Annotated in this window: 125 protein-coding genes and 2 tRNA genes; 77 read left to right on the top strand and 50 right to left on the bottom strand. The window is 55.9% G+C overall.

Annotated elements, in window-relative coordinates; genetic code table 11:
* The 10 genes from rpsR to ppdK all read left to right on the top strand — a co-directional run.
* Positions 1-251 (top strand): 30S ribosomal protein S18 (gene rpsR, locus PKY88_05800; GenBank protein ID HOQ04708.1); only part of this gene is annotated, 251 nt, incomplete at its 5' end.
* 69 nt (positions 252-320) lie between these two features.
* Positions 321-803: a 50S ribosomal protein L9 gene (gene rplI / locus PKY88_05795; GenBank protein HOQ04707.1), complete on the top strand. Its 483-nt coding sequence runs from the start codon at positions 321-323 to the stop codon at positions 801-803.
* Positions 772-2,199: a replicative DNA helicase gene (gene dnaB, locus PKY88_05790; protein HOQ04706.1), complete on the top strand. Its 1,428-nt coding sequence runs from the start codon at positions 772-774 to the stop codon at positions 2,197-2,199. Before rplI ends, dnaB begins: the two co-directional genes overlap by 32 nt.
* A 37-nt stretch (positions 2,200-2,236) precedes the next feature.
* Entirely contained in the window at positions 2,237-4,540 is a 2,304-nt protein-coding gene (bamA, locus tag PKY88_05785; protein ID HOQ04705.1) for an outer membrane protein assembly factor BamA, read from the top strand.
* A gap of 78 nt (positions 4,541-4,618) precedes the next feature.
* The gene (locus tag PKY88_05780) at positions 4,619-5,221 is read left to right on the top strand and encodes an OmpH family outer membrane protein (protein HOQ04704.1); all 603 of its coding nucleotides are present in this window, start codon (positions 4,619-4,621) and stop codon (positions 5,219-5,221) included.
* 24 nt (positions 5,222-5,245) lie between these two features.
* Positions 5,246-6,304: a UDP-3-O-(3-hydroxymyristoyl)glucosamine N-acyltransferase gene (gene lpxD, locus PKY88_05775; GenBank protein ID HOQ04703.1), complete on the top strand. Its 1,059-nt coding sequence runs from the start codon at positions 5,246-5,248 to the stop codon at positions 6,302-6,304.
* Entirely contained in the window at positions 6,282-7,583 is a 1,302-nt protein-coding gene (lpxC, locus tag PKY88_05770; protein ID HOQ04702.1) for a UDP-3-O-acyl-N-acetylglucosamine deacetylase, read from the top strand. The genes lpxD and lpxC overlap by 23 nt, the downstream gene beginning before the upstream one ends.
* A gap of 36 nt (positions 7,584-7,619) precedes the next feature.
* A complete protein-coding gene (gene lpxA, locus PKY88_05765; protein HOQ04701.1) occupies positions 7,620-8,429 on the top strand; it encodes an acyl-ACP--UDP-N-acetylglucosamine O-acyltransferase in 810 nt (269 codons plus the stop codon).
* Positions 8,430-8,451: 22 nt separating this feature from the next.
* Entirely contained in the window at positions 8,452-9,459 is a 1,008-nt protein-coding gene (locus PKY88_05760) for a Gfo/Idh/MocA family oxidoreductase (GenBank protein ID HOQ04700.1), read from the top strand.
* A 173-nt stretch (positions 9,460-9,632) separates the two neighbouring features.
* Entirely contained in the window at positions 9,633-12,428 is a 2,796-nt protein-coding gene (gene ppdK / locus PKY88_05755) for a pyruvate, phosphate dikinase (protein HOQ04699.1), read from the top strand.
* Between the two features lie 343 nt (positions 12,429-12,771).
* On the opposite strand, the gene PKY88_05750 is transcribed toward ppdK, so the two are convergent.
* Positions 12,772-13,467 carry a methyltransferase domain-containing protein gene (locus tag PKY88_05750; GenBank protein HOQ04698.1) on the bottom strand — a complete coding sequence of 232 codons (696 nt, stop codon included), beginning with the start codon at positions 13,465-13,467 and terminating at the stop codon, positions 12,772-12,774.
* A gap of 168 nt (positions 13,468-13,635) precedes the next feature.
* Here PKY88_05750 and PKY88_05745 point away from each other — a divergent pair, with 168 nt between their 5' ends.
* From PKY88_05745 to PKY88_05720, 6 genes are all read left to right on the top strand, one after another.
* Positions 13,636-14,319, top strand: a complete 684-nt coding sequence (locus PKY88_05745) for a response regulator transcription factor (GenBank protein HOQ04697.1) — start codon at positions 13,636-13,638, stop codon at positions 14,317-14,319.
* Positions 14,316-15,737 carry an ATP-binding protein gene (locus PKY88_05740; GenBank protein ID HOQ04696.1) on the top strand — a complete coding sequence of 474 codons (1,422 nt, stop codon included), beginning with the start codon at positions 14,316-14,318 and terminating at the stop codon, positions 15,735-15,737. The genes PKY88_05745 and PKY88_05740 overlap by 4 nt, the downstream gene beginning before the upstream one ends.
* Positions 15,738-16,025: 288 nt before the next feature.
* The gene (locus tag PKY88_05735; protein ID HOQ04695.1) at positions 16,026-16,418 is read left to right on the top strand and encodes a pyridoxamine 5'-phosphate oxidase family protein; all 393 of its coding nucleotides are present in this window, start codon (positions 16,026-16,028) and stop codon (positions 16,416-16,418) included.
* Between the two features lie 80 nt (positions 16,419-16,498).
* Positions 16,499-17,149 carry an MBL fold metallo-hydrolase gene (locus tag PKY88_05730; protein HOQ04694.1) on the top strand — a complete coding sequence of 217 codons (651 nt, stop codon included), beginning with the start codon at positions 16,499-16,501 and terminating at the stop codon, positions 17,147-17,149.
* A gap of 466 nt (positions 17,150-17,615) precedes the next feature.
* Positions 17,616-19,955 (top strand): autotransporter-associated beta strand repeat-containing protein, encoded by a 2,340-nt coding sequence (locus PKY88_05725; GenBank protein HOQ04693.1) that lies wholly within the window; start codon positions 17,616-17,618, stop codon positions 19,953-19,955.
* Between the two features lie 124 nt (positions 19,956-20,079).
* A tRNA-Val gene (locus PKY88_05720) sits at positions 20,080-20,153 on the top strand.
* 67 nt (positions 20,154-20,220) lie between these two features.
* Here the strand turns inward: PKY88_05720 and PKY88_05715 are convergent.
* The 5 genes from PKY88_05715 to PKY88_05695 form a co-directional block, all read right to left on the bottom strand.
* Positions 20,221-21,675: a hypothetical protein gene (locus PKY88_05715; GenBank protein ID HOQ04692.1), complete on the bottom strand. Its 1,455-nt coding sequence runs from the start codon at positions 21,673-21,675 to the stop codon at positions 20,221-20,223.
* Between the two features lie 49 nt (positions 21,676-21,724).
* Positions 21,725-22,483, bottom strand: a complete 759-nt coding sequence (locus tag PKY88_05710; GenBank protein ID HOQ04691.1) for a hypothetical protein — start codon at positions 22,481-22,483, stop codon at positions 21,725-21,727.
* 113 nt (positions 22,484-22,596) lie between these two features.
* Entirely contained in the window at positions 22,597-24,309 is a 1,713-nt protein-coding gene (locus PKY88_05705) for an NPCBM/NEW2 domain-containing protein (protein HOQ04690.1), read from the bottom strand.
* Positions 24,302-24,829: a sigma-70 family RNA polymerase sigma factor gene (locus PKY88_05700; protein HOQ04689.1), complete on the bottom strand. Its 528-nt coding sequence runs from the start codon at positions 24,827-24,829 to the stop codon at positions 24,302-24,304. Before PKY88_05700 ends, PKY88_05705 begins: the two co-directional genes overlap by 8 nt.
* A 171-nt stretch (positions 24,830-25,000) precedes the next feature.
* The gene (locus PKY88_05695; protein HOQ04688.1) at positions 25,001-26,410 is read right to left on the bottom strand and encodes a hypothetical protein; all 1,410 of its coding nucleotides are present in this window, start codon (positions 26,408-26,410) and stop codon (positions 25,001-25,003) included.
* Between the two features lie 238 nt (positions 26,411-26,648).
* On the opposite strand from PKY88_05695, the gene PKY88_05690 reads away from it, so the two are divergent.
* Together PKY88_05690 and PKY88_05685 are read left to right on the top strand one after the other, a co-directional pair.
* Positions 26,649-26,906 carry a hypothetical protein gene (locus tag PKY88_05690; GenBank protein ID HOQ04687.1) on the top strand — a complete coding sequence of 86 codons (258 nt, stop codon included), beginning with the start codon at positions 26,649-26,651 and terminating at the stop codon, positions 26,904-26,906.
* 234 nt (positions 26,907-27,140) lie between these two features.
* Positions 27,141-27,962 (top strand): glycerophosphodiester phosphodiesterase, encoded by an 822-nt coding sequence (locus PKY88_05685; protein ID HOQ04686.1) that lies wholly within the window; start codon positions 27,141-27,143, stop codon positions 27,960-27,962.
* On the opposite strand, the gene PKY88_05680 is transcribed toward PKY88_05685, so the two are convergent.
* Positions 27,949-28,863 (bottom strand): CBS domain-containing protein, encoded by a 915-nt coding sequence (locus tag PKY88_05680; GenBank protein ID HOQ04685.1) that lies wholly within the window; start codon positions 28,861-28,863, stop codon positions 27,949-27,951. The two genes, PKY88_05685 and PKY88_05680, sit on opposite strands and share 14 nt — an antisense overlap.
* Before the next feature lie 164 nt (positions 28,864-29,027).
* Between PKY88_05680 and PKY88_05675 the strand changes: the two genes are divergently transcribed.
* Positions 29,028-30,113, top strand: a complete 1,086-nt coding sequence (locus tag PKY88_05675; GenBank protein HOQ04684.1) for a demethoxyubiquinone hydroxylase family protein — start codon at positions 29,028-29,030, stop codon at positions 30,111-30,113.
* Positions 30,114-30,132: 19 nt separating this feature from the next.
* Here PKY88_05675 and PKY88_05670 read toward each other — a convergent pair whose 3' ends face one another.
* From PKY88_05670 to PKY88_05615, 12 genes are all read right to left on the bottom strand, one after another.
* Positions 30,133-31,614 carry a secretin N-terminal domain-containing protein gene (locus tag PKY88_05670; protein HOQ04683.1) on the bottom strand — a complete coding sequence of 494 codons (1,482 nt, stop codon included), beginning with the start codon at positions 31,612-31,614 and terminating at the stop codon, positions 30,133-30,135.
* 30 nt (positions 31,615-31,644) lie between these two features.
* On the bottom strand, positions 31,645-32,328 hold the full coding sequence (locus PKY88_05665; protein ID HOQ04682.1) for a hypothetical protein: 684 nt from the start codon (positions 32,326-32,328) through the stop codon (positions 31,645-31,647).
* A complete protein-coding gene (locus PKY88_05660; GenBank protein HOQ04681.1) occupies positions 32,282-33,079 on the bottom strand; it encodes a ParA family protein in 798 nt (265 codons plus the stop codon). The genes PKY88_05665 and PKY88_05660 overlap by 47 nt, the downstream gene beginning before the upstream one ends.
* Positions 33,076-33,687, bottom strand: a complete 612-nt coding sequence (locus PKY88_05655) for a GspMb/PilO family protein (GenBank protein ID HOQ04680.1) — start codon at positions 33,685-33,687, stop codon at positions 33,076-33,078. The genes PKY88_05660 and PKY88_05655 overlap by 4 nt, the downstream gene beginning before the upstream one ends.
* A gap of 15 nt (positions 33,688-33,702) precedes the next feature.
* Positions 33,703-34,344 (bottom strand): hypothetical protein, encoded by a 642-nt coding sequence (locus tag PKY88_05650; GenBank protein ID HOQ04679.1) that lies wholly within the window; start codon positions 34,342-34,344, stop codon positions 33,703-33,705.
* On the bottom strand, positions 34,344-35,414 hold the full coding sequence (gene pilM / locus PKY88_05645) for a pilus assembly protein PilM (GenBank protein HOQ04678.1): 1,071 nt from the start codon (positions 35,412-35,414) through the stop codon (positions 34,344-34,346). The genes PKY88_05650 and pilM overlap by 1 nt, the downstream gene beginning before the upstream one ends.
* Before the next feature lie 12 nt (positions 35,415-35,426).
* On the bottom strand, positions 35,427-37,169 hold the full coding sequence (locus PKY88_05640) for a hypothetical protein (GenBank protein ID HOQ04677.1): 1,743 nt from the start codon (positions 37,167-37,169) through the stop codon (positions 35,427-35,429).
* A gap of 13 nt (positions 37,170-37,182) precedes the next feature.
* Complete coding sequence (locus PKY88_05635) at positions 37,183-38,943, bottom strand: hypothetical protein (protein ID HOQ04676.1); 1,761 nt, start codon at positions 38,941-38,943, stop codon at positions 37,183-37,185.
* Between the two features lie 11 nt (positions 38,944-38,954).
* On the bottom strand, positions 38,955-39,638 hold the full coding sequence (locus PKY88_05630) for a hypothetical protein (GenBank protein ID HOQ04675.1): 684 nt from the start codon (positions 39,636-39,638) through the stop codon (positions 38,955-38,957).
* A 13-nt stretch (positions 39,639-39,651) separates the two neighbouring features.
* Entirely contained in the window at positions 39,652-40,149 is a 498-nt protein-coding gene (locus tag PKY88_05625; protein HOQ04674.1) for a prepilin-type N-terminal cleavage/methylation domain-containing protein, read from the bottom strand.
* A 90-nt stretch (positions 40,150-40,239) separates the two neighbouring features.
* Positions 40,240-40,632, bottom strand: a complete 393-nt coding sequence (locus PKY88_05620) for a type II secretion system protein (protein HOQ04673.1) — start codon at positions 40,630-40,632, stop codon at positions 40,240-40,242.
* A gap of 83 nt (positions 40,633-40,715) precedes the next feature.
* The gene (locus tag PKY88_05615; GenBank protein HOQ04672.1) at positions 40,716-41,924 is read right to left on the bottom strand and encodes a type II secretion system F family protein; all 1,209 of its coding nucleotides are present in this window, start codon (positions 41,922-41,924) and stop codon (positions 40,716-40,718) included.
* A gap of 341 nt (positions 41,925-42,265) precedes the next feature.
* Between PKY88_05615 and PKY88_05610 the strand changes: the two genes are divergently transcribed.
* A complete protein-coding gene (locus tag PKY88_05610) occupies positions 42,266-42,679 on the top strand; it encodes a hypothetical protein (GenBank protein HOQ04671.1) in 414 nt (137 codons plus the stop codon).
* Between the two features lie 9 nt (positions 42,680-42,688).
* On the opposite strand, the gene PKY88_05605 is transcribed toward PKY88_05610, so the two are convergent.
* Entirely contained in the window at positions 42,689-44,473 is a 1,785-nt protein-coding gene (locus PKY88_05605; GenBank protein HOQ04670.1) for an ATPase, T2SS/T4P/T4SS family, read from the bottom strand.
* The gene (locus PKY88_05600) at positions 44,470-45,759 is read right to left on the bottom strand and encodes a response regulator (protein HOQ04669.1); all 1,290 of its coding nucleotides are present in this window, start codon (positions 45,757-45,759) and stop codon (positions 44,470-44,472) included. Before PKY88_05600 ends, PKY88_05605 begins: the two co-directional genes overlap by 4 nt.
* A gap of 329 nt (positions 45,760-46,088) precedes the next feature.
* On the opposite strand from PKY88_05600, the gene PKY88_05595 reads away from it, so the two are divergent.
* The 4 genes from PKY88_05595 to PKY88_05580 all read left to right on the top strand — a co-directional run bounded on the left by PKY88_05595 (position 46,089) and on the right by PKY88_05580 (position 49,754).
* Positions 46,089-48,068 (top strand): CotH kinase family protein, encoded by a 1,980-nt coding sequence (locus PKY88_05595; GenBank protein ID HOQ04668.1) that lies wholly within the window; start codon positions 46,089-46,091, stop codon positions 48,066-48,068.
* Positions 48,065-48,856, top strand: a complete 792-nt coding sequence (locus PKY88_05590; protein ID HOQ04667.1) for a VTC domain-containing protein — start codon at positions 48,065-48,067, stop codon at positions 48,854-48,856. The genes PKY88_05595 and PKY88_05590 overlap by 4 nt, the downstream gene beginning before the upstream one ends.
* 30 nt (positions 48,857-48,886) lie before the next feature.
* On the top strand, positions 48,887-49,561 hold the full coding sequence (locus tag PKY88_05585) for a DUF4956 domain-containing protein (protein HOQ04666.1): 675 nt from the start codon (positions 48,887-48,889) through the stop codon (positions 49,559-49,561).
* Positions 49,562-49,680: 119 nt separating this feature from the next.
* A tRNA-Val gene (locus PKY88_05580) sits at positions 49,681-49,754 on the top strand.
* A gap of 96 nt (positions 49,755-49,850) precedes the next feature.
* Here PKY88_05580 and PKY88_05575 read toward each other — a convergent pair.
* The 3 genes from PKY88_05575 to PKY88_05565 form a co-directional block, all read right to left on the bottom strand.
* Complete coding sequence (locus PKY88_05575) at positions 49,851-50,471, bottom strand: PEP-CTERM sorting domain-containing protein (GenBank protein ID HOQ04665.1); 621 nt, start codon at positions 50,469-50,471, stop codon at positions 49,851-49,853.
* Between the two features lie 66 nt (positions 50,472-50,537).
* Positions 50,538-51,137, bottom strand: a complete 600-nt coding sequence (locus tag PKY88_05570) for a PEP-CTERM sorting domain-containing protein (GenBank protein HOQ04664.1) — start codon at positions 51,135-51,137, stop codon at positions 50,538-50,540.
* A gap of 52 nt (positions 51,138-51,189) precedes the next feature.
* Positions 51,190-54,660, bottom strand: a complete 3,471-nt coding sequence (locus PKY88_05565) for a right-handed parallel beta-helix repeat-containing protein (GenBank protein ID HOQ04663.1) — start codon at positions 54,658-54,660, stop codon at positions 51,190-51,192.
* Between the two features lie 1,007 nt (positions 54,661-55,667).
* Here PKY88_05565 and PKY88_05560 point away from each other — a divergent pair.
* The gene (locus PKY88_05560; GenBank protein ID HOQ04662.1) at positions 55,668-56,609 is read left to right on the top strand and encodes a ThuA domain-containing protein; all 942 of its coding nucleotides are present in this window, start codon (positions 55,668-55,670) and stop codon (positions 56,607-56,609) included.
* 196 nt (positions 56,610-56,805) lie between these two features.
* A complete protein-coding gene (locus PKY88_05555) occupies positions 56,806-59,925 on the top strand; it encodes a hypothetical protein (protein HOQ04661.1) in 3,120 nt (1,039 codons plus the stop codon).
* Here PKY88_05555 and PKY88_05550 read toward each other — a convergent pair.
* Positions 59,878-61,371 (bottom strand): nitrilase-related carbon-nitrogen hydrolase, encoded by a 1,494-nt coding sequence (locus tag PKY88_05550; protein HOQ04660.1) that lies wholly within the window; start codon positions 61,369-61,371, stop codon positions 59,878-59,880. The two genes, PKY88_05555 and PKY88_05550, sit on opposite strands and share 48 nt — an antisense overlap.
* A 158-nt stretch (positions 61,372-61,529) precedes the next feature.
* Here PKY88_05550 and mscL point away from each other — a divergent pair, with 158 nt between their 5' ends.
* A complete protein-coding gene (mscL, locus tag PKY88_05545) occupies positions 61,530-61,946 on the top strand; it encodes a large-conductance mechanosensitive channel protein MscL (protein HOQ04659.1) in 417 nt (138 codons plus the stop codon).
* 26 nt (positions 61,947-61,972) lie between these two features.
* On the opposite strand, the gene PKY88_05540 is transcribed toward mscL, so the two are convergent.
* Positions 61,973-62,746, bottom strand: coding sequence for an MBL fold metallo-hydrolase (locus PKY88_05540; protein ID HOQ04658.1), 774 nt, complete (start codon positions 62,744-62,746; stop codon positions 61,973-61,975).
* Between the two features lie 243 nt (positions 62,747-62,989).
* Here PKY88_05540 and dnaK point away from each other — a divergent pair, with 243 nt between their 5' ends.
* The 3 genes from dnaK to PKY88_05525 all read left to right on the top strand — a co-directional run bounded on the left by dnaK (position 62,990) and on the right by PKY88_05525 (position 66,111).
* On the top strand, positions 62,990-64,915 hold the full coding sequence (gene dnaK / locus PKY88_05535; protein ID HOQ04657.1) for a molecular chaperone DnaK: 1,926 nt from the start codon (positions 62,990-62,992) through the stop codon (positions 64,913-64,915).
* Between the two features lie 346 nt (positions 64,916-65,261).
* The gene (locus PKY88_05530; protein ID HOQ04656.1) at positions 65,262-65,639 is read left to right on the top strand and encodes a DUF4174 domain-containing protein; all 378 of its coding nucleotides are present in this window, start codon (positions 65,262-65,264) and stop codon (positions 65,637-65,639) included.
* A 214-nt stretch (positions 65,640-65,853) separates the two neighbouring features.
* Entirely contained in the window at positions 65,854-66,111 is a 258-nt protein-coding gene (locus tag PKY88_05525; protein ID HOQ04655.1) for a NifU family protein, read from the top strand.
* Positions 66,112-66,117: 6 nt separating this feature from the next.
* Here PKY88_05525 and PKY88_05520 read toward each other — a convergent pair whose 3' ends face one another.
* On the bottom strand, positions 66,118-67,947 hold the full coding sequence (locus PKY88_05520) for a hypothetical protein (protein HOQ04654.1): 1,830 nt from the start codon (positions 67,945-67,947) through the stop codon (positions 66,118-66,120).
* A 206-nt stretch (positions 67,948-68,153) separates the two neighbouring features.
* Here PKY88_05520 and PKY88_05515 point away from each other — a divergent pair, with 206 nt between their 5' ends.
* The 8 genes from PKY88_05515 to PKY88_05480 all read left to right on the top strand — a co-directional run bounded on the left by PKY88_05515 (position 68,154) and on the right by PKY88_05480 (position 76,589).
* On the top strand, positions 68,154-68,381 hold the full coding sequence (locus tag PKY88_05515) for a hypothetical protein (protein ID HOQ04653.1): 228 nt from the start codon (positions 68,154-68,156) through the stop codon (positions 68,379-68,381).
* 94 nt (positions 68,382-68,475) lie between these two features.
* Positions 68,476-68,598, top strand: coding sequence for a hypothetical protein (locus tag PKY88_05510; protein HOQ04652.1), 123 nt, complete (start codon positions 68,476-68,478; stop codon positions 68,596-68,598).
* 72 nt (positions 68,599-68,670) lie between these two features.
* Positions 68,671-71,037: a glycosyl hydrolase family 65 protein gene (locus PKY88_05505; GenBank protein ID HOQ04651.1), complete on the top strand. Its 2,367-nt coding sequence runs from the start codon at positions 68,671-68,673 to the stop codon at positions 71,035-71,037.
* Between the two features lie 3 nt (positions 71,038-71,040).
* A complete protein-coding gene (locus PKY88_05500) occupies positions 71,041-71,844 on the top strand; it encodes an L-rhamnose mutarotase (GenBank protein ID HOQ04650.1) in 804 nt (267 codons plus the stop codon).
* Positions 71,837-73,477 (top strand): sodium/solute symporter, encoded by a 1,641-nt coding sequence (locus tag PKY88_05495; GenBank protein ID HOQ04649.1) that lies wholly within the window; start codon positions 71,837-71,839, stop codon positions 73,475-73,477. Before PKY88_05500 ends, PKY88_05495 begins: the two co-directional genes overlap by 8 nt.
* Positions 73,474-73,830: a hypothetical protein gene (locus tag PKY88_05490; protein HOQ04648.1), complete on the top strand. Its 357-nt coding sequence runs from the start codon at positions 73,474-73,476 to the stop codon at positions 73,828-73,830. Before PKY88_05495 ends, PKY88_05490 begins: the two co-directional genes overlap by 4 nt.
* 24 nt (positions 73,831-73,854) lie before the next feature.
* Complete coding sequence (locus tag PKY88_05485) at positions 73,855-75,474, top strand: right-handed parallel beta-helix repeat-containing protein (protein ID HOQ04647.1); 1,620 nt, start codon at positions 73,855-73,857, stop codon at positions 75,472-75,474.
* Positions 75,475-75,488: 14 nt separating this feature from the next.
* Entirely contained in the window at positions 75,489-76,589 is a 1,101-nt protein-coding gene (locus PKY88_05480) for a hypothetical protein (GenBank protein ID HOQ04646.1), read from the top strand.
* Between the two features lie 10 nt (positions 76,590-76,599).
* Here PKY88_05480 and PKY88_05475 read toward each other — a convergent pair whose 3' ends face one another.
* Positions 76,600-79,275, bottom strand: coding sequence for a hypothetical protein (locus tag PKY88_05475; GenBank protein ID HOQ04645.1), 2,676 nt, complete (start codon positions 79,273-79,275; stop codon positions 76,600-76,602).
* A gap of 53 nt (positions 79,276-79,328) precedes the next feature.
* Positions 79,329-80,045 carry a helix-turn-helix domain-containing protein gene (locus tag PKY88_05470; GenBank protein HOQ04644.1) on the bottom strand — a complete coding sequence of 239 codons (717 nt, stop codon included), beginning with the start codon at positions 80,043-80,045 and terminating at the stop codon, positions 79,329-79,331.
* A 552-nt stretch (positions 80,046-80,597) separates the two neighbouring features.
* Between PKY88_05470 and PKY88_05465 the strand changes: the two genes are divergently transcribed.
* From PKY88_05465 to PKY88_05410, 12 genes are read left to right on the top strand one after another with little or no spacing between them, the layout of a single operon-like run.
* Positions 80,598-82,022 (top strand): hypothetical protein, encoded by a 1,425-nt coding sequence (locus PKY88_05465; GenBank protein HOQ04643.1) that lies wholly within the window; start codon positions 80,598-80,600, stop codon positions 82,020-82,022.
* A gap of 35 nt (positions 82,023-82,057) precedes the next feature.
* Positions 82,058-83,629, top strand: a complete 1,572-nt coding sequence (locus tag PKY88_05460; protein HOQ04642.1) for a DUF5060 domain-containing protein — start codon at positions 82,058-82,060, stop codon at positions 83,627-83,629.
* Positions 83,626-84,507: a transketolase gene (locus PKY88_05455; protein ID HOQ04641.1), complete on the top strand. Its 882-nt coding sequence runs from the start codon at positions 83,626-83,628 to the stop codon at positions 84,505-84,507. The genes PKY88_05460 and PKY88_05455 overlap by 4 nt, the downstream gene beginning before the upstream one ends.
* Positions 84,504-85,469 carry a transketolase C-terminal domain-containing protein gene (locus PKY88_05450; protein ID HOQ04640.1) on the top strand — a complete coding sequence of 322 codons (966 nt, stop codon included), beginning with the start codon at positions 84,504-84,506 and terminating at the stop codon, positions 85,467-85,469. The genes PKY88_05455 and PKY88_05450 overlap by 4 nt, the downstream gene beginning before the upstream one ends.
* Entirely contained in the window at positions 85,466-87,070 is a 1,605-nt protein-coding gene (gene glpK / locus PKY88_05445) for a glycerol kinase GlpK (GenBank protein HOQ04639.1), read from the top strand. Before PKY88_05450 ends, glpK begins: the two co-directional genes overlap by 4 nt.
* The gene (locus PKY88_05440) at positions 87,067-87,222 is read left to right on the top strand and encodes a hypothetical protein (GenBank protein HOQ04638.1); all 156 of its coding nucleotides are present in this window, start codon (positions 87,067-87,069) and stop codon (positions 87,220-87,222) included. Before glpK ends, PKY88_05440 begins: the two co-directional genes overlap by 4 nt.
* A gap of 30 nt (positions 87,223-87,252) precedes the next feature.
* Positions 87,253-88,779, top strand: a complete 1,527-nt coding sequence (locus tag PKY88_05435; GenBank protein HOQ04637.1) for a hypothetical protein — start codon at positions 87,253-87,255, stop codon at positions 88,777-88,779.
* Positions 88,776-88,964 (top strand): hypothetical protein, encoded by a 189-nt coding sequence (locus PKY88_05430; protein ID HOQ04636.1) that lies wholly within the window; start codon positions 88,776-88,778, stop codon positions 88,962-88,964. The genes PKY88_05435 and PKY88_05430 overlap by 4 nt, the downstream gene beginning before the upstream one ends.
* 21 nt (positions 88,965-88,985) lie before the next feature.
* Complete coding sequence (locus PKY88_05425; GenBank protein HOQ04635.1) at positions 88,986-91,736, top strand: glycoside hydrolase family 78 protein; 2,751 nt, start codon at positions 88,986-88,988, stop codon at positions 91,734-91,736.
* A complete protein-coding gene (locus PKY88_05420; GenBank protein HOQ04634.1) occupies positions 91,733-95,089 on the top strand; it encodes a glycoside hydrolase family 2 TIM barrel-domain containing protein in 3,357 nt (1,118 codons plus the stop codon). The genes PKY88_05425 and PKY88_05420 overlap by 4 nt, the downstream gene beginning before the upstream one ends.
* Positions 95,086-97,092 carry a glycoside hydrolase family 127 protein gene (locus PKY88_05415; protein ID HOQ04633.1) on the top strand — a complete coding sequence of 669 codons (2,007 nt, stop codon included), beginning with the start codon at positions 95,086-95,088 and terminating at the stop codon, positions 97,090-97,092. The genes PKY88_05420 and PKY88_05415 overlap by 4 nt, the downstream gene beginning before the upstream one ends.
* Before the next feature lie 42 nt (positions 97,093-97,134).
* The gene (locus tag PKY88_05410; protein HOQ04632.1) at positions 97,135-98,703 is read left to right on the top strand and encodes a DUF5060 domain-containing protein; all 1,569 of its coding nucleotides are present in this window, start codon (positions 97,135-97,137) and stop codon (positions 98,701-98,703) included.
* Here PKY88_05410 and PKY88_05405 read toward each other — a convergent pair.
* From PKY88_05405 to PKY88_05390, 4 genes are read right to left on the bottom strand one after another with little or no spacing between them, the layout of a single operon-like run.
* A complete protein-coding gene (locus tag PKY88_05405) occupies positions 98,700-99,815 on the bottom strand; it encodes a bile acid:sodium symporter family protein (protein HOQ04631.1) in 1,116 nt (371 codons plus the stop codon). The genes PKY88_05410 and PKY88_05405 overlap by 4 nt on opposite strands.
* A gap of 46 nt (positions 99,816-99,861) precedes the next feature.
* A complete protein-coding gene (locus tag PKY88_05400; GenBank protein HOQ04630.1) occupies positions 99,862-100,515 on the bottom strand; it encodes an aspartate/glutamate racemase family protein in 654 nt (217 codons plus the stop codon).
* On the bottom strand, positions 100,512-101,462 hold the full coding sequence (locus PKY88_05395; protein HOQ04629.1) for a transketolase C-terminal domain-containing protein: 951 nt from the start codon (positions 101,460-101,462) through the stop codon (positions 100,512-100,514). The genes PKY88_05400 and PKY88_05395 overlap by 4 nt, the downstream gene beginning before the upstream one ends.
* Positions 101,459-102,286, bottom strand: coding sequence for a transketolase (locus PKY88_05390; GenBank protein HOQ04628.1), 828 nt, complete (start codon positions 102,284-102,286; stop codon positions 101,459-101,461). Before PKY88_05390 ends, PKY88_05395 begins: the two co-directional genes overlap by 4 nt.
* Positions 102,287-102,494: 208 nt before the next feature.
* Between PKY88_05390 and PKY88_05385 the strand changes: the two genes are divergently transcribed.
* The 8 genes from PKY88_05385 (at position 102,495) to PKY88_05350 (ending at position 117,891) form a co-directional block, all read left to right on the top strand.
* Positions 102,495-103,172 (top strand): DUF3826 domain-containing protein, encoded by a 678-nt coding sequence (locus tag PKY88_05385; protein ID HOQ04627.1) that lies wholly within the window; start codon positions 102,495-102,497, stop codon positions 103,170-103,172.
* 265 nt (positions 103,173-103,437) lie between these two features.
* Positions 103,438-106,500 (top strand): LamG domain-containing protein, encoded by a 3,063-nt coding sequence (locus PKY88_05380; protein ID HOQ04626.1) that lies wholly within the window; start codon positions 103,438-103,440, stop codon positions 106,498-106,500.
* 96 nt (positions 106,501-106,596) lie between these two features.
* Entirely contained in the window at positions 106,597-109,218 is a 2,622-nt protein-coding gene (locus PKY88_05375; GenBank protein ID HOQ04625.1) for a glycoside hydrolase family 95 protein, read from the top strand.
* Positions 109,219-109,588: 370 nt separating this feature from the next.
* Positions 109,589-110,467: a PEP-CTERM sorting domain-containing protein gene (locus PKY88_05370; protein ID HOQ04624.1), complete on the top strand. Its 879-nt coding sequence runs from the start codon at positions 109,589-109,591 to the stop codon at positions 110,465-110,467.
* Between the two features lie 350 nt (positions 110,468-110,817).
* The gene (locus PKY88_05365) at positions 110,818-112,938 is read left to right on the top strand and encodes an immunoglobulin domain-containing protein (protein ID HOQ04623.1); all 2,121 of its coding nucleotides are present in this window, start codon (positions 110,818-110,820) and stop codon (positions 112,936-112,938) included.
* 39 nt (positions 112,939-112,977) lie between these two features.
* Positions 112,978-115,074 carry a hypothetical protein gene (locus tag PKY88_05360; GenBank protein HOQ04622.1) on the top strand — a complete coding sequence of 699 codons (2,097 nt, stop codon included), beginning with the start codon at positions 112,978-112,980 and terminating at the stop codon, positions 115,072-115,074.
* A 229-nt stretch (positions 115,075-115,303) separates the two neighbouring features.
* Positions 115,304-116,164 carry a type II secretion system protein gene (locus tag PKY88_05355; protein ID HOQ04621.1) on the top strand — a complete coding sequence of 287 codons (861 nt, stop codon included), beginning with the start codon at positions 115,304-115,306 and terminating at the stop codon, positions 116,162-116,164.
* Between the two features lie 161 nt (positions 116,165-116,325).
* Complete coding sequence (locus tag PKY88_05350; protein ID HOQ04620.1) at positions 116,326-117,891, top strand: hypothetical protein; 1,566 nt, start codon at positions 116,326-116,328, stop codon at positions 117,889-117,891.
* A gap of 95 nt (positions 117,892-117,986) precedes the next feature.
* On the opposite strand, the gene PKY88_05345 is transcribed toward PKY88_05350, so the two are convergent.
* The 9 genes from PKY88_05345 to PKY88_05305 form a co-directional block, all read right to left on the bottom strand.
* A complete protein-coding gene (locus tag PKY88_05345) occupies positions 117,987-118,841 on the bottom strand; it encodes a hypothetical protein (GenBank protein HOQ04619.1) in 855 nt (284 codons plus the stop codon).
* A gap of 115 nt (positions 118,842-118,956) precedes the next feature.
* Complete coding sequence (locus PKY88_05340) at positions 118,957-119,937, bottom strand: glycosyltransferase family 2 protein (GenBank protein HOQ04618.1); 981 nt, start codon at positions 119,935-119,937, stop codon at positions 118,957-118,959.
* Positions 119,938-120,026: 89 nt separating this feature from the next.
* Positions 120,027-121,358, bottom strand: coding sequence for a polysaccharide biosynthesis C-terminal domain-containing protein (locus tag PKY88_05335; protein ID HOQ04617.1), 1,332 nt, complete (start codon positions 121,356-121,358; stop codon positions 120,027-120,029).
* A 174-nt stretch (positions 121,359-121,532) separates the two neighbouring features.
* Complete coding sequence (gene wecB, locus PKY88_05330) at positions 121,533-122,657, bottom strand: UDP-N-acetylglucosamine 2-epimerase (non-hydrolyzing) (GenBank protein HOQ04616.1); 1,125 nt, start codon at positions 122,655-122,657, stop codon at positions 121,533-121,535.
* The gene (locus tag PKY88_05325; protein HOQ04615.1) at positions 122,654-123,739 is read right to left on the bottom strand and encodes a DUF354 domain-containing protein; all 1,086 of its coding nucleotides are present in this window, start codon (positions 123,737-123,739) and stop codon (positions 122,654-122,656) included. The genes wecB and PKY88_05325 overlap by 4 nt, the downstream gene beginning before the upstream one ends.
* Positions 123,736-124,818, bottom strand: coding sequence for an S-methyl-5-thioribose-1-phosphate isomerase (gene mtnA / locus PKY88_05320; protein ID HOQ04614.1), 1,083 nt, complete (start codon positions 124,816-124,818; stop codon positions 123,736-123,738). The genes PKY88_05325 and mtnA overlap by 4 nt, the downstream gene beginning before the upstream one ends.
* A gap of 2 nt (positions 124,819-124,820) precedes the next feature.
* Positions 124,821-126,200 (bottom strand): magnesium transporter, encoded by a 1,380-nt coding sequence (gene mgtE / locus PKY88_05315; protein ID HOQ04613.1) that lies wholly within the window; start codon positions 126,198-126,200, stop codon positions 124,821-124,823.
* 268 nt (positions 126,201-126,468) lie between these two features.
* Positions 126,469-127,038, bottom strand: coding sequence for a DUF2062 domain-containing protein (locus tag PKY88_05310; GenBank protein ID HOQ04612.1), 570 nt, complete (start codon positions 127,036-127,038; stop codon positions 126,469-126,471).
* 107 nt (positions 127,039-127,145) lie between these two features.
* The gene (locus PKY88_05305; GenBank protein ID HOQ04611.1) at positions 127,146-128,039 is read right to left on the bottom strand and encodes a type II CAAX endopeptidase family protein; all 894 of its coding nucleotides are present in this window, start codon (positions 128,037-128,039) and stop codon (positions 127,146-127,148) included.
* 62 nt (positions 128,040-128,101) lie between these two features.
* On the opposite strand from PKY88_05305, the gene murA reads away from it, so the two are divergent.
* Positions 128,102-129,373, top strand: a complete 1,272-nt coding sequence (murA, locus tag PKY88_05300; GenBank protein HOQ04610.1) for a UDP-N-acetylglucosamine 1-carboxyvinyltransferase — start codon at positions 128,102-128,104, stop codon at positions 129,371-129,373.
* Positions 129,374-129,405: 32 nt separating this feature from the next.
* Entirely contained in the window at positions 129,406-129,600 is a 195-nt protein-coding gene (locus PKY88_05295; GenBank protein ID HOQ04609.1) for a DUF6485 family protein, read from the top strand.
* 27 nt (positions 129,601-129,627) lie between these two features.
* On the opposite strand, the gene PKY88_05290 is transcribed toward PKY88_05295, so the two are convergent.
* Positions 129,628-130,452, bottom strand: coding sequence for a prepilin-type N-terminal cleavage/methylation domain-containing protein (locus tag PKY88_05290; protein HOQ04608.1), 825 nt, complete (start codon positions 130,450-130,452; stop codon positions 129,628-129,630).
* A gap of 590 nt (positions 130,453-131,042) precedes the next feature.
* Between PKY88_05290 and murF the strand changes: the two genes are divergently transcribed.
* The 3 genes from murF to PKY88_05275 are packed head-to-tail and all read left to right on the top strand — an operon-like array spanning position 131,043 to position 135,117.
* A complete protein-coding gene (gene murF / locus PKY88_05285; protein ID HOQ04607.1) occupies positions 131,043-132,443 on the top strand; it encodes a UDP-N-acetylmuramoyl-tripeptide--D-alanyl-D-alanine ligase in 1,401 nt (466 codons plus the stop codon).
* 15 nt (positions 132,444-132,458) lie between these two features.
* A complete protein-coding gene (gene mraY, locus PKY88_05280; protein HOQ04606.1) occupies positions 132,459-133,604 on the top strand; it encodes a phospho-N-acetylmuramoyl-pentapeptide-transferase in 1,146 nt (381 codons plus the stop codon).
* A gap of 1 nt (position 133,605) precedes the next feature.
* Entirely contained in the window at positions 133,606-135,117 is a 1,512-nt protein-coding gene (locus PKY88_05275; protein ID HOQ04605.1) for a glycosyltransferase family 39 protein, read from the top strand.
* Between the two features lie 135 nt (positions 135,118-135,252).
* Here the strand turns inward: PKY88_05275 and PKY88_05270 are convergent, their stop codons facing one another.
* Together PKY88_05270 and PKY88_05265 are read right to left on the bottom strand one after the other, a co-directional pair.
* A complete protein-coding gene (locus PKY88_05270; protein ID HOQ04604.1) occupies positions 135,253-137,664 on the bottom strand; it encodes a glycoside hydrolase family 2 TIM barrel-domain containing protein in 2,412 nt (803 codons plus the stop codon).
* Between the two features lie 77 nt (positions 137,665-137,741).
* The gene (locus PKY88_05265) at positions 137,742-138,626 is read right to left on the bottom strand and encodes an AraC family transcriptional regulator (protein ID HOQ04603.1); all 885 of its coding nucleotides are present in this window, start codon (positions 138,624-138,626) and stop codon (positions 137,742-137,744) included.
* A gap of 203 nt (positions 138,627-138,829) precedes the next feature.
* Here PKY88_05265 and PKY88_05260 point away from each other — a divergent pair, with 203 nt between their 5' ends.
* Genes PKY88_05260 through PKY88_05250 form a run of 3 tightly spaced genes read left to right on the top strand, consistent with a single transcriptional unit; the run spans position 138,830 to position 142,651 of the window.
* Complete coding sequence (locus tag PKY88_05260; GenBank protein HOQ04602.1) at positions 138,830-139,849, top strand: aldo/keto reductase; 1,020 nt, start codon at positions 138,830-138,832, stop codon at positions 139,847-139,849.
* Between the two features lie 43 nt (positions 139,850-139,892).
* Entirely contained in the window at positions 139,893-141,590 is a 1,698-nt protein-coding gene (locus PKY88_05255) for an alpha-L-fucosidase (protein HOQ04601.1), read from the top strand.
* Positions 141,587-142,651 (top strand): zinc-binding dehydrogenase, encoded by a 1,065-nt coding sequence (locus PKY88_05250; GenBank protein ID HOQ04600.1) that lies wholly within the window; start codon positions 141,587-141,589, stop codon positions 142,649-142,651. The genes PKY88_05255 and PKY88_05250 overlap by 4 nt, the downstream gene beginning before the upstream one ends.
* Before the next feature lie 33 nt (positions 142,652-142,684).
* On the opposite strand, the gene PKY88_05245 is transcribed toward PKY88_05250, so the two are convergent.
* The 3 genes from PKY88_05245 to nadB form a co-directional block, all read right to left on the bottom strand.
* On the bottom strand, positions 142,685-143,767 hold the full coding sequence (locus PKY88_05245) for a glycoside hydrolase family 88 protein (GenBank protein ID HOQ04599.1): 1,083 nt from the start codon (positions 143,765-143,767) through the stop codon (positions 142,685-142,687).
* 20 nt (positions 143,768-143,787) lie between these two features.
* Positions 143,788-145,341, bottom strand: coding sequence for a hypothetical protein (locus PKY88_05240; protein HOQ04598.1), 1,554 nt, complete (start codon positions 145,339-145,341; stop codon positions 143,788-143,790).
* A gap of 84 nt (positions 145,342-145,425) precedes the next feature.
* Positions 145,426-147,042, bottom strand: coding sequence for an L-aspartate oxidase (gene nadB / locus PKY88_05235; GenBank protein HOQ04597.1), 1,617 nt, complete (start codon positions 147,040-147,042; stop codon positions 145,426-145,428).
* Positions 147,043-147,263: 221 nt separating this feature from the next.
* Between nadB and PKY88_05230 the strand changes: the two genes are divergently transcribed.
* The 6 genes from PKY88_05230 (at position 147,264) to PKY88_05205 (ending at position 155,105) form a co-directional block, all read left to right on the top strand.
* On the top strand, positions 147,264-147,896 hold the full coding sequence (locus PKY88_05230) for a lamin tail domain-containing protein (protein HOQ04596.1): 633 nt from the start codon (positions 147,264-147,266) through the stop codon (positions 147,894-147,896).
* An 80-nt stretch (positions 147,897-147,976) separates the two neighbouring features.
* Positions 147,977-149,590 carry a lamin tail domain-containing protein gene (locus PKY88_05225; protein HOQ04595.1) on the top strand — a complete coding sequence of 538 codons (1,614 nt, stop codon included), beginning with the start codon at positions 147,977-147,979 and terminating at the stop codon, positions 149,588-149,590.
* Between the two features lie 105 nt (positions 149,591-149,695).
* A complete protein-coding gene (locus PKY88_05220) occupies positions 149,696-150,535 on the top strand; it encodes a prepilin-type N-terminal cleavage/methylation domain-containing protein (GenBank protein HOQ04594.1) in 840 nt (279 codons plus the stop codon).
* Between the two features lie 480 nt (positions 150,536-151,015).
* Positions 151,016-151,519, top strand: coding sequence for a sigma-70 family RNA polymerase sigma factor (locus PKY88_05215; protein ID HOQ04593.1), 504 nt, complete (start codon positions 151,016-151,018; stop codon positions 151,517-151,519).
* Positions 151,516-153,975 carry a carboxypeptidase regulatory-like domain-containing protein gene (locus PKY88_05210; GenBank protein ID HOQ04592.1) on the top strand — a complete coding sequence of 820 codons (2,460 nt, stop codon included), beginning with the start codon at positions 151,516-151,518 and terminating at the stop codon, positions 153,973-153,975. The genes PKY88_05215 and PKY88_05210 overlap by 4 nt, the downstream gene beginning before the upstream one ends.
* The gene (locus PKY88_05205) at positions 153,945-155,105 is read left to right on the top strand and encodes a hypothetical protein (protein ID HOQ04591.1); all 1,161 of its coding nucleotides are present in this window, start codon (positions 153,945-153,947) and stop codon (positions 155,103-155,105) included. The genes PKY88_05210 and PKY88_05205 overlap by 31 nt, the downstream gene beginning before the upstream one ends.
* Positions 155,106-155,114: 9 nt before the next feature.
* Here the strand turns inward: PKY88_05205 and dnaA are convergent, their stop codons facing one another.
* On the bottom strand, positions 155,115-156,497 hold the full coding sequence (gene dnaA, locus PKY88_05200; GenBank protein ID HOQ04590.1) for a chromosomal replication initiator protein DnaA: 1,383 nt from the start codon (positions 156,495-156,497) through the stop codon (positions 155,115-155,117).
* A gap of 443 nt (positions 156,498-156,940) precedes the next feature.
* Here dnaA and PKY88_05195 point away from each other — a divergent pair, with 443 nt between their 5' ends.
* The 5 genes from PKY88_05195 (at position 156,941) to PKY88_05175 (ending at position 163,478) form a co-directional block, all read left to right on the top strand.
* Entirely contained in the window at positions 156,941-158,437 is a 1,497-nt protein-coding gene (locus tag PKY88_05195) for a hypothetical protein (GenBank protein ID HOQ04589.1), read from the top strand.
* Between the two features lie 68 nt (positions 158,438-158,505).
* Entirely contained in the window at positions 158,506-160,242 is a 1,737-nt protein-coding gene (locus tag PKY88_05190) for a hypothetical protein (GenBank protein HOQ04588.1), read from the top strand.
* A gap of 235 nt (positions 160,243-160,477) precedes the next feature.
* Entirely contained in the window at positions 160,478-161,605 is a 1,128-nt protein-coding gene (locus PKY88_05185) for a right-handed parallel beta-helix repeat-containing protein (protein HOQ04587.1), read from the top strand.
* 27 nt (positions 161,606-161,632) lie between these two features.
* Positions 161,633-162,235, top strand: coding sequence for a hypothetical protein (locus tag PKY88_05180; GenBank protein ID HOQ04586.1), 603 nt, complete (start codon positions 161,633-161,635; stop codon positions 162,233-162,235).
* Positions 162,236-162,311: 76 nt separating this feature from the next.
* The gene (locus tag PKY88_05175) at positions 162,312-163,478 is read left to right on the top strand and encodes a hypothetical protein (protein HOQ04585.1); all 1,167 of its coding nucleotides are present in this window, start codon (positions 162,312-162,314) and stop codon (positions 163,476-163,478) included.
* Between the two features lie 254 nt (positions 163,479-163,732).
* Here the strand turns inward: PKY88_05175 and PKY88_05170 are convergent.
* On the bottom strand, positions 163,733-164,064 hold a 332-nt coding region (locus PKY88_05170), incomplete at its 5' end, for a hypothetical protein (protein HOQ04584.1).

Below are 164,064 nucleotides of genomic sequence, written 5' to 3'. Positions count from 1 at the left end.
AAGAAACAGGACCCAGCAAAAAGAAAAAGAAATTTTTGACCACTCTCCGGGAGCAGACGCAGTGCCGGTTCTGCCGGGAAGGCCGGGGGTACATCGATTACAAAGATGTCGAGGCGCTGCAGAAGCTGCTGACCAATCGCGGCAAGATTTTTTCCCGCAAGCGGAGCGGCAACTGTGCCAGCTGTCAGCGAAAAGTGAAGCTGGCGATTAAGCGGGCCCGGTTTATGGCGCTGCTTCCGTTTACGGCCTAAGGAAGATTCCTGCCGGACGAAGGCGGTTTTTAGGAGAGTGCGAACCAGCAGAATGACAGGAGTCAAGCGATGAAAGTATTACTGTGTGAAGATGTAGCCAAACTGGGATGGCTGGGTGACATTGTCGAAGTCAAAGACGGCTATGCCCGCAATTATCTGCTGCCGCAGGGGTTGGCGGTGATTCCGACGGAAGCGGCGATTCGGTCGCTGGCGGAGGAAAAGGCGCGTCGCGCCGAGGCCCGGCGTCTGGCTCGTCTTGAGAAAGAGCGGCTGAGTGCTTCGCTGGAAGGCGTTGAAATTTCCCTGACGGCCAAGGCCAACGAACAAGGGCATTTGTTCGGTTCCGTAACGGAAGCGGATATTGCCGAGGCGCTGCAGCGGAAAGGGTTTGCCGTGTCGGCAGAGATGGTGCATCTGGAAGCCCATATCAAGGAAGTGGGAACGCGCGATGTCGTCATCAAAACGGCGTCGGATTTGAAGGCGACGGTGCGGGTCATCGTGGCCGCAGAGGAAGCAGTCCTTGGCACAGACGAAGAAACCAGCGGTCAATAATCGCTCCGCGGGGTCTGCGGAAGGAGCGGAGGGGGTTGCGGGACGGAAAATTCCTGCATCTCCGGAGGCCGAGGCGGCCCTGCTCGGCTCGATGATTCTGGATCCGCTGTGCATCGGACGGGTGGTGGAACATCTGAAGGCGGATTCGTTTTCACTGCCGGAGCATCAGCTGGTGTTTGAAGCGCTGGTGCATCTGTTTGAAGAGCGGCGGGAAGTGGACCTGGTGACGCTGAAGGACGAGCTGGAAAAGCAGGGACATCTGGCGGCCGTGGGGGGGATGGAGTATGTGCTGCGGCTGGCGGAAGCGGTGCCGACGGCGGCCAATTATGAGTACTATATGCAGATTGTCCAGCAGAAGTCGATTCTGCGGGATTTGGCGTATGTCTGTCAGGAGATTCTGCAGGATGTCTGCGACCCGACCGGGGAAAGCGATGAGAAGCTGGATGAGGCCGAAAAGAAGATTTTCCAGGTGACGGAGCGGAAAATCAGCGGGACGGCCGAACCGATTCGCAATCTGATTTATCAGGCGTTTGAGGCGATTGACGCCCGCAAAGGAGGCACCGGTGTCACGGGGGTGCCGACAGGGTTTCAGGAGCTGGATGATTTGCTCGGCGGGCTTCAGTACGGGGATATGATTATTGTGGCGGGCCGTCCAAGCATGGGCAAGACCAGTTTTGCCCTGAATATGGCTGAATACATCGGGGCGGATGCGGACCTTCCGGTCGTGATTTTTTCTCTGGAAATGAGCAAGCAGCAGCTGACGGAGCGTTTTTTGTGCAGCCGGACGGGTCTGAACCTGCAGATGCTCCGCAAGGGGTTAATCAGCACCGAGCAGCATCAGCAGCTGGTGGAGGAAGGGGCGCGGCTGTCCGAAAAGCCGATTTTTATTGATGATACACCGGGCCTGACGCCGCTGATGATACGGGCCAAGTGCCGGCGGCTCAAGAGCCAGTATCAGATTCAGGCGGTGTTTATTGATTACCTGCAGCTGATGAGCTTGGGGGGGAAGGTCGAATCCCGCCAGCAGGAAATCAGCACGATTTCCCGCTATTTGAAGTCGCTGGCTCGGGAGCTGGCGGTTCCGGTGGTGGTGCTCAGCCAGCTGAACCGCGCTCCGGAAGGGCGGGAGGACCATCGTCCGCGGATGAGCGACCTGCGGGAAAGCGGCAGCATTGAGCAGGATGCCGATGTGATTCTGCTGCTGCATCGGGAATCGTATTATCGGCGTTCCGACGGGGAGGATGCCGCCGAGGACAATACCGCCGAGGTGATTGTAGCTAAGCAGCGAAACGGACCGACGGGAAAGATTGATTTGCTGTTTGACGGTGCGTGCACGCGGTTTCGTGAAAAATATCGGGGCTCTGTGCCGGAGGACTATCGCGAGCCGCCGATTTGAGGACAGAACCGGCGAGAAACAGACAGGAGGTTGCCGAATGCGAACAGGATGGCTTTTCGGGATGGTTTTGGCGGTATGGCTGACGGCGGAGTCCCTTGTGCAGGCACAGGAGGACCAGCCGGAGGGGCTTGTCATCGGGTCGATTGAGACGGCCGGCACCGTGACGCTCACCCGTGCACAGGTGCTGTCCACCGTGCGGGCCCGGGTGGGGCAGGTATTTCGGGCGGAGCAGGCCGCAGAGGATGTGAAGCGGCTGGCCTCGCTGGAGGGAGTGGATACGGCCTATTACAATGCCAAGGTCGCGGACGGCAAGGTGGTGCTCACCTATGTGATTGTGGAAAAGAACCTGATTCGTTCCATTGTTCTGCAGGGCAACAAGAAGGTGAGCGATTCGCGTCTGCTCAGCGAGCTGGGAATCAAGCAGGGGGATTATCTGGACCAGTTTCAGGTCAAGTCGGGGGTGGAAAAACTGAAAGAGTATTACCGGAAGAAGGGCTATTCGCAGGCGAAGGTGACGCTGGACGAGAGCCGGCTGATTGTCGGACAGGTGATTTTTACGATTGAGGAAGGCCCGCGGACCAAAGTCCGCAAGGTGGTTTTTGAAGGGAATGAGGCGTTCTCGGATGAGCAGCTGCTCAAGGCCGTCAAGACGCGTCCGAAGAAGTTTCTGGTGTTTCCGGTGTACTGGGACCAGGAGCAGATGACTAAGGATGAGCAGCAGCTGCTGGATTTTTACCGCAAACAGGGGTATCTGGACATCAAGGCGGAGTCTTCGGTATTGTTCAGTGAAGACCGAAAGACGGCGGAGGTGACGTTTCGGGTGACGGAGGGGCCGCAGTACAAGGTGGAATCGATGGCGCTCAGCGGCTATTTGTTTGAGGATGAAGAGGCGCTTCGGTCGGAGCTGAAACTGAAGCCCGATTCGCCGTTCAGTCCGGACCGGCTGGAGTATGATGTCAAGAAGATTCGCACCCGCTATCGGTCGGAAGGGTATCTGGATGTGCAGGTGGAAACGGTGCGGAAGGAGCTGGAGGGACATCGGGTAGCCGTGGAGCAGAAGATTACGGAGGGGCCGCGGTACCGCATCGGCCAGATTACGATTACCGGCAATCGGATGATTAAAGATTATGCCATTCGGCGGGTTCTGGATGAGGAAGGGTTCCGTCCGGGCAGCTGGTATGACGGGGCGGCAGCTGCGGGCGACGGGAAGGGTGAACTGGAGAAGATTGTTCAGCAGACGACGGCGGCCCAGTCGGTGACGATTGTGCCCAGCGGGACGGAACCGCAGCGTCGGGATGCGCTGGTGCAGATTGCGGAGGGGCAGACGGGAACGATTATGCTGGGAGCGGGGATTGCCAGCGACAGCGGGCTGATCGGTCAGATATCCCTGGACCAGCGGAACTTTGATATTACGGACTGGCCGACGAGCTTTTCGGATTTGTTTACCGGCAAGGCGTTTCGCGGGGCGGGTCAGCGGTTTCGGGCGATGTACAGTCCGGGCCGCCGGTGGACGAGTTATTCGGTCGGTTTTACCGAGCCGTATCTGTATGACCAGCCGCTGGCGCTGGATTTGGCATATTCCGGCTTTACGCGGATTCGGGAATCGTATGATGAAAAGCGGACCGGACCGAGTTTCGGTCTGACGCGGCGCTATCCGGATGACTGGCGGAGGGGGATTTCGTTCCGATTTGAAAATGTGAGCGTCGAAAATCTGGATGATGTGGTGCCGTCGGATGTTTTGGATGTGGCAGGCGACAACCTGCGGCTTGGGACACGGTTCTGGATGGGGCTGGACAAGACCGACAGCCGGTTTCGCCCGAGCAAAGGATATAATTTTGACGCTGGGTATGAACAAGTGCTCGGGGACCACACCTACGGCCTGGTGACGGCGACCCAGCGGTGGTATAAGACACTGTATGAGGATTTGGCCGAACACAAGACGATCCTGGAAACCAAGCTGTTCGGCGGCACGGTGGTCGGCAGCAGTCCGACGTATGACCGGTTTTACGGCGGGGGCATCGGGTCGATTCGGGGCTTTCGGTATCGCGGCATCAGCCCGCGCGGCGAGAATGATGACCCAATCGGCAGCGACTGGATGGTTCAGGGCAGTGTGGAGGCTGCCATTCCGCTGGGCAGCGAGACGTTTTCATGGCTGCTGTTTACAGATGCCGGCTTATTTGAGAGCGGGCCGATCCGCACGTCAGTCGGCACGGGAATTCAGATTTTAATTCCGCAGATTTTCGGACCGGTGCCGATGCGGTTTGAACTGGGGGCTCCGATTACCAAAGATGATGATGATGAAACGCAGGCCTTCAGTTTTTCGGTGGGGGCTCTGTTTTAAAAAGTCAGAAGTTGAACAGCAAAACTCAAAACGACGAAGCAGCGGAAAGACTAATTGAGATTCGGAAAGGCGAATGAAATGAACGGACACAAAGGACATGGATGGATTTTAACGGCTGTGCTGGCGGGTTGTGCGGCGTGGATGCTTTTTCAGCAGGGATTTGCAGCATCGGAGGAGAAATATGCGCCGGCTCGGATTGGGGTTGTGGATGTGACGAAGATTCTGGAGAACTGCAAAAAGAACAAGCAGTGGCAGGAAAAGGCGGAGGCGGACCGAAGCCGGGTACAGGCGGAATTTCAGCAGATGCGCAAGGACCTGGAAACCCTGCAGGCGAATATCAAGCAGCTCAAGCCCGGCAGCAGCGACTATTTTGCACTGATGGGCGAATATGAAGAGAAGCGGGCGGTGATGGAAGGGCGCAATACGTTTTACGAGAACAAGTTCACGCAGGAAATGCAGCAGTGGATGGAGGCGCTGTACAGCGATTTTCTGAAGGTGATTGAGATGGTGGCCCGGGAGAAGGGGCTGGATATGGTGGTGGGCAAGGAGACCCTGGAGATGCCGGCGCCGACGCTGCGGGATTTTATGCTGAGCGTCAAGACGCAGAAGGTGCTGTACAGCCGGCCGGAACTGGATATTACGGATGAGGTGCTGGCGGCTCTGGATAAGCTGAGCAATTAGTCAGACGGGAAAAGGATTTCAGAAATGGAAGGCGGACCTTCGGTTCGGGAAATGACGGTAGCGGAGCTGGCGGAACGGCTGGGGGGGCGGCTGTGCGGACCGGGACGGCAGACCGTTCACGGCGTCAATACGCTTCGGGATGCGTCGCCGGAGGAAGTGAGTTTCCTGACGGAGGAAAAGCAGCGTCCGCTGCTGGCGGATTGCCGGGCGGCGGCGGTTTTGGTTCCGCAGGAGACGGAGAACTGCCGTCTAACGCAGATTGTTGTCGGGAATGTTCAGAAGGCCCTGATTGAGGCGCTGAAGCTGTTTGCTCCGCCGCTGACGAGCTGGAAGGGTGTGCATCCGACGGCGGTTGTGGAACCGGATGCGGTTCTCGAAGAGGGCGTCGGCATCGGGCCGAATACGTACATCGGTCATCAGGTTCGCATCGGGGCCTATACGGTCATCGGGCCCAACTGCAGCATCGGGGAGCGGACACAGATTGGTTCGCGCTGCCGGCTGGACAGCAATGTGGTGGTGTATCACGACTGCCGCATCGGGAACTTCTGCATCCTGCAGTCGCACTGCACGATTGGGGCGACGGGGTTCGGATATGCGTTTGTGGACGGCCGGCATCAGCTGATTCCGCACAACGGCGGGGTGATTCTGGAGGATGGGGTGGAAATCGGGGCCAACAGCTGTGTGGACCGGGCGAAATTCGGCCAGACGGTTGTCGGGGCCGGCACGAAGATTGATAATCTGGTGCAGGTCGGGCATAATGTGCGCATCGGCCGAATGTGTCTGCTGGCCGGGCAGGTCGGGCTGGCGGGCAGTGCGGTGCTCGGGGATGGGGTCGTGCTGGGCGGACAGGTGGGGGTTGCAGACCATATCACGGTCGGCTCCGGGGCGATGGCCGGAGCGGCGGCCACGATTGTCGAGAATGTCGAGCCGGGCGGTCAGGTTTGGGGAACACCGGCGCAGGAAATCGCGGCGGAAAAGCGCTCAGCCGTGTGGTACCGGCGGCTGCCGAAACTGGCCGAAGAGGTCCGGGAACTGAAGAAAAGGATTCAGCAGCTTGAAAATGCAAAAAACAATCCGGCATGAGGGAGAACTGTCCGGACGCGGGCTGTTTTTCGGACAGGAAGCCCATGTAGTGTTTCGGCCTGCCGAGCCGGATACAGGGATTGTGTTCGTCCGGACGGATTTGGAGCGTCCGGTTCGGATACGGGTCTGTCCGGAGTCGATTGTGGAACGGCAGCGTCGGTCCGCCCTGGGCAACGGGGATGTGCTGATTGAGACGTCGGAGCACTGTCTTGCAGCGGCGGCGGCGCTGGGGCTGGACAATCTGATTATTGAGATGGATGCATCGGAACTGCCGGGGTTTGACGGCAGCAGCGAGGAGTATTTCAAGACGCTGGTGAAATGCGAGCCGGTGGAACAGAATAAGCCCCGTCGGGAGCTGGTGATTCGCGAGCCGGTGTGCATTCAGGACGGAGAGAAGGCGATTTATGCACTGCCGGATGCGACGGGCGGGCTGCACCTGACGTTTGATATGGATTACACGCAGCATACGGGGATCGGCCGGCAGACGTATTCGTGCCGGCTCAGTGAGGCGCATTTTGCGACGCATCTGGCGCCGGCGCGGACGTTTGTTCTGGAGGCGGAGGCCCGTCAGATGCAGGCGGCGGGAATCGGGACGCATTTGAGTCCCCGTCAGATTCTGGTCATCAGCTCCGACGGGCCCATTCGGAACAGTTATCGGTTTCCGGATGAGTGTGTGCGTCATAAGGTGGTGGATTTAATCGGGGATCTGATGCTGGCTGGGATGCCGATTGTGGGCCGCATTGTGGCGTACAAGAGCGGGCATGCCCTCAATCATCAGCTGGTGAAGGCCCTGATTGAACAGGATCGAAAGCACCGCGGTCTGAGTCCGGCGGGCAAACCGCTACTGGATATCCGGCGGATTCAGAAAATCCTGCCGCATCGGTATCCGTTTCTGCTGGTGGATAAGGTGATTGAGGTGGAGGAGGACCGTCGGATTACGGCGGTGAAAAATGTGACCATCAATGAGCACTTTTTTCAGGGACATTTTCCAGGTGCGCCGGTGATGCCGGGCGTGCTGATTGTCGAGGCGATGGCGCAGGTGTGCGGGCTTTTGTTTGCGCAGACGCTGGAGCACACCGGCAAACTGGCGGTACTGCTGACGATGGACCAGGTGAAGATTCGCAAGTCGGTTGTGCCGGGGGATCAGCTGATTCTGACGGCGGAGGCCGACAAGGTGCGCAGCCGTGCGGCCAAGTGCAGCTGTACGGCCAAGGTGGGCTCGGAAATTGTGGCCGAGGCCCAGCTGAAGTTTATGCTTGTTGACGATGAAGTTGGATAAAAGACGAAACCAGAATAGCGGAGGAATCAAACGAGTATGAGTACACAGATACATCCCACGGCGGTGGTGCATCCGAGCGCGCAGCTGGGGGATGGTGTAGTAATTGGTCCGTATTGTGTTGTGGAAGAAGGGGTGACGATTGGGGACGGGACGGTCCTGGATGCGCACGTGATTATCGGAAAGCGGACGAAGCTGGGCTGCCGGAATCGGCTGTTTCCGAATTGTGTCATCGGCAAGCCGCCGCAGATTCTGGGGGCCAATGACCAGACGCCGATCGGCGGACTGAAAATCGGCGACAACAACGTCATTCGGGAATTCGTGACGATTCATCCGAGCATGCATCCGGAGGAAGATACGATTGTCGGCAGCGGCAACCTGCTGATGATCGGGGTCCATCTGGGGCATGACTGCATTCTGGAGGATAAGATTGTCATCAGCAACTATACGCAGGTGAGCGGCCACTGCAAGATTGAGATGGGGGCTTGGCTGAGCGGGCTGGTGGCGATTCATCAGTTTTGTACAGTGGGCAAGTGGTGCTATGCGGCGGGCTATACGGGGATTAATCACGATGTGCCGCCGTTTGTGATTATCAGCGGGCATTATCCGCACGAAGTTCGGGCGCTGAACAAGCGCGGGATGGCGCGGGCCGGACTGAATGACGAGCAGAAGGCGGCGCTGTTTGAGGCGTTCAAGTTTATCTGGCGAAGTGACAAGCCGGTTCTGGAGCAGGTGCGTCTGCTGGCGGAGCGTGACGGGCTGTGTGAGCCGGTCAAGGCGATTGTGGATTCGCTTTTGAACAGCAGCCGGCAGCGGTTCGGGCGGTATCGGGAACTGTTCCGGGATTAGCGGGAAAGGAAAACACCGGACGATGACTCCACTGCGAACAGCGGTCGTAGGGGCGGGCAAGATGGGGGCTCTGCATGCGCAGGTGTACAGCCGGCTTCCGGAAAGCCGGCTGACGGCGGTGGTGGATACGGATGCGGCCCGGGCCCGTTCGCTGGCGGAACAGTACGGCTGTGAGGCGCTGACCGACCCGAAAGACCTGATTGGACGGGTGGATGCCGTGACGATTTCAGCGCCGACTGCGGTGCATTTTTCGCTGGCGGAATTGTTTCTGAAACATCGCATTCCGGTGCTGATTGAGAAGCCGCTGGCGTCGAACGTAGAGGAAGGACGGCGGATTGTTCAGCTGGCACAGCAGACGCAGACGGTGGTGGCGGTGGGGCATTCGGAGCGCTGCAATCCGGTGGTGCAGGCGATGAAGCGGCTGGAGATTGAGCCGCGGTTTATTGAGGCTGACCGGGTCAGTCCGTATCCGTTTCGCTCGGCGGATGTCGGTGTGGTGCTGGATATCATGATTCACGATATTGATATTATTTTGTCGCTGGCCCGCAGTCCGGTCCGTCAGGTCGAGGCGGTGGGGGTGAACGTAATCGGAGACCATGAGGATATCTGCAATGCCAGGCTGATTTTTGAGAACGGCTGCATTGCCAACATCACGGCCTCACGGCTGGCTCTGAAGACGGAGCGGAAGGTGCGGGTATTCAGCCGACAGGCCTATCTGAGCGTGGATTATTTCCGCAAAGAAGGCATTGTCATCAAAACCGACCCGAATATTGATGTAATTAAGTGGATTCGGGAACATCAGGAGGCGGGGGATTTTGATTTTTCCCAGGTCAAATGGACGGAACTTCTGCATATTGAGCATCTGGATATAACAGAATCGGAACCGCTTCGGGTGGAGCAGGAGGCGTTTCTGCGGGCGGTTCTGGAGCCGGGGAAAAGACCGGAAGTGACGGCGGAAGAAGGACTTGCGGCTCTTGAATGTGCAGATATGATTTTACAGAAAGTTCGCGAGCACAAATGGAATCCTTAAAGCCCTGATTGGGGGTTTTAGCGGTTGACAGGGCGGTTTTTTGGGGATATATTCCGCTTTCTTTGGTGCGGGAGAAAAGAGGGAGATGTTCTATCCAGAGAGGCCGACAGGTGTCGGGGGAACGAATCCCCCGTTTCAGTTGGGTAACAATGAATCTTTTAGGGAGATAATCGATGGCAACAGCAAAGACAGTGAAGAAGGACGGCGCCAAAAGCAAAGCGTCCTCCTCCAGAGGCCGGTCGGAAAAGCCGGCGAAGATGGTGTATTTCTTCGGCGGCGGCAAGGCCGACGGTGATGCAAAGATGAAGGAGCTGCTGGGCGGCAAGGGCGCTAATCTGGCCGAGATGGCCAAATTGGGGGTTCCGGTGCCTCCGGGCTTTACGATTACCACGGAGGTGTGCACGTATTACTACAAGCACAACAGAAAGTATCCGGAAGGATTGAAGGAGGAAGTGGACAAGGCACTGGCCAAGGTGGAAAAGATTATGGGCCGCAAGTTCGGCGACCCGAAGAACCCGTTGCTGGTTTCCGTGCGGTCCGGTGCCCGCTCCTCGATGCCCGGAATGATGGAAACGGTGCTGAATGTCGGTCTGACGACCCAAACAATTCCGGGGCTGATTGCGCAAAGCGGCAATGAGCGGTTTGTGTATGATGCCTACCGGCGGCTGATTATGATGTACTCGGATGTGGTGATGGAGAAGGCCGAGGGCATTGAGCCGAAGGACGATGAGGGCATTCGCCGCCAGCTGGAAAAAATCATGGATGAACTGAAGAAGAGCAAGGGGTATCAATCGGATACAGATCTGACGACCGAGGACCTCAAGCTGCTCTGTGAGCAGTTCAAGAAGAAGGTCAAAGAGGTGCTGGGCAAGGAGTTTCCGGATGATGCGCAGGACCAGCTGTGGGGCGGTATCCATGCGGTGTTTGCCTCCTGGAACGGCAAGCGGGCGGTCAGCTATCGCCGGATTGAAGGGATTCCGGACGACTGGGGCACGGCGGTCAATGTGCAGACGATGGTGTTCGGAAACATGGGAGAGGACTGTGCGACCGGCGTGGCCTTCTCCCGAAACCCGGGCAACGGCGAGAACAAGTTCTACGGCGAATATCTGGTCAATGCGCAGGGTGAAGACGTGGTGGCGGGCATTCGGACGCCGGCGCCTATCAATGCCGAGTCGCAGTCGGAGCACAATAAGCACCTGGTGACGCTCGAGAAGGCGATGCCGAAGCTGTATAAGGAGCTGGTCCGCATCAAGAACCTGCTTGAGAAGCATTATCGGGATATGCAGGATATAGAGTTCACGATTGAGCGGGGCCGGCTGTTTATGCTCCAGTGCCGCGTCGGCAAGCGGAACGGACCGGCGGCGGTGCGGATGGCCGTGGATATGGTCAACGAGAAGCTGATTAAGCCGGAAGAGGCCGTGATGCGAGTAACGCCGGCTCAGCTGGATGAACTGCTGCATCCGATTATCGACCCGAAGGTCGAAAAAGAGCAGAAAGTGCTGGCCAAGGGCCTGCCGGCCGGACCGGGCGGAGCGACCGGACAGATTGTCTTTACGGCGGCGGATGCGGTCGCCTGGACTTCGCAGGGCAAATCGGTGATTCTGGTGCGGGAAGAGACCAATCCGGAAGACGTGGAAGGGATGCGGGCGGCCAAGGCGATTCTGACGGCCCGCGGCGGGATGACCAGTCATGCGGCGCTGGTGGCCCGCGGCTGGGGCAAGTGCTGCATCGTCGGCTGTGCGGCCCTGCATGTAGAGCCGTCCAAGAAGGAAATCCGAATTGACGGTACGGTTCTGCGGGAAGGCGACTGGATTACGCTCAACGGCACCAAAGGCAATGTCTATCTCGGGCAGCTGCCGATGATGGATGTCGGCGAAGAGAACAAGATTCTGATGAGCTTTCTGAAGCTGTGCGACAAGGTCCGCACGCTGGGGGTCCGCACGAATGCGGATACGCCGGAGGATGCGGCCCGTGCCCGTCAGTTCGGTGCCGAAGGCATCGGTCTGTTCCGCATGGAGCACATGTTCTACGGCAAGAACAGCGAGCAGCCGCTGTTTTATCTGCGCAAGATGATTATGTCCCGCACGCCGGAAGAGCGGCGCAAAGCGCTGGATGAACTGTTCCCGTTTGTCAAGAAGGACATCAAGGCGACGCTGGAGGCGATGGACGGCCTGCCGGTGGTGATTCGTCTGCTGGACCCGCCGCTGCATGAGTTTGTGCCGCAGGATGAGGCCAAGCGGGCCGAACTGGCCAAGTCTCTGAACATTGATTTGAATGAGCTGGCCAAGCGGGCCGAGGCGCTGCATGAGGTCAACCCGATGATGGGCCATCGCGGCGTGCGGCTCGGGGTGACCTATCCGGAAGTGACGGAGATGCAGGTGCGGGCGATTTACGAGGCCGCGGCGGAACTCGTGCAGGCGGGCAAGAAGCCCTATCCGGAAATCATGATTCCCGTGGTCTGCGATGTCAACGAGCTGAAGGACCAGATGGCGATTGTTCAGCGGGTCTATCAGGAAGTGCTGGCCAAGTACAACCTGAAGAAACTCAAGACGCTGACCGGCACGATGATTGAGATTCCGCGGGCGGCCTTGCTGGCGGACCGGATTGCCGAGCAGGCGGCCTTCTTCAGCTTCGGTACGAATGACCTGACGCAGATGACGTTCGGCTTCAGCCGGGATGACATCGGCGGCTTTATGCGGGATTATCTGGACAAGAAGATTCTGCCGGGCGACCCGTTTGAGAGCATTGATGTCAGCGGCGTAGGCGAGCTGATTCGCATCGGCATCGAACGCGGCCGCAAGATCAATCCGAATCTGGAAATCGGCATCTGCGGCGAGCACGGCGGTGAGCCGAAGAGCGTGGAGTTCTGCCATAAGGTCGGAATGAATTACGTCAGCTGCTCGCCGTTCCGGGTACCGATTGCCCGGCTGGCGGCGGCCCAGGCGGCGGTTCGCAACAGCAAGAAGTAAGCTGTTTTGACGGCGGATTTGGCTTTTCAAAAGGTGTGTCCTTCGGGGCACACCTTTTTTTGTGCCTGACAGCCCTGCGGTCCTTTCCTCACCCCCTCCGGTTATTCCCGCACATTTCCCGTCATTCCCGCGCAGGCGAGAATCTAACTTTTCCAAGCAGACGGATACCAGTGCCGGACTTCCGCATCGGCGGAAGAAAGGAAAATGAAGAATAGAGAATGAAGAAAAATTACCGGCGTTCAGACTCCGGCAGGGAAAAGTCCGAAGAGTCCCTTATCCTCCGAAACGTTAAGCGAAAGAGAATGACGGAAGTCCGGAGTTCGGCGTCATTGGTTCGATGCTCTTATTTTTGAGGATGCCGGAGTACGGCGTACCACTGCATCGAAAAGCCGGGCAGCGGGACAATCCAGCGGGCGACGGTCAGACCGGCTCGACGTACGTCCTCTGCGAACTGCCAGGGACTGATGGGTTTGCGCGACGACCCGGAGAAATGGCTGAGGGCATGCTTGAGGGTATATTTCAGGGCATCGGTTGCCAGCGTAGAGAAGAAGGAAATGACAATCGGGCCTTTGGAAATCCGGCTCAGTTCCTGCAGGAGCTGCTGACGAACCTGCGGTTCGGGGAAGTGGTGGATGAGCCGGTTGCAGACGACAGCATCAAACTGAAAGTTTTGAAAAGGGGTATGGAAGGCATCAACCAGGACGAACTCGTCCGATTCGTTTTGAGGAAATTTCGAGGCATTTTGGCGGGCATATTCGAGCATGGAAGGGGAGGCATCCGCCTCTACAACCCGATAGCCCAATCGTTTCAAGAGGGGATACATTCTTCCGGCTCCGCAGGGCAGGTCGAGCACTCGGCTGCCTTCCAGGACGCCGGCCAGGCCCTTGGCGATGGCGGCCTCCTCCCGTAAATGCCGGCGTCGGCCGGCGGCGGTTTGATAAAGCCCGGCATACCGCTCGGCTGTAGAAGGTTTCTTATAATGGTTGAGAATCTGAGATGGAGATGTGAAGGGAACTAAAGTGTTTTTCGTGCAATCCATTTTTATTCCTTTGCGATTCCTGCCGCAAAAGGGTTATATGTGATTTTTTCATTTTTATTGTACTATTTAAAATCTGAAGAGAACCTGAAGAAGGTTTTTTTCTTTAGAAAATTTGATATAGAATAAATAAAGACAGGATATGTCTTGTAGAAATAAGGATCAAGCGATATGCGAGTTTTGATTATAGATGATGAGCGTCGCCTTGCCGAAAATATTGCCCAAATTCTCAAAGAGAGGGAGCAATATGCCGTGGATATTTCGCTGGATGGAATAGACGGCTTTCATATGTTCCGGAGCAATACCTATGATTTGGTGATTTTGGATTGGATGCTGCCGGGGATGGATGGTCTGGAGATTCTGCATCGAATCCGTCGGGAAGGGAAAAAGACACCGGTTCTGATTTTAAGTGCTCGCGATACTCCGGAGGATATCATTCGAGGGCTGGATTGCGGCAGTGATGATTATTTAACTAAGCCGTTTGATATGGGAGAATTGGCGGCTCGATGTAAGTCGCTGATACGCCGTTCGTATGGTCAGGTGAATTCTGTTCTTTGTATCGGAGAGTTGTTAATCGATACGTCTGCCCGGCGAGTTAAGCTGGGCGGCAAACCATTGAATCTGACGGCGATGGAGTATCAGACGCTGCTGCATCTGGCATTGCGAAAAGGAGAGGTGGTTTCGAAGGAGGAACTGCTGGAGCATTTGTATGATTTCAACTGGGAACGGTTTTCCAATGTGATTGAGGTGTATGTTTCCTCCCTTCGCCGAAAGATTGATCCCAAGGAGCCGCAGCGGTATATCCGAACCTGTCGGGGACAGGGATACCTTTTGAATGAGCCGATGAACCAATGAAGATGCTGTCGATGAAAAGCCGGATTGGGTTGTGTATTGCCGGGGTAATTGTTCTGGTGCTGGGGGTTCTTTTAACTGTTTCGCATTATGAATTTGAGGAAGCCCAGTTTCGGAATCTGGACTACCGGCTTCGAACGGATGCAGAGGCCGTTCGTCAGATTATTCTTTCGGATGGACTTTATACGGAGGATGCGGAAAAAGAGGTGCGGATGATTCTGGAAAGCCGGGCGGGAACCAAACGGCTTGGGTATGCGGTCTGGGAGGGGACCTCGGAGGTTTGGCTGCAGAAGGCCGATTTGCTGGATGTGAGAGATTTTCTTCTCCGAAACAGCGAGAAGATTTCCGCCAAGGAGGAGATATGGATTTCGTCGATCGATGGGGGTTCTCGAGGCCGTGTGCTTTGGGCTCGGTACAGCATTCCGGATTCGGCAGGAAAGGGGGAGCGTCTTATCAATATCGCGATGGCAATCAGCGATGACTCTCCTTATCATGAGACAGCCGAGTTTACTCGGCTGCTGATTCTGATCGGAATCGGTCTTTTGTCGGTGTCGATGGCAGCCGTCTACGGTATTTTCCGCTGGGGATTTCGCCCGATTGATGTGCTCACAAAGCAAATGGGACAGATTTCCGGCAGGAATGTATCGCAGGTATCTTTTGATTTTCCGCCGATGCCGACGGAGCTGCTGCCGTTTGTCAAGGCCTGGCAGGTTATGCTTCAGCGTTTGTCGGAGGCAATGGAGGAGCAGCAGCGGTTTATCTCGGATGCGGCTCATGAATTGAGGACACCGCTGGCCCTGATGAAAAGTACGCTTCAATTGTCTCAATCCCAGCCGCGCTCTGTAGACTTTTATAAACGGACGATTAGTCAAACCCTCGAAGACCTCGAACGGCTGAATCGACTGGTTCAGCAGATGCTCGAATTGTCGCGTCTGGAGAGTCTTCCGGCGCAGTTGGAACAAGAATTGTTTGACTTGGGCCTGCTGCTGGAGGAGGTGGTTGAACAATATATGCCGTATGCCCAGGAACGCGGTTTTCGGCTGGATTATGAAAAAGGTTCCGCTTGGGTGAGGGCTCATCGGGAGCAGATGCGCCGATTGTTCTGCAATCTGCTGGACAATGCGATTCAATACGGCCCTGCGGGAACTCCGATTGCGGTTCGGATGAAATCGGATGAACGGTTTGTTCGGGTGGATGTTCATGATGAAGGCGGGCGGATTCCTCCGGAGGAACAGCCTTTTTTGTTTCGCCGGTTCTATCGTGTGCACAAAGCCCGGGACCGCGATTCGGGCGGGACGGGACTGGGGCTGGCGATTGCCCGTGAAATTGCCGTTCTTCACGGGGGAGATATTTCCGTTCGGTCCAGCCCCCAGGAGGGGACGACATTTACTGTCTCTGTTCCGCTGAACAGGGAGCGTTGAGTTGTGCCGAAGAAGAGGTGCGCTGGTTGTCGAGCTGTTTTGACGGAAGGGCCAATGGGAGAATCCAGGGCCGGGGTGCTCAGGAGGTTGAAACAAACGGGTGCGGCAATTAAGAGTCAGGAACAGAACCGGAAAATCCGGTGAACCTTGTTTGGGCGGAGGTTGTAGTATTGTGTATGCGAACGATGAGAGAAAACAGAGTTCTGCTTCGGAGGGGATGACGAAGAGAGCCGGGGTTTGCGGCTCTCTTCGACCGCGCCTCCGGAAATCATTCGAAAGGATTCCGGGATGGATTTGAAACAATATTTTGAGACCAAAGAGGGCTGGGGTGTTTTGGCTACCTGCAATGCGCAGGGACAGGTCGATACAGCCCTGTATGCCAAACCGTATATCGCGGATGAGCAGACGGCGGCCTTTGTAATGAAAGAGCGGCTCAGCCATCAGAATCTGCAAAGCAATCTGCACGCCTCGTATTTGTTTATGGAGAATGCTCCGGGCTACCGAGGTGTGCGGCTGTCTCTGACCATGCGGAGGGAGGAGAGCAATCAGAGCCTGGTTGAGGCGCTTCGCAAAAAGCAGCCGATCATGTTTCCGGCGGAGGATGATTCGGCCAAGTTTGTGGTTTTCTTCCGGATTGACCGCGTTCGGCCCCTGGTGGGGGATTATCCCCTGCCGGAATAAAGGGAAGTGTTTTTTCCTGGACGGGCGGGGCATCCATTTTTAGAATCACGCCGCACAATTCATTTCTGCAGGAGTCGGCGATGAAGATTGATATACTTGTATTGGGCGACTTTCAAACCAACTGCTACTGTGTTCGTTCCGATGGACAAACGCGACATTGTCTGGTTATTGACCCCGGGCTGGATGCAGCGCCGCTGGTGCAGTTTCTGGATGAGGAGGGTCTGGAGCCGGAGGTGATTGTGCTTACGCACGGTCATGTGGACCATCTGGCCGGCGTGGAGATGCTTCGGGAGCGTTGGCCTTCAGTCAAGGTCGGAATCCATCGAAAGGATGCGGCGATGCTGACTGATCCGGCGCGGAATCTGTCGATGCTGGCCGGTACGATGACCTCCGCACGTCCGGCGGAGATTGTCTTTGACAGGGATGAAACGGTGAAATTGGCGGGGATGGAATTTTGTCTGCTGCATACGCCCGGACATACACCCGGGGGCATTTGTTTGTATTCAGAAAAAGAAGGACTTGTGTTTGTCGGGGATACGCTGTTTGCCGGCAGTGTAGGCCGGACAGATTTTGAAGGCGGCAGTTTCGGGCAATTGATGGAAAGCATCCGAACAAAACTGCTGACGCTGCCGGAGACGACGAAGGTTTATCCGGGGCATGGTCCGGCAACGACGATTCGAAATGAGAAACGATTTAATCCGTTTTTGAATGGGACTGAGGAAGATTTTTAAAAAAAGCCGCAGGGCGGGGGCTTGCGGCCGGGACGTTTTCTCCTCTCCAGGAAGAGGTGTCTCTGTACAAAAAAGCAGGAATCATTCTTCAATGATTCCCGCCTGACTGGCTGAGTTCATCACTCTCCACCAAAACCAGTTTCTCTAATATATCTTCTGTTTGGTAATTTGCAACCCCCTTTTTTAAGTTCCGATAAAAAAATAGTGAAGTTTTTGGCCCCAGCAAATATTGAATATAGCGAATATGCAGAATAGATAAAATAGGAAAGTATTCAAAAGAAGACTATTTGTATCTTCATATTTTCTCTTGACTTCCTTAAAAACTCATATATAATTTTCATCATTTATCTAGGCAAAATTAGGCAAACATAAGGAGTGGCAGGTTAAGGAGCAGGTGTGTCTGGAAAGATGGTTCATTTTCTCTGTTAAATAATTTGAGATTTGGGGGGATCAGGAGGCGAGGAAAATGAAAAAACATCCGTATTTCATTCTTTTCTGTGCACTTGTTTTTTGGGTTGCGTCATCCAGTTGGGGAGATTTTACGGAATTTGTCTGGAGCCGAACGGGGGACAACGGGAGTTGGTCAGCCGCAGCAAACTGGAGCGGTCCGACAGGGCAATATCCGGATGACCCGGATGAACGAGCCGTTTTTAACAGTTCGGTCGGGATGGGAATGCCTATCCAGACAGCGACGATGTCCAATGGCCTAGGGCAGCTGGTGTTCAACTACACGGGCTGGACGGTTTACACGGATTATAAACCGCTTCGCCTGGACCCGTATTCGGTGGAGGGTTCCTATAATGCGATTTTCAGTTATGCGCAGGGCGGGTCGGGCGTCAATCTGATTTACCCGGAAATTGAACTGCTCCAGCCGGGGCTGAATATCCATACCGCCAGCGGCAGTACACTGGCAATCGGCTGGAGCGGCGGCGGGGGATTTATCGGTTCGTATGCACCGGTCATCAGTTCCCTCAATCCGGCGAATAGTGATACAGGTGCTGTGCGTCTGGACGGTCCGAGCAGTGTATCCAGCCCCTTTTATCTGCGTCAGGGCACACTGCTGGTGCGCTATGTCGGGACCGGTGATGCACTCGGAACCAGCACGGGCACGCTGAACATCGGCGGCGACCAGTGGGTGACGGATGGGGCGTGGGCCCGACTTCTGACGGATGCCTCCGGAGCGGCTGTGACGAAAAATCTGCGGGTGCGCAGCTATCCCGGCGCCAACGTCAACGCGGTGTTAGGCAGCAATCATACCAGCGGCTCTTCGACCTTCTCCGGCACCGTTCAGCTGGATTTGAATGCAGCACTCACCGCAGCCGGCTCGAGCACCGTTTCCTTTACCAACACCATCAGCGGAACGGGCGGGATTACCAAAACCGGTTCCGGGACCGTGCGGTTGTCCGGGAGCAATACGTATCAGGGGGTCACGAATATCAGCAGCGGCACGCTTCAGCTGGGCGGAAACAACCGACTGCCGACGGGCACGTCGGTGACGCTGGCGAATGCAGCGGGAGCAACGCTGGATTTGGCCGGATATAACCAGACGATTGCCGCCCTGAACGGCGGCGGTGCAAGCGGCGGAACAGTCGCTTTGGGCGGCGGACAACTGACGGTCGGTGAAGGGTATTTTGCAGGGGTGATTTCAGGAGCTGGCTCGCTGGTCAAAAGCGGCAGCGGAGTACTGGCTCTGTCCGGAGGCAATACCTACGGGGGAGCGACGACAATTAACGGCGGTACGCTTCGAATCGGCAGAAGCAATTGTCTGCCGACGATTACGGATTTGACTGTCGCCTCCGAGGCTCTCTTCGAGTTGGGGATTTTTTCTCAAACGATTGCATCCCTGAGCGGTGCCGGAGAGGTGAGCATGAGCAGCGGGCAATTGGCTGTCGGCAGCGGTTCTTTTGCCGGATTGTTATCAGGTGTCGGCTCACTGGAAAAAGTCGGCTCCGGCATTCTGACGCTGTCGGGTGCAAACAGTTATTCCGGGCAGACAAGAATCAGCGGAGGAACGCTCCGTCTCGGAGGGCACAATTGCCTGCCGATTTCAACGTTTGTTTCGCTGGCCGATGCGTCTGGGGTGACCCTTGATTTGGCAGGATACAATCAGAGTATTACCGTGCTGAGCGGCGGAGGCACGAACGGCGGAACCGTTGCTTTGGGGGGTGGACAATTCACAGTTAACGGAGGAGGTTTGTTTGCCGGCACGATTACCGGCGGCGGTTCGCTGGTCAAGAGCGGCGGCGGAACCTTGACTCTGTCGGGACTGAATGACTACACGGGGGCCACATCCGTAACGGGCGGAAAACTTCTGGTAAACGGTCAGCACCTGAACGGCGGCAATTATACAGTGGCAGCGGGTGCGCTGCTGGGGGGTGTCGGACGCATCGAGGCGGATGTGTTTGTGGAGCCGGGCGGGATTCTGGCGCCGGGAGTGATGGTGGGCAGTTTGTCTGTCGGCGGAAATGTCGAGCTGGACGGGCTGCTGCAGATTCAGCTGGAGGGCGGCATTATGCCCGGCGACTGCACCCGGCTGATAGCGGAGGGGATTCTGTCGATTTCCAATGCGACGCTGGATTTGCACTGGGCGGGAATGCTGCGTGAGCCGGCGTATATTTTTGCCCAGTATGGGCAGCTGGACGGCAGCGAGTTCGGCCAGATTATCAAACTGCCGGCCGGCTACCGGATTGATTACAATTATCAGGGCGGCAATCAGATTGCGCTGGTTTTGATCCCCGAGCCCGCCTCGGTGGTGCTGCTGGGATTGGGCGGTCTGCTGCTGCGGTTCATTTCGAAAAAAAGATAATAAAAATCAGATTTTTATCAGGGGAGGGTGAGAGACACGGAAACCCGCTTTTTCCCTTCCAATACGGGAAAAGCGGGTTTCTTTTTGACTTTTTGGGATTAGCGGGTAAACTGAAAAGACCCTCGGGCGGTTAGCTCAGTTGGCGAGAGCGCCTGCCTTACAAGCAGGAGGCCACAGGTTCAAGTCCTGTACCGCCCAGTCAAAACGGGATGCCGGCCTGTGGCCGACATCCCGTTTTTTGGTTGTTTTTGGCGGGGTTTGTGAATTAATACTCGAGATTCTGCGTTAACGACAAATCCTCCAGCCAGTCCGTTGCAAACAGGACAAAATCTTCCAAATCCACCCGGCAGTCGCTGTTGGAGTCGTGCGGCAGGGGGATATACCCGGCCGGGCTGGCTTTGGCGGCCTGACAGGCGTCCGCGAAGACCTGAATTTCCATGGTATCTTCGTTTTCAATCGGGATAGAATTGTCTCGAGCCCACAGTTTCAGAACATAGGTACCGGTCTTATCCAGCGAGGCCCACGTAACGGCGGAAGCAGGGTTTGCAATCACACAATTCGAGCCGGCTGGCTTGGAAACCACAGACCAGGCCACCGTGGGGCTGCACTGGCACCCGACAGAACCGTTCAGGTTCACGGCTGCGGTGCCGCCGGTCAGCCAGGTAAGAATATTCGGACCGGCGCTGACCTGGAGTGCCGGAACCGTGGTAAACGACCAGATGGGTCCTTCAAATTCGTTCGGGTCTCCGGCCTTGAAGGAGGACACTTTCCATTCATAGGTTGTGCTGTAATCGAGGGAGATTGGTACAGCCGCCTCGGTCGTCGTCGGGTCGCTGTCAATCGCCAAATCCTGCACCGGATCAACCACCAGCCAGTTGGGGTCTGCGGCCCCGCGAACACGGAACCGAAGGACATAGCGGGACGGCGTGTAGGCGCTGGGGGCCGTCCAGGTTAAGTGGGTGTTCAGCGGGACGTTTTTGGCGGCGGCCCGCGGGAGGGGACTGCGGGCCTTGACCGGCAGGGCTTCTTCAATCTGCATGCAGTTCAGATAGCCGAGGTTTCCGTTGATGCCGGCAAACTTGACATACAGGATGTTGAAAGTCTGCGGGTCGAGGTCGCTGATAGTGACGACCTTATCACGGTTGTGATTGGGGCTGTTAGGGGCATCCGCCACCTTCAGGGACGCGGAGGCCACCACGGATGAATATGTGTTGTCCGTGCAGACGGAATAGACGGTCGTATCGTCGTCGCTGTATTTGTGCGAGCCGAAGAACGTCAGGTTATAGGTTTTGGTTGGGTCCAGCCCCTGAATTTCGAATCTGGAGGAGTCATAAAAATCCATAGCGGCCTCTTTGATGCCGAGGTTGCCCAGTGCGGCGGCGTCAATGTCCGTCGCGGCGATTTGGGCCGGCGTGGGCGGATTGGAAGTCACCCCGGCCGGGCCGTTGTAGCTGTCAGTGCCGCCGGCTCCTCCGATGGAAAAGCCGAAATGAATGGAGGTAGGATTGCCGTTGATGTCCAGCAGATTCGGATAATAGGCGCCGCTCCAGACGCTGTTCCAGTAGTGTCCGTTGAGGTCCGGGCTGGGGGTGGTGACACCCCGCCAGGAGGAGGCATTGCCGAAGTCAATCAGAATCGTTTGGCCGAACACGGCCGAGCTCAGGATGCCTGCCACCAGGACAGCCGCTGCGGGCCCGAATAAAAATTTCTGCATTCTCATAGTCATCTCCTCTATCAGTTTTCGCATGTTCGTCCCTGTTTGAGACAAATTATCGAGAGCGTTTGCGGGTCAGGAGGCCTCCGAGAAGCATCAGGGACATCATCGCCGGTTCGGGGACTTCCTCAATCTGGAGAGCATTCAGATACCCTTCGACACCGGTCAATCCGGCGAACTTGACATACAGGATGTTGTACATCTGCGGCGACAGCCCCGTCAGGACGGCGACTTTGTCCCGGTTGTGCAGCCAGGGATACATGGCATCCTGCACATCGAGCGTGACGGAAGCGACCAGCGTGGTATAGGTATTGTCGGTATAGACGGAATAGACGGTGGTGGTGTCAGGGCTGAACTTGTGGGAGCCGAAGAAGGTCAGGTTGTATTTTTTGGCCGGGTCCAGTCCCTGAATCTCAAAGGTGGAATTGACATAGTAATCCATGGCGGCTTCCTTGACACCCAGATTGCCCAGCGCGGCGGCGTCAATGTCCGTCGCGGCGATTTGGGCCGGCGTGGGCGGATTGGAAGTCACCCCGGCCGGGCCGTTGTAGCTGTCGGTGCCGCCTGCCGAAGAGAATCCGAATTTAATGCTGGTGGCGTTTCCGTTGATGTCCACCAGACTGGGGTAGTACGCACCGCTCCAGACGCTGTTCCAATAGTGGCCGTTGGCATCCGGGTTCGGCACGTTTACGCCGCGCCAGGAAATCGCATTGCCCAAATCAATCAGAATGGTGGCCCCGAATGCCGGACCTGCGGCGAACAGGCCGAGTACCGCCAGGATTGCCCACGTTTTCACCGAATTCTTTGTTTTCATCGTCTTCCTCCGCTAAGATGAGCCGTATGACCCACTTATTTTCGAATCCAACCATTGGATTCGACGGCTGCCGGAGCCGGTCGGCTCTTTTGTCCGTGCTCCGGGCGCCGCATTTATTTTTCCGCCGGTTCGAGCGTCAGTTCCGGCCGTCCGAAGAGTGCCCAGTCATAGGAGATGCCGTCATCGGATTCGGTTACGGCCAGCGTCAGGAACCGGCAGGATTCCGGAATAGGAATAGTCAAATCTTCTGCATTCTCTCGGCTGGAAAGCCGGCGATGATAGACTGTCTGACCGTCCAGGAGGACCCAGAAGTCTGCTTCGGAATGGTCTGCATCAAACTGTTCGGGAGAATCTGTTTTGGCCGTCTTGTTTTCGAGGGCTTCCGTTACGGTCTGGGAGATGCCTGCTGTCGCCCGAAAGGCGGCAATAGACAGTTCCGGCAGAGCTTTTCGGATTTCCGCCAAGTCGAACGTGATGCCCTGATTGGAATGGATGGTGACGGCCGGATATTCGGGCGTTCCGTAAATCAGACCGCCCAGTTTCAGGGGCGTTCGGTCATAGGGGGTTCCCTGATGAAAGGCGCCGTTGAAGATATAGCCCCAGAGCCGTTCGGCTGCGCTGGGGAAGGAGGCCGTGACGGTCTCTTCAGAAGCAATCGGCGTTTTTTCGCCTGCCGCCGCGGGGATAAAGACGCCGTCGATGAAAGGATGGCCGAGAACTTTGCGAAAGCCGGCGGGACCTTCGAACGGATAGCAGCTGGAAAGACGGGTTTGTTTTTTTCCGGTGGCGGCATCGAAACCGACGTTGGGAAGTCCTCCTTCAAAGCCGTTTCCGCCGCCGACAATGTCGGCCAGACTGAGGGACATCTTTCCCCGCCAGACCATCTTGCTGGCGGAATGGATAGAACGGACGAACGCCTCCTTTTGGACGGGGATGTTCTGAATCTGGTCTGTTTGGGGATTGTAGCGAACGGCTTTTTGTTCAGAGACCATTTGACGGCTCAGGAACCGGCCTCGAGAGCCGGTGTATAACTCCACCATTCCCCGGATGACGTGCAGCTCGGCGGCGCCGTCTTTCTGGGTCAGGATGCCGAATTCGGTTCCGTAATCCAGAAACTGCGACCGGGGGGTTTCGACCCGGAAGCCCTTGCCGGCCGGGGAAACAGCGGCGTACAGCCGTCCGTATTCGAGAAAGACGCCGGCCGGCTGAATGGTAAAGCAGGCAGGACCTTCGATCAGGAGGTTTACGCCGGTATCGTAGCGGATTTTGACCAGTCCCTGCTGGAGGGTGAGCGGACCCTCATCGGTCCAAAGGCGGCTTCCGTTTTCCCGGGCGCCGCCGGGCTGTGTCCATTGCGTCCCAAGCTGATCGACCAGCGTGGCTACATCCATCACCGGGGGCTTGTGGAGGAGCTTCAGCAGGACAATTACCAGGACAATGGCGGCGGCATTGGCCGCCAGCCAAAGGAAAGGCAGTTTGCTGGGTTTGGTTTTTTTCTGTTTGGATTCGGCGGCGTCGGGCATGGGTTCCTGCGGGATTTCCTGTCTGGGGACTTCGACGGCCGGAGCGGTTTTTTCCTCTTCGGCCAAGAGAGACAGCAGCATATCCTGACTGCCGGCGGAATCCCCAAGCGCCGGGGGAATTTCCACACTGCCGAGGGAGGACAGCTCTGTGCACAGTTCCATCAGTTCGACATAGGCGCGCACACAGGACGGCTGGGTTTTCATCCTTTCATCCAGCTGAAGCATTTGTTCGGTCCGGATGTCGCCCTGCAGGGCCATCAGGACAAACTCAGCAAACTCGAATGGGTCAGAACGGTCAGCCATTGGTTTCCCACAGCAAAAGAGTCTGGTTGATGCACCGGCGAAGCGCCGTATGGATTCGTGCCATGACTTTGTAGATTCCGAGTTTGGACAGATTCAGCTGTTCGGCGATCTTTCCGTAGTTAAGGTTGTCTTCATAGTGCATGGACAGAAGCCGCCGGTCGGATTCTTTTAATTTTTTCAGGCATCCTTCGAGGGCTTTGGTTCGTTTGTCGGAGGAGGATTCCTGCCGCTGAAGCTCCTCGGCAATCCGGCTGTATACTTCTTCGCTGAGAAACAGGCGGTTTTTGCTTTGTTTTTTTCGATAACTGAGGATTCGATAGCGGGCGATTTCGATGCCCCAGGAGGCGAAATTGGTTCCTTTTTCGAACCGGTCAAAGAGGCGCCACATATCGGCGGCGGTCTGCTGCATGATATCTTCGGCATCGGAGCGGCGGTGAACCATACTGAGGATATACAGGAAGATTTTCTTCTGCTCTCTGGAGTACAGTTCAATAAACAATGTGTTTTTCTGAGCACTCATATCTTTTTGGGTTTACCGAACCGGCCTAAAGCCGGTTTTGAGGTGAAATCAGGGTCGCTCCATAGTACATAGAGACAGATCTTGCCGGAATTAGAGCGAAAAAATAGGAAAAACTTTCCTATTTCTGTTTAATAAGGCCATTGTATATCCACTGCATCCGCAAAATCCAAGTCATAGACCTGCTGTCAGCCACTGCTCTGCGAAAATCAGTAAATCCAGGATATCAATGCGTCCATCCGGAGGGGTATTAATGTCGCAATTCGGGTTCCAGCGGGTCTGCCCCGGGGTGCTGAGCCAGGCGGACGCCTGGGAGGCAAAGTCTGCCAGATTGACCCGACAGTCCGCGTTGAAATCACTGAGCAGGAAGGCAGGGCAGTCGAGCTGATTCATTCGCAGTTCGGCCTCCGCCAGCCGGTCTAAGAAAAGACAATCTTCGGCCTCCGCCAGCCGACTCATTTTGACCGGGTCGGCCTGATAGGTTTTTCGCAGGGTATAAAGCCGCACGGGCAGCCGTAAATCGGCAGGGGTATAGCGAAAGGTGGGCTCGAGGTATTGTTTCCGAAGGGCCTGTGTGATTTCCAGAAAGAGGTACCCGTCTTCCTGTGTCGGTTCGATGATGGTGCCTTCTCCGTAATCGTTCCATGTGGCAATCTGAAGAAGCTGGGCGCTGCTTTGGAGGGCTCGTTCCAGGGTGTAAGAATAGGTGGAGGTGCCGTAGTCGCCCTGTGCGTCGATGTAGCCGTAGGAGGAGCCGACTCCGGCTTCTGCGTAGATATCGTGAAATCTCGGGAAGGCGGCGGGAATAAAGGAGGTCCAGCCGGAAGAAGCGGCACGGGTGTAGAAGGCATTCAGCCGAGAGATGACGCCGGAGGTGCCGTAGGCGGGCTCCGGCCAGCCGAACTCTCCCGTCCGAAGCGTATCCGGCAGAACGTGATACTGCAGGGGGAAGAAATGCGGCTTTGGATTGAGCCCGGCAAAGAGGGTGGTCCATTCAGAGGCGGTGAAGAACTGGGGACCGAAGCAAAGCAGGACCGGGCGGCCGTCCAGTTTGAGATAGGCGGGGTCTGTAAAACAGTTGGTCTGAAGCCATTGCATGACCTGGACGCCGTGGGCGACGGCTGCGGCGCGGTCGGGGAAATATCCATTGTTGAGCATGTTTTTGACCGTCTGGTCCTCGTAGCAGATGGAGAAGGTCAAATTGGCTTTTTTCAGGTGCGGAATCAGGGCCTGCGTTGCGTCGCGGATGCGTCCGTAATCCCAGAAGGTTTCGATGCCGTACCAGTCAATGATCACGCCGTCGATTCCGGCGAATTTGAGCAGAAGGGCCTGAGAAGCCAGCAGATGCGGGTCTTTGGAATCGTAGGGGCCCAGAAGGGGACGATAGTGAGAGGCGAAGGTATCCGGCGGGCTGAAATGATTCATATGCCAATGCCAGCCCCAGAACCCGCTGACGGGCTGGGATTGATACCAGGGCATATAGTGGGCCATGATTTTTTTGGCGAAAGTCTGTCCTGAAAGACTGGGAAAACAAATCAGGAGGATTGCGGCGATGAGCGTTCGAAGGTCGGTTTTTGCTTTCATGAAGCCCTCGTATCGGCGGAGAAAACAACCTATTCTTTCGGCAACCGGTTTCTATAATAACCAAAACGGGTGCTTTTTTCAAGTTTTTTTGCCTTTTACCCCTTTGCCGGTCCGGAAGATGTTTCTGCCGGATTGGTTGGAGGGGATGTTGCGCGGCTCTGCGCTCCTAAAGTTTTGCATTGAAACGGCCGAAATTATGAATACCCCTTTTTGGGGATTGAGTTTGGGAGACAGGTTTATGCCGGATTGTCAATTTCTGGCAAAATGCCCGTTTTTTAATGCGGAAGAAGTGGTTCAGAGGCGGCATTTGACCGCTTATCTCAAAGAGACCTACTGCCGGGGGGATTTTACCCGCTGCTGCCGCTACCAAATTGCCACCACGATTGGGCGTGAGCATGTTCCCACCCTGATGATGCCGGACCAGACGAGATGGGCGGAAGAGATTCTGAAAAACCATTCGGCCCAGTCCGGTTCCGGTCATTCTGCCCAATCCTAAGAGCGTCTAACAAATCTGTCTCCGAAGGATTGGATTTCTTGCAAAAGTTTCAAAGAACAGGGTGCGGGAAGGAGGAGATGAATTCCTGCAGTCATTTTCCACGGGCGGGAGGGGTCTTTGTTTGAAGGTCTTGCCTTTTTGATTTGACTGCTGTAATGTAGGAACGAAAAATCCATCTTGCTGATTTTGTTCTGTCGGCGGCGAGGATTTGGAGACAAAAGGAGAAATGGTGTTATGTTCAGGACAGGTTTGGTGCGAAGGGTATCCGTGTTTTTGGCGGGGGTTCTGATGACGGCAGGATGTGCTCGGCAGGCGGAGATTATCGCTCATCGGGGGGCTTCGTATGAGGCACCGGAAAATACGCTGGCGGCGGTTCGGCTGGCCTGGGAACAGGGAGCGGATGCCGTGGAGGTGGATGTGCATCTGACGGCGGACCATCAGCTGGCGGTGATTCACGATGCGGATACCAAACGGACGGCCGGCACGGACTGGCGGGTGAGCGAAAAGACGCTGGCGGAGCTGCGGACTCTGGATGCCGGGCGATGGAAGGGAGAACAATTTGCCGGTCAGAAGATTCCGACGCTGGAGGAGGTGTTGAAACTGGTGCCGGATGGGAAAAGGCAGCTGATTGAAATTAAATGCAAGGGGGAGATTTTACCGTATCTGGAAAAGGCCGTTGAGAAAAGCGGCAAGCGAAAGCAGATTGTCATCATTTGTTTCGATCCGGATGTGCTGGTTCAGAGCAGACAGCGGATGCCGGATATTCCGGTTTATTGGCTGGTGGGCACGGAAAAAGACAAGGAAACCGGAAAGCCCATTCCGCATTCGCCGAGCTTGATTAACTTTATCCGGGAAAAAGGCATTGACGGACTGAGTGTCAACTATGAAGGGGTGGATGAGACCTTCGCCCGGGCGATGCGGAAGGCCGGATATGATTGGTATGTCTGGACAGTGGATGACTGCCGAACGGCGGAGCGGATGATTCGGTTGGGAGCGAGGGGGATTACAACCAATCGCCCCGCCCAGCTGAAAAACGAGTGTTTCAAGAAGAGGTAGGCGGCTCTTGCGGAATCAATTGGTTGACTTTCTGGACGGCCCGGTAGTGGCTGATGCGGGTGAGGTTCCGCAGGATGTAGCGGATGACATCCGGCCGGCTGACCAGACCGACCAGCACACCGTCTTTGACAATCGGCACACGCCGGAAATTGTTGTGGATGAGGCATTCGGTGATTTCAAAGACGCTGGATTCCGGGGAGAAGACGGTCACATCGGTTGTCATAATTTCTCCGACTCGGACCGGCGGGATAGTCTGGCTGTAGAAATAGGGCATCAGGTCTTTTTCCGTGATAATTCCGACCAGGTACATCCCTTCTTCGACGACCGGCAGGCCGCTGATGGAATAGTCCGCCATCAAAGAAAGGGCTTCTCCGAGTGAGTTTTCAGGACGGACAGTAATGATGCCTTTGGTCATCAATTGCTGAGCGGAAAAAGGAGTTTTTGAGGAGGCCTGGTTCTCGTTCTGTTCAGGAAGGAATTTATGCACATTCACGCGGACCAGGTCTGTGCGGCTGATGACGCTGACGACTTTTCCGCCGTGTGTAATCGGCACACGTCGGAAGGGATTCTGAATCAGGCAATTGCAGATTTCCTCCAGAAGCGTCTCCGCCGGAAAAGATACAACCTCTCTGTGCATGTAGCTTTCGACCAGGCCGCTGGTGGTTTGTTTTTCATAGAGCATGGCCAGAAGGTCTTTTTCCGTGATGATGCCCTGCAGATGCATGTGTTTGTCCACGACGGGCAGACCGCTGATATTCAAATCGACGATGCAGGCCAGGGCCTGATAGAGACGAGTTTGCGGGGTGACGGTAATCACTCCGTATTTCATCACGTCGATTGCCCGTTTGGCATCCGGCTGCATAAAACAGGCGGTTATTTCTAAGGACGGTGTTGTCTGCATATTGAAGTTTCCCTCTGAAACTCGGAAAGAACATCTAACAATCCTATCGGCTATTTCTGCGTGCCGTATAAGCTGAAAGAATGGGAATTATCAAAGAATCTTTTCTTTTTTTCGAGACCTTTCTGCTATATTATCAGACGCAGAACAACATAAGGAGCCGTAAAATGGCAGAATCCTCTGACAAGACAAACCGTTCTTCGAAAACACCTGCGGACAGCCGGGTTCAAACGCGGTTTCTGCTGATGCCCAACCAGGCCAATCCGTTTGGGACGGCCTTTGGCGGGGCGATAGCGGCCGAGATTGATATGGCGGCCTCGATGGCGGCCCAGCGTCATGCGGGCGGGCCGGTGGTGACGGCGGCGATGGATACGATTCAGTTTGAACGTCCGATTCAAATCGGCGACCAGGTAATGCTGGATGCGGTGGTCAGTTATGCGGGCCGCACCTCAATGGAGGTGGCGGTTGAGGTGTATTGTGAAAATCCGCAGCAGGGCCGCCGGGCCCTGGCGACAACGGCCTATCTGACCTTTGTGGCGGTGGACCCGCAGACCGGAAAACCCCGTCCGGTTCCGGCCCTTGTTCCGCAGACGCCGGAGGAAAGGAAACGGTATGATGAGGCCTTGGTTCGTGTACAGGCCCGTCAGCATCTTCGCCGCAGGAAGCAGGATGAATCCCGGCCTGCGGAAGGTCAATCGGCAGGGGCGGAAGTGGAGGTGCTGCGGCCTCTTTTGCGGCGGGAGGATGTGGTGTTTCGCGGGCACGGACTGAGTCCGGAGGGTCGAAAGAAGATTGCCCGGGCCTTGCGGACGCTGCATTCCCTGGAATTGATGGCGGTCACGATTTACCGACTACAAATCAGCCCGGAGCCGACGGAGCTCAATCGGGAACTGATTGCAGCGATGTGCAATGAACTGACGCATTGGCAGGATTTTCAGACGCACCTGTATGAATACGGGTTTCGTCCGAGCCTTTTGCGGCTGTTCTGGCAGGCGGTCGGTGTTGTATTCGGGCTGGGGTCTCGGCTGGCGGGGGCGAAGTGGATTTTCAAGACGGGCATTTGGGTCGAATCCAAGGCGGTGGAGCATTACAGCCGGCTGCTCGAAGCGGCGCCCTGGGAGGAGGCATCCCGGCGGATGCTGTTGAAGAATCAGGAAGATGAACGGGGGCATATCCGGACGTGGCAGCGGCTGCTGAAGGAAATCGAGGCGCAGAAAAAAAGCCGCCGGAAAGCCGATTCCGACGGCTCTTAAATGGGTCTGATTGGTGCTTTCAGCGGGTTTCGCTTTTGATGCGCGGCTGAGGGGCCTGCGGCGATGAAAAGACGGTATTGGCCAGATGCCGCTGTTCTTCCTCGCTGAGGATTGGATTTTTCACGATTGTGGGGGTAATAAAAATCACCAGTTCACTGTTCATGGTGCTTTCGCCCTCAGAACGGAAAAGAAAGCCCACCAGAGGCAGATTGCCCAGCAGGGGGATTTTGTTGATTTGCTGAGAAACATCCTGTTTTTTCAAGCCGCCGATGACGACGGTCTGTCCGTCCCGAATCAGGGCGGTGGTCATGGTTTCCCGGCTGGCAATGATGGGCTGCGGGATGGGATTGCTGATGCCGGTGATGACAACTTCGCCGGTGCGGACGCTGAATTTCGGATTCAGCAGCAGCCGGATGAGGCCGTCGCGGGTCAGGTGGGGTACGACACGCAGCTCAATGCCGACTTCGCGGAAGGCCGTGGTGCCGATGCTGCCGCCGCCGCTGCTTTCCGTCAGCTCCTGATAGGGAAACTCTTCGACGATTTTGATTTCGGCCTGCACATTGTCCAGCACGAGGATGCGCGGGTTGGCCAGCAGTTTGGCCCGAATGTCTTCCTGTTTGGCTTTCAGGGCGGCATCGAGCCGAACGTGGTCGTTGAGGATGCCGAAGCGGAAGATGCCGTCGGTGCTGGCGGTTTTTCCGACATCGCCGGAGAAAACACTGGTAATGGCCGGGTTGGTTACAGTACCCTGCACGGCGTTGCCGATGGTGCCGGAGACTGCTGTACCGTTGGAGTATGAGGTACCCTCCAGATCATAAAGGGTGTTGGTGCCCATCTGCCATTCCACGCCCAGGTCCAGATTGGCCCGGGAGGAAATGTCGTAGATTTTGGCCTCGACAAGGATTTGCGGGGTAATGCGGTCGATTTCTTCAATGAAGGAATCGATGGCTTTGATTTTGCTTTCCACATCCGTGACGATGATGTTGCTGGTTCCGGGGTTGGCGGAGATGGAGCCCTGTTCAGTGACGAACTTGCGAAGGGCCGCCTCCACGTCTTTGACGTCAGCATAGGTAATCCGATAGACGCGGCTGATGACTTTCTCCCGCACATCAACAATGTCGCTGGTGGGCATGACCCGAATCATGTTTTCCGTGGCGACATAGCTGTATCCGTGGGCTTCGAGGATGTTGGTCAGGGCCTCGCCGAGAGGGACGTCATTCAGGGTAGCAGTTACGGTTCCCTCTACTTTGGGGCTTTTGATGATGTCCACGTTGGCCTGTCGGGCCAAAATGCGCAGCACATCGTCAATCGGAGTGTCCCGAAAGTCCACACTGACAGTCTGCTGCATGCGCTGCTGAACAGGACTGAGGCGTTCGGCCCGCATTCCGGCGGGGTCCTCCGTCTGCACAGCGTCCTGTCCCCATGCAGCGAGTGCCGGCAGAAGCAGAAGGCCGGCCGGCAAGATGATTTTCCAAAGGGTCTTGTTTCCTGTCTTTTCCATCCTGTTATCCTTTCGAACGATGCCGGCTGTTTACGGCTGGACGGTCTGGGTCCAGCGTTTGCCGTCCTTCTCAAATTCGACGGCATCTTTGGTAATGCTGACAATTTTGATTCCGTTGATCGTATCTCCCACACAGACAATCTGATTTCCGATGATGGCGGAGGGATTGGTTTGGTTGAAGACAATGCCCCGCACGATGCAGACGGGTGTGCCCGTGCCGCCGTCAGGGGTTCGGGCGGCTGCATCCGGCGTCATCGGGTCGCGAATCTGTTCGGGCCATGGTTCCGGCCGGACCCATTTGGCTGTTTCAGCGGTCGAAGGTGCGGTGTTTTCAGACGGGACCGCGGCAGCGGCTTTTTTGGGGGGCGCCGCCGGTGTGCGAAGCACAAAAAAGAGGACTGCAATCAAAACAAAGGACAAAACGCCGACCAGAATCAGCATCTGGGTTTGTTTGGCGTCTTTTTTGTTCTTTTTGCGGGTTCGTGCACCGGCAGGAGCCCGTGTCTCTTTGGCGGGGGCCGGTCGGGCGGCGGGAGCGGCTGACGGTGCCGAGACTCCGGAAGAGGCCGGTGCGGGCTGCGGGGTATAGGTGTTCGCGTCCGCAGCAGAGGCGGTCGGAGCCGGTCCGACTGCGGCGGCCGGAGCTGCTGACGGAATCGGAGCTCCTTCAAATATAAAGGCAACTTTCTTGTGCAGTCCGGTTTTGGGTTTCATAGGTCAACTCATCCGTTAGGGATTGATATTCAAGAGCGCCGAGGCTTTGCGGTGCGTAGGTGATGACGGATTGACCCGCACTGGGGGCTTCGGCCAGACGCACATTCCGATGGATCACAGTCCGGAAGACCAGCGGACCAAAATAGTCGCGCATTTGTTCTTCGACCTGCCGGCTCAGAAGCGTTCTCCGTTCAACCAGCGTCAGCAGGATTCCCCGAATGCGCAGATTCGGAGCAAACCGCTTGCGAACGACGTCCACAGTTTCCATCACCTGACGCAGCCCCTCGAGGGCATAATACTGCGTCTGGACGGGAATAATCAGTTCGTCAGCGGCCGCCATGGCATTGAGCGTCAAAAGATTGAGCGAGGGTGAGCAGTCGATCACGCAGTAGTCAAACCGGGCGGCTGTCTCCTGAAGCAGACGGCGGAGCACATATTCCCGGTCGGTCATTCGGAGCAGCTGGGATTCGGCTCCGGACAGCAGGACGTTGCTGGGGGCCAGCTGAAGCGTCGGCAGGCACGTCGGCTGCAGAATCCGCTCGAAAAGAACCTGCGGGTTGACCAGGGCCTCATAGATGGTCTGTTCGAGCGTATCGGGCTGAAGTCCGAAGGCCAGCGTGGCGTGTCCCTGCGGGTCGAGGTCTACCAGAAGCGTTCGATAGCCGCGTGAGGCCAGTGCCGCCGCCAGATTGACGGCGGTTGTGGTTTTCCCGCATCCTCCTTTTTGATTGGTGATAGCAACAGTCTTCATAAAGAAGGTTCCTCCCTGAGAATAGAAGACATGACCGCAGGGGCCGAGGAATCCGGCTGTATCAGAAACGATACGAGGAGTTTTGCGGAATGCAGTTTGGACTGCTGGCGGCTTCGTTCGATGGAGGCGCTTTCCACAAAGACCGTCGGGCGGCTTCGTTCGAGGGCATTGACGAAGGATGCAAACTGCTGGAAAGTGCCGCGGAAGGTGATGGTCTGCCAGACGCGTTTGAGTTTGGTCTGGCCGGAATCTTCCGCCGCCCAGACATCCTCGCGCGTTTTGCCGGCGTATTCACTCAGACCGGCGGTATTGGCCAGCCGGCTGATTTCAAAGAGGACTTTGTCCTGTTTTCCTGAGGGCACCAGGAAATCATCGATTCGCTGCTGCAGTTCATTCAGCAGTTCCTCCTGGCGCTGCTGCGTATCCGGCTGGGAGGCCAGACGGGCGACGCTGACTCGGTCGCTGCTGACGGTGAGGTCCTGGTGGACCGCCTTGAGACGCTCGGCCTGAGGGGTGAGCACCAGGGTATAGAAGCTTGCGGCCAGCAGGAGCCAGGGACCCCAGACACAGGCCACATAAATCCAGTATTTTCGATTTTTGAAAATCATAAGGTTGATCCGTTTTTATTTTTGTTCAATCAAAGGACATCGGATTTCGTACAGGAGAAGATTTTGTGAATCGGCCGCCTCCTGTCGGGACTGGATTTGGATTTCCTGAGCCACGGAGGACAGGCAGGGGGCCGACCGAAGTTTCTGAATGTAGCCATTGACGGCCTGATCGCTTTCGGGGCGGTTCGGAGCCGCCAAGGTCAGCCGAAGAGTACGCTGGATGACCTGGATATAGGATACCTGATTGTTTTTGGGGTCCGTTATTTTGCGGCGGACGGGCTGGTAGGCGATATCCAGTTCCGTAAAGAACACCTCCGGCGGGAGCGTCTGCACCAGTTCGGCCAGCAGGGGCGAGAGCGGCATTTCCAGCCGCAGGGCATCCTGCACCGTTTTGATGCGGTGACGTGCGGCCAGGATGTTCTGCTGGACGGCTTCGTACCGCTGAAGGTCTTCGGCATGTTCGGCAATATGCTGGAGGTTTTGCCGGTGGATGGCCAGTTCGGTTTTCATCAGGGCTGTATGGTTGAGCCATTGGCCGGCCAGAAGACCGGTTGCCAGAAGCGGGATAACAAAAGGTACGGCGGCCAGGGCAATAGTGCCCGGCCGGCTCCTTTTCGGCAATCCCTGTCCCTGTAATAAATCAATCCGAAATTGCATCAGCAGGTCCTCATAGCCAATCCGGCTGCTACCGTAAAAACCGGACCGGCCAGTTTCTGTAAAGCTTCCTGGGCCGGCGGGGTCTGGAGATTCAGAAAGCGGAAAGGATTAAATACTTCCGTCTCTACACCCAGTGTGCCGGCCATAAGTTCCGTAAACGGCTGACTCATCGCCCACCCGCCTGATAAATAGAGCTTTTTGACCTGGCAGTCGGGATTTTGCGTTACATAATAGCGGAGCGTATCGCTGATGTTGTTCAGGCATCGAGCGGCGGCGTTTTTCAGGGCCGCTGAGATCTGCGGCGGAATCGAATCCATCTGTCCGAAGAGAGATTGTCGAATGGTTTCTTCGTTCAGACCGGTTTGCCGGCGGATGGAGTCCATTATGTCGAAACCGGCATAGGTCAAGTCCCGGATGAACGGGATGCCGTTGTCCCCGAGAATGGTGACGGTGATAAACCGATGGCCCAGATGGATGAGGGTTCGGCAGGAGGAGGCGTCCTGCGGGATGCAGTGGCACAGGCAGTTCATCGCAGCCAGTCCTTCGACATCCATCAGCATCACTTTGCCGCCGGCGCTGTGAACCCGGCGAATGGTTCGTTCGACGGCGTCCCGCATGGCGACGACCAGGAAGCCCTGATGACCGTCGGCAGAAGAGCGGATGGTTTGAAAGGCCACGATACTCTGGTCGGCATCGAAGGGGCTCATCTGCTGGGCTTCGAGTTCTACGGCCTTACTGAGTGCTTCCTGCGGGATGAGAGGAAAGCGGAAAGAACGGGTGACAACCTCCGGCCCGCTCTGGGCACAGACCACGTAGGGAGTGTTTAAGTCGGCTGTATTCAGGCATCGTCGAACGGCCTCTGTCACGGAAGCGTCATCCGGATTATGAGAGTTTTGATTGGGCATTACGTCAAATTGACAGGCCCCTGTGACGGCGAACTTTCGGTTCCGCCAGGTTCCCTTGACCAGTTTGACCGAGGAGGAACTGATGTCCAGTCCGGCCCATTCGACGGCGTTCATTTCCAGCCGCTCGAGCAGAGAACGATATTTTTGTTTTACAGCTGCCAGCATAGGTTCTCCTGTCTAATGAGCCAGAGCGGTTTGGGTTTCCGTCCAGGCACCCGGCACCGGCACATACTTGCCTTTGAGCCAGATATTGCCGGGCAGGATGCCTGTCAGGAGGCGTTCGTCCCAATAATACGATTTCAAATATCCATCCTGTCCTACCACACCCACGACTCCTCGCACGGCTTCGGTGATGCTGCCTCGCAGAATCAGCTGGTCATTGTTGGCATTCACCGTTTTTCTTCCGCCGTAGCTGTTTCGTTTTACGTTTTCAGCTCCCCATCCGCCTCCGCCGACTGTCAAAGCGGCCTCCACGACAGTCGGATTGGGCAGAAGCCGCATATAAATCGGTTTGGCGGCGCTTTCTCGATTTCCAATCGGCACATAGGTGAATCCTGCCGGTTCTTTCGGCGTAGTATCCACATAACTGTATTCCGTCATTCCGGGATCGACGATTTTGATGACCCCTTTGGCGATGAGTCCGAGAATATTGGGGTTTTCAGGGTGCGGCAGGCCGTTGGCTTGCCGAGGATAGATGCGTCCGGAATCGTCCTGGTCCGATATTGTGAGGGAGTCGGCTATCCAGATATTGCCGGTGGCAACGATGGTGATCTGGCCCTGGATGACATCGGTCTGCTGGCCGAGAGTGCGTCCGCTTCCGATAATCACGTTTCCGTCCACAAAAATTTGTCCGGCAGGAGCGGAGGAAACCCCTCCGAATTCCTGGGAGACATAGGTTTGCGGCAGGTCCACGATAAACCGGTCGCCGTTGGTGTCCGCATTGGAGCGGCGGACATGGTAGGCGTAAATCGGATAGCGTTCGAATTCTTCTCCGCCGCTGTTGGGTTTGACGCGGAAATCATACGTATAACTGTCCTTGGACTGCATGAACCCGCGCACGGTGCAGTTGTTTGTGATGCAGACCTTGCCGATGCCGTTTTCCACAAAAAACTCCAGATGAACCGCCGGCTGAGGCAGTTTCAATACGGGAGCATCGGCTACAGGTGTAAAACGGAATCGGGTGTCCGTCGTATCGCGGAACCGCTGAATCTTGCTGTCCAGTCCGCTGTTATCTGCAATTCGAAGCATGGGCTGGTCGAAATAGATGCCGCTTTTGAAACAGTTCATTACCGAAACGTATTTGTCCTGGCCGCTGCTGGTATAGCGGGATTCGCCCATATAGACCGGACGAAGAAAGACCGGATATCCCTGGATTTTGATGTCGCGTACATCCGGACTGTCATTTTCCTTATTGATTTCGACCGGCAAATCGACGGTTTCTCCGGTTGCAAAGACCACGTCGATAAAGGAAGAGCCGCCGACCGGGGCCTTGCATTTGCCCATGGCCCAGCCGTTGATGGCCTGCACCACGTAGGTGTGAATGGTCTTTTCATAAATACCGGACCGTCCGATTGCCGTGATTTCAAAGATGGGCTTGGCCTGCAGAAAAGTGGCCAGGGAAACAGAATAAGACCCCTGGCTGTCCGGAAAGGAGAGGGTTTCTTCGAAGGAGCCGGCAGCCAGAGCGGACAGCAGGTCGGGCTGCTGACTCATTGCGAACATGGCCCGCTCGTAAGCGGCTTCGGCGGCCGCCAGAGCGGCGGTCTGCCGCTTCTGCTGGACGGCCTGGACATGGGCTCCTTCGGCACTCTTGAGAACGCCGATGGAAAAGATGGACAATATCAGCAGCAGGACAACCGCGACGATCAGGGCTGAGCCGCGCTGTCGAATGACCGGTTTTGGAGTTCGATATCCTTTCATAGCCGTTTCTCCCTCAGGGAAGCCGCTGGGCTGTTTCCTTCCATCCGCCGGGGATTGGAATGTACTTGCCTTTGAACCAGAGATTGCCCGGGACGATGCCGCGGCTGAGCCGTTCATCGAGGTAGTATTGTTTGACGTAGCCGTCTCGTCCGATCACGCCGACCACACCGCGGATGGATTCGGCCAGCATTCCGCGGACAATCAGGTTATCTGTCGGTCCCGCCTCTTCTTTGCGTCCGCCGTATCCGTTTCGCTCGACGTTTTCTGCTCCCCATCCTCCTCCGCAGGCGGTGACGGCGGCCTCGACAATCATCGGGTCGGGCAGATGCCGATAGGGTGAACCGGCCGGCTGACCTTTGTCCAGCAGAGCCACCGGCTGATAGACGGCGCCGGCGACAGTCCCCGGGGCTCCGAGGGAGGCGGCCAGTCCCGGGTCAATGATTTTGACTACACCCCGTGCAACCAGACCGAGGGCATTGGGGTTGTCCGGATGCGGCAGACCGTTGGCCTGACGAGGATAGGAGACGCCGCTGTCATCCCGGTCGGAGACCTGGATGGGAGCGGCTACCCAGATATTCCCCGTGGCGGCGACGGTGATTTTTCCCTGCACGGTATTCAGCTGACGCACGTTCGGCAGGGAGACGGTTTCAGAGGCACTGCCGATGATGACGTTTCCATCCACAAAAATCTGTCCGCCGGCAGGACCTTCCGTCAAACCGTAACGGGGAACCACATAGGTATTTTGGACCGGCAGAACGATTTGCTGTCCTGTGGCGGATGCGTTGGCGGGAATATAATGAAATCCGTAAACAGGGTATTTTTCAAAGAGGGATCCGCCGCTGCCGGGTTTGATTTTGTAGTCCCAGGTGTCCGTGTCGGAAACGGTTCGCTGATAGCCGCGGACGGTGCAGTTGTTTGTGATGCGGACATAGCCGATATTGTCCGTACCCACGAAAAACTCCAGCTGGACGGCGGGCTGTCCGAGCGGAACCAGATTGTTCCGGACCGGCCGGAAAATGAGGTTCGGCTTCTGCTCCTGAAGCATCTGAACAAACCAGTCGAATTTCAGCTGGACGGCTTCTTCATCGCTGATTCGGCTTTTGGGCTGGTCAAAAAAGATGCCGCTGTCGAACAGGTCGATGATGCGGCGGTATTTGTCTGTGCCGTCGGAGGCATATCGGGATTCGCTCATCGAGACCGGTTCGAGGAACAGCGGGTCCGGCTGTACGTAAATATCCGGATTGCGGTCGTCCGGCGGCTGAACCGTATTGATGTGAATCGGCATCGCGATGATTTCCCCGTTGGCAAAATAGACTTCCGCCGTGGAGGAGGGGCCGGAAGGGACGCGGCACTGGCCCATCTCCCAGCCGGTCATCGCCTGCACGAGGAAAACGTTCAGGGTGCTGACCATCTGTCCGGACTGTCCGCGGGCCCTGACTTCGAAAATCGGCCGGGAATCGGCAAAGGAGGAAAAACGAATCTGGTAGGAGCCGGAGCTGTCCGGAAAGGATATGGTTCCCTGCGGAGATTTTTTGTCGAGGGCGACAAAGAGGTCGGGCTGCTGACTCATCCAGAAGACGGCCTGTTCATAAGCCGCTTCCGCTGCGGCCTGGGCGGCGGCCTTCCGTTTGAGCTGGATGCTGTATTCCTGCGCATCCTGTGCGGCCTTGAGCATGCTCAATCCGAGCAGGGACAAAATTACCAGCAGGAGCACGGCCAAAACCAGTGCGGAACCTGTCCATTTTTGTGTTCGGATAGTTCGGGTCCGGACCATAAGGTTGCGTCCTATCGGGGCCAGTTCATTCGCAGCAGGACGGAGGTTTTGACTTCTACGGATTCGCCTTCGCTGTCGGTCAAGGTCAGATTCATCCGGACGGAGCCCATTCCGACTCCGCCGACGACGTTGTGGCTGAAAATCTCCGTTCCTTTGGAGACATCCACAAATTCACTGAGTGTGACGGTTCGCAGCAGGGAGCTGGTTCGGCGGGTGCCGCCGGAAATTCCCCCCACTCCATTGACAACGGTGCCGTAATCGACTTTCAGCCGTCGTCCTTCCAGATAAAAGAGGGCGTAGTGCGTTCCGGTGTTGGTGACTTCCAGCACATCCGCATTGGCGGCCGCCGGGTCGAACGCGTTTTCCCAGTAGCGAAATTCGACGGCGGAACCGGAGGCGATTTCCTGATTAATCGGCGGCTGAGCGACGGTGTAAACACCGTTGATGATTTTATAAACGGCATAATTGCTTCGGTTGGACTTTCGTCCGATGGTGCTGAAAGCGGTCATAGCGGCCAGCGCATCCTGCCGAATCGGTTTGTGAATGCTGTTATAAGTCTGGCGAACGCTTCGGGAGCCGCCGGCCGCCAGGATGGTGACGGCCAGAATCGGAATAATCAGAATCGCCAGCGTGACGACTACTTCGAGCAGCGTAAAAGCGCCGGACAGGCGAGATGTTTTTTTGCAGCGATTCATACCGGATGCCTCCTTATCCGCCGGATTGGTCTCTTCGGACATACGTGGACGAGGTGAACGTCGGGTCGGCGGCGGCCGGTTCGAGGTTTTTGTAATCCCGCCGCCAGCGAATTGTGACGCGGATTTCCCGAAGCGTCACACCCGCTTCTGCATCTGTGTCAATGTCGGAGTACCAGAGCTGTGCCCGCATGGGAAAGCCGTTGAAGACGACCCGATAAATCGGGTCGCTGCCGATTTGTTCCAGACCGAGGTCGAGATCCGTCGGGTCATAAAATTCATTGCCGCCGGTGCTTTTCCAGTCGTCCAGAAGCAGCTGAGCCAGCTGCGCCGCAACAATTTCGGCTCGGGCGCTGCGGGCCCGCTTGACGGCGTGATACTGGTACGTCAGGGCTCCCAGGGATGCAATGGCCAGAATCACCGTGGCAACAATCAGCTCCAGCAGGGTGACACCGGCGGATTTTCGAAGCCGCCCGTGTCTGAAAGATCGGCCCATTGGGCCCACGTCTGTCATGGGAATCCTCCTTATCCGGCATTCAAAAAAGGAAGGAACGGAGAAAGATGCGCACCTCCTCCGTTCCTGTAAATTGACCGATAGGCCGGTTTATTCCCATCGTCCGTCCACGTAGAGGGTCTTCGACCCGCTGGGAGCATTGGGCTGACTGCCGGTGACCGTAATCTGGGCGTTGCCGTTGGCATCGACACTGTCGATATTGTAGTCGCCCGGGACAAAGTAGGTTCCGGTCAGGTCTGCATCCTGAAAGCCCAGGGCCTGACGGGTGGCGGCTACGCCCAGACTGCCGGTGGGCGCTGAGCCGTGTTCCACAAAATACACCCGGACGGCGGACTTGATGGTGCCGGCGGTGGCGTTGGCTTCCGCCCACTTGGCGGATTCAATCCGGCCGCGCATCAGCGGAATCGAGGCCGCCGCCAGAATGCCGACAATCAGGATGACGACCATCAGTTCAATCAGCGTAAATCCTTTTCTTTCTGTCATTGCTTGCATCTCCTAAAAAAATGTACATTTTTTTATGTTTTTTTGTCTCGAAATCCTGTTCGAGACCCACGTTTTTTTGAATCTCATACAGACATAGAGAAAATCGGCAGATACATCGCCAGCAGGACGGTCAGCACAATGGCTCCGACGGTGACAATCAGAATAGGTTCCAGCAGACCGAGCATCATCGAAACGAGTTCATCCACTTTGCGGGCATAAAAATCGCCGGTTTTTTCCAGGACGGGCACCAGAGAGCCGGACTGTTCGCCGATTTGAGTCATCTTGACGGCCACGCCGGGGAACAGGCCGCAAGCCTGAAGACTGTCAGCCATCGAGGTGCCTTCGGTCATCTTCTGGCGGGCCAGCAGGACGCCGTTTCGGAGCAGCTGGTTGGGCGTCATTTCTGCCAAAATGATAAACGCATCCAGAATCGACACGCCCGCCGCCACCAGCGAGGCCAGCGTCCGGCAGAACATACAGATAAAGGCCATCCGCTTGATTCGCCCCAGCAGCGGCATGTTCAGTTCAAGCCGATGCAGAACGGCTTGGCCGGATTTGGTTTTGGAGGCAATGACGGTGCCGGCAATCAGGGCCGCCAGAAATATCAGAATCAGCAGAATATTATTGACGATTCCGTGATAGACGGCCATAAAGCCGCGGGTAAAAGCGGGCAGTTCCCCTTTGAAGGTTTCGAACATCACCTGGAAGCGGGGGATAATCAGCGTCATCAGGACGACGACGATAATGACAATAAAACAAACGACGAAAATCGGATAGGCCATCGCGCCGCGGACTTTTCGGACCAGTTTGTCCCGTTCCTGATAATAATCCGCCAGCCGGCGGAGCGAGTTGGACAGCGAACCGCCGGTTTCGCCGGCCATGATGATGGAGCAGGCCAGCCGGTTGAACACCTTCGGGTGGGCCCGGACGCTGTCGGTAAACGTTTCACCGGTTTCCAGCCGGGCGGCAATGTCTTTGAGGACGTATTCAAAGTAAGGATTGGTGATGTCTTCCGCAATTGTCTGGATGGCGGTGGTGATGGACAGACCTCCTTCCAGCATGGTGGCCAGCTGCCAGCAGAACGTAGACATTTGTTCCGAGCAGACTCGGCGGTACCGCACACTGGCAGTCTGAACTTCCTGCTTGGTTTCCGGCACGACTTCGGAAATCGATACCGGCGTCAGATTTTCCTGACGCAGCTGGGCGAGCAGGTCCTGTCGAGACTGGGCCTGTCGGAGCCCTTCCCGGCAGTTTCCGGCTGCATCCCATGCTACATATTCAAAGGTCTGCATTGCGCACGATCCTCTCTGTGTTTGATTTGTTCTGGGGTTCGGCATTTTGAGGGGGCGGCTTTTGTAAAAAATCCCTGCAGGGGAACAGTTTGTTGGGTCCGGAGGATTCCTGAGTCTGATAAAAAACGGTTTGACGATGTTTGGAACAGGTTTCATGGCGGTGAAATGTTTTTGTCGGAAAGGAGAGCTCGAGACGGGAGGCGGAAAAAGAAACGGGACATTCCCGAATCGGCGGGCTGACGTCCTATAACCGTTGTGCCGCCCAGATTGGGCTTGATTCAGAACGCACAACCAGATACAATAAACGTATAGAAAGCAACGGTAAAGCCGTCGGGGGATGTATGAAAAAAGCGATTTGGATATCTCATCCCGAACAAGATGTAAGCCCTTCGGACAAGGATACGTTGAAGGATTATTCCATTCTGCAGAAGGCGCCTCGCCGCCGTTCCTGCCCTGTTCGAGCCGGCGGCAGCAGGCGGGAGGAATGGGCTGCCGTTTTCAACGGACTGCGTGTGCCGATTCTGCTGCTTGGTGTGGTCGGAGCGCTGGGACTTCTGGCTCATTACCGCCCTCAATTTGTCCGGGTTGTGCCGGTGATGTACTGGCCGAACTGGTGGATTTCCGTTCTCTTCCTGGCTCTGGCGGGCGTTGTAACGGCTGTGCTGACGGCGGACTGGATTGCCGTTCGGTTTCTGAAGCGGTTTCGAAACTCTCAGGCCGACGGCCCCGGTGAGTATGTCTGGCGCAGCCGCTGAGCGGATGTCTTATTCTTCTGCCACGGCCTCAGAGAACGTGACACGCAGGACCTCTTCAGGTGTGGTTTTCCCCTCGAGCATCCGGCGAATGCCGCACTCGAGCAGGTCGCCGTAGCCGCGGGAGCGGGCCAGGGCGCGGATTTCCATTTCTTTTCCGCCGCCGGCAATCAATTGACGCATTTCATTGTCAATGACGAGAAATTCGAAAATCGGCAGCCGGCCCCGATAGCCGGTTCCGTTGCAGTGGCTGCATCCGGTTCCCTGCCGAAGGTCTGCGGAGGCCAGCTGTTCCGGCGTAAGTTTGAGCCGACGGATTAATTCCTCGCTGATGGTTGCCGGCTGACTGCACTTGTCGCAGATTTTCCGAACCAGCCGCTGTGCCAGAATCAGATTGAGCGAAGAAGCCAGCAGATAGGGCTCCAGCCCCATATAAACCAAACGGCTGATCGCACTGGGGGCATCGTTGGTATGGAAGGTGCTCAGGACCAGGTGCCCCGTCAGGGAGGCCTTGATGGCAATTTCCATTGTTTCCTTGTCGCGGATTTCCCCGATGAGGATGATGTCCGGGTCCTGCCGCAGAATGGCCCGCAGACAAAGGGCGAAGTCCAGATTGATTTCCGGTTTGACCTGCGTCTGGTTGATGCCGGGCTGGCGGTACTCCACGGGGTCTTCGACGGTGGTGATGTTTTTCCGCGGGTCTTTCAGCGCATTCAGGGCCGAATAGAGCGTGGTGCTCTTTCCGCTACCGGTGGGGCCTGTGACAATGATGATGCCGTGCGGCAGATTCAGAATCTGCTTGAACTGCTTGAGCAGTTTGGGTTCCAGCCCGATGGTATCGAGGTTGTGATTGACGGCGGACTTGTCGAGAATTCGCAGAACGATTTTTTCGCCGTAGATGGTCGGCAGGGCACTGACCCGCACATCAATGTCGGGCTGGCCCTTGCCGCGTTTGATTTTGAAGCGGCCGTCCTGCGGCAGCCGCCGCTCGGCAATGTCCATTTCTGCCAAAATTTTCAGACGGGCGATTACGGCGGCCTGCATCTTTCGCGGCGGCGGGACCATTTCCGTCAGAATGCCGTCCACCCGCATCCGGATAATCATTCCGTGTTCCTGCGGCTCCACGTGAATGTCGCTGGCGCGGCTTTTGATCGCGTGGCTGAGCATCAAATCCACAAAGCGGACAACCGGCGCCTCTTCCGCCTCGGCCTCTGAAATAATCTGTGTCCCGGTTTGACCGGATTCCTCTTCCTCGTCGTCCTCTGTGCTGATTTCCAGTTCAACCAGATCGCGCATCTGCTGCTGGTCCAGGTCGCTGCCGTGATAAATCTGGTCAATCAGATGCAGGATTTGTTTTTCCGATGCGATGAGTGGTTTGATCGGTTTCTTGAGTTTGAACGAGACGGTGTCGATTGCAATCACGTTCAGAGGATCGGCCATGGCCAGTTCAATCCCCTGCGCTCCTTCCCGCACCACGGCCACACAGAACCGCTTGGCCAGGGTTTCCGGGATGCTGCGGGCTACATCCATCTGCACGACGGACAAGTCGTCAAGCGGAATGAATTCGACGTTCAGAAATTTTCCGAGCGCCTGAGCAACCTGCACATCGGTCAGGGCTCCCATTTCGACCAGAATCTGGCCCAGCCGCTTGTCGGCGGCTTTCTGGGTTTCGAGGGCCTTTTGCAGGGTTTCCGCAGAGAGCAGACCCTGTTCGAGGAGCCATTCCCCGAATTGGCCTGTGCTCGGCTGAGGCCCTTCCAAAGAAGCCGTCGAAATGTCCGGATTCTGTTTTTTCATTTTGTTTTCTGAAATTGGATATGTTGTCCGGAATAGTTTGCTTTGGATTTCTGAACGGTCGGCAGCAGCGGCTGGAGGACTTCAGCCAGCTGAGGACTATCCACCGGTTTGGCCAGAAAGGCGTCGAAGAGTTCCTCAATCTGATGGTTCCGGTCTTCCGCGACCGTTCCTGCCGAGAGGGCGATGATGGGGGTTCGGAGCCCCTTATCCCGCAGGTGCCTGGCAACCTGAAGCCCGCTGATGTCCGGCAGCTGGATGTCCATCAGAATGACGTCAAAGCTGTTTCGGCAGGCCGCATCAACGGCAGCCTGTCCGCTGTTGACCGCGGCAACTTCCAAACCGAGATTCTCGAGCATCAGGGTCAGGACGGTTCGGTTGGACTCTTCATCCTCGACCAGCAGAACCCGTCCGATGCATTGTTTGTTTTCGAATGTTTCTTTGTCTCTTCCGTATCCCGTCGAACGAGGCGGGAAGAAAAGCATTCCGGATTTCAGAACGGCCGGCTCCGCCGGAAGCAGGATCGAGAAAATTGAGCCCGCCCCCGGTTTGGACGTCACTTCGATTTGTCCGTTCAGCAGATGCACCAATTGGCGGGTCAGGGGCAGCAGTCCGCAGCCCTGCACGCCCAGATGAAGGCCTGCCGGTATTCCGCTGTGAATCGATTCCTTCTGACGAACCGGTTCAAAAAGTTCAGACAAATGCTCTGTGGAGATGGTCAGACCGGTATCGATCAGGTCAAAGCAAATGGCGGATTGAGAGCCGAGCGAAGCCATCCGCACCCGAAGTTCGATGGTTCCCTGCTGGGTAAATTGGATGGCGTTGCCGGCCAGATTCAGCAGACACCGTTTCAGACGCGCTCGGTCGGTCCGCAGGAACGCCGGCACATTTTCTTCGACGGTGACGGCAAAGGACAATCCTTTGCTGACGGCGGCTCGGCTGAGAATGCTTTCGATTTCCTCCAGCAGGTCAGCCAGATCGCATTCGGCAAAGTTCGGTTTCAGGTTGCCTCGTTCCAGATGTGCCAAATCCACGACATCGTTGACGATGCATGAAAGGCCCTTCCCGGCCCGGTGGATTTCGGCGACATACTCCCGCTGCGTATCGGTTAAATCTTCAGCGGCCAGCAGATTGCTGAAGCCGATGATGGCGTTGGATAAGGTGCGGATTTGGTAGGCCAGATTATCGATTAAGCCGGCGGAGAAATTCTCCTTGTTCGGCGCCGTTTGTGCCGAGGCGTTGGCCTGAGAAGCGGATGGAACGAGATTTGTTTTATCTTCTTTTTCCATCTTTTTTTTAACTTCTTTCTCCGACGGATTTTTTTTGGCGGCAGAGACAGCAATATCTGCTTTTCTTTCGGCGTTCTTTTCTTTGTGTTTAACGAAAAAATGATGCAATTGAGCAAAGTTTCAAACAAAGACGTTGGGGTTTATCACCGACAGGTTCAAATGAGGATGTAAGGGTTGTGGATAAGACGGAAAAGACAATTTTTATCGGTCTTTCTGCATCTATTGCCATTTTGACAGGTTTTCTTGTCTGCGGATACGATGGCTTTTTGGACTCCTCTGAGAGCATTAATCCTTTTAATAGAGAGCAGATAAGAACGGTCAGAATCGTTATGGCCGAGAAGGATTGGAAGTGGCTTTTGGCCAATCCGATGTCCGAAAAATATGTTCGGGCGGACTTTTGGTTTGATGGCCGAAAGTTTTCAAATGTAGCGGTTCGCCCAAAAGGCAATTCTTCTCTGATGTCAGTGGCGGCAAGCGGTTCCAAGCGGTTAAGTCTGAAGATTGATTTTAATTTTTTTAACAGTGCCCAGACTTTCTATGGAGTCAAAAAGCTGTGCCTGAACAACGGGTTTTCAGACCCGACCTTTATTCGGGAAGTGCTCAGTTATGAAATCTTCCGGGAGATGGGAGTGCCGACGCCGCGATGTGCCTTTGCTGATGTGTATGTAAATAATGAGCACCTCGGGCTTTATACGCAGGTGGAGGCGATTGATAAGACCTTTCTGGCTCGATATTTCGACAATCCGCATGGCAATCTGTACAAGCCGGAAATCGGGGCGGCTTTGTTGAACTGGACCAAGGAAGATGTAGAAAAACAGACGCAAAATCCGGTTTTTGCCTCGCGGGAAAATCTCAATGACCCGCTGTCTGTTCGCTTGGGCGGACGACGGCTCAGCGACCTTCTCGAACTGCTCGAGCGGGAGAATACCCCGCTGGAGGAGCTGCTCAGCCGACAGGCCGCCGGGCCGTTTGGCGGTCCTTTTGGAAGGGGGTTCGGCGGGCCGGGACCCGGCGTCGGATTCGGCCCCAACCCGGGCCCGGGTTTTCCTCCCAATCCGGGGAATCGGCCGGCCGGCGGTTTTGACGACCCTCCGCCGGCGGGATTTGTTCCCGACCCAAATCGTCCATTTCCTCCGGGGAATGTGCCGGCACCTGCCGGGCCCTTTGGTCCGCCTCCGGGCGGTTTAGGGGGGCCGCCCGGTGCAGTCAGAGCGGACCCGAATAATCCAATGAGACCCCCGATGGGGCCGCCGGGGGTTTTCCCGCAAGGTCCGGGAATGGCTCCGCAGTTTGCAGCAGGCAGACCGGGCGGACGATTCGACCCGAATGCTCCTCCGATGGGCTTCGGTCGCCGAGGAGAGCGCGGATTCGGCGGACCCCAAGGGCAAGGTCGACCGGGACCTGGCGGAGGACCCGGGTTTCGAGGGGGCAATTTGCTGGATGCTGTTGGATTGAAAACCAACGAAAACAAGGCCGACCATACGGCACTGTTTCGACTGCTGGAGGTTTTAAATAAATGTCCGGATGAGACCTTCCCGCAGGAGATTGAGAAGGTGCTGGATGTGGACCAGGTGCTGCGGTATCTGGCGGTGTCCGTGATGATTGTGCATTTAGACAACTATATCGGGATGGGACACAATTATTACCTGTATGAGACAAACGGACGCTTTACGATTCTGCCGTGGGATTTGAATATGGCCTTCGGGACCTTTGGAATGGGCCTTGCACGGGATGCGGCGGACTTTTACATTGATGAGCCGGTGACCAATTCCTTTGAATCCCGCCCGCTGGTGTATCGGCTTTTGTCTTATCCTCCATACAGGGAGCGGTACCACCAGTATTTAAAAGACCTGCTGGACGGCCCCTTTGCAGAAGGAGTATTAGAAGAACGAATTGACAAACTGGCGGCGCTGGTGCGTCCGTATGTGCAGAAAGATGAACTGAAGTTTTTTACGCTGGAGGATTTTGAAAAAGGGCTGAACGAGGGCTCTGCATTCGGCGGGGGCTGGATGAGGCCGCAGGCGGGCAATCCGAATCCGTCCGGGCCGATGGGGCCTCAAGGCGGGCAGCCGGCGCCGGCAGAAAGGGCTAATCGCGGCGGGCGTTTTGGGTTCGGACAGCGCGGCCCCGGCTTCGGCGGACCGCCCGGAATGCAGGCCCCGGGATTAAAATCGTTTATCGCCAAACGGCGGCTGTCCGTCCGCCGGCAGCTGAGCGGCGAAATCCCTTCCAGGCCGACCGAAGAGGAGCGGCAGCAAATGATGCCGAGATTCCCGGGGATGCCGCCGATGCAGGAGGGCAATCGATGAAAGGATTCCTGGACTTTTTCAGAAGGCCGGCCGAGCAGACAAGCGAATTGGACGGCTGGCGGATGGAACGAAAATTTTTCATCCCGCAGGAGAAAATCGAGTGGGCGGCAGGCCTGCTGCGGCATTGCTGTCCGCCGGATCGGCTGTATCCGAAGGGGGTGATTCATTCCCTCTATTTCGATACGGAGGACTTGGAGGATTATGAGGATTCGCAGCAGGGCAGCCGGCATCGGAAGAAAATCCGCATCCGCTGGTATGAGCCGCTGCCGCAGGAGGGCGATACAGCGGTTTTTGCGGAGGTAAAAATCAAAAACGGTTTTGCCGGACAAAAGAAGCGGCAGATTTTTTCCGTACCGGCCGAGACGCTTCGAGGGGAACGATGGAAAAAAGGAATCCTGCCGGCTCCGGTCCTGCTGAATACGCTGGCTCAATTCGGCGTCTTTCCGACGGAACGGCTGCTGCCGGTTATCCGGATTTCCTACCATCGGCTTCGGTTCACCGACCTGATGACCGGAGCTCGCGTCTCGCTGGATTGGCGGATTGAGTCCGCGCCGGCCGATTCGGTTTGGTCGGGCTCGGAAGAGACGCTTCGAATGGAAGGGGCGGTTGTGGAAGTCAAGGGGCGTTCGGCGGAACTGAGTGAACCGCTGCGGTCTTTGAATCTGCTGGAGACGGACTGGACACGCTGTTCGAAATACGCCTGCTGTCTGGCGGCTCACTTGGAAGAACCGGGCTCGTTCGGACAAACGATGCTGTCCGGGCGCGCTTCGCGGAATGATTTTGAATGAAAACCCAACAGAAACGTTATAGGAGAAAAAATGATGATGCCGGCAGCTCAACTGAAGTTTCAATCGCTGGATTTGACGGTTTCGGATTTGTGGATTCCGATGGCTGCATCGATTGCGGCCTCCGTGGCGGTGTACTGGATGTATCATTTGTTTTACGGCTCGCGGACGATTGGGGCGGGCGTGGACCGGGCGTTTCTGCTCGGAGGGCCCGCGATTACCGCGCTGTTTCTGGGGATACAAAGTTCCATTCCGCTGTCGCTGGGACTGCTGGGGGCGCTGTCCTTTGTGCGGTTTCGCACGCCCGTGAAGGATTCGGCGGAAATCGGCTTTCTGCTGCTGCTGATTGCCTCGTCGATTGGGATTGCCACCGGCACCTATGCAATTGTGATTGTGCTGTTTGTTGCGGCGTTTCTGACGCTGACGGCGCAGGCGCTGCTGCGGCGGCAGTTTTGCCTGCGGCGGTTCAGCCATCTGCTCCTGTCGATGGACAGGGAGGCCTTTGACCGGCTCCAGCAGCCGCTGGAGGCGTTCCTCCGCGGGCAGGTGGACAACCTGCACTTGAAAACGCTTTCAGTGATGGACGGGCGGGTATCGCTGCAGTATCAGTTCCGAAAGCGGGCGGATTTTGACCGCGTCGGCTTTGTGCGGCAATTGAGCGGCCTCGCCGCCGGCACCCCTGTCGAAATCTTTCTGGGCGGTGCGTAAAAGATTCGACCTTAAATGGTCCTGGCTGATTAGAAGGAGAAAATCGGGCAAAGAGGGTTTTCCTGCTTGACAAAAAGCGGGAAATCGTGTATATGGCTTGCTTGTAAAGACTTATGTGCGGGCGGTTAGCTCAGTTGGCTAGAGCGCCAGCTCGACACGCTGGAGGCCACAGGTTCAAGTCCTGTACCGCCCAATACCGCATGTTACGCTGAATTCGGTATTTACGAATACCCGGCATGTAAGAAGAAAGGCTTCTGCATGTTTTGTGCGGAAAATCCCCTATTTGATCTTACTTCTTTTTCCAAATCCACAATCCGCCAAGTCCTACTATAAACAAGGACGCAGGTTCGGGAATAAATTTAATGTAATCACTGGTCGGAGAATAACCACGGTTTTGAATCTCAATGTTAAATCCTGTACCGTCCAGCCAATTGCCCAAAACACCTACTAATACACCAGCGCTGTTATAGGAATAGACCAAACTGTCTAAATCACAAACAAATGTGATCTGAACGTCAGAAACATTAAAACCTACTGTAACACTATCAATAATGCCCCCTGTTAATGTGGCATCTGTATATCCGTTTACATATAACAACTTAACATAACCTGCGGAGATATTAACAACATTATGCCCTGAAGGATATAAGCCTGTATCAATTGCTCCGCCTGACATGTTTAATACAGCAGAATCATACATTCGGACAGCCTCTACTTCACCGCCATAATAGTCCATGACAGTTGTATCCCATAGAGTAATATTAACCCCATATCCTCCTGTCATCAAAAGGGATTGCGTCCCCTTTAATGTCATATCTGTAAATTCCATTCCTTCTGAGATTGTGTAGGTATAGCCTGCAAAAGCCGATACAGACAAGACCAACAATAACACCATCATCAACTTTTTCATAAACATCCCCAGTCCATAATACAAAAAAAGGCCCCCAGTATCTGAAAGCCCCTTTTTTGAAATAGTTTATTTTTGTTTACGTCGCAGGAATAATCCGCCTGCCCCTAACAACAGCATTGTCGCTGGTTCGGGGATAATAGTAAAAGTAATATCGTCAATAGTCGGAGTATAGTTTGCAACATCAACAAGTTGAATAGCAAATGTTGTATCATTCGCCCAAATGCCCGTAAGCATTTTTGTTACTGTATTGTAATCCCAATCTTTGCAGATTATTTCAATGTATGGATCAACCTGTAAACCTACGAGTTGCGAAGTCTTCAATCGTTGAATGGTTCCTCCGCTTAATACCGCAGTAGCATAAGAACCAATACTAATTTCATAGACCTCTCCGCCAGAAAAATCAAGGTGAGCATAACCACCAACACTTAAGTCACGAATTCCACCACTAGGATATACTGTCTGATCATAAGGAGCTGTCCCCTGAATGACCGCAGAACTCGATCCTAATAAACTTAATGAATCTCCCCCGCCTCCCGTCATCAAAAGGGATTGAGTACCAGTCAGTGTTAATCCGCCAAAATCCATCCCATCCGTAATAGTATAGGTATAACCCGCAAAAGCCGATATCGACATTGCCAATGACATAATCAACACAAACCGTTTCATTGTTAATCCTCCAAACCTAATTTAGTTATCATTAATAAATCCGACATATCAATTAAAACTCCGTCGTCTTAATTGTCATGTCTTCCAATTCTGTAAGGCTTTGTTCCAAAAGGTCTTTGATTTCCTGCCAAGTCTGGGCATCTTCTCCCCCGGCATCAATAAAGACTTCAATATCTTTTAATAGAGATGCAATCTGTTCACGCTCCGCCACAGGGTCAAATTCTTCAACAGAAGATTCTTCTTCTGGGGACTGAGTCGCACTTAACGCAGAGATTGTCCCTGCCGATGATACAGATTTCGTTTCATACAATTCAGAAGACACTTGAGATTCCAAGGAGGCAGATGACATCATCATACTCTGCTGATTTGCAAGCTGCTCCTGATATTCCCGAATATCCGTTCGCCAGCAGGCCACCCACAGCCACGGTGCATCTTCCACCAATACCATCAGGTCGGCAACGTCAATGGAGTAAATACTATCGCCGGCAGTCGATAGATTGTACCGATATGCCGAGGAATACCAGTTTTCGCATCGGTTCGGGTCGATATAATAGGGACTGTTCGGGTCGTTCACTGGATTGTTTGGATCAAGTACCGCCGGATCATTTGGATCGTGAGCCAGCCAATTTTGAGAAAAACCGTTAAACTCATACATATTGACCAGCCCATCAGCATTCCAGTCATACGCATTATATACATCACTGCAATCGGGGTCGATTTCATCGGCTCCCATATCCACATAATTGCCCATCAGACGAGTTTGGCCATCAAGGTCATTCTGGTCTGCACACGATGTTGCCGGGTCGCCTCTGTCAATACACGGCGACGTAGGGAGTAAATGATAAATCACCACATTGGGGTCGCCGTCATAAGCAAACTGCGGATTGCAGCTGATATTTCCGTTACTGTCCGGTGTTGTCTGATTGGGATAATTGGGGTCATAAACACAACTATAGTGGGCCGTGACACTGCCGGTCATTTGGTCTTCGCCGGAAGATAATTTGTTGCCCCATAAGACACAGTTGCGAATATCAACGACGGCATTGGGGTCAACCGCATACACACCATAATTGGCGTTATAAACTATGGTGTTGTTATAAATTGCATAACCTGACCGTGGATAAAACAGGTACAAACCATAAGAAGCAGAATTTTCTGTTCCATTCAAACTAATCTGACTGTTGCGGATAACAGGAATTGAAAGTCTGGCGTAAATACCATGTTGACCATTCTCTGAAACTCGGCAATTTTCAACCGTAAGAGTTTTTGCGTTGTTGCCAAAATGATATATCCCGTCAGCTTCGTTTTTTTGGATGACACACCACTTTATTGTTACATTACTATTTTCTGCACGGATACCATATTTTTGATTGTCTTCAATGGAACAATTAAAAACTGCAAAATCGACGCTCTGTCCGAGAATTCCATATCCCTGATTACTTGCCTCTTTCACAATGAATCCATCAATCAGAGAATTATTACCCATCGTAACAATCGTATCATTTTGTAAAGTGGAATTAATATACCCAGACAGGATTGTCGGATATGCTTCAATATCCCGCTGGTCAATAGAGGTTTCATTGCCAGCAAAACCGCCATAAACAGAAACACCAGCCGGAATGGTAAAGGTATCGGTGGTCGCATTTCCCGGACTATAAATTGCACCGGCTACCCAAATCTGGCCGCCGCCGCATTTATTGATACGGGCTATCGCGTCCTGCAAATCCACATAAGCATTTTCCCAACTTGTTCCTGCATTAGAGCCTGTCGCATTACGATTCACGTAAATAATTCCCCCGTTATCCCAGCAGCAGACATTGGTTCTTTCTATTGCTACGGCCAGATTCCCTTCGCTGTTGCTTAAGACAGCCTTATTACGCAATACTCCTCCCGGTTCGGAAGCCGTATTGACAGAGACTTGAAAACTCACGCTGCCGCTGCTGCCCGGCGAGATATTGCCCAACATCCATGTAATCGTATGGGTCAACGGGTCATAAGAACCTGTTGGAGAGGAAGCAGGATACACCGACGGCTCATTAATTGAATTGGGTTCACTGGGGACATAATTGGGGTCATTCGGATCGGTCTGGCGGATAATAATATTTTCCAGTGTGGCCGGATTCGTAGCGTAATTAATTAAAGTCAATGTTACATATCCCGGCTGTATTGCAGTATAGAGGAAACTTGCCAAATTACCGTCCTGCATCGCATTTCCAAAGCTAACTGCACTGAATTGTATTCCTTCCTGCTGGGTATATCCGGGACCATAATAATCAAATGAAGTATCTCTCGGAGTAGCCATAATTTCAGCAGTTCCCGGATTATTGGGGTCGTATTCCGTATTATCAATCCAGCCCAGGTTAGGATCGGATGAGTTCACTTCCAGACTGAAAGCGTAAATATTTGTGTTTGCAGTTTCTTTTGCTACATACAGCCGGATACTCTGACCGACAGGCAGTGTAATATCATCAAGTCCATTAGCATCCGTAATACTAAGGACGAAATTGGGATCCGCCGGAGGTGCTGCGGGGGGCTGAGAGGCACTTGACCCGGTAAAACCTACAAAATCAACGCCTTTGGGAAGATAATCAATTAGTGAAACATTAGGAACCGTTTGACTACCGGTATTGTTCCATAAAATCGTATAGGTAAAAGTATCATGCAAATTGACACAGGGTGTCACGTTTGGATCGAGATTATCCGTCTTGGTCAATCTAAGCCCGTATTTGTTCATCCGGGCAACGGTAATAATGTCTTTGCCGCTTTCCCCGCCTAATTCAAATGGCACAAATATTTCATCCTGCAAAGTAAATGTGTCATGGTAAGATGTTCCCCAGTTGCACATGTCATCCGGTATGAGGTTATCATAAACGCCACTGGATAGTCCTTCGTCGGTAAATGTCTTAACTATCTGACTACCACCCGATTGAGGAATTACTCCCCACCCTGTAGGCAAATAAGAAAATGGAGGCGAATCGGTATCCCCCAGTGTAATCAACCCTGTCCCGCCACCATCCAAAACAAATTCAATCGCCTGAATTAAAAAAGTCTCAGCAGCATCCAAATTCGCATTGGTATGATAATCTGCATCGTGACCACTTAAAATAACTCTTCCTGTTATCCCTTCAGCTAAAATATCTCTACTCAGCCCCGATGTATTTCCACCTGCATTCCAGCCAACAATCAGAATATCATGGTTTTGCAGGTCAGCAAGTGTAACATTATTTCCAGAATCAGAATTACGTTCCGTATAAGACCAGCCCCATTTGTCCATTACATTTTTTATATTTGCTTCACTACCACGAGGATTGTAGATTAAAAAATGATATGCATTTGGATCAATATTTGTTGCCGGTAATTGGTTGCTCCCTGCCATTGCAGGAGCCATTAGCGTATTAGGATCAGAATTATTTAGATTGTCATCTTCCCCCCAACAAAGAGATTGGACGGTAAATATGCAAAGAACAATAAATACAAAATAAAATCCGTTTTTCCTCAGTTGCGTCCCTACTGCCGTAGCCATCGCCTTTCTCCTTTCACAATCCAATTTTTCTATCCTATATTTTCCTCTCCCTAACCACCCCGCAAGAACGGCTTGTGTTGTGTTTAAGATTAAGGAGCATCGTTTCCTTGCATCTCCCGTAGGCCCGCTAAAGCCTTTGATGAACGCAATTTCACGATGCCCCAACGTGGGGCACCGACTCTTGTGCGTCGCAGAAAAAAACATAACTGGCGATTATGATAGTGACGCTAAAAGTCCGTGGTCTTTCAAAAATTAATTATAAAAAGATTTCTGAGTTTTTTATCCTTCCATAAAATGATTCATGTTATTCCTTCACATTTTCAAATTATACAACATTTGGACACTTAAAGTCAACTAAAAAGGGGTATCCTTCCCCGGCAATATCCTATAATAACCCGTCTTTTAATATGAAGACTACAACCCTTATCAATTCAGATGATGATTGTTGATACTAATTTTGAGATTTTTATCAGTATTTTCCCGCCACAAAAATAGGCATTTCCCCTTATTTACGGTAGTATAACATTAGAAATTGCCTTCTGTCCAATTGATTTACAGTTTCAGCGGTAGGAGAACTCAATCTCAATATTCCTATGCAATTAAAACATGTGGAATAATCGGATACCCTGTCCCATTATCTGGCCCCTGCAAGCCGAGAGTACTCTACTCTCAAAACCGGTATACTACGCGCAATAACTGCAATGGCGTGCAATCGGGTGCAATAATTGCGAGGATTTTTGGAATCTCCTTGCTTTTTTATGCGAATTATAGCCCCTTATTCCGCAATAGGTTACGGATTGTTGACCCCTTTTTCGAATTGGCAAAACGGAATTGCTCGACACGCTGGAGGCCACAGGTTCAAGTCCTGTACCGCCCATTTTGGCGCAAAAACCTCATTTTCGGCTTCGGAAATGAGGTTTTTCTTTTTTTTGCGAAGGGGGTTGAGTACAATTGGAAAGTGATGACGGCCAAAGCGGACAAAACCCTTCAATTTTGGGAGGCAAGCAATGCTCGGACGCAAAATTTTGGCGGCGGCAGCGGTTCTGGTTTTCTTTTCTTTTTTTCACACCCTTTGGGCACAGCCGGATAAGCCAATGAATGAGGAAAAAACCCTTCCCAAAATAAAAGCCCTTCTTTTGGACGGCCAAATGGTCTATGAGGGCCACAAATGGCAGGAAACGACCCCTGTTCTGAAGGCCATCCTCGAATCCAGCGGGCGATTTGCCGTCGATGTGTTTACCTTCCCGCCGAAAGGGCAACCCAATGAGGATGTTTGTCCGCCGTTTTCGGATTATGAAGTCGTGGTGATGAATTATGAAGGCGACGCCTGGGCGGAGAAAACCAGACAGGCATTTGTCAGCTATATGCGGCAGGGCGGCGGGCTGGTTGTGGTGCATGCGGCGGACAATGCCTTTCCGGACTGGCCCGAGTGGAACGAAATGATCGGGCTGGGCGGCTGGGGCGGACGCAATGAAACAGCAGGCCCGATGGTTTGGTGGGAGGACGGCAAACTCGTTTATGATACTTCCCCCGGTCCGGCGGGCTATCACGGTCAGAAGGCCGACTGGGTTGTGACAATCCGAGACCCGAATCATCCGATTACGGTCGGTTTGCCGACGCGTTGGCTTCACTGCTGTGATGAGCTGTACAGCAAGCTGCGCGGCCCGGCGGTGAATCTGCATGTTCTGGCGACCGGCCGACAGGACCCCGCTCAGCGCGGCACCGGACGCGATGAATTATGTCTGTTTACCATTTCCTACGGAAAAGGGCGCATCTTTCATACCACACTCGGCCACGATGCGGCCTCGATGCAGTGCGTCGGGTTTATTGTCACGCTGCAGCGCGGGGCCGAATGGGCGGCCGCCGGAACGGTTACACTCAAAGAGGTGCCGGAGGATTTCCTCACCGAAACACAGACGCGCAGCCGTATGCTCATGCCCGCCAAATAATCTGCCATTATGCCGGGCGGCATTCTTATCGGACGAATCTTCAGCAGTTATCGGACACAGCAAAAAAACTGCCCGCAGAATTAATGTTTTCGCACACCAAACGGCGAAGATAACAAGGTGGCCGTATTGCAGGCACAATCCCGCCGGACGAGTTATCGGACGAGCGGCAAAACGGATTTTGTGTGAGGGCGTTCGGATGGATACGAAAGAAATACTGAACCGAAAAAGCCGAGTCCGCCAGGCGATGGAATGGATGAGCGAGCCGACCCTGTCTGCACCGGAAGATTCCGGCGGTGCCTCCACTCAAACGGCGGTGCTGGAAGAGCAGCTTCATCAGGTCCGTCAGAGACTGGCTCGGCTGGAACAGCAGAAAGAGAACCTCTCCCAGACGTGTGCTTCTCAGGACGCCTATATTGCGCAGCTGGCCCGTGAGTTCGCTGCGCTTCAGGCGGACAAGGCCCGTCAGGAAGAGGAATTGGAGCAGCTGCGTATCCATCAGACCGAATCGGCTCAGGCCCGTCAAACGGTTGAATCGCTCCAGCGGAAGCTGGAGGAGGCACAGGCCCGCATCTTTCATCTGGAGGAGGCGGCCCGGATACATCAATTGGAGGCCGGCCGCAGTCAGGATGCACTCGGAGAGGCGCTGAAGGAAAAACAGGCAGCCCTCGAAGAAAAGCAGGCGGCCCTGGCGGCTTTGGAAATGCGGGTGAATGAGCTGCTCGGCCGCCATCAGGAGCAGACCGGTCAATTGGAACAGATGCAGCAGACCTGCCGGCAGCTCGAAGAGGAAAATCATGCTCTTCGGACCCGCGTGGCTGAACTGACCGGTCAGATGGATGTGGTTCGTCTGCAGGAGGAAGCGGCCCGACAGCAGGCGGAACAGATGCGGGCTCTGCGGAACCAGACGGTACAGCAGCAGGAGCGGATTAGTCTGCTCGAGCAGGAATTGGCTCGGTCCCGACAGGCGGCTTGCCGGCTGGAGGAAGCCCTTCGGAATCATTATCAGAATACCGATGAACAGACCGCACGGCTTCAGCAGAAGATTGCTGAACAGGAGCGGCTCTTCCAGAAGGTGGCTGAGCAACGGGACCAGCTGTCGCTGGAACTGGATGACCTGCAGGAAACCCACAGCCGAATGAGAAATGAATATGCCTCGATGCAGGCCCGGCTGGCGGAGGCAAACCGGCAGCTGGAGGAACTGGCGGCCCGAAGCGGCCGAAGCGAGCAGGAACTCGAAGAGCTCCGGGCTCGGCAGCAGGAGGCGGCCGGTCTTCAGCAGCGTCTGGAGGCGGTGCAGGAGGAACTTCAGCAGGCCCGTCGGACAATTCAGCAGCAGCAGGAGCTGCTCACGAGCAGTCAGCACAAACAAGCGGCAGAACTGGCTGCCGCCCGCGAGGAACTGCTCCAGGCCCAGAAGACCATTGCTTCGCTGCAAAGCCAGCAGGTGCTTGCTGAGGAGCGCGGCCAGGCGGCTGAGCGGCTGAGCCGGGAACTCGACCAAGCCCGTCAGCGGATTCGTCAGCTGGAGGAGATGCTTCACAGCGGGCAAGAGCAGTCGGCTCTGCAGAAGGCGGCTCTCGAAACCGACCTGCACGAGCAGCGGACGATTTGCAATACGCTGACGGCCCGGCTGCGCGAGGCCGAACAGGCCCGCCAGCTGCTCGAACAGGAAAAGCAGATGCTTCAGGAGAAGCTGCGTCAGCAGGCCGACTCGTCGCAGGATGCGGCTCGTCAGCTCGAAGAAAGCCGTGCCTATCTGGCCTCCCTGCGGGAGGAATCGCAGCGGCGCCGGCAGGAGGCCGATGACCTTCGAAAGGCCCTTCAGGAAGCTCAGCAGAAACTCCAGCTTCAGGAATCGAGCCGAAGCCGAACGGAAGAGCAGATAGCCCGACTGGAGGCGGAGGCGGCCGATTTGCGAACCTGTCTGCAGCAGGTGCTGGAGGAAAAGGTGGCCCTGCGGAAGCAGCTGACCTCGCTGGAGGAGTTTGAGACGCAGTATCTGGCTGCTGAACAGACGGCCCGGCAGCTCCAGCGCACTCTGGAAGACCTGCAGGTGCGTCTGGAAGAAAAGAATCGTCTGCTCGAACGCAGCGCCGAGACCGAACAGCAGCTGCAGCAGCGGCTGGATGATTTGCAGGCCAAACTGGAGCAGAAAACCCAGCAGACAGCCCAGATGCAGCAGCAGGAGGAACATCTGCTTCGGCAGATTGAGGCCCAGAGCCGCACGATTGAACAGGCCCGCGCGGCTTATGAGCAGCTGGCCGAGGAGATGGAGCTGCGTCAGCAGGAGTTCGAGAAGCAGTGCCGTCAGCGGGATGAACAAATTGAAAAGCTGCAAGGTCAGCTGACGGAAATGACCGGCCGGGCGCAGGAGTTTGAGCGGCTCAGTATCCAGCGGCACGAAGAAAATCATCAGCTCAGGCGGGCTCTGGAGCGCAGTCAGGAGCAGGCGGCAGACCTGCAGGCGCGGCTGAGCCGCTGCGAGGAAGACAATCAGTCTCTTCGTCGGCAGGTCGAGCAGCTGCAGGAAACCGTCGGGGTGCTGGCCGAGACGCAAAGCCAGCTGCAGAAGGCCCGTCGATACATTGAATCGATGGAACAGATGCTGGCCCGCCAGACTGCTGAGCTGGAGGCCACACAGAAGCAGCTCAGCAAGCATGTGGAGTTTGCCCGGCAGCTGCAGATTCTCAGCCGGCAGTCCGAAGGCATCTGGGAACTGCCTTCGATTCGCCCGGCAGAACCGCCCAAGCCCGCGGAACCGGCCCCCAAGCCGTCTGTTCCGCCGACAGAGGGACCGCGCAACCAGCCGCTGACGGATGAGCCGTGTCTGATTACGAACCCGGCGGGCTCTTCGCCGGAATCAGCGGAGGCCCGGATTGCGGCTCTTCGCAATCAGCTGATGGAACAAACGGAGAATCTGCGGCGGGCCCACGAAACGATTCGTCTGCTGCGGGAGCAGAAGCCGGTCAATCCCGCCCCGCAGACGCCCGCGCCCGGACCGATACCTTTATCGCTGAACGACAATGCCTCGGCGGAAGTGTCCTGGATCAGCAAGCCGCCGGCCGAACGGCAGCAGGCCCGCGCGGCAGTCTGGCAATTCCTCGAAGAGCAGGAGCGAAAGGCGGGTCCCAAGCCGGCTCCGATTCATATTCCGGCTGCGGCTCTTTCGCATGCAAAATCAACCCAGAAGCCGCAGGCGGAGTCGGAAGAGCCGCAAACCCCTCCGGCCAAACCGCAGGCCGCCGAACCCGATGAAAAAACCAAATCGTTATTCCGCAAGTTCGGTCTGCTGGGCGGCTGGGGCGCCGGAAAATAGCGGAGATTCCTGTTGTGTTTTTTCTGAGGCGGTCTCCTGACCGCCTTTTTTATTGGTGCGGTTCAATCCGCGGCAGGCAGCGGCGGCCAGAATAACCCCGCAGACCGTCAAGAGCGGCGCAAAGCCGAAGCGGCTGAACAAGGGAATCGTCTGAACAATCGGCATATCGGCGACGAGCAGCCCCGGCCCTTCTTTGTAATGGTCCATTTGGGCGAGTATCCTTCCTTTCGGGTCAATGGCGGCACTGATGCCGCAGGCGGCGCCGCGGATGATTCCGTATCGGCCTTCAATAGCTCGTGCCCGCACCGCCTGCAGATGCGGATAGCGGATGGTCTGCCAATCAGCCGTCGGACAAAGCACAATCGGTGTCTTCCATCGCCCGTAATGCCGCGTCAGACGGGGAAAATTGTCGTCCTGACAAATCAATCCGCCGACGGCAATGTTTTCGATGCAAACGGTTTTGAGTTCGCCGCTTCCGCCCCATCGCGGCTCCATCGGCGTCAAATGGGTTTTGGTGTATTCTTCGACAATTTCCCCTTCGGGCGACATAAAGAACATGCGGTTTTTGTGTTCGGAGATATTCAGGTATCCGACGGCCAGCCAGAGGCGGCATTCCCGGGCGATTCGTCCGAACCGCTCCATCCATTCCTGCCGGTTGTGGTCTGCAATACAAAAGCCCAGCTCGCCGGTGGTAAAAAGCACGGCGCCTTGACGGGCAGCCTGCCGTGCCGGTTCGGCAAACAGTTTTTCAAATCCTTCAGTGCTGTGCGGGTCAATTTCGGAAGAGCTGTCATCAAACACCCAGCCCGCCGCAGCCGCGCGAAGGTGCCCGCTCGGTTTCTGCAGAAAAAGTCCGGTGTTCAGGATGCCCAGGCCGAGCAGAATAGCAGCCAGGGCCGAAGCCGCCCGTTTACGGCAGGCGGGGCGGGCCAGAAGACAGCTTGCCAGTCCCTGCAGAGCGCCCAGCATCAGCGGAACGCCGCAGATGCCGGTTAACGAAATAAACTGGATTAGAATCGGATAGGCCGTCCAGCTCCGCGCAAAGGATTGGGCCAGTCCCCAGATGGGAACGGCTGTGCAGGATGCCCAGTCCAACAGGGCCCAGAAGGCCCCGACAGCCAGCGAACCGAGAAGAACGCCTTGTCGAACAAGGAACGCACAGCCCAGACAAAGCAGGGTCAGAATCCCGGTGAACCAAATCAGCAGACCGACGGTAACAAGCAAAGGCATTCGCAGGGCGAACATCTGCGGAATCGAAAAGGACAGACCCATATAGAACCCGCACAGCGCGGCGCCTTTGGGGTTGAACGTTCGCAGACTCAAGAACAGCAGAACCGGCAGAGCCGATAATTGCAAAAGACACAGAGGCCCGTACAGATTGCCCGCCATCAGCAGCAGCCCGCCCGCAATTCCCGCTCCTCTATAAGCCCATTCTCCCCTGTCCATAGCTAGTTCCAAGATGCCAAGGAGGACTCTCTTCCGCAAGAGAAATCTGTCTTGGATTTTTCAAGTAAATAGTTGTTTTTTTCTTTCTTTGGATATGATTTAATACGCAAACGGTGGAAGCAATTCGAAACCGTTTTTTTACAGGAAAGGAGTGCCGTATGAGTCTGTGGAAGGAATTCAAGGCGTTTGCGATGCGGGGCAATGTGATTGACATGGCCGTCGGCATCATCATCGGGGCCGCCTTCGGCAAGATTGTCAACTCGCTGGTCAATGATGTTCTGATGCCGCCGCTGGGAATGCTGCTGGGCCAGATGGATTTCTCGGAGTTTTCGATTACGCTGCGGGATGCCGTAGTTTCCGAGACCGGGCAGGTGGTTTCGCAGGCCGTCAAAATCAACTACGGGATGTTCATCAACACGGTGATTAATTTCATCATTGTAGCCGCTGCAATCTTTGCCTTGATTAAAATTATCAATCTGGCCAAAAAGAAAGAAGAGGCGGCTGCACCGACTCCGGCTGCGAGCAGGCAGGAGCTTCTGCTTGAAGAAATCCGCGACATTCTGAAATCCAAGTAGCGGCGTTCCCCGTCGGGGACTGGGCTTCAGGGCAGCCGGCGAATTCGGACCTCGATGTCCTTGTCCTCGGCCAGCAGCCGGACCAGCTCATTCGGGTCGGTCTGCCCGTAGTGATAGGGATAAAGCACTTTGGGGCGGAACATCCGGGCCGCATCCGCGGTCATCTGGGGCGTCATCGTAAAGGGCAGATTCATCGGCAGGAAGGCGACGGCAATATCTTTGAGGTTTTGCATTTCCGGGATGTTTTCCGTATCGCCGGCGATATAGACCCGTGTCTTGCCGAACGTGATGACATAGCCGCTGCCCTGTCCTTTCGGATGGAAGGGCTGACCGTCCGGCCGTTTATGAATCAGGTTGTAGGCGGGTACGGCTTCGATGTCCATGTCCAGCAGTTTTTTCCTGTCCCCGTTTTTCATCACCAAACCGTTCGGGACGGCCTCCCTGCATTTTTCGGGAATGACCACGATGGTGCCGTCTTTTCGAAGCAGCTCGACCGCCTTAGGGTCCAGATGGTCTCGGTGTTCGTGCGTAATCAGAATCAGGTCCGCCTTGGGCAGTTTTGTGTAGTCGGCCAGCTGCGTCCAGGGGTCGATGTGAATGACCTTGCCGCCGCAGGTCATCATCAGCGTGCCGTGCCCGATAAAGGTAATGACCAAATCCCCCAAATCAGTCTGAAAGACATCGGTTTCGAATGCCTTTTCCTGCTTTTGTGAGTCTTTCGGCTCATCCGCCGCCCGGACGAAAGCGAAAAAGAACATTAGCAAGCAGGAGACAAGAAGAAAGATGATTTCCCTTTTCATTGTTATTCCCTCCTGAACAGAAAAATGGATTGTCTTTTCAGGAAAACAGGATGGTAAGTCATTTTTGGCTCGGAAATCAAGTTATTTCTGTCAGCGTTCTGCCAAATTGACATAAGATGACGATTGCAGGGTGACCATAAAATATTATCACTAAAGCAGATATGATTTCTTGCGGGGCCTGGCACAACCTTTGCACATCCCGAGTTCAAGCGATTTTGACAACAAAAAAGAGGAGATCGAAATATGGCAAAAATTATCGGCATCGATTTGGGGACAACCAACTCTGTGGTGGCGGTAATGGAAGGAAGCACACCGAAGGTGCTGATTAATGCAAACGGCAGCCGACTGACCCCTTCGGTGGTTGGTTTCACCGAAAAAGGAGAACGTCTGGTCGGCCAGGCGGCCCGCCATCAGCAGGTTACGAACCCGAAAAACACCATTTACTCTATTAAGCGGTTCATGGGCCGACGGCACCGTGAGGTCAGCGAGGAAGAAAAAATGGTGCCTTATACTATCGTCGGCGGTCCGGATGAACTGGTGAAAGTCAGGGTTCGAGATAAAGAATATACCCCACCGGAAATCTCCGCAATGATTCTTCAGGACCTCAAGAAAACGGCGGAAGATTATCTGGGCGAAAAGGTTACCCAGGCCGTCATTACTGTGCCTGCCTATTTTAACGATTCCCAGCGGCAGGCCACAAAAGATGCCGGCACCATTGCCGGTCTGAAGGTCGAGCGCATTATCAATGAGCCGACTGCGGCGGCTTTGGCCTACGGGTTGGAAAAGAAGAAAAATGAAAAAGTAGCCGTTTTTGACTTCGGCGGCGGGACGTTTGATATCTCGATTCTCGACATCGGAGATAATGTTTTCGAAGTTCTCAGCACCAACGGCGATACGCATCTGGGAGGCGATGACCTCGATGAAGTTCTGATTAATTATCTGGCCGAAGAGTTCCGCAGGACGGAAGGGATCGACCTGCGTCAGGACCCGATGGCTCATCAGCGGCTCAAAGAGGCCGCCGAAAAGGCCAAGTGCGAGCTGAGCACGCAGGTGGAGACTACGGTCAATCTGCCGTTTATTACGGCCGACCAGAACGGGCCGAAGCACCTAAATATTACAATTACACGGAGCAAGTTTGAGGCCCTTTGCGACCATGTGTTTGAGCGGCTCAAAGCCCCGTGCTATCGGGCGCTGGAGGATGCCAAGCTGCGTCCGGAGGATATTCAGGAGGTTCTGCTGGTTGGCGGTTCGACTCGAATTCCGAAAGTCCAGCAGATTGCCCGGGAAATCTTCAAAAAAGAACCCAACAAGAGTCTCAATCCCGACGAGGTTGTGGCGATTGGAGCGGCGATTCAGGGGGCTATCCTGGCTGGCGATGCAGGCGTGAAGGATATTCTGCTGCTGGATGTGACGCCGCTGTCGCTGGGTGTGGAGACGCTCGGCGGAATAATGACCAAGCTTATTGAGCGGAACACGACAATTCCTACAACCAAAAAGGAGATTTTCTCCACGGCGGCGGACAACCAGACCAGCGTCGAAATCCATGTCCTGCAGGGGGAGCGTGAATTCGCCAGGGACAACCGCACACTCGGCCGCTTCCAGCTGACGGGGATTCCGCCGGCGCCTCGCGGAGTGCCTCAGATTGAGGTGACGTTCGATATTGATGCCAACGGGATTCTGAATGTCTCGGCCAAAGACCTCGGGACCGGCAAGGAGCAGTCGATTGTCATTCAGTCCAGTTCCGGCCTGAGCAAGGAAGAGGTCGAGCGGATGGCCAAAGAAGCGGAAGCCCATGCGGCGGAGGATAAGAAACGCCGTCAGGTGGTTGAGATGAAAAATCAGGCCGACCAGATGATTTACCAGACGGAAAAGCAGCTTAAGGAATTCGGCGATAAAGTGCCGGCGGATGTCCGAAGCCGGATTGAGTCGGCTATGAATAACCTCAAAGAGGCCGTTAAAGGCGATGACGGTGAGGCGATTCGACGGGCGCTGGACAACTTCAACAGTGAGGTGCAGCTGCTGGGCAAGACGCTGTATGAGGAAGCGGCCAAACGGCAGGCCGCATCCGGCTCGGCCAAAACCTCCGGAACCCATACGCCGCCTCCGGAAGGGGAGGTTCGCCGAAAAGGCCCCAATGATGTGATCGATGCCGAGTTTGAGGCCAAATAGTCCACTCTGCCGTCAAGTTCCTGTCTGAATGAAAAGCCGCTTTTTCAGTATTGAAAAGGCGGCTTTTTTATTGAATGCTCCTCGAAAGCTGCGAGCATTTCCGCTCGACCTCCGAAACTTTCACAAAGGAGAAAGGTGGAATCCAGATTTCCGGCACATATTTCTTGAATGCTTTTTAAGAGTCTCAACGGATTCGTATGGAATCCGAACTTACTGTTCTGATGTGCAGAAATGTGAAGTTTTTGTCCTATAAAATCTTTTTTTTCTTGACCTTTTGGGGTTTTGTTCGTATAAAGAGAAACGTTTGCGAGGGTGATGCCGTGCTGTTCAGAGAAGGGAGTCGATTATGGTAATACCCAGACCACGGCTCAGCGAATTAAAAGCCCAACCCCCTTTGCTTATCATTTTTTCTCCCACGCCGGATCATCGCTGTTATCAAATGCAGGTCGAACAGCTGGAAAGCATTCGGCTGGCAATGCAGGATTGTCGTCTGACGGTGGCGGAGATTTTTGAACAGGGGCAGGGACGGATTGGCCAGACGGAGCTTCCTGCTGACGGATGTGCTCGGTTTCGCGAAAAGTTTCATATTTGTCCGGGCCAGTTTAAGGTTTTTTTGGTCGGCAGCGATTCAGAAGTGCATCTGGTTTCTGAAGACTGCATCTCCTGGCAGGAACTGCTGATGCGGGTGGACAACGCGGCCAAAACCTTTACACCGAGCCTCTGAGGGTATTGTCAGGGAGGCCGGAAACGAGATGGCCGCGGGAAAGAAGGGGGTCTTTTAAAAACCGGTTTTCTGTAAACCGGTTTCTTTTTTTTTCAGTAGAATCGAAGAGATTGTAAAAAGGAAAGTTAGTGTTTTTGGAAAACAGTTGTACCTTTTGTTATGTTTCGGTACAATATTGGGAAAAGAAACAAGATATACTTTGGAGATTATACACATGTGCGATACATGCGGCTGCGGGCAAAAGAGTTTTGAAACGAAAGTATCGGAGGTGATTGATTCCATCCGCCCGATGCTCCAGAATGACGGGGGCGATATTGAGTTAGTCGGTGTTGATGCGGATCATAAGGTTCGTGTGCGGCTTCAAGGGGCTTGCCGAGGATGTCCCGGGGCCAGAATGACCCTGAAAATGGGGGTGGAGCGGCTTCTGAAACAGCGGGTGCCGGAAGTCAAGGAAGTCGTGGCTGTTGATTAGGTGAGTTTAGTTTGAATCAGGATTCAGACGGTAGATTAAGATAAATCGTTTTGGATAAGATGGATTACGAATGGTCCCGACCAAATGGAAGGGACCATTTTTTTCGGGGGGCATGATTATTTTCCCATCCCGAATATGGGCACCCAAGTGGTCAATGCGGTCTAAACGATATTTTTTGTAATAACTGTTCGAATAGGCAAATCCCAAACGGGAATCCCAGGCAAGATAGGCAATATTTTTCTTCAGACAGTCCTCAAGGAACTTTTCGGGGGTGTCCCCATCTATATTTTGGGTATGGACAAAATTTGTATTCATGCCCTCCAAAAATTGTATAAGGAGATGAGGCATAGTCGTGACCATTTTTTGGTCAGGCGATGCATTCTGTTGATACCAGACCGCTAAATCCTTGAACTCCCGGTCGAAATCGCCGTTTCCGAGTTTTCGGATGATTTCACTCTGGTTGGCAAAGAGTGCCCATGATGTGATTCCCAGAACAGCTGCGGTCCATCCAGCTAATCGGGCTTTGGTTGAGGCAATTCCTATTGTCCCAAAAAGAACCGAAAAAAGGAGGGCAACCCATGGTACAGAAGCAGAACGAGGGCTGAACTTTTGGATTTGTGCAAGCGGTTCGACTAATGCAAGAGCGGCGATAATCCCTATGAGAAAAAGAAGCGACTGGGAGATGATTACGGCTGGTTTGGGAATAGGAATGTTTTCTTTGAAAAGAAGCCAAAGACGGCGAAAGCCGAACAGCCAAAGCAGAAGGACCAGCCAGGCGATAGGAGCGGCGTAGCGCGGGCGGGTGCCGGTGCGGGCCGAATGCAGAAGAAAGTAAACGGCCGTGAAAACAAGGATGGGCACCAGCTCGGTGTGTTTTTTCCAGAGAATAAAGAGGACGGCGGTTACCAGACCTGCCCAGAAAAGCACTGTACAAAGAATGACTACGGACCGGAGAGGAGGATACGGGGTCTGGAAAAACGGCTGGATGGTGATTTGCCGGAGGATTTGAGCGAAGCGTCCAAAGACCATTGAACCGCTTTCGGCGGCTTCCGTGTAGCTGGACAGGTAGTCTCCGGAGCCGGAATGGCGGGTGAGGAATTGTCCGAGCACCCAAAGGGCGGTCGGCAGAGCGGCCGAAAAGGCCATGGCTGTTGAGAGAAGCTGCTGACGGAGGGAGGATTGCCGGAGGATATCCGAGAGCAAAACGAGGAGGATGAGGACGGCTCCTTCATAGCGGATGAAGGCAGCGCCGAAGGCAGCGGCATAAGCCCAGCGGCTGGGGAGCAAAAGCAGCCAGAAGGTCAGCAGAAAAAAGAACAGCAGAGGAATTTCGGCGATGGGATGCACCAGCCATAGAAGTACCTCAGGATTGACCAGAGCCAGGAGTGCGGCCCAGAAAGCCATGCGTCCGAGGAAGCGGCGGGCGATGAGATAAAAGAGCCAGCCGCACAAGGGATAGAGCAGAGCATTGAGCAGCAGGCCTGCAGTCAGGACCGGATGGGGACCTTTGAGAAAGATACTCAGAGCGATTTGCAGGATGCCCAGGCCGGGGAGGCGTTTGAAAGAAGCCGGCAGACGAAAATTCAGGATGTCGCGGGCGGTTTGGACGAAGGCGGGAAAGTCCGAGTTGGGGACGGCCTGATGGCCGAAATAGAGAACGGAAAGGTAAGTGCCGAACAGCAGGACAAGCAGCGGAGCGGCTGCTTCGGGACTAAGCAGACGGCGGAAAAAGGCGGCAGAGGCCGACCCCGGTACAGAGGGTGCAGTTGATGAGGATGGTGACGCCGAAACCGCCGGCTCTATATGCTGTCTGTGTTTTCTGTGTCGGGAAGTCATTTGTTTGCGAGCACAACACCCAAAGACCATTTTGTTAACTTTATTTTTAGGGAACGGTTTTGTCCAGGAAAAAGCAACCGCAGATTTTCACAACAGATTTCGCGGATTATACGGATTGGGAAAAGGAAGAATGAGGAAAAAGCGGCCGGCGACCAGAGGTCGAGCTCGGGGGGAGGACAACGAAAACCAAATAGAAAAAAGGCAAAATGAAAAGAAGGATGGCTTTTTGTTTTCCCTTTGCTGAAGCTTCACAAGATAAAGTGCGGGCCTTTTTCTTTTCTTTATCTGATCTGTGTCATCCGCCCGCCGTGCTGCGATTGTCGCGGCAGGTGAAATCTGTAATTAAAAACTCGTTTACATCCGCGGAAATCTTTGCAGGACGGGTTGCGAGACTGTGGGAAGAAATGGCTGGATTCCCGCCTGCGCGGGAATGACGGGGGCTGCGCGGGAATGACGGGGGCTGCGCGGGAATGACGGGGGCTGCGCAGGAATGATAGGGGGCTGCGCGGGAATGATAGGGGGCAGCGGATGGAAGGGCAGAAGAAGAAGATTGAAAAGGCCGACGGCAGTCAGTACAATCCAAACCCGTACGCTCGGGAATCGGAGGGGCCGAGGTGTCCGTCGATATGCGCCGGCGGCAAGCTCGATTGACAAGAGTTTCCAAACAGAATAAAAACCGCCGCAGTCTTGTGAGCGGGCGAATTTCTTTGAAACGGGAGAGTTATGCATTTGGCGAAACATCCGGAACGGATTTACGGAGGCGACCCCTGGACCATCACAGAGGAAGGATTTCATCCGGAAAAACAGCGGCTCAGTGAATCGATTTTTTCGCTGGGCAATGAATATATGGGGGTGCGGGGCTATTTCGAGGAGGGCTACAGCGGCGACCATCTGCTGGGCAGTTATTTCAATCATCTCTACGACTACCTGCCGATTCAGCATGACCAGTTTTTCAAGGGGATGATTACCCGCGGCGGTGCGATGATTACGGCGGTGGACTGGCTGTACACCCGCATCCGGATTGACGGAGAACCGCTGGACCTTGCCGTATCGCGAATCAGCGGATTCCGGCGGGTTCTGGATATGAAGACGCTGGTTTATACGCGGGAGTTTGTCTGGCATCTTTCGTCCGGCCGACAGGTTCACGTGGCATTTACGCGTTTTCTGAATATGGACATGACGAAAATGGGCTGCCAGCGGATTGTGTTCAAGCCGCTGAATTTTTCGGGGCAGGCCGAGATTATGCTCGGACTTGATTTTAATCCCCGCTATGAAATTGCCTCCGGCTGGACGCAGACCCAGACAACCGGGTCGGCGGATTCAGCGAAAGGAGAGAATTTCTGGCGGGAGGTTCGGAAAGATTCAGACGAGGCTGGATGCCGCATTCTGGCCCGGACAAAGGGGACGGGTTTTCCGCTGTTTTCAAGCTTTTGGATGCGGACGGGACGTCCGGTTTGTCCGCGGGTCGAGAGTCGGGAGAAGTTCATCGGCCTTCAATTTTCCCTGCCGCTGGAAGAAAACCAGCCGGCCTGGATAGAGAAAATCGTTGTCAATCACTGGGAAAAGAACAGTGATACAGAGGCGGTCTGGGAGCAGGGGTGTGCCCTGGCTGATAAATATGCAGGCGTGAGCTTTGAGGAAGCTCGCCGGCGGCATACAGCGTTTATGGAGCGTGTCTGGGAGCGTTTCGGGATTGATATTGAAGGGGATGACGAGACGCTGCAGGGGGTGCGGTTTTCCATTCTGTCGTGCTATCAGACCTATCACGGAGAGAATCCGCGGCTGAATCCGCTGTGCAAGGGGATGACGGGGGAGGTGTATTTCGGCTGGGCGTTCTGGGATACGGAAATCTACTGCCATCGGTTTCATTTGTTTGCCAATCCGGAAGCGGCAAAGAATCTCCTGATGTACCGCTATCATACGCTGCCGGAGGCGCTTCGGCGGGCAAGGGAGCTGGATTGCCGAGGGGCACGCTATCCGTTTGCCACAGTTTCGGGGTATGAAGACTCGGGCACCTGGCAGCATGTGGACCTGGAGCATCATATCAGCGGGGCGGTCGGGTATGCGATTTGGCAGTATGTCCATGTGACCGGCGACAAGGAGTTTCTGTATCGGGAAGGCATCGAGATGCTGCTTCAGATATCCCGATTTTTCGCCAGTGCGGGGGACTGGAGTCCTTTGAACGGGGATTTCGGTCTGTACGGTGTGATGGGGCCGGATGAGTTTCATATGATGGTCAATCACAACTTTTACACCAATTACCTGGCCAAGAAGATTTTCCTCTATACGCTGGAGGTGCTGGAGGAGATGAAGCGGGAGGCGCCGGATAAGTATCAGACCGTCGTTCAGAAGGTCGGGCTGGAGGCGGGCGAACCGGAGGACTGGAGACGGATGGCTGAAAAGATGCGGATTCATCAGGACCCCAGGACAGGCGTTTTTGAGCAGCACGCCGGCTATTTTGACCTGCCGCATGTGGAAGTGGATAAGATTCCGATGAGCGAGATTCCCATTTACAAGAACTGGGCCTACATTCGCATCTTTCGGAAGAATATGATCAAGCAGCCGGATGTGCTGAATCATATGTTTTTCTTCAGTGAAGATTTTACTCTCAAGGAAAAACGGGCGAATTATGAGTTTTATGAGGCCCGGACGATTCACGAGTCGTCTTTATCGCCGTCGCTGCACTCGATTTTGGCGCTGGAATTGGGAAAGGCCGAGGAGGGCTATGCGTTTTTTACCTATGCGGCCCGGCTGGACCTGGACAACTACAACCGCAACACGGAGCAGGGGCTTCATGCGACGTCGGCGGCGGGGGTGTGGGCGAACCTGGTCTGCGGGTACGGCGGGATGCGCAGCGACGGTGCGGTGCTGTCGTTTCGACCGCAGATTGCCTCGGCCTGGAAGCGGTACCGGTTCCAGGTGCATTATCGGGGGCGTCTGATTGAAGCGGAAGTGGACAGAACACAGGCGCGGTTTCGGCTGAAGGAAGGCGCCCCTGTGGACATAAAGATTTATGACCGGGTGTATCGGATTGATTCGGCCGGCGTGCAGGTGCCTTTGGAACTTGAGCCGGCGGAAGAAAGGAGATGAGCGATGAGACATTTCAGGTGGATTGTGCCGACGGCAATAGCGGTGCTCGGCTTTGCGGATGCGTTTGCGTTTTCTCCGTATGAGAACTACCTGCTGTCGGGCAAACCTACGTATGCGGGGCTGCTGGCCCGTGCCAAGGCGGGGCGGGAGGTCCAGCTGGCCGAGGAGCTTTTGAAGGTCTGCACGGACAAGGAGAATGTGCGGATGCTGCGGGCGGGGATTTCGAATCCGGCGGCGTTTCGGCGGCAGATTCAGGGGGAAACCTGGTTTCTGGTTGTGTTTCAGTATGCAGGCGGAAAACCCTATCTGACGGCGGCGGAGGCCTTTGAGAGCATCACGCCGGAGCTGAAGGAGCTGATTGAGCCCCATCCGCGGGCGGTGCGGTATGGGCGGTGCTGGCTGCAGGCGGAATGGATTAATTATATCCGGGGCCTGAATGTGGAGGGGGCTCCGTCGCAGGTTCTGTCGATGGTGACGACGATTCGGCCGGAAAAGGAAAGTGAATACCGCAGTCTGCACCAGACCGTCTGGCCGGGCGTGGTGGACCAGATGATTCGCGGGAACAACCGAAACTTCTGCATCTTTCTGGCGGAAATCGGGGATACGCTGTATGAGTTTTTCTATCTGGAGTATATGGGGAGCGATTTTGAGAAAGATGACCGGATGAACCAGCAGGATCCGGTCAATCAGCGGTGGTGGGCTCAGACGGGTCCCTGTCAGAAACCGCTGCCGGGGGAAAAGGAGATTTGGTCGCCGATGTTTCCCGTAGCAGAGTCAGCGGCCCAAAAGGAGTCCAAGAATGGGTAATCCGGCGTGGATTTTGGCGGCCGGAGTTGTGATGCATCCGCTGGATATGTGGGTTTTCGGGGGGTATTTGGCGGCGCTGCTGGCTATCGGCGGTTTTGTGAGTTATCGGCGCCGCCGGAGCGAGGATTTGTTTCTGGGGGACCGCTCGATGGGGTGGGGGAATGTGGGTTTGAGCATTTTCGGCACGAACATCGGCCCGACATTTTTAATCGCCTCGTGCGGGGCCGGCTATACGACCGGGATGGTCACGGCCAATTATGAATGGATGGCGTGGGTCTTTCTGTTTCTGCTGGGCATGGTTTTTCTGCCGTTTTACCTGCATACGAAAATCTCCACGATGCCGGAGTTTCTCAAGAAGCGTTTCGGGCCGGGCTGCTATACGTTTATGACGTTTTATTCTCTGCTGGGGATTGCGGTTTTGTGGATTGGGGGGACGCTGTTTGCCGGCGGGGCGCTTCTGTCGCAGTTTCTGGGGTGGGACCTGATGCCCTGTGTGTGGCTGCTGGCGGCCGTATCGGCCAGTTTTACGATTGCCGGAGGGCTGGCGGCGGTGATGGTGACGGATTCGTTTCAGTCTGTTTTGATGATTGTGGGGGCTGCACTTTTAACCGTGATTGCGGCGGGGCGGCTGGAGCCGTTTTCGGCACTGGCTCAGATTCGATGCGTTTCCGTGCCTGCGGAGCTGACTTGGAAACTGCTGCATCCGGCCGGTTCCGACAATCCCTGGTATGCATTTGTGCTCGGGTATCCGGTTTTGTCGCTGTGGTTCTGGTGTTCGGACCAGACGATTGTCCAGCGGGCTCTGGGGGCGCGGGATTTGAAGCAGGGCCAGGGGGGCACTTTGTTTGCGGCGTTTCTGAAAATCCTTCCGCCGTTTCTTTTTCTGCTGCCGGGGATTCTGGCGGCTCAGCTGCTGCCGGGGATACCGGATGACAAACAGGTATTTCTGAGGATGGTCAGCACCTTTCTGCCCAGCGGTCTGGTTGGATTGATGATTTCGGTTTTGGTGGCCGCCGTGATTTCGACACTGGATTCGGGGCTCAATTCCTTCAGCACGATTTTTACGCTGGACATTTACAAACGCTGGATTGCGCCGACGGCGTCGGAGCATCGGTCAAAGCAGGTCGGGCGCATCACCACGTTTGCGGCGGCGCTGCTGGCGGTTGGGATTGCCTGGTTTCTGAGCCGGGTGGAGGGAACAAATCTGTTTAATCTGTTTCAGGGGATTATCGGGTATATGGCTCCGCCGGTGGCGGCGGTTTTTGTGCTGGGGATTTTCTGGAGGCGCTCGACGGCCAAGGCAGCCCTGCTGACCCTGATTGTCGGCTCGGCGGTTTCCCTGACCATCGGGGTCTGCGATATTACCAATGTTTTTGCGAACGAGAGGGGGGAGGATATTTTCCCGCACTTTCTTCTGCTGTCGTTTTATTTGTTCGTGGGGATTGGACTTTTTATGATATCGGCGTCTTGTGTGACGCGGCACAGTGCTACGGAAACGCCGCTGCCGATGCTGCGTCAGACGTATCGGGAAAATCCGGGGCTTGGGAAGGCCGGCTTTCTCGGATGGGGGATTCTGGCGGCGGTGATGATCGGGTTGTATCTGTTTTTTCAGTTCGGGATGGGGGCCCAATGAAAATGAACCAGCAGGGCAAAAAAGCGGCGATCGGGTGGGTGCAGGCCGGCGCTGCAGGTTTTCTGGCAGTGATTCTGGGGGTCGGCTGTGCCATTCTGCCGTCGTCGGGGTCGATGGAGTTTTATGTTGCGCCGGACGGAGATGACCGAGCGGAAGGGACGGCGGAGCGGCCGTGGCGGACGCTGGAGCAGGCACGCGACCGGATTCGGCGGCTCAACAAGAATATGCAGCAGGATATCGTCGTTTATCTTCGCGGCGGGGTCTATCCGCTGGAGAGGCCCTTCGTGCTGACCCCGGAGGATTCGGGCACGAACGGGCACTGGATTCGCTGCCGGGCGTATCCGGGAGAATAACCGGTCTTAAGCGGGGCGGTGCGGGTGACCGGGTGGCGGCGGCATCAAGGCGATATCTGGAAGGCGCCGCTGGTGCGGGACCGAAAGCTTCGGGCGCTTTATGTCAACGGCAAAAGGGCCGTGATGGCCCGAAAGACCGAGGGGGTTGTCGCCCAGGGCGGGTACGGGACATTCGTCATCACCGGCCGGGAGCCGTGGGCCCGTGCCTCCGGAACGCACCCTGCCGGGATTCGATTTCGGGCGGAGGATGTCGGCGTTTATAAAAATCCTCACAATGTCGAGCTGGTTCAGACGAATGTCTGGAGTGAGCCGATTGTGTGTGTCAACCGGATGTTTTCCGAAGACGGCCATACAGTCGCTGTGCTTCAGCAGCCGTACGCAGCGATTGCGATGAATATGAGCTGGGTGCCGTTTCGGGCCGTCCCACGTCCTGACCGCCCTATCTATGTCCGCAATGCATTTGAACTGCTGGATGAGCCGGGGGAGTTTTACTTCGACCAGCAGGAGCAGATGCTGTACTATTATTCCCGCGGAGAGGATATGACCACGGCGGAGGTGTATGCCCCGGCTGTGGAAGGGCTTGTCAGGATTCAGGGCGAGGGGATATCCCGGCGGGTGCGGAATCTGGAGTTTTACGGGCTGACGTTTGCGTATGATGATTATCTTCTGTCTTCTCTGGGGGACTCCCGCGGGTGGGTGAGTGTGCAGAGCCTGACTCAGTTTACGCGGTATATTCCGGAGGGCAACTGGCATCGCAATCATTACAATGACATTACGATTCCCAAAGGGACTGTCAATGTATGCAATGCGGAGCGGATACGGTTTGAGCGAAACCGATTTGTGCATCTGGGCAGTGCGGCGGCGCTGAGTTTTGAAAATGATGTGGCGGAGGCCGAGGCGGTCGGCAATACGTTTCTCGACCTGATGGGGACTTCGATCAATGTCGGGCATCCTCAGCATTACCGAATCGGGGACGGGGAGCAGTTTCCGCCGGGGGTAGAGGGGGTTTGCAGCAATATCCTGATTGCCAACAACTACATTCGGGATGTGTGTCTGGACTTTCGGCAGGTGGAGGGGATGACCGGCTTTTTTGTCCAGAATGTCAAGATTGTTCATAACGAAATCAGCGATACGCCGTATGGGGGGCTGGCGCTGGGGTGGTGGTGGGGCAATGCCGGGATTCCCCCCTCGACGACAGCCAAAAATAACGGGATTCTGTACAACCGCATCGGCCGCACACATCGGGCATTACGGGACGGGGGGATTCTTTATGTGCTTGGGGAACAGCCGGGGTCGGAAATTGCCTACAATTACTGCTATGACGGCCCCCGGTGCATTTATCCGGATGACGGGTCGGCATACTGGAGGATTTATCAGAATGTGATTCTCAACAGGCCCGGCTTTTCGGATGATCGGGAGGGATTATGGCTGCATATCTGGACGCCGGCCTGCCGGGATATGGAGATCGACCGCAACTATGTGAAGGCGGACCGGTATCGCAGTGAAGGGACGCGGTGTACGATTACGCGAACGGTTGTGGAACCGGATGCGCCGCCGTGGTCGCCGGAGGCCCAGGCGATTGCGGACGCCGCCGGACTGGAAGAGGCCTATCGCGATATTCGACCTTTGTCTGAGACCGATTGACGGAATCGACTTCTATGAAACCGCTTTGGAAGACGAACTGGCCGCAAACCCGTCAGCATTTTCTGGACTGGTGGGCGGGCCGCGGGCTGGTGCTGGGAAGCTGGGGCACGGGGCTTGACGGAGACGGCCCGCCGCACGAGGATGTTCCTCAGCCTGCGGCGGCGGTTGATGCGGAGCAGTACCATACGGACCCGAATCGGGTAGCGGAACGGATTCATTATGAAATGGCGCATAAGGTCTGGCCGGCGGATATGCTGCCGGTGGCCTGGCCGGATATCGGCACGGTGACGCTGGCGTCTTTTCTGGGGGCTGTCCCGAAGTACGAAAAGGAGAACATCTGGTATCATCCGTGCATTGCCGACCCGGAAAACCATCCGCCGCTTCGATACAATCCGGATGCCCCTTACAGCCGGATGCTGAAGGCGGTCCTTCGGGCGACGGCCGCCCGAAGCGGAGGGCATTATTTTGTGGGGATGCCTGCGATCATTTCCAACCTCGATGTGCTGGCGGCGGTGCGCGGGACGGAAGATTTGCTGGTGGATATGCTCGAGCGTCCGGCGTGGGTTCATCAGAAGCTGCAGGAGATTGAAACGGCGTACCGGCAGGTGTTTGACGATTTGTATGAGATTCTCAAAGACGAAGACGGCAGCATGGCCTTCGGCTATTTTATGCTGTGGGGGCCGGGCAAGACAGGCCTGCTTCAGTGCGATACGGCGGTGATGATTTCTCCGAAGATGTTTGACGAGTTTGTCGTGCCGTATCTGAAGCAGTCCGTGGAGTATCTGGATTATTCGATGTTTCATGTGGACGGGCATCAGTGTCTGGCGTGTGTGGATTCTCTGTTGGCGATTGAGGGCTTAAAGGCGATTGAATGGACGCCGGACCCGCAGGTTCCGCCGGGGGGCTCGCCGCACTGGTATGACCTGTACAGGAAAATCCTCCGGGCGGGCAAGGCCGTCTGGGCGGCCAATCTGGATGCGGAAGAGGTGATCCCGCTGCTGGATGCCGTTGGTCCGAAGGGAGTGTATCTGACGGTTACCACGGCCGGCGGAAAGCCCATCACGGCCCGTCAGATGGAAGAACTTGCCGACCAGATAGAACCCTATCGCACCTGAAGGGATGCGTTCACATCCGTCCCGGCGGGATTCCGGCGTCGCGCGGCGGCACTTTTGCATCGGCCGGGATGATGCCGAGAATCAGGAAGCTGCCCGGGCTGCGCGGGTCGAAGGCAATTTCGCCTGCGGGGAATGTGAAGAGATGGATGTTAACCCCCGGCGTTTCTTCAATTTGCAGGGCGTTCTGCAGGGTGCATTCGACGCCGCCGTATTTGGCGGCCTGACTGTCGAGGTCCGGATTGGGCGGTTTTGCCCAGATAGACCGGTCTTCATTGAAATAACCGACAAGAATCTGCACGGGGGTTTGGGTTTTCAGGCGGACGGGACCCAGCTGACCGTTTTTGCCTGCTGTATGGGACAGACGGATGCCGGTGAGGCCTTCGAGCTCCTGCGCCAGCTGGAGGATGCGGTACTCGCGGTCGAGGAAGGGTTTGGCGCCGATACGCACTTCGTAAGTTTGGCAGTCTTTGCTGAGGAGTTCAAAGGGGACGCCCTGAAGCCGGGGGATGTTTTGAACGGTCTGCGGTTTGCCGTCGGACAGTTCGGCCAGGCGTGCCTGAAACTCCTGGAGTTCCTTCTCGTAGAGCGGCAGCATGTGCTCCCAGTGATAGTAGTAGGGGGAATCGCCCTTCATTCCCCGAATGGGGATGCGGCGGTGGCCCGTTTGGAGACTGTTGGCGTAGCGGTAGAATCGGGCGGTCCGTTCCGTGAGAGCCCGGTAGAATTCGAGGCTTTTTTTGAGGTGTTCTTCGGCCTTGCGCATGCGGTCCGGATTGCGGCTGTAATTATAATCCAGCACCAGGATAGCAGCCCGGACCTTCTCGGCATAGAACCGGCTCATCAGGTCGATGCAGGCGATGTCATTTCGAAGCCGTTCGAACTCGTCCCGATTGCGGGTGACGGAGGGAGCCGCTTTTTCAACCGCCTGCACAGCTGCCTCGGAGCGGCGGACGGCTTCTTCAATGACTGTAATCGGGGTTTCGCCTTCGTGGGGTTCGCCGGCCCATTCCTTTCGGGCATACTCCTCCAGCCGTTCGCCGGGCGGGGCAAACCATTCCCACAGGCCGCTGACGGGGTTATAGGGTTTGGGATTGACCAGCTGATCGAGGAACATCCCCAGCGAGAGGGTCTGGCGGTTGCCTTCGGTGATGCCGAAGCGCCGGAGCAGCAGGGGAGCGCAGTATCCGGATTCATTGTAGGCCGTCAGGATGCATTCGGCCGCCTGCGGGGTTCCGTAGCGGTCGGTCAGCCGCCGGAGCCAGTACTGCCGGTCCTGCTGGGGATCCCGGTCCATCCGCCATAAATAACGGGCCCAGGCCTCAAACCAAATCCAGTCCCGCTGAATCTGCTTGAGGTACGGACTGGTTTTGTCGGGGGAATAAGGCCAGTCCCAGTAGGTCAGGGGGTACAGGTGTACACCCTGCGCTCCCAGACGCTCTCGGCAGGCCAGCACGCAGCGGCGGATAAAATCTGTTGCCCCGTAGCGGAAGGGCTCCAGATTGGAAAGCAGATGGATGTTAACCACATGGGCGGACCCGAGACGGCTCATATCCAGATGCACCTGCTGCCAGCGTCCTCGCGGCTCGTAGGTGGTGAGGGATTCGCCGTTGTACTTGGCCATGGTGTAGAGATTGGAGTAGTGTTTGAGAGCAGATTCCATCAGGTGGCGAACGTCTCCGATGGTGTGGGCCCGGATGAGAATCGGGGGTTCTTCCGTTTTGCCGAGGGCGGCCATGGCGTCTTTGACGGCGGGGATAATGGTTTCGTTCAGCCAGGCCTCCTGGTTTTCCTGTCCGCGCAGGGCCTCGCCCAGACAGACCAGCAGTCCCACGTGGGGGTAGGTTTTGATGAACTGGGTGATGGATTTTCGGTTGTAGTCGGCAATCAGCGGGGTGGGGGCGGCATGCTGCGTGGGGATGCTGTGGTGTTCGGCAAAGGGTTTGGAGACGAAGATGTTGTAGAACATCTGGATGACCCAGATGCCGCGTTTGTCCGCCTCCTCTGTCAGGAAACGATACATCTCTGCGTTGCGCTGATAGACTTCCTCCGAGACTTCGAGGGCATACGGGTAGTCCTCGAGTTTGACCAGGGAGGCGAAGGGATGGCCGTTCCACAGGTACAGGGTGTTCATCCGGTTGTCCACGAGGAAGTCGAGGAACTCCAGCCACTGGTCCTTGTCGTAAAAGAAGGGGAAGTAATCCGGCGTGTAGGGATATTCATAGGTTTCCCGGCCCGGCAGGATATAGGTCAGCTGCATTCCGATACAGGGGCCGCGAAGACGGAAGTCGGGTGCATCGGTGATGTCGAGGGTTTGCGGCCATCGACCTGCTTCGTTGACCCGGTCGATGAGCTCGAGGGCACCATAGAGGGCACCGGAATCGCCGAAGCCGCGGATGCAGTAGGTGCCTTTCTCATCCCGGTACAGATGAAAACCCTCGGGGCTTCTGCCGCCTTCGATTTTGTCTAGTCTGCCGCCGGCAAGAAGAATGCGGGCGGGGCCGAATCGGCTCAGACTTTCCTGCAGCCGCTGGGAGGCATACAGGAGCCGGGGGGAGGGCTGTCCCTCAATTTCAATGGACAAGGCGGCAGTCTTTTCCTGACCGGCGGGTGTTTGGGTTTCCGCCGCAAGGACTGCTGCACCGCTCAAGACAAAACCAATCACTGCCGTAAAGAACCATTGTTTCATTGCTGTTTGCCTTTGGATTTGTATTTTTTATTAACTGATGCGGCTGAGGGGGTTCAGGAGCCCTCCGTGAGTTGATGCGCTTCGCGATACTCTCTGGGTGTGCAGTGACAGAGTTCTTTGAAGGAAGTATTAAATCGGCTCAATGAGTTAAAGCCGGATTCGAAAGCGATATCCAGCACTTTTTTGTTGGTTGTGACCAGCAGACGCTGGGCATGCTGGACGCGGTGCTGAATGACAAAGTTGTTAATGGTGATGCCGAAGGTTTTTTTGAAGGCGTAGGCCGCATAGTCCGGATGCAGGTCCACGGCGGCGGCGACATCGGCCAGGTGAATCGGTTCGGTATAGTGCTGGGCGATAAATCGGGCCATCGTTTCAATTTTGCTGAAGTTTTGGGCCCCGACGTGGCGGATGGAGCTTTTGGAGACGGGGGAATCGGGGAGGTTTTTGCTGTTGTCCAGGTTCAAAGCCATACGCAGCAGACGGGCTTTGATTTCCAGCAGGACGATTTCCCGAGTGGATGCGGTGTTCTGATTGATATCCTGAAACCATTGTTCGAACAGATGTTTATCGTTGACCGCAGAGGAGGGCTGGGGCTCCTGTAAAATCCGTCCGTTCAGAATCTGCGAGGCGAATTTCTCGGGCATTCCCCAGCTGAGCATCCAGGGCAGCGGAATTGTAATCACATAGTATGATTTGAGTTTTGAAAAATCGACAATTTGATGGGGGACGGCCGCCCAAAACAGGGCAAGACTTCCGCCTTGGATGGACACGCGTTCTCCCCAAAAAAGATAGGTTAGTGTTCCTTTTTCAAAAAAGTTTATCTCGATTTCGGAGTGTTTGTCGGGACGGCTCATTAACATGGGTTCCCACATTTCACACGTGAACCCATACGGTGTGAACTCTTTTCGATTGGGATTGAAGTGTTTCATGGACCTAAATATACGATAAGTTATTTCTCAAATCAAGGAGGAATATATTGTATTTCAACATTATTATGATAGCGGATAATTGGGAGCAAGCTGTAAACAAGACTTGTAAATACGATGTTTTCGACATAGATACCCTTCCAGAAAGGGAGTTTTGATTTTTGCGCCGGCAAACAGCGGCTTGTTTCGGGAGGCAAAAGAGTCAAAAGGGAAAATGGAGGAATCGGCCTTCGGCCGAAATTTGAGGTTTTCTTTCTTTTTAAAAATAAGTAAGTTCTTTGAAAAGAAAAGCTTACAATAAAGTCGCTGCCTGCTGTCCATTTTTTGTTTTTCGAGCAGGATGAGTTTTTTGTCGGTGCGGCTTGAGATAAAGGAAATCAGCGTTAAGGACACTCTATGAAAATCATGCAAAAGAAAATTACCTTTGGGGTCATCGTAGGGACCCGGAATATTTTTAATGCCCAGCTGGCTGTGGGGCAGCGGAAAAAGGTGCTTTCGGTGCTTCAGGAGCTGGGATACGGAGCCGTAATACCGGATGCGAAGGCGACGAAGGCCGGGGCGATTGAGACGCGGGCGGATGCCAAGATTTGTGCGGAGCTTTTTAAGGCCAGGCGGGATGACATTGACGGAATTCTTGTCATCCTGCCTAATTTCGGGGATGAATTGGGGGTCGCAGAAACCCTGAAGCTTGCGGATTTGAAGGTGCCGGTTCTGGTTCAGGCGTGCAATGATGAAGTTGACAAGGTGGATGTGAAAAGCCGGCGGGATGCCTTCTGCGGCAAGATTTCGGTCTGTAACAATCTGTATCAGTATCAGATTCCCTTTACGGACACCACGGAGCATACGTGCGATATCGACAGTGACATTTTTAAGCAGGATATCCGGTTTTTTGCATCGGTGTGCCGGGTAGTCAAGGGACTCCGGACGCTGCGGGTCGGGGCGTTCGGGACGCGTCCGTGGGTCTTTCAAACGGTTCGATTCAGTGAAAAAATCCTGCAGGCGGCGGGGATTACGGTCGTTCCCGTGGACCTGTCGGAGGTGATAGCGCGGGCCCAGACAATCGATTCGCAGTCTGCGGCGGTCAAAAATAAGCTGGCAGCCATTCGGAAGTATGGGCGGATTCCGGCGGATGTGGAGCCGGAGAGTGTGCTTCGGCAGGCGAAATTGTCGGTGGTGTTTGATGCGCTGATGGAGGAGTATGAACTGGATGCCAGTGCGATTCAGTGCTGGAACTCCATTGAAAATCACTATGGGTGTGCGACGTGTCTGTCAATGTCGATGATGGGGGAGCGGAATCTTCCCAGCGCCTGTGAAACGGATGTGACGGGAGCGGTTTCGATGGCGGCCCTGCTGCTGGCCGGCGGCTCCATTCCGGCCCTGCTGGACTGGAACAACAATTTCGGTCAGGAGCAGGATAAATGCGTCTGCACGCACTGCAGCAATTATCCCAAGTCGTTTATGGGAAATGAGATTGAGATTTCCAAGCTGGATGTGTTGGGAACGGTTCTGGACCGTGAACGATGTTTCGGGGCCGTTAAGGGCAAGGTGGCACCGGGGCCGATGACGTATTTCCGGATTTCCACCGATGATACGAAGGGCCGAATCAAGTCGTACCTGGGAGAAGGGCGGTTTACCGATGATTCGTTCGGGATGGATGGAGGCATTGCGGTCTGTCAGGTGGACAATCTGAGAGCCCTGCTGAGGCATATCTGCCAAAACGGATTTGAGCATCATGTGGCAATGGCGCGGTCTCATTGTGCACAGGTTCTCCAGGAGGCGGTTTGTAAATATCTGGGCTGGGATTTGTATTATCACCGGTAAAGGCGAGCAGGAGAGAAACCATTTTGCGGAAGAACGTGCCAAAGACAATCCGGTATATGACGGCTGTGCTGCTGGTTGGGTTTATGGGAATCAGCGGGTGGGGACAGCCCGTCACCGTGGAGCAGTGGGGCGTCTTTGAGGCATCGTTTGCGGGACCTGCCGATGGGAATCCGTTTGCGGATGTGGAGCTGACGGCGGCCTTTCGGCAGGGGGATAAGACGGTGACGGTTTCGGGCTTTTATGACGGGGACGGGATATACCGCATTCGGTTCAGTCCTCCGGGCGTGGGAGAGTGGACCTATACGACACAGAGCAATCGGCCGCAGCTGACGGGGAAAACCGGCACCGTGAAGGCGGTTGAGCCGGGCAGGGGCAATCATGGGCCGGTTCGGGTTGCCCACACGTTTCATTTTGCCTATGCGGACGGGACTCCGTATCGGCCGGTTGGAACAACCTGTTATGCCTGGATCCATCAGCCGATGGAGCTTCAGGAGCAGACGTTAAAGACGCTGGCGGAATCGCCTTTCAATAAAATCCGCTTCTGCGTGTTCCCCAAATGGTATGCCTACAATCGAAGCGAACCGCTGCTGTATCCGTTTGAGGGCACGCCGCCGTCCCGGTGGGATTTTACGCGGTTCAATCCGGCCTTTTTCCGTCATCTGGAAAAACGGATTCAGCAGCTCGGTGAAATGGGGATTGAGGCGGACCTGATTCTGTTTCATCCGTATGATGAAGGGCATTGGGGATTTGACCGGATGCCGAAGGAGGCGGATGACCGCTACCTTCGATATGTGGTGGCGCGGCTGGCGGCCTTTCGGAATGTGTGGTGGTCGCTGGCCAATGAGTTTGATTTTATGGATGAGAAAACGCCGGAGGATTGGGACCGCTTTTTCCAGATTGTGCAGCGCTGCGATCCGTATGAGCATCTGCGTTCGATTCACAACGGCACGGTTCTTTACAATCATACGAAACCCTGGGTGACGCATGCGAGCATCCAGAACGGCTCGGCGGTGGAGGACTTCGGGCGGGCGGTTCTGTATCGGGATGTCTATGTCAAGCCGATTGTGTTTGATGAAGTGAAATATGAGGGCAATCTGCCGCAGCGGTGGGGGAATCTTTCTGCGGAGGAGATGGTTCTCCGGTTTTGGGAGGGGACGATTGCAGGCACGTATGTCGGACACGGCGAGACCTATCTGGACCCGAAGGATGAGATCTGGTGGGCCAAGGGCGGCGTTCTGCGGGGGCAGAGCCCGCCGCGGATTGCTTTTCTGCGGAAGATTTTGGAAGAAGGGCCGTCGGGAGGGCTGGAGCCGATTGATAAGTGGCAGAATTATCCGTTTGCAGGCAAACGCGGGGAATACTACTTGGGGTATTTCGGCCGACAGTCCCTTTCGGAATGGCCGTTTGAATTATATCGAGCGGGGCTTTCGGAAGGGATGAAGTTTCGGACGGAGGTGATTGATACCTGGACTATGACAATTACGGCCGTGGACGGCGTCTTTGAAGTCAAGAAACGAGACAATTATATGTTTGTGGACAAAGCGGGGCGTACGGTGCCGCTGCCGGGAAGGCCTTATATGGCGGTTCGGATTCGCCGGGTGGAATGATGATGCCTTGTTTCGAGCAGCGAACGGATGAAAAGATGCAAAGGGCGGCTCTGGATTCTCTGCTGCGCAGGAAATCCGTGGAGTACCGCATTCGGCTGCTGAAGTATATCAAGAACGCGCGGGCCGGCCATACGGGCGGCAGTCTTTCGTGCGTGGATATTCTGAATGTTTTGTACAATTGTGTGTTGAACGTTTCTCCGGAAACGGCGGAGGACCCGCGGCGGGACCGCTATATCCAAAGCAAAGGACACTCGGTCGAGGCCCTGTATGCGGTGCTGGCGGACCGGGGGTTTTTCCCGGAATCGGATTTGGAGACCCTCTGTCGGTTTCGTTCGCCGTATGTCGGACATCCGACGCGGAAGATTCGGGGGATTGAACACAATACCGGGGCTCTCGGGCACGGGCTGGCTTTCGGGGCAGGGGCGGCCCTGGCCGGCAAAATGGACGCCCTGGGCTATCGTGTTTTCGTCCTGCTGGGGGACGGGGAGCTGGCCGAAGGGTCGAACTGGGAATCGATGATGACGGCGGCCCATTACGGTCTGGACAATCTGACGGCGATTATGGACCGCAATCAGCTGCAGATTACCGGCCGAACCGAAGAGGTTTGTGCACTGGAAAGTCTTGTGGATAAGTTTGCCGCGTTCGGCTGGTCGGTGCGGGAGGTGGACGGGCATGATGTGACGGCCCTGCGGGAGGTTTTAAGTTCGGTGCCCTTTGAGGTCGGCAGGCCCAGTGCGGTGATTGCCCATACCGTCAAAGGCAAGGGCGTCCGTTTTATGGAAAACGACGCCAAATGGCACCACGGCGTCCCCAGCGATGAGGAGTATGAACGGGCGATGGAGGAGCTGCGGGCACAGCTTGAGGAGGCGGAACCATGAGCGGCGCTGCAGTGATGGAAACGGGGAAGGCCAACCTGGACGTGTTTTCCGAGACGCTGCTGGCGCTGGCCAGGAAGAATCGGAATATTCTGGTTGTGACCAGTGATTCGCGCGGCTCCGGGAAGCTGGTGCCGTTTGCCCAAGCCCTGCCCGGGCAGATTATAGAAGTCGGGATAGCGGAGCAGAATCTGGTGGGAATTGCGGCGGGGCTGGCCTCGGCCGGCAAGATTGTATTTGCCGTTTCTCCGGGAAGTTTTCTGACGGCGCGTTCGCTGGAGCAAATCAAGAATGATGTCTGTTATTCCGATCATCCGGTCAAGCTGGTCGGCATCAGTTCCGGGGTCAGCTACGGCGCCCTCGGCTCGACTCACCATTCGCTGCATGATTTGGCGGTGCTGAGGGCGATTCCGAACTGCACGATTGTTGTGCCTGCGGACAATTTGGAAACGGCCGAGGCGGTCAAGGCCGCCGCCGAGATGCCCCATCCGGTTTTCCTTCGTTTCGGCAAACGTCCGATGCCGCCTCTGCATCGGCCCGGCACAAAATTTACCGTGGGCAAGGCGCTGCTTGTCCGCGATGGAAGTGATATTGCCTTCCTTGCGACGGGAGAGACGGTCGTTCAGGCGGCGGGGGCCTGCGACCTTCTGGCCCGCGAAGGCATTTCGGCCCGCGTGCTCAGTATGCATACGGTCAAACCGCTGGATGAAGAGGCCGTTCTGCGGGCCGCCCGAGAATGCGGGGCGGTTGTTACGGTGGAAGAGCACAGCTGTGCCGGCGGGCTGGGAGAGGCGTGTGCGGCTGTCCTGATGCAGGCCGGTGTGTCGGTTCCCTTCCGAATCGTCGGATTTCCTGATGAGGACACCGTGACCGGCAGTCAGCTGGACATTATGGCTTATTACGGGATTTCGCCGGAAGGGCTTGCTGAAATCGGCCGAGCCCTGTTGAACAGGAAACGGGTATGAAAAAGGAATACATTTTAGCAATTGACCAGGGCACCAGTGCCACGAAGGCGGTTGTCTTTGATACGGACGGCCGGATTGCCGCCAGAGGGTCCGAACCACTGGGCTCTTCGTATCCCCGGCCGGGGTTTGTGGAGCAGGACCCGCTGGAAATCTACCGGAATGTCCTGGCCGCGCTGCGGTCCTGTCTGGCTCAGTTTCGCGCGGAGGTTTCCTCGGATTTGAGCGGGATACGGACGTGCGGCATTTCCAACCAGCGGGAAACGTTCTGTTTGTGGGATGCGCAGGGCCGGCCGCTGGGGCCGGCGGTTGTCTGGCAGTGCCGACGCTCCGCGGAAATTTGCAGCCGGATTCGGGGCTCGTCTCTGGAGCAGGAAATCATCCGTCGGACCGGGCTGATTGCAGACCCTTATTTTTCGGGGACCAAGCTGGTTTGGCTGATGGAGAATTGTCCGGAGATTCGAACGGCCGTTCAAAGCGGCCGCGCCTTCTTCGGTACGGTGGATACCTGGCTTCTGTATAAGCTGACGGGAGGCCGAAGTTACTGCACGGACTATACGAATGCCTCGCGAACGCTTTTCTTTGACATTGACCGTTTGTGCTGGGACCCGTATCTGCTGGGTCAGTTTCACCTGACGGGGCTGAAGCTGCCGGAGGTTCGGCCGTCTTCGTTTGCCTTCGGCCGGACGGATTTTGAAGGGCTGCTGCCGTCTCCAATCGGCATCCATGCTCTGGTGGGCGACTCTCATGCGGCGGCTTTCGGGGAACGATGTTTTGCGCCGGGAACGGCCAAGGCCACGCTGGGGACCGGCTGTTCCATTCTGCTGAATACCGGAAGCCGTCGTGTTTCGTCCTCCGCCGGGATGATGAGCACGATTTGCTGGAGTGCAGGGGAGCGTGTGGACTATGCACTGGAGGGGATCATTGTTTCCTGCGGTGCGACGATTCAGTGGCTGCGGGACAATCTGGGCCTGCTTCGGGAAAGCGAAGAAAGCGAAGCGATGGCCCGGTCGGTTTCAAACAGCGGCGGGGTGTATCTGATTCCGGCGTTCAGCGGACTGGGGGCTCCGTACTGGAATCTGGACGCAAAAGCCGCCGTGACGGGATTGACGCTCGGCAGCACGAAAAACCATCTGGTTCGGGCGGCCCTCGAATCCATTCCGTATCAGATTCAGGATGTTCTCGCCGCGATGGAGCAGTGCAGCGGGCTTTCGCTGTCGCAGCTGCGGGTGGACGGCGGCATCAGTAAAAATCGGTTTATTCTGCAGTTTTTGGCGGATCTGCTCGGCAAGGACGTTATCAATATCGGGTTCCAGGATGTCTCGGCTTTTGGGGCGGCCTGTCTGGCGGGTTTGGGGGCGGGGATTTACGAGGACCTGCAGCGGCTGCCGCAGCAGACGCTCGGGGAGGTTCGGTATCAGGCGGGTGCCGACACGTCCGAGGTCCAAACGAGTTATCAGGGATGGCTTCTGGAAGTGGAGCGTCTGAACCGGTCGGCGCTGTACAAAGCGGACACAGAAGGCCGGCGAAAAAAACAGACACCGCTTCGAATCGCGGAAGTTGCCGGAAAAAAAGACGAGGCATTCGTCCGCAAAGAGCGGTGATTCTCGAATGGTCCGGCGGTGCGCAGGAGAAGAAGCTGTTCAGGGGAATCAGCGTGTCTGTTTTCGGCCGGCGTCTGCGGGCGGGATTGGCAAGCGTCATTGACAAAGCGGAAAGCGTGTATAGAATCGGGTGCGGCTTGGCGGCGGTCTGAGCCGTCTGACACAGAATGGTGCAGGGAGATATGAGTATAAAAACCCAATCGACTCCGGCTTCGGTTCCCTCCAACGTCAAATCCACACTGATTGAACGGCTTGATGCTCTCTATGAGTATGATCGGGAGCCCGTTCATGAAAGCAAGCTGCAGGGCTGGCGGACGTTTATTGCGATGTTTTCCAGCGAGCACATTGCGGGAACAGAGTTTGTGCTCGGGACGCTGCTGGTAATGCATGGGGTCCGAGCCGTTGATGTGTTCGGGGGGCTGGCGCTGGGGAATCTGCTGGCGGTTCTGAGCTGGGCCTTTCTGTGCGCCCCGATCGCCGTCAAAGAGCGTCTGACGATTTACTGGCAAATCCGCAAAATCGCCGGGCCGTATCTGACCGTTGTGTATTCGGGTCTGTTTGCCCTGATTTTGTGTCTTTTGGCCGGCTCGATGGTGAATGTTTCCACAACGGCGGTGACGCTGCCTCTGGGGATTCCGAGTCCGAACTATGCAGCGGGGCAAACGGTGCCGAGCATCCCCTGGATGCTGATTGCCGTCGGCGTTGGGACGGTGATTGCCGTGCTGGCCATTCTCGGATTTGAGCGGCTGGCTCATTTTGCCAAGGTGGTGGCGCCGTGGATGCCGTTTGTGTTTTTGTCCGGGGCGATTGCGTCGCTGCCGTCGCTGGGGGTGACCGGACTGGGGAATTTCTGGCAGATTGCCAATGAGAAAATCTGGACGGGGGAGCCGTATCCCGGGCAGATGACGTATCGCTTCTGGCATTGTGTCGGGCTGGCCTGGCTGTGCAATATTGCTCAGCATATGGGAATGGGGGATGTAACAATTTTTCGATACGCCCGCAAGTGGCAGATGGGGTTTTGCTCGGCGTTTGGAATGTTCATCGGACATTATCTGGCATGGATTTGTTCGGGCGTTTTGTGTGCGGCGTTTGTTCATGCTCAGCGGGCGGCGGGGGCGGCGGACCCCAATCCGACACCGGGGAATATCGCGATGTTCGGGGCCGGCTATGCCGGGATTGTGTGTGTGCTGCTGGCCGGCTGGACGACGGCCAATCCGACGCTGTACCGGGCCGGACTGGCGTTTCAGGTGGCTACGCCCAACTGGCGGCGCTGGGCGGTGACGCTGGCGGCGGGGATTCTGATGATTGTGACGGCATGCATTCCGGCCGTGCTGCACTATCTGGACCGGATTGTGGCGTATTACGGGCTTTTCTTTATGCCGCTGGGAGCGTTTATCTTCATTGATTACTGGCTGTTTCCGCGGTTGGGGCTTGCGCGGAACTATGCACAGCAGCGCGGGCTTCGGCTCAGCTGGCCGGCGGCGGCGGGGTGGTTTGGTTCGTTCGGCATCTGTTTTGTTCTGTATGCCAAAGACCAGTATGCCTCGATGGCCTGGGTCAATGCGTACCTGCCGGCTTTTTTGAGTCAGTATAAGGCGGATTTGTTTCTGCAGGTGCTGCCGGCATGGCTGATTGCGGTGTCCCTCTATACGGTGTGCAGTCTGATTCAGCAGCGGCTGCATCCCCTTGAACAGGAGCGGAAGATATGACATCGACAGGAAAACGAATTCTTCAGGCGATTTCCTTTGCGGGGCTGGCCCTTTCCCTCATCCCATCCTTTCTGGTCTTCGGGGGGCTCTTGTCTAAGGAGATGTATTTTCATTTGATGAATGCCGGGATGCTGATGTGGTTCGGCACGGCCGTTTTCTGGATTCGAAAAGACCATTTGGGCTGAACCGTTTTTTGAGAGTCAAGGATGAGCCGATCGACAGCGGTTTCATATCTGCGCTGTGAGTATCTGAAGAACCCCTTGGGGATTGATGAAAGGCAGCCGCGTCTGAGCTGGATTCTGTTTTCGAACCGTCGGGGTGTCCGCCAGACGGCCTGGCGTGTGCGGACGGCCTCTTCGGCGGCGATTTTGGCCGCAGGCGGGGCGGATTTGTGGGACAGCGGGCGAATCGAGGATGACCGGTCGGCGCAGATTGTCTATCATGGAGTGCCTCTGACCTCACGGCAGGAGTGTTGGTGGCAGGTGCAGGTGTGGGACGAGCAGGGGGAGACGGCGCTGTCCGAGCCGGCCTTCTGGACGATGGGGCTGCTGGAGAAGGAGGATTGGCAGGCTCAGTGGATTGCCGCCGACCCGGATTATCGCAGGCATGCCCCTCATGCCGTAACGCCCACGCTGACAGAACCCGGTACGCCGCCGTGGTTTCGCAAGGTCTTTTCGGCGGACGGAGCGGTTCAGAAGGCAACCCTGTATGTGAGCGCCCGCGGGGTGGCGGAGGTGTATCTGAACGGGCGGCGTGTGGGGGAGGATGTCTTTGTGCCGGAGTGGACCGATTATACCAAACGGATTCACTATCGCACTTATGATGTGACGGAGATGATTCGGACAGGTCGGAATGTAGTGGGGGCGGTTCTGGGGGACGGCTGGTACAGCGGCTATGTCGGCTGGCAGGAAACGCGGGGACGCTACGGACTGGAAACCAGTCTGCTGATTCAGCTGGAGCTGATGGGGGCCGACGGTTCGCGGCGGACGGTTCGAACGGATTCAAGCTGGAAATGTGCCGCCGGGCCGATTGTTTGTTCGGATTTTATGATGGGCGAGACGTATGATGCGCGGTTCGAACTGACCGGCTGGGAGCAGCCGGATTACGATGACCGCGGATGGTCTCCGGTTCGACTTGTCGAGCCGCCGGCGGTTCCGCTGGTCGCCCAGCCCTCTGAACCCGTTCGAATTGCGGGAATGCTCAGGCCGGTTTCGGTTCATGAAAGCAGGCCCGGCACCTGGATTTTTAATCTGGGGCAGAATATCGCCGGCTGGGTCCGGTTAAAGGTGCGCGGCCCTGCCGGAACGCGGATTACTCTGCGGCACGGAGAGCGGCTGAATCCGGACGGGACGCTCTATACAGAAAACCTGCGGCGTGCAAAGGCGACGGATGTCTATATCCTCAGCGGTCGAGGCGAGGAAATCTGGCAGCCGCGGTTTACCTTTCACGGCTTCCAATATGTCGAGCTGAGCGGTCTGAGCGGCCGGCCCGCTGAAGATGCGATTACGGGCTGTGTGGTGCATTCGAACCTGGAGCAGACCGGCCGGTTTGACTGTTCGCATCCGCTGGTCAGCCGGCTCTGGCAGAATGCGCTCTGGAGTCAGAAGGGCAACTTCATCAGCGTGCCGACGGATTGTCCGCAGCGGGATGAGCGTCTGGGCTGGACGGGGGATGCGCAGATTTTTTCCCACACGGCCAGCTATAATATGGATACCGCCGCCTTCTTTACAAAGTGGATGAGGGATATTGCCGATGCGCAGACACCCGAAGGCATCTTTCCTGATACGGCCCCGCGTTTGCGGGAGGACGTCAACTATGTTGGGCTGGACGGGCTGGGCGGGGCGGCGGGCTGGGCCGATGCGGGCATTATTATCCCCTGGGTGCTCTGGCGTTTTTACGGGGATACCCGAATTATTGAACGGTATTATGATGCGATGAGCGCCTGGCTGGAGTATCTGGAGCGGACAAATCCGGACTGCATCCGCCGCAATGAATTGGGGAATAACTACGGAGACTGGCTCTGTATTCCCTCCGATACAACGTTTCGAACGCACTCGCCGATGAAGACGCTGCTGGCGACGGCGTACTGGGCGGATGATGCGGCCAAGCTGGCGCGGATGGCCCGGGCGATTAAACGCGAACAGGAGGCTCGGCGCTGGCAGGCGATGTTTGAGCGGATCCGCCGGGCTTTTCAAAAGGAGTTTCTCCTTCCGGACGGCCGGCTGACCGTGCCGACTCAGACGGCATACCTGTTGGCGCTGGCGTTCAATCTTCTGCCGCAGGAGGTTCGGCAGACGGCCTTTGGACATCTGATGGAGGAACTTCGAAGCCGCAGCTGGCATTTGAGCACGGGCTTTATCGGGGTTCGCTTTTTGAATCCTGTTCTGACGGAGATGGGACGGGCGGATGCGGCCTGGAAGCTGCTGCTGAACGAAGATTATCCCTCGTGGCTGTATCCGGTGCTGCACGGGGCCACGACGATTTGGGAGCGATGGAACGGCTGGACGAAGGAGGATGGATTTTTCAATCCTCAGATGAACTCTTTTAATCATTATTCGCTGGGGTCGGTGGGGGAATGGCTTTACCGTTTTGCGGCGGGGATTGAACTGGATCCGGAGGAAAACGGTTTTAAGCGGTTTGTGCTCAAGCCGTATCCGAGCAGCCGTCTGGACTGGGCCGGGGCAGAATACCGGTGTCTGTACGGATGGATTCGCAGCCGCTGGCAGCGGGAAGGCGGGCTTTTCCGCTATGACATTACGATTCCGGCCAACACCGCCGCCCGCGTATTTATCCCGAGCGAGCCGGGCACACCGATTCACGAAAGCGGCGTGCCGATTGAACAGGTGCCGGGGATTACGGCTTTGGGACGCGAAGGCGGCTGGGCGGTTTATGAGATTCCTTCGGGGACGTATCGATTTGTGAGTCATTATTCGTGTGCGGAAACGATTTCGGGATGAAGGGCTTGCAGATAACAGTAAAAGTGCCGGCTTTGGCGATGCTGCTTTCTTTTTTATCCGGCTGCCTCCGTCCGGCGGCGGCCCCGGTTGTGCCCGACTGTCCGGACTGGGAAAATCCGTCTGTTGTGCAGCGGAACTGTCTGCCCGCCCGGGCGTCATTTGTGCCGTATCCGGATGAAGAGACGGCCCGAACCTGCCGGCCGGAGGATTCCCCTTATCGTCTTTCGCTGAACGGATTGTGGACGTTTCGCTGGTCGCCCCGTCCGCAGGAGCGTCCGGCTGATTTCTATCGGCCCGAATACAGTGTGGAGGCCTGGGAAACCATCCGGGTTCCCTCCAATTGGCAGATGGAAGGGTATGATGTGCCGATTTATACGAGTTCGCAATATCCATTCCGCATCGACCCGCCGCGTGTGACGGGAGAGCCCCCGAAGGAATGGACCTCATGGAGAAACCGCAATCCGGTCGGCTCGTATCGGCGGACGTTCGAGCTGCCGGCGGTCTGGAAGGGCCGGAGGGTTTTTCTTCATTTCGCCGGCGTCAAGAGCGCCTTCTATGTCTGGGTGAATGGGGTCTTTGTCGGGTACAGCCAGGGGAGTATGACGCCCGCAGAGTTTGAGATTACGCCGTATGTGCGAACCGGACGCAATGTCCTGGCGGCGGAGGTGTACCGCTGGTCCGACGGCAGTTATCTCGAAGGGCAGGATATGTGGCATCTGAGCGGCATCTTCCGGGAGGTTTTTCTGTACTGCGCCGGAGCGGTTCGGATTGCCGATTTTGCCGTCCGCACGGAGCCCGAGGCGGGGGACTCTGTGTGGCGTGTGCTGATTCAGCCCCGGCTGGACCGTGCGGGCGATGTCGAGATTTCCGGATGGGCCGTTCGGGCCCGGCTGTATGACCCGTCGGGGCAGGCGGTGTGGCCGGAGCCGCTGCGGTGTGATGCCGAGAAGATTTTGAATGCGGACTATTCGGCGGAGGTTCTCAACGAGCGAACGCCGCAGCGCGGACCGGCCAAATTTGAATGGCTGCAGGGGACGGTGCACAATCCGCGGCTGTGGTCGGCGGAAACGCCGCATCTTTATACGCTGGTGCTGACGCTGGAAGATTCCGAGGGCCGCACGGCGGAGGCGGTTTCGTGCCGGGTGGGGTTCCGGCAGGTGCGCATCGAGAATGGCCGACTGCTGATAAACGGCCGGCCGGTGCGGCTGTATGGGGTGAATCGGCATGAATTTGACCCGGACTATGGACAGGCCGTCCCGCTGGAGCGGATGCGGGAGGATATTGTCCTGATGAAGCGGTTCAATATCAATGCCGTGCGTACCGCCCATTATCCGAATGACCCGCGCTGGTATGACCTGTGCGATGAATACGGGATTTACATAATCGATGAGGCGAATATCGAAAGTCACGGCGTTCGGGGACTCCCGGCCAATGAGCCGAGCTGGCAGACCGCTTTTGGGGACCGCGGCATCCGCATGGTTCAGCGGGACAAAAACCATCCTTCCGTGATAGTCTGGTCGCTGGGGAATGAGTCCGGCTGGGGGCCGAATTTTGCGGCGCTGGCGGCCTGGATACGGGCGTTTGACCCGACGCGGCCGATTCATTACGAAGGGGCGCAGGCGTCTGCGGAGGATGTCAATGACCCGCGCGACCCCGCGGCGGTGGATTTTATCAGCCGGATGTACCCGAAAGTCCGGGACCTTTATGAATCGCCGATGGACAAGCGCTGGCCCCGCATTCTGCAGATGGCGCAGGACAATCGGGACAGCCGTCCGGTTCTGATGTGTGAGTATGCTCATGCAATGGGCAATGCCGTCGGCAATCTGAAGGAATACTGGGAGGAGATAGAATCCAATCCGCGGCTTGTCGGCGGGTTTATCTGGGACTGGGCGGATCAGGGGATTCGTCGGCGGACGGCCGACGGCCGAGAATATTTTGCTTACGGTGGAGATTTCGGCGACCAGCCGAACTCGAAAGACTTCTGCCTGAACGGACTGGTCTTGGCCGACCGGACCGTAACACCCAAACTCCGGGAGGTTAAGAAGGTCTATCAGCCGGTGCGGATTGAAGCGGCGGACGGCGGACCGCGCACCATTCGAGTCATCAACCGGTATGTGTTTACGAATCTGAATACGCTGGAGGCCCGCTGGTCTCTGACGCGGGACGGGATAGCAATTCAGTCGGGGACGCTGGGACGGCTTGAGTGCGGGCCCGGCGAGGAGACGACGGCGGTATTGCCGCTGGAGCTGCCGGAGCCGCCGGCGGCGGGGGATTATCGGGTTCGTGTGAGTTTTCATCTGACGGAGCCGACCCTTTGGGCCCCGGCGGGCTATGAGGTTGCCTGGGAGCAGCTGCCGGTCAGGGAGATCAAGCCGGAGGAAAGCAGCCGTTCGGTATCTGTGCCGCAGATTGATGTTCTGGAAGAGCCCGATGGTGTCCGGATAAAGGGACAAAATTTTGAGGCTGTTTTCAGCCGACAAACCGGTACGCTTTCTTCGCTGGTGTATGACGGGCGGGAACTTTTGTCGCCGCAGGGCGGCCCCGTTCTGCAGGTCTATCGGGCGCCGACAAGCAATGACAGGGCTTTCGGAAAGGGCCGGGCGTATGAGTGGCGGCAGGCGGGGCTGGACCGTCTGAGTCGAACGGTGAAGTCATTGCAGGTTTCCAAAAAAGAATCGGGCTCGGTTCAGATACAAACAGAAGCCGTCAGCACAACCCCGTCCGGAGCCGGGTTGGTTCACCGGACGGAGTGGACGGTGCAGGGGGACGGTGTGATTGAATCAGTTCATCGTTTTGAGCCGTTCGGGACACTGCCGCCGCTGCCGAGGATGGGGCTGGTTCTGCATCTGGCCGGGAAGTATGCGTTCGTTCGCTGGTATGGGCGCGGACCGCAGGAAAATTATCCGGACCGAAACAGCTCGGCAGACATCGGCCTTTGGTCGGCGGCGGTGCAGGAGATGTATGTTCCCTATCCGCGGCCGCAGGAAACGGGGCTGCGGACGGATGTACGGTGGCTTGAGCTGACGGATGTCTCCGGGCAGGGGCTGCGGATTACGGCGGAAGAACCGATGGCTTTTTCGGCTCTGCCTTATACGGCGGAGGATTTGGAGAAGGCTGCTCATCCTTTTGAACTGACCGCCCGAAATGAAGTGATTGTCTCGCTGGATGCCCGTCACAGCGGGCTGGGCAACGCCAGCTGCGGTCCGGGGGTGCTTCCGAAGTACGAGGTCCCGCCGGAACCCGTCCAGATGCGTCTGCGGTTTTCTCCGTGTCGAGCCGGCAAAGACGCCGGGTCGGCGGATTTGATGCAGACCTCTATTCAGAATACAGAAATCAGGGAGAGTCGAAAATGAACAAATTCAGCCGAATGGTTCTTTTTGCCCTGGCGGCGGTTCTCTCCGCCGTCGGGTCTGCACCGGCGCTCAGCCGCTATGCGAAGCTGGGAAATCCGCAATTCGGTTCGGTGCGGTGGACGGAAGGGTTTTGGGCGGAGCGGTTTGCCGTATGTCGGGACGTGATGGTTCCGAATATGTGGCGTCTGCTGTCGGACCCGAATGTCAGTCATGCGTGGGAGAACTTTCTGATTGCCGCCGGAAAAAAAGAAGGGCAGCATCGCGGGCCGAAATGGAATGACGGGGATTTTTATAAGTGGCTGGAGGCGGCGGCCTATGTCTATGCCGTGACAAAAGATGAGGTCCTCAACCGCCAGATGGATGAAATCATTGAAGTCATCGGCGCTGCGCAGCGGCCGGATGGGTATATTCATACGCCCGTGCTGATTGCGCAGCGGACCGGTGCGGCCCAGGCGGCGGAGTTCGCCCAGCGGCTGGATTTTGAAACGTATAATATGGGCCACCTGATGACCTGTGCGTGTGTGCATTATCAGGCGACGGGGAAAACGACGCTGCTTCAGATTGCCCGCAAGGCCGCCGATTATTTGTACGGCGTATATAAGACGCGGCCCGAGACGCTGGCGGCCAACGCGATTTGTCCGTCGCACTATATGGGGACGGCGGACCTGTATCGAATTACGGGAGAGCCGAGGTATCTGGAGCTGCTGAAAGGGCTGATGGAGATTCGCAGTCTGTACAAAAACGGGATGGATGACAATCAGGACCGGATTCCTTTCTATGAGCAGCGGGAGGCGGTCGGCCATGCGGTTCGGGCCAATTATCTGTATGCCGGGGCGGCCGACCTGCTGGCTGAGACGGGTGATGAGCGTCTCCGGACACCGCTGGAGAGCATCTGGAAGGATGTAGTCAGCCGCAAACTGTATATTATCGGGGCGACGGGGGCACTCTATAACGGGGCCTCGCCGGACGGCTCGTGGAAGCAGGACAGCATTCAGCCGGTACATCAGGCCTACGGCCGGCCGTATCAGCTGCCGAATCTCACGGCGCACAATGAATCGTGTGCGACGGTTGGGTTTGTCCTGTGGAACAAGCGGATGCTGATGCTGACCGGCGAGGCGCGGTATGCCGACGCGATGGAGCAGGCGCTGTACAACGGCGTTTTGGCGGCCGTCAGTCTGGACGGGACAAAGTTTTTCTATACCAATCCGCTGCGGGTGACAAAGGATTTGCCGTTTGAATTGCGCTGGTCGCGCTATCGTCAGCCCTATATCAGCTGCTTCTGCTGTCCTCCGAATGTTGTACGGATGATTGCCGAATCCGCCGAATATGCCTACAGTCTGTCGCCGGAAGGGGTGTATGTGCACCTGTACGGCGGCAATGTTCTGGAAACGAAACTGCTGTCTGGACAGAAGATTCGGCTTCGGCAAATGACGGATTATCCCTGGGACGGAACGGTTTTGCTTACGATGGAAGAGTCGCCGAAGGAGCCGTTTACCGTCTTTGTGCGGATTCCGGGCTGGTCGGCGGGGGCCCGCATCAGAATCAACGGGCGCACGGCCGCCGCTCAGGCGGCGCCGTCGCAGTATGTTCCGCTTCGGCGGACCTGGAACGCCGGCGACCGGATTGAACTGGAGTTTCCGATGGAGCTGCAGTGGATGGAAGGACATCCGCTGGCGGAGGAGATTCGCGGCCAGGCGGCGCTGCAGCGCGGGCCGATTGTTTATTGTCTGGAGTCGGCGGATTTGCCGGAAGGGATTCGGCCGGCGGATGCATCTGTGCGGCCTTCGGATGACTGGAAAGCCCGCCGAAGACAGGACCTGCTGGGCGGCGTCGTGGTTGTGGAAGGGCGAGGGTATATTGCAGACGGGCGGCCGTGGGGTGATGAGCTTTATCGCCCCGTCCGCTTGAAGAAGCCCGATTCAATTCGCCTCTGTCTGGTTCCCTATTATGCCTGGGGCAACCGCGGCGAAGGCGAGATGTGCGTCTGGCTGCCGGTGCGATAGAGCGTTTCGACAACCTTTCGATGTGTGGGAAAGGAAAGGACAATGAAGAAGATGACTCTGTTTCTCTGGATGGGGCTGGCCGGATGCCTCTGTGCGGCCGACTCCGACAGGGTGGAGCAGTGGGATTTTTTTGAACTGACTCTGAAAGGGCCTTCAAGCGGCAATCCGTTTGTCGGGGTTGAATTCAGCGCCGTCTTTGAAAACGCCGGGAGGCGGTTTGAGCCGGAGGGCTTTTATGACGGCGACGGCGTGTTTAAGGTTCGGTTTATGCCGGATGCGCAGGGCGTCTGGAGATATAAAACGCGCAGCAATTATCCGGAGCTGGACGGCAAGGAGGGGCAGTTTGTCTGCACAGCCCCCGGACCCGGCAATCACGGGCCTGTGCGGGTGCGCAATCAATATCATTTTGCTTATGCGGACGGCACGCCGTTCTTCCCGTTCGGAACAACCCTTTATGAATGGCCGTTTCAGACGGAGGAACTGAAAAAACAGACACTGGAGACGCTCAAACAGTCGCCGTTTAACAAGGCGAGGTTTCTGCTGATTCCGCCGTGCAAGGAACACTATGTCAAGGGACCGAACCGGCTTAAGGAATTTGCATTTGTCGGGGATTCGAGGCAGACCTGGGATTTTTCGCGGTTCAATCCGGGGTATTTCCGGAATCTGGAATGGTGTGTCCGGCAGTTCCGCGATTTGGGAATGGAAGCGGATTTGATTATCTTTCATCCGTATGATGACGGCACGTGGGGGTTTGACCGGATGGATGCGGCGACGAACGAGCAGTATCTGCGCTACGTAATTGCCCGGTTTGCGGCCTATCGGAATGTCTGGTGGTGTCTGGCAAATGAAAACAGTTTTCTGAAGTACTGGACGGATGCGGACTGGGACCGGATGTTTCAGATTGTGCAGGAGCGCGACCCGTACGGCCATTTGCGGTCCATTCACAATGCAGACCGAATTTACGATTACAACAAGCCGTGGGTGACGCATGTGAGTCTTCAGTATTACATGGCCGTGCGGTATCTGGGAATTTCGCCGATGCTGCGGGATATGTATCAAAAGCCGATTGTGCACGATGAGATTAACTACGAGGGGAATATTCCCCGACGATGGGGGAATATCTCCGGCGAGGAGATGGTGTTTCGGTTTTGGTCGGCCTATATCGGCGGGGCGTATGCAACGCATGGGGACTGCTATGGGACATCGGAGGACCCGACGTGGATTTCCATCGGCGGCAGGATGCAGGGGCAAAGCCCTCCGCGGATTGCGTTTCTGCGAAAGATTATCGAGTCCGGACCCTCGGAGGGGATTGACCCGATTGACTATGCCTTTGAGCCGAATATCGGGGGACGAGCGGGAGAGTATTATCTGATTTATTTCGGGCGGGAAGCGATGGACCGGTGGACGTTTCGCCTGCCCAAGAAAAATCTCAAAGACGGGATGCGGTTCAAGGCGGAGGTGATTGATACCTGGAATATGACGATTGAGCCGGTTCAGGAGGTGTTCGAAGTCCGGCAGAAGGATGCCTATACGTTTGCGGACAAAGACGGCCGGCACATTCCGCTGCCGGGTCGGCCGTATATGGCGCTGCGGCTGCAGCGGGTGGATTAACCCGATGCCGAAGGGGTGTCGTTCGGCGGGTGTTTGCGCCAGTAATTGGCCAGGATGGAGCCGGACACATTCATCCAGGGGCTGAAGACGGCGGCGGCCAGACCGACGGTGGCCAGTTTTCCCATAGCCGCAGCCAGGCCGGAAGCCATGCCTCCGTTCTGCAGGCCGACTTCAATCGCGATGGTCCGGCAGGAGTTTTTATCGAGTCCGCACAGCCGGGTCGCCCAATAGCCCAGAAAATAGCCCAGCGTATTGTGCAGGGCGGCGGCCGCAAAAAGCAGGATGCCGATGTTCAGCAGGTGATCGCGTCCGGCGGCCGTCGTGACGGCGGTGAAGTAAAGGATGCCCGCCATAGACAGAATTGGCATCCACCGATGCAGTCGATGCCAGCGTTCTTTTCGAACAGCGTTATACACAAAGGCCGCCGCGATGGGAAGCAGGACCATCAGGATGATTTCCTGCATCATTTTGAGGAATTGGATGTGAACCATTTCTCCGGCCAGCAGCTTCATCCACAGGGGAGTCAGCAGCGGCGCCAGCAGCTGGGCCAGTGCGGTCAGCGTCACAGACAGGGCCAGGTTGGCTCCGGCGATGTAGTTCATTACGTTCGAGGCCAAACCGCTGGAGCAGGAGCCGATCAGAATGATGCCGGCGGCGATTTCCGGCGGAAAGCCGAAGGTTTTGGCCAGGGCAAAGCCGACCAGCGGCATGATGGTAAACTGGCAGGCCGTTCCGATGAAGACCGCTTTGGGCATTTTGGCCACACCCAGAAAGTCCTGGATGCTCATTTGTGTTTCCATGCCGAACATCACCAGCTGCACAATCGGCAGAATCAGACGGCGGTCCTGCAGGTTAACAGGCCCGATGCGGAGGAAATGCTCCGGAAAACACAGGGGGGCCGTCACAGCGGCGATGATGCAGACGGTATATCGAAACCCTTTGAGGGGGGTATCCGACAGCCCCACGGCCAGGAGAACGGGACAAGCTGCTGCGAAGATTTTGGCCGGCATCGGCGCCGGGATAAGCAGACCGAACAGCAGGGCTGCGAGCAGGCAGGCGGCGGACAATCCCAATGCTGTTTGAAAGAGACTGACCTTTTTTCGTATAGCCATCAACCCTCCTGTATAAATAGGGAACAATTGCACATTGGCGACGGTTTTATTTAAGCACGGAGGTCAGATATTCGATGGCCGGCTGGGGGCTGGAAAGCACCGGAACCGTCAGCCGTTCCGGCGGAATCGTCTGAACCACGCGTGCCATGGAGGCCTGGGCCAGCACGATGACATCCACCCGTCCGGCCAGCTCGAGGATGCCTTCGGATACGATTTTGTCATGGACGGCCGGATTGCCGGAAAGGACGGCCTCAAAAGCCCCTTCACAGAGTTTTGCCGTCAATTCGATGTCTTTGGGGCCCTGTCTGCAGATGAGCTCGGCCGTGGGATTCAGGGTGGACGGCAGGGTGGCGATGACGCCGATTCGTTTGCCGATTTGGACGGCTGCTTTAGCCATCGGCTCATCCACTCGTATGACGGGGACGGTTGCCAGTTCCCTTCCGATTTCGGCGGCTTTGCCGAGGGAGGAGCAGGTTACGAGGATAGCATCCGTTCCCGCCTGTTCCGCCGAGAGAATATGGCCGACCAGACGGCGGGCGGTCGGCTTGGTGAGGCATCCTTCCCGAAGAATGTCCTTCAGAAGCCCCTCGTCTACCATATGCACCGTTTCGATGTCCGGCAGAAGCCGGCGGCACAGGTCATTGAAGACCGGAATCATCAGAGGGGAGGTATGAATAAGTGTGAGTCGTTTTTTCTTCATGTCTTTTTCTTCTTTACAGCGGCCCGAGCGGCCTCCACGATATCGTTTATCCCGATATGATAGTAATCCAGCAGTGCCTCCGGCGTTCCGGAGCGGGGGTAGCAGTCCGGCAGCCCCACTCGTTTGACGGGGGCAGGGCATTCCTCCGCGCTGCATTCGGCTACGGCGCTGCCTAATCCGCCGATGATATTGTGATCTTCCACCGTTACAGCAGCTCCGGTCTGCGTTAAGAGGGAAACGATTCCGGGCACATCGAGGGGTTTGAGGGTATGGACATCTGCAACGACGGCGCGGATTCCCTCCCGGGCGAGCCGTTCAGCCGCCTGCAGGGCGCGATTCACAACAAAACCGTTTGTAAAGAGGGCAACGTCTTTTCCGTGTTCAGCCAGGATGCGGATTTTGCCCAGTTCGAAAGGGATGTCCTGACAATCCGCCCGGGGGTCGCGTCCGCTGCCGATGCGCAGATAGGCCGGGCCCTGGAGTTTGTGAAGGGCTCGTGCGGCCTGCCGCACCTGAATGTCGTCGGCGGGTACGACAACGGTGATGCCGGGAATGGTGCGCAGGATGCCCAGGTCTTCAAAGAACTGATGAGTTACTCCCTCGCGTTCTCCGGCGCTGATGCCGCCGTTGGCCCCGACGAGTTTGACATTCAGTCCCGGATAGGCCACGAACGTTCGCACCTGTTCGCAGGCCCGCATCGTAAGAAAGCCCGCATAGGTTGCCACATAGGGAACCAGACCGCAGGCCGCCAGACCCGCCGCACAGTTCACGGCGTTTTGTTCGGCGATTCCCACGTCAATAAAGCGGTCCGGAAATCGTCGCGCAAACTCCCTGCCTTTGACAACCAGCACGGAATCGGCGCAGACCAGAACGGTTTTGGGGTCCTGTTCAGCCAGTTCAATCAGGGTCTCAATAAAGGCCAGACGGGTGTTGCCCAAAGTGCTCATGAGCAGGGTCCTCCGAGGATGCGCATCGCCTGCTGATATTCTTCTGCGGTCGGGACGCGTTTGTGCCAGGAATTGTCGCCTATCATAAAAGGAACCCCGCAGCCCTTGACGGTATGGGCCAGAATGAGCGACGGCCGGTCTGTGCAGTCCCGGGCCTTTTGGAGGGCCGGGAGAATCTGTTCGAAACTGTGGCCGTCAATTTCCTGACAGTGCCATCCGAAGGCCTCCCACTTGGGCAGGATAGGATAAAGGCCGCTGACCTCCTCTACAGGGCCGCTGCTCTGCAGACCGTTGTTGTCCACCAGCACAATCAGCCGGCCTGCTTTGTACTTGGCGGCCGCCGTTGCCGCCTCCCAGACCACCCCTTCCTGAAGCTCTCCGTCTCCGGTAATGACATAGGTGTAGTAGTCGTAGCCCGTCAGACGGGCGGCCAGCACCATTCCTAATCCGATGGAAATTCCGTTGCCCAGAGAGCCGGAGGTGCTGTCGATGCCGGGAGTTTTGTTCATATCCGGGTGCCCCTGCAGCATCGAATTCAGCGAGCGCAGGCCGGGCAGTTCGTCGCGGGAGAAAAAGCCCCTGCGGGCCAGCACCGCATAAAGGGCCGGGCAGGCGTGCCCCTTGGAAAGGATGAATCGGTCTCGGTCGGGTTTTTGGGGATTGGCCGGGTCGATATTCATTACCTCAAAATACAGGGCTGTAATCAGATCGGTCACGGACAGGGATGCGCCGGGGTGACCATCCCCGGCCTTGTAAATCATTGTGAGGATATCAATCCGAATCTGCCGGGCAATTTCTTGGAGTTCCTGGATACGGTTCCGCACGTTTTTGCCTTTTGAATCGAAAATCTGGGTCCAAGCCGATTCGTCAATTTTTATGGGGCTTCATCCTAATCAAAACGGAGTTCTGATTCAAAGATTTTTTCTATTTGGACATCGCCGGCAAATCGGGGACAAAAAGAACTTGATAAAAAAGAGAAGACTCCATTATTCTGTTTTTTGGAAAAAAACGAATTCACTGCAGGAGAGAAAAATGATGCATTCGGCAGGGATTTTTGCGCACTTGATTGTCTTTGCCCTGACAGCGGTGCCTGAGCCGGCGAAAATCGTCTCCGTTCCGCAGGACCCTGACCCGGCCTATACACAGGTTCTTCAGGAGCGGGCAAAGAAGATTGTTCAGACGCTGAAGCTTGAAGATGACGTCAAGGCCCGGCAGGTTCAGGAGGTGATTGCGGAGCAGTATCGCAGTCTGGGAATGCTGCAGGATGCCTGTGATGCTCAAGTCAAAGCGGTTCAATCCCGGACGGATGCCGATGCGGAGACGAAAAAACTGATTATCCAGGCCCTGAAGGAGATGACCCAGCGCCTGCGGGAGCAGCTGCATACGCGGTATCTGGTGAGACTGTCCGCCCTGCTGACTCCGGCTCAAATAGACCAGGTCAAAGACGGAATGACCTATGGTCTTGTGCAGGTGACGTACAACAGTTATCTGGAGATGCTGCCGCAGCTGACGGAAGAGCAGAAGGGTATGGTTCTGGCCTATCTGATCGAGGCAAGGGAAATGGCGATGGATGCGAGTTCTTCCGGGGAAAAACACCAGGTGTTCGGCAAGTACAAGGGACGGATTAACAATTACCTGTCTGCCCAGGGATATGACCTGAAGAAGGCCTCTGAAGCACGGAATGCTCGAAACCAGGCCGGTCCGAATTAACCGCCGGCTGGACAGCTCCCTCCGAAGAAAGGAGGTTTTTTCAGGACACCCCCTCTTCCACAGGCTTGGGTCTCGGGTGACGACACACTTTCCCGGCATATCAGATATAAAGGGTATAGTCTGGCCATATTCTTATCAAACCTCTGAATATGAAAAGTTATTTCAGTAATCCGGGGAGAACCTATCTTATTGTTTTGTTACCATAGACACAATCTGATGAGGGTTTTTATTGTTTCGGCACTCTCCGAATAGGGGGACGGTCAGTATGGTTAGGCACTGGAGCCGAGATTCCTGGAGGGAATGGATGAGAATCATCGCGATATTTCCTGTCCTTATCTTCCTTTTGTGCCCGCCTTGTTTTGCCGTGGATTCAGAACCGATTGGGTGGGCGACCGCAGCCGGAGGCACGACCGGCGGGCAGGGCGGCGAAGTGGTGACCGTAACGAATAAGGCCGAATTTGTAAACGCCGTCAGCGGAGACACGCCCCGCATTGTCCAGGTGCTCGGAACGATTCACGGCGATTACAATATCCCCAATGTAGGATCCAACAAGACCATTCTGGGCATCGGCTATGATGCAAGGATTGTCGGCTTCAGCGTCAAGGTCAGTGATGTGGATAACGTAATCGTCCGGAACCTGACTTTTCAGGGGGCGGTGCCGCAGGACGGGCTGATTTGCCGGCGCGCCACTCATGTCTGGATTGACCACTGCACATTTCTGGACTGTGCGGACGGGCTGTGCGACATTACCGACCAGAGCGATTATATCACGGTTTCCTGGTGCCGGTTCTGCTATACCAGCAAGGTGAATCCCCACCGCTTTGCCTGTCTGGTCGGCTCGACGGACGACAACCCCACGGATGTGGGCAAGCTGAATGTAACCTTTCATCATAACTGGTGGGGGGCCTATGTGGACCAGCGAATGCCCCGGGGCCGATACGGAAAAGATCATGTGTTCAACAACTACTACTCCTGCACCGGAAACTCCTACTGCGTCGGGGGCTCCTGGGGATTTAAGGTGCTTTTGGAGAACAATTATTTTAACCAGGTGAAAAACCCGATTGCGGACGCTGGACGAGTTGATTCGGGCACCAGCGGCACCTTTACGGTGGAAATCAAGTCCGTCGGCAATATTTTCAATGCCTGCACCGGGACGATGTCGGGGTACGGCAGTGCTTTTGTGCCTCCTTATTCATACACGCTGGATGCATCGGCCAACATTCCTTCGATTGTGACGGAGGGGGCCGGGACGACGATTCTGGTTGGAGATTCGGCTCTTTGGCCGGTTCAGGCGACGGTTCCAAACCCGGCCAACGGGGATTTTTGTGCGGCGACAACGGCGACGCTGAGCTGGCGTGCCGGCAGCACGGCCGTCAGCCACAATGTCTATTTCGGGACCTCGCCCACCGAGCTGGTCAGCTTCGGCAATCAAACGGCAACCGCCTTCACACCGCCGACCCTGACGGCGGATACGAAGTATTACTGGCGGGTGGATGAAGTAACCGCAGACAATACAGTGATTCCCGGCCAAGTGTGGATGTTTAAGACGGTGCCGACTCTTCCGTCGGACCTGATACATTACTGGCCGTTTGATGTGGATTTTCTGGATGTATCGAAGGTCTATGCTTCGAACCCGAACCATCCGTTCGGGGCGGCCTGGCTGGATTCCAACGCCAAGCGGCTGGGCAGTGGCTGTCTGGATTTGACGTATCCGAAAGACGGCCTGATTGTCGGCTGGTCGGATACGGGAACCAATCGGGTTTTTCCGAACGCCGCTCCGATGACGATTTCGCTGTGGTTTAAGCCCACGGCCCTGCCTGCCTCCGACAAAACCGCCTGTATGCTGGGCACCAAAGTCGGCACACTAACAACCGCCAAGACGTTCCGAATTGAGCTGCTGCCGTCCGGGGCGTGCCGACTGACTGTTGATACGCAGACGCCGGAGTTCGGCAATCTGCCTGTTCTGAATCAGTGGAACCATGTGCTGGTATCCATTGATGCATCCGGGCAGCTGCGCGGCTGGCTGAACGCCAGCGAGGCCGGTTCAGTTGCTCTGATGACTTCTGCGTCGAACAATTATAACGGCCAATACACCGGAATCGGTTTCTATGGGGATGAACCGAGCGTCAACGGAATGAGCCGGGGGGAGTACACCGGCTATATCGATGATGTAGCCGTCTGGAGCCGCTGGTCTGACCGGACCTTTGCGGAACTCCTTTACAATGACGGTCTCGGCCGGTTGGCTGTCGGAAATCCCGTGTTTCCAACAGATTTGATTGAGAATCCGGACGCAGTTGAACTGGCGCCGTATGCCGGCCGGACGCTGCGGCCTTATACGGAAGGCATCGGCATCTTCCGCAAAATCTCCGGTCCTGACTGGCTGGTTGTCAGTCCCAACGGGAATCTGTCGGGGGCACCGAAGGATGCGGACACAGGGCTCAATACGTTCACCGTTGTTTATGAGAATACTTCCGGACAATCTGATACAGCCGTAATGACCATCCACGTGTCCAATGTTTATTCCGGAGTCAAGGGTCTGGAGGACTTGGCCGGAATAGCCGAAAAATGGCTTTGGGCGGACTGTGGGGATTTTCCGCCATGCTCCGGTGCGGACCAAAACGGCGACCGCCGAGTGGATATGCTCGATTGTACCCGGTTTGCCTCCGCCTGGCTGGCGGATGAGACGCTTGTGCTTTCTCTGCCGTTTGAGGAAACAGACGGGAATACAACGAAGGATATATCCCTTTATTCGAGAACGGCCAGCCTGACGGGCGGCCCGACGTGGGCGGAGGGGATTTCGGGCGGCGGCCTTCTGCTGGACGGGCTGGATGACTTTGCGGAGTTTCCCGACTTTTTCGGAATCAGCGGCGGCCGGTCGCGGACCGTTTGTGCCTGGATTCAAACCACGCAGACGGGCGGAATGATTTTGACCTGCGGCGGCCTGGATACCGGGACCCGCTGGCTGTTTTTTGTCAATAATTCAAAACTTCAGCTGGGTGTCAGCGGCGGCAATATTCTCAGCAATCAGATCGTTGCCGACGGGCAGTGGCATCATGTGGCGGCGGTTCTGGAAGCACCGGAGACGGGACCGGCGACCGTGCAGCATCTCCGGCTGTATATTGACGGTCAGCCGGATGCAGGAACCTACACAAATCCTTCTTTGGCAATCAATACGGGAACTGCCTGTCCGGTGCGAATCGGGGCGATTCAGCAGACCTCCGGGCTGCTGGGGAGTTTTTTCAGCGGCCGCCTTGATGATGTTCGGCTTTATGAGCGGGCCCTCAGTCAGCAGGAGATTCAGACGCTTTATCAGCAGGGGAACCGGTGAAAACAAGTTCGTGGTTGAGGGGTTTGTATGAGAACAAGCGGTGAGGGTGTTTATCGAAATTGGATTTTGTTTGCTGTCGAAGAAAGGAACAGGTTGATGAGAAGAGAAGTTTTGGTTCTGTTTGCTGTTCTGGTTGCGGCGTTGTCCCTGATTGCCGGTGCGGACCCCGGACCGCTTGTGTTGTTTTATACCAGTCCGGCGACATACACGGCGAATGCGACGTCCAATGCGGCTTTGCCGATCGGCAACGGCAAACTGGCTGCCATGGTGTACGGCGGGATGAGTGAGGAAATCATTCAGTTCAATGAGGATACGGTCTGGGCGGGCCATCCGCATAATTACGTTCATCCCGGCGCATCGGCGTACCTCGAACAGATTCGAAACTATGTCTGGGCCGGTCAGGGGCTGGCGGCCTACGGAGTGGCCGGCCCCAACTTTATGAGTATTCCGCTGCGTCAGTGTCCCTATCAGCCGACGGCGGAACTGCGGCTGACGTTCAACCATTCCGGGACGAATTACCGGCGGCAGCTGGATTTGACGACGGCCACGGCCTCGGTGACCTACACAGCCGGAGGGGTGACGTATCAGCGAGACTGTTTTGCCAGTTATCCGGACAATGTGATTGTGATTCGTTTGACGGCCGGCCAGCCCGGAAAGATTGGTTTTACGTGCAGTTTGACTACACCGCATACGGTCGTCAGCCGTTCGGTCAGCGGCAGTGACGTGGTTCTCCGCGGGGCTGTCGATCATGTGGGCTTAAACGGTCTGACCAGCGATGTGGAGTTTGAAACCCGCGTGCGGATTCTCGCGGAGGGCGGTTCGGTGACTCCGTCCGGGCAGACTTTGGTAGTCAGCGGAGCGGATGCCGTGACGCTGGTGCTGGGGGCCGCTTCGAATTTTGTCCGCTACAATGACATCAGCGGCAATCCGAGTCAGCGGTGTCTGGACACGGTCTCCAGTGCCGCCGCCAAAGGGTTTGCGGTGCTGCGTCAGAGGCAGTTAACCGACTATCAGGCCCTATTTAACCGTGTGACGCTGGATTTAGGCACTTCGGATAAGGTCAACAACCCAACCGATGTGCGTCTGAAGGCCATTGAGACCGGCGTGGATGCCGCCAAAACCAATTGGTCGCTTTTCAATGCGGATGATTTGCAGCTGCTGACGGTCAATTTTCAGATGGCGCGGTACCTGCTGATTTCCGGTTCTCGTCCCGGCTCCCAGCCGCTGAATTTGCAGGGAAAGTGGAATAACGAGTTTGAGCCCTCGTGGGAGGGCAAGATGACCCTCAATATCAACGAGGAGATGAATTACTGGGCGGCGGAGGTGACGAATCTGGCGGAGTGTCACGAGCCGTTGTTTGATCTGATTCGGGATTTGTTGGAGACGGGGGCTGTTGTGGCGGCGGAGCACTATGGTGCGGACGGCTGGGTTGTGCACCACAATACCGATTTGTGGCGCGGGGCGGCGCCGATCAACAATGCCGGGGGCCTGTGGCCCAGCGGCGGGGCCTGGCTGTGCATGCATCTGTGGTGGCATTATGAATACAGCGGAGATGTCAATTTCCTCGCAGAGGTCTATCCGCTGATGAAGGGGGCGGCGGAGTTTTTTGCGGATTTTCTGGTGCCGGACCCGCGGCCCGGCAGAATCCCCTATCTTTTGACGAATCCTTCGCATTCGCCGGAGCAGCCCAATCCGGCACTGGGGGATAACGGAGAAATTGTGGCCGGTCCTACGATGGATTGTCAGCTGATTCGGGGGCTGTTTACGTATGTGATTGAGGCCAGCAAAATTCTGGGGGTGGATGCGGAGTTTCGCCAGCTCTTGGAGCAGAAGCGTTCCCAGCTGCCGCCCAACCAGATCGGCCGATACGGCCAGCTGCAGGAATGGCTGGAGGATGTGGATGTGCCGAATACGCATCGCCACCTGTCGCATCTGGTGGACCTGATGCCGGCCGGCAATATTACTCCTTACCACACGCCGCAGCTGGCGGCGGCGGCGGAAGTGGTGCTCAATTGGAAAGGGGATGACACCAACAACACGGCCTGGAGCCAGGCCTGGAAAATGTGCTGTCGGGTGCGTCTTGGGCAGGGCAATCATGCCTATATGATTCTCAATAAAATCCTCGGCAAATCTCATACCTACAATATGACCTTTTCCCGCAAGGGCGGTACAGCTGACGGAACTTCTGAGAACCAGATTGACGGCAATCTGGGGGTTCTGATGGGCATGGCTGAAATGTTCCTGCAGAGCCATCAGGGAGAAGTGCATCTGCTGCCGGCCCTGCCGGACAAGATGGTTAACGGAAGCGTAACCGGCTTGAGGGCATGCGGGGGATTTGAGGTGGATATTACTTGGCAGAATCGCACCCTCCAGACTGCCCAAATCCGTTCTCAGCTCGGCAGAACCTGCCGGGTCCGTTCGGTTCGGCCGTTTGCCGTAACGGACGGGATGGGCAGGCGTGTAGCCGTGCAGTCGCCGGGCGTGAATCTGTACGAATTCCCAACCCAGGCCGGGCAAAGCTACACGCTGACCGCCTATTCCTGTACGACCCCGCTTTTATCGGACTATAACCAGGACTGTCAGGTAGATTTTGAGGATTTTGCTGCTCTTGCAGGGGACTGGCTAAATGGCAGTGAGGGGCTGGACCTGTCGGATTTGGCCCAGATGGCGATAGACTGGCTTGCATGCGGACGGGACCCCGCAGACACCTGTCGGTAGAGAAAAATTGGATATTGTAGACAATATATAGAGCAAAATGCCGAGTTTTAATTCAATAAACGTCTGTTTTTTTTGTTTTGGTTTAATTTGGCGAATCTAAGAAAATGATAAGTTATTTGTAAAATACAGGAGGAATTATCTTATTTCTCCTGATAAGATTCGGGATAATGCAGGTTTGTAAAAATAGGCAACGGCTCATTCAAAAATTAAAAAAGGGGGAGACGAGCATGTCGATTTTTTCTCCGGATGAGAAGACTTCTTTCCCGTTTTCCCTTGATTTTTCTCGGAACGATTCTGTTTGCGTGTGGGTGTGTGCAGACTATAGCTAAAGTTGTGCGTTCCTATTATCACTTTTTTGGAGGAAGGAAAAATGAAGAAACTAATTGTTTTTGTAGGCCTTGTTGCGGTCGCGCTGTTCGTGGCGAATGCGAAAGCCCTGACAATCACAACAAACATGGGCGGTGCCGACTGCGAGATGCGGGAGGAATCGCCGGACAGCAACCGCGGCACGAGTACAGAAATTGCCTCGCGCGTCAGTGCAAAATCCCTCGGTGCCAGCTATGACCATCAGTCTTTGATTTATCTGAAGTTTAATGTGTCCAGTGTTACCGAAGCGGACCTGATGAAAGACATCATTGTGCGGACGACCATTCGCAACACCAACATGGCTCCTGGTCGCTACAAAGACACGGTCGAACCGATTGGGCCGAATACAGGGTGGGATTACTATGTGCTGGATCCGACCGTCCCAGGAGCTAACTGGGATGAACTGACGATTACCCCCAACACCGCACCGGGTCTGTACATTGACGGCGATTATACGACCAAGCCGATTTATGATTTCTTAGGGGATTTGAACCCGGGTCTGACCTATCTGGGCCGGCGGCTGTATGATGATCAATATCTCGTGAGCGGGCATCTGGCTGTAGGGGCACCTTTTGACTTTGTTCTGGCGCCGGGCAGTGCGCTGCATCAGGCGGTTCAGACAGCCCTGTCTACAGACCATAAGACGGTGACTGTGATTATGTATATCGCCCACAATGCGGACAACGACAATGCCCAGTGGATCAACTTTAATTATCTGTTCAACCCGAAAGAGATGACGACCCTGAACAATGACCCTGCCAGTCCGTGGGGCGGAATGTCGAATGCCAACGGGGAGTTTTCTCCATCGCTGATTTTTGTTCCGGAACCGACAACGATGGTTCTGCTGGGTCTGGGCGGTCTGCTTCTGCGGAGAAAAAGTTAACGTGTGAGCCAAAAAAGATTCAGGTACTGCACACAAAAGGGTGCAGTACCTGAATCGTCCTTGCCGCTGTTGTGGTGTGAGGAGAGGGAGGGGTTCTTTAAAATAAGGCAGAGCCAAGTCTGCTGGAGAAGGTTTTTGCCGGGTGTGTTCGGCGGGACCGAAGTGAGTCAGCTTTCCAGTTTTTTGCGATTTCGTTGCCAGGACGTCCAAAGAAGGTTCCCGCTTTGCTGAATCAGTGAGTTTGTCTGTCATGGAATGAAAGCGGTTGTCATCATAGTTTTTTGTATTCGAGAATTGAGGCGGGAACAAGCGTCGCTGAACAGGGTAAGAATCATTGAAAGGATGGAAAAATGACAAGAATTTTCTGTATCCTGAGCTGTTTATGCATCGCGTCAACGGCTTTTCCGTTGTCGATTACAAATGGGGATTTCGAAGCCCAAAACGCTATTCCTTACGATAAGGATATTTTGAATTGGTATGATTACGGCGGCCCCTCGATTGCTGTCGATCAGGGCCCCTTTTTCCTGGGTCAAATCTCCTCTTCTATTTTCGGTAGCAAATGTGTGTACATGGGAAAAGAAGCCAATACGAATGAAGACGGCGGCAATCACACCTATGTTTACCAGAGTATCGGCTTCTATGATGGGAATCCGCCGGTGGTCGAAGTGGAGTTGGATTGGGGACTGGCTCCGAACCGGGTCGGCGGACCGATGGGCGTAACGGTGATGATTCTGGAATCCGATGGGACTTTTGTGCCCAGTGAGTGGGAAGGACAGGCAGGTGAGATTTACGGAAAACCCGGAATTCGGGAAATCGGCCGGGGCACGATTGTCCGGACAACCGCTGCGGGGGTTGTGTATCATGAACGGTTCCAGATTGATTTAAGGAGCACGGTCGTCGGCAGGGAACTGTTCCTCCGGTTTAACAACTACAAAGTTGGGTCCCTTATTCCGTATGTGCAGATAGACAATATCACCCTTTCTCCGTCATCGGTGGTGAATAAAGCTCCTCAGGAGGGGGCTTTATATATTCCGGTCTGGCGAACGGAGTCGGGGAATGATTTGGTTTTTGAAATTGTGGACCCGGAGGTCACCTCCGTGGATGTTCTGTTCGGCCCGGAAAATGACCCGAATCTGAGCACAAAACCGCAGTATAAGATTGTTCAAAACATGCCGGTTTCGATGGGGCTTAACACGATAACACTGGAAAGCGAACTGGCACAGGACCTGAACTGGGAGACAAACTACTATTGGAAGGTTCTGGCTTATAAGTCCGACGGAATGGGCGGGCGTACGCTGAAGTACACAGGGCACATTTCGAGTTTCAAGACCATTCAGCAGGGGCCTTATCTGACAGCCGTCAGTCCGGACGTACTCGGCGTTTGGCCCGGAGACAGTGCGGTCTTTACCGTGCCGTTCAGTGTGAGTGCAGATACCTTCCAGTGGTATAAGCAGGGCAATCCGAATCCGCTTGTAAACGGTTCCAAGTACAGCGGCGCTGATTCCAATTCGCTGACGATTTTCAATGTGCAGCGGGCAGATGAAGGCACCTACTATTGTGTCGGAAGAGAAACAGCCACCGGTCTGACCTCTTCAACCTTGGCGCCCGGCGTGCTGTTTATTAAAGAACTGAAATCCTACTATCCGTTTGAGACGACTTATACCGTCGGGAGCAATGTTTATACCCCGGATGTCGTCGGCGGCAAGGATGCAAAACTGGTGGGCGGGGCTGCGGTAGTGGTGAGTCCTTCCGACCCGAACAACCTCTTCGGCGGATATTTGGCCCTGCGGAATCCGAGAAATGTCACGCATACGCAGTATGCGGAGATTTCCGATAATACGGTGGTTCATTATCCGGAGCTTACTATCAGCTGCTGGGTTAAGCCGGAGCTTTTGGACCTTGATTATGAACGAAACGCCCGGATATTTGACTTTGGTCAGGATTCGCAGAATTACTTCTTCCTGACCCTGCTGCGGAATACCAATCAGGCATACTGTGAGATGAAACTGAACAACAGCAGCCGGGACACGGCGGCAACCGGAGATATCGGATACGGCACAAAATGGCTGTATGTTGTGCTGACGGTAGCTGACGGGATTGGGCAGGATGGGCAAACGGCGACCCTGGGCAAAATCTATATCAACGGTCAATACGGCGGGGGCGAGGGATTGTATCATCCGAATGAGATTTCCAAAATGTACAACTACATCGGCAAGGCCATTGACCAGACGGGAACTCCTCCGAACTTCAACGGTCTGATTGATGAGTTGAAGATTTATAACTATGCCAAGACCGCCGAGGAAATTGCCCGGGAATACATGGCGGTTCGCACGGATGTGGAATCTATCTGCGATATGGAAAGCTATGATTTGGCCGACTGGGACTACAACAGCAACTGTCGGATTGATCTTGCCGACCTTGCGGAGATTGCGGAAAGATGGCTGGACAATTACCTGGTGTATTTTGACTAAGCACTATCCAAGAGGCAAATAAACGGAAAGGATAGAACAATGAAACGTTTTTCCTGCGTTTTGATCTGTTTCATCTTGGCGTCGACGGGTTTTGCTCTGTCGATTACCAACGGCGATTTTGAAGCATACGGGGTCCGTGAGGATGTTCCGGGCTGGTTTGACTATACGGTGGGCACGGGCGGGGCGGCGGGCCAGACATATCTGAGATTGCTGAACAGCCCCACCGGCACGCAGTACATGGGCTTTGACACGGATGACTGCTGGGCCTATCAGAGTCTCGGGCTTAACACATCGGGGCAGGCGGCTGTCCAGATTCAGTATCAGGTCGGCCGACCGACGAATCTGACGGAGCCGAGAGACCTGGTTCTTCGGATTTCAATTTATGAATCAGACGGAACTTTCGTCGGCTCTGATGGGCCGGATTCGTCGGACATTGACGGAGCCCAGGGGGTTACGCTGATTGATTCCGTGACAGTTTCCTATCCTGCCGTCAATCCGGGCCAGGCGATAACTGATTCGGTAACCCTGAATTATATCGGTACCGCAACCGGGGAGCTGTTTCTGCGTTTTGCCAACGAAGGGGACGATGACGATAACACCGAAGATGCAATGGTGATTGATAATGTTCAGATTGTGGGGCTGCCCGGTGTTGTGATTTCCTTCCCGAAAAACGGGGCTCAGTTTATCGCTACGGAGCGGACGTCGGCTGAAAACGACCTGGTTTTTACCGTAGGGGACGAGAGTATTGTGAAAGTGGATGTATTGTTTGCTCCGGATCCGAACCTGACGGAAGCGCATACGATTGTGAATAAAAAGCCCGTTTCGCCGGGCCAGTACACAGTTACGCTGGAAACTGAGTATCCTCAGGACCTTGCGTGGAGCACAAACTATTACTGGCGGGTCCTTGCTTATGAACCCAACGGCCTCAATCTGAATCTGAAATATGCCAGCCCGATCTGGAGTTTCAAAACGATTCAGCAGGGGCCTTATCTTGGGGATGTTACACCGGCCCGGTTGGTGGCTCGTGCCGGAAAAGATGCGGTCTTTGGGCTGACGACGGCGATGAAGGCCGATACGTACCAATGGTACAAAGAGGGAGTTGGGGCCCTGTCGAATGGGACAAAATATCAGGGAGTGAATACGAATACCCTGACGATTCTGAGTACCGAGGCGGCGGATGCGGGATATTACTATTGTATCGGAACACAGACATCGACCGGTCTTACGGCACAGAGTCTTTCCAGCGGCAGACTGATGGTAGGAGAACTAAAATCCTATTATCCGTTTGAGACCACATATACCGTGGGGAGCAATCTTTTTACGCCGGATGTCGTCAGCGGCAAGGATATGCAGCTGATGGGCGGAGCCGGTCTGTCGGATTACGATGCCATCGCAGGCAATCATCTGTTGCTGGAAAATCCTGCCGGAGCGACGCTCGAGTGGGCACAGATTGCCGATACGACGGTGGCCCATTATGAAGATATTACCATTGCCTGCTGGGTTCGTCCGACAACCCTGGTGAACACAATTGACCGAGACCGCTGGAACCGGGTCTGGGATTTCGGAAAAGAAGCAACCGAGGCGTTTTTCCTGACCATGCTGTATCGTCAGAATGACCCCCGCCAGGGCGGATGGGATGTGGCACGCAGCGAGTGGAACTGGTACACACCGGATGAAAACGGGGACGGCCAGCCCGAGCGGCACAACCAGGAACTTGATGTCGAAGCGGAAATTGTACCCGAAAAGTGGTACTATATGGTGGTTACAGTTGAGAACGGGTATGGACGCATTTATCTGAACGGTGAATGCGGGACGGAAAATGAGGCGCCGCAGGGACTGCCTCTCCAAAGCCCGATCAATTTCACAAAGACTTACAATTACATCGGTAAGGCCGTCGGCGCAACCGTTCCGTACCTGAATGCTCGAATCGATGAGCTGAAAATCTACAACTATGCTCTGAACAAACAGGAGATTGCCGAGGAATACAATCGGGTTACAGGTGTGGAATCGGTTTGCGATTTGGAGATTTATGATTTGTATGACTGGGACTTCAATCGGAACTGCAAGGTAGACCTGCCCGATTTTGCGGAAATTGCCGCAAGGTGGATGATGGACTATCGGATTTTCCCTGAATAGGGACGGTGAATTTTTTGCTGCCGGGAGAGCTTTTTTGGGGCTCTCCCGGCGGCAACTGTCGAAAAGCATGGTTGTTGGGTTGACAATTACTTGAAAAGAATGTGGGGTTTTGCGCGGAATTGTCTTTTTTAGGGCGCAAAATTGCCTTGTGAGATAAGCGGGAATATTCGACAATACCAAATAGGATGGCTTTTTGCCCCTGAATGTGAAAAATTGAAGGGACACATAAATGACCAGAAAAAAAGGATTTACGTTAATTGAGCTGCTGGTGGTCATCGCAATCATCTCTTTGCTGCTTTCTATCATTGTCCCTGCGGTGAAGATGGCCAAGAGAAAGGCGGCTACGGCAGTGTGTCTGACCAATGTCAAAAATCTTACCTTGGCGTGGTATTCGTACCAGGGAGAAAATGACGGCAGATTTATGGCTGCAAGTCCGACGGCGTCCGATGCACAAGCTCCGTGGGTCAGACATCCCATCCGGGAAGACGGGACTCCCTGTTTGCCTACTTCGACCAATCCGCCGGTTACGGATGACGATGAAAAGAGGGGAATTGCCAAAGGCAAGATGTATGAATACGGGGTGGATAATTTTGACACCTATCACTGCCCGGGAGATACATATCGGAAAAGCAAGTATGACGGAACAACAATTTTTCGTTCCTATGCGATCCCATCGGCCTTGGGCAGCGGCATAACCCGATTCCATCAAATCACTTCTCCTGCGACCCGGTATAACTTTGTGGAAGAGGGCGAAGGCAGGAATTTTAACTTCGGTGCCTGGGAGTTTTATACCCCCTGGGACTCTTTCAACGAGTTTAGAGAATGGTATTGGCGGGACCCGATTTCCATCAATCACGGCAACAGCGGGATTATTGGTTTTTGTGACGGGCATGCGGAAATACACGTATGGCAGGATTCGGACACAAAGGCCCGACTCGATTTTTACTTCAGCAATCCCTCTATTACGGATTATGGTTTTGGCGGCAACGCACTGAACACGGCTTTTGCTCCTTTCCGCACACCCGGTCAGAACAATGATACGCAATATATGGGGCGCGGCTGGGCCATTCAGAGTCCTACCCGCAAGTAAGAAAACCGATTGACGTGCAAAGTGCAAAGAAGCGGCTGGCTTCTCGCTGCCCGAAAAATCACCGCCGCAACTGATTCCTTTTTTGCAGCAGGCGGCGGGTGTTTTGTTCCCGGCGATTGGATAACCTCTCTCAAACGATACATTCAAATCAGGAGCGGACTGTGAACAAGCGTGATTTCTCCTCAAGAGTGTTTTGGACCGTATGGATGGCGGCGTGTCTGTTTGTTGGCCTGTCAGCGGCTCAGGAGGCTGCTTCCTCTGACGCAAAGGTCCGGGAGCCTGCGGCGGGGATGATTCCTCCTCTTCCGCCGGACCTGCCGGAGGCGATTCCGGCCTTTCCGGGGGCCTGGGGCGGCGGGATGTTTGCAACAGGCGGACGCGGCGGCAAAGTGCTCCTCGTAACCAGTCTGGCCGACAGCGGCCCGGGCAGTCTGCGGGAGGCGATTGAGACAAAAGGCCCCCGCATTGTGGTCTTTCGCGTGGCGGGCATCATTCATCTTCAATCCAACCTGGCCGTCAATCACCCGGATATCACGATTGCCGGACAAACCGCACCGGGGGACGGCATCTGCCTCGCCGGGGCCTCGCTGGATATCAACACCCACAATGTGATTGTGCGTCATCTGCGGGTTCGCCGGGGGATTACCACAGGCGGGCAGGGTTCGGACAACATCGGCGGAAACCCGCTTCATCATATTATTGTTGACCATTGTTCGACCAGCTGGGGACGAGACGAAAACCTTTCGCTTTACCGCGCGATGGTCGAGCAGCCCGACCCGAAGAATCCCGGAAAGACCAAAATGGTCAAAACGTCCGTGAAGAATCTGACGATTCAATACTGCATTTCCAGCGAAGGGATGAAGCCGGGCCATGAATTCGGCGGCACCTGGGGCGGGCAGGATTCAACCTTCCATCACAATCTGTTTGCGTGCAATACCGGACGCAATCCTTCCATCGGCATGGGCGGCGAGTTTGACTTCCGCAACAACGTCGTCTTCAACTGGCGTCACCGGACAATGGACGGCGGCGATGAGACCTCGCTGATCAACGTGATCAATAACTACTATAAGCCGGGGCCGGCAACCCTCGAGGATATGGTCAGCACGATTGTCCGGATTGAGCAGCGGGATATGTACTCGCCCGGCCGGCGGTTCCAGAACAGCCGATGGTATCCTCCGGCCGGAAAAAGGCCGGGCAAATGGTATATAGCCGGCAATCTCATCGAAGGGCATCCGGATGTAACGGCGGACAACTGGAAGGGAGTCAAACTGATGGAAGGACCGGGGACTCTCGAGATGGCCCGGGTTAACACGCCTTTTGAGGGATGGCCGGTCAACCAGCAGACGGCCCTGCAGGCCTATCAGGAAGTCCTGGCGAAGGCGGGGGCCACGCTGCCGCGGCGCGACCCTGTGGATAAACGCGTGGTGGAGATGGTGCGAACCGGCAAGGTGAGTTTTGAGAACGGCATTATCAGCGACCCCCAGCAGGTCGGCGGGTACCCGGACTATACTTTCTCACCTGACGAGGTGCCGGCAGATGCCGACAAAGATGGGATGACGGATGACTGGGAAACCCAATATGGGCTGAACCCGAAGGAGCCCTCTGATGCCTCTCTTGATTCAGACGGCGACGGCTATACCAACATCGAAGAGTACCTGAACGGCACCAATCCTCAGGAAAAAATCGACTATTTCAATCTGGATAACAACATAGACACGATCAGTTAGGGCTGCTGCACAGATGTTTCTGTGAAGGAGCGGAGAAAAAAAGAAACCGCGGCGGCAAACCGCGGTTTCAGGGATGCTTTAGGTTTTCGATGGGGTTAGAATTTTATCTTGAGTGCGGCTCCGACTCCCCAGCCCTCCGGTGTGGCGGACAGTTCGACGTTGGTATCCCAATTTTTCATCAGCTCAAACTGGGCCCCGATATATCCGCCCCAGTTGTCTTCGGCTTTGAGTTCGCCGGATTCCTTGAGCAGACTTCCGCCGCTGTAAGTGCCGCCGGTATAATTCGAAGTTGTTAAATGGTTTTTGATATCGCCGTCCAGATAGTAGTAGAAGGGGCCGCCGTACAGCTTCCAGCCGCCCATATTGATTGTCGGCCCCAGAGCAATCACCAAATCCCAGTATTCCACCATTGTTTTGAGTTTATTTCTTACAATGGTTCCTCCGCCGAGGTCTGCTGTGCTGCTCGTGTCCGCCTGATTATCAATCCAGTTCCATTTGGCGGCCAAACCCCAGTCGATTTTATCCTGTTTGAAGAAGGTGAATTTTGTTCCAAGCCCCCAGGCATAATCCGTATCGAGATTGGAAATGGGCCGGCCAAAGGGGGCGTTTGTGTCCATTTTGAGGTCGGCGGCACCAATAGCGGCGGTGATTTCCCACCAGGAGTCAATGCCGTATCCGAAGGAGATGTAGTGCCGATGGATTTTTAATTCGTCGATTTTGAGGGTATATCCATCTCTGCTGCTGCCGACAATTTCCCTGTCGGCGTTCAGCGTAAACTGTGTTCCCGGGACTTCGGTTTTCTCCAGCTCCTGCTCGGAATAGGCGTATTCATAGCCGGCGCTCCATTGGCCTTTGTCCAGTCCGGCCGTCGGTGTTCCGATAAAACCCGATGCCAAGACACAGGTTCCCAGTAGGCCCCAAATCAATCCTGCTGCAATCATCTTTTTCATTTCGTTCTCCTTGTCTCAAAGTTGTTGTTCATAAATCGAACATAAATCTTGCATCGATGCAGGTTTGATAAGGGAAAAGCGGATGTTTTTCAAGGGAATTTTTTGGGGCTTATCGTTATCCGGTTGTTTTTGGAGTGTCGGAGCAATCCATCCGGCGGCCGGTTCTTTCCTGATTTCGAGACAGGTACAGCTGTTCCTGAATCAGTTTTCGGTTGACGCTGATGAGGTCGGCCAGGATGCCGAGAACCCACAGGAGGAAGGTGAGAATCAGGAGGATGGCCGCCAGCAGGAGGGACTGCAGGTGTCCTCGCCCGCTGCCGGTGAAGAAGAAATACAGATACCGAATGCACAGGGCCAGGCCAAGTGTGCCCGGAACAATGGACACATAGAAAAATGTCCACAAGGGTTTGTAGGTGATATAGGAGCGCAGAATGATGGATGCGGAGCGGGCGATGTAGGCCGGGGTTGAAGAAATCAGCCGCGAAGGGCGCGTCTGGGGGTTGACGCGGATGGGTACCGAACCGATCCGCAGGTCCATATGTCCCGCCTGAATAATGGTTTCGAGCGTGTAGGTGTAGCGGTTAAAGACGTGCAGCTTCATTGCGGCCTCGGCGCTGTAGGCGCGAAAACCGCTGGTGGTGTCCGGAATGTCCGTACCGGAAAACTGGCGAACGACCCGACTGCCGAGCTGCTGGAGTTTTTTCTTGGACCAGGAGAAGTGTTCGATGGTTTTAATGGGACGGGCCCCGATAACGATGTCAAGCCGGCCTTCGAGAATCGGACGTATGAGGTCTGGAATACAGCGGCCGTCGTACTGATTGTCACCGTCGGTGTTGACGATGATATCGGCGCCGAGCTGGACAGCATAGTGAAGCCCCCTCAGAAAAGCGAAGGCCAGACCCCGGTTTGTGCCGAGCGGGAGGATATGATGAACACCCAGGCGGCGGGCGGTTTCAACGGTACGGTCGGTACTGCCGTCATCGATGAGGAGGTATTCAATGATGTCGATGCCGTCAATTTGCCGGGGCAGGTCGGCAAGAACTTGCGGCAGCGTGGCTTCTTCGTTATAGCAGGGGATTTGTATAATGAGCTTCATCTTTTATTCCTGCAACCGTTTTGAGTATATCGAAAGTCTGGAAAAAAGGCAATCGCCGGTTTGAAAAGGGTCGATTCTTCCAACGCGAATCAGGCGGATTTGTGAAATCGGCCGGCTGTACGCCGGAGCAGGTCGCGAGCGGTTTGGAGGAGAAAGCGGAAGTCATCGGCTTCGAACCGAAGGCAGCGGAGGGGGCGTTTGCTTTCGCGGAGATAGAAGAAAATCCACAAGGCTGCGGAAAGCCAGTAAGCCAATGTGCTGGCCAGAGCGGCGCCGATGATGCTCATCGATGGGATGAAGAGGAAATTCAGGACAAGATTGAGCAGGAACGTGGTATAGCCGTTGATGACGGCGTATTTGGGTTTCTGGCGGGCGGCCAAATCGCCTGCGAGGATGTCGGCGGCACCGACGACGGCAACACCGGCTATAAGGATGAGAAAGGGGGCGATGGAGCCTGCATAAGGTCGGCCCAGCAGAAGGGCGATGGCGGCGGTGCCGAGCAGACCATACGGCACCAGAGCCAGCAGAGAGATCAGCAGGGTCAGCCGAAACGTGCGGGGCACTTCAGCCTGGCGGTTCTGCAAATCGGAGGACAGGTGCGGCAGAAAGGCCATGGAGACGGCGTTGGGCAGCAGACGCATCCGCTCGGCGACGGAGACGGAAATCATATATTGGCCGACCTGCGCAAGGGGAACCATAAAACCGAGCATAACTTGGTCCTGATAGAGCACCAGGAAGGAGGCGATGTGGGATAAACTGACCTGCATCCCAAACCGCAGAGAGGTTTTCAGAAGCGAGCCGGTCTGGGTAAACCAGCGAAGATTCCAATAGGGACGAAGATAGGCAACGGCCAGCGCAATGCCGGGCAGGGTGCAGAGGATAAACAGCGTCATTGCCAGCGGAACGGTGAAGCGGCCGGCAAGGACGAAAATCAGCAAAAGAACCAGCAGCGAACTTGTTTGGATGAGCTGGACGCGCACGGAACGGTCGATTTGTCCGCAGCCGCGAACGAAGGTCATCAGGTTTTGGGCGAGCATAAAGAAGGGGATATATACGATGCTCAGCGTAATCAGCAAAGGAGTCATCTGGCCGAACTGGCCTTTGGGGAAAGGCAGGGCGAAGAACAGATATTCGAGGAGGATTGCTACCAGGGAACCGGCCAGCGAAAGCAGAACCGTCAAGAGAAACAGCTCGCGTCGGCGGTCCGGGTACAGACCGGGGAAGGCGGCGCTGCTGATATCCAGACCGAAACTGAAGATTTTGGTCAGAACCAGAGGAAGCAGCTGGGCCAGCCGGAGCAGACCGCGGTCTGCCGGACCGAGGATGCGCGCCGTGAGCATTGCAGCGGCCACCATCAGCAGCGAAAAAAGAACGTTGCCGACAAACTGTGTTTTAATGCTTTTTCCGAGCGAGACAGCCATGGAGAAAACCCTTTTCGGGATACACGGTAAAGGCGGCGCCGGCGTTCCGGCCGGCATCGGCAGGAACGAAAAAGTTTTCCGTATCAAATGGTATTATGTCTGTCGTTTTTTTCATAAAGTTTGTTTGATTGTAAGAAGCCGACAGAAGGGGGGCAAGTTTTTTCGGCGGGTTGGTTAGCCGCCGGGGCGAAATTGCTCCAGAAGGATTTGCAGGATTTTGATGGAGGCGGAGCCGTCACCGTATTCGGCGGTCTTTGGTTCGGATTGAGGACGCTGGAGGGAGGCGGCGGTTTGGGCGATTCGATGCGGGTCGGCATCAACGAGGATATTCCAGCCGTCGCGGACGGTTTCGGGCCATTCCGTTCGATCCCGGAACGTCAGGCAGGGAATGCGGAGGAAATAGGCCTCTTTTTGGACGCCGCCGGAATCGGTGAGGACGGCACGGGCGTTTTGCTCGAGGACGAGCATGGTCAGGTAAGAGACGGGCTCGATGAGCTGAATCTGCGGCGGGACGGGCAGGTTTGAACGCTGAAGGGCGGCGGCGGTGCGGGGGTGCAGGGGCAAAAGAACGAGCCCGACCGATTCGGCGATTCGACGCAGACCCTCGAAAATGTGGGCCAGACGATGCGGATTGTCGGTGTTTTCAGCGCGGTGAAGAGTTGCCAGAAAGTAGGTTCCCCGCTGGAGTCCGAATTGCGAAAGAATCAAAGATTGGCGGTCCTGAATTTTTTGGCGGTAATAAAGCAGGCAGTCGTACATCACATCGCCGGTCAGGTACACGCCGGATTCAATGCCTTCTTTTTTGAGGTTCTCGACGGCGGTCCGGGTGGGGCAGAATCGGTACCGGCAGATGTGGTCGGCGATGAGACGGTTGATTTCTTCGGGCATACGCTGATCGTAAGAGCGCAGCCCCGCTTCGATATGGGCGGTTGGGATGTGCTGTTTGACGGCAGCCAGAGCCCCCGCCAGTGTGGTGTTGGTATCGCCGTACACCAGACACAAATCGGGACGCTCCTGAAGGAGGACCTGTTCGATTTTTTCGAGCATCCGTCCGGTTTGGGCACCGTGTTCACCGCTGCCGACGGCCAGATAATAGGCCGGTGCGGGAATCTCCATTTCCCGAAAGAAGATGTCGGACATGTTTTCATCGTAGTGCTGGCCGGTGTGGACGATGGTTTCCTGAATCAGCGGCGTTTCAGAGCGGCTGTTGAGGGTTTGAACGGCCCGGCTGACGGCGGCGGCCTTGATAAATTGGGGTCGGGCGCCGAGGATGGTCAGGATGCGAAGAGGTCTTTTCATTGTGCGGTCTCCTGCCTGGGACGCCGGCGGTCCTTTCCTGCGGCCAGGTCTTCGAAGAGCGCCAGCATCCAGTCGGTCAGGTCAATACACTCGTCGAGCATTCGGCGGCGGCGGATTTGCCATTGGACTTTCAGGTCCGGCGTATGGAGCCACTTGGTCAGAAGCATCAGAAGTTTGTCAAAATCGGAGGGCAGAAAGCCGGCGGTCAATTCGTAGTGCCGGTCGAGGACGTTCAGGACGCTGAGCCGGCCGACAAAGGTATTGCACCGAATTGAGGGGGTGCCGAGCATGGCCGCTTCGACGCTCATGGTTTGGCTGTCGGAGACAAGCAGGTCGGCGAATGCCAGCGCATCGAGGATTCGATGGGGCGGGATGGGCAGCCGGTAGGGTTTCAGGTCCTCAGCGAGGTCGGATTCGGCGCTGATAAAGACGCGTCCGTGTTCGGCAAGCACACGGAGAATCTGCCGGGCCTGGTCGGGACTGAGCCCCTTTTGGCCGATGTCGTGATGGGCTTTGAGGGCAACCAGACGCATAAGAAAATACCACTGGTTTTCCTGCACGCCCAATTCCCGGCGGATGTCTGGGTCCGGCTGAAACCGCCGGGGGTGCAGGTAAGCCAGTTCGTGAAATCCCGGATAGGTCAGGTGTTTTCGCCCGTGGTTTTCGCCGGTCAGCCACTGGGGGGTAATGATGTAGTGGGCGAAGGGGTATCCGAACCGGACCATCAGAGGGATGACGGCGGCATCATCTTCTTCGAAGATGCAGGCGCGGGCGCCGCACAAGCGGGCGGCCGGACCGATGGAGACGGAAGTGCCCGCCATGATGTCAATCTTATGCCGGAGCCCTTTCCATGCGGCCAGTCCAGCAGCCCGGAGGGTTTCGAGGGCCAGCGTGGGCAGGCCGGCGGTGCCGCGGCGGGGAATCAGGGTATAGGGCCAGCCGGTGCTGTCGAGCAGCTGGGGCAGGCAGTCTTTTTGGCGGGCGATGATTTCGACGTGATGGCCGTTTTGCCGAAGTTCCGCAACGGCGTTTTTGAACAAATGAAAATGGGCCGGATGGAGCAGGTCGAACAGGATTTTCATTTGGTTCCCAATATTTGGCGTATGGCTTTCTCCAGCGGAGGGCGAAGGATGCCTTTTTCGGTAATGACGGCACTGATTCGCTCCGCATCCGTTACGTCGAAAGCCGGATTATACCCTTCCGCGTCGGGCGGGGCAATCCGCAGATTCCGGAACGAGCAGACTTCGTCCGGACTGCGATGCTCAATCGGAATGAATTGACCGGATGGGATAGACAAATCAAAAGTGCTGGTCGGTGCGGCAACGTAGAAAGGAATTTGGAAATGGGCGGCCAGAATGCTCAGGCCGAGCGTGCCGATTTTGTTGGCGGTGTCGCCGTTGGCGGCGATCCGGTCGGCCCCGACGAGCACGGCGCTGATTTTGCCGGCTTTCATCAGAGAGGCGGCCATATTGTCGCAAATCAGGGTCGGTCGGATTCCAAACTGACTCAGTTCCCATGCCGTAAGGCGGGCCCCCTGCAGAAGCGGACGTGTCTCGTCAACATAGACGCTGAAATGCTTGCCGTATCGGTGGGCGGTGTACAGGATGCCCAGCGCGGTGCCGATACCGGCTGTGGCCAAAGCGCCGGCGTTGCAGTGGGTCAGGATGCCGCCGCCGTCGGGGATAAGAGACTCGCCGTGTTCCCCGATGGCCCGGCAGGTGTCGATGTCTTCCTGAAGGATAGTGTGGGCCTGCTTGAGCAGATGTCGGCGGAGGTCCTGCACATCGGCCCGTGGGTTTTGTTCGACGAAACAATAGGCGGTCTTTTTCATTCGTTCCAGGGCCCAGAAGAGATTGACGGCGGTAGGACGGCTGACGGCCAGCCGGGCGGCGGCGTCTTCAATGGCGGTCAGGGCCCGCGAAATTGAATCGGGTTTGGCTTGGGAAAGGCCGATGCACAGGCCGAAGGCGGCGGCAATCCCGATGGCCGGTGCACCGCGGACAGCCAGGGTCCGGATGGCTTCCATTATGTCTTCAACAGTTCGGCACGGAAGGAACCGAACTTCAGCGGGCAGTTTGCGCTGGTCCAGCACCAGAAGAGTTCCGTCAAGGCCGCCGTCCCACTGAATCGTATGAAAAGGGGGCTGGAGCGGTTCCGTCATCGTCAGACTCCGAGGAAAACTTTGGCGGTACAGAAATAGATGAACAGGCCGGTGATATCGACGATGGTGGTCAGGGCGGGGCTGGCGACGACGGCCGGGTCGTGTTTGAATCGGGCAACGAGGAGCGGCAGAGCGGCCCCAATGAGCGTAGCCGTGATGACCTGAAGACCCAGGGCAACCGCAATGGCTGCAGCAATCATCGCCAGGGAGTAGCCGCCGGGGATTTCAGATGTGCGGGACAGGAAAAGAACCTTGCCGAAGGAAAGCAGACCGAGAATGACGGCAAGACCCAGTGAGACCTGAAATTCCTTCAGAAGCACTTTGAGAAAGTCTTTCGGCCTTAGCTGACCGAGGGCCAGGGCGCGGACAACCACGGTAGCGGCCTGGCTGCCGGTATTGCCGCCCGTATCGGCGACCATCGGCATATACAAAGCCAGAATCAGCAGATTCATCAGGGTTGCTTCGAAACTGTGGATCACGAGTCCGGAAACCAGTCCGAGAGCAGCCAGACCGACAATCCAGTAGACTCGTTTGGTAAAATGCTTCCACCAAGGCGTCTGAAGGTAATTGCTGACTTCGTGGGTACCGGCGATTCCCATGAACTTTTCCATATCTTCTGTTTGTTCCTGCCGGATAATGTCGATGGCGTCATCGTGGGTGACGATGCCGACCAGCACACCGTTTTCATCCACAATGGGGACGGCGATCAGGTCGTATTTTTCGATAAGCTTGGCGACGACTTCCTGGTCATCATTGACGCGGGCAAAAATGGCGTCGGTGTGCATGATATCCCGCACCAGCTGAGTCGGCTTGGCGGTAATCAGGTCTTTCAGCGAGACGAATCCAATGAGCTTTCGGTTTTCGTCAATCACATAGATATAGTAAATGGTTTCTTTGGACGGGGCCTGGAGGCGGAGCTGCTCAATGGCCTGTGCGACGGTCATTTCGGGGCGAAGAACTGCATAGTCCGTGCTCATCACCGCCCCGGCGGTGCGTTCTTCGTAGGAGACCAGTTTGCGGATGTCTTCCCGCTCGGCCTTGGCCACAAGCGGAAGAATCTCTTCCAGCAGGGATTCGTCGAGTTTTCGGACCAGGTCCGCCCGGTCGTCAGGAGGCATTTCTTCCAGCAGGCGGGCCATATCCTTTCGGCTCGGACCGGTCGCCAGTTCAACCTGTTTATTCAGGTCGAAAAAGGAGAAGATTTCGGCCCGCAGAGGGGGGTCGAGCAGGTGAAGGACCTGCCAGATTTCTGACGGCTCCAGACCGCTGATGAGTTCAGCGACCGTACCCGGATGATTCTGCTGACAGAACTTTTGAATCGTTTCCGAATCGTTGTTTGCCAGCAGTTCTTTCAGTTCCGGTATCAAAAGCGGATTGGTCATTCTCTGCCTCCCATGCTGCGGCAGCAAACCGGCCGGGGGCAGACGGAGAAGTTTTTAGATTATCTGCCCGGGTCTTTTTCCGGCCGCCTTGTCAGACCGCAACGGCTCTGAATTGTTCCTGCTTTCTGAAGATTTCCCCCATGCAGCTTTGGGGGCTGTCCTTTCCGTTGTCAACATTGGTTTTCGGCTTTCTGTCTTGGAAAACAGGAATTATACAGTTGGTCGGAAAGGGGCGCCAACGTCTGTTTTTCCGGATTTTTTAAAATTTTCAGGTTGTCTGTGAACTGCTGCGGTCGGAGAAGAGGCCGGGTTCCTGCAAGGAATCTGTCTGCCGCTTTCGACGACGGGACCGAGGCATTTTCCACAGCAAAAGGACCAGAAGAGATCCGAGGACGGCTGCCAGTGTGGAGAAAATCAGGGACCCTGTCCAAAGATAAATCCCGTTGAGAATCAGATGGGCGGATTTGGCTTCAAACCGGTGGGCATCCAAAAAGGAATGGATAATTCCGATATGTTCTATCAGGTATTTGCCGAGTTTCCAGGCGGCGGTATAAACAGGCAGGGCGGTCAGGGGGTTTGTAATCCAGCAGGCGGCGATGGCAATCGGCAGATTCACCTTCAGAAAAAGGGCTCCGATGACAGCCAGGGTCATTTGGAACGGTATTGTGGGGGTAAAGGCAATAAAAAGGCCCAATGCCAGCCCGCCTGCAATGGAGCGTCGGTCGGTCCGCCAGAGCAGGTCATGAAAGAGGGTTTGGCCCCAAAAACGGTGCAGGGAGCTTCCTTTGAGGGTTTGCCGAATCGAGGCCTGTTTTCTTCGCCAAAGACGGAGCCACATAATATTCTGAATTCTACGTTTTGAGCTTCGAGTTAATCCGGTCCAGAATGTCCGGCCTATCATAGAAAGATTTACAGAGGTGTCAATTTGGAAAAGAGAAGAAATCGTCAAACGCCCAGCAGAGCGGCAGCGACGTTAATGCTGTTGAAAAGAATATGGATAAAGATGGGCTGCCAAAGCGAACCGCTTTTTTCATAAGCGTATCCGAGCCCGATGGAGAGAATCAGCAGGGCGGCTATGTGAGTTGGATAAGGATGCATTCCGGCAAAAAGAGCGGAAACAGCAAGAATGGACACCCAGGGCTTTCCCAGGGCTGCCGTCAGGACGGATTGAAGAAGACCTCGAAAGAGCACTTCCTCGAACACGGGTACTACCAGCACGGCATTGACCACAATCAGCAGCCGAAGCCACAGCTGCGGATATTCCTGGAGGGCTGACAGGGACGTATGACGGTCCATTGTAAAATCCGGACCAAAGAGAAAACGACCGATTTGGGATGTTCCTTCGAGGGCAAGCACAATCAGCGGCAGCAGTCCCCAAAGAATTCCGGCTGCATTCAGCAAGTCTTTTTTGAGTCGGCGGAAATCCAGACCGAAGCCGACTAGTCCCCGGACAAAACCGAAATGGGCTACAGCCAGAAACAGGACTGTCAGGTGCAGATACCACAGAATAGTGCTTCCGTGGAGGGCGGCTTCGAGGAGAACCTTCTTCTGCGGCGGGACAAGCGTTTTAATGACCGACAGAATCAGGAAAGAACCGAGCATCCAGACAAACAGCTGCAGGGGGACAAACCATGTCGGCAGGCGGTGTCTGCGGACAGGGCAGCGGGTCAGCGGGTTGCCCCGCCGAAGGGAAACCATCCATTGGATTGTCAGCAGTCCGCCGAGAGCACAGAAGGTCCACCAAAGCAGAGAAAGCGTTCGGAGCGCAGAGGAGGCAGGGGCCGTTTCCTGAGCGGCCGCCAGCCAGCCGATGAATTGTCCGCCTGTCCCAGAGGGCATTTGCAATCTCTCCTGGAGGGTGTTATAGTGAAAAGCGGTTCATTTGGCAAAGGAAAAGCAGGATGGATATTTTTGAAATCGAAGGACCGGTACGCCTGGAAGGCGAAATAGAGGTAGCCGGCAGCAAGAACTCGACGCTGCCGATTATGGCGGCGATGATTCTGCCGGGCGGAGTGAGCACAATCCCCAATGCTCCGTATTTGGCGGACATATCCTCGTTTGAGACGCTGCTGGAGAGTATGGGGGCCCGGGTGGAGCGGACAGCCGACGGGGCTTTGCAGATTAACAGCGGACCGCTGGACCGCCCGGTGGGGGACTATGACATTGTGCGCAAGATTCGCGCCAGCATCTGCATTCTGGGGCCGCTTCTGGCTCGCTTCGGCAAGGCACGGGTGTCGATGCCGGGCGGCTGCGCGATTGGGGACCGGCCTGTGGATATTCATTTGCGCGGGCTTCGAGCCCTCGGGGCCAGGATTCATTTGGAGCAGGGCTATATTGTGGCCGAGGCGCCGGCGGGCGGGCTTGTCGGCACGCAGATTTTTCTGGGCGGGCCCTTCGGAACGACCGTGCTGGGAACGGACAACGTGATGATGGCGGCGGTCCTGGCCAAAGGCACGACGGTGATTGAATCGGCGGCCTGTGAGCCGGAGGTGGCGGATTTGGCTAACTGCCTGAACGCAATGGGGGCGAAAATCAGCGGCATCGGTTCCCCGCGGCTGGTGATTGAAGGGGTGCGGCATCTGAATCCGGTTTCCTATTCGGTAATCGGCGACCGGATTGAGGCAGGGACGTTTATGGCGGCGGCGGCGATTACACGCGGGTGTCTGCGGATTCGAAACTGCCCGATTCATCAGATGCTGGCGGTGACAGACCGGCTTCGCCATATCGGTTTGACGGTGGAAGAAGGACCGGGAGAATGTACGGTGCGCTACGAAGGACAGCTGCTGCCGGCCGATATTACCACACAGCCGTATCCGGGATTTCCGACGGACCTGCAGGCGCAGTTTATGGCCCTGCTGGCGTTAGCCAAAGGCAACAGTGTGATTACGGAAAAAATCTTTCCGGACCGGTTTATGCATGTGGCGGAGCTGAACCGAATGGCGGCTCATCTGCGCAAAGAGGGTTCCAGTGTGATTGTGGAAGGGGTGGAGAAACTGATTGGCGCGCCGGTGATGGCATCGGACCTGCGGGCGTCAGCGGCCCTGGTGCTGGCGGGAATGGCCGCTCACGGGCTGACCACGGTCCAGCGTGTCTATCATATTGACCGGGGCTATGAGAAAATCGAGGAAAAACTGAATCGGGTCGGAGCAAAAATCCGACGGCTTGCTGTGTAGAGTTTCATTCTTCGTTTGAATGAGAGGGTCTTATGGAGTGCAAACAGCAGAAGAATCTGAAGTTTTGCAGCTGCTCGTATCCCGGATGCGACCGAAAGGGCATCTGCTGCGAGTGCCTTCAGTATCATCTGAAAAATCGCCAGCTGCCGGGCTGCTGTTTTCCGCCGGCGGCGGAAAAAACCTATGACCGCAGTTTTGCGGCGTTTGCGAAGGCATGGAATCTGTAAGAAACACCTGCGGGAATCCCTGTCGGATTATTCCGGCAGGGCCTGCATCCATTCAGGCCACTCAGGTTCCGGAGCGTTGGTGTCGCTTCCCCGGTGCCATTTCATCTTCCAAAGGTTTTTCAGCCCTGTCTGGTGAACCCCTAAATCCAGAAACAGAATATTGGTGCGCCCGCTGTGCCGGGCGATAGCGAAATGACGCATCTGGCGAGCTCCGCCGCCGGTCAAATCGCAGTTGTTAAAGTCCCCGTTTTTCTCCGGCGGCAGATTGGTGTTGTCCAGAAAAGCCCGAATCCACATACTGTCCAGTACCAGCGGGATTTTGGAAGCACTTTCACCGACGTCAAATCGTCTCCAGTTCTTGGTCGTGGGAATGCCGTAAATTTCTTTTTCGGAAGAGGGAACGTGGCAGACCCAGCCGTTGATTCCGTAACTGCCGAGGGCTACGGTTTCCGAAGAGTGAGGATACTGAATGGGAAAAGCGGCAAACGGCTGGCCGGAATCGCTCGGCGGGTTAGAACCGGGCTGAGAGGCTGTCGGACAGCAGGAAATGCTTTTTGAGCCGGTATCGTTCTGGGCTTTCGAATCGGCGGCGGATGGCGCCATTTCCGAATAGGGCAGCAGGATTGTCATCCAGTCCCGGCTGTCGGAAGGCAGATACCCTTCGTTATCGTTGGAGTAGATGACCAAATAGATTCCCCACTGCTTGAGATTGGATTGGCAGGTAACTGTCTGGACTCGTCCCTGAGCTTTGAAGAGGGAGGGGATAACAATAGCCAGCAGCAGTGCAATCAAAAACACCACTACGAGCAACTCGATTAGCGTAAAACCGGTTTTTGAAGACCGGCTGCTCATAATCCTCCGGCAGGATTTTTCCCTTCTTTTTCTTTTCTTCTCCCCTGCTTTCCTGCATCCTATATCAGTCTTATAAAAAGTTCAATAAAAAAGTTGAAGGTTTAATATTATACATATATAAAAAGCAAGAGTATATCCTGTTTAATGGTCTCATAAAAAGCAGGATTATTTAGGTTTTGGTTGGTTTAGTTCTATTTTATTAATAATTCAAGATAGAGTATATTCTGTAGTTGAAAAGAAATTTTAAAAAAATTAAAAATTTTTAAAAAAGAGTCTTGAACTGCATAGGGAAAATTCCGTAGAATATAATAACAAGATTACCCTCCTCCTCCTAATGCCAGGTTCTTCAACCTGGGAAAAAAGCAGCGGTTGCCTCCTTGCCGCTGCTTTTCTTTTTTTTAAAGAGGTTCAAACTCTGCAATTTAACGAATTGATAGGGAATTATACTGATGTCCTTCTCATCCGTTTCCCGATAGGATTTTGATGCAGTTTTTCAGCATTTCAACAACCCCATAGCACTTTTCACAATCCTTTGGTAGATTATCAGGAACTCGGACGAAGTGTATCAAAAACCCGAATTGGACTGTTGAATGGAATCTTTGACATTATCGAGTCTGTGTGAGGTTTTGGGGCAATCCTGTTCCGGGCAGTTGGACAGAGCGGTAACGGGAGTAAGCATAGATTCCCGCACGCTCCAGCCGGGGGAGTGTTTTTTTGCCGTGCCGGGGGAACGGTTTGACGGGCATGATTTTCTCCATCAGGCAGAGCAGAAAGGGGCGGCCTGTGCTGTGGTGCAGAAGGAGCCGCCGACCGACCTAAAGATTCCGGTGATTCGCGTAGAGGATACGATCCGTTCCCTGGGGCAGCTGGCGGCATGGTATCGAAGACGGCTGAAAGCTCGGGTGATTGCAATTACCGGGTCCGTCGGCAAAACTACCACACGCCATCTGCTTCACTGTGTGCTCAGTCGGCGGTTTCGGTGTCGGCAGGCCCCGAAAAGTTTCAACAATCAAATCGGTGTGCCGCTGACGCTTTTGTCGGCCCAGCCGGACGATGAGATTCTCTTGGTGGAAATCGGAATGAATCATCCCGGTGAGATTGCCCCCCTGAGCCGGATGGCTTGTCCGGATATCGCCGTGATTACCCATATTGCTCCGGCTCATCTGGAAGGGATGGGTTCTGTAGCGGCCATTATTCGGGAAAAGACGGCGATTCTGGAGGGGTTAGCTTCCGGCGGAAAAGTTTATATTAATGGGGATATTCCGGATTTGGTTCGTTCTGTTCGCCTGCGTTCTTCCCATCCGGTCATCACCGTCGGTGAAGGACCGGAATGTATGGTTCGAGCGGAACGGATGCACAGCTGCGGGACGAACGGTCTTCTTCAGCTGGAAGGCCGGACGATTCGGATTCCCCTGGCCGGGATGGCCTCGCTTCGCAATTGTCTGATGGTTTGGGCGGTTTGTCGGGATTTGGGCGTTGGTTTATCGGACTTTGCGGAAGCAATCAAGACGGCCGGAGCCGCTCCGATGCGACTGCAGGTGGAACATGTGGGGCCGCTGACCGTGCTGAATGACTGCTACAATGCCAATCCGGCTTCGATGGAAAATGCGGTGGACTGCCTGATTCGAATGGCCCGCTCGCAGGGCCGTCGGAGTGTCTTTATTGCAGGGGATATGCTCGAGCTGGGGGCGGAGAGCGAAGCCCTACACCGTCAACTGGGGAAGTTTGCAGCAGAACAAGGTGTAGTTGTTCTTTTATCGGCGGGGCAATTTGCTCAGGTGCTGGCGGAGGGGGCGGTGCGAGCCGATAATCATTTGGGCGGCGGCAGCGTTCGGGTTGCCTTTGGTACGGTGGAAGCCCTCTGCAATAATCTGCATTTCTACATCCGGCCGGACGATATAATACTGGTTAAGGCCTCCCGCTCGGTCCGGCTGGAACGGGTTGTTGAACGGCTGCGGGAGCTGTTCGGCGGACGGCAGAGTGCCTCTTGAGAAACGAGGAAGAAATTGATTTATCATCTTTGCCAGTGGTTGCAGATTTACCGCATCGGTTTTTATGCGTATGAGGATGTGCTGTTTCGAGCTGTGATGGCGGCTCTGACCAGTTGGGGGCTGACGCTTTGGCTGGGGCCGAAGGTTATTCGCTGGCTGATGCGAAAAAAAATCGGTGATCGGCCCGAATTTCACCATGCCGCACTCAATGAACTGATGAAAGACCGCGCCAATACCCCGACGATGGGCGGAATCATCATTTTGACGGGGATTCTGACGGGGACTTTTCTGTGGTCGAAACTGACCAATCCGTTTGTGCACAAGGCGGTCATCCTGATGCTGTTTTTTGGATGGATTGGGGGATTGGATGATTACTGGAAACTGACCAACAAAGGGACTGGACAGAGCCGGGACGGACTTCTGGTCTGGCAGAAGCTGGTGTATCAGCTGGGCGGTTCCCTGCTGGTGGCCTGGTTTTTGTATTCAGATATGAGGGAGCTGGAGGATGCGCGCCTGTTGTGGCTTCCTTTTTATAAACACGGCATCCAGCTGGCGGGCTGGATGTTTGTGATTCTGTCGATGCTGTATATTACGGCTACAAGCAATGCGGTCAATCTGACGGACGGGATGGATGGATTAGCCTCCGGGTGCATCGGGATAGTTTCCACGGTGCTGGTGATTCTTTGCTATATTGCCTCGGAAACAATGGGGCGGGCGACTTCAATGACTTGGGCGGGGTATCTGCTGCTGCCGCGGGTGCCCGGAGCGGGCGAACTGTGCATCTTTTTTGCGGCGATTACCGGCTCGATTCTCGGTTTTCTGTGGTACAACTGTCCTCCGGCACAGGTGTTTATGGGAGATATCGGGTCCCTGCCGCTGGGGGCGGCGATGGGGTATGGGGCGATTGTGACCCGCAATGAGATACTCCTGCTGCTGATTGGGGGGGTGTTTGTGATGGAACTGGGCAGTGTGATTCTGCAGGTGGGATATTTCAAATATACCCGACGCAAATATGCCGTGGGACGCAAGCTGTTTAAATGTTCGCCGATTCATCATCATTTTCATCTGAGCGGCTGGTCGGAACCTCAGGTGGTAGTGCGGTTCTGGCTGCTGTCGATTGCGTTCGCAATTCTGGCGCTGGCAACCCTGAAACTGCGGTAAGATGATGCAATCCAAAACACTCTTCTGGTCGGCGGGGGCGGTTCTTTTGGTTTTATCCTTCGGGTTCCAGGGGATTCGCGGCATTTGGCAGCCGGACGAAGGATATTATATCGGAACAGCCGTCAATATGGATTTGCATCGAGATTACCTCATCCCTCGACTTGGAGAGGAAATCTTTCTGGACAAACCGCCTCTTTTGTATTGGGGGATTTTGGCCGGTCTGAAACTCTTTGGATACAGCGAATTTTCTGCACGGTTTTTCCTTGGACTGTGTTATGCACTCACCTGTTTGACGGTCTTTGAGCTTGGTCGGTCGTTCACAGGCCGCCTGCGGGACGGGGTTTCGGCTGCGGTGATTTATGCCACGATGATTCTTCCGTTTTCGGCGGCCAATTTTCTCACAATGGATACCCCGCTGACGCTGTTTACGACATTATCAATGGCGGCTTTTTGGAAAAGCACGCGGCCGGAAGAGATGCGAAAGACCCTTTGGAAAATCCTGCTGTGTGCGGCGGTCGGACTGGGATTCCTGACCAAAGGGCCGGCGGCTTTGATTCCGTGCGGGGCGATGTTTGTTTTTTTGCTGGTTCGCCGAGAAGTGATTTCTTATCTGCGGGGATGGTGGCTGCCTGCGGGAATCGTTGTTTTCGGGCTGATTGGGTTCCTCTGGTATCTTATTGTGAGTTGGCGGATACCGGGTGCGGCCAAATATTTGTTTGTCAGTCAGGTCTGGGGACGGCTGGTTTCGGATGTGTATCAAAGAAATCCGGGCCTGAGGGGGGCGCTGATTTATCCGCCGGTTCTGCTGCTGGGGACCTTGCCGTGGAGTATTGACTGGTTCCGTCATCCTGACGGGATTCGGCGGTACTTCCGCTGGGAGAGCTGGAAGCGACTGGCGGCAAACCCTTCTTCTTTGTTTTTGGCCTGCTGGATTTGTGTTCCGATGGCGGTATTAACCTTCGCCAGTTCCAAATTGGGACTTTATGCTCTGCCGGTATTTCCGGCCCTGGCCTTGGCTTCGGCACGGCTGATTCCGGCCTGGTTTGCGGAATCCGGATGGGGTCTTTCTCCCGAGGGTCGTAAGGCCCTTTCGTTTGCGGCGATTTGGGGCATTCTGCTTTTGGGCGTGCGGGCGGGGATGGGGTTTGTGCCGGTTCGCAATGACTGCCGTGCTCTATGGCAGGACCTGAAAACGCATTTGCCGAGCGGACAATACGAAATTGTCGTGGTCGGGGAGCGGGTGGACGGGCTTTGGTTTTACGGAGCGATGGAGGTCGAAAATATCACCCACGACGATACACCCTATCCTGCTTTTATGTCGCCGGAGACCGTGGAGAAGGAAGTTCAGGATATGCTGGAGGACGGTTTTCCGCATTTGTTTCTGCTTCCGAGTTCCGGGCATCTGCCGAAAGTGAAAATGGTTTTAGAAAAGACCGGCTGGGGGATTGATGAGATCCCACTCCGGCACGGTCGTCGGCTGCTGATCTGCACTCCGCTTGAGAACCGGCTTTGACTTGCGCAGCCGGTTGATTCTTTTTTAAGCGGACTGATGATTGGCGGCAGCCCCTACCCGGGATGGCTGGAATGCACTGTATTCGTCTGTGCGATGAACGTGCGGAGCAGGCCTAAAGGATTTCCGCCTTTCTTTTTAGTGGGATTTCAGCGTCAGCACAGCCGGTTTCAAATTGCCGCCGGCGGCTTTGATTTCGATGGTTCCCGCCTGTCTTTCCGATTGAACAATCAGCAGGCCGCGTCCGCGATAGGCGGGATACGTGTTTCCTTTGTGATTTTCATGGCAGGCGGGGTCGCCGTTTCCGACCGCCAGAATCCGGCCCGGACCGCAGATGTCAAATGACACAGAATCCGAAGCCGTCGGCACAACGGTTCCGCTGGCGTCCATAATAAGAAACTCTACAAGCGCTGTGTCTCTGCCGTCGGCCCGAAGCGCAGTGCAGTCGGGAATCAGGCGGATTTGCTCAGCGGCGCCGGCGGTGGTAAGGGTATATCGGCAGAGCTCTTTTTCCCCGTTTCTGCCGACGGCGGTCAATGTGCCGCTTTCAAAGGGTACCGGCCGGCGGATGGTTCGCTCGGGCACGCTCAAGGGAGCGGAAACCCCCAGCGACTTGTCGTTGAGAAACAGCTCGACTTCCTGACAGTTTGAGTAGATTAGCACCGTGACGGTTGAGCCCGCCGGCCAGTTCCAGTGGCTTTGCGGCTCCTGCCCGCGTCGAAAGCCGCCGCCTCCGCCCGTCGTCACGGCCAGATAGACCATCGGCCTGTCGGTCCACCAGGCCTGCCGCTGCCAGGCGATGGGTTTTTTCAAATTGCACAGGTCAAAGAGCCCCCGGGTCCAGCTGCGGACGGGCCAGCCGGCGGCCTCGCCCAGATAGTCATAGCCAATCCACAGGAATTGACCTGATACGTATGCGTTTTCGAGCACGGCTTTCCAGGCGGCAAAGGACATGCTGTTTTCGCTGCCGAGGATGCAGCGGTTGGGGTACTGCTGATGGTCCTGGGCGTACCGCTGCTCCTGATAATTGTAGCCGATGACATCCAGCAGGTCGGCAAAACCGACGAGGTTGGATACAGAGGCATTGGCCAGGGCGGCCGTGATGGGCCGGGTGCTGTCCAGGGTACGCACGGCTTCGGCCAGCGGGCGGGCCAGCTTGGTCAGGTTTTCCGCCGGCGGCTGGTCGGGCTTGTACTCCGCCCCCATGGACGGATGCGAAAACGGGTCGTTGGCGAAGTCAATCTCATTGCCGATGCTCCAGAGAATAATCGAAGGGTGATTGCGGTCGCGGCGGACCATATCCTGAATATCGCGAACGGCCCATTCTTCGAAGACCTTGCCGTAGCCGTCAAAGCCGGGTGTGCCTTTGTTCCAGCCCTCAATCCATTTCTTCTTGGGCGGGGTATATTCATCAAAGGCCTCATCCATCACCAAAAACCCCATCTGGTCGCACAGGTCCAGCAGTTCCGGTGCGGGCGGATTGTGGCTGGTGCGGATGGCGTTGCAGCCGATTTCCTTCAGCTGAGCCAGGCGGAAACGCCAGAGTTTTTCCGGCACAGCCGCCCCGAGCGGGCCGCCGTCGTGGTGAATGCAAACGCCTTTGATTTTTAGATTTTGACCGTTCAGGAAGAATCCTTCATTCGGGTCAAATCGGATGGAGCGGATGCCGAAGGAGGTGTCGAGTTTGTCAACAGGTTTTCCGTCCTCTACAAGAGCGGTTTCGAGTCGATAGAGAACCGGGTCATCCGGCGACCAGAGCCGAACGTTTTCGAGGGTAAAATGCCTGCGGTGAATGAGTTGTTTGCCGGGTTCAACGGTTTCCGGACTTTCCTGCTGAAAGACGCGCCGATTTTGGGCGTCAAAGATGGAGGAAACGATTTGGATGCGGGCGGCCTGCGTTCGGCCGTTGAGCAGGACGGTCTCGATGGACACGGCGGCCTTTCCGCCCTCCAGCGGTTTGGACTGGATAGAAACGCCCCAGGGCAGGATGCGGAGCTTGTCAGTGACAATCAGCCGCACATGCCGGTAAATGCCGGAGCCGGGGTACCAGCGCGAGTCGGCAAAATCGGAATGATTGACGCGGACGGCCAGCACATTCGGCCTGTCAAAGAGCAGATGGTTCGTCAGGTCATACTGAAAGCCGATGTAGCCGAAGGGGCGTTTGCCGAGAAACTGTCCGTTCAGCCAGACTTCCGAGTTCTTATAGATGCCGTCAAATTCAATCAGAACAGTCTTGTTTTTCCAGTCCAACGGCGAGGAGAAAGTCTTGCGGTACCAACCGATGCCGCCGGGCAGATAGCCGGTGCCGCTGGCCCATTGCTGACTGTAGGGGCCCTCAATACTCCAGTCGTGCGGCAGGTGGACCGCCCGCCAGGTGCTGTCGTCAAAATCGGTCTGCTGTGCACCGGCAGCGTCTTCTTTGAGAAACTTCCAGTCCCAGTCAAAATCAAGAATCTGTCGCGGACTTTCCGATTTGCCCGATGCAGACAGAGTCAGCAGAGTGTTTGTAAAGACAACGAGTGCGTACCTTTGTATTTTGTTGTGCAGCATATCCAATCTCCCGTCGATGAGTCTTTTGTATCCGAAGGCGGCCTTGTTGGCAAGAAAAGAAGCAGATGCTTTTTGTTTCAGGAAGACACATGTTCCCGTCGGTATCGGCCGGGGGCGCTGCCGGTGATTTTTCGAAACAGGCGGGAGAAGTAAAAAACATCCCGAAAGCCCACCTCGGCGGCGATTTCCTTGAGGGGTTTGGAAGTCCCCAGCAGGAGCCGCTGGGCCTGTTCCATTTTGCGGCGATTGACAAACTCAATCGGGCCGGCTCCCATCATTCGGGAAAACAAATTGGAAAAATAAGCAGGGCTTAACTCGGCCAGGTCCGCCAGTTCCGCCAGCGTGATCTCCCGGTGCAGATTCTGATGGATATGCCGCAGGACCCGCTGAAACCGGCTGTAGCCGCGCAGGGCGGTATCGGTTCCGGCGGGGTTGGCGGTTCGCAGAAAGGCGGCCAGAATCAGCCGAATCAGGGCGTTGGTTTCCATCAGTTCGGCGGCCGTCTTGGTTTGGCTGAGTTCTTCGCTGCGGCGCAGGACCGATTCGTAAATGGGCTTGTTGGCGTCGCGTTCAATCAGTTCCAGACCTGGGTTCAGCTCCAGCAGCCGGTCGAAAATCCAGCGTCCGATGCCGTATTTTCGGGCCTCAATCTGATAGTCGCAGTCCACCAAAGCAAACAGGTTTACGCCGTCCGGCAGAAATGTCGTCAGGTGGATGTAATAGTGCTCGAAGGTATCCGGACAGGACATATCTACTGTCGTAAAGGCGGGAATCAGATACAAAAAGCCGCTTTGAAGGGAGTAGGTCCGGCCGTGATGCCGGAGGGTGCCTTCGCCGTCAGTAATCAGATAAATCCTTGAATAGGGGCTGTTTACGTTTCGGTGGTTCCATTCCCGATGCACGCGGTACAGTTCGATGTTCAGGATGTTGATTTCCAGATTGTCCAGCAAATGCTTGAGCATAGGATAAGAATAGCAAAAATCAAAAAATAGTCCATAAATTAGAAAAATAATCCATTTTTTCCGGATTCGAAGCGAGGTATCTTATTCGCAGCTTTTGAGTACACTTGAAAGCCTTTAACCGTTGTATGGAGAGTTTTGGGGCATCTGCTGACCTAAAAATAATGCAGAGCCCCTGCGGCAGTTGATGTGTTCAGGAGGCCAGGATGAATTTTGACCATATCCCGCAGGCCGTTGAGCCCTCGAAGGTGCCCGTTCGGGTCTTGTACACGGGAGCGAAGATTCCGGCGATTGGGCTGGGTACGTTCGGGTCGGACCGCTTTTCCGCCGACCAGGTGGCGCAGGCCGTCGGCGAGGCGCTGGCGGCCGGATATCGGCATCTGGACTGTGCGGCGGTGTACGGCAACGAAAAGCAGATTGGACAGGTGCTGCAGTATTATTTCCGCAGCGGCCGGCTGAAACGCAGCGAGCTGTGGATTACCTCCAAACTCTGGAATGATATGCACCAGCGGGTGGAGGAGGCGTGCCGGCGTTCGCTGGAGGATTTGGGGCTGGACTATTTGGATTTGTATCTGGTGCACTGGCCGTTTCCCAATTATCACCCGCCGGGATGCGATGTGCACTCGCGCAGTCCGGACGCCAAGCCGTATATCCACGACAATTATATGAAGACCTGGCGCCAAATGGAGCGGCTGGTGGAGCAGGGGCTTGTGCGGCATATCGGCACATCGAATATGACCATCCCCAAGCTCAAACTCCTGCTGCGGGATGCCCGCATCAAGCCGGTGTGCAATCAGATGGAGCTGCATCCGCATTTTCAGCAGCCGGAGCTGTTTGCCTTTTGCGTGGAGCACGGCATTGTACCGGTCGGGTATTGTCCGCTCGGCTCGCCCGCCCGTCCGGACCGGGACCGAACCCCCGAAGATACGGTGGTGCTGGAAGACCCGGTGCTGCGGAAGATTGCCGCTCGGCGGTCAACGACCGTGGCCGCGGTGTGCATCCGCTGGGCGATTCAGCGGGGACAGATTCCGATTCCGTTTTCACTGCATCACTACGCCGACAATCTCCGTGCGGCGGTCAGCGAGCCGCTCAGCGAAGACGAGATGGAGCAGATTCGGCGGATTGATAAAAACTGCCGGCTGATTAAAGGGCAGGTCTTTCTGTGGAAGCCCAATCAGTCCTGGGAGGACCTGTGGGACCCCGCGGGCGAGATTACGCCGCCGTAAGAGCGGCTGCAACGGACCATCGGGCAGATAGAAAGGAGTCGGTATGAGGAAAACGGAAATATTGACGATGCTGGCGGCGGTTGTGCTGGGGGGCTGTGCCGAACGGGAGCGGGTGGAGCGGATGCAGACCGGGCCGTTTGAGCCGGCCTGGGAATCGCTGAGCCGCTATGAGACGCCGGAGTGGTTTCGGGATGCCAAGTTCGGCATCTGGGCGCATTGGGGGCCGCAGTGTGCACCGGAGCGCGGCGACTGGTACGCGCGGTTTATGTATATGGAAAATGCGCCGAGCTGGGCGGGCGATATTTTTGCCTATCATCGGCAGCGCTACGGCCATCCGTCGCAGTTTGGCTTTAAGGATGTGATTCATACCTGGAAGGCCGAAAACTGGGACCCGGACAAACTGCTGGCGCTGTATAAGCGGGTCGGGGCTCGCTATTTTGTGGCACTGGCCAATCATCACGACAATTTCGACAACTGGGACAGCAAATACCAGCCGTGGAACTCGGTGAAGGTCGGCCCGAAAAAGGATTTGATTGCGGGCTGGGCGGAGGCGGCGCGCCGGCAGGGCCTGCGCTTCGGCGTCAGCGTCCACGCCTCGCACGCCTGGACCTGGTATGAGCCGGCGCAGGGAGCGGACAAAACCGGGCCCTATGCCGGCGTGCCGTATGACGGCAAGCTGACGAAGGCGGACGGCAAAGGGCTCTGGTGGGAAGGACTGGACCCGCAGGATTTGTACGCCCAGAATCATCCGCGCAGTGCGGATGCGGAGGACCCTTCGGCGATTCACCGCCAGTGGGACTGGGGAAACGGCGCCAGTGTTCCGGATGAGGCGTACTGCCGCAAGTTTTACAACCGCACACTTAATTTGCTCAACCGCTATCGGCCGGATTTAATTTATTTTGATGATACGGCCCTGCCGCTGTATCCGGTCAGTGATGTCGGTCTTCGGATTGCCGCCCACTATTACAACAGCAGCATCCGCTGGAACAAAGGGAAGCTGGAAGCTGTGCTGACCGGCAAGGTGCTTACGCCCGAGCAGCGGCGGTGCATGGTCTGGGATATTGAGCGCGGCACCAGCCCTCAGATTGAGCCGCTGCCGTGGCAGACCTGCACATGTCTGGGCAGCTGGCACTATGACCGGCGGATTTACGAGCAGCGCCGCTACAAAAGCGCCAAGACGGTCGTTCAGATGCTGGTTGATATTGTCAGCAAAAACGGCAATCTGCTTTTGAGTGTTCCGCTTCGAAGCGACGGCACGCTCGATGCCGAGGAAGAGCGGATTCTGGAGGAGATTGCGGCCTGGATAGATGTCAACGGAGAGGCGATTTATGCAACGCGTCCATGGAAGGTGTATGGAGAGGGGCCCGCGATGAGCGAAGCGGCTCCGATTCGGGGGGCCGGATTCAACGAAGGACGCGGCAGACCGCTGACCGCCGAGGATGTCCGCTATACGGTCTCTAAAGACGGACGGACGCTGTATGTGTTTCTGATGGGAAGACCCGCCGCCGGACAGACCGTTGTCCTGAAAACGCTTCGGCTGAAGAATGCGTCCGGTCAGGGACGTGTGAACCTTTTGGGATGGGCCGGGCCGATTGACTGGAGCGTCGATTCGGCGGGGCGGTTGACGGTGACATGGCCGGCGATGGAAACAGAGCGTCCGTTTGACGCCTTTACCTGTGTGCTGAAAATCAGTGGGTTTGAAATGGATGTGCAGGAATCTGATGCAGGGGAAAAATTATGAAAGGAAAGATGAAAGGGGCGATTCTGCCCGGCAACAGTACCGCGGTTCTCAAAGAGTTTGACATTCCCGTACCCGGACACGGAGAAGTGCTGATTCGGATGAAATCCTCTACGATTTGCGGCTCGGATATTCGTTGTATTTATCACGAGCATCTAGGGAAAGGTCCGGAGGGCTATCAACCCGGGATGATTGCCGGACACGAGCCTGCCGGACAGATTGTCGAGACGGGGCCGGGATGTCGGCGGTTCAAGGAAAGCGACCGGGTGATTGTCTATCACATCTCCGGCTGCGGGCTGTGCAATGACTGCCGGCGCGGGTACTACATCTCCTGCACCAGCCCGTATCGGCGGGCCTACGGCTGGCAGCGGGACGGCGGGATGGCCGAATACCTGCTGGCCGAGGAGAAAGACCTCATCGCGCTGCCGGATGAGCTGAGTTATTCCGACGGGGCGCAGGTGGCCTGCGGTTTCGGCACGGTCTATGAAGGGCTGGAGAAAATCGGCGTCTGCGGCAACGATGCGGTTCTGATTACGGGTTTGGGGCCTGTCGGCCTTGCGTCGGCGATGCTGGCCCGTGCGATGGGTGCCCACAAAATCATCGGGATTGAAGTCATTCCAGATCGGCTGCGGATTGCCGAACAGCTGGGGCTGTTTGACGTTCTGCTGCCGGCTGGACCGGGGAACGTCCAGCAGGTTCGCGACCTGACCGGCGGGCACGGCGTCGAAAAATCTGTGGACTGCTCGGCGAATGAAACGGCACGGCTCACCTGCATTCAGGCGGCCCGCAAGTGGGGTAAAATCGTCTTTCTGGGTGAAGGCGGCACCTGCCGGTTCCAGCCGTCGCCGGATATTATTCACGACCAGAAGACGATTTACGGTTCGTGGGTGACGTGCCTGTGGCGGATGGAGGAGCTGGTCGAACGGCTGGTGCGCTGGAAACTGCACCCCGATCGGCTGATAACCCACCGTTTTGCCCTGGCGCAGGCGGCGGAGGCCTATGCGCTGATGGCCTCCGGCCGCTGCGGCAAGGTGGCCGTTGTTTTTGATGAAGAGCTCAAATAAACGTTCGGCTTTTTACGAGCCGGCGTTTGTGTTTTAGGGCTTGAGCTGGTGAGAAATCAGCCACAGGACGGGGGCCTGCCCGTGCAGGTCGCCGACGACGCGCGGCCGCTTCAGATAAAACTCAATGTCATCCTGCTGGCCGGTGCCGACGCAGACCTCGCGGACATTGCCTTCCCGGTCCACGTGGGCAATCAGGGCCTTCTTGGCCGCTTCGACAGCCGGCGCATATTGTGATTTCTTCAGCCAGCCGTGTTCGACGCCGACGGCCATCGCATAGGCGAACATCGCCGTGCAGGAGCTTTCAGGCCACGAATACGGATAATCCACCAGCTGCCTCCACATCCCGTTGTCGGATTGATAGCGGAGCAGCGAGGCCATCATCTTTTTGTAGCCGGCCATAATTTCGGGACGGAGCCGGTGGTCGGCCGGCAGCGAGCTGAGCACCTCGGCCAGCGAAGAAGCCACCCAGCCGTTGCCGCGGCCCCAGAAGTAGTGGAAATCGGGCCCGTGGAAGAACAGACCGTTGGGCTGCTGGAGCTTCTTCAGGTAGGCCGCCAGCTGCATCGCCGCCCGGTCGGCGTATTTGGGGTCGCCGGTCGCTCGATAGGCCTGAATCTGGAGCATTCCGACCATATACATATCGTCAATCCACCAGCGGGTCTGGCTGGTCAGGCCGTCCTCCTGTGTGGTTTCCCACTGGCTGTCGGCGAAGGTCAGACCCAATTCAAGCCAGCGCTTGTCGCCTGTAATTCGGTAAATCTCAAACGGCACGATGCCTTCGACATTGTGGTCCACGTGGGAGTGGCGTGAAATCAGAATGCTGTCCGGTTCCAGAAATTTTTCATAGCGGGCGATGATTTTTTCAAGCAGGGCCTTGTCGCCGGTATAGTCGGCAAACCGCAGGGCCCCGACGGCTGTACAGGCCTCGGCATAGTGAAGCCCTTTCCCGGGCCGATAAAGCGAATAATCCTTGCGGTCCAGCAGATTCTGGACGACACGCCGGCCGACTTCCTTCAGTTCCGCCTCGGAGGTCGGTTTGGTTTTTTTCGGAGCAGCGGCACAGGAAGCACACAGCACCAGTCCGGCACACACAATCGGCAGCATTCGTTTCATCATCAGTCTCCTGTAAAAGAAGGTTATCGATTCTCCGATTCCGTCAGTCGATAGCTCACAAAGGCAAATTCCCGGCTGTCGGGCGACCAGGAGGGCACATTCAGGGTCCCCTGTCCGCCGAAGAGCCGTGTCAGCATTCGCGGCTCCTCTTCATGGTCGGTCGGCAGAAGCCGCAGGGCAATCTCCTGCTGAGCCGGGTGGCCTTTGACGCTTTTGTGATATGAAAGAAAGACAATCCATTTGCCGTCCGGCGACGGATGCGGGAACCAGTCGTTGTACTGGTCGTCGAACGTCATCAGGACGGGGTGGGTTCCGTCGGCGTTCATCCGCCAGAGAAACATCGGGCCTTCCCGGTCGGAATTGAAGTAGATAAAGCGGCCGTCGGGAGAATAATCCGGCCCGTCTTCGTGGGCGGGAGTGTTCGTCAGCTGCCGCTCCGGGCCGCCTTTAAGGTCGATGGCATAAATATCATATTGCCCGCTGCGCTGAGCACAGTAAACCACGGTTTTCCCGTCCGGCGAAACGCCGTGCCAGTAGGACGGACCCTGCGGAGTAATCAGCCGGGGTCTGCCCCCTTTGGAAGGCACGCGGTAAATCTTTGATACGCCCTTGTCATCGTGGCTGAGAAAAATCCATTGGCCGTCCGGTGAGAATCCGTGGTCGTTGTTGCACCGGTCGGCAAAGCCGGTATTGAGCCGTTTGGGCGTGCCGCCCTCGACGGGAATGGTATAAAGCCGTCCGGCGCTGTTAAACAGCAGCGTTTTGCCGTCGGGCGACCAGTTCGGGGCCTCCATATGCATTTCGGTTGTCGAAAAGACGACACGCCGCCGTCCGGTTTGGATGTTGAAAATTTCCAGACTGCTTTCGAGCATCCGGTTTTTCTCCTCAATCAGCCCCCGCGTTCGGATGGATACGTTTTTGAAGACGGCCTGAGCTGTCTGCGTGTTGTCATGCGAGCAGACAATCAGACCGGCGTAAACGGGTTCGCTCATCGGGACGACGACCGTGCCGACCGATTCGAAGGTTTTGCCGTCTTCGGAGACGGACATCGTGAAAAGCCGGCCCTGTCGGACCAGGCGGATGTACGGGGGATTCGGCAGGCCGCAGGGCACCTCCATCGTCGGGCCGTCCTGCATCCGGCGAAACTGCAGCGCCGCGGCGCCGCTGCCGTGAACGACGGCATCGACATAAGCCGCATCGGGAGCCATGCCCTGACGAATCATCCAGCCGGCCTTGCGGTGGGGGTGGGTGCCGGCGGCCCATTCGACCTGAGCGGTCAGTTCGACATCGCCGACGATTTCCTTCCAGGCGAAGTGAAAGGCGTCGCTGTGATACCAGATGTTTTCGCCGCTGCCGGTCACTCGGTAGAGTCCGCCGGAGGGGTCATATTCGGTTCGGCCGGCGACAGCGGTTTCGCCGACATCGCGCGAGCCCTCAAAAAGCCCCAGGGAAGAGCCGCTGCACGCACAGCCGAATGCGGCGGCGCGGAACAGAAGGACGGCCGAAAGCAGAACCCCCAAACACGGCAGGGCGGTTTTGTGTCCAAACACGGTCTGGTTTCGGCTTTTTCGTTCCATCGGTTCTCTTCCCGGCTGACCTGTCCAGCCGCCGAGATTGTAGCCGACCCGCCCCGTTCACGCAACCTGTTTGTCTGAGTTCGCTCAGCGGGACAGTTCGATGTGTCTGAGGAAGTGGTCGTTGTCGGGCGAGGGGTAGTCCTGCCGGAAGTGGACGCCCCGGGATTCCTTTCGCTCTTCGGCGGCACGGGCCATCAGCAGGGCCAGCGTGAGCATATTCTGGCATTCCCACCCGAACGGCGTATCAAAGACCTTGTCCATCACATAACGCTGCCAGAAGCGGATAATCTCCTGGGCTTCGACCAGCGGTGTTTCCCGGCGGGTGATGCCGACATTGCGCCACATCAGGGCCCGCAGCGAATTGCGGACGTCGTCGGTGTCCAGATGACTGCGGCCGGAATGCGCAATATGAAATTCAATTCGTTTGGGACGCAGGTGTGTTCGCGGGCGTTTGAGGCCTTCGGCGGCGTGTCGTCCTGCAATGCGGCCGTACACCAGACCTTCCAGCAGCGAGTTGCTCCCCAGCCGGTTGGCCCCGTGCAGTCCGGTAGAGGCCGCTTCGCCGCAGACATAAAGGTTGGCAATGTTCGAAGCGGCGTTTCGGTCCACCTTGACCCCGCCGATGAGATAATGGGCGCTGGGACGCACGGGGATCATCTCCCGGCTGATGTCGATGTCAAAGGATTCGCACAGTTCGCTGATGACCGGAAAGCGCTTGCGGAAATGCTCTTTGTCAAAGTGCCGGATATCCAGATAGACATGAGTCGAGTTGGTCTTGAGCATCCGGTCGAGGATGGCCCGACTGACGACATCGCGCGGGGCCAGCTCCGCATCCGGGTGGTAGTCTTTCATAAAGGCGTTTCCGTCGCGGTCGCGCAGGATGGCGCCTTCGCCGCGCAGCGTCTCGGTAATCAGGGCACGCGAAGCGCCGGCGATATACAGCGTTGTCGGGTGAAACTGCATAAACTCCAGGTCCCGCAGGACCGCCCCCGCGCGATAGGCCATCGCCAGCCCGTCGCCGGTGGCGTTTTCCGGGTTAGTGGTTTCCCGATACAGCCGGCCGGCGCCGCCGGTGGCCAGAATCGTTCGGGCCGCCCAGATGATTTGCAGGGCGTTGCCCGCCCGATGCCCGATAACGCCCAGGCATTCATTTTCGTCATTGGTCAAAAGGTCAATGGCGAAGAAGTGCTCGAGGATGCGGATTTGCGGCATCGAATGCAGTTTTCGAATCAGGCCTTCGGCGATGCCGCGGCCGGTGGAGTCGCCGTGGGAGTGGATGACGCGCGGGTGCGAATGGCCGCCTTCGAGTGTGGCGTCCAGAATCCCGTTGGTTTTGTCGAATTCCGTCCCCCAGTCCAGCAGTTCCCGAATGAGGGCCGGGCCTTCCGAAACGACCTGCCGGACAACCTCGGGCTCACACAGGCCGGCGCCGGTCGCCATGGTGTCGGCGATGTGGCTTTCGATGCTGTCTTCATTCCGCACCACGGCGGCAATCCCGCCCTGCGCATTCCAGGTATTCGAATCGGCCAGCGTTCCCTTGCAGACCAGCGTCACCGAAGCGCCGCATCCGGCCGCCTCGATGGCCGCACGCAGTCCCGCTATGCCCGAGCCGATAACCAGACAGTCCGTAAAGAACTGCTGCGTGGACAAGCTGTCAATCGGCACCAGATACCGCCGAAATTCCGGCTGCTTCGAAGGCATTCGTCATCCTTTCTTGTTTCAATAGGCATCCTCTGACCCCACACCGCGCAGACCGGACGGTGTTCGTCCGCTGGTCGGCGGCTTTTTACGAAAGTTTAACAGGCCGCTCGTTTTCTGTAAACATTGTTCTGTATAGTCGTTTGCATTGCAGAGAATATTCACCCCCCGCAGGGGCTGAAATCAATCAGACAACCAATCAATTTGGAAGAGGAGACAGGAAGATGAAAAGAGTTCTGGCGGGAATGATGCTGCTGGCGGCGGCCGTACAGTCCAAGGCGGGAATCTTTATTACCGAATGGATGTACGACGGGCCGGGCGGCGAGTTTGTGGAGTTTACCAACATCGGTTCGACGGCTGTCGATATGACCGGCTGGAGCTTTGATGACGACAGCCGGACTCCCGGCAGTGTGAATCTGAGCGTTTTCGGACTTCTGGCTCCGGGCGAATCGGCGATTCTGACGGAAGCAAATCCGGCGGCGTTTCGGACGGCCTGGAATCTGGGGGCTCAGATCAAAATCATCGGCAATCTGACGCACAATCTGGGCCGACGGGATGAAATCAATCTGTATGACAGCCAGGGCAGTCTGGTCGATCGGCTCACCTACGGCGACGACACCATCGGCGGACCCCGCACCCAGAATTGCAGCGGCAACATTCTTGTGCAGAATCTGGGCGGAAATCTGGCAGCGGCCGCGGTACGGTCCGCTGTCGGCGATGCCTTCGGTTCCTATGCCTCCGGCGGAGGGGCTGTGGGCAATCCCGGTTATTACTATGCCGCCATTCCTGAACCTGCCACGATGGGAATTCTTGGAGTTGGTCTTGCGATGATTCTCGGGCTTCGGCGCCGCGGATAAGACTCCAGCAGCTACTTTACTTCATCCGGTGTAAGACGGTTCACAAAGCCGTCTTACACGTTTTCAGAAGGGAGCAGGTCATGAAAAAGGTTATGGTGCTTGTTTTGGGTGTTCTTCTGGGCGGTGCAGCCGGTGCTCGGATGGTGATAACGGAATGGATGTACAGCGGCGTCAACGGAGAATTTGTGGAGTTTACCAATGTCGGTACGACGTCGGTGGATATGACCGGCTGGAGTTTTGATGACAACAGCCGCACGCCCGGCAGCGTCGATTTGAGCGCATTCGGTCTGGTCTCACCCGGCGAGTCTGTGATTTTGACCGAGGCCGATGCGGCGGCGTTCCGGACGGCTTGGGGGCTGGGGGCGTCTGTGAAAATCATCGGCAATCTGACGCACAATCTCGGGCGAAATGACGAAATCAATCTCTATGACGCCGGCGGAGTGCTGATAGCCCGTCTGACCTACGGCGACCAGGACTTTCCGGGCACGATTCGCACGCAGAATACCAGCGGAAATGTTCCGTCATCCGATTTTGACAAGCAGACGGTTCAGGCATCCTGGGTGCTTTCTTCGGTCGGCGATTCGTACAATTCCCGACAGTCCGCCGGCGGCGATATCGGAAATCCCGGCTTTTATCCATTGGCCGGAACAGTGATTCCGGTCGGCGGCCTGATTGTCAATGAGTACAGCGCCGTCGGCTCGGAAAAATACCTCGGCAGCGAGCTGTATGCGGATGCAAACGAGGTGGATGTGTACTTTCAGGCCCTGGCGGACGGCAAACATCCGGGCAAACTGACCGGTGTGCTTCCGAACGGCCGCATCCAGGGCAACGGCAGCGACTGGATCGAACTGGTGGTGACGCGCGACGGCTTGGATATCCGCGGCTGGGAAATCCGCTGGGCCGAGACAGACAAAATCGGGGCTCCGGAGGCTGACGGAACGGATATCTGGTACGGCGACGGAATGGTGGAGCAGGGCATTCTCAAGTTTTCCAATCACCCCGTCTGGTCCAACCTTCGGGCCGGAACGATTCTGACGCTGGTGCAGGAACACACCATCTATGTGGATACCGTCAACGGCAACCGGACCTATCAGGTCGCTCCCGGTCAGACGCAGGCGGTGATTCATCTGGGAACGGATTTAAGTTTCAACCCGGCTGCGGGCGACTGGTGGCTCAATGTGAGTGTGCGTCAGGAAGCCGAAAAAACCGACCCCAACGCCCGGCTGGTGACCTCCGTTCACAATGTGCTCAATCACGCCGTGTGGGATTTCGGCGTGGGCAATGATAACTGGGAAGCGCGGATTGTGGATGCAGCGGGACGTCTGATTTGGGGGCCGGTCGGCGAACATCTGGGGCCGCAGTACTGGGGCGGCGCGGGGTTGAGCTCCACCGAAGTCGCCCGGCTGGAAGCCGACCCGTCGGCGTCCGTAACCGGTGCGTCCTTTGATGATGCCTCCTCGAGCTCTTTCGGAATGGCCAATCGATGGGCGGAGATGGTTCAGAACTTTCGCCTGCTGCGGGGACCGTATCGGCCGGCGGATTGTTATGAAACCCTCGCACTGGGCTACGGCAGTCCGCTCGATGTCAATCGGGACTGCCGGATTGACCTGACGGACTTTGCAGGGTTTGCCTCGGTGTGGATGAAATGTGTGGATCCGGAGGATGCCTCCTGCTCGACACCCTGGGCGAATTAATAAACTTTCCTCCACATAAGTGAATGCGGTTGTTCGTATGTCCGTCCAGACAGCGGACATGCGAATTTTTAAAAGGATTAGAAGAATGGAAACGGAAGGATGCAGATGAAGCGAAAAGGATTTACGCTGATAGAACTGCTGGTGGTCACGGCCGTGCTGGCGCTGCTGCTGAGTATCCTCACACCGGCCCTGCGCAAAGCCCGGGCCTACGGCAGGGCTTTGGTCAGTCTTTCCAACACGCGGCAGTGGGGAATGGGCGCGATGATGTTTGCGGCCGAGAACAGCAATTTCCTTCCCTGGGAGGGCAACAAAGACGAAAACCTGGGTGACAATTTCTTCAATCCGAAATGGTGGGCCAACGCCGTTCCGCCGATGCTGGGCCAGGAACCCTACCGAAGCATCAGTGAACAGGCAGTTCAAAGCGGGGGGACCGTTCCGCTGCCGCCGTGCAAGTCGAGCATTTTTATTGACCCGGCGGCCCGTTTCCCGGAGGGTTTTACCCGCAGCGCCGTGCGGTTTTATGACAGCATTGCCAATTATGAATATCAGCTTTTCTTCTGCTATGTCTGGAACTCGGAGATGAACAACGGACCGACCGCCAGTGTGCTGGATGATATGGAAGAGGTCAATCTGACCCGGATTCGCCAGCCCGGCCAGACGGTCCTGATGCTCGAAATGCGCACGACCAACGACGAACTGGACAAGTCGGATTACAATTATTATCGAACCCGTTCGCTGCTGGGCCGGCACCGCGGCGACTGGAAGCGGTTCGCCCGGCGTCATCTCAAAGGCGGCCATATTGTCTTCTGCGACGGGCATGCGGAACGCGTGGATTATGAACGGGCGACAACCAACCGACAGGGCTCGCGGAATCCGGATTACCCCGGCGGAAACTGGAATCAGACGGACTTGATTTGGAATGCCTTCGGCCCGTCAATTAAATGAGCGGCGCAGACCGTCCGGAACCGAAGTGAGCGGAGAAAAATTCAAAAAATTTTTTCGCGTCTGATAAAAAAGCCGCTGCGAACGTCAAATAAAAGTTTGCGCAGTAATACTGGAACACAAAATTATTTATGTTTTTTCAGGCGATTGCCGAAATACCAGACAGCAAGTTAATGGCTCTTAATCAGTGACCCAAAAGGCCATCTTAGCCGGGGAAGGGACGGCGAAAAGTGACCCGCACACAAGGCTGATGGTAAACGCCCGCCGCAAACCTCAAGGCCCGCTAAGCCCTGTACGAGAAGAGCCATTCAAATCAAAGAAGGGAGAGCATCGGCGGCCCTCCCTTCTTTTTTTGTCTGCTCAAACTCGATATACTCCACCTTGAATGCGCCCGCAATTTTTTTGATAATTTCCTCCTGAAACGGTGTCTATAAAAAAGGAGAGCAGAAAGGAGTTTTTTGGGCGGCGGCGGAAGACAACCTAGTGCAGCAGGCCCAGCAGGGCAGCCGGCAGGCCTATGCGGATCTTATCCGGACATACTATGGGTCTGTCTATATGGTTTGTTTGGGGTATTTGGGAAATCCGGCGGATGCGGAGGATACGGCTCAGGAGGTTTTTTTGAAAGGATATACGAAAATTCGAACCCTCCGCCGTCCTGAACAGTTTGAGGGATGGATTCGACGGATTGCCAAAAATGAATCCCGAAATTTCCTTCGCCGCCGGAGGAAAGAGACGTCCTTGTTTTCTTTTCCGGCGGAGATTTTTGCCGCAAAAGATTGTTTGGAAACATCTTACGAAGAACTTCAATCGGCGATTGCCGGGATGCCGGCGGATTTGCGCGTGCCTTTGCTGATGTACTATTTTGACGGCCGCAAAGCCGACCACGTGGCCCAGGCCCTCGGGGTGTCCCGCATCAGCATTTATCGGCGGCTCAAAGAGGCCGTCGGGCTGCTGGGCGAGGTGCTCCGGAAAGGACGGGAAGGATGAAGGACTCCTGCCGCGACATTCGCGAACTTCTTGCAGAACGGCTGCTGGGGCCGCTTGCTCCGGCGCAGCTGGAGCGGCTCGAACGGCATCTGGAGGGGTGTGCTGCCTGCCGACAGCTTGCCCAGCGGCTGGAAAAACACGACCGGTATCTTTCGGATTGGAGCCAAATGATGCGTGCCTATTTGTCAGACAAGGCGGAACGGGCCGCGGAGGCCTTTCTGGCGGCCGGACCCATTCGGCAGACCCGTCCGCTCCGCTGGGGCTGGATTGTTTCGGCGGCGGCGGTGGTGATGGCAGGGGCGGCCGTTTGGCTGATCCAGCCCAGCCGCAAAGACATCGAATTCCGGCACGAACTGTTCAAAGGGAAAGAAATTGTGTCGGAACCGGCTCCTGCCGACCGGATTTCCGCTGTGCCGGTCGTACGAAATCAGGGGCAGCTGGAGGAACAGACGAAAATCCAGCTCCGGCAGGCCCGGTATTTCTTTGAGACGAAAAATATCCCGGCCCTGGCGGCGCTGTTTCAGACCGGCACGCAGCCGGCCCGCCTGGCGGTGCTGGATTATCTGGCTCAAATCAATACGCCCGAGGCCCTGCGGGTACTGGAAGACCTGCAGAAACAGTCTGCTCCGCCGCCCGCCGAGCCCAATCAGCATTCTGCGATTGTGCCCCGCGCCGGTTCGGTGCCGGGTGCTGCGAAAAAGCAGACCGAACCGCCGGCCGCAGCTGTCGAACCAGCCCGACCGGTTTGGTTTGATCCCAATGCAGTCGATGCCGACAACTGGCGGACCGGTGTGCTGGGCATTCAGGTCATCGATGCCGTCACCGGCGAACCTATTCCCGGCGCAGAGCTGAAGTTTGATATAGGTCCCAAAATAAACATTCCCAAAACCGCCTTTACCAATCAGTTCGGCCGGTATGAACTGAATTATTATGAGTCGAAGATTGCCTTTCTCGATGTAGAGATACGCAAAAAACCCTATCTCGGAGCTCAGCTGTACTGGGGCATGAATTCTCCCGTCGATACGTTGGTTCTGCCGCTTCAGAGGCGGGTTTCTCTTCGGCAGGGATGTGCCGTGGGCGGCCGAGTGGAAACGATTGATGGCAAACCGGTGGAAGGGGCGGCAATCGATTTTTCCTTTCATCGAACCGGCCGAGAGGAAGAATATCCTCTGGTTGAGGATGCCGGGCTCAAAACTGATGCAGACGGAAGATGGGAACTCCAAACCTTCCCATGCGATTTAGACTATGGAACCTTCGATATGAACGTACAGCATCCGGAGTATGTTCCGGAAAAGCCGTTCAGCATTCAGCCGCTGCCGGAGGATTTGCGGAATAAGACGTTTCTGGTCCGAATGAAGCAGGGACTTGTTATCTCGGGTCAGGTGACGGATTCTCAAGGCCGTCCGATTGAGGGAGCCCGTGTCTTTGCAGGGGCAGACCGATTTGTGCAGGGTGTAAAAGAAACAAAAACCGATGCGGACGGTCGCTACAGACTGACAAACTGCACGATTCAAAATCTGACCATAACAGTAACCGCACGCGGGTATGCTCCGGTCCTGCAGGAGCTGAGCGTTGAAGAGAATCTTCAGAATGTGAATTTTATCCTGAGTCCCGGATATCAGGTTCTTGTGCGAGTCATCGACTCGAAAGGATATCCTCACCAGGTCCAGACGGATGCGATGGGATTCTGCACCCTCGAAGATTTGCCGCCGGATGAAGTGAGGTTTTCGGTCCGGAAGGAAGGATATGCTTTTTATCATGGTTATCCGATAACCGCGTCAGAGCAGAATCGGTATGAGATTGTTCTTTACCCGACAGGCAAACTGACCGGCCGCGTGCTGGATGCCCAAACCGGTCTTCCGGTGGAGCGGTTTCAGATGACGCCCGGGATTGACTGGAATAACAGCCAGCAGCCCATTTGGCAAAACAGCCAGAGAAGAATTTGTACGAATGGAGTCTATGAACAGCTGCTGTATTATCAGGATGTCGGCTGGGCGGTTCAGATTGAGGCCGAGGGATATTGGCCTGCCCAAAGCAAGGTCTATATCAATCAGGGCCGAGACATCGTCGAGGATATCTTTCTCGCGAAAGAGCGGGGACCTGCCGGAACCGTGTATCTGCCGGACGGAGCACCTGCCGAATCAGCGGAGGTGTATGTCGTTCAGCAGGGCCGCTCTCTTGCACTGGAGAATGGATATGTCCGGGATTCGACCCGACGGGCGGCCCGTACCGATTCAGAAGGCCGGTTTGAGCTGCCGCCGGTATCTCCTCCTTATAATTTGATTATTCTGCATGAGGTCGGCTATGGAGAGATTTCCGATGAAGCCTTTGAACAAAACCTTCCTATCACCCTGCAGCCCTGGGGTCGTGTGGAAGGAACGGTCTATCAAAACAACAAACCCGCCCCCAATCAGAAGATTTCTCTGTGGGGCATTCGAAGTCCGATGCGGCGCTGAGCGTCATCTATGATGCGGTCTCCGATGCGGAGGGGCGATTTGTCTTCCACCGTGTTTTCCCCGGTCGTGTTCAGATTTCCCGTTCCATTGCGGTCAGGCCTATGATAAGCCGCCTTGCAGATTCCATCCAGATTGAGGTTCGGTCTGGTCAGACGACCTTTACGGCCATTGGCAAGGGTGGCCGCCGCGTGACGGGACGGCTGATTCTGTCGGATGAAATGCGGGCGGACCGCAGTGATCATATTGACTTGTTCCTTCAGCCGGAAGAGGCTGAGCCGGAATGGCCGTCTTATCCCGATTTCGAGATGCCGGAGGATTATTTTGTGATGACCTTACAGGAGCGCCGGCAGTGGCAGGAGGAATTGATGCAAAAACCCGAGGTCCAGCAATACCTGGCCGTTCTCGAAAGAGCCCGGCAAAAAATGGAAGATTCGATGCCGGCTTTCAGCACCAATGTGACAGTATCGCCGGACGGGACGTTTTGGGCTGACAACGTACCCGCCGGCGGATATGTCTTGTCCGGGAATATTTTTGACCCGGAAAGCAGGAAGCAATCCGAGGAAGGGCACCAAAGCCTGCTGGGAACTGTGCAGTTGAAACTCACCGTCCCTGCAGCGATTAATGAGGCGGATTATGAGAAACCTGTTGACATCGGCAATGTGCCGGTTCGAGCTGTCTTCTCTGTTCGGCTGGAACAGCCGGTTCCGGACCTGGAATGGAAAGACCTGAAAAACCGCTGGGCTTTCTTAAAAGATTTCCGGGGTCGTTATCTGCTCGTGGATTTTGGGATGCTGGCGGAAAGCGACAATCCAAAGGAAATCGTCGAGCGGCTGAAATCTGTATCCGAAAAATTTGGACAGACCGGCCGGTTTGAAATTCTCAGTTTGTTTTCGAATGTTCGTATTGCCGCTGATTCCCTCCAGCGGGCGCTGGAGTACCTTCAGAAACAGCAGAGTATTACATGGACTTTGGGTACATTTCGCTTGGACAGCCCGGCTTTTTCCACTATGCGTTATTCTTCTCTGTTTCTGGTGGACCCGCAGGGGCGGCTTGCGGCGCTGGACATCCCGCTGGATCGGCTGGAGGAAACCCTGGCGCACTATCTGCCCGCAGAGCCGGCAAATCCATGACCGCCGGTTTCAGGAGATTTTTTCGATGAGCCGCTCGAGCAGCTCCTTGGCGGGCACGGAACGAAAACCCGCCGCGCTGCGCCACCGAAGCGGCGTATTCCGCTCGAGGGCCTCCTCAATCTTCCGGCAGGCCAGAATGACCGTGGCGTGATTCTTGTTGCCCATCGCCTTGCCGATTTCCGGAAACGACATCTTGGTAAACCGCCGCGTCAGATACATCGCCAGCGAACGGGCCAGCGAGACCGTCCGTTCTTTCCGGGCCGAGTGAATATCCGCAGGCTTCAGGTCGAAAAACTCCGCCACAACGGACACGATGTCGGAGTTGTGCACCACCGGGTCGGTGCGGGCGATGTGCTCCGATAGGATTTGCCGGACCTCCTCGAGCGTGATGGCTTTTTGTGTAAGCGTGCTGTAGGCCGTCACCTTCAGCAGAGCCCCCTCCAGCTCGCGCACACTCGAACTGATAGCGCCGGCAATGTATTCGGCCACCTCTTTGCGAAGCGGCTGGCCCATTCGTTTCGCCCGGTGCATCAGAATCCGACAGCGCGTATCGAAATCCGGCGGGTCAATCCGAATCACCATCCCCGAGACGAATCGGTTAACCAGTTTCTCGCACAGGGCCCCGATTTCCTTCGGGTGGGCATCTGACGCCAGCACAATCTGCTTGCCTGCCAAATCGATGCTGTTGAACGTATGCAGAAATTCTTCCTGCATCGCGTTTTTGTTGGACAAAAAGTGGATATCGTCGATAGCCAAAAGGTCCAGATTGCGAAAGCGGTTTCGAAAGGCGTCGAGTTTTCGTGTTTTCAGAGCCAGAACATATTGATTGGCAAAGTCCTCCGCCGACAGATACAGCCATTTAGCGTGCGGACGCCGGCGGGCGATTTCGTTGCAGATGCCCTGAAGCAGGTGTGTTTTGCCTACTCCATATCCGCCGTGATAAAATAGGGGATTGAACGGACTTTTCTCCTGTTCAACCACCGTTTTAGCCGCATTGTAAGCCAGCTCATTTTTGGCCCCGACGACAAACGTATCCAGACTCATTTTCAGCGGTTCGGTGCGTTTGGCGGCGGATGCGTTCGCTTTGGGCGCAGCGACGGAGCCGTTGACGGCTCCGTTCGGCTTGGCCGCAGGACTGAGCGTGCGGTCGGTGATGTACTGAATCGGACGTTTCTGATGCAGAACCGCCTCCATCGCCTTCTGCAGCGGCTTTTCAAAGTGGCTTTGAATCCACTGCGAGATAAACGGATTGGCCACGGCGATTTCCAGACACTCTTCCCGGAGTGTCAGACGCGTCGCATTGCGAAACCAAATTTGATATTGCTGAGCACCAATCTGGCGGGCCAGATGGTCCTGAATCGCATTGATTTCTTCCGTGAAGACGGCCTCCATGGGTTTCTTCCCTTCTTTCTGTGTCAAAAGCAAAGTTGTGTTTTCGGTTCGGCCTATTCGATACGTTTTTTAAACAGCGGCTATGATAGACCCGTGTGGAATTCCGATGCAAATGGAATTTTAACGGTTTCTTTTCCACAGCCGCCAGATATCGAAAAACAAACGAGTTGGAAAGAAAAAAAAATTCTTATAAACGGCTTATCCACACCGCAAATCGGTTTTGTGGATAACCGGTGGGAACTGAGTCTGAAGCGGGGAAAAAATCCGCCGTATCAATATTGATAAAACGAAAAAATCTGGTATAATGTTTGCTGTTGATAAAGGAGGACAAACAGACAAAACAGGGCTTTCAAGCGAAACATCCCGATTTTTTTTCAACGCTCGGCCGTTGCTTGTCGTTGCTGAAATATCGATGAGATTGACACCCTTGAAGGAGTGCACGTATGACCCCCGCCTTTTCCGACAGCCCCGCAGAGCATTTCCGCCGGGAGCCGATTGATTCGTTTCCGCTAAATCGTCCTCCCAGAACCCGTGCAGAGTTAAAAGGGTTTCTTCAGTCGCATCTGGATATTTGTGTGCCGGATGCATCGGTCTGTCCGGACCACAGCAGCCTGATGGATTACCTTTGGCACACCTGGCGCACGGATTTTGCCGAGCTGCGTCCGGCAGGGCAAATCAGCGGAGACTGCATCGTCTGGGCCAACCGCGGCGGCGGCAAGACGCAGCTGGCGGCGATTGCAACGCTTCTGGAAGGTCTTTTTAAAGAAGACTGCCGCACACGCATTGTCGCCGGCTCGCTGGACCAGGCCGGACGAATGTATGAACATCTGACCGATTTTGTCCGGAGCGCCTTTCCTGAGCAAATCGCAGGCCGAGTGCTCCGGGAGCGGTGCCGATTCAAAAACGGCACCCAGGTTCGGCTTCTGGCTCAATCGCAGCGGGCCCTCCGCGGCCATCACGTGCAGAAACTTCGCTGCGATGAGGTCGAGCTGTTTGATGAAGCGATTTTCAGCGCCGGCAAGTTTTGTATAAAAAGCCGCGGTGCCCTTCAGGGAGCGATGGAGTGCCTCAGTACAATGCATCGCCCGTGGGGGCTGATGCAGAAAATTCTGGCCGAGGGCGCTGCAGCGGGCATCCCGATTTTCAAATGGTGCCTCTGGGAGGTCATTCAGCGCTGTGGGCCGGACCGAAGCTGCAGCCGATGTTCCCTAAACAGCGATTGTCAGGGCAAGGCGAGGCATTCCGACGGCTTTCTTTTGATTGATGACTGCATCGCGCAGATGCGCCGCAGCAGCCGGGCGGCCTTTGAGTCGGAGATGCTGTGCATCCGGCCCAGTCTGGAGAACGCCGTCTTTGCGGATTTTGACCCGGCAGTGCATGTCCGTCCGTTCGAACTGGACCCTGTTCTGCCGCTGTATCGGGCGATTGACTTCGGCTATGTCCATCCCTTTGTGTGCCTGTGGATTCAGGTTGACCCGGCCGGGATCGTGCGTGTGGTTGATGAGTATGTTCAGTCTCGCCGGACGCTGGCCGCCCATGCGGAGGAAATCAAACGCCGCACACCCGGCGGACAGGCCGTTCGCACCTTCTGCGACCCGGCAGGCAAACAGCCCAGCGACGAAAGCGGGCTTACACCGGTGGAGGTCCTCAAATCCTGCGGCATTCCGGTTCAGTCCTGTCCGAGCCGCATCGAAAACGGTCTGGAGCTGATTCGCCGGCATCTTCGGGCCGGGGACGGCACCAGCCGGCTTCTGATTGCACCCCGGTGCCTCCGGCTGATTGAGGCGATGCAGGGCTATCACTATCCGCAGCGTCCGGTCAGCGGCAGCCCGGAAACCCCGGTCAAAGACGGTGTTTATGACCACCCCATCGATGCACTGCGGTATTTCTTTGTCAATTATTTCAAACCGAGCAGCAAGATTCGACAGGTTCGCTGGTAGCGGCGGGGAAAGAATGGAAACGGCGATGCCGTTCGGATACAATGCCCTGATTGAGCGGAGATGCAGGGATGAAACCATTGAGCAGATGGATGTGGATTATTGCCGGATGGCTTTCGGCGTTCGGGGCCGCTGCAGCCGAGCCGTCGGGTCAGCCGGCTCGTCGGGTGATGGCGTTTTATTATCCGTGGTACGGCACCGCCGACGGCCCGGGCGGGGCAGGCCGAGTTGTGCACTGGGGGCGGATTGAGGCGGACAAAAACGAGATTTCCGACAGCACCCACTATCCGCTCGGCGGGGCCTACGATTCCCACTGCCCGCAGGTGATAGACCGGCACTGCCGACAGGCCCGGGAAAGCGGCATCGATACGCTGATTGTCAGCTGGTGGGGAGCGGGTTCTTACGAAGACCGAGCCATGCCGCAAATCCTCGATGCCTGCCGGCGGTACGGACTGACGGCGTCGGCTTATTACGAAACGGTTCCTCCGCCGCAGACGGCACAGTCGGCCTGCAGCGACATCCTTCGCCATGTGCTGCAAAACTACGCTTCGCATCCGGCCTGGCTGCGGCACAACGGCAAACCGGTCGTTTTTGTGTACGGCAGGGCCGTCGAGGAAATCGGGCTGTTCGGCTGGCATCAGGTCAAAGAGCGGCTGGAAACCGAGTTTCCGGGCGGGGCGGTTCTGATTGGCGACGGCTTTTCGTATGGGACGGCGGCGGTCTTTGACGGGCTTCACACCTACAATCCCGCCGGCGAGCTGGCCGACAAGACACTCCGGCAGCTGCGCAGCTGGTGTGCACAAACCTATCCGCAGTGGATTCAAACGGCCCGACAGCAGGGCCGAATCGCCGCCTTGACCATTATTCCCGGATATGATGATACAAAGATTCGCACGCCGGGCCTGAAGGTGTCTCGTTTAAACGGCGACCTGTATGCCCTGCAGTGGGCGGCGGCCCTCCAGGCGGCTCCCGACTGGATTCTGATTACCAGTTTTAATGAGTGGCACGAGGGCAGCGAGATTGAGCCGTCGGTCGAATACGGCGATGCCTATTTGAAACTCACCGCCCGCTTCAGCTGCGAGTTTCGAGCGGTATCTTCCGCCCCCAAAACGGTTGAACCGGTTCTGTCGGCGTCTGTTCAAAAACGGCTTCAGGAGGCATTCACAAACCGGTCGATTGCCGTGCTGCCGGAGCCGTCCTCAACGGCGTTTTGGCTGCTGCTGAAGCAAAAATGCGATTTAAAAATCCTGACCTGGCAAGAAGCGGTCGGCGGGGACTTAACGAAGGAGCGTTATTCGATGCTGCTGTATGCCGGCGGCGAGACCTATCGCACAACAGTTTTTCAGGAGGGCGATGTCCAACGTGCGCTGGAAGCATATGTCAAATCCGGCGGCATTCTGGCGGTGCTGCCCGCGCAGCCCTGGCCGTTTTATTACAACGAGCACGGACGCGTTGTAAACGATTCAGCCCGGTACGGCCTCCCAATTAAGGGGGGCTGGGAGCAGCCGCCTGCCGGCAAAGAATTGTTTTTCGAGCCCTCGGCAGAAAGGAAGGTCCTTTCCCAACCTATTCTGTTTCCGGCCTCCGGAGACCGCCGCTGGCGACCGTTTGTTCGCAGTCCGCATCACGCCGAATACCGGCCGCTGCTGGTTCTTAAAGACCGGCAGGGCAATTCCTATGGGGACGGTTTGGTCCTTGTCAAAACCGCCGACGGCGGCACCATCGCCTACAGCTGGTTCGGTTTGCTCAACACCCCGCAGGCGGAAACCATTTTGGCGGAATTGTTCCTGCAGCTGATGGAACAATAAGCATTTTTTATCAGACGCAGAAAAAACGCCTGTTTTCAAATCCAGCAGGCGGTTTTTTTCTTGAATCAGTGGACAGAAAAACGATAAAATAGGTAAAATATCGTTTGCTTTTTTGCAGGAAGACGTTGGGGTGAGGACGGGTAAGAAGGCCGCCGACAGGGTGTTGATGGGGGCATTTCGAACGACCTGCCTTGACAGAGTTTTTTCAAAAGTACTGTGTTGAAAGGAGAATCGTATGTTTGGCAGGACATTTGCAAAAGGGCTGGCGGGGTTGATAGCAGCGTTGATGGCGGCGGCGACGGCGGGTGAATTGAATCCCTCGGCTCCGCCCACGAGCGGGACGATGAAGCCCCTGGACCAGGTTGAGCCCCGCACCGCGGTTTGTGCGGCCAATACGCCGGGTGACGGCTCCTATGCGTATGTGATTTCACAGCCGGGCAGCTATTATCTGGTGTGGGATGTTATTGTCACCGTCAACAAAGGCGGGATTCGAATTGCGGCCGACCATGTGACGCTCGATTTGATGGGCTTCCGGGTTGAAAATACCTTTGTCGGCCCAAAAGTGGCGGATGGAATCGCCATAACGGGAGGGACGAGAAAAAATATTGTCATCAAAAACGGAACCATCCGCGCCTTTCGTTACGGAATCTTCAACAGCTCTGTCAGTGACGCGGATATTCAGATTCTGGGGGTTACCGTCCTCAACAATGTCGGCTACGGGATTTGCCTGAATACCAGCATCGCCGATTCCGGCGGCGGAATCATTGTTCGAGACTGCATCGCGGAAGACAACGGCATGACCGGAATCTTGGTAGGCAACAGCGCAAAGGTGGAATGCTGCACGGCCAATCGGAATCAGACGGGGATTGCCGCCGGCGAAGGCGGCATCATTCGCGGGTGCAATACGTCTTACAATGCGCAGGTCGGCATTGTAGCCGGAGAAAATAATCTGGTGGAGAACAATGTCAGCAGCCGCAACGGACAAAGCGGGATTACGGCCAACTCGACCTCCACCATTCGCGGCAACAGTGTTTTTTCCAACGGCGACTATGGGATTTTTGCCGGCTACGGCAGTGTTGTGACGGACAATACCGCCCGGTCGAATCAGAACCACGGGATTCGTGCCTATAGTGCGTGTGTTCTCAGCGGCAATACATGCTCCAACAATCAGACCAGCGGTATCTTTGTCATTGCGGGTTCGACGGTCGTCAGGAATTCGGCCTATATGAATCAGCAGAACGGCATTTACGCCTCCGGGTGTCTGGTGGATCAGAACACGTGTGTGAACAACAATCAAATCGGTAGCAGCTATGTGAACCTCTATACCTCCGGCTGCACGCTCGGAATCAATCATGCCCCGTAGCCGTCCGGATTCAAAGGAGACGAAACGATGAAAAACCGATGGATGATTTGGCTGGTTGTGCTGGGAGCGCTTGGACGGGCGGAAAACATTGACCCCTACAATACGGATTCCCAATACGGCTGGGCGGAGAACGCCGGCTGGCTCAATGCAGAACCCGGCGTCGGCGGCGGGATGCAGGTGGACGCCAATCAGGTCAGCGGCTGGGTCTGGGGCGAAAACATCGGCTGGATTAATCTGCACTGCATCAATACCAACAACTGCCGCAATGTGCGGTTCGGCGTGGCCAATGACGGCGCCGGCAGCCTTTCCGGCTTTGCCTGGGGCGAAAACGTCGGCTGGATAAACTTCAGCCCGACCTACGGCGGTGTGACGATTGATTCTCAGGGGCGGATGACCGGCTGGGCCTGGGGCGAAAATATCGGCTGGATTCGGTTTGACGGGACTCAAATCTGGTCGGTGCGGGTGTGCATTGTGACGCTCGACGACCTGGCCAATTTCGCCTCCGACTGGCTGGCGGTCGGCTCGCTGCCGGGCAACCTGGACCTGACAAATGCGGTGGATATGGCTGACTTTGCCCTCTTTGCACAAAAGTGGCTAACCTACTGTCCCGACGGCTGGCTGCTCAAATAAACTGTGCCGCAATTGTTCTTATCGTAAAAAGCCGATTGTATTGCGGGCAGTTGAGATTCAGGGAAAGGAGAAGGGTATGTTCCGGAAAAAGTCCATCCTGTTTCTTTTTGTTTTTCTTTTGATTGTTGGGGTTTCCGCCGGGGTTTGGGCGGGCAATCTGGAACCATCCGAGCCGCCGGGGTCCACAATGAAGCCCCTGGACCAGATTGAGCCGCGAACAGCCCTGATTCCCGGACCGGTGCCCATCGGGGCCGATTATCGGGTTTTGATTCAGGAGCCGGGCACGTATTATCTGACGGCAGACATTACGATTAATTTCCGCCACGCTGTTAAAATTACGGCCTCGAATGTGACGCTGGATATGAACGGCTTTCGGCTGTATTCTTCCTGGACGCCGCCGACGCTCCAGAATCAGGACTTTGACGGGATTCACATTGCAGGCGGCTGCGAGAATATTGAAATCCGCAACGGTTCGATTGTCAGCGATACCGCTGAGGGGCAGAAGGGTTTCCGATACGGAGTTTATGCCGCAGAAACCTCTTGCTGTATCCGGCTGTCCAATCTCTCGGTCATCGGCAGCCGCCGGGAAGGGATTTGGCTGGGGGGCGGCGGCTCTCAGGTGAACGGCTGTACAGTCTGCCGAAACGGAACCGGTGTTTATGTAGGCCGTAAGAGTACGGTTGAATTCTGCCGCATAGGGGAGAACACAACAGACGAGCTGACTAATATTTGCGGGATTGTGGGCGGCGGGTGCAATAGGATTGTCGGCAACCTTGTTTTTCAAAATGGTACAGATGCATTGGGCAGTGTGTGGGGTATCCTGGCCGGAGAAGGTTCTGTTGTGAAGGAGAACGTCGTATGCGACAATGGGGAAAATTGCAGCGGATACGTTGAGGGCATTTATGCCGGGATGGGTTCTTTGGTAGCCGACTGTACCGTGACCGGCAATGGAATGTTGGTTTCTGATTCCATTGGCATTTGGGCTGGTAAAGGAGTATCCATCATCGGCTGTGCGGTGTATCATAACGGCTATTATGCCCAGTCCTCCTCCGCGGGGATAGCGGCTGATGAGGGCTGTACCCTGAAAAATAATGTTGTCTATAGCAATGGATTAGGATGTGATGTCTGCTTGGGTATCTATGCCCCCTTTTATTGTCTTCTGGACGGCAATGCCGCTTATGGACAGACAGAAAATATCTATACAAACACCGGCTGTGTCTTAGGACTGAATATGGCGCCGTAGAAGTGTTTTTTCTCTCTTCTTTCTTAAAGGCCCTGACAGCTTCCGTTGAGCCAAAAACCCGACGTGTAGGGATTGTTGCCGACTCGCCGAGAGATTGGGCGGTTGCGAGGAGAATAGCCCCGGGCGCGAGCCCGGAGAAACGAGACGCGTCCTTTTTCCTGTTCTTCTCTTCAAAACTTCCATTTCAGAGAGAAAACAAAACGGGCCGGGATAAATCCCGGCCCGCTGACTTGTTCGGAGTCCACGGATAGTTTTTATCCGTTGAAGTCTTTGAAGTCATCTTCCGTTCCGGTTGTTTTGGAAACGGCAGAATCTTTTTTCAGACTGGGGCGGCTTTTCCCTTCCGCAATCTGATGGAAAATCTGGTCGCTGCGCTTCATCGAAGCTGTGCTGCCGGTCTGTGCGGAGCCCGCAGCGGAGGCGGATAATTTGCCGCCGACCATGTTGACTAAGTCCTGAACGACACTGTACATCTGCTGGGCCTGAGCGGACAGTTCCTCGGCGGCACTGGCGGATTCTTCCGCGGCTGCCGCATTCTGCTGGGTGACCTTGTCCATCTGGGATACGGCGGTGTTAATCTGCTCAA

It is taken from the genome of Anaerohalosphaeraceae bacterium, from assembly GCA_035378985.1.
Lineage (GTDB): Bacteria > Planctomycetota > Phycisphaerae > Sedimentisphaerales > Anaerohalosphaeraceae > JAHDQI01.
Note: the sequence above shows the minus strand (reverse complement) of the source record. Positions and strands in the feature narration are given on the sequence as shown.

Excerpts from the sequence above, each read along its gene's own strand:
- rplI (HOQ04707.1), top strand. The coding sequence starts at position 321 with ATGAAAGTATTACTGTGTGAAGATGTAGCCAAACTGGGATGGCTGGGT.
- bamA (HOQ04705.1), top strand. The coding sequence starts at position 2,237 with ATGCGAACAGGATGGCTTTTCGGGATGGTTTTGGCGGTATGGCTGACG.
- PKY88_05780 (HOQ04704.1), top strand. The coding sequence starts at position 4,619 with ATGAACGGACACAAAGGACATGGATGGATTTTAACGGCTGTGCTGGCG.
- lpxD (HOQ04703.1), top strand. The coding sequence starts at position 5,246 with ATGGAAGGCGGACCTTCGGTTCGGGAAATGACGGTAGCGGAGCTGGCG.
- lpxC (HOQ04702.1), top strand. The coding sequence starts at position 6,282 with ATGCAAAAAACAATCCGGCATGAGGGAGAACTGTCCGGACGCGGGCTG.
- lpxA (HOQ04701.1), top strand. The coding sequence starts at position 7,620 with ATGAGTACACAGATACATCCCACGGCGGTGGTGCATCCGAGCGCGCAG.
- PKY88_05760 (HOQ04700.1), top strand. The coding sequence starts at position 8,452 with ATGACTCCACTGCGAACAGCGGTCGTAGGGGCGGGCAAGATGGGGGCT.
- ppdK (HOQ04699.1), top strand. The coding sequence starts at position 9,633 with ATGGCAACAGCAAAGACAGTGAAGAAGGACGGCGCCAAAAGCAAAGCG.
- PKY88_05750 (HOQ04698.1), bottom strand. The coding sequence starts at position 13,467 with ATGGATTGCACGAAAAACACTTTAGTTCCCTTCACATCTCCATCTCAG.
- PKY88_05745 (HOQ04697.1), top strand. The coding sequence starts at position 13,636 with ATGCGAGTTTTGATTATAGATGATGAGCGTCGCCTTGCCGAAAATATT.
- PKY88_05740 (HOQ04696.1), top strand. The coding sequence starts at position 14,316 with ATGAAGATGCTGTCGATGAAAAGCCGGATTGGGTTGTGTATTGCCGGG.
- PKY88_05735 (HOQ04695.1), top strand. The coding sequence starts at position 16,026 with ATGGATTTGAAACAATATTTTGAGACCAAAGAGGGCTGGGGTGTTTTG.
- PKY88_05730 (HOQ04694.1), top strand. The coding sequence starts at position 16,499 with ATGAAGATTGATATACTTGTATTGGGCGACTTTCAAACCAACTGCTAC.
- PKY88_05725 (HOQ04693.1), top strand. The coding sequence starts at position 17,616 with ATGAAAAAACATCCGTATTTCATTCTTTTCTGTGCACTTGTTTTTTGG.
- PKY88_05715 (HOQ04692.1), bottom strand. The coding sequence starts at position 21,675 with ATGAGAATGCAGAAATTTTTATTCGGGCCCGCAGCGGCTGTCCTGGTG.
- PKY88_05710 (HOQ04691.1), bottom strand. The coding sequence starts at position 22,483 with ATGAAAACAAAGAATTCGGTGAAAACGTGGGCAATCCTGGCGGTACTC.
- PKY88_05705 (HOQ04690.1), bottom strand. The coding sequence starts at position 24,309 with ATGGCTGACCGTTCTGACCCATTCGAGTTTGCTGAGTTTGTCCTGATG.
- PKY88_05700 (HOQ04689.1), bottom strand. The coding sequence starts at position 24,829 with ATGAGTGCTCAGAAAAACACATTGTTTATTGAACTGTACTCCAGAGAG.
- PKY88_05695 (HOQ04688.1), bottom strand. The coding sequence starts at position 26,410 with ATGAAAGCAAAAACCGACCTTCGAACGCTCATCGCCGCAATCCTCCTG.
- PKY88_05690 (HOQ04687.1), top strand. The coding sequence starts at position 26,649 with ATGCCGGATTGTCAATTTCTGGCAAAATGCCCGTTTTTTAATGCGGAA.
- PKY88_05685 (HOQ04686.1), top strand. The coding sequence starts at position 27,141 with ATGTTCAGGACAGGTTTGGTGCGAAGGGTATCCGTGTTTTTGGCGGGG.
- PKY88_05680 (HOQ04685.1), bottom strand. The coding sequence starts at position 28,863 with ATGCAGACAACACCGTCCTTAGAAATAACCGCCTGTTTTATGCAGCCG.
- PKY88_05675 (HOQ04684.1), top strand. The coding sequence starts at position 29,028 with ATGGCAGAATCCTCTGACAAGACAAACCGTTCTTCGAAAACACCTGCG.
- PKY88_05670 (HOQ04683.1), bottom strand. The coding sequence starts at position 31,614 with ATGGAAAAGACAGGAAACAAGACCCTTTGGAAAATCATCTTGCCGGCC.
- PKY88_05665 (HOQ04682.1), bottom strand. The coding sequence starts at position 32,328 with ATGAAACCCAAAACCGGACTGCACAAGAAAGTTGCCTTTATATTTGAA.
- PKY88_05660 (HOQ04681.1), bottom strand. The coding sequence starts at position 33,079 with ATGAAGACTGTTGCTATCACCAATCAAAAAGGAGGATGCGGGAAAACC.
- PKY88_05655 (HOQ04680.1), bottom strand. The coding sequence starts at position 33,687 with ATGATTTTCAAAAATCGAAAATACTGGATTTATGTGGCCTGTGTCTGG.
- PKY88_05650 (HOQ04679.1), bottom strand. The coding sequence starts at position 34,344 with ATGCAATTTCGGATTGATTTATTACAGGGACAGGGATTGCCGAAAAGG.
- pilM (HOQ04678.1), bottom strand. The coding sequence starts at position 35,414 with ATGCTGGCAGCTGTAAAACAAAAATATCGTTCTCTGCTCGAGCGGCTG.
- PKY88_05640 (HOQ04677.1), bottom strand. The coding sequence starts at position 37,169 with ATGAAAGGATATCGAACTCCAAAACCGGTCATTCGACAGCGCGGCTCA.
- PKY88_05635 (HOQ04676.1), bottom strand. The coding sequence starts at position 38,943 with ATGGTCCGGACCCGAACTATCCGAACACAAAAATGGACAGGTTCCGCA.
- PKY88_05630 (HOQ04675.1), bottom strand. The coding sequence starts at position 39,638 with ATGAATCGCTGCAAAAAAACATCTCGCCTGTCCGGCGCTTTTACGCTG.
- PKY88_05625 (HOQ04674.1), bottom strand. The coding sequence starts at position 40,149 with ATGACAGACGTGGGCCCAATGGGCCGATCTTTCAGACACGGGCGGCTT.
- PKY88_05620 (HOQ04673.1), bottom strand. The coding sequence starts at position 40,632 with ATGACAGAAAGAAAAGGATTTACGCTGATTGAACTGATGGTCGTCATC.
- PKY88_05615 (HOQ04672.1), bottom strand. The coding sequence starts at position 41,924 with ATGCAGACCTTTGAATATGTAGCATGGGATGCAGCCGGAAACTGCCGG.
- PKY88_05610 (HOQ04671.1), top strand. The coding sequence starts at position 42,266 with ATGAAAAAAGCGATTTGGATATCTCATCCCGAACAAGATGTAAGCCCT.
- PKY88_05605 (HOQ04670.1), bottom strand. The coding sequence starts at position 44,473 with ATGAAAAAACAGAATCCGGACATTTCGACGGCTTCTTTGGAAGGGCCT.
- PKY88_05600 (HOQ04669.1), bottom strand. The coding sequence starts at position 45,759 with ATGGAAAAAGAAGATAAAACAAATCTCGTTCCATCCGCTTCTCAGGCC.
- PKY88_05595 (HOQ04668.1), top strand. The coding sequence starts at position 46,089 with ATGGCCGAGAAGGATTGGAAGTGGCTTTTGGCCAATCCGATGTCCGAA.
- PKY88_05590 (HOQ04667.1), top strand. The coding sequence starts at position 48,065 with ATGAAAGGATTCCTGGACTTTTTCAGAAGGCCGGCCGAGCAGACAAGC.
- PKY88_05585 (HOQ04666.1), top strand. The coding sequence starts at position 48,887 with ATGATGATGCCGGCAGCTCAACTGAAGTTTCAATCGCTGGATTTGACG.
- PKY88_05575 (HOQ04665.1), bottom strand. The coding sequence starts at position 50,471 with ATGAAAAAGTTGATGATGGTGTTATTGTTGGTCTTGTCTGTATCGGCT.
- PKY88_05570 (HOQ04664.1), bottom strand. The coding sequence starts at position 51,137 with ATGAAACGGTTTGTGTTGATTATGTCATTGGCAATGTCGATATCGGCT.
- PKY88_05565 (HOQ04663.1), bottom strand. The coding sequence starts at position 54,660 with ATGGCTACGGCAGTAGGGACGCAACTGAGGAAAAACGGATTTTATTTT.
- PKY88_05560 (HOQ04662.1), top strand. The coding sequence starts at position 55,668 with ATGCTCGGACGCAAAATTTTGGCGGCGGCAGCGGTTCTGGTTTTCTTT.
- PKY88_05555 (HOQ04661.1), top strand. The coding sequence starts at position 56,806 with ATGGATACGAAAGAAATACTGAACCGAAAAAGCCGAGTCCGCCAGGCG.
- PKY88_05550 (HOQ04660.1), bottom strand. The coding sequence starts at position 61,371 with ATGGACAGGGGAGAATGGGCTTATAGAGGAGCGGGAATTGCGGGCGGG.
- mscL (HOQ04659.1), top strand. The coding sequence starts at position 61,530 with ATGAGTCTGTGGAAGGAATTCAAGGCGTTTGCGATGCGGGGCAATGTG.
- PKY88_05540 (HOQ04658.1), bottom strand. The coding sequence starts at position 62,746 with ATGAAAAGGGAAATCATCTTTCTTCTTGTCTCCTGCTTGCTAATGTTC.
- dnaK (HOQ04657.1), top strand. The coding sequence starts at position 62,990 with ATGGCAAAAATTATCGGCATCGATTTGGGGACAACCAACTCTGTGGTG.
- PKY88_05530 (HOQ04656.1), top strand. The coding sequence starts at position 65,262 with ATGGTAATACCCAGACCACGGCTCAGCGAATTAAAAGCCCAACCCCCT.
- PKY88_05525 (HOQ04655.1), top strand. The coding sequence starts at position 65,854 with ATGTGCGATACATGCGGCTGCGGGCAAAAGAGTTTTGAAACGAAAGTA.
- PKY88_05520 (HOQ04654.1), bottom strand. The coding sequence starts at position 67,947 with ATGACTTCCCGACACAGAAAACACAGACAGCATATAGAGCCGGCGGTT.
- PKY88_05515 (HOQ04653.1), top strand. The coding sequence starts at position 68,154 with ATGAAAAGAAGGATGGCTTTTTGTTTTCCCTTTGCTGAAGCTTCACAA.
- PKY88_05510 (HOQ04652.1), top strand. The coding sequence starts at position 68,476 with ATGGAAGGGCAGAAGAAGAAGATTGAAAAGGCCGACGGCAGTCAGTAC.
- PKY88_05505 (HOQ04651.1), top strand. The coding sequence starts at position 68,671 with ATGCATTTGGCGAAACATCCGGAACGGATTTACGGAGGCGACCCCTGG.
- PKY88_05500 (HOQ04650.1), top strand. The coding sequence starts at position 71,041 with ATGAGACATTTCAGGTGGATTGTGCCGACGGCAATAGCGGTGCTCGGC.
- PKY88_05495 (HOQ04649.1), top strand. The coding sequence starts at position 71,837 with ATGGGTAATCCGGCGTGGATTTTGGCGGCCGGAGTTGTGATGCATCCG.
- PKY88_05490 (HOQ04648.1), top strand. The coding sequence starts at position 73,474 with ATGAAAATGAACCAGCAGGGCAAAAAAGCGGCGATCGGGTGGGTGCAG.
- PKY88_05480 (HOQ04646.1), top strand. The coding sequence starts at position 75,489 with ATGAAACCGCTTTGGAAGACGAACTGGCCGCAAACCCGTCAGCATTTT.
- PKY88_05475 (HOQ04645.1), bottom strand. The coding sequence starts at position 79,275 with ATGAAACAATGGTTCTTTACGGCAGTGATTGGTTTTGTCTTGAGCGGT.
- PKY88_05465 (HOQ04643.1), top strand. The coding sequence starts at position 80,598 with ATGAAAATCATGCAAAAGAAAATTACCTTTGGGGTCATCGTAGGGACC.
- PKY88_05455 (HOQ04641.1), top strand. The coding sequence starts at position 83,626 with ATGATGATGCCTTGTTTCGAGCAGCGAACGGATGAAAAGATGCAAAGG.
- PKY88_05450 (HOQ04640.1), top strand. The coding sequence starts at position 84,504 with ATGAGCGGCGCTGCAGTGATGGAAACGGGGAAGGCCAACCTGGACGTG.
- glpK (HOQ04639.1), top strand. The coding sequence starts at position 85,466 with ATGAAAAAGGAATACATTTTAGCAATTGACCAGGGCACCAGTGCCACG.
- PKY88_05435 (HOQ04637.1), top strand. The coding sequence starts at position 87,253 with ATGAGTATAAAAACCCAATCGACTCCGGCTTCGGTTCCCTCCAACGTC.
- PKY88_05430 (HOQ04636.1), top strand. The coding sequence starts at position 88,776 with ATGACATCGACAGGAAAACGAATTCTTCAGGCGATTTCCTTTGCGGGG.
- PKY88_05425 (HOQ04635.1), top strand. The coding sequence starts at position 88,986 with ATGAGCCGATCGACAGCGGTTTCATATCTGCGCTGTGAGTATCTGAAG.
- PKY88_05420 (HOQ04634.1), top strand. The coding sequence starts at position 91,733 with ATGAAGGGCTTGCAGATAACAGTAAAAGTGCCGGCTTTGGCGATGCTG.
- PKY88_05415 (HOQ04633.1), top strand. The coding sequence starts at position 95,086 with ATGAACAAATTCAGCCGAATGGTTCTTTTTGCCCTGGCGGCGGTTCTC.
- PKY88_05410 (HOQ04632.1), top strand. The coding sequence starts at position 97,135 with ATGAAGAAGATGACTCTGTTTCTCTGGATGGGGCTGGCCGGATGCCTC.
- PKY88_05405 (HOQ04631.1), bottom strand. The coding sequence starts at position 99,815 with ATGGCTATACGAAAAAAGGTCAGTCTCTTTCAAACAGCATTGGGATTG.
- PKY88_05400 (HOQ04630.1), bottom strand. The coding sequence starts at position 100,515 with ATGAAGAAAAAACGACTCACACTTATTCATACCTCCCCTCTGATGATT.
- PKY88_05395 (HOQ04629.1), bottom strand. The coding sequence starts at position 101,462 with ATGAGCACTTTGGGCAACACCCGTCTGGCCTTTATTGAGACCCTGATT.
- PKY88_05385 (HOQ04627.1), top strand. The coding sequence starts at position 102,495 with ATGATGCATTCGGCAGGGATTTTTGCGCACTTGATTGTCTTTGCCCTG.
- PKY88_05380 (HOQ04626.1), top strand. The coding sequence starts at position 103,438 with ATGGTTAGGCACTGGAGCCGAGATTCCTGGAGGGAATGGATGAGAATC.
- PKY88_05375 (HOQ04625.1), top strand. The coding sequence starts at position 106,597 with ATGAGAAGAGAAGTTTTGGTTCTGTTTGCTGTTCTGGTTGCGGCGTTG.
- PKY88_05370 (HOQ04624.1), top strand. The coding sequence starts at position 109,589 with ATGAAGAAACTAATTGTTTTTGTAGGCCTTGTTGCGGTCGCGCTGTTC.
- PKY88_05365 (HOQ04623.1), top strand. The coding sequence starts at position 110,818 with ATGACAAGAATTTTCTGTATCCTGAGCTGTTTATGCATCGCGTCAACG.
- PKY88_05360 (HOQ04622.1), top strand. The coding sequence starts at position 112,978 with ATGAAACGTTTTTCCTGCGTTTTGATCTGTTTCATCTTGGCGTCGACG.
- PKY88_05355 (HOQ04621.1), top strand. The coding sequence starts at position 115,304 with ATGACCAGAAAAAAAGGATTTACGTTAATTGAGCTGCTGGTGGTCATC.
- PKY88_05345 (HOQ04619.1), bottom strand. The coding sequence starts at position 118,841 with ATGAAAAAGATGATTGCAGCAGGATTGATTTGGGGCCTACTGGGAACC.
- PKY88_05340 (HOQ04618.1), bottom strand. The coding sequence starts at position 119,937 with ATGAAGCTCATTATACAAATCCCCTGCTATAACGAAGAAGCCACGCTG.
- PKY88_05335 (HOQ04617.1), bottom strand. The coding sequence starts at position 121,358 with ATGGCTGTCTCGCTCGGAAAAAGCATTAAAACACAGTTTGTCGGCAAC.
- wecB (HOQ04616.1), bottom strand. The coding sequence starts at position 122,657 with ATGAAAAGACCTCTTCGCATCCTGACCATCCTCGGCGCCCGACCCCAA.
- PKY88_05325 (HOQ04615.1), bottom strand. The coding sequence starts at position 123,739 with ATGAAAATCCTGTTCGACCTGCTCCATCCGGCCCATTTTCATTTGTTC.
- mtnA (HOQ04614.1), bottom strand. The coding sequence starts at position 124,818 with ATGACGGAACCGCTCCAGCCCCCTTTTCATACGATTCAGTGGGACGGC.
- mgtE (HOQ04613.1), bottom strand. The coding sequence starts at position 126,200 with ATGACCAATCCGCTTTTGATACCGGAACTGAAAGAACTGCTGGCAAAC.
- PKY88_05310 (HOQ04612.1), bottom strand. The coding sequence starts at position 127,038 with ATGTGGCTCCGTCTTTGGCGAAGAAAACAGGCCTCGATTCGGCAAACC.
- PKY88_05305 (HOQ04611.1), bottom strand. The coding sequence starts at position 128,039 with ATGCCCTCTGGGACAGGCGGACAATTCATCGGCTGGCTGGCGGCCGCT.
- murA (HOQ04610.1), top strand. The coding sequence starts at position 128,102 with ATGGATATTTTTGAAATCGAAGGACCGGTACGCCTGGAAGGCGAAATA.
- PKY88_05295 (HOQ04609.1), top strand. The coding sequence starts at position 129,406 with ATGGAGTGCAAACAGCAGAAGAATCTGAAGTTTTGCAGCTGCTCGTAT.
- PKY88_05290 (HOQ04608.1), bottom strand. The coding sequence starts at position 130,452 with ATGAGCAGCCGGTCTTCAAAAACCGGTTTTACGCTAATCGAGTTGCTC.
- murF (HOQ04607.1), top strand. The coding sequence starts at position 131,043 with ATGGAATCTTTGACATTATCGAGTCTGTGTGAGGTTTTGGGGCAATCC.
- PKY88_05275 (HOQ04605.1), top strand. The coding sequence starts at position 133,606 with ATGATGCAATCCAAAACACTCTTCTGGTCGGCGGGGGCGGTTCTTTTG.
- PKY88_05270 (HOQ04604.1), bottom strand. The coding sequence starts at position 137,664 with ATGCTGCACAACAAAATACAAAGGTACGCACTCGTTGTCTTTACAAAC.
- PKY88_05265 (HOQ04603.1), bottom strand. The coding sequence starts at position 138,626 with ATGCTCAAGCATTTGCTGGACAATCTGGAAATCAACATCCTGAACATC.
- PKY88_05260 (HOQ04602.1), top strand. The coding sequence starts at position 138,830 with ATGAATTTTGACCATATCCCGCAGGCCGTTGAGCCCTCGAAGGTGCCC.
- PKY88_05255 (HOQ04601.1), top strand. The coding sequence starts at position 139,893 with ATGAGGAAAACGGAAATATTGACGATGCTGGCGGCGGTTGTGCTGGGG.
- PKY88_05250 (HOQ04600.1), top strand. The coding sequence starts at position 141,587 with ATGAAAGGAAAGATGAAAGGGGCGATTCTGCCCGGCAACAGTACCGCG.
- PKY88_05245 (HOQ04599.1), bottom strand. The coding sequence starts at position 143,767 with ATGATGAAACGAATGCTGCCGATTGTGTGTGCCGGACTGGTGCTGTGT.
- PKY88_05240 (HOQ04598.1), bottom strand. The coding sequence starts at position 145,341 with ATGGAACGAAAAAGCCGAAACCAGACCGTGTTTGGACACAAAACCGCC.
- nadB (HOQ04597.1), bottom strand. The coding sequence starts at position 147,042 with ATGCCTTCGAAGCAGCCGGAATTTCGGCGGTATCTGGTGCCGATTGAC.
- PKY88_05230 (HOQ04596.1), top strand. The coding sequence starts at position 147,264 with ATGAAAAGAGTTCTGGCGGGAATGATGCTGCTGGCGGCGGCCGTACAG.
- PKY88_05225 (HOQ04595.1), top strand. The coding sequence starts at position 147,977 with ATGAAAAAGGTTATGGTGCTTGTTTTGGGTGTTCTTCTGGGCGGTGCA.
- PKY88_05220 (HOQ04594.1), top strand. The coding sequence starts at position 149,696 with ATGAAGCGAAAAGGATTTACGCTGATAGAACTGCTGGTGGTCACGGCC.
- PKY88_05210 (HOQ04592.1), top strand. The coding sequence starts at position 151,516 with ATGAAGGACTCCTGCCGCGACATTCGCGAACTTCTTGCAGAACGGCTG.
- dnaA (HOQ04590.1), bottom strand. The coding sequence starts at position 156,497 with ATGGAGGCCGTCTTCACGGAAGAAATCAATGCGATTCAGGACCATCTG.
- PKY88_05195 (HOQ04589.1), top strand. The coding sequence starts at position 156,941 with ATGACCCCCGCCTTTTCCGACAGCCCCGCAGAGCATTTCCGCCGGGAG.
- PKY88_05190 (HOQ04588.1), top strand. The coding sequence starts at position 158,506 with ATGAAACCATTGAGCAGATGGATGTGGATTATTGCCGGATGGCTTTCG.
- PKY88_05185 (HOQ04587.1), top strand. The coding sequence starts at position 160,478 with ATGTTTGGCAGGACATTTGCAAAAGGGCTGGCGGGGTTGATAGCAGCG.
- PKY88_05180 (HOQ04586.1), top strand. The coding sequence starts at position 161,633 with ATGAAAAACCGATGGATGATTTGGCTGGTTGTGCTGGGAGCGCTTGGA.
- PKY88_05175 (HOQ04585.1), top strand. The coding sequence starts at position 162,312 with ATGTTCCGGAAAAAGTCCATCCTGTTTCTTTTTGTTTTTCTTTTGATT.